At 41.8% G+C, this 212,407-nt stretch carries 193 protein-coding genes, 2 tRNA genes and 1 other RNA gene (2 of these 196 running past the window's edge); 101 read left to right on the top strand and 95 right to left on the bottom strand.

Annotation, left to right across the window (positions count from 1 at the left end; genetic code table 11):
• The 3 genes from tyrS to U0R10_RS05755 form a co-directional block, all read right to left on the bottom strand.
• Positions 1-1,242 carry the 5' portion of a tyrosine--tRNA ligase gene (gene tyrS / locus U0R10_RS05765; RefSeq protein WP_377982998.1) on the bottom strand. Its footprint begins 48 nt before the window's first position, so the window shows 1,242 of its 1,290 coding nt (coding positions 1-1,242); the start codon lies at positions 1,240-1,242; its stop codon lies off the left edge, out of view.
• A 113-nt stretch (positions 1,243-1,355) separates the two neighbouring features.
• Entirely contained in the window at positions 1,356-2,582 is a 1,227-nt protein-coding gene (locus U0R10_RS05760) for an S-adenosylmethionine:tRNA ribosyltransferase-isomerase (protein ID WP_377982997.1), read from the bottom strand.
• Positions 2,579-3,091 carry a DUF1648 domain-containing protein gene (locus U0R10_RS05755; protein ID WP_377982996.1) on the bottom strand — a complete coding sequence of 171 codons (513 nt, stop codon included), beginning with the start codon at positions 3,089-3,091 and terminating at the stop codon, positions 2,579-2,581. The genes U0R10_RS05760 and U0R10_RS05755 overlap by 4 nt, the downstream gene beginning before the upstream one ends.
• A gap of 121 nt (positions 3,092-3,212) precedes the next feature.
• On the opposite strand from U0R10_RS05755, the gene U0R10_RS05750 reads away from it, so the two are divergent.
• Both U0R10_RS05750 and U0R10_RS05745 read left to right on the top strand, forming a co-directional pair.
• On the top strand, positions 3,213-3,764 hold the full coding sequence (locus tag U0R10_RS05750) for a cob(I)yrinic acid a,c-diamide adenosyltransferase (RefSeq protein ID WP_377982995.1): 552 nt from the start codon (positions 3,213-3,215) through the stop codon (positions 3,762-3,764).
• Between the two features lie 12 nt (positions 3,765-3,776).
• The gene (locus U0R10_RS05745; protein ID WP_377982994.1) at positions 3,777-4,829 is read left to right on the top strand and encodes a branched-chain amino acid aminotransferase; all 1,053 of its coding nucleotides are present in this window, start codon (positions 3,777-3,779) and stop codon (positions 4,827-4,829) included.
• Here the strand turns inward: U0R10_RS05745 and U0R10_RS05740 are convergent.
• The 4 genes from U0R10_RS05740 to U0R10_RS05725 form a co-directional block, all read right to left on the bottom strand.
• Positions 4,826-5,446 carry a hypothetical protein gene (locus tag U0R10_RS05740; RefSeq protein ID WP_377982993.1) on the bottom strand — a complete coding sequence of 207 codons (621 nt, stop codon included), beginning with the start codon at positions 5,444-5,446 and terminating at the stop codon, positions 4,826-4,828. The two genes, U0R10_RS05745 and U0R10_RS05740, sit on opposite strands and share 4 nt — an antisense overlap.
• Before the next feature lie 137 nt (positions 5,447-5,583).
• Complete coding sequence (locus U0R10_RS05735; RefSeq protein WP_377982992.1) at positions 5,584-6,972, bottom strand: BamA/TamA family outer membrane protein; 1,389 nt, start codon at positions 6,970-6,972, stop codon at positions 5,584-5,586.
• Between the two features lie 40 nt (positions 6,973-7,012).
• Positions 7,013-8,647, bottom strand: a complete 1,635-nt coding sequence (locus U0R10_RS05730) for an AMP-binding protein (protein ID WP_377982991.1) — start codon at positions 8,645-8,647, stop codon at positions 7,013-7,015.
• 38 nt (positions 8,648-8,685) lie between these two features.
• Positions 8,686-9,474, bottom strand: a complete 789-nt coding sequence (locus tag U0R10_RS05725) for a biotin--[acetyl-CoA-carboxylase] ligase (protein ID WP_377982990.1) — start codon at positions 9,472-9,474, stop codon at positions 8,686-8,688.
• 97 nt (positions 9,475-9,571) lie between these two features.
• On the opposite strand from U0R10_RS05725, the gene rsfS reads away from it, so the two are divergent.
• The 8 genes from rsfS (at position 9,572) to U0R10_RS05685 (ending at position 17,341) form a co-directional block, all read left to right on the top strand.
• Positions 9,572-9,958 (top strand): ribosome silencing factor, encoded by a 387-nt coding sequence (rsfS, locus tag U0R10_RS05720; protein ID WP_377982989.1) that lies wholly within the window; start codon positions 9,572-9,574, stop codon positions 9,956-9,958.
• Positions 9,959-10,021: 63 nt separating this feature from the next.
• A complete protein-coding gene (gene ftsH, locus U0R10_RS05715) occupies positions 10,022-12,148 on the top strand; it encodes an ATP-dependent zinc metalloprotease FtsH (protein WP_377982988.1) in 2,127 nt (708 codons plus the stop codon).
• Between the two features lie 89 nt (positions 12,149-12,237).
• Positions 12,238-12,999 carry a UDP-2,3-diacylglucosamine diphosphatase gene (locus U0R10_RS05710; protein WP_417281933.1) on the top strand — a complete coding sequence of 254 codons (762 nt, stop codon included), beginning with the start codon at positions 12,238-12,240 and terminating at the stop codon, positions 12,997-12,999.
• 43 nt (positions 13,000-13,042) lie between these two features.
• Positions 13,043-14,020, top strand: a complete 978-nt coding sequence (locus tag U0R10_RS05705; RefSeq protein ID WP_377982986.1) for an acyl-ACP desaturase — start codon at positions 13,043-13,045, stop codon at positions 14,018-14,020.
• A 4-nt stretch (positions 14,021-14,024) separates the two neighbouring features.
• The gene (locus tag U0R10_RS05700) at positions 14,025-14,558 is read left to right on the top strand and encodes a TrmH family RNA methyltransferase (RefSeq protein ID WP_377982985.1); all 534 of its coding nucleotides are present in this window, start codon (positions 14,025-14,027) and stop codon (positions 14,556-14,558) included.
• 104 nt (positions 14,559-14,662) lie between these two features.
• Positions 14,663-15,043, top strand: a complete 381-nt coding sequence (locus U0R10_RS05695) for a hypothetical protein (protein WP_377982984.1) — start codon at positions 14,663-14,665, stop codon at positions 15,041-15,043.
• A 98-nt stretch (positions 15,044-15,141) separates the two neighbouring features.
• Positions 15,142-16,032, top strand: coding sequence for an ABC transporter ATP-binding protein (locus U0R10_RS05690; protein WP_377982983.1), 891 nt, complete (start codon positions 15,142-15,144; stop codon positions 16,030-16,032).
• Between the two features lies 1 nt (position 16,033).
• The gene (locus tag U0R10_RS05685; protein ID WP_377982982.1) at positions 16,034-17,341 is read left to right on the top strand and encodes an ABC transporter permease; all 1,308 of its coding nucleotides are present in this window, start codon (positions 16,034-16,036) and stop codon (positions 17,339-17,341) included.
• Here U0R10_RS05685 and U0R10_RS05680 read toward each other — a convergent pair whose 3' ends face one another.
• Entirely contained in the window at positions 17,342-17,692 is a 351-nt protein-coding gene (locus U0R10_RS05680) for a Spx/MgsR family RNA polymerase-binding regulatory protein (protein ID WP_377982981.1), read from the bottom strand. It abuts the gene before it with no gap.
• An 87-nt stretch (positions 17,693-17,779) separates the two neighbouring features.
• Between U0R10_RS05680 and fumC the strand changes: the two genes are divergently transcribed.
• Complete coding sequence (gene fumC / locus U0R10_RS05675; RefSeq protein WP_377982980.1) at positions 17,780-19,183, top strand: class II fumarate hydratase; 1,404 nt, start codon at positions 17,780-17,782, stop codon at positions 19,181-19,183.
• A 70-nt stretch (positions 19,184-19,253) separates the two neighbouring features.
• On the opposite strand, the gene U0R10_RS05670 is transcribed toward fumC, so the two are convergent.
• The 4 genes from U0R10_RS05670 to U0R10_RS05655 form a co-directional block, all read right to left on the bottom strand.
• Positions 19,254-19,589, bottom strand: a complete 336-nt coding sequence (locus U0R10_RS05670) for a hypothetical protein (protein WP_377982979.1) — start codon at positions 19,587-19,589, stop codon at positions 19,254-19,256.
• Between the two features lie 22 nt (positions 19,590-19,611).
• Complete coding sequence (locus U0R10_RS05665; RefSeq protein WP_377982978.1) at positions 19,612-19,965, bottom strand: ArsR/SmtB family transcription factor; 354 nt, start codon at positions 19,963-19,965, stop codon at positions 19,612-19,614.
• 310 nt (positions 19,966-20,275) lie between these two features.
• Entirely contained in the window at positions 20,276-22,732 is a 2,457-nt protein-coding gene (locus tag U0R10_RS05660) for a bifunctional UDP-N-acetylmuramoyl-tripeptide:D-alanyl-D-alanine ligase/alanine racemase (protein WP_377982977.1), read from the bottom strand.
• Positions 22,733-22,816: 84 nt separating this feature from the next.
• On the bottom strand, positions 22,817-24,007 hold the full coding sequence (locus U0R10_RS05655; protein ID WP_377982976.1) for a phosphoglycerate kinase: 1,191 nt from the start codon (positions 24,005-24,007) through the stop codon (positions 22,817-22,819).
• Positions 24,008-24,170: 163 nt separating this feature from the next.
• Between U0R10_RS05655 and U0R10_RS05650 the strand changes: the two genes are divergently transcribed.
• Both U0R10_RS05650 and U0R10_RS05645 read left to right on the top strand, forming a co-directional pair.
• Entirely contained in the window at positions 24,171-25,823 is a 1,653-nt protein-coding gene (locus U0R10_RS05650) for a VRR-NUC domain-containing protein (RefSeq protein ID WP_377982975.1), read from the top strand.
• A 127-nt stretch (positions 25,824-25,950) separates the two neighbouring features.
• On the top strand, positions 25,951-26,283 hold the full coding sequence (locus U0R10_RS05645) for an HPF/RaiA family ribosome-associated protein (protein WP_377982974.1): 333 nt from the start codon (positions 25,951-25,953) through the stop codon (positions 26,281-26,283).
• A 38-nt stretch (positions 26,284-26,321) separates the two neighbouring features.
• Here U0R10_RS05645 and U0R10_RS05640 read toward each other — a convergent pair whose 3' ends face one another.
• The 7 genes from U0R10_RS05640 to ytxJ form a co-directional block, all read right to left on the bottom strand.
• Positions 26,322-27,761 carry an AAA family ATPase gene (locus U0R10_RS05640; protein ID WP_377982973.1) on the bottom strand — a complete coding sequence of 480 codons (1,440 nt, stop codon included), beginning with the start codon at positions 27,759-27,761 and terminating at the stop codon, positions 26,322-26,324.
• 1 nt (position 27,762) lies between these two features.
• The gene (locus U0R10_RS05635; RefSeq protein WP_377982972.1) at positions 27,763-28,881 is read right to left on the bottom strand and encodes a vWA domain-containing protein; all 1,119 of its coding nucleotides are present in this window, start codon (positions 28,879-28,881) and stop codon (positions 27,763-27,765) included.
• Positions 28,882-28,989: 108 nt separating this feature from the next.
• A complete protein-coding gene (metK, locus tag U0R10_RS05630; protein ID WP_377982971.1) occupies positions 28,990-30,246 on the bottom strand; it encodes a methionine adenosyltransferase in 1,257 nt (418 codons plus the stop codon).
• A 61-nt stretch (positions 30,247-30,307) separates the two neighbouring features.
• Complete coding sequence (locus tag U0R10_RS05625) at positions 30,308-31,498, bottom strand: lycopene cyclase family protein (RefSeq protein WP_377982970.1); 1,191 nt, start codon at positions 31,496-31,498, stop codon at positions 30,308-30,310.
• Between the two features lie 9 nt (positions 31,499-31,507).
• Positions 31,508-32,377: a lipoyl synthase gene (gene lipA, locus U0R10_RS05620; RefSeq protein WP_377982969.1), complete on the bottom strand. Its 870-nt coding sequence runs from the start codon at positions 32,375-32,377 to the stop codon at positions 31,508-31,510.
• A 10-nt stretch (positions 32,378-32,387) separates the two neighbouring features.
• Positions 32,388-33,146: a hypothetical protein gene (locus U0R10_RS05615; protein ID WP_377982968.1), complete on the bottom strand. Its 759-nt coding sequence runs from the start codon at positions 33,144-33,146 to the stop codon at positions 32,388-32,390.
• A gap of 3 nt (positions 33,147-33,149) precedes the next feature.
• Positions 33,150-33,479 (bottom strand): bacillithiol system redox-active protein YtxJ, encoded by a 330-nt coding sequence (ytxJ, locus tag U0R10_RS05610; protein ID WP_377982967.1) that lies wholly within the window; start codon positions 33,477-33,479, stop codon positions 33,150-33,152.
• Between the two features lie 65 nt (positions 33,480-33,544).
• On the opposite strand from ytxJ, the gene U0R10_RS05605 reads away from it, so the two are divergent.
• From U0R10_RS05605 to U0R10_RS05595, 3 genes are read left to right on the top strand one after another with little or no spacing between them, the layout of a single operon-like run.
• Entirely contained in the window at positions 33,545-34,798 is a 1,254-nt protein-coding gene (locus tag U0R10_RS05605) for a 3-deoxy-D-manno-octulosonic acid transferase (protein WP_377982966.1), read from the top strand.
• Positions 34,785-35,717 (top strand): ribosome small subunit-dependent GTPase A, encoded by a 933-nt coding sequence (gene rsgA, locus U0R10_RS05600; protein WP_377982965.1) that lies wholly within the window; start codon positions 34,785-34,787, stop codon positions 35,715-35,717. The genes U0R10_RS05605 and rsgA overlap by 14 nt, the downstream gene beginning before the upstream one ends.
• The gene (locus U0R10_RS05595; RefSeq protein WP_377982964.1) at positions 35,698-36,621 is read left to right on the top strand and encodes an ROK family protein; all 924 of its coding nucleotides are present in this window, start codon (positions 35,698-35,700) and stop codon (positions 36,619-36,621) included. The genes rsgA and U0R10_RS05595 overlap by 20 nt, the downstream gene beginning before the upstream one ends.
• On the opposite strand, the gene U0R10_RS05590 is transcribed toward U0R10_RS05595, so the two are convergent.
• Positions 36,618-37,724, bottom strand: coding sequence for an acyltransferase family protein (locus tag U0R10_RS05590; protein WP_377982963.1), 1,107 nt, complete (start codon positions 37,722-37,724; stop codon positions 36,618-36,620). The genes U0R10_RS05595 and U0R10_RS05590 overlap by 4 nt on opposite strands.
• Positions 37,725-37,726: 2 nt before the next feature.
• Complete coding sequence (locus U0R10_RS05585; protein ID WP_377982962.1) at positions 37,727-39,355, bottom strand: S8 family peptidase; 1,629 nt, start codon at positions 39,353-39,355, stop codon at positions 37,727-37,729.
• An 88-nt stretch (positions 39,356-39,443) separates the two neighbouring features.
• Between U0R10_RS05585 and U0R10_RS05580 the strand changes: the two genes are divergently transcribed.
• Genes U0R10_RS05580 through U0R10_RS05565 form a run of 4 tightly spaced genes read left to right on the top strand, consistent with a single transcriptional unit; the run spans position 39,444 to position 42,667 of the window.
• Positions 39,444-39,845 (top strand): hypothetical protein, encoded by a 402-nt coding sequence (locus tag U0R10_RS05580; protein ID WP_377982961.1) that lies wholly within the window; start codon positions 39,444-39,446, stop codon positions 39,843-39,845.
• 33 nt (positions 39,846-39,878) lie between these two features.
• Entirely contained in the window at positions 39,879-42,104 is a 2,226-nt protein-coding gene (locus U0R10_RS05575; protein ID WP_377982960.1) for a TonB-dependent receptor, read from the top strand.
• Between the two features lie 11 nt (positions 42,105-42,115).
• The gene (locus tag U0R10_RS05570) at positions 42,116-42,316 is read left to right on the top strand and encodes a heavy metal-binding domain-containing protein (protein ID WP_377982959.1); all 201 of its coding nucleotides are present in this window, start codon (positions 42,116-42,118) and stop codon (positions 42,314-42,316) included.
• A 42-nt stretch (positions 42,317-42,358) separates the two neighbouring features.
• Positions 42,359-42,667 (top strand): heavy-metal-associated domain-containing protein, encoded by a 309-nt coding sequence (locus U0R10_RS05565; RefSeq protein ID WP_377982958.1) that lies wholly within the window; start codon positions 42,359-42,361, stop codon positions 42,665-42,667.
• A gap of 29 nt (positions 42,668-42,696) precedes the next feature.
• On the opposite strand, the gene U0R10_RS05560 is transcribed toward U0R10_RS05565, so the two are convergent.
• Both U0R10_RS05560 and U0R10_RS05555 read right to left on the bottom strand, forming a co-directional pair.
• A complete protein-coding gene (locus tag U0R10_RS05560; protein WP_377982957.1) occupies positions 42,697-44,793 on the bottom strand; it encodes a Tex family protein in 2,097 nt (698 codons plus the stop codon).
• 197 nt (positions 44,794-44,990) lie between these two features.
• Entirely contained in the window at positions 44,991-45,722 is a 732-nt protein-coding gene (locus tag U0R10_RS05555; RefSeq protein WP_377982956.1) for an XRE family transcriptional regulator, read from the bottom strand.
• A 108-nt stretch (positions 45,723-45,830) separates the two neighbouring features.
• Here U0R10_RS05555 and dinB point away from each other — a divergent pair, with 108 nt between their 5' ends.
• Both dinB and U0R10_RS05545 read left to right on the top strand, forming a co-directional pair.
• Positions 45,831-47,018, top strand: a complete 1,188-nt coding sequence (gene dinB, locus U0R10_RS05550; RefSeq protein ID WP_377982955.1) for a DNA polymerase IV — start codon at positions 45,831-45,833, stop codon at positions 47,016-47,018.
• A 3-nt stretch (positions 47,019-47,021) separates the two neighbouring features.
• Complete coding sequence (locus U0R10_RS05545) at positions 47,022-49,940, top strand: DNA polymerase III subunit alpha (RefSeq protein WP_377982954.1); 2,919 nt, start codon at positions 47,022-47,024, stop codon at positions 49,938-49,940.
• A gap of 126 nt (positions 49,941-50,066) precedes the next feature.
• Here U0R10_RS05545 and U0R10_RS05540 read toward each other — a convergent pair whose 3' ends face one another.
• The 4 genes from U0R10_RS05540 to pdxH form a co-directional block, all read right to left on the bottom strand.
• On the bottom strand, positions 50,067-50,315 hold the full coding sequence (locus U0R10_RS05540; RefSeq protein ID WP_377982953.1) for a type II toxin-antitoxin system RelE/ParE family toxin: 249 nt from the start codon (positions 50,313-50,315) through the stop codon (positions 50,067-50,069).
• Between the two features lie 477 nt (positions 50,316-50,792).
• A complete protein-coding gene (locus U0R10_RS05535) occupies positions 50,793-51,719 on the bottom strand; it encodes a carboxypeptidase-like regulatory domain-containing protein (protein ID WP_377982952.1) in 927 nt (308 codons plus the stop codon).
• 12 nt (positions 51,720-51,731) lie between these two features.
• A complete protein-coding gene (locus tag U0R10_RS05530; protein WP_377982951.1) occupies positions 51,732-52,025 on the bottom strand; it encodes a hypothetical protein in 294 nt (97 codons plus the stop codon).
• A 278-nt stretch (positions 52,026-52,303) separates the two neighbouring features.
• Positions 52,304-52,936, bottom strand: coding sequence for a pyridoxamine 5'-phosphate oxidase (gene pdxH, locus U0R10_RS05525; protein WP_377982950.1), 633 nt, complete (start codon positions 52,934-52,936; stop codon positions 52,304-52,306).
• A gap of 65 nt (positions 52,937-53,001) precedes the next feature.
• On the opposite strand from pdxH, the gene polA reads away from it, so the two are divergent.
• The 5 genes from polA (at position 53,002) to U0R10_RS05500 (ending at position 59,258) form a co-directional block, all read left to right on the top strand.
• Positions 53,002-55,827: a DNA polymerase I gene (polA, locus tag U0R10_RS05520; RefSeq protein WP_377982949.1), complete on the top strand. Its 2,826-nt coding sequence runs from the start codon at positions 53,002-53,004 to the stop codon at positions 55,825-55,827.
• Between the two features lie 11 nt (positions 55,828-55,838).
• Positions 55,839-56,831 (top strand): glycosyltransferase family 2 protein, encoded by a 993-nt coding sequence (locus U0R10_RS05515; protein ID WP_377982948.1) that lies wholly within the window; start codon positions 55,839-55,841, stop codon positions 56,829-56,831.
• 42 nt (positions 56,832-56,873) lie between these two features.
• Positions 56,874-57,350, top strand: coding sequence for a peptide-methionine (R)-S-oxide reductase MsrB (gene msrB, locus U0R10_RS05510; protein ID WP_377982947.1), 477 nt, complete (start codon positions 56,874-56,876; stop codon positions 57,348-57,350).
• A gap of 78 nt (positions 57,351-57,428) precedes the next feature.
• A complete protein-coding gene (locus U0R10_RS05505) occupies positions 57,429-57,998 on the top strand; it encodes a Crp/Fnr family transcriptional regulator (protein WP_377982946.1) in 570 nt (189 codons plus the stop codon).
• A 63-nt stretch (positions 57,999-58,061) separates the two neighbouring features.
• Positions 58,062-59,258 carry an MFS transporter gene (locus U0R10_RS05500; RefSeq protein ID WP_377982945.1) on the top strand — a complete coding sequence of 399 codons (1,197 nt, stop codon included), beginning with the start codon at positions 58,062-58,064 and terminating at the stop codon, positions 59,256-59,258.
• Positions 59,259-59,400: 142 nt separating this feature from the next.
• Here U0R10_RS05500 and U0R10_RS05495 read toward each other — a convergent pair whose 3' ends face one another.
• From U0R10_RS05495 to U0R10_RS05480, 4 genes are all read right to left on the bottom strand, one after another.
• Positions 59,401-60,126, bottom strand: a complete 726-nt coding sequence (locus U0R10_RS05495) for a thioredoxin domain-containing protein (protein ID WP_377982944.1) — start codon at positions 60,124-60,126, stop codon at positions 59,401-59,403.
• Between the two features lie 116 nt (positions 60,127-60,242).
• Positions 60,243-60,539, bottom strand: a complete 297-nt coding sequence (gene trxA, locus U0R10_RS05490) for a thioredoxin (RefSeq protein WP_377982943.1) — start codon at positions 60,537-60,539, stop codon at positions 60,243-60,245.
• 155 nt (positions 60,540-60,694) lie between these two features.
• Positions 60,695-61,000, bottom strand: a complete 306-nt coding sequence (locus tag U0R10_RS05485; RefSeq protein ID WP_377982942.1) for a rhodanese-like domain-containing protein — start codon at positions 60,998-61,000, stop codon at positions 60,695-60,697.
• Positions 61,001-61,063: 63 nt separating this feature from the next.
• A complete protein-coding gene (locus U0R10_RS05480) occupies positions 61,064-61,663 on the bottom strand; it encodes a class I SAM-dependent methyltransferase (protein WP_377982941.1) in 600 nt (199 codons plus the stop codon).
• Between the two features lie 36 nt (positions 61,664-61,699).
• Between U0R10_RS05480 and U0R10_RS05475 the strand changes: the two genes are divergently transcribed.
• Complete coding sequence (locus U0R10_RS05475) at positions 61,700-62,110, top strand: DsrE family protein (RefSeq protein ID WP_377982940.1); 411 nt, start codon at positions 61,700-61,702, stop codon at positions 62,108-62,110.
• 41 nt (positions 62,111-62,151) lie between these two features.
• Here U0R10_RS05475 and U0R10_RS05470 read toward each other — a convergent pair whose 3' ends face one another.
• Both U0R10_RS05470 and U0R10_RS05465 read right to left on the bottom strand, forming a co-directional pair.
• A complete protein-coding gene (locus U0R10_RS05470; RefSeq protein ID WP_377982939.1) occupies positions 62,152-63,147 on the bottom strand; it encodes a glycosyltransferase in 996 nt (331 codons plus the stop codon).
• A gap of 38 nt (positions 63,148-63,185) precedes the next feature.
• Positions 63,186-64,376, bottom strand: coding sequence for an NAD(P)/FAD-dependent oxidoreductase (locus tag U0R10_RS05465; protein ID WP_377982938.1), 1,191 nt, complete (start codon positions 64,374-64,376; stop codon positions 63,186-63,188).
• Positions 64,377-64,520: 144 nt separating this feature from the next.
• Here U0R10_RS05465 and U0R10_RS05460 point away from each other — a divergent pair, with 144 nt between their 5' ends.
• The 3 genes from U0R10_RS05460 to U0R10_RS05450 all read left to right on the top strand — a co-directional run bounded on the left by U0R10_RS05460 (position 64,521) and on the right by U0R10_RS05450 (position 68,003).
• Positions 64,521-65,177 carry a DUF2202 domain-containing protein gene (locus tag U0R10_RS05460; protein ID WP_377982937.1) on the top strand — a complete coding sequence of 219 codons (657 nt, stop codon included), beginning with the start codon at positions 64,521-64,523 and terminating at the stop codon, positions 65,175-65,177.
• A gap of 100 nt (positions 65,178-65,277) precedes the next feature.
• Positions 65,278-66,324: a c-type cytochrome gene (locus U0R10_RS05455; RefSeq protein ID WP_377982936.1), complete on the top strand. Its 1,047-nt coding sequence runs from the start codon at positions 65,278-65,280 to the stop codon at positions 66,322-66,324.
• A gap of 5 nt (positions 66,325-66,329) precedes the next feature.
• Entirely contained in the window at positions 66,330-68,003 is a 1,674-nt protein-coding gene (locus tag U0R10_RS05450; RefSeq protein ID WP_377982935.1) for a bifunctional metallophosphatase/5'-nucleotidase, read from the top strand.
• Between the two features lie 157 nt (positions 68,004-68,160).
• Here the strand turns inward: U0R10_RS05450 and U0R10_RS05445 are convergent, their stop codons facing one another.
• From U0R10_RS05445 to U0R10_RS05400, 10 genes are all read right to left on the bottom strand, one after another.
• Complete coding sequence (locus tag U0R10_RS05445) at positions 68,161-68,607, bottom strand: DUF6691 family protein (protein WP_377983015.1); 447 nt, start codon at positions 68,605-68,607, stop codon at positions 68,161-68,163.
• A gap of 68 nt (positions 68,608-68,675) precedes the next feature.
• Complete coding sequence (locus U0R10_RS05440; RefSeq protein ID WP_377982934.1) at positions 68,676-69,239, bottom strand: YeeE/YedE family protein; 564 nt, start codon at positions 69,237-69,239, stop codon at positions 68,676-68,678.
• A gap of 77 nt (positions 69,240-69,316) precedes the next feature.
• Complete coding sequence (locus U0R10_RS05435) at positions 69,317-69,541, bottom strand: hypothetical protein (RefSeq protein WP_377982933.1); 225 nt, start codon at positions 69,539-69,541, stop codon at positions 69,317-69,319.
• Positions 69,519-69,761: a hypothetical protein gene (locus U0R10_RS05430; protein WP_377982932.1), complete on the bottom strand. Its 243-nt coding sequence runs from the start codon at positions 69,759-69,761 to the stop codon at positions 69,519-69,521. Before U0R10_RS05430 ends, U0R10_RS05435 begins: the two co-directional genes overlap by 23 nt.
• A gap of 52 nt (positions 69,762-69,813) precedes the next feature.
• On the bottom strand, positions 69,814-70,086 hold the full coding sequence (locus U0R10_RS05425) for a rhodanese-like domain-containing protein (RefSeq protein WP_377982931.1): 273 nt from the start codon (positions 70,084-70,086) through the stop codon (positions 69,814-69,816).
• 2 nt (positions 70,087-70,088) lie between these two features.
• A complete protein-coding gene (locus U0R10_RS05420) occupies positions 70,089-71,507 on the bottom strand; it encodes an MBL fold metallo-hydrolase (RefSeq protein WP_377982930.1) in 1,419 nt (472 codons plus the stop codon).
• 33 nt (positions 71,508-71,540) lie between these two features.
• Positions 71,541-72,362 (bottom strand): sulfite exporter TauE/SafE family protein, encoded by an 822-nt coding sequence (locus U0R10_RS05415; protein ID WP_377982929.1) that lies wholly within the window; start codon positions 72,360-72,362, stop codon positions 71,541-71,543.
• A 90-nt stretch (positions 72,363-72,452) separates the two neighbouring features.
• A complete protein-coding gene (locus tag U0R10_RS05410; protein WP_377982928.1) occupies positions 72,453-73,865 on the bottom strand; it encodes an OprD family outer membrane porin in 1,413 nt (470 codons plus the stop codon).
• 59 nt (positions 73,866-73,924) lie between these two features.
• Entirely contained in the window at positions 73,925-74,554 is a 630-nt protein-coding gene (locus U0R10_RS05405; protein ID WP_377982927.1) for a Crp/Fnr family transcriptional regulator, read from the bottom strand.
• An 83-nt stretch (positions 74,555-74,637) separates the two neighbouring features.
• Complete coding sequence (locus U0R10_RS05400) at positions 74,638-75,672, bottom strand: Gfo/Idh/MocA family oxidoreductase (RefSeq protein WP_377982926.1); 1,035 nt, start codon at positions 75,670-75,672, stop codon at positions 74,638-74,640.
• 47 nt (positions 75,673-75,719) lie between these two features.
• On the opposite strand from U0R10_RS05400, the gene U0R10_RS05395 reads away from it, so the two are divergent.
• Positions 75,720-76,724 (top strand): glycoside hydrolase family 43 protein, encoded by a 1,005-nt coding sequence (locus tag U0R10_RS05395; protein ID WP_377982925.1) that lies wholly within the window; start codon positions 75,720-75,722, stop codon positions 76,722-76,724.
• A 22-nt stretch (positions 76,725-76,746) separates the two neighbouring features.
• The gene (locus U0R10_RS05390; RefSeq protein WP_377982924.1) at positions 76,747-77,025 is read left to right on the top strand and encodes a hypothetical protein; all 279 of its coding nucleotides are present in this window, start codon (positions 76,747-76,749) and stop codon (positions 77,023-77,025) included.
• On the opposite strand, the gene U0R10_RS05385 is transcribed toward U0R10_RS05390, so the two are convergent.
• Together U0R10_RS05385 and U0R10_RS05380 are read right to left on the bottom strand one after the other, a co-directional pair.
• Complete coding sequence (locus U0R10_RS05385; protein ID WP_377982923.1) at positions 77,017-78,018, bottom strand: sugar phosphate isomerase/epimerase family protein; 1,002 nt, start codon at positions 78,016-78,018, stop codon at positions 77,017-77,019. The two genes, U0R10_RS05390 and U0R10_RS05385, sit on opposite strands and share 9 nt — an antisense overlap.
• Positions 78,019-78,219: 201 nt before the next feature.
• Positions 78,220-79,734, bottom strand: a complete 1,515-nt coding sequence (locus tag U0R10_RS05380; RefSeq protein WP_377982922.1) for a serine hydrolase domain-containing protein — start codon at positions 79,732-79,734, stop codon at positions 78,220-78,222.
• 68 nt (positions 79,735-79,802) lie between these two features.
• On the opposite strand from U0R10_RS05380, the gene U0R10_RS05375 reads away from it, so the two are divergent.
• Entirely contained in the window at positions 79,803-81,185 is a 1,383-nt protein-coding gene (locus tag U0R10_RS05375) for an ATP-binding cassette domain-containing protein (RefSeq protein ID WP_377982921.1), read from the top strand.
• 88 nt (positions 81,186-81,273) lie between these two features.
• On the opposite strand, the gene U0R10_RS05370 is transcribed toward U0R10_RS05375, so the two are convergent.
• Positions 81,274-82,542 (bottom strand): M24 family metallopeptidase, encoded by a 1,269-nt coding sequence (locus U0R10_RS05370; protein ID WP_377982920.1) that lies wholly within the window; start codon positions 82,540-82,542, stop codon positions 81,274-81,276.
• Between the two features lie 56 nt (positions 82,543-82,598).
• Here U0R10_RS05370 and U0R10_RS05365 point away from each other — a divergent pair, with 56 nt between their 5' ends.
• Positions 82,599-83,579, top strand: a complete 981-nt coding sequence (locus U0R10_RS05365) for a glycosyltransferase family 9 protein (RefSeq protein WP_377982919.1) — start codon at positions 82,599-82,601, stop codon at positions 83,577-83,579.
• A 63-nt stretch (positions 83,580-83,642) separates the two neighbouring features.
• On the opposite strand, the gene U0R10_RS05360 is transcribed toward U0R10_RS05365, so the two are convergent.
• The 3 genes from U0R10_RS05360 to U0R10_RS05350 all read right to left on the bottom strand — a co-directional run bounded on the left by U0R10_RS05360 (position 83,643) and on the right by U0R10_RS05350 (position 87,269).
• Positions 83,643-83,715, bottom strand: a tRNA-Thr gene (locus tag U0R10_RS05360).
• Positions 83,716-83,776: 61 nt separating this feature from the next.
• Complete coding sequence (locus U0R10_RS05355) at positions 83,777-85,771, bottom strand: DUF349 domain-containing protein (protein ID WP_377982918.1); 1,995 nt, start codon at positions 85,769-85,771, stop codon at positions 83,777-83,779.
• A 19-nt stretch (positions 85,772-85,790) separates the two neighbouring features.
• Positions 85,791-87,269, bottom strand: coding sequence for a glycine--tRNA ligase (locus U0R10_RS05350; RefSeq protein ID WP_377982917.1), 1,479 nt, complete (start codon positions 87,267-87,269; stop codon positions 85,791-85,793).
• Between the two features lie 97 nt (positions 87,270-87,366).
• On the opposite strand from U0R10_RS05350, the gene U0R10_RS05345 reads away from it, so the two are divergent.
• The 3 genes from U0R10_RS05345 to U0R10_RS05335 are packed head-to-tail and all read left to right on the top strand — an operon-like array spanning position 87,367 to position 90,883.
• A complete protein-coding gene (locus tag U0R10_RS05345; RefSeq protein ID WP_377982916.1) occupies positions 87,367-88,182 on the top strand; it encodes a glycosyltransferase family 9 protein in 816 nt (271 codons plus the stop codon).
• Positions 88,179-89,045 carry a carbon-nitrogen hydrolase gene (locus tag U0R10_RS05340; RefSeq protein WP_377982915.1) on the top strand — a complete coding sequence of 289 codons (867 nt, stop codon included), beginning with the start codon at positions 88,179-88,181 and terminating at the stop codon, positions 89,043-89,045. Before U0R10_RS05345 ends, U0R10_RS05340 begins: the two co-directional genes overlap by 4 nt.
• On the top strand, positions 89,042-90,883 hold the full coding sequence (locus U0R10_RS05335; protein ID WP_377982914.1) for an LTA synthase family protein: 1,842 nt from the start codon (positions 89,042-89,044) through the stop codon (positions 90,881-90,883). The genes U0R10_RS05340 and U0R10_RS05335 overlap by 4 nt, the downstream gene beginning before the upstream one ends.
• Here U0R10_RS05335 and bshB1 read toward each other — a convergent pair.
• Genes bshB1 through trxB form a run of 3 tightly spaced genes read right to left on the bottom strand, consistent with a single transcriptional unit; the run spans position 90,880 to position 93,671 of the window.
• Positions 90,880-91,596 (bottom strand): bacillithiol biosynthesis deacetylase BshB1, encoded by a 717-nt coding sequence (gene bshB1, locus U0R10_RS05330; RefSeq protein ID WP_377982913.1) that lies wholly within the window; start codon positions 91,594-91,596, stop codon positions 90,880-90,882. The genes U0R10_RS05335 and bshB1 overlap by 4 nt on opposite strands.
• Positions 91,597-91,610: 14 nt before the next feature.
• Positions 91,611-92,723, bottom strand: a complete 1,113-nt coding sequence (locus tag U0R10_RS05325; RefSeq protein ID WP_377982912.1) for a peptidoglycan DD-metalloendopeptidase family protein — start codon at positions 92,721-92,723, stop codon at positions 91,611-91,613.
• 9 nt (positions 92,724-92,732) lie between these two features.
• The gene (trxB, locus tag U0R10_RS05320) at positions 92,733-93,671 is read right to left on the bottom strand and encodes a thioredoxin-disulfide reductase (protein ID WP_377982911.1); all 939 of its coding nucleotides are present in this window, start codon (positions 93,669-93,671) and stop codon (positions 92,733-92,735) included.
• 116 nt (positions 93,672-93,787) lie between these two features.
• Here trxB and U0R10_RS05315 point away from each other — a divergent pair, with 116 nt between their 5' ends.
• Positions 93,788-95,047 (top strand): cation:dicarboxylate symporter family transporter, encoded by a 1,260-nt coding sequence (locus tag U0R10_RS05315; RefSeq protein ID WP_377982910.1) that lies wholly within the window; start codon positions 93,788-93,790, stop codon positions 95,045-95,047.
• On the opposite strand, the gene U0R10_RS05310 is transcribed toward U0R10_RS05315, so the two are convergent.
• Both U0R10_RS05310 and U0R10_RS05305 read right to left on the bottom strand, forming a co-directional pair.
• Positions 95,037-96,884 (bottom strand): M61 family metallopeptidase, encoded by a 1,848-nt coding sequence (locus U0R10_RS05310; protein ID WP_377982909.1) that lies wholly within the window; start codon positions 96,882-96,884, stop codon positions 95,037-95,039. The genes U0R10_RS05315 and U0R10_RS05310 overlap by 11 nt on opposite strands.
• A gap of 1 nt (position 96,885) precedes the next feature.
• Positions 96,886-98,094, bottom strand: coding sequence for an ABC transporter permease (locus tag U0R10_RS05305; protein ID WP_377982908.1), 1,209 nt, complete (start codon positions 98,092-98,094; stop codon positions 96,886-96,888).
• A 67-nt stretch (positions 98,095-98,161) separates the two neighbouring features.
• Here U0R10_RS05305 and U0R10_RS05300 point away from each other — a divergent pair, with 67 nt between their 5' ends.
• Positions 98,162-99,319 (top strand): exo-beta-N-acetylmuramidase NamZ family protein, encoded by a 1,158-nt coding sequence (locus U0R10_RS05300; protein WP_377982907.1) that lies wholly within the window; start codon positions 98,162-98,164, stop codon positions 99,317-99,319.
• A 59-nt stretch (positions 99,320-99,378) separates the two neighbouring features.
• Positions 99,379-100,902: a glutamine-hydrolyzing GMP synthase gene (gene guaA / locus U0R10_RS05295; RefSeq protein ID WP_377982906.1), complete on the top strand. Its 1,524-nt coding sequence runs from the start codon at positions 99,379-99,381 to the stop codon at positions 100,900-100,902.
• Positions 100,903-101,050: 148 nt separating this feature from the next.
• Here guaA and pepT read toward each other — a convergent pair whose 3' ends face one another.
• Positions 101,051-102,310: a peptidase T gene (gene pepT / locus U0R10_RS05290; RefSeq protein ID WP_377982905.1), complete on the bottom strand. Its 1,260-nt coding sequence runs from the start codon at positions 102,308-102,310 to the stop codon at positions 101,051-101,053.
• A gap of 180 nt (positions 102,311-102,490) precedes the next feature.
• On the opposite strand from pepT, the gene U0R10_RS05285 reads away from it, so the two are divergent.
• On the top strand, positions 102,491-103,753 hold the full coding sequence (locus U0R10_RS05285; protein ID WP_377982904.1) for a citrate synthase: 1,263 nt from the start codon (positions 102,491-102,493) through the stop codon (positions 103,751-103,753).
• 84 nt (positions 103,754-103,837) lie between these two features.
• Positions 103,838-104,341: a septal ring lytic transglycosylase RlpA family protein gene (locus tag U0R10_RS05280; protein ID WP_377982903.1), complete on the top strand. Its 504-nt coding sequence runs from the start codon at positions 103,838-103,840 to the stop codon at positions 104,339-104,341.
• On the opposite strand, the gene U0R10_RS05275 is transcribed toward U0R10_RS05280, so the two are convergent.
• Together U0R10_RS05275 and U0R10_RS05270 are read right to left on the bottom strand one after the other, a co-directional pair.
• Positions 104,338-105,534, bottom strand: a complete 1,197-nt coding sequence (locus U0R10_RS05275) for an OmpA family protein (RefSeq protein WP_377982902.1) — start codon at positions 105,532-105,534, stop codon at positions 104,338-104,340. The genes U0R10_RS05280 and U0R10_RS05275 overlap by 4 nt on opposite strands.
• 3 nt (positions 105,535-105,537) lie before the next feature.
• The gene (locus U0R10_RS05270) at positions 105,538-106,185 is read right to left on the bottom strand and encodes a 7-carboxy-7-deazaguanine synthase QueE (RefSeq protein WP_377982901.1); all 648 of its coding nucleotides are present in this window, start codon (positions 106,183-106,185) and stop codon (positions 105,538-105,540) included.
• Positions 106,186-106,283: 98 nt separating this feature from the next.
• On the opposite strand from U0R10_RS05270, the gene U0R10_RS05265 reads away from it, so the two are divergent.
• The 7 genes from U0R10_RS05265 (at position 106,284) to U0R10_RS05235 (ending at position 114,694) form a co-directional block, all read left to right on the top strand.
• Positions 106,284-106,580, top strand: coding sequence for a hypothetical protein (locus U0R10_RS05265; protein WP_377982900.1), 297 nt, complete (start codon positions 106,284-106,286; stop codon positions 106,578-106,580).
• A 1-nt stretch (position 106,581) separates the two neighbouring features.
• The gene (locus U0R10_RS05260; protein ID WP_377982899.1) at positions 106,582-108,504 is read left to right on the top strand and encodes a nitrilase-related carbon-nitrogen hydrolase; all 1,923 of its coding nucleotides are present in this window, start codon (positions 106,582-106,584) and stop codon (positions 108,502-108,504) included.
• Positions 108,495-109,253: a type III pantothenate kinase gene (locus U0R10_RS05255; RefSeq protein WP_377982898.1), complete on the top strand. Its 759-nt coding sequence runs from the start codon at positions 108,495-108,497 to the stop codon at positions 109,251-109,253. The genes U0R10_RS05260 and U0R10_RS05255 overlap by 10 nt, the downstream gene beginning before the upstream one ends.
• A gap of 1 nt (position 109,254) precedes the next feature.
• A complete protein-coding gene (locus U0R10_RS05250; RefSeq protein ID WP_377982897.1) occupies positions 109,255-110,307 on the top strand; it encodes an agmatine deiminase family protein in 1,053 nt (350 codons plus the stop codon).
• Positions 110,298-111,002, top strand: coding sequence for a hypothetical protein (locus tag U0R10_RS05245; RefSeq protein ID WP_377982896.1), 705 nt, complete (start codon positions 110,298-110,300; stop codon positions 111,000-111,002). The genes U0R10_RS05250 and U0R10_RS05245 overlap by 10 nt, the downstream gene beginning before the upstream one ends.
• Before the next feature lie 72 nt (positions 111,003-111,074).
• On the top strand, positions 111,075-113,318 hold the full coding sequence (locus tag U0R10_RS05240; protein WP_377982895.1) for a peptidylprolyl isomerase: 2,244 nt from the start codon (positions 111,075-111,077) through the stop codon (positions 113,316-113,318).
• Positions 113,319-113,332: 14 nt separating this feature from the next.
• On the top strand, positions 113,333-114,694 hold the full coding sequence (locus tag U0R10_RS05235; RefSeq protein ID WP_377982894.1) for a peptidylprolyl isomerase: 1,362 nt from the start codon (positions 113,333-113,335) through the stop codon (positions 114,692-114,694).
• A gap of 118 nt (positions 114,695-114,812) precedes the next feature.
• Here U0R10_RS05235 and U0R10_RS05230 read toward each other — a convergent pair whose 3' ends face one another.
• The 3 genes from U0R10_RS05230 to U0R10_RS05220 are packed head-to-tail and all read right to left on the bottom strand — an operon-like array spanning position 114,813 to position 117,352.
• Positions 114,813-115,607: a thymidylate synthase gene (locus U0R10_RS05230; protein ID WP_377982893.1), complete on the bottom strand. Its 795-nt coding sequence runs from the start codon at positions 115,605-115,607 to the stop codon at positions 114,813-114,815.
• 1 nt (position 115,608) lies between these two features.
• A complete protein-coding gene (locus U0R10_RS05225) occupies positions 115,609-116,046 on the bottom strand; it encodes an OsmC family protein (RefSeq protein WP_377982892.1) in 438 nt (145 codons plus the stop codon).
• Between the two features lies 1 nt (position 116,047).
• Entirely contained in the window at positions 116,048-117,352 is a 1,305-nt protein-coding gene (locus tag U0R10_RS05220) for an alkaline phosphatase D family protein (RefSeq protein WP_377982891.1), read from the bottom strand.
• Positions 117,353-117,391: 39 nt separating this feature from the next.
• Here U0R10_RS05220 and lysA point away from each other — a divergent pair, with 39 nt between their 5' ends.
• A complete protein-coding gene (gene lysA / locus U0R10_RS05215) occupies positions 117,392-118,627 on the top strand; it encodes a diaminopimelate decarboxylase (RefSeq protein WP_377982890.1) in 1,236 nt (411 codons plus the stop codon).
• Positions 118,628-118,808: 181 nt separating this feature from the next.
• Here lysA and U0R10_RS05210 read toward each other — a convergent pair whose 3' ends face one another.
• The gene (locus U0R10_RS05210) at positions 118,809-120,239 is read right to left on the bottom strand and encodes a circularly permuted type 2 ATP-grasp protein (RefSeq protein WP_377982889.1); all 1,431 of its coding nucleotides are present in this window, start codon (positions 120,237-120,239) and stop codon (positions 118,809-118,811) included.
• Between the two features lie 159 nt (positions 120,240-120,398).
• On the opposite strand from U0R10_RS05210, the gene U0R10_RS05205 reads away from it, so the two are divergent.
• The gene (locus U0R10_RS05205) at positions 120,399-120,905 is read left to right on the top strand and encodes a methylated-DNA--[protein]-cysteine S-methyltransferase (protein ID WP_377982888.1); all 507 of its coding nucleotides are present in this window, start codon (positions 120,399-120,401) and stop codon (positions 120,903-120,905) included.
• Positions 120,895-122,553 (top strand): DNA polymerase/3'-5' exonuclease PolX, encoded by a 1,659-nt coding sequence (locus U0R10_RS05200; RefSeq protein ID WP_377982887.1) that lies wholly within the window; start codon positions 120,895-120,897, stop codon positions 122,551-122,553. The genes U0R10_RS05205 and U0R10_RS05200 overlap by 11 nt, the downstream gene beginning before the upstream one ends.
• Here the strand turns inward: U0R10_RS05200 and U0R10_RS05195 are convergent.
• Positions 122,550-123,290, bottom strand: a complete 741-nt coding sequence (locus U0R10_RS05195; RefSeq protein ID WP_377982886.1) for an LOG family protein — start codon at positions 123,288-123,290, stop codon at positions 122,550-122,552. The two genes, U0R10_RS05200 and U0R10_RS05195, sit on opposite strands and share 4 nt — an antisense overlap.
• Before the next feature lie 52 nt (positions 123,291-123,342).
• On the opposite strand from U0R10_RS05195, the gene rpiB reads away from it, so the two are divergent.
• A complete protein-coding gene (gene rpiB / locus U0R10_RS05190; protein ID WP_377982885.1) occupies positions 123,343-123,786 on the top strand; it encodes a ribose 5-phosphate isomerase B in 444 nt (147 codons plus the stop codon).
• Here rpiB and U0R10_RS05185 read toward each other — a convergent pair.
• The gene (locus tag U0R10_RS05185; RefSeq protein ID WP_377982884.1) at positions 123,783-125,153 is read right to left on the bottom strand and encodes a DUF6427 family protein; all 1,371 of its coding nucleotides are present in this window, start codon (positions 125,151-125,153) and stop codon (positions 123,783-123,785) included. The genes rpiB and U0R10_RS05185 overlap by 4 nt on opposite strands.
• A gap of 90 nt (positions 125,154-125,243) precedes the next feature.
• On the opposite strand from U0R10_RS05185, the gene rbfA reads away from it, so the two are divergent.
• Entirely contained in the window at positions 125,244-125,624 is a 381-nt protein-coding gene (rbfA, locus tag U0R10_RS05180) for a 30S ribosome-binding factor RbfA (RefSeq protein WP_377982883.1), read from the top strand.
• 96 nt (positions 125,625-125,720) lie between these two features.
• Positions 125,721-126,863: an ABC transporter permease gene (locus U0R10_RS05175; protein WP_377982882.1), complete on the top strand. Its 1,143-nt coding sequence runs from the start codon at positions 125,721-125,723 to the stop codon at positions 126,861-126,863.
• On the opposite strand, the gene U0R10_RS05170 is transcribed toward U0R10_RS05175, so the two are convergent.
• From U0R10_RS05170 to U0R10_RS05150, 5 genes are read right to left on the bottom strand one after another with little or no spacing between them, the layout of a single operon-like run.
• Positions 126,856-128,088: a dicarboxylate/amino acid:cation symporter gene (locus U0R10_RS05170; RefSeq protein ID WP_377982881.1), complete on the bottom strand. Its 1,233-nt coding sequence runs from the start codon at positions 128,086-128,088 to the stop codon at positions 126,856-126,858. The genes U0R10_RS05175 and U0R10_RS05170 overlap by 8 nt on opposite strands.
• An 8-nt stretch (positions 128,089-128,096) precedes the next feature.
• Entirely contained in the window at positions 128,097-128,501 is a 405-nt protein-coding gene (locus U0R10_RS05165; protein WP_377982880.1) for a hypothetical protein, read from the bottom strand.
• Positions 128,502-128,539: 38 nt separating this feature from the next.
• A complete protein-coding gene (locus U0R10_RS05160) occupies positions 128,540-128,821 on the bottom strand; it encodes a hypothetical protein (protein ID WP_377982879.1) in 282 nt (93 codons plus the stop codon).
• Entirely contained in the window at positions 128,818-129,495 is a 678-nt protein-coding gene (locus U0R10_RS05155) for a hypothetical protein (RefSeq protein WP_377982878.1), read from the bottom strand. Before U0R10_RS05155 ends, U0R10_RS05160 begins: the two co-directional genes overlap by 4 nt.
• A gap of 19 nt (positions 129,496-129,514) precedes the next feature.
• A complete protein-coding gene (locus U0R10_RS05150) occupies positions 129,515-130,666 on the bottom strand; it encodes a THUMP-like domain-containing protein (RefSeq protein WP_377982877.1) in 1,152 nt (383 codons plus the stop codon).
• A 71-nt stretch (positions 130,667-130,737) separates the two neighbouring features.
• Here U0R10_RS05150 and U0R10_RS05145 point away from each other — a divergent pair, with 71 nt between their 5' ends.
• From U0R10_RS05145 to truA, 5 genes are all read left to right on the top strand, one after another.
• Complete coding sequence (locus tag U0R10_RS05145; protein ID WP_377983014.1) at positions 130,738-131,211, top strand: (2Fe-2S)-binding protein; 474 nt, start codon at positions 130,738-130,740, stop codon at positions 131,209-131,211.
• A 4-nt stretch (positions 131,212-131,215) separates the two neighbouring features.
• Positions 131,216-133,405: a xanthine dehydrogenase family protein molybdopterin-binding subunit gene (locus tag U0R10_RS05140; RefSeq protein ID WP_377982876.1), complete on the top strand. Its 2,190-nt coding sequence runs from the start codon at positions 131,216-131,218 to the stop codon at positions 133,403-133,405.
• A complete protein-coding gene (locus U0R10_RS05135) occupies positions 133,406-133,978 on the top strand; it encodes a nucleotidyltransferase family protein (RefSeq protein ID WP_377982875.1) in 573 nt (190 codons plus the stop codon).
• A 346-nt stretch (positions 133,979-134,324) separates the two neighbouring features.
• The gene (gene purL, locus U0R10_RS05130) at positions 134,325-136,556 is read left to right on the top strand and encodes a phosphoribosylformylglycinamidine synthase subunit PurL (protein ID WP_377982874.1); all 2,232 of its coding nucleotides are present in this window, start codon (positions 134,325-134,327) and stop codon (positions 136,554-136,556) included.
• Between the two features lie 7 nt (positions 136,557-136,563).
• The gene (gene truA / locus U0R10_RS05125) at positions 136,564-137,319 is read left to right on the top strand and encodes a tRNA pseudouridine(38-40) synthase TruA (RefSeq protein WP_377982873.1); all 756 of its coding nucleotides are present in this window, start codon (positions 136,564-136,566) and stop codon (positions 137,317-137,319) included.
• On the opposite strand, the gene radA is transcribed toward truA, so the two are convergent.
• A complete protein-coding gene (gene radA, locus U0R10_RS05120) occupies positions 137,294-138,673 on the bottom strand; it encodes a DNA repair protein RadA (RefSeq protein ID WP_377982872.1) in 1,380 nt (459 codons plus the stop codon). The genes truA and radA overlap by 26 nt on opposite strands.
• A gap of 107 nt (positions 138,674-138,780) precedes the next feature.
• On the opposite strand from radA, the gene U0R10_RS05115 reads away from it, so the two are divergent.
• From U0R10_RS05115 to U0R10_RS05100, 4 genes are read left to right on the top strand one after another with little or no spacing between them, the layout of a single operon-like run.
• Positions 138,781-139,458, top strand: a complete 678-nt coding sequence (locus tag U0R10_RS05115; protein WP_377982871.1) for a porin family protein — start codon at positions 138,781-138,783, stop codon at positions 139,456-139,458.
• Position 139,459: 1 nt separating this feature from the next.
• On the top strand, positions 139,460-140,104 hold the full coding sequence (locus U0R10_RS05110) for a porin family protein (RefSeq protein ID WP_377982870.1): 645 nt from the start codon (positions 139,460-139,462) through the stop codon (positions 140,102-140,104).
• A gap of 3 nt (positions 140,105-140,107) precedes the next feature.
• Positions 140,108-141,133 (top strand): phenylalanine--tRNA ligase subunit alpha, encoded by a 1,026-nt coding sequence (gene pheS / locus U0R10_RS05105; RefSeq protein ID WP_377982869.1) that lies wholly within the window; start codon positions 140,108-140,110, stop codon positions 141,131-141,133.
• A gap of 60 nt (positions 141,134-141,193) precedes the next feature.
• Positions 141,194-144,166 (top strand): glycosyltransferase family 117 protein, encoded by a 2,973-nt coding sequence (locus U0R10_RS05100; protein ID WP_377982868.1) that lies wholly within the window; start codon positions 141,194-141,196, stop codon positions 144,164-144,166.
• Between the two features lie 165 nt (positions 144,167-144,331).
• On the opposite strand, the gene dnaJ is transcribed toward U0R10_RS05100, so the two are convergent.
• Positions 144,332-145,495 carry a molecular chaperone DnaJ gene (gene dnaJ / locus U0R10_RS05095; protein ID WP_377982867.1) on the bottom strand — a complete coding sequence of 388 codons (1,164 nt, stop codon included), beginning with the start codon at positions 145,493-145,495 and terminating at the stop codon, positions 144,332-144,334.
• 6 nt (positions 145,496-145,501) lie between these two features.
• Entirely contained in the window at positions 145,502-146,008 is a 507-nt protein-coding gene (locus tag U0R10_RS05090) for a nucleotide exchange factor GrpE (RefSeq protein WP_377982866.1), read from the bottom strand.
• 77 nt (positions 146,009-146,085) lie between these two features.
• Between U0R10_RS05090 and queG the strand changes: the two genes are divergently transcribed.
• On the top strand, positions 146,086-147,057 hold the full coding sequence (gene queG, locus U0R10_RS05085) for a tRNA epoxyqueuosine(34) reductase QueG (protein WP_377982865.1): 972 nt from the start codon (positions 146,086-146,088) through the stop codon (positions 147,055-147,057).
• Positions 147,058-147,078: 21 nt separating this feature from the next.
• Here queG and U0R10_RS05080 read toward each other — a convergent pair whose 3' ends face one another.
• Positions 147,079-148,209, bottom strand: coding sequence for a GntR family transcriptional regulator (locus tag U0R10_RS05080; protein WP_377982864.1), 1,131 nt, complete (start codon positions 148,207-148,209; stop codon positions 147,079-147,081).
• A 121-nt stretch (positions 148,210-148,330) separates the two neighbouring features.
• Here U0R10_RS05080 and U0R10_RS05075 point away from each other — a divergent pair, with 121 nt between their 5' ends.
• The 3 genes from U0R10_RS05075 to U0R10_RS05065 are packed head-to-tail and all read left to right on the top strand — an operon-like array spanning position 148,331 to position 153,885.
• Positions 148,331-152,398: a hybrid sensor histidine kinase/response regulator transcription factor gene (locus tag U0R10_RS05075; RefSeq protein ID WP_377982863.1), complete on the top strand. Its 4,068-nt coding sequence runs from the start codon at positions 148,331-148,333 to the stop codon at positions 152,396-152,398.
• Positions 152,385-153,344: a zinc dependent phospholipase C family protein gene (locus U0R10_RS05070; protein ID WP_377982862.1), complete on the top strand. Its 960-nt coding sequence runs from the start codon at positions 152,385-152,387 to the stop codon at positions 153,342-153,344. Before U0R10_RS05075 ends, U0R10_RS05070 begins: the two co-directional genes overlap by 14 nt.
• Position 153,345: 1 nt before the next feature.
• Positions 153,346-153,885, top strand: coding sequence for a metallophosphoesterase family protein (locus U0R10_RS05065; RefSeq protein WP_377982861.1), 540 nt, complete (start codon positions 153,346-153,348; stop codon positions 153,883-153,885).
• Here the strand turns inward: U0R10_RS05065 and mnmA are convergent.
• Positions 153,882-155,027 carry a tRNA 2-thiouridine(34) synthase MnmA gene (mnmA, locus tag U0R10_RS05060; protein WP_377982860.1) on the bottom strand — a complete coding sequence of 382 codons (1,146 nt, stop codon included), beginning with the start codon at positions 155,025-155,027 and terminating at the stop codon, positions 153,882-153,884. The two genes, U0R10_RS05065 and mnmA, sit on opposite strands and share 4 nt — an antisense overlap.
• Positions 155,028-155,156: 129 nt before the next feature.
• Here mnmA and U0R10_RS05055 point away from each other — a divergent pair, with 129 nt between their 5' ends.
• From U0R10_RS05055 to hemF, 3 genes are read left to right on the top strand one after another with little or no spacing between them, the layout of a single operon-like run.
• Complete coding sequence (locus U0R10_RS05055; RefSeq protein ID WP_377982859.1) at positions 155,157-155,747, top strand: N-(5'-phosphoribosyl)anthranilate isomerase; 591 nt, start codon at positions 155,157-155,159, stop codon at positions 155,745-155,747.
• Positions 155,748-155,750: 3 nt separating this feature from the next.
• Positions 155,751-158,369: a transglycosylase domain-containing protein gene (locus U0R10_RS05050; RefSeq protein WP_377982858.1), complete on the top strand. Its 2,619-nt coding sequence runs from the start codon at positions 155,751-155,753 to the stop codon at positions 158,367-158,369.
• A 1-nt stretch (position 158,370) separates the two neighbouring features.
• Complete coding sequence (hemF, locus tag U0R10_RS05045) at positions 158,371-159,252, top strand: oxygen-dependent coproporphyrinogen oxidase (protein WP_377982857.1); 882 nt, start codon at positions 158,371-158,373, stop codon at positions 159,250-159,252.
• A 35-nt stretch (positions 159,253-159,287) separates the two neighbouring features.
• On the opposite strand, the gene U0R10_RS05040 is transcribed toward hemF, so the two are convergent.
• On the bottom strand, positions 159,288-159,689 hold the full coding sequence (locus U0R10_RS05040) for a hypothetical protein (RefSeq protein WP_377982856.1): 402 nt from the start codon (positions 159,687-159,689) through the stop codon (positions 159,288-159,290).
• Between the two features lie 31 nt (positions 159,690-159,720).
• A complete protein-coding gene (locus U0R10_RS05035) occupies positions 159,721-160,767 on the bottom strand; it encodes an o-succinylbenzoate synthase (protein WP_377982855.1) in 1,047 nt (348 codons plus the stop codon).
• Between the two features lie 67 nt (positions 160,768-160,834).
• On the opposite strand from U0R10_RS05035, the gene lpxK reads away from it, so the two are divergent.
• From lpxK to mnmE, 7 genes are all read left to right on the top strand, one after another.
• Entirely contained in the window at positions 160,835-161,839 is a 1,005-nt protein-coding gene (gene lpxK, locus U0R10_RS05030) for a tetraacyldisaccharide 4'-kinase (protein ID WP_377982854.1), read from the top strand.
• A gap of 94 nt (positions 161,840-161,933) precedes the next feature.
• A complete protein-coding gene (locus U0R10_RS05025; RefSeq protein ID WP_377982853.1) occupies positions 161,934-163,826 on the top strand; it encodes a putative porin in 1,893 nt (630 codons plus the stop codon).
• Positions 163,827-163,866: 40 nt separating this feature from the next.
• Positions 163,867-164,385, top strand: coding sequence for a gluconate 2-dehydrogenase subunit 3 family protein (locus U0R10_RS05020; protein ID WP_377982852.1), 519 nt, complete (start codon positions 163,867-163,869; stop codon positions 164,383-164,385).
• A gap of 3 nt (positions 164,386-164,388) precedes the next feature.
• Complete coding sequence (locus tag U0R10_RS05015) at positions 164,389-166,098, top strand: GMC oxidoreductase (protein ID WP_377982851.1); 1,710 nt, start codon at positions 164,389-164,391, stop codon at positions 166,096-166,098.
• 4 nt (positions 166,099-166,102) lie between these two features.
• The gene (locus U0R10_RS05010; RefSeq protein ID WP_377982850.1) at positions 166,103-169,000 is read left to right on the top strand and encodes a PD-(D/E)XK nuclease family protein; all 2,898 of its coding nucleotides are present in this window, start codon (positions 166,103-166,105) and stop codon (positions 168,998-169,000) included.
• Positions 169,001-169,032: 32 nt separating this feature from the next.
• Positions 169,033-169,317, top strand: a complete 285-nt coding sequence (locus tag U0R10_RS05005; RefSeq protein WP_377982849.1) for an SCP2 sterol-binding domain-containing protein — start codon at positions 169,033-169,035, stop codon at positions 169,315-169,317.
• The gene (gene mnmE, locus U0R10_RS05000; RefSeq protein WP_377982848.1) at positions 169,317-170,684 is read left to right on the top strand and encodes a tRNA uridine-5-carboxymethylaminomethyl(34) synthesis GTPase MnmE; all 1,368 of its coding nucleotides are present in this window, start codon (positions 169,317-169,319) and stop codon (positions 170,682-170,684) included. Before U0R10_RS05005 ends, mnmE begins: the two co-directional genes overlap by 1 nt.
• Before the next feature lie 80 nt (positions 170,685-170,764).
• Here mnmE and U0R10_RS04995 read toward each other — a convergent pair whose 3' ends face one another.
• The gene (locus U0R10_RS04995; RefSeq protein ID WP_377982847.1) at positions 170,765-172,156 is read right to left on the bottom strand and encodes a M56 family metallopeptidase; all 1,392 of its coding nucleotides are present in this window, start codon (positions 172,154-172,156) and stop codon (positions 170,765-170,767) included.
• Positions 172,149-172,517, bottom strand: a complete 369-nt coding sequence (locus U0R10_RS04990) for a BlaI/MecI/CopY family transcriptional regulator (RefSeq protein ID WP_377982846.1) — start codon at positions 172,515-172,517, stop codon at positions 172,149-172,151. The genes U0R10_RS04995 and U0R10_RS04990 overlap by 8 nt, the downstream gene beginning before the upstream one ends.
• A 148-nt stretch (positions 172,518-172,665) precedes the next feature.
• On the opposite strand from U0R10_RS04990, the gene U0R10_RS04985 reads away from it, so the two are divergent.
• Positions 172,666-173,349 (top strand): spheroidene monooxygenase, encoded by a 684-nt coding sequence (locus U0R10_RS04985; protein WP_377982845.1) that lies wholly within the window; start codon positions 172,666-172,668, stop codon positions 173,347-173,349.
• A gap of 184 nt (positions 173,350-173,533) precedes the next feature.
• Here the strand turns inward: U0R10_RS04985 and U0R10_RS04980 are convergent, their stop codons facing one another.
• Together U0R10_RS04980 and U0R10_RS04975 are read right to left on the bottom strand one after the other, a co-directional pair.
• Positions 173,534-173,875, bottom strand: a complete 342-nt coding sequence (locus U0R10_RS04980) for a P-II family nitrogen regulator (protein ID WP_377982844.1) — start codon at positions 173,873-173,875, stop codon at positions 173,534-173,536.
• A gap of 5 nt (positions 173,876-173,880) precedes the next feature.
• The gene (locus U0R10_RS04975) at positions 173,881-175,134 is read right to left on the bottom strand and encodes an ammonium transporter (RefSeq protein ID WP_377982843.1); all 1,254 of its coding nucleotides are present in this window, start codon (positions 175,132-175,134) and stop codon (positions 173,881-173,883) included.
• A 103-nt stretch (positions 175,135-175,237) separates the two neighbouring features.
• Between U0R10_RS04975 and U0R10_RS04970 the strand changes: the two genes are divergently transcribed.
• The 3 genes from U0R10_RS04970 to U0R10_RS04960 are packed head-to-tail and all read left to right on the top strand — an operon-like array spanning position 175,238 to position 178,550.
• Positions 175,238-177,148, top strand: a complete 1,911-nt coding sequence (locus U0R10_RS04970; RefSeq protein ID WP_377982842.1) for a beta-N-acetylhexosaminidase — start codon at positions 175,238-175,240, stop codon at positions 177,146-177,148.
• The gene (locus U0R10_RS04965) at positions 177,148-177,900 is read left to right on the top strand and encodes a carboxylesterase family protein (protein WP_377982841.1); all 753 of its coding nucleotides are present in this window, start codon (positions 177,148-177,150) and stop codon (positions 177,898-177,900) included. The genes U0R10_RS04970 and U0R10_RS04965 overlap by 1 nt, the downstream gene beginning before the upstream one ends.
• Positions 177,897-178,550, top strand: coding sequence for a DNA/RNA non-specific endonuclease (locus U0R10_RS04960; RefSeq protein WP_377982840.1), 654 nt, complete (start codon positions 177,897-177,899; stop codon positions 178,548-178,550). The genes U0R10_RS04965 and U0R10_RS04960 overlap by 4 nt, the downstream gene beginning before the upstream one ends.
• Before the next feature lie 116 nt (positions 178,551-178,666).
• Here U0R10_RS04960 and U0R10_RS04955 read toward each other — a convergent pair whose 3' ends face one another.
• Complete coding sequence (locus U0R10_RS04955) at positions 178,667-180,538, bottom strand: glycoside hydrolase family 88 protein (RefSeq protein ID WP_377982839.1); 1,872 nt, start codon at positions 180,536-180,538, stop codon at positions 178,667-178,669.
• A gap of 1 nt (position 180,539) precedes the next feature.
• Positions 180,540-181,370 (bottom strand): 5-dehydro-4-deoxy-D-glucuronate isomerase, encoded by an 831-nt coding sequence (kduI, locus tag U0R10_RS04950; RefSeq protein WP_377982838.1) that lies wholly within the window; start codon positions 181,368-181,370, stop codon positions 180,540-180,542.
• Positions 181,371-181,444: 74 nt separating this feature from the next.
• Between kduI and U0R10_RS04945 the strand changes: the two genes are divergently transcribed.
• From U0R10_RS04945 to U0R10_RS04885, 13 genes are all read left to right on the top strand, one after another.
• Complete coding sequence (locus U0R10_RS04945; RefSeq protein WP_377982837.1) at positions 181,445-182,209, top strand: hypothetical protein; 765 nt, start codon at positions 181,445-181,447, stop codon at positions 182,207-182,209.
• The gene (locus U0R10_RS04940) at positions 182,199-182,942 is read left to right on the top strand and encodes a tRNA (adenosine(37)-N6)-dimethylallyltransferase (RefSeq protein WP_377982836.1); all 744 of its coding nucleotides are present in this window, start codon (positions 182,199-182,201) and stop codon (positions 182,940-182,942) included. Before U0R10_RS04945 ends, U0R10_RS04940 begins: the two co-directional genes overlap by 11 nt.
• A 65-nt stretch (positions 182,943-183,007) precedes the next feature.
• Positions 183,008-183,095: transfer RNA gene (locus tag U0R10_RS04935), tRNA-Ser, on the top strand.
• A gap of 58 nt (positions 183,096-183,153) precedes the next feature.
• Positions 183,154-183,825, top strand: coding sequence for a 16S rRNA (cytidine(1402)-2'-O)-methyltransferase (gene rsmI / locus U0R10_RS04930; protein ID WP_377982835.1), 672 nt, complete (start codon positions 183,154-183,156; stop codon positions 183,823-183,825).
• Positions 183,826-184,929 (top strand): Lnb N-terminal periplasmic domain-containing protein, encoded by a 1,104-nt coding sequence (locus U0R10_RS04925; protein ID WP_377982834.1) that lies wholly within the window; start codon positions 183,826-183,828, stop codon positions 184,927-184,929. It abuts the gene before it with no gap.
• Positions 184,930-187,119, top strand: coding sequence for a carbohydrate binding family 9 domain-containing protein (locus U0R10_RS04920; RefSeq protein WP_377982833.1), 2,190 nt, complete (start codon positions 184,930-184,932; stop codon positions 187,117-187,119).
• A 1-nt stretch (position 187,120) separates the two neighbouring features.
• Positions 187,121-188,134, top strand: a complete 1,014-nt coding sequence (locus U0R10_RS04915) for a threonine aldolase family protein (RefSeq protein ID WP_377982832.1) — start codon at positions 187,121-187,123, stop codon at positions 188,132-188,134.
• A gap of 39 nt (positions 188,135-188,173) precedes the next feature.
• The gene (gene rhaM / locus U0R10_RS04910) at positions 188,174-188,488 is read left to right on the top strand and encodes an L-rhamnose mutarotase (protein WP_377982831.1); all 315 of its coding nucleotides are present in this window, start codon (positions 188,174-188,176) and stop codon (positions 188,486-188,488) included.
• 3 nt (positions 188,489-188,491) lie between these two features.
• Positions 188,492-189,601 (top strand): glycoside hydrolase family 88/105 protein, encoded by a 1,110-nt coding sequence (locus tag U0R10_RS04905; RefSeq protein WP_377982830.1) that lies wholly within the window; start codon positions 188,492-188,494, stop codon positions 189,599-189,601.
• Between the two features lie 74 nt (positions 189,602-189,675).
• Positions 189,676-190,230, top strand: coding sequence for a hypothetical protein (locus tag U0R10_RS04900; RefSeq protein WP_377982829.1), 555 nt, complete (start codon positions 189,676-189,678; stop codon positions 190,228-190,230).
• Positions 190,231-190,235: 5 nt separating this feature from the next.
• Positions 190,236-191,726 carry a hypothetical protein gene (locus tag U0R10_RS04895; RefSeq protein WP_377982828.1) on the top strand — a complete coding sequence of 497 codons (1,491 nt, stop codon included), beginning with the start codon at positions 190,236-190,238 and terminating at the stop codon, positions 191,724-191,726.
• A gap of 8 nt (positions 191,727-191,734) precedes the next feature.
• Positions 191,735-193,129, top strand: a complete 1,395-nt coding sequence (locus U0R10_RS04890; RefSeq protein WP_377982827.1) for an aminopeptidase P N-terminal domain-containing protein — start codon at positions 191,735-191,737, stop codon at positions 193,127-193,129.
• 72 nt (positions 193,130-193,201) lie between these two features.
• Entirely contained in the window at positions 193,202-193,681 is a 480-nt protein-coding gene (locus U0R10_RS04885) for a DUF2147 domain-containing protein (protein ID WP_377982826.1), read from the top strand.
• A 57-nt stretch (positions 193,682-193,738) separates the two neighbouring features.
• On the opposite strand, the gene U0R10_RS04880 is transcribed toward U0R10_RS04885, so the two are convergent.
• The 3 genes from U0R10_RS04880 to U0R10_RS04870 form a co-directional block, all read right to left on the bottom strand.
• Positions 193,739-194,764 carry a DUF6268 family outer membrane beta-barrel protein gene (locus U0R10_RS04880; protein ID WP_377982825.1) on the bottom strand — a complete coding sequence of 342 codons (1,026 nt, stop codon included), beginning with the start codon at positions 194,762-194,764 and terminating at the stop codon, positions 193,739-193,741.
• 157 nt (positions 194,765-194,921) lie between these two features.
• Positions 194,922-195,291, bottom strand: a transfer-messenger RNA (tmRNA) gene (gene ssrA / locus U0R10_RS04875).
• 23 nt (positions 195,292-195,314) lie between these two features.
• Positions 195,315-195,788 (bottom strand): Lrp/AsnC family transcriptional regulator, encoded by a 474-nt coding sequence (locus tag U0R10_RS04870; RefSeq protein WP_377982824.1) that lies wholly within the window; start codon positions 195,786-195,788, stop codon positions 195,315-195,317.
• 205 nt (positions 195,789-195,993) lie between these two features.
• Between U0R10_RS04870 and ald the strand changes: the two genes are divergently transcribed.
• Complete coding sequence (gene ald, locus U0R10_RS04865; protein WP_377982823.1) at positions 195,994-197,079, top strand: alanine dehydrogenase; 1,086 nt, start codon at positions 195,994-195,996, stop codon at positions 197,077-197,079.
• On the opposite strand, the gene U0R10_RS04860 is transcribed toward ald, so the two are convergent.
• From U0R10_RS04860 to alaS, 4 genes are read right to left on the bottom strand one after another with little or no spacing between them, the layout of a single operon-like run.
• Positions 197,080-198,513: an ATP-dependent DNA helicase gene (locus tag U0R10_RS04860; protein ID WP_377982822.1), complete on the bottom strand. Its 1,434-nt coding sequence runs from the start codon at positions 198,511-198,513 to the stop codon at positions 197,080-197,082.
• A gap of 9 nt (positions 198,514-198,522) precedes the next feature.
• The gene (locus U0R10_RS04855) at positions 198,523-199,122 is read right to left on the bottom strand and encodes an aminotransferase class IV (RefSeq protein WP_377982821.1); all 600 of its coding nucleotides are present in this window, start codon (positions 199,120-199,122) and stop codon (positions 198,523-198,525) included.
• Position 199,123: 1 nt separating this feature from the next.
• Positions 199,124-200,098 carry an aminodeoxychorismate synthase component I gene (locus tag U0R10_RS04850; RefSeq protein WP_377982820.1) on the bottom strand — a complete coding sequence of 325 codons (975 nt, stop codon included), beginning with the start codon at positions 200,096-200,098 and terminating at the stop codon, positions 199,124-199,126.
• Position 200,099: 1 nt separating this feature from the next.
• Positions 200,100-202,727, bottom strand: coding sequence for an alanine--tRNA ligase (gene alaS, locus U0R10_RS04845; RefSeq protein ID WP_377982819.1), 2,628 nt, complete (start codon positions 202,725-202,727; stop codon positions 200,100-200,102).
• A 107-nt stretch (positions 202,728-202,834) separates the two neighbouring features.
• Between alaS and U0R10_RS04840 the strand changes: the two genes are divergently transcribed.
• Both U0R10_RS04840 and dprA read left to right on the top strand, forming a co-directional pair.
• A complete protein-coding gene (locus U0R10_RS04840) occupies positions 202,835-203,158 on the top strand; it encodes a MerR family transcriptional regulator (RefSeq protein WP_377982818.1) in 324 nt (107 codons plus the stop codon).
• A 31-nt stretch (positions 203,159-203,189) separates the two neighbouring features.
• A complete protein-coding gene (gene dprA, locus U0R10_RS04835; RefSeq protein ID WP_377982817.1) occupies positions 203,190-204,293 on the top strand; it encodes a DNA-processing protein DprA in 1,104 nt (367 codons plus the stop codon).
• 1 nt (position 204,294) lies between these two features.
• Here dprA and pyrE read toward each other — a convergent pair whose 3' ends face one another.
• Positions 204,295-204,933, bottom strand: a complete 639-nt coding sequence (pyrE, locus tag U0R10_RS04830; protein ID WP_377982816.1) for an orotate phosphoribosyltransferase — start codon at positions 204,931-204,933, stop codon at positions 204,295-204,297.
• A 95-nt stretch (positions 204,934-205,028) separates the two neighbouring features.
• Between pyrE and U0R10_RS04825 the strand changes: the two genes are divergently transcribed.
• Complete coding sequence (locus U0R10_RS04825; protein WP_377982815.1) at positions 205,029-205,730, top strand: NUDIX hydrolase; 702 nt, start codon at positions 205,029-205,031, stop codon at positions 205,728-205,730.
• Here the strand turns inward: U0R10_RS04825 and coaD are convergent.
• Together coaD and U0R10_RS04815 are read right to left on the bottom strand one after the other, a co-directional pair.
• On the bottom strand, positions 205,709-206,167 hold the full coding sequence (coaD, locus tag U0R10_RS04820) for a pantetheine-phosphate adenylyltransferase (RefSeq protein ID WP_377982814.1): 459 nt from the start codon (positions 206,165-206,167) through the stop codon (positions 205,709-205,711). The genes U0R10_RS04825 and coaD overlap by 22 nt on opposite strands.
• A complete protein-coding gene (locus tag U0R10_RS04815) occupies positions 206,160-206,894 on the bottom strand; it encodes a DUF3822 family protein (protein ID WP_377982813.1) in 735 nt (244 codons plus the stop codon). Before U0R10_RS04815 ends, coaD begins: the two co-directional genes overlap by 8 nt.
• A gap of 101 nt (positions 206,895-206,995) precedes the next feature.
• Between U0R10_RS04815 and U0R10_RS04810 the strand changes: the two genes are divergently transcribed.
• Complete coding sequence (locus tag U0R10_RS04810; protein WP_377982812.1) at positions 206,996-208,609, top strand: ABC-F family ATP-binding cassette domain-containing protein; 1,614 nt, start codon at positions 206,996-206,998, stop codon at positions 208,607-208,609.
• A gap of 49 nt (positions 208,610-208,658) precedes the next feature.
• Here U0R10_RS04810 and U0R10_RS04805 read toward each other — a convergent pair whose 3' ends face one another.
• The 4 genes from U0R10_RS04805 to U0R10_RS04790 form a co-directional block, all read right to left on the bottom strand.
• The gene (locus U0R10_RS04805) at positions 208,659-210,281 is read right to left on the bottom strand and encodes an NADP-dependent glyceraldehyde-3-phosphate dehydrogenase (RefSeq protein WP_377982811.1); all 1,623 of its coding nucleotides are present in this window, start codon (positions 210,279-210,281) and stop codon (positions 208,659-208,661) included.
• A gap of 116 nt (positions 210,282-210,397) precedes the next feature.
• The gene (locus U0R10_RS04800) at positions 210,398-210,583 is read right to left on the bottom strand and encodes a hypothetical protein (RefSeq protein ID WP_377982810.1); all 186 of its coding nucleotides are present in this window, start codon (positions 210,581-210,583) and stop codon (positions 210,398-210,400) included.
• Entirely contained in the window at positions 210,573-211,754 is a 1,182-nt protein-coding gene (locus U0R10_RS04795; protein ID WP_377982809.1) for an MFS transporter, read from the bottom strand. Before U0R10_RS04795 ends, U0R10_RS04800 begins: the two co-directional genes overlap by 11 nt.
• Positions 211,754-212,407: the final stretch of an efflux RND transporter permease subunit gene (locus U0R10_RS04790; RefSeq protein ID WP_377982808.1), read on the bottom strand. The gene runs 1,716 nt beyond the window's last position; 654 of the gene's 2,370 nt are visible here — the last part of the coding sequence; its start codon lies off the right edge, out of view; it ends in the stop codon at positions 211,754-211,756. The genes U0R10_RS04795 and U0R10_RS04790 overlap by 1 nt, the downstream gene beginning before the upstream one ends.

Raw genomic sequence — 212,407 nt, 5'->3', positions numbered from 1 at the left:
TATGTATTTACCACGAATTTTTTCAAAATCTAACGCCGCATTGGGATCTGTTACTTTAACCTTATTTACACTAACCGCATTATTTTGAATGGCTTTTCGTGCTTCTCCCTTCGATGGGAAAATTAAATTGTCTGTACCCACACTGATTAAATCCGTTAGGTTCTTGCAATCTGCTAATAACTCAGCAGATACTTCATGTATTGGCAATTGGCCCAATAATTCTTCTGAAGCTGTTGCAATTAATTCCACGGCATCTTTGGAAAACAATAGGGTAGAAGCTTCCATAACCAATGCACATACCTTTGCGCCATGAACACGTGTCGTAACTTCTTCTGCAACCGCCTTTTGTAGGATGCGCAAATGAGGCGCCTCCGCATGTTGCTTTTCTAATTCGGCTATTTGGTCTTTCGTATATAAAGTAAATACGCGGATCAAACGTGGAACGTCCGCATCCGCTGCATTTAACCAAAATTGAAAAAATGCATAAGGACTTGTTTTTTCAGCATCCAGCCACACATTACCTGATTCAGATTTACCAAATTTCGTTCCATCCGCTTTTGTTACTAATGGAGTTGTCAAAGCAAATGCCGCGCGCTCAGTCGCATCTTCATCATGGCCTTCTTTCCGGCGAATTATTTCAGTACCTGTTGTAATGTTTCCCCACTGATCTGAACCACCCATTTGAAGGCGCACATTCTTATGCTTATATAAATGATAAAAATCGTAGCCCTGTAATAATTGATAAGAGAATTCTGTGAATGAAATACCAGTTTCTAAACGCTTTTTGACCGAGTCTTTTGACATCATATAATTTACGGTCAAAAATTTCCCTGCCTCACGCAAAAATCCTAAAAAACTAAATTCTTTGAACCAATCATAATTATTAACCACTTCAGCCGAGTTTGCTCCTGCATGAAATTCTAAAAACTTTTCAAGTTGCTTCTGAATGCCTACCTGATTTGCCCGTAACGTATCTTCAGACAGAAATTCGCGTTCCGCCGCTTTTCCAGATGGATCCCCAATCATTCCAGTAGCACCACCCACTAAGGCAATAGGTTTATGACCGCATAATTGAAAGTGCTTTAGCAACATGATCGCCGCTAAATTACCTATATGTAAGCTAGGAGCTGTTGGATCAAAACCAATATAGGCCACTGTCATTTCTTTGGCTAATTGATCCTCTAATCCAGGAATCATATCCTGTAACATGCCTCTCCAGCGCAATTCTTCAATGAAATTCATATCTATTGTATTTAGCCCCTAGTTACTAGTCGCTAGTGCGTATTTATCAACTTCTTTTCAGCGTCTAACGTCTAATTTTTTCTTGGGCCACAAATTTAGTAATTCACTTGGAATTATTTTTGTTCATTGAAAAACAAACATGCGTCGCCATAACTTAGAAAGCGATACTTTTTTTCAACTGCCTCTTCATAGATTTTCTTCCAATCATCCCCAATAAGTGCAGATACAAGTACCAGAAGTGTTGATTTTGGCTGATGGAAATTAGTAACTAAGGCATCACAAAAACGGAATTTATAGGTTGGCATAATCAATAGTTCCGTTTGCGCAATCCATGAATCCCGATTACTGTCTACTAAATACGCAATCAAGGCTTCTAAGGCTGCTTGGTTTGAGTATGTTTCCCGCGTGTGGTAGGCAAACTCCTTTGGAATGACTAATCCCTCTTCAGGTATAGGGCGATTCTCTAATAACCAAACTCCAGACCAATACAAACTTTCCATGGCGCGCATGGCAGTTGTCCCAATGGGAATGAAGGGTCCTTTGTGTTGGTTGATTTCTTGAATAAATTCTTTGGTAAAAATTAACTGCTCCCGATGCATGGGATGATTTCTAATTTCACCCTCTTTGACTGGTAGAAACGTCCCAGCGCCTACATGTAGTGTCAAATAGCTCTCTTTGATGCCTTTTTTGTGTAAGGCATCAAAAATCTCTGGCGTAAAATGAAGACTTGCCGTAGGGGCGGCAACCGCACCTAAGACATTAGAGAAGATTGTTTGATATCTATCTTGGTCTGAAGCCTCTGATTCCCTTTCCATGTAGGGAGGGAGTGGCATTTGGCCAATAATATCCAGCAATTCTGCAAATGAATAATCTCCATTCCAACGTATGCTTACTTGATTTGATTCACGATCAATCCATTCGAATGATAACTCAATTGAGTCTTCTGAGGAAGTAACAACTTTTCGAAGTATTTCCCCTGATTTCCATCGTTTCTTATTTCCAATCAAACATTCCCAGCGAGATTCACCTTGTTGTTCCATGACAACTTGGGTAGCGACATTGTTTTCAATTGGCTTAAGAAGAAATAGTTCTATGGTTGTTCCTGTAGGCTTTTGGATATGAATCCGAGCGGGAATTACTTTGGTATTATTGCAAATCAACAAGCTGTTTGTTGGCAATAAATTAGGAAACTCCTTAAAAATCGTATGGTTGATGTGTGGTCGCTTGTATACCAGTAAACGTGATCCATCCCGCTGATCCGTGGGAAAAAAGGCAATTTGGGAATCTGGTAAGTGATAATCAAACGCCTGAATGGAAACATCGGGCATATTTTTAATCATAGCTCTTCGTCAGTTGAATTAGGGTAGCTCCATAAGCGAGCTGGTAAATAAATCATCCAAATTAGAAAAAGGGCAATACCTACTTTAGGCAAATAACTATAATCGGCCTGATTTGTACGCTCATCATTTAGTAATAAGAGCACGCGAAATACCAGGATTAAATACGTATTAATTAAAGCCAATAAAAAATGAATCCAGTGTACACAAGTTTGTTGAATGATTAAGTCGCCTTTTTGGGCAAATGCGTTTAAAAAATTACCAAAATAAGAACGCGGTATTTTTTCAACACTTTTGATCAACAACAAACCTAAAACATTTAAAATAGTGACAATGGCTGCTGTTAAATAGAAGATTTCTTCTTTGGGTAAAAAGCCATCCCCACGTCCCGTTTCGCCAAAATGCACGGCTGTTGGATCAGGTAAACCGCGGTAAACAAAAAGTAAACTGATGCCAAATGCGATCATGGATAACACGCGCCAAACTCGGGAAATAAATTTATCTATTGACATATCGTTGAAAAAGTTCACAAAATTAGTTTTGAAAAGCTTAAGACCCTAATGTTTCTTTGTATTTGATAAATACACGCTTTCTTTTGGATTAAACGCTGAAAAAACTATTTTTGTTATTCATATGAAAATCTACACAAAACAAGGCGATAAAGGCTTTACCCGTTTGGCCGATGGCAAAGGAATCGCGAAGTCCGATTACCGATTAGAAGCGATCGGTGATATTGATGAGCTAAATTGCCACATGGGTTTGTTGATTTGCCGCGTTGAGCCAAAGCTTGCGCAAAAACTGCAGCTAATTCAATCAAGCTTGTTTGTTCTGGGGGCATATGTCGCTAGTGATTCTCCTAAAGATCTTGGTAACATGGAATTGATTTCCTTGAAGGACATTGTAGCCTTAGAGGAGAATATCGATGAAATGGATGCTCAATTAAGTCCTATGCGGTTTTTTATTTTACCAGGTGGACATGAAAGTATTGCCACCGCACAGATCACTCGGACCGTTTGTAGGCGCGCGGAGCGGAGTTTAATTCGCTGGGTGCAAGCCACGGAACAACCTAATTATGAAATTGCCATCGCTTATATCAATCGATTGTCTGATTACTTATTCATGACATGTCGTTTTTTACACCACAGCCTAGGCATACCTGAGATTCCATGGAATTCAGGAAAATAAACTTTTATTCTAATGCAAATACAGATACAACCCACTTCGAGTTCACGTATTGACCAAGTAGATTTCGACAACCTTACGTTCGGCCGAAGTTTCGCTGACCACATGTTGGTGGCCGAGTATGCAGACGGCGCATGGCAAAGTGTTACGATTCAGCCTTATGGTCCGTTGGCGTACCAACCAGCCATGATGTCGCTACATTATGGCCAATCGATATTTGAAGGGATGAAAGGGTATCGGTCTGTTTCTGGTGATATTCAAGTTTTTCGTCCGGAAGAGAATTTGAAACGATTTAATAAGTCAGCTCTTCGCATGTGCATGCCTGAGGTTCCTAAAGAGATTTTTTTGGATGGCTTGCGTACATTACTCAAACTTGATCAAGCTTGGGTCCCAGCAAAAGAAGGTTGCTCGTTGTACATACGTCCATTTATGTTTGCTACAGATGAATATGTGGGTGTTACTCCATCAAATACCTATAAGTTTATCATTTTCAATTGTCCTGTGGGTTCATATTATACCAAACCGCTTCGTGTACGCGTTGAAACAGAATTTATTCGCGCGGCCAAAGGAGGTGTAGGTTTTGCTAAAAATGCAGGCAATTATGGAGGTTCTTTGTTTCCTACACAAAATGCGATAAAAGACGGTTATGATCAAATTATTTGGACCGATGCGGCGACACATCAGTTTGTTGAGGAAGCAGGTACTATGAATTTGATGTTTGTTGTTAATGGAAGTTTAGTGACGGCACCTACAGGAGATACGATTTTAGATGGCGTTACACGTAAATCTGTATTGCAAATTGCCAAAGATTGGGGTATGGATGTTCAAGAACGTCCTTTGTCTATCAAAGAGTTGATTCAAGGAATTCAAAGCGGAGTTGTTACTGAAGCATTTGGTGCTGGTACTGCTGCCGTTATTGCGCCAATCGCCACGATTGGATTTGAGGGCATAGATTATCACCTCCCAGCTCGTAAGGACGATGATTTTTCAGTAAAGGTCTACAATGAAATAAACCAAATTCGTCTTGGTCAAATTCCAGATGCACGTGGTTGGATTTGGAAGGTTTAATTGATTAAGCTGTAGGTCAACTTTATTCCTGGATCTTTAGGTGTGCTCACATTCTCGATGTGGATGTTCGTTTTGTCTTTAGAAATCCATGTACTGCCTTTCTCGACAGTTCTTTTTTGTCCGAATTTGACGGTAAAGTATTGTTCGAATTCGTCTAATAGCTTATTTGCCTCCGTCTTATCTTCTACATATATATCAAATACCACTTGAATAATTTGATTTTGATTATTTGTAAGGTATACGATATCTACAAAGTTTAAATCACTATCATCCAGGTAAAGGGAGTATGATTTGCCATTCGTTGGTTGACTCTCAGAAAGTTCAATTTTTTCATTTAGTGAGCTAAGTGATTGAAGCCATCGGATATTTCGAACAACTGCCGTATCACTCAGGGTTATTTTTTGAAATGTTTTAGATGCGCTAGACCAATATTTCTGTGATTCAGTTTGTGAGATCATAGAGTCATTTGCCTCTTCTCCTTGCCCCTTGTCTTGATTACATCCTGTCATAAGGCTACCAATCACGACATAGGTGATAATTGAAAACTTAAATAGTCTGAAGTAGGTGGAGAATTGCATGAGTTTTACTTGCTTACGTTCAAAAATAAAGAATTTCAATCAGCTAAAAATTATTCTTTCAGAAAATATTCTTATTTTTGCACTGCTCAAATAAGAATTTAGAATCTAACAATATTTAAGACTATTAGTGGTTAGGTATTTTATAAAGAAACCGGTCAATGACTGGTTTTTTTTTGTTAAAATTCGCGACCAAGCGCGACAACCATACCTGTTTTTCCACCATTAGTCACAGGGAAACCCACCCGAGCAACGAAATTATAATACGTAACAAAGTCAACTCCAAGCCCAGTTCCGAATAGCCATTTATTCGCATTCTTTGATGATTCAATGAACGGATTATACACGTAACCTATATCAGCGAATACGGTAGGATAAATGGCAATTGGTATTTGATTAATTTGTTTGAATGGTAAAAATGGAATGTGAAAAGTTCTTGAAAACAACTGAAATTTCGCGGTATTTCGCCACAGGAAAAAACCTGTACCATCAATAACGTTTAGTTCATATCCACGAACGAGGTCGTTGGCATATCCAAATCCCCGTTGATTTGCATAGGGGATATAGGTATCACGGCTAATTTTTGCTTTCACCTGTGTAGCTATAAAAAAATTATTTCCAAGGTCGAAAAAATAAGCTGCAGACGCACTAGATTCCCAAAAATCAACGTGTTCTCGAGGAGAAAGTCCATATTTTGTAAAGATTACATCTAGTTTTCTTCCTCTTAGTGGGTAGTTAATGAAGTCTCGGAAGTCATAGGAGAATGCGTATTCGAGCTGGCTAAAATTTTGGCTTAGTTGGCCTTGGCCAAAATACGCTGGATTAAGTTGAGCGACACTTTTGTCAATGTTTGCATGGGTATATTTAAATTCTATTCGTTGGAAATCATAAAATCGAAATCTTTTTCGAAATTCGATACTCCCAGTCCATTTTTCCGCTATAAATTGATTTGAATTTTTATAGGCAAGCGTATCTGAAATAGTTTTATAGGGGACGTTTTTAAGTGAAGCATATTGCCAGTTCAATAGTAGTCCAATGGTCTTTTTGCGATCTAGGTACGGATTTTGGTATACGAATTCATATTTGTTATTGAATCCAGTTTCAGCATTTAAGAACACTTTTTCATTCCGACCCATGAAATTGTTATGCCTAAAATTGAGCCCATATATAGCTCGATCAAAATCCTTTCCCCGTGACCACCAATCATTGAAATTTCGATCAGCCAATTGGAACAAGGGATACGCTAAAACATACCATTGTTCGAGAAATTCAAAAATGACACTTATCCTTCCGTTGGGTAGTTGATGGTAATCAGATTTCACCCAAATGAACAGATTGGTGTTCATCAACTTTCTTCGATTGAATTCAATACGGTTGGGTAATTCTGAAACTTGGAGTGAATCTCGCTCGAAAAAATCGAGTTCTCTACGCAAAATGCTCAATTTTGTGCGCTCATTCCCTTTGAAGATAATGGTATCTACTGCAATATTTTGACATAAAGCTGGAAGTGTTTTCCCAATGACTAAAAGAATAATACAATAAATGGCTAATTGGTACTTTGGGCGCATTGTTTCAATTTACACAAAACTTGCTGCTTCAGAAATTAAATTATTCGAAAATAATCGATTCATTTAGGGCATACCACGGTTCGATGAAACTATTGACATTTTGTTCAATTTCCATTCGTCGAATTTTTAATGTGGGTGTTAAGCACTTATTTTCTACTGTCCATTCATCCCTTAAAATGATAAGCTTCTGTACATGCTCGTATTTTTTGAATTGTGGATTGATTTGAATGCGCAATGCTTCAAAGGCTTCTGTTGCCTGATTTAGGGACAAAGATTTTGCGTATTGGCTTGGTACAATTAATGCGATGGGCTGAGGTAAATTTATTCCAACCACACAAACTTGCTCAACAAGATTGCTAAGCGATAATTGGTTTTCGATTGGCGCAGGTGAGACATATTGGCCTTTAGCTGTTTTGAAATTGTCTTTTACTCGGCCAATAATCTTTAAAAAATTGTCGGCATCAATTTCCCCCATATCACCTGTTTTTAACCATTCTCCATCAAATAATTCAGCCGTAATATGGTCTGCTTTGTAATATCCAGCTGTATTATAGGCAGATTTCATCTGTATTTCACCTGTGTGGGAATCAATTCGTGTTTCACAAATTGGATGTACTTTGCCTACATAGCCAAGGCGGATATCATGGCGGGGCATAAACGTATTGAGTCCCATGTTTTCGGTCATTCCGTAAGCTTCTTGTATGTATAGCCCTATTTTTTGAAACCATGCACTTAATTCGGGTGGCATGGGTGCGGCGCCGGTCAACAAGAAATAGGCTTGGTCGAGGCCAAGTCCTTTTTGTATTTTTTTCTTGATTAGGTTATTTAGTACTGGAATTTTCAACAATAAATTTAATTTCTTTTCGCCTCCTATCTTTTGAAGAATTCCTTCTTGAAATTTGGCCCAAATACGTGGTACAGCTAAGAAGTGCGTTGGTCGAGTGAATGCTAAATTTTGCTGAAAACTAGTTAGATTCTCGACAAAATATATGGTTCCTCCAGCGGCTATTCCTGCAAATTCAACGATATTTCGCTCGGCGATGTGACAAAGTGGTAAGTAGGAAATAAACCGTGTGTTTCGTTTTTCTAAGTAAGCTAAATCGCGGGCTAAATTTAATGCGATGGTAATTGCTTTGAAGGTAAGCATGACGCCTTTGGGCGTACCGGTGGTTCCTGATGTGTAGACAATGGTTGCAATCGAGTCAGGTTGGTTTACAGCTGCCGCTTCTAGTGTTTCTCCTGAATCAATAATTTTTTGCCAAGAGGTTCCCGATTTGCAGGGACTATCAGGGGTATAAATTACATGGATGTGCGCGGGAATCCCTAATTTTATTTCTTCCCAGTTATCAAGTTTGCCAACGACCAAAATTTGGCAATCAGAATGAATAAGTACCTGATTGAATTGTTCACTGGTCAAGGTTGGATAAAATGGAACTGATATGGCTCCAGCATATTCGATTGCAAGATCTGAAAGAATCCAATGGGCTGAATTTTTCGACAAAATTCCGATATGTCGAGGTTTATCAGCTTCAAGCGTATTCATGAAATAGCCTGCTATTTTTTTGACTTGAATAGCTGAATCTTCGTACGAGTAATCAGTATATTGGTCGCCGTATGGTTGCTTGAGGAAAACATTTGACGGAGTAAACTCGGCCCAATGAAGAAAATTGGACAAATTGCTTTGATAGGTTTTGAGCACGCGGTTTAGAGATTTTATTCGCTAAAAATAAAATTTAATTCTTTGATATCATAACCTTTTACTTGCCCATCTACTTCGATTTGTATGAGTCCTTTGGCATCCACTTCGAGTATCTTTCCTTTAAATTCACCAGCTGTGTCACGAAATGTGTGCCATTCCTGATTTCTAAATAGATTTTGATGGTATTTTTCGTCGATCAGTTGAAATTCCCGTTTGGTAAATTGATGATAGTAATTTTCAATCCCCAGGGAAATAAAATCAAACACATTTGATACGTTGATTAAATTTTGGGTGGGAGTCCATTGGCGTAGCGATGTTGCGCGTAGACCATCAAAAGCAGTTTGGTTAATGTTTAGACCAATACCAATAATCGCAAATGCCCATTTACCAGATTGGAAATTACTTTCAATGAGAATTCCGCCAAGTTTAAACTCGTCAATATAGATATCGTTAGGCCATTTTATCGATACGGGAATTGGATGGCCAACTTCCTGCTGGGCCCAATTTTGGACTCCTTCGATTACCCCTAGAGCGACACATTTACTCAAGTAGAATTGATCGGAGAGTAATTCGTGTGGCGGCTTTAGTACGTAGGATACAAGTAGATTTTGGTTTGGTTCTGCATGCCATTTGTTTCCTCTTTGTCCTTTACCCGCTGTTTGATGTCCAGCTATCCAGGCAAATCCTTCCGGTAAATTGAGCGTTAATGTCTCTTCAAAAGCAAGCACATTCGTGGACGCGCAGGACTCGATATATTTTGTGAATTTGCCTATGAACCGTGAGGGGGCTTGGTAATTGTTCAACTTTTCTTTGTAATTTTAGCTTTACAAGAACAAATTTAATTGTTTATTCGTTATACGGTCTTGAATGATTCCGTTTATTATAATTTAATACATATTTATGGCCAAAAGTACCCTAAAAACCCCCACCATGGAAGCATCTGAAGAACTAGCAAATTGGGTGGTGAAAGGAATGCAAGAAAAGAAGGCACAAGAGATCGTCGTGATGGACTTGCGTGAAGTACACAATGCATTTACAGATTTTTTTGTTGTTTGTTCAGGTACATCAGATACTCAGATTGAAGCGATTGCGGATTCTGTAGATAAAGAAGTTTGGGAATCAGGAAAGTTTCATGTGCACACAGTGGAGGGGAAAGCGAATCGCGAGTGGATTTTGATGGATTATTATGACGTAATTGTTCACGTTTTTTTAAAGGACAAGCGTGAATTTTTCAAATTAGAGGAACTGTGGGGGGACGCAAAGTTCACGTACATACCTGAAGCTTAAATTTTTCAGTCATCGAACTATTTTTGCTTCGATGTGTGTTAATAGCCCAAATTAAACAAACTAATGGCAAAACAAGGAAACAGTTTTAAAAACAAAAAACTATCGGGGATGCCCCCACGTTTACCCAAAAAACCAGTTGGAGGAATGCAGAGTTGGATGATTATCGGTCTCATGATTGCGATGGTCAGTATGTTTTTCTTCACAAAGCAACGCACATTACAAGAGATTAATCAGCGTCAATTTGAATCTATGGTGATTCAAAAAGAGGTAGAATCGGTTGTCATTGTGAATGATAAGTTAGTTGAGGTAAGTTTAAAGCCAAGTTTTGTTTCGAAGTATTTCAAAAATTCGCCGCAAGGATTAATTCCTGTCAAACAAGGCCCTCATTTTGAATTTTCTATTATTTCGAAGGAAGGTTTCGAGCATTTTCTAGAAGATAGACAAAAAGATTTTCCTCGAAATGAGCGCATATTTGCTACTCCGGAGACTCGTACTGGTCCATTGGATTGGTTGGGAACTTGGGGTTTCTTCATCTTAATGGGTCTTAGTTTTTACTTTTTGTTTTTCCGAATGGGAGGCAGCGGTGGTGGTGGCGGCCAGATTTTCAATATTGGACGCAGTCGAGCAACATTAATTGAAGGTGAATCAAAAGTGAAAGTTACATTTGATGATGTTGCCGGACTTGATGAAGCCAAAGAGGAAATTCAAGAGATTGTTGAGTTTTTAAAATTTCCGAAGAAATTCACGGATCTAGGTGGTAAAATCCCCAAGGGTGCCCTTTTAGTAGGCCCTCCAGGTACAGGTAAAACCTTGTTAGCAAAAGCAGTTGCCGGCGAAGCGGGTGTGCCGTTTTTCTCTTTATCTGGTTCTGATTTTGTAGAGATGTTTGTGGGCGTAGGTGCTGCGCGTGTACGTGATTTATTCAAGCAAGCCAAAGAGAAAGCTCCTTGTATTATTTTTATTGATGAGATCGATGCAGTAGGTCGTTCTCGTGGACGTGGGCAGATGCCGGGTTCAAATGATGAGCGTGAGAATACACTTAACTCATTGTTGGTGGAAATGGATGGATTTGCAACAGATTCAGGTATTATCATCATGGCGGCAACTAACCGTCCTGACGTTTTGGATGCTGCATTGTTACGCCCAGGTCGTTTTGATCGCCAAATTTCGATTGACAAACCTGATATTATTGGACGTGAAGCAATTTTCAAGGTGCATTTAAAGCCGTTGAAATTAGCTGCTGATATTGATCCTAAAGAGTTGTCGGCACAAACACCTGGTTTTGCTGGGGCAGAGATTGCCAACGTATGTAATGAGGCGGCACTAATTGCAGCTCGTCGTAGTAAGACAGCGGTGGATATGGATGATTTCCAAGAGGCTATGGATCGTGTGATTGGGGGGTTAGAAAAGAAGAATAAAATCATTAATCCATTAGAAAAGAAAATTGTAGCTTTTCATGAGGCTGGCCATGCGATTGCTGGTTGGTTTTTAGAGCATGCCAATCCTTTGGTCAAAGTTTCGATTGTGCCACGTGGGGTAGCGGCATTGGGTTATGCGCAATACTTACCTAAAGAGCAATTTTTATATCGTACGGAACAATTAATGGATGAGATGTGCGTGACATTGGGTGGCCGTGCTGCAGAAGAAATTGTGTTTGGAAAGATTTCTACTGGTGCGCAGAATGATTTAGAGCGAATAACTAAATTGGCTTATTCGATGGTTACGGTTTACGGTATGAATGAAAAATTGGGTAATATTTCATATTACGATTCCAAAGGTTCAGATTATCAATTCAATAAGCCGTATTCTGAGACGACAGCGCGCGAAATTGACGAAGAGGTTCGTAAAATAATTGCAGAGGCATATACGCGAACTAAGAAGTTATTGCAATCTAAAAAAGATAAGTTGACTATTCTGGCTGAGCAACTTTTGGAAAAAGAAGTTCTGTTCCAAAGTGATTTAGAAGCCTTAGTTGGCCCACGTCCTTTTGAACAATTAACATCTTACCAAGAGTTTATTAAAGGAGAAACAGAGAAGAAACGTCAAGATGCAAAGGATGAGCGTCAGTTAGCTGAGGAGAAGAAGCAAACAGCCAAGAAAACGGTTGCTAAATCGAAAGAAGCGGATACTTCACCTACTCCAGTTAAGAAGGCAGCGCCGAGAAAGCGGAGTCCTAAAAAAGAAGATTAGCCAATGGGGTGGGAATTCCCGCCCCATTTTTTTTGTATATGATTACCTTACCAATCCCTGAAGGGAAAAAAATTTATTGTATTTCAGATATGCATTTAGGCTTTCCTAATGCTGCTGAATCGCGCATTCGAGAAAATCAGTTAATCGCTTGGATGGATCAGATTTCAGCTGATGTATCCGACTTATTTTTGGTAGGGGATATTTTTGATTTCTGGTTCGAATACAAGCTCGTTGTTCCGAAAGGCTTTATTCGATTTTTTGGAAAGCTAGCATCTTTAGCTGACTCTGGTGTACGCATTCATGTGTTTGTAGGCAATCATGATCTTTGGATGAATGACTATCTAAGTGAGGAGTGCAACGCTCAAATTTATCGGACATTGACTGATTTTGAATTTCGGTTTACAAATCATGTTACGCGCGTTTGCATAGGACATGGTGATGGAATTGGTCCGGGTGATTATGGATACAAATTACTCAAAAAGGTATTTCTGAATCCGATTGCTCAATTTTTGTTTCGTTATCTGCATCCTGATTTTGGGGTAAGATTGGCTCATTTATGGTCAGGTACTCGAAAAACTACTGCCATTAAAAATGGTGAGGTGTTATTTGATTCAGCAACAGACTATATCGTATTGGCCATCAAAGAACGTTTGTTGGCAGATCAATCAACGCAAAAAGGAATACAAGCTTATATTTGTGGTCATCGGCATCATGCGATTAATTTACCTTTAACTACTGGCGTTTCATATTATAACTTGGGAGATTGGTTTAGTCCAGAATTTAAGCAAGCCTACGTATTGCAAATAAGTGAAGCGGGTTTTGATTTTGTAAAATTTCAGCCTTTTTGCTAATATTTCTCGTATATTGAAACTTTATTGTTAACCAAGCATCTTTATGTCTCAATTTCACACACGTCTTGAAGTAATGTCTGAGCTAGCCAAAAATATGGATAGTTACATGAAGGATTTTTTAAATCCTATTGATTCTAATTGGCAGCCTTCAGATATGCTTCCGGATTCTACCAAGGATAATTTTTTCCAAGAAGTGAAATTGTTGCAGGAAGCTGCAAATGAATTGCCTTATGATTATTGGGCGGTTTTGATTGGAGATACCATTACGGAAGAGGCTTTGCCAACGTACGAATCATGGTTACTTGGCATGGAGACTGTTGATCAATTGGATCAAGAGAATGGTTGGGTTAAATGGATTCGCAATTGGACCGCAGAGGAGAATCGTCACGGTAAGTTATTAGGTACCTATCTTTATTTGTCAGGTAAAGTTGACATGCGCGCTGTAGCTATTTCCACACAGCACTTAATTGCAGATGGTTTTGATATTGGAACTTCTGCAGATCCGTATCGCAATTTTGTATACACTTCTTTTCAAGAATGGGCGACTAACATTTCTCACCGTAGAACTGCATCTTTGGCGAAGCAACATGGGAATTCGAATTTATCGCGCATGTGTGCTCAAATTGCGGCAGATGAATTACGTCATGCGAAAGCTTATAAAGCTTTTGTAGCTGAGATATTTAAATTGGATCCATCTGAAATGATGTTGGCATTTGCTGACATGATGAAAAAGAAAATTGTGATGCCTGCTCACTTTCTACGGGAGATGAATGGGGCGAAGAGTTCTTTGTTTGATCATTTTTCAGATGCTGCTCAACGTATCGGCGTATATACTACATTAGATTATACGACCATTATGCAAGGTTTGATTCAAGACTGGGATTTAGAAAGTGTTCGTGGCTTAAGTGATCAGGCTGAAAAGGCTCGTGATTATGTCATTGCTTTGCCAGCTCGTTTAGAGCGATTAGCGGAGCGCGTAAAAGTTCCTGAATTAGCCTATCCGTTTAGCTGGATCGTTTAGTTGTATGCCTCAAAAGTTGTCATTGGATGAGTTGAATCGGCTCGATGTTACGTCCTTTAAGCAGGTAGAAAAGTTTCCTTTTGTTTTCGTATTGGATGATATTCGAAGTATGAATAACATTGGATCAGCTTTTAGGACAGCTGATTCATTTCGTTGTACACATGTTTATTTATGTGGAATTACTGCCAAACCCCCACATCGGGAGATTTCAAAGACCGCATTAGGGGCAGATGAATCAGTAAATTGGTCATATTTTGAATCACCCGAGAAGTGTTTTGACCATCTGGTTGAAAGTGGTTATGAAGTATATTGTATCGAACAGGTAGACCAATCTATACCCTTGCAAGAATTCGTTCCATTGGATGGAAAGAAATATGCATTTGTGTTTGGCAATGAGGTTTTTGGGGTAAATGATGTTTGGATTAATCAATCAAAAGGATCTATCGAGATACCCCAGTTTGGCACAAAACATTCATTAAATGTGTCTGTAACCATGGGTATTGTGGCTTGGGATTTTGTATCTAAATCAGTTCTTTAAAAATTCTAATATTAAATTTTTCCATTGTTCTAAAAACTTAACATCGATAAGTTTTTAGTTGTCATTTCTTTACTTAGATTTAGCAAAATTATAATGTTAAGATTATGGATAAGAATAAAAAGGTATTAGAAGGGCAATTGAGTTCACTAATTTTACCCAAATTAACAGGATTAACGGAGAAAAATGCAAAGAAGGTTCTCCATGAAGTTGAGAAGGCCATTGGCGAAATCGTCAAAAAATACGCTAAATTAACTTTAGAGCAAGATAAAGAAGCAGCTAAGGTCAAAGCTAAAGCGGATAAGCTTAAGCAGAAATTGGCAGAGAAGGAAGCCAAGAAAAGGAAAAAGCTAGCCAAAAAAGCAGAGGAATTAAAGCAAGTCACTCTGTTGATGCGAAAAGAAACAGGATCTGCTCCTGCAAAAGTTGCCACAAAAGCTCCGGTTAAGTCTGTTGCAAAGTCTACATCTAAGTCTGTTAAAAAGTAAATAGATAAATTTATCACTGATTTAAAGCGTTCATCCCTAATCTAAATTGGGGTGAACGCTTTTTTTTATCTTTGAATATTCATTCATGACAAACATTTATGTTACTATCTATACGGAATTTAGGGAAGCGTTATGCGGACCATGTGGCATTGTCGGATGTGAACTTGGAAATTCCCAAAGGGAAGATTTTTGGTTTATTAGGTCCTAATGGGGCTGGGAAAACATCCTTAATTCGAATAATTACCCAAATCACGGGACCAGATTCCGGTGAGATACTTTTTGATGGAGAGCCTCTACGGTTAGCGCATGCGGATCAGATAGGTTATTTGCCTGAGGAGCGCGGTTTGTATAAGAAGATGAAGGTAGGTGAGCAACTCTTGTATTTGGCTCAATTGAAGGGAATGCCTAAGGATGAGGCAATTGCTAAATTGAAAGAATGGTTTATTCGCTTGGATATTAAAGAGTGGTGGAATAAGCCGGTTGATGATTTATCTAAAGGAATGCAGCAAAAGACTCAATTTATTGCTACGGTGGTACATGAGCCGAAATTGCTGATTTTGGATGAACCATTTTCGGGTTTTGATCCCATCAATGCCAATATGTTGAAGGATGAGATTTTGGCCATCAAAGCGCGCGGTACAACCGTTTTGTTTTCTACGCATCGTATGGAGTCTGTAGAAGAGTTATGTGATGAGATAGCCTTAATTAATCACGCACAAGTGGTGCTATCGGGTAATAAAGATGAAGTCCAAAATCGATATAAGAAGAATCAATTCTCGATTCGTTTTGAAGGTGAGTTATTGTCGATTCCTGGGATTGAGATTGTTTCCCATGAATCTGTTGGTCATGCGATATTGCGTTTTTCGGAAGGGATGGGAACTAACGAGGCGATTGCCTTATTGATTCAGCATATTCGTTTGTTGGAATTCAAGGAAGTGATTCCATCTTTTAATGATATTTTTATTCAAGTAGTTAGCGAAACCAATTGATATGAATAAGATTTTACTGGTTATTCAGCGTGAATACGTAACGCGTGTGTTGAAAAAATCCTTTTGGATTTCATCTTTGTTGGCTCCCGTTTTAATCACAGCCATCTATGCGATTCCTATTTGGTTAGCCATGAAAGATAAGGAGCAGAAGCAAATCGCAATTTTCGATCAAAGCCATTTACTTAAATCGGCCGATTTACAAGATAAGGAGTTGGTGTTCACCTTTACAAATGTGCCTGAACAGGTCTACAAGACCCAGTTTGCCAAGTCAGGTTACGATGCCTTTGTGAGTATTCCTGTGGATGTTTTATCAAATCCGAAAGGTGTACATATTTATTCATCAAAGAATATTGGACTTAACTTAAAAGAATCTGTCGAGCGCTTGATTCAGAATAAAGTACGACAGGAATTGATGTATAAGGCCGGGATTTCAGCGAAGGTATATGAGGATACGCAGGTTAATATTGCTAGTGAGACTATTACGGTGTCTGAAAATGGGGGAGAAACAAGTTCCAGTTCTGCTGGGGCGATGATTTTGGCGGGTATTATGGGCTTAATTTTATATGTCACGCTCTTACTTTACGGCTCGCAAGTGATGAATGGTGTCATTGAAGAAAAGAGTAATCGGATCATTGAGGTGATTATTTCTTCTGTGAAGCCCTATCAATTAATGCTAGGGAAAATTATCGGGGTAGGGCTTGTGGGCCTAACGCAATTCCTTTTATGGATTGTATTAACAATAGGATTAACTCAAGTGACCGGGAAAATATATGCTTCTAAGGCGAAAGCGATTGTGTCAGTTGACCAAGGAAAGGGCTCCGCTGACATGCGTAATGCCATGCAAGATTCTCCGATGGGTGAGGTGACGAAGGTGCTGGAGAGTACGAATATTCCACTGATTCTGATGGCCTTTTTATTTTATTTTTTCGTTGGGTATTTGCTATATAGCTCTTTGTTTGCAGCCATCGGGTCTGCTGTTGAGAGTGCCACAGAAGCGCAACAATTCACGTTTATTGTCATGATTCCCATCATCCTGTCATTTTTGTTGGCACAATACACCATGCAAGACCCGGACAGTACAGTTGCTTTTTGGGCATCGATGATTCCGTTTACTTCACCGATTAACATGATGGTACGCTTGCCTTATGGGGTTCCTGTATGGGAATTGGTTCTTTCGATGAGTCTTTTGGTGGTTGGATTTTTAGCTTGTAGCTGGATTTCAGCGCGTATTTACCGCGTCGGAATTTTAATGTATGGCAAAAAAGCCACGTGGAAAGAATTGTCTAAATGGCTTTTTTATAAGGGATAATTAGTTATTTAGCCACTTATCTAATTCTTCGGAATTAAATCCAGCGATGATTCGTTTTCCATCTGTGATAATGGGACGTTTGATCGCTGAATTTTTTTCTAACAAAAAGGAAAATGCAGCGGAGTTTTTGGCTAAAGATGCTTTAGTTTCATCAGGTAATTGTCGGTACGTGGATCCTTGCTTATTCAACACTTTTTCGAGCCCAAGTGTATCGATGAATCCTTGTAAAATGGGTTCTGTGATACCTTCTTTTTTGTAATTATGAAAGGTGAATTCAACGCCTTTTGCTTGTAAGAATTCAAAGGTTTTTTTCATTGTATTACAAGCGGGAATACCATAGACTGTTAGCATGTTATTTTTTATTTAAAATCATTCCCACCTTGTTGGTTTTGGTGGTATTTTTGTGAATTGCTTACAAAAATAATACAAATAGCCATTATGGAATATAGAATTGAAAAAGATACGATGGGTAAGGTGAAGGTACCTGCACATGTATACTGGGGCGCACAAACGCAGCGTTCTATCGAGAATTTTCCCATTGCTCAAGATATCAATAAGATGCCGAAGGAAATTATTCGGGCATTTGCTTACTTGAAAAAGGCTGCGGCTATCACGAATTTCGAGGCGGGTGTATTAGAGGAAGCAAAGAAAAATTTAATTTCAGACGTATGTGATGAGATTTTAGCGGGCCAATGGTCGGATCAATTTCCTTTGGTCGTGTGGCAAACAGGCTCCGGTACGCAATCGAATATGAATTGTAATGAAGTAATTGCCTATCGCGCGCATGTGATCCAGGGTGGTGATTTGATGGATGAGCAAAAGTTTGTACATCCAAATGATGACGTGAATAAGTCGCAATCTTCAAATGACACATTCCCAACGGCCATGCACATTGCTGCTTATCAAGCCTTGATGGAAGTAACCATACCTGGTATCACCAAGCTGCGAGATACCTTGGATGCTAAAGCCAAATCCTTTAAAAATGTTGTTAAAATTGGCCGTACCCATTTCATGGATGCAACGCCTTTAACATTAGGTCAAGAGTTCTCGGGATATGTATCCCAATTAAATCATGGGTTGAAAGCGATTAATAATTGTCTGGATCATTTAGCGGAATTAGCGCTAGGAGGAACGGCAGTTGGAACTGGAATTAATACTCCCAAAGGTTATTCAGAGAATGTTGCGAAGCATATTGCAACCTTGACAGGATTGCCATTTAGAACAGCTGAAAATAAGTTTGAAGCACTTGCTGCGCACGATGCGATTGTTGAAGCTCACGGGGCTTTAAAAACTGTTGCTGTTAGCTTAATGAAGATTGGAAATGATGTGCGTATGCTATCATCAGGTCCTCGTTCGGGTATTGGGGAGATATACATTCCTGATAATGAACCGGGGTCATCTATTATGCCTGGTAAGGTAAATCCAACGCAGTGCGAGGCCATGACGATGGTTGCTGCGCAGGTTTTAGGCAATGATGTAACTATAAATATTGGTGGAGCTTCAGGACACTTTGAATTAAATGTCTTTAAGCCAGTAATGATTTACAATTTCTTGCATTCAGCACGCTTAATTGGTGACGTATGTGTGGCATTTAATGATAAGTGTGCCGTAGGTATCGAACCATTACATGAGAACATTGCCAAGCACGTGAATAATTCTTTGATGCTGGTAACGGCTCTAAATACGAAGATAGGTTACTACAAAGCTGCTGAAATTGCCCAAACTGCCCATAAAAATGGCTCTACATTGAAAGAAACAGCTATTGCATTAGGTTACTTGACTGCTGACGAGTTTGATGCGTGGGTTCGGCCTGAGAATATGGTAGGAGAGATCAATGTATAAGTAGATAAAAAATACGCGATTCTCGCGGCTTTATTATTAAAGTGCCTCATATGATCCATATGGGGCTTTTTTATGCCATTTCGCGCAATTCTACTGAATAATAGGTGTTGGGGAACGGAAAACTTTCTGCTACAGCAGTAGCCTCTTCCCAGGTAGACATAATTAAAGTAATGACTTGGGAGATCTCTCCTCCATCAATAAGCTGAACTATCTTTTGTTCAATTTTTCCACTGGCTGAAAGATATAGACTTTGACCCGAAAATTTCTGGTATAACATGTCTTGATATTTTTCTTTCACCGACTTTAACCATGTCCGAATTTGATCTAATTCCTCTGCCGATGCTAGACTATTTTCACCAGAAATTCCAGCTACAGGTCCTCGAATAATGATAACAAATCGTTTCATTTAAATTGTACTTTTTTTAGTTTTAAAATTCACTTTGAAATTTATCAAAAGGATTTTCTGGTTTCTGTTTGGCTACTCTAACCACACGCTCTTTGTTTAATTTTGCAGGAATACTACCTGGCAGTAGGGGAGACAACCAATCCGCTAAATTAGCCAGTGTCTTTACTTCTAATGCATAATATATAAATACGCCATTGCGTCGTGTGCTTACAATGCCAGCTTCCTTTAACACCGATAAATGCCTTGATATCGTAGGTGCTGCATAGTCAAATTGATCGAATATGGCACTCGCTGGAAGTTCACCATCTTTTAGTAGTTCGATGATTTTCCTTCTAGATTCATCACCTATCGCCTTACTTATAACTTCAATAGACATTATTTAATTACTTATTTAGCTAATTTAATATATTCTAAATTACTTTCAAAATAAGCTTTTTGAAACTATTGGATTTTTAATTAGCCTATCCACTAATTATTTAGTCTAATTGCTAATTAAAATTACCTAATCAGCTAATTAATTGTCAAAGTAGCTTATAATTATTAGTTTAATAGCTAATTATATGTTTCAACTTATTTTAATTGACTTTGTTATCAAAATTTAAGGTTGTCTAGCTCATTTAGACATAAAAAAGCCACTCTATTTCTAAAGTGGCTTTCAACTAAATATTATTGTTTTCTAGCTGTCTTTATTCGCGAACGTATACTCTTTTTACCCTTTCTGAAATATTAGTCATAATTTCATAGGGGATGGTTTGTGCCAACTTAGCTAGATCTGATAATTGAATTTTTCCACCAAATGCGATGGCTTCATCTCCTTCTTTAACTTGCGGTATATTACTTACATCTACCATGCACATATCCATGCAAATATTGCCAACCGTTGGGCAGAGAACTCCTTGTATTTCAAATGAACCTACTCCATTACCTAAGGCTCGATTATAGCCATCTGCATAGCCAATGGCTAGTGTAGCAATTTTGCCGTTTTCTTTGAATTGTCCTAATCTTCCATAGCCAACAGACTCTCCTTTTTTTACATTTTTGATTTGAGATATGTATGTTTTAAGTATTAATGCGTTTTCTAGAGACTTTTTTTCGATCAAATTCCCTGTAATTCCATATAAATTGATGCCTAATCTGACCATATCTAGTCTGGATTCTGGATAATTTTGGATGGCAGCAGAATTGGCAATATGCCATAAGGGTCTATGACCTAATTCTGTACTTATTGATTTTGCTGCATGTTTGAATTGATTGATTTGATTTTCAGTGAATTCTTTGTGTTTAGGGTTTTCTGATGCTGCTAAATGGCTAAGTACACTAACAACCCATAAATGTGGCATTTGACCCAGTTTCTCAGTTAATTGATCTATATCTTCCGGTTCAAAACCTAGGCGTTTCATGCCTGTATCTAATTTGATATGAATCTTAATGTTCTTTCCATGGTGGAAGCAATATTCATCTATGGCATCTAGCATACTGAAACTATAGATTTCAGGCTCTAGTGCATACTCTATGATTTTTTCAAATTCTTCTATTTGTGGATTCATCACCATAATAGGTGTATAAATGCCATTTTTGCGAAGATTGACTCCTTCATCTGTAAACGCTACCGTCAGATAATCAATACCTTGAGATTGTAATACTTTAGCTATTTCAATAGCTCCTGCTCCATAAGCATGTGCTTTAACCATACCCATGATTTTGGTATCATTTCCAATTGTCGATTTATAATAGGTTAGGTTATTTTCTATGGCCTCTAGATTTATTTCAAGTTGGGTGCAGTGTGTTTTTGTCTCGAGCGCATTGACTATTTTTTCGAATGAAAATTTTCTTGCTCCTTTCAATAAAATGACTGAATCATGTACCGTATTTAAATCTCCAGAGTCAATTAAATCTTCTGTTGATGAATACGTTGAAATTTGATTGAATAGATGTTTATTTCGTTCTAATTGACTACCTATACCTATGACGTGATCGATTCGATGATGCTTGATCAGTTGGACGATAGTTGGATATAAATCACCCTCTTTTTGCCCCGTTTCCATGAAATCACTGATGATAAGGACTTTTGATTTTTCCTCATATCGTTTGAATAAGGGAAGGGCCAATCTTAGACCATCCATGTCATTATTGTATGAATCATCAATAAGTTGATTATTTCGTACGCCCTCTTTGATTTCTAGACGCATGGAGATGGGCCTGATTGCCTTGCAAGCAAGTTCAATTTGGGCTTTATCTAAGCCTAGTACATGTGCCTGAATGATGCAATGTGTTATATTCTCAAGTGATGCTTCATCACACAATTCAACGTGTAGATCTAAAAATACTTCAGATTGATTTTTTTTCTGAAACTTTAGCTGGCTTCTCGTACCGTTTATTTTCCAATAAACAAAGATGGATTGGTTCGGGTCTGTGGTACTCCAGGTTACCAACTCGCATGTTGGATTATTTTTTTGCATCTCCAAACGAATCCATTCATTCGTTTCTTCACTTGCGCGATAGATTAGTTTTTTGCTATGCCAAAAGAGCTTTAATTTTTCGGTCAACTTTATTTTATCTGTTTCAAAATGTTGACTGTGTGCTTCGCCAAAATGCGTAAAAATACCATATTCAGGATGTATGATGGGTTCTAATTGCCCCATCTCATTCATTTTTGAAATTCCAGCTTCAAAAATCCCTAGCGTATGATGCGATTGAATGGCCCATATAGATAGTGGAACGCCAATTTGTGAGTTGAAACTCTTAGGACTACGCACGACATTGAACTCATTTTTGGTCAAGGTATATAGCCACTCTTTGCATGTTGTTTTACCATTTGATCCCGTAATACCTACTACAGGTAGATTAAATGCAATACGATGCAAATGAGCTAAATTCTGTAATGTTTTGATGCTATTGTCTACGACCCATATCGATGTATTGGTCCATTGGCTTGCTTTTTCGGGGAGTTGGCCTACCCAACTACCTTTTTCAACGATAAATTCACGAACCCCTTTTTGATATAATGTCTCCATATACTGGTGGCCATCATGGTTGATTCCACGTACAGCAACGAACGCCGTGTTTTCTGGATCGTAAATTTGCCTACTATCAAGGCTAATGTAGGTTGATTTTAACTGTATAGGTTCGTTTGGATAGATCATTTCTAAAGTATGAGAACAATAGGCTAAAAATACAAAAAGGCGAGGAAATGTTTCCTCGCCTTCAAAAATAATACGTACGTTTTTTTACGCTTCTAAAGCAGCTACCCCAGGTAATGTTTTACCTTCCATATATTCCAATAATGCACCACCGCCTGTAGACACATACGAAACGCGATCTCCATAGCCTGCATTGTTTACTGCTGAGGCTGAGTCACCACCACCAATTAACGAGAATGCACCATTTTCTTCGGTAGCTTTTACGACCGCATCGGCAATGGCATTCGTACCAATAGCAAAATTTGGAAACTCAAACACGCCCATTGGACCATTCCAAAGAATCGTTTTAGACTTAGCAATCACATCTTGAAACAATTTAACTGATTCTGGGCCAATATCTAATCCTTCCCATCCATCAGGAATCTCACCACGACTAACCGTTTGGCGATTTGCATTGTTGTTGAAATCGTCTGCACAGACATTGTCAACAGGCATAATTAAATTAACACCCTTTGCTTTCGCTTTCTCGATCAGAGATTTGGCTAATTCAACTTTATCGGGCTCAGAAATTGATTTTCCGATTTTTCCTCCTTCAGCTAGGGAGAAGGTATAGGTCATTCCTCCGCCAATAATCAGATTGTCCACCTTATCTAGTAAACGCTCGATGATTAAAATTTTATCTGAAATTTTTGATCCACCCATAATCGCCGTAAACGGACGCTCCGAGTATTCTAAAATTTTCTTCGCATTATCTAATTCCGCTTGCATGACATATCCAGCTACTTTATCCGTAAAGAACTTGCCCATTACAGCCGTAGAAGCATGTGCGCGGTGTGCTGTTCCAAATGCATCATTTACCCAAACATTACCTAGTTTGGCTAATTTTTGAGCAAATGCCTCATCACCTTTTTCTTCTTCTTTGTAAAACCGAAGATTCTCTAATAAAAGGATCTCACCAGGTTGTAAATCTGCTGCTAATGCGGTAGCATCTTCTCCGATACAATCCGTAGCAAACTTAACTTTAACCCCAAATACCAACGAAAGTGGTGTCACTAAATGCTTTAAGGAATACTTTTCAGTTGGCCCATCCTTTGGACGACCTAAATGTGACATCAAGATAGCAGAACCCCCATCCGATAAAATCTTTTGGATTGTTGGAATCGTTGCTTTGATACGTGTATCATCTGTAATTTCAAATCGCTCATTAAGAGGTACGTTGAAGTCAACACGAACTAATGCTTTTTTGCCAGCAAAATTGAAATTTGAAACCGTTTGCATAAATTTTGTTTCGTTAAAATTATATGTTTTACCTGAGATATATCAAGCCTGCAAATATAACATCATTTCTGAAATTGTTGAAAAAATCTAATTTTCTGTTTAAAATCTTGAAAATTAACTAAAAATAGTCCTATTTTAGTGTAAATATTAGCTCAATTCCGCCATGCAGACCCCTGCGCAAACAAATCTTTCATCCGACTATTATTGGGATAACTATCAATTTGTTCTGCGTTACATCAAAAAGCATTATAAAAATTTGCTAATTGAGCCTGAAATCGAATTTCTCAATCAATTTGATTTGCTATCAAAATCAGCTCAGTGCTTGTATTTGCGGCTCTGCTCACGTTCGACTACCTGGTTTCAAACACATAAAATCAGTTATCCTGAAATTGATTCATTACTTGACGCCTTGCAAGAATTAATTGATATTCAATTTTTACAGAGGTATTCAGCTGATACAATACTGCCTGAACTATTGCATGTCTTGAAAAAAGAAATATGTTTGGAAATCGCGCATCAACTTTTCCCTGATCAGAAGATTTCAAAATCATTAGCTAAGCCAAATTTAGTTGACTTATTAAGTAATCAGCCGCATCTGGGGTTGATTTCAGGTGATGATTTTATTCAGCCAACCAATAAGAGTTATTATTTATTCACTACGTTCTTGTTTTTTGGTAGCCGGCATCGCGACCTGACTGAATTCGTTGTGCGCGATTTAGGTCATCGCCAATTTGTAGATGTATCCGAGGAGGATCTAATCCCTTATTTTGCTTCGCGTAAAGAAATTGAGCAAAAATGGCAGCTTAGTTTGTGGCGTGAATGGTTTTGGGAGATTAAAGAACAACCAGATTCAGTCACATCCATTATGGCATCTTTTGAAGCTAATGTGCTTCCTATGATCTCCGATTTGACTGATTTAGTCATTCCCGCATTTGAGAAGATGCTATTTCAAGTTGGCCGACACCTCGAACGAAACCTTCAGTTGGAACACGCATTAAACATATATGCATACGCTTCATCCATAAATTCACTGGAGCGCCGAGTGCGCCTCTTGGCTAAATTAAAACGGACCGATGAAGCTATTTATTGGGCTGAGTTTGGACTTGAATACATTGAAAATCCTGCTGAAATTCATTTCTTTCAAGATTTTTTGGCAAAACAAGCCTCAAAAAAACATATCAAAAAGGTAACTAGTTCGCTCAAAGACGCAGAACTTATTGAAATCGACATATCCTGGCAAGGTAATGTGGAGCAAGGTGTTGTTGACTATTTTCAAAAACAAGGCTACTATGCCACATTTTCTGAAAATCGAATTTGGAAAAACATCCTAGGTTTATTAACGTGGGATTTACTGTTTAAAGAAAAGAAATCGGGGTATCACCACCCGTTTCAGTATGCGCCAAGTCATTATGGCCAACTAGAGTTTGCGGCCTTAAGTCAACAGGATTTTGCGTCACGTTTGGAAATTCTCGATGATGCTGATCAGGCATTAGTGTTTATGCAGGGGGTGGGGGAACGCCAACAAGGTATTTTGAATCCTTTGGTGGACTGGTACAGTTTGGATTGGGAGTTTATGGAGAATGCAATTAGGGTCATAGACCCAAAAGCATTAAGGTCTGTATTGACTTACATGTGGAATCATTTGGCTACGCATGCCAAAGGATATCCCGATTTGTTTATTGAAAAAAATGGGATTTATTGCTTTATTGAGGTTAAATCGCCCAATGATCATTTATCTGCCATACAGTATTTTTGGCATGATTATTTTAGGCAAATCGATATTCCCTTTCGATTGATTCGCGTGCAGTGGAAATAAATTGTCATGAATTACTTGACATCATTTCGAAAAAAATATACCTTTTCAACGAATCTAAAACGTTCTGTTTTTCGTTGGCTTTGCTAAGATTCCCAAAGCAACTATTCACCCTTAAAATTTAATGATTATGAAAGTGCAAGTACACGCCATTCACTTCAGTGCTGATCGTAAATTGTTGGATAGCATTCAAGCTAAGTTGAATAAGTTAGATACTTTTTACGATCGAATAACCGGAGGAGAAGTATTTTTAAAGTTGCTTACCGGAGAAGGGAAAATGCGCGAAAAGTTATTAGAAATTAAAATTGCAGTTCCTGGTGCGGTCCTGTTTGTCAAAGAAACAGCTAGATCATTTGAAGAAGCCTTAGATCTAGCACTCAATGCATTAGCCGAACAAATCAAGCGATTTAAAGCAAAAGTTAGTCAAGTAAAATCAGCCAAGCTCAATTTGGCCATGGAATAAAAAAGGAAACACCCAATAAAATTTATTGGGTGTTTTTTTTAAAGTATGCCAATCAAGTCTTTGAATTCAAATCCATTCGTCAGTCGATCTTTCCCTAATTTGTGATGTTCCGCTAAAGCCCACAATAGAAATTCTTTGATAAAATACTGATCTTCAACTGCCGCGTCACCTTGATATTTTTTCACTAATTCATTCAGTGGTTTCAAGGAATTTAACGTTTCTTGGTAGTCGGCATCCGAACTTTCATCATACAACACCAAACCTCCACCTGCGTAAATGGCCTCCATGAGTGCTGTGTAAGGGGTATCTTCGATTTTTTTCGATAGCTTCTCTATTTTAGGGAATAAACCAGGAAGGAATGTTTTAATGGCTGAGCCAATTAATTGTTCTGCCACAAATGCGGCACCCTCTTGCTCTCCTTCATATACCAGCTCTACCTTACCGGTAATTGCAGGAATGATACCCATAAAATCAGCCAGACGAACCGTCGTATGCTTCTCTTTGTTTAGCAACGATCTTCTTTCAGCGGTGCTCACGAGACTTTCTAGCATCGATATACTCATACGGGCGCTGACTCCACTTTTGATGTCAATGTATTCACTTTGACGTGCTTCAAAAATGATTTGCTCCAGTAGATCATACGCAAGATTTGGTATGTACACCCGATCTGTTTGTGATGCATTCAGGCGCGCTTCCTGTGAGGATATTTTACGCGCAACAGCAATGCTCTCTGGGTAATGTGTTAGAATTTGAGATCCAATTCTATCTTTCAATGGCGTTACGATACTTCCACGGTTCGTATAGTCCTCCGGATTTGCCGTAAATATGAATTGAACGTCCAAAGGTAGGCGTAATTTAAACCCTCTGATTTGTATATCACCCTCCTGTAAAATATTGAATAAAGCTACCTGAATCCGCGCCTGAAGATCAGGAATCTCATTAATGACAAAAATGCAGCGATTTGCACGTGGAATCATCCCAAAATGTATCACACGGTCATCTGCATACGAAAGTTTTAAATTGGCTGCCTTGATGGGATCTATATCACCAATTAAATCAGCAACAGTTACATCCGGTGTGGCTAATTTTTCAGCAAATCGATCTGAACGATGTAGCCAGGCAATCGGTGTTTGATCTCCTTTTTCTGCAATCAAATTAATCGCAAAGCGAGAAATTGGATTCAATGGATCATCATTGATTTCAGATCCCTCGATATATGGAATATACTCATCTAAAAGATTGACCATGAGGCGTGCAAGTCGCGTTTTCGCTTGTCCCCGAAGTCCGAGTAAATTGATATTGTGGCGTGATAAAATAGCTCTTTCTAATTCCGGAATGACTGAATTTTCGAATCCATGAACACCCTCGAAAACAGTTGTTCCAGCTTCCATGTGCTGGATTAGATTGTCTCGTAGTTCGTCTTTAATGGATTTGCTTTGGTACCCTGAAGCCTTTAATTCACCTAATAATTTAATCATCTTATTTGAGTCTTTTCTTTCTATTCGTTTCGTAATCTTGAAATATCATTTCCCCTAAACCGCGTAATCCAGTATAGAAGGCTTTCCCTTGGTTTGCCTCAGTAAACTTATCCACAAACTGTTGGAGATAAGAGTCGCGCGCAATCATAAATGTCGTGATGGGTATATGTAATTTACGTGCTTGAGCCGCTTGTGTGTAACATTTTTCAGTCACATAGGGGTCAAGTCCATTACTGTTCATGTAATAGCTCCCGTCTTTTTCCTTGACACAACTCGGTTTTCCGTCTGTAATCATGAAAATCTGCTTGTTGGTATTTCGTTTCCGACGTAGAATATCCATGGCCAACTGCAACCCGGCGACCGTATTGGTATGGTATGGTCCTACTTTTAAATAGGGGATATCTTTTATCGAAATGCTCCATGCATCATTGCCGAAAACTAATATATCAATCGTGTCTTTGGGGTAGCGTGTCGTAATTAATTCAGCCAAAGCCATCGCTACTTTTTTGGCAGGTGTGATGCGATCTTCCCCATACAGAATCATGGAGTGACTGATGTCAATCATCAATACCGTACTCATTTGAGATTTGTATTGGGTGTCTTCAACGACTAAATCGTCTTCCGTTAATTCAAATTCGCCTATTCCATGATTGATTTGGGCATTTTTTAAACTTTCCGTTAACGAAATCTTTTCTAAACCATCGCCAAAATGATAGGATCTAAATTCACCCGTCAATTCATCTCCTTGCCCTGACGCCTTCGTCTTGTGATTTCCAGCGCCACTTTTATTGAGATTGCCAAAAATGTTTTCTAACGCTGTTTGTCGAATGGCACGTTCGGTTTTGGCTGTAATCCCCATACCTGTACCTCCATTTTCATCTACTTCTTCCCGAATATAGCCTTTGGCTTTTAGGTCTTCAATGAAATCTTCGATGGTATAGTTTTCGTCGGTTAACTCATATTCCTTATCCAATTCCCGTAACCAATCAATGGCTTCATCGAAGTCACCGGAGGTATGGGTAATGAGTTCCTTAAATATGCCAAAAAGCTTGTCAAAAGGCGAAATGCTTTTTTCTTCAAATTCCTTGAAATAAAACCCTTTTTTACTTGATGTACGCATGTATTCTCTAACTCGTTTTCACTAATATTTGTTCAAATTAAGCGGAAAATACCCCATAAAAAAAGGTGCTCCGGGTAAGAGCACCTTTTGTATGATCATTGGGGTTGATTAAATTCCGAATGCCGACTTAACTGCATCTACGTAATCTAATTTTTCCCATGTAAATAATTCCACTTCTTTCGTTACTTTTTGACCACCTGGACCATGGAATGTTTTCGTAACAACTTCATTTTTACGACCCATGTGACCATAAGCAGCAGTTTCTGAATAGATCGGGTTACGTAATTTCAAACGTTGCTCAATAAAGTATGGACGCATATCGAAGATAGCTTCCACTTTACGTGCAATTTCGCCATCAGTTAAGTTAACCTTTGCTGTGCCATACGTATCAATAAACAAACCACATGGTTTAGCTACACCAATTGCATACGAAACTTGAACTAATACTTGGTCACACAAGCCTGCAGCAACTAAATTTTTCGCAATGTGACGCGTCGCGTAAGCTGCTGAGCGGTCTACTTTTGAAGGATCTTTTCCTGAGAATGCGCCACCACCGTGAGCACCTTTTCCACCGTAGGTATCTACGATGATTTTACGACCTGTTAATCCAGTATCTCCGTGCGGTCCACCGATCACAAATTTACCCGTTGGGTTAATGTGATACGTAATTGCATCGTTAAATAAAGCTTGTAATTCAGGCTTTAACTTTGCTTTAACGCGAGGTATAACGATTTCAATGATGTCTTTTTTGATTTTGGCCAACATCTCCGCTTCCGTTGCAAAGTCATCATGTTGAGTCGAAACAACGATCGTATCAATACGTTGTGGCGTATGATCATCACTGTATTCGATGGTTACTTGAGATTTCGCATCCGGACGTAAATAACCAATTAAGCTAGGCTCGTTGTTACGGATATACGATAATTCTTGAAGGATTTTATGTGCTAAATCCAATGCCAAAGGCATGTAGTTGTCTGTCTCTTTTGTTGCAAAACCAAACATCATGCCCTGATCACCAGCTCCTTGCTCTTCCGGATTCGCACGGTCAACACCTTGATTAATGTCGGCCGACTGCTCATGAATGGCAGATAAAATACCACATGAGTTGGCTTCAAACATATATTCAGCTTTCGTGTAACCGATTTTACGGATCACATCACGTGTGATGGCTTGCACATCCAAATAGGTAGTTGTATTTACTTCGCCAGCTAAAACTACTTGTCCCGTAGTGACTAGGGTTTCACAAGCTACTTTAGAAGTTGGGTCAAACGCCATGAAATGGTCGATTAACGCATCTGAAATTTGGTCAGCTACTTTATCGGGATGTCCCTCGGATACTGACTCTGAAGTAAATAAATAAGCCATTGGGTATTGGTTGTTAGATTTAAAAACGTGCAAATTTAAGATTTATATTCGGGCAAGGCAATCATTTTTTAGGAAAAGGTAGATCAGCTAAGGCAATTTTAAATGCAGCCTGCATAAAGGGCAGGGTAGGTACGGAAGTCATTAATTTTAAATCTTCCCACATAGTCGTCTGCTCCTCTAGAAATCTCAAAATTAGTTGAGGTCTATTTTTTTGAAATAACGATTCAAATACCTTATTTCCTTTAATTTTTTGATCAACGAGCACTTGTAAAAATACGCGGTCCATCCATTTTTTGAATGGTTTTGTATCATTCACAGGGGCATCCCAGTGTTGATTTTGCAAATTGGCAACCAACTCTTTTAATTTCCGCTGCGTACGCAAAAAGCTATATCCCGTGGTTGATTTAACAAATCCCCCGGAGGTGCCAATTTGTATTACTTTCGTGTGTAAATTTTGAGGTTCGGCTTCCGATAAAGTCATTGGAATAATGCCTGATTCCTCTTCCAAAACCAAATAATCATCTTCACTCAACCCATAGGCGCCGAATAAATAAGCCTTGATTTGGTCCAAATAATGCTGTTTTTCTTTTAATTGGCCTGAAAAATAGGTGTGTTCAAACAACGCGATTCGATCCGACGTAGGTAGTACATACATAAACTCGCAGGCAGGTGTATGCGCAATTCTAAAGTCAAACAAATGGGCAGCAGCTGGGTCAAAAATAGGAAAATTGGCTTCTATCGTCAGACCCACAAAATGTTGTTTAAGATGCTGTGGATTCGCAAGCTCACAAGGAAAGGCACTGATACTATCAAAGATCTTTTCGGTCGCGGTAAAATCACCCGCCTCTGTTCGAACTTGGGTATAACGCCCTTCGTATGAAAAGCCGAGAACTTTGGTTTGAATAAACTGAATTTTGGGATTTTGCTTTAGCTCCTTTTGGATATATGCATACCAAGAATCACTTTGAATTTTACGATAGCTAAAGGGTAAAATCGAAAATTTGTCACTACGATTATCGAACGAATGAAACCATAGTTGGTTCCAACTATGCTCCACCACCGCGTCAAATGTCTCGGGTTGATCTGACCAATAACACCACGTTTTATCCCGGGTATTTTTCTCAGCTTGATCAATGATTAATATAGAATCAAATGGTACGCTGCTTTGATTGAGGTAAAATGCCAACGATAATCCGGCCATACCGCCACCCGCTAGGATATAGGTGTATGTAGGCTGATGATGTGATGGCATGTCGCTCATTTAGATGTGTCGTTCTGCGTGATAACTTGAACGGACTAGGGCACCAGATTCAACATAGGCAAGTCCACGCTTCAGTCCTTCTTCTTTGTACATCGCGAACGTATCTGGATGAATCCATTCAATGACTTCGTGGTGCATTTTCGTCGGCTGTAAATATTGTCCTAAGGTCAATACATCAAGTCCATGGGCCACTAAATCATCCATTGCTTGAAACACTTCGTCTTTTGTTTCGCCTAGGCCCAGCATGATGCCGGATTTATTGCGTTTCCCAAATTCTTTGGTTCGTTTGATTTGCTCCAAACTCCGCTCATATTTAGCTTGTGGACGTACATAGCGATACAAACGTGCTACCGTCTCCATGTTATGTGAAACAACTTCTTGTCCTCCTTCAATCATACGAATTAAGGCATCCCAGTTGGCCTTTACATCTGGAATCAATGTCTCAATGGTCGTTGCGGGAGTTGTTTCTTTTACCGCACGAACTGTTTGGTACCAAATTTCAGCTCCTTTATCTTTTAATTCATCGCGGTTGACCGACGTAATGACCGCGTGCTTTACCTGCATTAATTGAATAGCCTCGGCGACACGTCTTGGTTCATCTTCATCATATTCTTGCGGTCTACCGGTTGCCACAGCACAAAACGTGCAAGATCGGGTGCAGACGTTGCCTAAAATCATAAATGTTGCTGTCCCTTCTCCCCAGCATTCGCCCATATTTGGGCAATTGCCCGACTGGCAGATGGTATGTAATTTATACTCGTCAACCAATTTGCGCACTTTTGCGTAATTCTCTCCAATGGGTAATTTGACACGTAACCAATCTGGTTTACGATTAGAAGATGCAGGGCTTATTTGTGGTAATTCAATCATGATTTAGGCGTTATTTCGTGTTTTTTCCCATGGAAAAACTGATGTAACCGGTTGTGTAAACTTGCCGACCGGCCGTAAGGTTTAATATGTCAATTGGTTTTGTGAAGTAATCCACCACAAAACCGATTTCTATACCAATATTATTTTGTTTTAAAGTCTCAATTTCCATGTTGACAGCCGTTTTAACGTGCCAACCCGGAACAATTACGGATTCGTTAAGTCCCTTCAATACACTGCTTTCTCCCATGATAATCACTTTTTTGTACGTATTGTCCAGCGTTTTGGCATACGGCACTTCAGCGGTGGCTTGACCGCCATTATCATACGAGATTTCCACATAATATGGCTTTTGAAGCCCGATGCTAGGCCCAGTGGAAAATAAGCCCATTAGTTTTTGCCCTCCTTCAGAGGACTTTTGCAACAAGGTCCATTGCCGTCCAAAGGCAGGTCGAATAGCAATCAACTGATTTAGTTTTCCGTCTTTGTGCGATCGTCCATTGTAGGTATAAGGGGAAGTGAACTCACGGTAGTCATTTAAAATGGCAGCTTCTAGCCCTACAAAATTTTTATTTTCTTTTGTACCCCATGGTTTGCGGAATTGTACACCTCCAAAAATGCCGGAGTTCGTTGACGTAGATACACCTAATGACCATTCGCTTGTTGACGTAGCTACGGTTTTTTTAGGGGCTTGAATTACGGTATTTTTCCGTTGGCCTAGTAAAACCAGCGGACAACAAACTACCAAGAAAACTCCCCAAAATTTACGCATGGTTTAGGCTAAAAATGGCTTTAATTCATCCATGGATATATCCCAATGGGTGGCAGAATAGGTGCATTTCCCTTGATCAATCACAAGAACCTGAGGTGATTGATGCTCCACATCAAATTTCTCTGCGATTAATCCTGAAATAGGACGATAGGCAATTAAATCTAGATAAAATGCGGGTGTTTGATCGGCATCCCATGCACGCTCTAGTCGGCTTAATGCCGTAGATGAAATCGAACAACGGGTACTGTGCTTGAAAATGACTACGGGTTTTTCCGCCGATGTCTCTATTATTTCGTCGAGTTGTTGTTCTGTTGTTAGTTGATTCCAATTCATGGGATGGTGGCAAGTGCCGCTAATTTTTGTAATTTTATCAATTCAACATCAAATTTAGTAAAAACTTGAGAGTTTGGCTTTATTCTTTTGCCTTGTTTTTATATCGCCAAACCATGCGTTTGGCTGCTTTGTTTCATCCCAAAGCTAAATTGTGGCATGAAGGCCAACAAACCCTTTGGGAGGGATTGGAGTCTGCCATGCATTTGAATGAAAAGCCAGTGGCTTGGATTCATACCGCTTCAATGGGGGAATTCGAGCAAGGCCGACCGATCATTGAGGCATTTAAAAATCAATACCCAGATCATTTTATTTTAGTCACTTTTTATTCGCCATCTGGATATGAAGTTCGGAAAAACACACCAGGCATCGATTATATAAGCTATTTGCCCTTCGATGGTCGCCACGCCAGTGCCCGATTTTTAGATTTAGTTAAGCCAAAAATTGCCCTATTTGTCAAGTATGAGTTTTGGTATTTCTACTTGCAAGGACTTCGTGATCGAGGTATTCATACCCTATTAGTCTCTGGAATTTTCCGACCCAATCATGTATTTTTTCAATGGTATGGTGGATTTTTTAGATCGATGTTGGCCTCCTTCAATCACCTTTTTGTTCAAAATACAGAGTCAAAAGAATTACTCGAATCAATTGGTATTCATGCAGTGACTGTTGCTGGTGATACACGTTTTGATCGCGTTTTAGCTAATGCACGCAATTCATCCCCTTGGGATTTATTGACCCAGTTTGTTGACAATCAGGCTTTTATCGTGGTCGGATCTGCCTGGCAGGCTGATTTGGATTGCATTATTCCACTCATAAATGCACATGCTTTTCCCTTAAAATGGGTTATTGTGCCCCATGAAATCCACGCTGCGGAACTTCAATCATGGAAAAACCAAATGTCTGTACCCGTCATGTTTTCTACGGGTGAGTTAGTTGATAATGCGGAAGTATTGATTGTAGATGAAATAGGCCGACTGGCCACCATGTATCGTGGAGCTACATTTGCGTATATTGGCGGGGCATTTGGTGCTGGTCTGCATAATACGTTGGAGGCTGCTGTGTATGGGCCAACGGTCTTTTTTGGAAATAAAAATTATCAAAAATTTCATGAGGCGGTAGATTTAGTTTCTTTGGGACTAGCATTTCCCATTGCAGATGCTGCGACATTGGAACAAGCGATGCGCGTTATTTTTGAGGATGATGATCTATTAGTAAATAAACAAGTGATGTCAAGAAATTTTGTTGCGTTACAAGCGGGGGCAACTGCACGAATTATGTCGTATATCGAACAAACAAATCAGGCCTATGTCGCTCAATAAAGGCTTAATTATGCGGTCTACTGGATCTTGGTATGAAGTGCGTGCTGAGTCCGGAAAGGTTTTTGATGGCCGTTTGAAAGGTAAATTTAAGCTAAAAGGGCCTACCACTTCGAATCCAATTGCCGTAGGCGATTGGGTAATGTTTTCGATGGAAGACGAGGTGCATCAAACCGTCTTGATTGAAGAAATTCTACCACGCACGAATTATTTAATCCGTAAATCAGTTCATAAAACCGCCCATGGGCAGATGTTGGCCGCCAACGTTGACCAAGCGATTTTTGTCATGACCTTAAAATCGCCCAAAACTTCCCTTGGATTTTTGGATCGTTTTTTAGTGACAGCGGAAGCATTTCGCATTCCCGTTCATATTGTATTCAACAAAATGGATTTACTGGATGAGGAAGAGCAAGATCAAGTTTTTGAATATGCTGCGTTGTATCAAGAATTAGGCTATGGAATTTTATTTACCTCGATCCCTAAAAATCAGGGTGTAGATGAATTTAAGGCTATGTTTCAAGGGAAAGTATCCTTGATCGCAGGTCACTCAGGTGTAGGCAAATCTAGTTTGTTGAATATTGTAGCCCCACATCTTCAGATTAAAACCAAAGAAATTTCTGATTTTGCTCAGAAAGGTGTGCATACGACGACCTATTCGACCATGTGGGAATTAAGTGCCGGAACCTATTTAATTGATAGTCCGGGCATTAATGAAATGGGAATTCACGAGATTGAAAAAGAAGAGCTAGCCCATTATTTTCCAGAGATGCGCGCCTTATTGGGCGCGTGTAAATTTAACAATTGCGTTCATATTTCAGAGCCAGCTTGTGCCGTAATCAAGGCAGTTGAGTCTGGAGAAATTGCATCAAGTCGCTATTTAAGCTATTTAAGTATATTCGAAAATGAAGACAACAGGCGGTAATTTATGGGGTGTTGATTTAGGGGGAACCAAGATTGAATGTGCCGTATTAGATCGGCAGGATCCTACGCGTGTGATCATGCGCAAACGCATTGACACAGAAGCTTCGAAAGGTTATACACATATTCTGCAGCAAGTCAAACGCTTAGTGGACGAGGTGGCGACTGAACTGAATGAATCACCTGTCCAAGTGGGCTTTGCCACCCCAGGTGTGTTGGATCCGCGTACCCAAACCATGAAAAATTGCAATACGGTCTGTATGAATGGGCAGGCCATGGCTTCGGATTTGGCGGTTATTTTAGGATGTGAGGTGTCGCTTGCCAATGATGCGAATTGTTTTGCATTGGCAGAAACTCATTTAGGTGCTGTTTTGGACGTCCACCCCGGTGCTGAAATTGTTTTTGGTGTGATTATGGGTACTGGCGTTGGAGGAGGATTGGTTGCACATGGAAAAGTGGTAAAAGGTGTACATGGAATTGGAGGGGAATGGGGGCATAATATTTTAGAAGAGGGTGGAGATCCGTGTTACTGTGGAAAATCAGGATGTGTTGAACACGTGATTTCTGGACCGGCATTGGAGTTATTTTATAAACGCCAGTCAGGTCAAAAGATGCGTATGCCGCAGATTATGCAAGCTTATTTTGCAGGAAATGATCCTGTTGCTTTGGCAACCGTAGACCGCATGTTGGAGAATTTTGGTCGGGCAATATCCACGTTAATCAACGTGCTTGACCCAGATGTTATTGTCATCGGTGGCGGTGTAGGCAATATTGACTTGCTTTATACCGAAGGTTATAATCGGATAAAGAAATACATTTTCAATTCTGGTGAAGTAAATACCCCTATTGTTAAGCCCAAATTAGGCGATAGTGCGGGTGTATTCGGTGCGGCGATGTTGTTCGCTTAAACTTTCAAAAACCATTTTCGCTTGTAGCAAACATAGCAAAGGGACCAACAAACCAGCACGAAGCAGATTGCGTACGCGAGTGATCCGTTGAATTTTCCGAATACCGGTTCGAAAATATGCCAATAAAGCCAATCGTTTAGTGACGTTGTTCCAGATCCCTCTTGTATTTGGACATGTGACATTTGGATCGTTAACACTTCAGAGATTGCGTAAGCTAAAATAGAATTGGTACCAAAAACCAAGAAGAAGGTATTCGCAAAATTCCTTTCCTTGACTTCAATCCACCAATTCAATAAGCCAATCAATACAAAATCTATCCCTGCACACATTAGAACAAACGAACTTGTCCATAATTTTTTGTTGATGGGAAAGCTTTTATCCCAAATCAGGGCCAGTACGATTAGGCCAATTCCGTAGACAAGCAAACCGGTTAATGCAGGTTTTTGCGCGTCCCTTTGTTTCTCTAAATACAAACTGACTTGATATCCAAATAAACAGGTACTCAAGGCTGGTAATGTGCTCAAAAAGCCTTCTGGGTCGAATGGAATACCATTTCCATCATATAAGTGGGTAGGTCCAAAGAGAAACAAATCCAATTTGAGAACGGCATTTGATCCCAATTCATAAGCTACACCTGTGTCGCCCAAAAGGGCCATAATAGCCCAGTAGGCAAGAAGAAAGCTGATATTTATCGTGGTAAGCCAACGCGCTGGGACACTTAAGGTGATAAATGAAATGGCACAATACGATAACGCAATGCGGGGCAATACATTTAAAAAGCGCAAATTTTCCCATGTAAAATCAAGGAAAGGAAAATAGAAAATGATGTAATTGATGATGAATAATAAGACCGTTCTTTTTAGAATTTTGGTTCGAACGGCAGGAGTTAAGGTGTAGTTGAATGCTTTAAATGAGAATCGCATCGCAACGCCCACCATAAATAAGAAGGTAGGAAATACGAGGTCCGTGGGTGTGAAGCCGTGCCAATCAGCGTGTTGTAAAGGACCGTAGGTATATGTGCCATTGCCGGACGTATTAACTAAAATCATAGCGGCCAACGTAATGCCACGGAGGATGTCCAACGATAAAAAGCGAGATTTCATTTTTACAGGTTTAGTAGTACAGGAATCACTGTGACAAGATTTCCGTGCGTAAATCTAAAATAATATTTTCCAGAAACGAAAGGCGCTACAAAAAAATCAAATTCCGTATTTTGGAAGCTAAGTGATTGGACAATAGCTCCTTGAGCATTCAAAATATCTAAGGTTCCTTGGTTTATTCCACCCGTTGAAACCTGAATTTTTTGACCTGCAGCAACCGGGTTGGGATATACATGAAACGGGTTTTCGACAGGTAATTCATTTCCCAAGACGGGGTTAACAATTTGATTGGCTCGGTCGAAATTTGGAATGCCATAACCGAGTAATTGGTCAGGTTTTGACGACTGAGTACCTGATTTTCGAATTCCTTGAATGATTTCTTGTGCGGTCTTTTGCGGGTTCGCTTGTATAATTCCAGCGACTAATCCGGCTATTAAAGGCGCAGAAAAGGATGTTCCACTAATTGAACCAAATGAGCCGGAAGGTAGGCCAGCAATTGTGGCTAAACCCATAGCCGCGACGTCAGGCTTAATTCGTAAGTCAGCCGAGGGACCTATCGAGCTAAAGGAGGCGCGTAGCCCATTTCGATCCACTGCACCCACGCTTAAAATTGAGTCGGCATCTGCCGGAGCAGTAATGTATTTCCAAGCATCATTCCCTTGATTTCCCGCCGAAATGATACACACAATTCCTTTGCTCGCGGCAAACGCTGCAGCTTGGGTGACTAAGGTCGTTTTGCCATTCATATCTGCATAGCTGTGATTGTATTGACTATTGTCAAATTCTGAATATCCCAGCGATGAAGTAATGATATCCGTTCCCAAACTGTCCGCCCATTCCGCTCCACGCATCCAATTGGCCTCTTCAACCAATAGCTCATGATTCCCTTCCTCTGTTTGTGCCAAGGCAAATTGGGCTTGAAAAGCTGTGCCAATTAACTTCCCGGGTGATTGCGCGGCTATCGTACTCCAAACATTGGTTCCATGTGCCCCACCTAAATACACCGAACGTAGGCCAGGATCAGTCACCAGTGTGCCTAATAGCCGTTTTTCGGTATAGACATTTTGTAAATAGCCCACTTGGTCAGCTTGTGAAAAGCCATCATCCAATAAGGTGATTTTGACATCCTTTCCTGTAAAGCCTTTCGCATGCATTTTGTCCACGCCCAATTGGCTTATCTGCGTTAATGAGTTTCCATAATCAAGTACCGCGGATTCCTTCGATAGGTTTTTAGCTTGCGTTTCAAGACGAAGATCTGAACTTGAATCCAAGGGCATATTTTTGTAAAGCCCTAACACCGATTTTAGTGCTTTAATTTTGGCGATGTTTTTCGGTTTTTCCTTAATCAATACCCCATTGACCCATTTAAGGGGATAGATAATCTGAGCTCCCGCTGCCTTTAATTCCTCGATGTAGGTTGGGTTTACAGGTAAATCTTGTTCCCGAATCTCAATTTTGTTTTTTAACCTACGATTAATGGCAGATGCCGACAAAAATTTGTCTGGCGCCGTGATTGAAAATGGGGAGTTTTTTTTGTCCTTAAAGAGTACGAGATAGCGGTAACGAGTTTCTTGGGCCATACCTTGAAATACACCTACTACCAAAACAATAAAGAGGAACGCCCGTTTAAACATAGCAACTGCAAAGAAAGAATATTTCTATGGCATTGACTTATATATTAACGTTTCCTTTCGTAATTTTCCGCGCTTGTTTCATGTACCCATGACGAAAATATTGAAAAATTCTTTCGTACTATTCTTTGTTTTTTGGCTTCTTTTAGGCCAAACAGGTTTCGCATGGAAATCAGCCACATGTATTTTTACTGGAAGTGTTTCTTACGGATGGGGTAATCAGGTAAGTTGTTGTGCAAAAAGTAAACCTGTCACACGCGATGTTGTATCTCGTGCCTCATGTTGTACCTATGACCAATTTCAGGTCAAATTAAGCGCAGAGCAGCAGTTGAAATTTGTTGATTTCGATTTTGTGGCGACCGTTCCTTCAGGTAATATGTCAACGATGTTCGGGGCTTTTACTCATTCCGAACCTAGTTTATTTCTTGAAGAATCTGATTTTTCACCACCCGCTTCTGTCAAGCGCGCGTTCATCCAAGTTTATTTGATTTAGGCGATTTAGCATTCAATTAAAACATCTTGTTTTATGTTAAATCCATTTCTGATGAATCGATTATTGCTTATTGTTTTTTGTTTATGGGGTTTCCCCCTGGTAGCGCAGGAGCTCAATGGCCGCGTGATGAGCTTGGATGCTCAGGGCAACATGGAGGATATTCCTGGCGCTACAGTCTATTATTCGGCCGACAAATTAGGTGCCACCTGCGGCGTGGATGGGATATTTAAATTGCGAGTGCGTACGTTTCCCGGTTGGCTGACTATCCGTGCAGTCGGATTTAAGCCTGATTCTGTTTGGGTAGATAAACCTCGATTTGTACATGTACATTTGACAGCTAATTCGAGCGAATTAGCTGAGGTGAGTGTACTGGCATCGCCTGGCGGACATGATGTTCAATCCATTCAAAGTAGGGAAATCTTAACGATGAAAACCCTTGCCAAAGCAGCTTGTTGTAACCTCTCCGAAAGTTTCGAGACGAATGCAAGTGTATCTGTCAATTTTACAGATGCCATCACAGGCGCGAAACAAATTTCACTTTTGGGCCTATCAGGTACCTATGTGCAAACCCAAGTAGAAAATGTTCCTTCCATTCGAGGCTTAAAATCTACCTATGGATTGAACTACATTCCAGGTACGTGGATTCGTTCGATCGATTTAGCCAAAGGCCAAAGTTCCGTAGTGAACGGATATGAATCTATGACGGGAGCCATCAACATGGAATTGGTTAAACCTGACACGTCTGAGGTATATTTTTTAAATACGTATGGAAATTCGCAAGGGAGATTTGAGGTAAACCAACAAGCCGCGCATAAATTTAATGGAAAGCTTTCCACGGCATTGTTGACACATTATTCCCAACAAGTTTCCCGCCTCGATGGAAACAAGGACGGGTTTATGGATTTGCCTTTGTTTAATTTGGTCAATGTCATGAACCGATGGAAGTATGCCACGGACAAGTGGATGGTGCAATGGGGAGGCGGTTATTTGCGTGAACAACGCGTGGCGGGCCAAATGAATTTCGAGGAAAAAACATCAAATCGCTACCGCGTGTATGGCTTTGGAAGTGCAACCACGCGTTTTGAGAGTTTTGCCAAAATAGCTCGTTTGTTTCAAACCAAACCTTGGAAAGGTTTAGGGCTGATTCTATCCGCTGCCGACCACCGAAACGATTCCTATTTTGCGTTCAAGTCGTATGTCGGGCGAGAGCAAAGTGTGTTCGGTAATTTAATTTATCAATCCATCATCGACAACACAAATCATACCTGGAAGGCTGGATCGAGCTTTTTGTATGATTCTTACCAAGAACGTTATATTGATTCTACCTATGCGCGAACGGAAATAGTTCCAGGATTTTTCGGCGAATATATTTGGACAATTCCAAATCGATTCACGTTGGTCGTTGGTAATCGCATTGATTTTCATAATCAATTGGGAACCAAATGGGTGCCACGGCTACATGCCAAATGGGATGTTTCACCTACTTGGATGGCCAGGGCATCTGCCGGAAAAGGATGGCGCCGTGTGAATCCGTTAGCGGAAAACATGGGTTTCTTGGCGAATACCCGGTATATTCAGTTGGTTGGTAATCTCAATCCGTTAGAAGAGGCATGGAATTATGGATTCTCGTTGGCGCACGAATTCCAGTTGGCCAACCGCAAAGCCAACTTCGTATTAGATTATTTCCAAACCGACTTTACGCATCAATGGATCGTTGACATGGAAATCGCTCACGCCATTCGCATGTACTCAAATCCAGGTGCATCCTATTCAAAAAGTGCCCAAATTGAATTTAATTATAGCCCATTGCCGCGATTGGAATGGAAAGCGGCCTATCGTTTTCAAGATGTGGCATCTGATTATTTGTCAGAAAGTGGAGGTCTAAGACGTTTGTCGAAGCCATTTTTGAATCGGGATCGTGTGCTTGTCAACTTAGCTTATGCGACGAAATATGATATTTGGAAATTTGATTTGACATGGCAGTGGAGCGGATCACGTCGGATTCCGAATGCTTATGTCCATGTAGGTGATGCGCCGGAAGTGAACGCACCAGCATTTTCGATGGTTTATGGACAAGTGACGCGTCAATTTAAACATTGGGAAATGTATGTTGGCGTAGAAAATCTATTTAATTTTACCCAACCAAATCCTATCATAGGGGTTTCTGATCCATTTGGAAGAGATTTTGATGCCACCATGATTTGGGCACCCATAGCTGGGCGGATGGTTTACACAGGAATACGTTATAAAATCAACTAAATAAAAATTATATGAAAAAGGTCATCTTAGTGTCTGGAATGGTTTTTGCGATGTTTGGAACATTTGCGCAAACGCAAGCGTCCAAAAAGACGAAAACGGAAGAGAAAAAAGAAGTGTATCAGTGTCCCATGAAGTGTGAAGGGGCAAAGACTTACGCGAAAAAAGGGAAATGTCCTGCGTGCACGATGGATTTGAAAGTTGCAAAAAAATAGGTTAGGCTTCCCAGGCTGAAGCCTGGGGTTAAATAAAATAGCATGAAAACATTATTATTAGTGCTGCTCTTCGGGTTTTTGTCAGGACCTACACAAACAGTGAAGATTAAAACTTCCGCTATTTGCGAAATGTGCAAGGAGCGCATCGAAAAGAATTTAGCGTTGACTAAAGGGGTTGAAAAATCAGATTTGAATTTGGAGGATCAATCAAACATTACCGTGGTGTATAATCCAGATAAAATCGATGTCGCGAAGATTAAGCAAGTAATCGCGGAAACGGGTTATGATGCTGACGATGTAAAGGCAATTAAAAAGAGTTTCGATAAACTCCCTAGTTGCTGCAAAAAGTAAATTGAAAGGCCATCCGCGGATGGCCTTTTTTATTTCTTCATACTCAAAGCGATGCGCTTTCGTGCTTCATCCACCTCTGTCACGGTAACCATGACTTTTTGAGCTACTTTGACAATTTCGTTGGGGTCTTTGACAAATTTGTCGGCCAACTGGCTTACGTGGACTAATCCGTCCTGATGTACGCCAATGTCCACAAAAGCGCCAAAATTGGTAATGTTTGTCACAATGCCTGGTAGTTTCATGCCGATGCGTAGATCCTTAATTTCATTCACACCTTCGGTAAATTCAAAAGCTTCGAATTGTTCGCGTGGGTCACGGCCGGGTTTAGCCAATTCAGCCAAGATGTCTGTGAGTGTAGGCATCCCCACTTCGCTAGTCACGTATTTTTGTAATTGAATTTGCTTGCGCAGGGATTCGTTGGCCAATAAATCACCCACCTTACAATTCAAATCTTTCGCCATTTTTTCCACGATATCATAGCGTTCTGGATGAACGGCGCTGGCATCTAATGGGTTTTTCGCGTGCCGAATGCGTAAGAAAGCAGCGGCTTGTTCGTAGGCTTTTTCACCTAAACGCGTGACTTTTTTCAAATCAGATCGCTTTATGAAGGGGCCGTTTTTCGTACGGTAGTCGATGATGTTTTGGGCCAATTGCGGTCCAAGTCCAGAAACGTAAGAAAGAATTTGTTTGGAGGCGGTATTTAGTTCAACGCCCACGGAGTTTACGCACGAAATGACTGTGTCATCTAATGATGCTTGTAATTTCTTTTGGTCAACATCATGTTGGTATTGTCCCACGCCAATCGACTTGGGATCAATTTTAACCAATTCAGCTAATGGGTCCATTAATCTTCGACCTATGGAAACTGCTCCACGTACTGTAATATCTTTATCTGGAAATTCTTCGCGTGCTGCATCGGAAGCTGAATAAATGGAGGCACCACTTTCGTTGACCATGATGATATTTATCCCTTCCAATTTCAAGTTGCGTACAAAGGCTTCGGTTTCCCGACCAGCCGTTCCATTGCCAATCGCGATGGCTTGCACCTTGTATTTTTTTACCCATGCGCTGATGGTATGAGCGGCCTCTTGTGCTTGTCCAGGACCAGTATGTGGGTAAACGGCTGTGTTGTCTAGTAAGGTTCCTTGTTCATCTAGGCAGACCAATTTACATCCGGTACGGAATCCAGGGTCAAGTGCAAGTACCCGTTTTTGTCCGAGTGGTGCTGCCAAAAGTAATTGGCGCATGTTTTCAGCAAAGACACGAATCGCTTCCTCGTCGGCACGTTTCTTTGCCTCTGCCCGCATTTCATTTTCCATCGCCGGCATGAGCAAGCGTTTGTAACCGTCCTGGATGGCTAGCGTTACTTGTCGGGCACAGGCATTATTGCCTTTAATAAACCGCCGGTCTAATTTGTCGAGTACATCTTGGTCTGGCCCTGCCAGGTTTAAGTTTAAAATACCTTCATTTTCTCCTCTAAAAAGGGCTAAAACGCGGTGGGAAGGTGCTTGAGCGAGGGATTCGGACCAATCGAAATAGTCTTTATATTTAATCCCCACTTCTTGTTTTCCTTTGGCGACGGTGGATTTAACCGTTGTTTTGCGGGAGAATAACTGGCGAGCTTCTTCGCGTGCTTCGGCTGTTTCCATCATTTCCTCTGCCAAAATATCGCGTGCGCCGGCTAAAGCTTCTTCCGTATCATCGAGGAACTCTGCGGCTAAGACTTCCGGGTCAAGCATGCGTTGTTCGAATAGTTTATCTGCCAAAGCCTGTAGTCCTTTTTCCCTTGCGGCCATCGCGCGTGTTTTACGTTTGGGTTTGTAGGGAAGGTAGATGTCCTCGAGTTTGGCGAGGGTTTCCGCTCCGCGCACGGCTCTTTCGAGTTCGGGGCTTAGTTTATCTAATTCCTTGAGTGATTTCAGGATGGCTTCACGGCGTTTTTCTAATTCCACCAATTGGTCACGCAAGTCGCGTATTTGGACTACTTGTACTTCGTCAAGGCTTCCAGTCGCTTCTTTTCGGTAACGGGAAATAAAGGGAATTGTAGCGCCTTCGTCGAGCAGTTCAATGGTTTTACGGACTTGGTTTTCTGGAATGCCTAAACTGGAGGATATTTTTGCAAGCATGATTATTAGACGTTGGACGTTAGACGTTAGACGCTGGAATTAAGAAGTGAGATGTAAGAGGTGAGAGGTAAGAGGTGAGAAGTAAGAGGTAAGAGGTAAGAGGTAGTCCGGAGTCCGGAGGGGTAATTGTTTAAGTCTTCCCTTCGGACTAACTGCCTACATGCTATTTCGCTTCGGACTTATTTGCCTTCGGCCCTTTATTGCCTTCGGACTTCGGACTCATTTCCTTCGGACTTGCTCGGAAAATCACTATGAAAATACCCGGCGAACTTCCAGATTTCTTGGATTTCAGAGCCGAGGATCGGATAAGGATCGTAGGTTTTGTTGGTCGAATTAAGGATCAATACTTTGCGGTCGGCCAAGTGATTAATGACTTGTTTTAATACGACACCGTCTTCACGCGTCACCACAATACAAATCGTTCCGTCTTTGATGGCGGTCCAGTCTTCTACGTATTCTGCGAAGACAAGTGAGCCGGGTTGTAAGGGTAACATGGATTCGCCTTTGATGGGGAATACACGGTATTTTTTGTCGCGAGGTAAGAAGGGTACTTGAAAGGTTGGGAGTTCTTGAATGAATTCTACGTCGTCATAGGAAGCTGTATATCCTGCCAAAGCTTTGACGGGCACCATCTCGATATTCTCTTCATTATTGGAATCAACCGTGGTGGCTAAAATACGTAGCTTAGGCTTGTTGGCCATCCCGGGAAGTCTTTTCGAAAGATCTTCTTTAAGTAATTCATCCACCTCTACCTTAAAAAACTCAGCTATTTCGATGAGATCGGCATATTTAGGTTCTGCTCTGCCGGATTCGTACGAGCCCAAGGTGGGCTTCTTGATGTTGATTAATTCAGCCAGTTTTTCTTGCGATGTTTTCTCGGACATCTTGCTGCGTAAAAAACGTAAATTCTGACTAAAAAAAGTGCTCATGCGATTTGCTTATTTAAGTAAAATGAATAAAATTCGTATCCAATATTTAATCGTATACTCATCGAAGTTACGAAAGGTATTCGAATTACCCAAATAGCTACCAATTTTATGCAAGATCGCGCCATTGTGCACATGGACTTAGATTCGTTCTTTGTCTCCGTCGAGCGACTCCGAGATCCACGTCTCGTGGGGAAACCCGTGATCGTGGGAGGCTTGTCGGACCGAGGCGTTGTCGCGGCTTGCAGTTATGAGACACGTGCGTTTGGGGTACGTTCGGCGATGCCCATGCGGATGGCTTTGAAGTTATGTCCAGATGCGCTGGTGTTGCGCGGTGATTTTGAGGCGTATGCACAGCATTCAGATTGGGTGACGCGGATGATTATGGACCGGGCGCCCGTGGTGGAGAAGGCGTCAATCGATGAGTTTTATTTGGATATGACGGGCATGGAGCGGTTTTTTGGTTCGTACCAATTTGCGACGGATTTACGTCAAAAGATTCACAAGGAAACCGGTTTGCAGATTTCCTTTGGCCTATCCGTTAATAAAACGGTTTCCAAAGTCGCGACGAATCACGTCAAACCTGCGGGCCAATTTCAGGTATTACCGGGAGAGGAGAAGGCTTTCTTAGCGCCCATGACGGTTGGCAAGATTCCCATGATCGGAGCCGTAACGGCCCAAACCCTCCGAAACATGGGTATTGTGCATGTGGGTACCCTCAGCCAAATGCCATTGAAGATCTTGGAACGTACTTTTGGTAAATCCGGTGTCATGTTGTGGGAGCGCGCCAATGGCATCGATTTACGTCCTGTCGTTCCTTATTCCGAACAAAAGTCGCTCTCGAAGGAGATTACGTTTGAGCAAGACACGACGGATGTGAAGTTATTACACCGAATCTTAGGTTCTTTGACTGAGCAGTTGGCCTACGACCTCCGAAAACTCGGCCAATGCACTTCCTGCATCACGGTCAAATTACGCTATTCGAATTTTGATACGCATACCCGACAAATCAGTATTCCGGCGTCTGCGAGTGATCATCGCCTGATTCCGGCGGTACATGAGTTGTTTGAGAAATTGTATGATCGCCGACTGTTGATTCGGCTGATAGGGGTACGTTTTTCCAAATTGTTGCAAAGTCAGGAACAACTGAGTTTGTTTGATGACGGGGCGCGTCTGGTGCCTTTGTATGGGGCGATGGATAATCTGCGAAATCGCTACGGGGACTTCTCGGTTTTACGGGCGAGTGGACTGATGGAGCGCGGAGAGCGTCGAAATGCCTTAGGACCTAAGTCGGAATAGCCCATGTACTTGAATTGTCACTCCTTTTATAGCCTCCGTTATGGAACGCTTTCGCCTGAGCAGCTGGTGGAAGCGGCAGTGGCGCGTGGCATTCAGGTATTGGCCTTAACGGATATTCACCGTGCTTCTGGGGTTTTCGATTTTGTGCAGGCGTGTACAGAAGCGGGGATTAAGCCGGTGGTAGGCATGGAATTTACCAAAGGCTATGTCTGCCTGGCGCGGAATCCCGCAGGTTTAGCACAGATTAATGCCTTTGCTTCTCAGATTTTATTGGCTGGTGGGGATTGGCCGGAGCGACCTCCGGAATGGGAGGATGTCTGGACGATTTTTCCGTTTAGTCGGCGAAGGAGCTTGCAAACCCTCGGTAAAAACGAGCGCTGGGGTATTCGTGGAACGGATTTGAAGGCCTTGTGGAATGTGAAGGATTTGGGTGGGATGGTGTGGTGCCAACCGGTCACGTTCTTGAACAAGCAGGGTTTTTCGATGCACCGATTGTTGCGGGCGATTGACCAAAATGTCTTGTTGAGTAAGCTTTCACCCAAGGCGCAGGCGCAGGAGGATGAGCGCATGTACACGCCGGAAGAGTTGCGGGAGATTTGTCGGGATTATCCGGGATTGCTCGATGCCTCGGAGCAGTTGTTGGCCAACTGCACCTTTCACTTTGATTTTAAATTACCTAAGAACCGACGTTTATATGGCTCGAGTCGGGAGGATGATTTGGCTTTATTGACCAAACTGGCCTATGAGGGTTTGCGTTATCGCTATCCACGTTCAGACCGGGAGGCGAAGGCGCGGGTCGAGAAGGAATTGAAGGTGATTCATGAGTTGCATTTTGATGCGTATTTTCTGATTACGTGGGATATTATACGTTATGCGCGTTCTCGAGGTTATTTTCATGTGGGGCGTGGTTCGGGGGCGAACTCGATTGTGGCGTATTGTTTGGGGATTACGGATGTGGATCCGGTGGCGTTGGATTTATATTTTGAGCGCTTCATTAATCCGCATCGGACGAGTCCGCCGGATTTTGATATTGACTTTTCGTGGGATGAGCGCAATGACATCATCGATTATATCTTTAAGCGTTACGGCGCGAAGCATGTATGCTTGCTAGCCACGTATGTGACTTTTCGGGATAAGTCGATTTATCGGGAATTAGCGAAGGTTTTTGGCTTACCCAAAGCCGAAATCGATGCGTGGTTGGACCCCGCCACGGCGATACGGGAGGTGAGTTCGGAGATTCACATGTTGATTGTGAAGTACGGGAATTTGTTATTGGACTTCCCGAATTACCTGAGCATTCATGCGGGGGGTATTTTGATTTCGGAGGAGCCTTTGTTTGCGTATACGGCGTTAGAACCTATGCCAAAGGGTTTCCCAATCTGCCAGTTTGATATGTATGTGGCGGAGGAGATTGGTTTTGCGAAGTTTGATATTTTGTCGCAACGCGGGTTAGGGCATATCAAGGAGTCGGTGGATATCATTCGCGCGAATCGTGGGGTGGATGTGGATGTGCACCGGGTGCAGGATTTTATGCAGGATGAGGGGATTCGTGGGCAGTTGATGCGGCACGAGACCATGGGTTGTTTTTACATTGAATCACCCGCCATGCGGCAGTTATTGAAGAAATTGGACTGCCAGGATTACATAACCTTGGTCGCAGCCTCGTCGATTATACGACCGGGTGTCGCGTCTTCAGGAATGATGAAGGCTTATATTGAGCGGTATCATGCGCCGGATTCGTATGAGCCGGTTCATCCCTTGATGGGGGAGTTGATGAAGGAGACTTATGGAGTGATGGTGTATCAGGAGGATGTGATCAAGGTGGCGCATTATTTTGCGGGTTTGAGTTTGGCGGAGGCGGATGTGTTGCGGCGGGGGATGTCGGGCAAGCACCGATCGCGTGCGGAATTTGAGCGGATTCGGGAGGCGTTTTTTACGAATTGTGCGGCGAAGGGCTATGCGGAGGCAGTGTCGCGGGAGGTCTGGCGTCAAATGGAGAGTTTTTCGGGCTATTCGTTTTCGAAGGCGCACTCGGCGTCGTTTGCGGTGGAGAGTTACCAAAGTTTGTATTTGAAGACCTATTATCCGCTGGAGTTTATGGTGGCGGTGATTAATAATTTTGGCGGATTTTATCGGACGGAGTTTTATGTGCATGAGGCTAGGCGATGTGGGGCGCAGGTGGAGGCACCGGAAATTAATGCGAGTGATTATTTGACGTCGATTCGTGGGTTGGTGGTTTGGATGGGCTGGGTACATGTGAAGGGTTTGGAGAAGCGGGTGATTCAGGATTTATTGGAGGCGCGGAGGCAGGGAGGGCCGTTTCGGTCTTGGGAGGATTTTGTGCATCGGGTTTCTTTGGGCTTGGAGCAGGCGATTTTATTGATTCGGGTGGGGGCCTTCCGACATTTAGGTGTGGAGAAGAAGCCGTTGCTTTGGGAGGCGCATGCACGTTTTCAGGGGAAGGCTGCGCCAGTGGTGGCGATGGAGATGTTTGGGGATGAGGTGTCGGATTTGGGTGTATTGCCGGACTTATTGCATGATCCAGCGGAGGATGCGTTTGACCAGTGGGAGATATTGGGTTTTCCGTTGTGTTCGCCCTATGATTTGGTATCGGATTTACCGCATACCTTGTTGAATGCGGATTTAGCGTATGATCGGGGGGATATTTTGGGTTATTTGGTGACTTTAAAGCCGACGCGCACGAAATCGGGCGACCGGATGTATTTCGGGTATTTTGTGGATGTGCGGGGTGAGTTTTTTGATACGGTTCATTTTCCGGCGGATTTGAAGAAATATTCTTTTCGGGGGAATGGGGTGTATTGGATGCAGGGCGTGGTGATGGAGGAATTCGGGCATCGCACGTTGCGGGTGCAGCAATTAAGGAAGTTGGGCTGGCGGGTGGATCCGAGGAGGGAGGACTAGGGAGAGGTAAGAGGTAAGAGGTGAGAGGTAAGAGGTGAAAGGTGAGAGTGGGCAGTAGTCAGTCGCTAGTCATCAGTACGAAGGGAATTAGTCCGGAGGGAATATATAACTATTCACGCTTACTACTTAATTCTTGCTTCTCCGCCGCATGTGGAGAATTGCAATGATATAAATGAATTGGTTGTCTTCATCTACTTGGTAATGAATCATGTAGGGAAATTGTGAAATAATACAGCATCTAATATTGGGGGAATAGCGGATGTAAGTCAAATGAGGATATTGACTAATGAGTCTGGAAGTTTGAGAAATCTGATTTAAAAACTGTATGCCGAGCAGTGCTAATTGATTATTATACCAGACTATATTTTGGTTCATTTCTACATAAACTTGATGGGGCGAAACGATTTTATATAATTTCATGCTGGTTTGTCAATCTTTGCATAATTTCTTCCCAGCTCATATCGTAGTTATCAGCTTTATTCCTATTGCGGAGGCGTTCAGAAACAATTAATTTATGCCAGTGTGGAATTACGTTTGATGGAGACTCTTCCAAAATTGAAAGTTCGGAATCTTGGTCAGGTAAGGAGTAGGATTTTGGCTTTTGCATCACATGTTTATTTTAAAACAAACTTAAGGGCAAAAACACGCAAGTCTAATTCAAGAATTGACTAAAAAACTGATAAAAATAGTCAGGGAAAAGTGGTCAGTTGTCAGTCGCTAGTCATCAGTCCGAAGGAAAATAGTCCGAAGGGAAATAGTCCAAAGTCCGAAGGCAAGTTTAAAGACCTCTTACCTCTTACCTCTTACCTCTTACCTCTTACCTCTTAGTTCTAACCTCTAACGTCCAACGTCTTACCTCAATCTTAAGGCAATCATCGGCCTTAATATCCTATTGTGAAATACAGGATTTTTAAAATTATTAAATAGTAGATCGGACGAATACCAAATCCCTTTTGATTTAACGTTTCGAGAAAAACCGAGGCTAGATGTAGGCGTTTTTGTGTAGCCCATCCCAAGGTATTGTCCTTTATACTTACTAAAATCTAAATTGAAATCTCTTTTGGTGTAATCAATTTTCGAAAAATCAATATTTTGAAAATTGAGCCATTCGACTGCAATCAGACAGCCAGATTCGGGGATGTACACAGCTTTGCTAGGAATATCAAAGGTGTTCCAACCGGTTTTTGTGGCATGCACCACCCAATTCGTATGATAAAATTCTTCTGACGTGGGTTTCCCATTCTTTAAGTGGAATAGTCGAATACGAAATGGGACTTGATAATCTCCTCCTTTGGAAATATACACCATGACAGATTCAATCATTTTATGCGCATGTTGGGTCGAATCAAAGCTTAGTCCAAGCATATCATCCGACCCAGCTAAACCGCCTACAGAGCCTTTCATATGCGCTTTTTTAGTTGTAAACACCTTGAATTTGTTCGAATGTACTTGAATTTCAGGGAGTTCAATTTGTCCGGCTTGGAGTTGAATTTCAAGCATTTTAGGGTTATTTCCGAAAAAAATTGTTTGAGGTATATAACCTACGCAGCTGATGCGCAACGAATCCTTTAGTTCCAGGAGTTTAGCCGAAACAAAAAAGAAGCCATTTTCATTGGTTGAATAAGCAACATTTTGTTTGATGAAATGAATTGTTGCGAAAGGAACTGGTTCTTGGGATTTTGAATCAGTCACTTTGATTAATTGTCCTTGAGCATAACCAATAGGCTGGTTAGCCAAGTATGTGAATAAAATGAATATTAAATAATAGGTAGATTTCATAGTTTCTAGGATTTAACGATTTGGGTTTTCAGGGCATGAAATAGGGTCACAAGTTGTTCTTTCGTTAAACTTTATTCCAAAATAATAATTAACATGAGTTCTAAGTGCGCAACACGTTTTTCCATCAGGTAATTCATTGGAAATATGTCCACCGGAAAGCCATGCACAACCAATACTCTCTCCCCAGAATCGCCAATCCGGAGTTATGCAATCACCAACGGATGGGTCGTTGGCTAAAGTTTTAACAACAGAAATGGTAGTGAATAGCAATAAAAATATTGCGACAATACGTGTTTGCTTTTTCATAGTAGGTTAGGTTTGTACCTAAACATACTAGGGGAAATGAAAAAGTCTAATTCAAAAAATGACTAAAAAACTGATAAAATTGTCGCAGTCCGGAGGGACTTAGTCCAAAGTCCGAAGGCAAGTTTAAAGACCTCTCACCTCTTAACTCTTAGTTCTAACCTCTTACGTCTAACGTCTAAGGATAATCGCCGCATTGCATGCGTCTCAAACTTTGGCAATCCTGAAAGGTTTGCCAAAGAGGCTAACCTCTCACCACTTAACTCTTAGTTCTAACCTCTTTATGGTGCTATTCGATACCGCTCCCAAGCTTGCCCATTTTTCTCATACACAATCCGGTCATGTAGTCTAGAAGGTCTGCCTTGCCAGAATTCGAAATAGGAGGGGATTAGTTCGTAGCCTCCCCAATGTGCTGGTTTCGGGATTTCTTTTCCCTCATACTCCTTGGCTAATTCGGTATAGCGTTGCTCCAAATATTCTCTGGAATCAACGCGTGCGCTTTGGTCTGATACCCAAGCGCCCAATTGAGATTCACGCGGTCTTTGATGGAAATATTCGGTCGAAAGGACTTCCGACATCTTATGTACATTTCCTTCAATGCGCACTTGCCGCTCCAATTCCCCCCAAAAGAAGGTCAAGGAAGCATGCGCGTGCTGTGCTAATTCAGCCCCTTTGCGCGAGTGATAATTTGTAAAAAAAGAGAAAGCCTCATCTACATGTTTTAATAAGACAATCCGACCGGCTGGTTTATTGTCATGCCCCACTGTACTCAAAAACATTGCATTGGGCTCAATAACTTTGGCATTTGACGCTTCTTGAAACCAAATTTTAAATTGCTCAATCGGATCAATATGTACTGTGGTTTCTAAAAGTTCACCTTTTTGATAATTCTCACGAAGGGCAGCTAAATTCATAATTCAGAATTTTTATTTCTTATCTTTGAGCGGGCTTTCTGCTCGGCCAAAATTAGTCAATTTCTATGAAAAAATTATTCCTTTTTGATGCGATGGCGCTGATTTATCGCGCCCATTTTGCGTTTGCCAAAACACCCCGAATTTCATCAAAAGGGATCAATACTAGTGCCGTTTTTGGTTTTGCAAACACCATTTTGGAAGTAATTCAAAAGGAAAAACCTGATTATTTGGGCGTCGCCTTTGATACGTCGGCACCCACGTTCCGGCACGTCGAATACACGCCTTACAAAGCCCAACGGGAAAAGCAACCGGAGGACATTACCATCGCCATTCCCTACGTCAAGAAATTAGTTGAAGCATTGGACATTCCCATCTTAATCTTGGATGGGTATGAAGCCGATGACATCATCGGAACAATCGCTAAAAAAGCCGTTCGCGCTAATCCAGATATCGAGGTGTATATGATGACGCCGGATAAGGATTATGGCCAACTGGTCGAAGAGCGAATCAAAATGTACAAGCCTGCCTTCATGGGCAAGGGTGTTGAGGTCCTAGGTCCCAAGGAAGTTTGTGCCAAATGGAACATTCAACACGTGGACCAAGTCATTGATATGCTTGGTTTAATGGGAGATGCGGTTGATAATATTCCAGGTGTTCCCGGGGTCGGAGAGAAGACTGCACAGAAGTTAATTGAAGAATATGGTTCGATGGAGAACCTATTTAAAAATACCGATAAGCTAAAAGGGAAACTGCGTGAAAACTTGGAAAACTTTCAAGAGCAAGGCATGCTTTCACGTCATTTGGCAACCATCTTGTGTGAGGTTCCTATTGAATACGAAGAAGAAAAATTAATCAAAACCGAGCCTAATCGTGAATTGTTAGAGCCATTATTAGATGAACTAGAATTCAGAACGTTACGCAGACGCATCCTAGGCGAAGACCCAGAACCCGTAGCACCCAAACCCAAAGCAAGCCCAAAAGTGGCTTCCAATCAAATGGATATTTTTGGGTCACCGGTAGCTGCTCCAGCTGGATTTATGTTGGAAGAGGAGGCGGAAGAAAAGGTTTCTCATTTTAATAATCTGTCGAATACGGCACATCAATATCATTTGGTTCAAGGCGAAGCCGCTGTGAGGTCGCTGGTGGGTTTTTTAGGCCGACAAACCACGTTCTGTTTCGATACGGAAACAACAAGTTTAACAGCTGTGGAGGCGGAGTTAGTGGGTATGTCATTTGCTTACCGAAAAGGGGAGGCATTTTACGTACCATTCCCTGAGGATCAAACAGAAGCACAATCACTTGTTGACTTATTCAAAGATCTTTTTGCGAATGAAGCCATTCAAAAAGTAGCTCAGAACATTAAATATGACATGAGTGTACTGGCGAATTATGGCATTGAAATCAAGGGTATTACCTACGACACCATGCTTGCGCACTACCTAATCGAACCTGAAAAACGGCACAATATGGACGCATTGGCCATGTCTTATTTGCAGTATGAGCCATTGTCGATTGAGACCTTGATCGGTAAAAAAGGTGTTAAGCAAGGCAATATGCGGGATGTTTCCCTGGAGGACATTAAAGAATATGCAGCTGAAGATGCTGATGTAACGCTTCAAATCAAGCCATTTTTAGATGAGCAGTTGGCCAAAAATCCCAAAGCCATCGAATTATTGATGGACGTAGAAATGCCCTTAGCTCGGGTACTATCCAAGATCGAATGTGAAGGGGTAAATTTAGACGTCGCTTTCTTGCAAGAAATGTCCAAGACGCTTGAGGTTGATTCGAGAGAAGTACAACAAAAAATCTTTGAGGCTGCGGGTCAAGAATTCAATGTGGCATCTCCCAAGCAATTGGGTGAGATCTTATTTGAGAAATTAAAATTGGATCCGAAAGCTAAGAAAACCAAAACGGGCCAATACATGACGGGCGAAGAGGTTTTGTCTAAGTTGGAATCTGAACATGAAATTGCCCGTTTAATTCTTGATTTCAGGGAATTACAGAAGTTAAAGTCGACCTACGTGGACGCCCTTCCGCAATTGATTTCACCTAAAACAGGACGTATTCATACATCTTTTATGCAGGCGGTTACGGCTACGGGGCGTTTGTCTTCGAAGGATCCCAACTTACAAAATATACCAATTCGGACGCCTAGAGGCCGAGAAATACGGAAAGCATTTATTCCGCGTGATTCGAATTATCAGATTCTATCGGCTGATTACTCGCAGATTGAGTTGCGCATTATGGCTGCTTTTGCCAAAGATGAGGCAATGTTAAATGCTTTTAATCAAGGAATCGATGTGCATAAGGCAACTGCTGCGAAGGTTTTCAAGGTTAGTTTGGACGAGGTGACTTCTGAATTGCGCCGACGGGCTAAAGCGGTCAATTTTGGTATTATTTATGGTCAATCGGCTTTTGGTTTAGCAGGCTCTTTAGGCATTTCGCGGACGGAAGCGAAGGAAATTATCGATCAATATTTTGTCGAGTTTCCGAATGTCAAGTCATACATGGATGCGACCATTACCCAAGCGCGTGAACTCGGGTATGTTGAAACGGTCCTCGGCCGACGTCGTTATTTGCGCGATATCTTATCTCCTAATATGAATGAGCGGAGTTTTGCGGAACGAAATGCAATTAATGCGCCTATTCAGGGTTCTGCGGCAGATATGATCAAAGTGGCTATGATTCAGATTCAATCGTTTATTGAACGGGAAAACCTTAAATCACGTATGATTTTGACGGTTCATGATGAATTAGTTTTTGATGCGCATGTAGATGAAATTAATTACCTTCGCGAGAGGATTAATGAAATTATGTGTCAAGCCATGGATTTGGGTGTGGCCATGGAAACGGGTATTGGTGTTGGTATGAATTGGTTGGAAGCCCATTAATTTGCTTTGTTTTGAAGATATCGATTGCACTTTGTACCTTAAACGGAGAGAAATTTCTCCGGACTCAGCTGAGTAGTTTTGTTGACCAAACTATGCGTGCAGACGAGATTATTGTGTGCGATGAAGGGTCTACAGACCGGACGCTGGAGATTTTGGAGCAATTTACAGATCGACTTCCCTTGGTGATTCACCGCAATCCAGCGCGCTTAGGTACCTATCAAAATTTTCAAAAGGCATTATCGCTTTGTTCAGGAGATTATATTTTCCCAGCGGATCAGGATGATTATTGGGATCATCAAAAAATTGAACGAATCTCTACCTATTTTAATCACCACGATCAAGCCGAAGTAGTATTTACAGATGCACTTTTAGTGGATGAATTTGGCCAAATTTCTGGCAAAAAATTATGGTCCACCTTTCGTTTTCGCGAGGAACAGCAGCGGGAGTGGCGTGCTGGAAAATCATTAGATATCTTATTAGATGGTAATCGGGTTACCGGATGTACCATGGGTATTCGGAAGCGGTTTTTAGATAAAATTTCTCCTTTCCCAACGAATTTACCTTCTTTCTTTTTGCATGATGCTTGGATGGGTATCTCGGCGGCATTGGAAAATCGGATTGATTTTATTCCGGCGACCTATGTGCAATATCGTTTGCATTCAGAGCAACAGGTAGGGGTTAAAGGAAATCCGGGTACACCGCCTACGATGTGGGAACGTATTCAGCGGCCACATGAGGACAAGGTTGGTCCGTATCGAAAGAAATTGGAATATTTAGTAGAACTACGCAATGCGGTTTCAGAAAAATTCCCGAATCAGCGGTTTGAGCCTTTGGACACCCGTATTGATTATTGGGATCGTCGGGCAAATTTGCCTGAGGCGCGTTGGAAGCGTTTGAAGAAAACCCTTCAAAACTTGATTTTGGGAAATTACCATCGCTACAAGGATATTGATTCGCCCGCGGAGACTCCGTATTTAATGTTCTTAGGTGATTTGATTGAGTAAAACATTTGGCTTGTTTTTTCGTTTCATTCTAAACGAAATCGTATGAAATCATTTCCTTATTTCTTATTTGCGCTGGCATTAGCCTTTCAGGCATGTAGCCAAACTCCTAAATCAACAAGTTCAATGGATAAATTACCAGTTACTGAGGCTGAATGGAAAGCTCGTTTGAGTGAAGATGAGTACTATATTTTGCGTCAAAAAGGCACGGAGCGTCCATATACAGGTAAATTCTTGATGCACAATGAAGAAGGGTATTATACTTGCCGAGGTTGTGGGACGCGTTTATTTAAATCGGATTCCAAGTTTGATTCGCACTGCGGTTGGCCTTCTTTCGATAAGGAAGTCAAAGCAGGTGTAATTAAAGAAACAGCTGATTTAACATTAGGAATGCGTCGTATCGAGATAACATGCGCCAAATGTGGTGGTCATTTAGGACACGTTTTCGATGATGGTCCTACGGAAACAGGCTTACGCTATTGCGTGAATTCGGTTTCGTTAGGGTTTGAGAAGCAGAAATAAATAGTTTACGCGTAGAGACGCAAGATATTGCGTCTTTTTATTTGGAGAACGGGTCTCTATCATTGTAGTCATTTGTTCATGTCTAATCAGTTATTAGCACATTTCAAGCAAATATCCAGTCTAACGGCTTCTTCTGAGGCTGCGCTCGCCTCACTCATTCAAACCCATTCCATTCCTAAAAATCAAGATTTACAACAAATCGGCCAAACCTGTAAGACCTTGTATTTTTTAAAAAAGGGTCTTGCTCGGATCTATTATTTTCAGGATGGAAATGATGTGACTGAAGGTTTTTACTTACCATTTTGTTTGATTGCGCGTGCTGAAAGTTTGTTTGCTGGTATGCCGAGTAAAAAGGCAATTCAGGTTTTGGAAGATTCAGAAGTTTGGTCGATAGCTACGAGTGATCTTTTTTCATTGTATGAGACGCATCGTGATATTGAGCGATTATTCACCCGCATGTTTGAGCAGGCTTATGTGCAAACTATTCAGCGGATTGAAAATTTGCAGTTTCACACAGCTGAGGAGCGTTATCGTTTGCTCACTCATGATCAAGCGGATGTTTTGCGTAAAGCTCCCCTCAAATATATTGCCTCCTACTTGGGAATCACCCAAGTTAGCTTAAGTCGCATTCGCGCAAAGAAAAGTTAATTTAACATTTGATAAATGCTTCTGAGCTGCAATTTGTCAATTTGCAGGAAATAGGAAGTAAAAATGAAAACGCAATTAGGGTTACGTCAAAATTGGCAACAATTCAGCTTATTGGTTTTAGTTAATGCCTTTGTGGGCGGTATGGTTGGGCTAGAGCGTTCGATCTTACCCCAACTCGCATTACAGGAATTTGGTATTGCTTCCAGTCTAGCTGTGTTTTCTTTTATAGTTGTTTTTGGATTAGTCAAAGCTGTTTCAAATTATTATGCGGGTCATTTTGCGAATCAGGTAGGTCGGCGGAAATTGTTGATTTTGGGATGGGTCTTTGCCATTCCGATTCCCTTTATATTGATGTGGGCGCCTAGTTGGAATTGGATTATAGCTGCGAATGTTCTGTTGGGCTTAAACCAAGGTTTTGCATGGTCTAGTACCGTCACCATGAAAATTGATTTAGTTGGGGATAAGAATCGTGGTTTGGCGATGGGAATTAATGAATTTGCTGGTTATATATCGGTTGGCTTAGTTGCCTTCTTAACCGGTTGGATTGCGCAAAACTATGGCATTCGACCATACCCTTTTTATATCGGTATTGCGTTTGTAGGTATGGGTTTGGGACTAAGTATCTTTTTTGTGCATGATACGCAAGGGCATGTGGCTGCGGCAATGGGGGAGAATCATGTGCCGCGATTGAAATCTATTTTCTGGGAAACGACCTGGGCTGATCGAAATTTAGGATCGATTACGCAAGCAGGATTAGTGAATAATCTGAATGATGGAATGGTATGGGGTTTATTTCCTATGTTATTGCTATCGAAGGGGTTTAACTTGGCCGAAATTGGGGTCATTACGGCTATTTATCCGGCAGTTTGGGGATTAGGCCAACTGGGAACCGGTAAATTGTCTGATTTGATATGTCAAAAAGATTTGTTGACCTACGGCCTTCTCCTCCAGGCTCTTGCCTTAGTAGGACTTATTTGGGCAGTTTCCTTTTCCCAATTTGCTGGGTTGTCTGTTTTATTGGGAATAGGTACGGCAATGGTCTATCCAACGTTTTTATCAGCAATTGCAACACATACGCATCCACTCGACCGGGCTAAAAGCTTGGGGATATTTAGACTTTGGCGTGATTCGGGCTATGCCGTGGGGGCACTACTCACGGGTGTTTTAAGTGCTTATTTTTCGTATTCATTCTCCATTGCAAGTATTGCGGGCTTAACGGTCTTATCGGCGGTGATTGTATGGAAGCGGATGCGGTGTTAGCGAGGGCGCTATATCCTCAAAATTCCCAGGTTAAAACCTGGGTCTATAAACAAAAAAATCCCTAGGTTTTAGCCCTAGGGAATCGGCGTGAAAACGCCTCAAACTTTGGCAAAGCGTTTAGCTTTGCCAAAGAAAAATCATTTTACAATAAAGTTTTTGACCATTGCTTGGTCATGCTAGCCGCATCACCCATGCCGATTTGCTTATCGATCATTTTGCCGTCTTTATAGAATTCCAAATAAGGAATCGACTCAATTTGCTTGGCTTTAGCTAGTTCTTGATTTTCGTCTACGTCAATTTTAATTAACTCCACTTGTCCATTTTGTGCTTTAATCCAAGCTTCTAAAACCGGGCTTAACTGCTTGCAGGGACCACACCAAGTGGCGTTATAGTCAACAATAACCAATTTTTTACCCTTGATTTGGTTGTTAAAATCAGCAACAGTCATTCCCTCTGTACGTTTTGCGACACCCTCTTGTGTGGAAACAGGTAGGTTAGCCGATTGCCAGGCCAACATCCCTCCAGTTAAATTCACAACAGATTTAAAGCCCATTTCTTGAAGTTGGCCTGCTGCAGCACTTGATCTGCCACCGGATAGGCAATACACATAAACTGTTTTTGATTTGTCTAGGTTGGCCACTGCATTTTGGAATGCATCACTCGTGACATCTGCTAAAATGGCGCCTTCAATATGTCCATTTGCATATTCATCGCTGGTACGCACATCGAGAATTTGGCCAGGTTCCGCTGATTTTAACTCGCTTTGAAATTCTGTGGCTGCTAAATTTTGCAATCCCTCTTTTTTCGTGCATCCGAATAATGATAAAGCTATAAGTAGTGAGGTGAAAATATTTTTTATGATTTGCATATAGAAGTATTTTTAAAAAATAATTGTTCTTTATTTAAACTAACGACTAGTGACTGACGACTAGCGAATGATGACTGACGACTAGCGACTGTCGACTAGTGACTAGCGACTGATCACTATTTATACTGTTTAATAATCCCTTCCAACGTACTCGCCGGAATGACCCCTGATTGCCTCCAAACAGATTTTCCATCCTTGAAAAGTATCAGTGTAGGAACAGATCGAATTTGGAATTTATCAGCCAAGGACCTGTTTTTGTCCACATCTATTTTAATGATTTTGGCGGATTCGCCCACTTTGGATTTTAGTTGTTCTAAAATCGGTTTTAACTGTTTACATGGCCCACACCATTCAGCTGAAAAGTCAACCAAAACGGGTTCCGGGGATTTTAATAGTTCTGCAAATTTGCTCATTTTTTTAGGGTTCAGTAGTTAGTAATCAGTAGTCAGTAATCAGTAGTCCGGAGTCGAAAGTCCGAAGTCTTAATTTGAATTTTTTTTGTTAGTATTAATAAGTTAATCATTAGCCAAATAAACGATTTCCTCCGGACTTTGTGCCTTCGGACTTATTACCTCTTAATTGAATTCCAAGGTCCACCATTATACACCTGCGTAAAACCGGCAGCTTGTAATTGCCGACGGGCCATACCGCTTCTGCTTCCAGACCGACAGCAAGTTACAATAACTTGATCTTTCTTTAATTTGTTCATTTGGCTTCCCAAGGTTTGCAAAGGAAGATTAATGGATCCTTTTACGTGTCCGTCTTTGTATTCGGCAGGAGTACGAACGTCTACTACCGTGGCACCCTGTGCGATTAACGCTGTAATGTCAACTTTGGGGCCTATTCCCAAGATATTTTGTATGAATTGTAGCATTGTTTTTCTGTTTAGTGTGTCAAAGATAATTTCGAATATTAGCCTAAAACGTGATATTTGTCTCTATCCCTTTTTTAATGCCCTCAGTTGAATGACCTCGGCTTCGCCCTGATGTAAGGGTCCTTCATCTAATGTGCGTATGATTTCTTGATTTAACTGAGTATCCAATGATTTAAAGTCTAATGCCAAAGTATCGGTATCAAAAAGCCAGTTGGCATCTTTAGGACCTCCCGAAGTATAGGCCAACTGCCTCTTATTAAATCCCTCCAACAATAAAGTTCCACCTGGCTTTAGCCACTTGATAAATTTGGCATGTACAAGCGGTCGGATTTCTGGTGGGGTATGAAAGTAGGTCGACATGATCACATCAAAAGATTCAAGTGGAAATTGGATTTTCAGTGCATCTGCACACACATAATGCAGTTGGACATGCTGCTCACGCGCCAATTTCAATGCTTTCGCTTCGCCTTGTTCACTCAAATCAAACGCGTAAACTTCCCAGCCTAGTTTAGCTGCATAAATGGCATCTCGTCCTTCTCCAGCGGCAGGAATTAATATACGGCCAACGGGTATATTGGCAATTTGCTCCGCAAAAAAGTCATTTGGATTGATTCCATATTGATATTCAGTTGACTGATATCTTGCATCCCACGTTGCTTTCATTCTGGTAATTGGTTAGTTTCGTAAAAAAATATTCATATGAAAAAGTCTATATTATCCATCATTATTGCCATTTTCGCTGTTTTCGCAGCACAGGCGCAAAATCCAGTACACAAAGTTGTTATCCAATTAAATACGTCTGATACGCTTGTTTGGCATGGAGCTTTGAAAAATATATCCAATCTTCAAACGGCATTGGGTAAAACAACTCAAATTGAATTAGTTGCGCATGGTTCAGGTATCGGTATCCTGATTGATGGCAAGACTACTCAAAAGGCTAAAGTAGCTGAATTAGCCGCTTTGGGTGTATTATTTAAAGCCTGTGAAAATACGATTCGTGAACGTAAAATCGACCGTTCGACCATCTTGACGCAAGCAGGAACAGTTCCATCTGGTGTTGCAGAAGTAGTGCTCAAGCAAGAGGCCGGCTGGGCGTACCTTAAATACTAACGCAAATTAGCATTGTCAATTGAAAAAGCCTGTGACTTATATCACAGGCTTTTGTTGTTCCAGGGTAAAAATTTGGGGGGATCTTTCTCTAATAATCGAGGGGTACTCGCACTCAGAAAATGCCCATTTAACACCTTTTCGTAGGCTATTAGGTATTTTTTAGCCATGGATAGCGAATCGAATACATCTCGCGCATACGCATGACAATGTTGTTTATTATATGCACCTGCCTGTTGGATAGCGATAGCCATTTCATCTTCCTGATTACCTAAGAAACCAAATTCGGATGTGACTAATTCAGGTAAAGAACCGTAAGGCGTTGCAAAAATAGGGCAACCGAAATACAAGCTTTCGGTGATGGCTAATCCGAATGGTTCGTGCCAGCAGACTGGAAATACTAAACCTTTGGAATGGGAGAGGAGATCTAATTTTTGTTGGCCCCCCACTGTACCATAAAACTGAATGCGCGTGCTCCAAGTCATGCGAAAACCCATCTTCAGATTTAAGCGTGTACCGCCAAGCACGGCAAGTTTTTCATTTGGAGTTCGTAAGACCGTATTGATAGCTCCTTGTACATTTTTAACACGCCATGCAGCCTTACCTAAAAAGTGCACATAATCACGTGATTGCGTTAGATTAGGCTTACCATAATCATCCCAATCTAGTCCATTGTGGACAAACGAATTCGATCCGTAGCGATTGGCATGGTTTTGGGAAACAAAAATAGAATTGATGTTTAGGGACGTTTCTTCATTTGGATTCCCATGTACGGTCACCACGTAAGGCTTTTCGATGTCCTCACTTGGCGTATGATTCAAGTGAACCACATCAACGGATTCTGGAATTTGTTCGTTCAAGGATTGACTGGGATTCCAAGGTAATACCGTCGCGAATGGACTGTGAGATCCTTGGGGCACTAAAAAGGTGACTTGATGGCCGAGTCCTTGTAAGGATTTCGCTAAGCCCCAAATCACGCGTTCAGTTCCTCCATAACCAGCTACGGGTATTTTATGATCATGAACGATTAAAATATGCATTTTACAGCGGAATTGAGGAGCAAAAATACATTAATTTCTTACATTTTCCCGGGGAGAATTTGATTCCAATAGAGGTAAGGTAAAAGGAATTTCTTCATTTGGTACATGGACCAGCGTTCCTTAGATTGGTCGAAAGGGAATGTTTCAGCGGGTTTATTGTCATAATCGAATTCAGCTAGCACTAATTTATCGTATCCGGTAATAATTGGACAGGAAGAATATCCATGGTAGGAAGCTTTCATTTCTGACCCTTTTATCAGAGCTAATAAATTGCTAACTACCACAGGTGCTTGTTTGCGAATAGCTGCTCCAGTTCGAGAAACAGGAAGACCTGCGGCATCACCACTTGCGAAAATATTTTTGTATTTCGTATGTTGGAGCGTATGTTTTTCAACGTCAATCCATCCGGCTAAATTAGCGATTGGGCTATTTCGGATAAAATCAGGTGCTGATTGTGGGGGAGTTATATGAATCATGTCAAATGCGACCGCATATACTTGGTCTTTATTGGATTCCCCGATTCCTACAAATTTGGCCATTTTATTGGGTCCATCGATTTCAGCTAATTTGACAAAGAATTGCGTGTTTATCCCAAAGCGTTTTATGACTTTCTTAAGTGTATTTTCATATTTTTCCACACCAAAAACACGCGTTCCTCCACTCCAGAGTTCTACTTGTGTCTTTATTTTGTTTTTGCGAAAGTAGTCAGCTGCCAAATACATGATTTTTTGAGGTGCTCCACCGCATTTAATAGGTGTGTGTGGATTTGTAAAAATGGCCTTTCCTCCCTTTGTTTGTTGGATACACTCCCAGGTATATGGTGCGGTTTCAAAACTGTAGTTGGAACACACCCCATTTTTCCCCAATGTTTCTTTTAATCCTTTAATATCTCCCCAATTTAATTGGATACCAGGAGCTACCACTAAATAATCATAGCTTATTTCCGTTGAATCGGCCAAAACGACTTTGTTCTCATCCGGTTTAAATCCCGAAACCATTTGTTGGACCCACGTCGCTCCCGCCGGAATAACAGAGGCTTCATCGCGTTGCGTGTCCTGAATATCAAATTCACCACCGCCAACAAGCGTCCAGGCGGGTTGGTAGTAATGTTTTTTAGCCCCATCTATAATTGCGATGTCCAAAGAAGCATTCTTTCGAAGTAGTTGGGATGCAATGGAGATACCCGCGTTTCCTCCGCCGACGATCAAAATTTGATACTGTGTTTTCATGGTGATGATCTTTTGAAGTTCCAATATTAAGTCATTTTTCTATTGAAAAAAGTGATTAAAATCACATTTGATTATTCGTTAGCATTGTCACGAAATCTCGAAATTTCGAATTATACCTTTATAGAAATTTAAATATCAAAAATCATGAAAAATGCCTTTTTAATTGTAGCGACTTTGATCGCTTTGAGTAGTTGTGAAAGTGGTAATCCCGTAGGTAATGAGCAGGCTAATTTGTCGCAGAGTTTAGCCAATATTAAAACGGCTGTCAATAATTTACCAGCTGAAACACTTGACTCCGTAGAAAAAGAGCGGATATTATTTATTCGCGAGGAAGAAAAATTGGCATACGATGTTTACCAAACGATGTATGATAAATATGGCTCAAAGATCTTTCAAAACATTCCTAATAGTGAATTAAGTCACATGGAAGCGATGTTAATCATTATAAAGAAATACCAACTAGTGGATCCTATGGATACAAACCCACGCGGAAAATTTGAAGACCAGAACCTTCAATTACTCTATACATCATTAGTTAGTCAAGGGAATGTGAGTCTATTATCAGCTTATCAAGTAGGTGCTAAAATTGAGGAATTAGACATTTTTGATTTGAATAAGTCCATTGCGATCACCAATAATCAAGATGTTCGTTTAGTCTATGATTTTTTAAACAAGGGGAGCCGAAATCACTTGCGTTCTTTTTACAAGAATTTGAAGAATGTAGGTGGTTCATATTCTCCAATCTTTATCACCCAAGCTGAGTTTGATGCGATCGTGAATTCACCTACAGAAAAAATGTAACTAAAAATTTAAATAGTGACAAATGTCACACGATTTATTCTAATTTATCGAGTCTTTTGTCAGATATTAAGAATAATTACCGTCAATTCTACTTACCTCTATGGTCAATTCCAATCATCCATCGAATCAACCAAGCTTGTTGCAAACGCTTCTATATACCTTATTAATCGCTTTATTTGGCGCATTAGGGTATGTAAGTTTTATACAATTAGGACCTAATGAGGTTGCTATAGATTCTACTCAGGTTTATGTTGAGCCCGATTCTAATTTCACACACTTGTGGACAGCTCCATCTGACTGGCGGATGATGTATTTAACAGATTCTCAAAAGGAATTGGTTGAATATGGTCGCGAATTAATTGCCCATACCTCCGAATATTTAGGACCTAAGGGTACTGTGAAGGCCATTTCCAATGGGATGAATTGTCAAAACTGCCACTTAAATGCAGGTACCCAACCATGGGGTAATAACTATTTCGCGGTGCAATCCACGTATCCAAAATTCAGAGCACGTTCCGGGACAATCGAAGATCAAGTTAAGCGGGTAAACGATTGTTTTGAGCGTAGTTTGAATGGTCAATCATTAGCCGTGGAGAGTAAAGAAATGCAGGCAATTTTGGCCTATATCAAATGGTTAGGCACGGATGTTGAAAAAGGAGTCGTTCCCAAAGGTTCAGGCATATTTAAATTAAAAGGTTTAAAGCGCGCGATTGATCCAGCTAAAGGCGCAGAAGTATATGCAGCCAAATGCCAGTCTTGCCATCAAGCAGATGGTGGTGGTCTACTGGCGGAAAATGGGAAGTCCTACACGTATCCTCCACTTTGGGGCCCGCATAGTTATAATCATGGCGCAGGACTTTACCGAATGTCAAATTTTGCCGGTTATGTCAAATACAATATGCCATTAGGGGCCAACTACGATAAGCCTCAATTATCAGATGAGGAAGCGTGGGATTTGGCAGCTTATGTAAATTCGATGCCGCGGCCAGCTAAAGATTTGAGTAAGGATTGGCCAGATATCGCAGGTAAACCTTTTGATCATCCTTTTGGTCCATTTGCGGATCCATTTACGGAAGAACAACATAAATACGGGCCGTATAAGCCGATAAAAGAGTGGATTGCAAAACACAAGAAGTCTAAAAAATAAACCGAATGAACTCGAGAAGAAAATTTTTACAAGGGGGAATCCTGACTAGTGTTGCGGCTTTTACGCCAGCTGGCATACAGGCTAAAGCTTCAGCGGGAAATATGCCAGCGGCTAAATTAATTGCTGGATCTGGTCAAATCACGATTCTCCAAACAACAGATGTGCACTGCCAACTGCATGCACATGATGAATTGTTTTGGGAAAATAATGAATTGACCTTTCGTAAAGCAGGCGGGTATCCACACATGGCCACCGCTTTGAAGAAGTTAAAAGAGAAGAATCCAGAAAACACCATCACGTTAGATACAGGTGATATGTTCCAAGGTAGTATGCTTTCGGTGAAAACAACTGGTCAAGCATTCGTACCCTTGTTAAATGCGATGGATTATGACCTTTATTTACCAGGAAACTGGGAGGTGGTCTATTACAAAAAGAATATGCAGAAATTATTGGGAGGGCTCTTAGCTCCTAAAATTTGTGCGAATATGTACCATGATTTGGGGGATGGAAAGAAAGGCGAACTGATCTTTCAGCCTTACCAAATTATGCACCGCATGGGGGTTAAAATTGGTTTTCTAGGGTATACAGATCCATTAGTTCCATTGCGTCAATCACCGATGTATTCGAAAGGAATTGTATATACCAAACCTGAGGATAACCTCAAGGAATATGTAACCTTATTGCGTGAGCAAGAACAATGTGACTTTGTGATTATTCTATCTCATTTGGGACTATCTCAACAAATTGCCTTAGGAAATAATCCGGATTGTCAAGGGGTGGATTATATTTTCGGGGCAGATACGCATGAGCGTATTCGTAAACCGATTCAAGCAGAATATACCAAGATTGTTGAGCCAGGGGCTTTTGGTTCGTTTGTGGGTAAACTCGATATCCAAGTTAAAGATGGTAAAGTCTTAGGTTCCACCTATGAATTAATTGAAGTGGATCCCATCAAATACCCTGCTGATCCGGCGATAAAGACCTTAGTGCAAGACTTAGAGAAACCGTACAAGGAAGAAATAAATAAAGTATTAGGGTATAGTACCGTTCCACTTTACCGCAACTTTGTTGTGGAGAATACCATTGATACGATGATCGTAGATGCATTAAAATGGAAGGTGAATGCGGATGTCGTTTTATCTAATGGATTCCGTTTTTGCCCTCCAAGAGTTCCAGGAAAGGATGGTAAAGTAGCTATTACAGAGGGTTATTTATATGATATGTTACCTGTGGATAGTACGATTCGTACGGCGAAGGCTTCAGGCCAACAAATTTTAGATTGGTTGGAAAAAGAAATGCAGAACGTATTTGCGCAAGATGCTTCCAAGCGCTTTGGCGGTTGGCTTATTCGTTTCAAAGGCATGCAAGTAGAATTTAAGGCATTTGATCGGGTAGGTGAACGCGTGAAAAAGGTGACTATTGCTGGCGCAGCCTTAGATAAAAACCGGATGTACACGTTGTGTGCTTGCGAGCGCGATGGTGATCCCGAGGATATGTTATGCCGCATGAAGGGTGTTAAGGAGCCAACAAATACAGCTTATACTTTGCACTCCATGATGAAAGAATATTTAACTAAATTCTCTCCAGTTACACCTGTCTTGCGCCACGATGCGAAGATTCTAGATGGCCCTCAGGATTTGCTGAGCCAAGTGACGGGGGTGGATTATACGTTTAGATAGACGTCGGACGTTAGACGCTGGACGTCAGATTAAGTTTAGAATTAAAAAAAGCTAGTCATTGGTAAATTCCATGACTAGCTTTTTTAATTCTAACTTTTTAAAGTCAACATCTTAGACAAACGTCCGACGTCTAAAGTCTAACGTCTAGCGTCTAATTTTAATGAGGCAACTGATCTCTAAACTTGCCATATACCCAAGTTCCTGCTGTAGCGCTTACAATAACCACTAAGATAACGATAGCACCTGAACCTACTTGTGCGAAGAGAGGACCTGGGCAAGCTCCAGTCAATGCCCATCCTAGTCCAAAAATCAAGCCACCAATGATTTGGCCCTTATTGAATTTCTTGTCGGTGAACGTAATTTCCTCCCCGTGAATCGTTTTAACCTTCAATTTCTTGATTAAAAATACTGAGATAGCACCTACGACAACCGCTGTACCGATCACTCCGTACATGTGAAAGCTTTGTAAGCGGAACATTTCTTGAATTCGGAACCAGGAGATGATTTCAGCTTTAATAAATACGATGCCAAAAATCACTCCTACTAAACTATATTTTAAGTTATAGTACCACGGGTGATTTAATTCTGATTCATTTACACACATGGTGTCTAATGAGCGTACCTCGAAATCAGCTGGATTTGCGTGTTGATTTGTCTTGTTTTCCATGTGTATTATAAGTGTAAGATGAAGGGTAAAATGAAATTAGCCATGATAAAACCACCAATCATGAAACAGATGGTTGCTACTAAGGATGGCCATTGTAAGTCGGAAAGTCCCATGATTGCGTGTCCAGAGGTACAGCCACCTGCATAACGTGCGCCAAATCCTACTAAAAATCCGCCTCCAATCATCATGACTAAGCCACGTAATGTAAATAAGGATTCAAAAGAAAATAATTGTTCTGGCACCATGCCTGAGAAATTAGTGATACCATAACTAGCTAATTCCTTTGCTAAATCTGGATGTACGATAACAGCATCACCTGATCCTAAATAAAGTGTTGAGATGATGCCGCCCACTAGAATTCCTCCCACAAAGAAGAAATTCCATGTTTCTTTTTTCCAATCATACTTGAAAAAAGGGATGTTACTCGGTAAACATGCGGCACATGCATGGCGTAGGTTTGCCGAGATTCCAAAGTGCTTGTTACCTAAAATTAATAAGGCCGGAACGATAAGTCCGATGATAATTCCTGCCGTATACCAAGGCCAGGGTTGGGTGATTGTTTCCATCATAGTAAGTTAAAATTTAGTTTTTAGTTTTCAGTAGTCAGTAATCAGTGGAAATATTTTGGCAAATTAATTCATTTGTGTCAAACCTCTCGCTTCTTAGTTCTTAGCTCTAAACTTGCTTTTGCAATCGTGCCAATCATAAAATAACCCAACACGGCAAAGTAAACGATGCTATTTAAAGGTTTGCTCGTGATCGGACAAGTTCCTGTCGCGCAACCAATATCTCTCCAGTAGAAATATCCGCCGATTGCGCCGAATATTCCACCTAAGATTTGCCAACCGTTATTTTGAATGAACTTCTTCATATTCCACATCATCGTGATCTTTAGCAGTTGATTTTTGAATAGGTACTCCGCAACCTTGCGCACCGCATCCTGCGTTTAAAAGCGCCATTCCTACCAGCACGAGACCGAGCATACCCATGAGCATGTCATTACCTCGATAGGCTTCTATCAAGGCATATCCTCCAAATACGAGGCGAATGATACGCATAACATTCCAATTCTGTGTCAAAGCTGTGAACATATTCTGATTTGTTAAAAGCCCAGGCATTACCTGGGCTTATTGAGCACATTGATTAATCTTGATACACAAGCATATCGTGTAAACCTCCTCCGTTAAATACCTCGGACAATCCAGCTTGTTTTAATAAGTTCATGGCCATTCCTGAGCGGTTACCACTACGGCAATAAACCACAATTGGACCATTCATTTCCTTGAATTCATCAATGCGTAAAGGAATAATTCCCAACGGAATATTGATCGCTCCTGCATAATGTCCACTGGCAAATTCGCCTGTTTCACGTACGTCAACAACCGTAGTTGCTGGATTTGCTAATAACTCTTCCATGCTTACAAAAGGGTAGAAGGACAAACAAAATCAGACACTTGGAACTTTTCTGACTCTTTGATCGCTTTAAAGCCACCATTGATATCAATTAAGTTGTCATATCCACGAGCTCTTAAGGTAGAGTTGAAAATCATCGAACGGTAACCACCCGCACAGTGTACGAAGTAGGTCTTGTTTTTATCGATTTTCAACATGCTATCATTAATGAAATCCAAAGGAGCATTTTCTGCATCAATCACGTGCTCAGATAAATATTCTGAATTCTTACGTACGTCGATGATTTCACCTTCTCCTGCTTGAATACGTTTGAATGCTTCAGCTGGTTCGATGGATTCGATTTGGTCAAATTCTTTTCCTGATGCTTTCCAAGATGCAAAACCACCTTTTAGATATCCGATTGTGAAGTCATAACCAACACGCGCTAAACGTGTGATTACTTCTTCTTCGCGGCCTTCATCAGTAACCAACAAGATTTCTTGCTTAATGTCTGGAATCATTGCACCCACCCATGGAGCAAATGATCCATCGATTCCGATATTGATCGAGTTAGGGACAAATCCCGCTGCGAAAGTCTGTGGATCGCGTGTATCTAAGATCAACGCGCTCGTTTCGTTCGCAGCTGCTTCAAATCCTTCTGGACTTAAGGCATGTTGGCCACGCTCTAACACTTTATCAATCGAGTCATATCCTTGAATATTCATCAATACGTTCAATGGAAAGTAAGCGGGAGGAGCAACTAATCCTGTCAAAACCTCTTTAGTGAATGATTCTTTTGTCAAAGCAGGATTCAACGCATAGTTCGTTTTCTTTTGGTTACCCAATGTATCTGTTGTCTCTTTACTCATGTTTTTACCACATGCAGAACCAGCACCGTGTGCAGGATATACGATGATATCATCTGCTAACGGCATGATTTTGTTACGCAAAGAGTCGAATAAATGACCTGCTAAAATTTCTTGAGTCAAATCAGCCTTTACTTTTTGAGCTAAATCTGGACGACCTACATCACCGATGAATAAGGTATCACCTGAGAATAAACTCGTTTCTTTACCGTTTTCGTCGATCAAAAGGAAACAAGTTGATTCCATCGTATGTCCTGGCGTATGAATGACACGGATTTTTGCGTTTCCTAATGGGAACTCTTGACCATCTGTTGCCGTGATACACTCAAATTGGCAAGCTGCATTTGGTCCGTAAACGATAGGAGCACCTGTTTTTGCAGATAAGTCGATGTGACCTGAAACGAAATCAGCATGAAAATGTGTTTCAAATACATACTTTATTTTCGCGCCGTTACGCTCTGCTTTCTCAATATAAGGTTGTACCTCGCGAAGTGGATCGATGATCGCTGCTTCTCCATTGTTCTCGATGTAGTAAGCACCTTGTGCTAAACATCCCGTGTAAATTTGTTCTACTTTCATTTTCGTAATTATTATGCTGTGAATGTGTTTAATCTATTTCAATGGGAAGGCCAACTGTTGGATCAGGATGTAAATACCCATCACCAAAACAAACCATCCAAAACCTACTTTTAATTTATTTCCGTCTACTTTTTTACTAATTATATCGCCGAAGAATATACCTACAATCGCTAGCCCTGTAACAGTTAGTAACAAGTTCCAGTCTATGGCATGATGTCCCAAGTCACCCGTAAAGCCAATTAATGATTTTGCCGCAATGATTAAAAGGGAAGTGCCCACCGCTTGTTTCATGGATAATTTGGAAAGCATTACTAAAGCTGGGATGATTAAGAATCCACCACCGGCGCCAACTAATCCCGTCAAAGTACCAACAACCGCTCCTTCAATCAAGATCATTGGGTAATTGAATACTTGTTCCTCTTCTACATAAGTACCTAGTTTCTCCTTTTCACATTGCTCGCATTTACCGCGAATCATAGAGATAGAAGCCGCTACCATTAAGATGGCGAATAAGACCATCATTAATATAGATTTGGTAACCACGAAATCTCCTAAAGTAAATACTTCTGCAGGAATTAAGGGTACGATGAATTTACGCGTGGCATATACCGCTGCAATGGATGGTATGCCAAAGATGACCGCAGTCTTTACATTGATTAAACCCTGCTTGTATTTTGGAAAGGCGCCTACTAATGAACTTGCACCTACCACAAATAATGAATATGCTGTAGCAAGAATAGGATCTACCCCAAATAAATATACCAAAACAGGTACTGTTAAAATGGATCCACCACCACCGATTAAACCGAGTGAGATGCCGATAAGTAGGGATGCGAAATAACCTATAATTTCCATGCGTGTCTTATTTGTTTTTGTTGATACAAATTTGAAGGTATTTTTAATGCTTATTCGTGATTTTTATCACAAGGCAAAAAAAAGTTTAAATCAAAAATGGAAGTTCATAATAAGGTTATAATTACTCATATTGACCTTGTTAATGATGTATTTTTCGTTCTGATATGTTTCGCCTTGATTTGATTTATGCACATATAAGGCTTGAATTTCAAGCCCCTCCAGGAAGTTGATGAATTCATAAGTCAAATCTACATTCAATTGGGTGTAACTTGGTAAGCCATATTTATTCAACGCATAATTCTTCACATCAGGTAATTGGAAGTATCCATAACTCACATTCGCCTTTAGAGGAAAATCTGGGAAGGTGTAAAGTACTTTGCCAACCATCGCATGCAAATCACCAAATCCTTCATTCCGTTCACGTGGCATAAAGGTGTAAAATGGATCACGGCCCCATTCGCGAGGCATTAAATAGCGACCTTCTGCTGTGATGCGTGTATAGTTCAGTGAAGTTTTCCAATGGGAATGCTCATAACCCAATTTGGCACTAATCACCCGCGATTTTTGATCTGGAGAAAAATAGGTTTTTGATGGATCCTCATTGCCTCCTTGATTGACCGCTTGTTGATGCGTGTATTGCAATCCTGCTACCCATTCATTTTTTTTCCAATCCCATTGAATCATGCTGGTATTGAATACATTTTCAACAAATACATTCCAAAATTTGATGGAATGGTTTTGAGGTAATTGGTGTGTATAACCCAATAAGTAAATTCCTTTTGACTCAATATTTCCTTTATAATTTCCTTTTACTCCATTGGTATTGACTCCATTAGGGTAAATTCCGATGGATTCACCGATTCCATACCAATCAACGGTACCACGTGGGGAGATTTCGTACAGGTAGCCACCTTCTAATTTATTTTTTTTGCCGGGGAAGATTTCTCCATACAATCCACCTACTTCGGTCGGGCGCATCCGGCCGTCTTGCAGGTTGATAAATGGCGTATTGATTAATTGTTTTCCAGCTGTAATGTGCGATTTTTTGAAATTGTATTTCAGGTATAGTTCCTCGAGACGATCTAAATCATTTTTATTTGTCAGGTCCTCCAAATCAAACAATGAGGTCTCGTATCGACTCGCAGTTTGGGTATATGGATCAATTTTGGCCATGTTGGAAGAGCCAATATTATAGATAAAATAACCACCCACACCCATTTGAAAGCCTTTAAATGAAGCAGTTTCGTAGAATAATCCTCCACCTGCGGCATGTGCATAGGCATCGGTGAGATGCCCTTGGTTTTCAGTGGCCATGAAAAAATACCTCAGGTTACCGTGTACTTTCCCATGTTTGAAGGCAAATAGGAGTGAGCTTGAATCTTCCGCCACACTTTTTTTGCCTTTCCAAAGATGCGGTGTCGTATGAATTTCTTGATGTTGGGCTACTACATGTGCCGTATTGATCAAAAGGAATATGAAAATTAAGGTGAAATATTTAGGCATGCTTATTGTGTTTAGGCATGCAAATTGTCACTTAATTTAATTTTCAGTCGTGATGTATATCACAGTCCCTTCAAATTGATGATTTCAATTTGGTTTTTATTGATTTTAATAAATCCTTTCTCGGCAAGTTTTTTCATCAACCGCGAAATAACCTCACGCGAGGAGTTTAATTCCGTAGCAATATCTGTAAATGAAACCTTGATGACATTACTTTTTAAACTCTTTTGATGTTGTTTTAAATACCACAATAATCGCTCGTCCAAATTACGAAAGGCAATGTGGTCAAGTGTATCCAACAATTCCTCAAATCGTGAACGATAAGTTTCTAAAACGAACTGATACCACGTTTTATATTTAGCAGCCCATTCATCCATTAATTCAACTGGAATGGTCATTACTTCCGTGTCTATCAAAGCCTTCGCCATAATCTGACTATTGAGATTACGGGATGCACACGTCATGGAAATCGCACAAGCTTCACCTGGGTGTAGGTTGTACATGAAGACTTCATTTCCCTCATCATCCTCACGAAAAACCTTAACGATTCCCTTGGTAACTAACACAGCCGAGCGAATGCTTTGGCCTGTTTTCATTAGAAAATCATCTGCTTGAAATTTTCGAATGACTCCTACTTGTTGGATCTTCTTTTTTAATTCAGGCTCAAAATTGGCAAGGATATTTGATTCCATGAGTTTGTTTTTAAATTCCCCAGACTAAAGTCTGGGGTTATTATCTCTATGTTATTAACCCCAGACTTTAGTCTGGGGAATTCCTAATAAGCAATTACTTTTTTCTCTTGACTACTTTCCATCGCCGCATCGATCACCCGCATGCTATTGATTCCATCTTGAACGGAAACCGATGGTGTCGCATCGCCGCGTAAAGATTGATAAACATTTTCATAAAAGGCCATAAAATCACCTTTTTCAGAAACTACCCGGTCAGGATTCGAACCATCTACATGTATCAAACCGTAATCTGAAGGACTATCCAGTCCCCATTCTTTTCCTTGTGGCTTTAGACCTGCATCGAGGTCAATTTCTTGTCGGTCCGAACGAGTCTTGATAAAGCTGCCCAACTTCCCATGCAACTGAAACGCAGGAATCGGCGCTTTGAAATAATAGCCTGCCTTCAATCGAACACGCATTTCTGGGTAATACAGTAATATCTCAAACAAATCTTCTACCTCCGTACCCGGACGTGTTTTACGCAAGTCGGCAAATACATGCGTCGGTTTTCCAAACAAATGCAAGGCCTGATCAATGATATGCGGCCCCAAATCAAATATGATTCCAGCCCCCGGCCCAGGAACTTCCTTGTGCATTTTGGGCGATTTGATTCCATTAAATCGATCAAAGTGGAATTCCGCTTCAACCAATTCGCCCAGTTGGCCCGAGGTATAAACCTTTTTAACCGTTAAAAAATCTGAATCCCAACGGCGATTTTGGTAGACAAAAATATGTTTGCCAACCTCTGAAGCTATTTGTTGCAATTCCAATGCTTCGGCTGTCGAGTTCGTAAATGCTTTTTCAACCACGACATGTTTACCAGCTTTCAATGCTTTGGAGGCATATTCGAAATGAGTGGGGATGGGGGTATTGACGATAACTAATTCAATATCAGCATCTTGGATGACTTCGTCTAGCGAATCATACGAGTGAGTTCCAGGGTAGGCTTTTTGAATGTTTTTTTGGCTGCGTTCGTAGGAGCCAACGAGCTCGAAGCCGGGATGAATTTCGAGGAAAGGGGCGTGAAAAATGCGTCCCGACATCCCATAGGATAATAATGCGGTTTGAATTGCTTTCATGAAGTAAAAATAAGAAATTTAGGGCTTTGATATACAAACCTATTCAGATGAAAAAAATACTCGTTTTTACATTCGTGAGTTTTGGGGCATTTGCTCAGCAACCACTTGTTTCGCATATCTACACGGCAGATCCTTCTGCCCACTTATTTCAAGGAAAAATCTACATTTATCCATCGCACGACATTGATGCAGGTGTCAAAGAAGATGACATGGGTAGCCATTTTGCGATGAATGATTATCATGTGCTATCACAATCAACGCCCGCTGGCCCTGTGACAGATCATGGAGTTGCTTTAAAATTAGCAGATATTCCTTGGGCGGGTAAGATGCTTTGGGCACCAGATGCGGCAGAATCAAAAGGACAATACTATTTATATTTCCCTGCCAAAGATAAAGAAGGCATTTTCCGCATCGGAGTAGCTAGTTCGGCTAAACCAGAAGGTCCATTTAAAGCGGAGCCTAATTACATCGAAGGTACTTACAGCATTGATCCTTGTGTATTTAAAGATGCTGATGGATCTCATTACATGTATTTTGGGGGTATTTGGGGAGGCCAATTGCAACGCTGGAAAATGGGGCACTATATGGCGAATGATGATAGCCAACCGGCAAACGATCAGCCAGCATTGATGGCCAAAGTGGCTAAGCTCGATAAAAATATGAAGGTGTTAGCTGAAAAGCCACGTGATGTGCAGATTTTGGATGCGGCGGGAAAAGTACTTTTATCCTCCGATCATGACCGTCGGTTTTTTGAGGCTGCTTTTGTACATCAATATAACGGGAAGTACTTTTTCAGCTATTCTACAGGCGACACCCATAACATTGCCTATGCAACGGGATCAAGTCCTTATGGACCGTTTACGTACCAAGGCGTGATTTTAAAACCGGTTAAAGGTTGGACCAATCACCATTCCATAGTCGAACAAAATGGCAAATGGTATCTCTATTTCCATGATGTGCAATTATCAGGCAGAACGCATTTACGCAATATTAAAGTAACTGAATTGAAGTATCGTGCGGATGGATCCATCGAAACGATCACGGCCTATTAATTAAATTCCTATATTTAGGTCTATGAATCGAATAGATCTTCCCTGGATAAATCAGATTAAACAACACCGACAGCCCGATGGACATAAAAAATCCTTCGGGCATGTGTTGATTATCGCCGGAAGTCCGGGTAAAGTTGGCGCCGCTTTATGTGCGCAAGAATATGCACCTGATGTGGCTGTTCGCCTGGGCGCTTACATTCATGGCTTGTCGGGGGATTTGGCGATACAAAAAAAATCGAAGGCCAGTTTAGTGGCCTCCGACTTGATTGATCATTTGAGTGAAATTAGGCTGTTAGACTAAGATTGCTTTCGCGTATTCCACACATTTTTTCACTTCTGCTACGGCATCTGAACCAGCTGGAATGTCATATTCCAATTCGATTGTTGCCGGGAAGTTGTATTTGTTCTTCTTCATGGCCGTTAAAATCTCCTTTAATGGAGTATCTCCTGTGCCCCACACCAAGTTTTTCGCACCGTTTTCTTTCGACGTACGGTCTTTGATGTGCAATGACGTGATGCGATCTTTTTTCGCTTCTAGTAAGGCTAATAAACTTGCCGTTGTATGTGGCGCACCTACCGCGATGTAGTGACCAGCATCTAAGTTCATGGAGTTATAAGGTGATTGTGCCAAAGCTTCATCAAAAGCCGTGTCCTTTACTTGTAAATGGGCGTGATATCCGAAATAGATACCGTGTTTCGCACCTAGATCTCCTAGACGTTGGGTTTGTTTCGGGTCAGTTGGCAATTCAACCGTCACCGATTTAGCCCCTAAAACCTTAGCAGACTTTAATGCATATTCTACTTCGCCATCTGAATTGTTCGGGCCAAAGGCATTTGGCTTGTACGCATAAACGCTGATTCCAGCTTTATCCAATTTCGCGCGAACTTCTTTGAATTTGTCCATAGAAACTGACTCACGCCATGCCTTAACATCTTCCTGGTATTTTTTCATGGCGGCACGTTGCTCGTCGGTGAGCGTAGGACGCGGCTGGCCTGGAACCCAACGCATCTGTACCGGATTGACTGGCTTGCCAGCATATTCCTCAACTGCATCGCCCATTAATTCAGTCGCTGAAATGCCGCATTGTGTTAAGTATCCGATGATATCATCAATGGATCCTGGCATGCTACGGTATGAATACGTGATGCAACCGATTTGAACGCCACCAAATTTCGAATCTGGTTTCGCGGAGCCAAAAGCAAAGGCTGCTGGTTTGGCAAATAAAAGGCCTAAAGAGGCAAGGGAGCCGGCTGCTAAAAATTGCCGACGGGAGTTATTGTAATTCTTTTTCATAGGAGTACAGGTTTGTTAACTCAAGTATAGGAATCCTTTTTGATAATTGTATCCTTTGGTCAAAATTTTGCGACGAAATCTTTAGGAGGTGAGAAGTAAGAGGTAAGAACTAAGAGTTTAACTAAATCAAAACACCTCTTACCTCTCACTTCTTACCTCTCACCTCTCACCTCTTACTTCTTACCTCTCACCTCTCACCTCTTACTTCTTACCTCTCATCTCAATCTTCGTTCCCGGCTCAAATGAATTCACCACCTCAACCACCTCCGGTTTCCAGGTAAAGGTCCAGCGATGTGGGCTTTCGAAGTAGCGAAGCGTGATTTCGAGCGATTGATCGTCTAATTGTCGGTAGCTACCTGCATAATCAAAAGGTGCTTTTTTGGCTAAATCTACCCGTGCTGCGCGTAGCATGTAGGGGCCAACCAGTTGTGATTTTCCAATACCCCAAGTTCTGAATCCTAGTTTAAAGGCATGCTGGGTAGAATCTTTAGTCGTGATGATTAATTCGGCCGCTTCTCCTTTGGTTTTGATTTGCATGCGCGCAAAATCAAACTGATTCTTTTCTAAGGTAATCGCTGCTTGTAAGCTTTTGAAAGGAAGCTCATTTGTAGGAGCATCCAGTTGTCTCGACGCATTAAATTGCTTTAATGAAGCTAAAGCCTTTGGATTGGGAGCTAATGCTTTGGCTTGAAATGCCGGCAATAAATGTTGCCACACTTGGTTCAAGTCATCCGGTAAGTCATGTGACTCGGAGGTAATAATCAAAACCGCATCTTGTTCAGGCATCATTAAGATATACTGGCCAAAGGCCCCATCTCCACGAAATGAATTATTCCGGCTCCGCCAAAACTGATAGCCATATCCTTGAATCCAATCTGCATATTGTCCAGTTGCCCGTTTTTCTGCCGATGCATCCGGCTCTTGGTCGATGTGCTTGCTGGTTGCCTCTTCCACCCAAGCGGCAGGAAGTATTTGTTTGCCTTCGAACTTACCGTTGTTTAGGTAAAGTAAACCTAGTTTAGCCATGTCTTCCGTTTTGACGCGGATCCCCCAGCCACCTACGTTGATGCCTTTTTGATCCGATTCCCAATCGATTCCGGTGATATGCAAGGGATCTAATAAGCGTGGTTTTAAATAAGCCAAAGTCGTTTCGCCAGTCACTTTCTGAATAATGGCGGAAAGCATATAGGTTGCCAGTGTGTTATAAAGGAATTTCGTGCCTGGTTTGGCTACAATCGGTTGATTCAAGAAACCACGAATCCAGTCGGGCTGCATCACGATGACACTGCGCAGTGGTTCTTTTTCATGGCCAACTGACATCGTCAATAGATCTTGTACGCGTAAATCTTGAAGAAAGGGTTTGTCCTTTAGGTCTGCATATTCCGGGAAAAATGAAAGGACTTTATCTTGAACGCTGAGTCGTTTTTCAGCGACTGCAAAACCTATAGCAGTTGAGGTCCAACTTTTCGAAACGCTGTACATGGAATGCACTTTATCTGCGGCATAGGGTTTCCACCACGCCTCGGAAATCACCTTCCCATGCCTAATGAGCATATAGGAATGCAATTCATGGCGTTTTGGATCAATTTTTTCGATGTATTGTTGGATCGCTGCAGATGAAATTCCTTCCGCTTCGGGTGTACTGCGAGGTAATGATTGGGTGAAGGCGGGTAGGGCCAACAAGCTTATTAGGCCTATTAGGAATAGTTTTTTCATGGTTTATCGGTTTAAAGCAGGCTAAATGTATGAAAAATGCGGTAAATTGTTGGCTGTTTATTTCCCCTATGTCCACAGAAATCGTTGCGCGTGTCATTCATTTATCGGCCTCTTACGGGCCCCATGAAGTGCTGAAAGACATTTCGTTTGAGATAGGTGCAGAAGATTGTTTAGCGGTTGTGGGGCCGATGGGTTCAGGAAAAACAACGTTAGCCAAAGCGCTCTCGGGTCGTTTGTTTCGAAAAGGGGAGGTGTGGTTTCAGGGATCATTTGTGTTGTATGTGGAGCAGCAACATCACTTTAAGAATCGCAGTAATATTTCTGAATTTTATCTCCAACAGCGTTTTAATTCAGCTGATTCGGAAGATTCGTATACCGTTCGAGAGGAATTGGCTGAACTTGATGTGGCTGAATATGTGACCATGTTTAAGCTAGAAGGCTTGTTGGACAAGCCATTATTACAGCTTTCCAACGGCGAGAATAAACGCTTGCAGATTGTGAAAGCATTAGGCCAAAGGCCCGATTGGTTGTTATTAGATAATCCGTATTTAGGTTTGGATGTTGCTGGCCGGGCGGTATTGTCGGCAGGATTAAGTCAATTACAAGCTCAAGGCATCCGATTCATTCTGTTTTTATCGGGAGGGGATATTCCTGAATTTGTGAATCGAGTGTATAGGCTTCGCAGGGATGTTCCTGTGATCCCCAAGCTAAAGCATCAGGATGAACATTTTAACCCCATGCTTCAGCATGGGGAGAGAAATAATAACCCCGGGCTTCAGCCTGGGGATTTAGGAGATTCTCCTATCGTTTCTTTACGAAATGTCACGATTCGTTATGGGTCCAAAACCATTTTGGATCAATTTTCGTGGACGATCAATCGTGGCGAACGCTGGGTGTTGAAAGGGCCAAACGGCGCAGGAAAGTCTACTTTATTGAGTTTGATCACGGCGGATAATCCGCAATCCTATGCGCAGGATATCACGTTGTTTGGTCGAAAGCGGGGTACGGGGGAAAGTATTTGGGATATCAAACGGAATATAGGGTATGTCAGTCCGGAAATGCATTTGTATTTCAAGGAAACAGGTACTTCGTTTGCCGTGGTGGCTTCGGGTTTGTTTGATTTATTAGGTGTTACTCGCAAGGTGAACGAGCAACAAACCGAGCAGGTGGATGGTTGTTTGGCGATGTTTGGTTTGGGATATATACGTGATCGTCCTTTTCATACGCTTTCCACGGGAGAGCAAAAGATGATTTTGATTGCGCGGGCATTTGTGAAAAATCCACCGTTATTGATTCTGGATGAACCTTGTCAGGGTTTAGACCAAGAACAAGTCCAACGGGTCAAAGATGTCATTGATCACCTTACGGCGACATCGGATATGACGCTAATCTTTGTTTCACATTACGCAGAAGATGTTCCGAGCTGTGTTAGTCGGGAATTGACTCTGTAAAGACGCGATACTTCGCGTCTATTCCCCAGGCTAAAGCCAGGGGTTAATAACGATTGGATTTAGCCTAGGGAATCGATGCTTCGCGTCTCTAAACAAATGGCTGATTGATCGAAGGACTCGGCTGACTAAACCATTTCGGGCCTTGCGCTGTCATATACACACAATCTTCAAGTCGTACTCCGAATTCCCCAGGGATCGCAATCGTAGGTTCAATCGAGAAACACATCCCCACTTGCAGCGGTAATTTATTCCCCTTAACCATATTTCCCCATTCATGCCCATCCATTCCGATACCATGTCCGGTGCGGTGTGGAAGTCCTGGTAGTTTATACTCTGGGCCATAACCCGCTTTGACTAAAGTTCCTCTGGCCGCCAAATCCACATTTTCACATGGCGCACCTAATACCGCCGCCTCAAATCCGGCTTGCTGGGCCCTTTTTTCTAAATTCCAAATGTCAATTTGCTTCTGCGATGGCTCACCAAAAACCACGGTCCGCGTAATATCGGATTCGTATCCATCCACTTGGCAACCGCAATCAAGCATGACCACATCACCTTTTTTGAGAATTTGTGGTCGAGAACTACCATGTGGAAAGGAAGTCGCCACCCCAAAAGTTACGGATGCAAAACCGTGCTGGGCGCCCAATTCAGTGTGTTTTTGAGCTATTTTTTGACTTATCTGACGCGGATTGCAACCTTCTGTTAACGCCGCAATTCCCGCTTGAATGGCTACGGTGGTGATGTCATTGGCCCGCTGCATGAGGGCGATTTCGGTGGGGGATTTAATTAGCCGACAAGCCACCGAGATGGGATCGCCGCTAACGAGTTCAAAGGAAGGACCTGCCTTGCGGAGTCCGTCCACAATGAAAAAGCGAGCTTGTTCTTCGATGCCAATTTTCCCTTGGCGGAATCCTAGATCTTGTATGGTTTTGATGCACAGTTGGAACGGGTTTTCATCCTCGTGCCAGGTGCGAATTTGCTTGCCAACTTTAATCATTTCGAGTAATCGGTCTTCCTCGAAGTATGGGCAAATGTAAGTTAGTTCGCCTTTGGCAGGTAAAATCACCAACATGCTTCGCTCGGATGGGTACCAACTCAGCCCTGTAAAATACTGCATGCTGGTTCCTGCATCCATGATGAGGGCAGCCATTTTGTTTTCCTGGAGTAATGATTGTGCTTTTTGGATACGACCCAAACGTTCTTCGATGCTAATCGGTGATGCAGGATGCAGGTCATTCGATGTAAAAATGGGGAGGTGAGTAGCTAGGGCGCTCATCCCGATGCTATTTTGAAGGAATTGTCTACGTGCAATCATTTGCGTCTGAGGTATATCGGCTAAATTTAGAATTAATTCCACGAAACTGATAATCTGTGGTCTTTTTTTGGCAAATTTGTTGCTGTTTATCACACCGCATGCGCTTACTTTTCATTCGTTTTTCGGCTATTGGAGATATTGTTTTGGCATCTGCGGCTTTCCGTTGTGCCAAACAGCAATTGCCCGGCGTCGAAATTCATTTGTTGACCAAGCGTTCCATGAAGGCCGTGACGGAGGCGAATCCGTACATCGACCAATTCCATTATTTTGATTCGGATTTAGCAGCAACCATTGAAGAGTTGAAAGGCTATTCCTTCGATTATATCGTTGACCTACACAAGAATCTGCGCAGTTTTCGCATCCGATTAGCCTTGGGTGTACCGGTTTTGGCCTATAACAAACTGAGCGTTGAGAAGTTTTTATTGACCAAATTCCAAGTTAACCGCATGCCCGATCGGCATATTTCCCTTCGCAGTGTGGACGCATTAGCTCCGCTGGGGGTAGTGTACGATGGAAAAGGGCTCGATCACTTCATTCCAGCGGGTACTCAAGTGTCAGGATTATTCCCCGAAGGATATGTGGCCTTGGTTATAGGTGCCTCGTATGCCACGAAGAAATTGCCCTTGGAATCACTCAAGCAATTAGTCAAGCTTATTCCTCATCCCATCGTATTGATCGGTGGTCCAGAGGAAAAGGTAGAAGGTGCTGAAATTGCGGCACTAGATCCTGATCGGATACTAAATACATGTGGAATGTATTCCTTACATGAATCCGCCGCTTTGGTTCGCGATGCGCGTCTGGTCATTTCACATGATACGGGCATGTTATATATCGCCTGCGCTTTTGAGAAAAATGTGATAGCGATTTGGGGTGCGACTTCGCCAGCCCTCCAAGTGGAGCCATTTATGCCCGAAAACTCTAAAACACGCGTTTTTCAAGCGATAGTACCTAATCTAACTTGCCAGCCCTGTTCTAATTTCGGCACCAAAACCTGCCCTAAAGGTCATTTCAATTGTATGAAACAGCAGGATTTGCCAGCGATTGCGCGGCAAGTAGGGGAGATGTGGCAGCCAGCCTAACGTCCAATGTCTAACGTCTAGCGTCCAACAAAAAACCCCCGACATTTCTGTCGAGGGTAGAAGAGCCTCCTGTCGGGATCGAACCAACGACCTACTGATTACAAATCAGTTGCTCTACCAGCTGAGCTAAGGAGGCGCATTTCGGTTTACAAAAGTAGTGTTATTCTCCTAAATCGCAAAACCGAAGTTTAAAAAAATTAACTTTTTTTCAGTTTCTCCAATTCTTTTTCCGCCGCCTCAATTTTCTTTTCTACCTCCGCACGCAGCTTATCACTGTTTTTCGACTTCGTAAAGAACTCTAAGTTATTGGTTAACACGGCAATATCATTTTCCAAGGTTTGGATCTTCTTACGCTGATCCGCCGATGGGGCAGAACCTTCGGAAGATGAACCTGCCGACTCCGTTTTCAATGATTTCAATTCAAATCCCCAGGCCGCTAATTGCTCCTTCGGCTGGGTACGCGCCAAATCAATTAACGCATTCCACGAATTCCGGAAACTCTCTTGAATCGTTTTCACATCCTTACGTGGCACAAATCCAATGGCATCCCAGTTGGCCTTGATCGTGCCCAACTTCGCTAATGAACTTGGATCGGTTAGCATCGCAGCCATCTCCGTCAATATCGCCTGCTTCGCAACTAAGTTCGCTTCAAACTCCTCATCCTTCGCACCTTTAGACGCCGAACGCTTTAAGTTGAAATACGCATCACATGCCGCTTTGAATTTGGCATAAATGCTATCCTTTTGCTTCTCTGGTACATGACCGATATCCTTCCACTTTTTCTGCAATTCAATCACCTGATTCGTGATTTCCGCAGTATCTGTTCCCACCGCTACGATGCCTTCCACCTGCTCAATCAACAATAGCTTCGCGGCCAAATTAGCCTTGCGCTCCGCATCAATCTTCGCAAAAAACTCACTCTTATGCTTAAAGAATAACTTCAAATCAGCCCAAAATTGGTGACTCACTTCTTTGCCTCCATCACGTGGTAAACCACCTTTCAGTTTTCCCCATTGCTCCTGCAAAGCTAAAACAGCCTTTGACGCTTGGTTCCATTCGGTGATCGTTGCCGACTGGAATGATGCGTAGGTATGCATCAAATCACCCAACTCCTTTTTGATCTTCAAATTCTCCTCAAATACAGCTTTATTGGCATCATTAATCTGACGCTTTTGCTCGAACAACACATCCAACGATTTCTTCACTCGCTGCCACATCGCCTCATTTTCCTCCCGTTGGGCAGGACCAATATGCTTGTATTCGTTAAATAATTCTTCCGCTTCCTTCAATAGGGCAGGAACTTTTGTCGAAGTAGCTACGGATGCGGCTAATTTTTCCAATTTGGCCGCAATGATTTCCTTCGCTTGTAGATTCTTTTTGCGATCTAATTCCAACAGCTCATAAAAAATTGAACGGTTAGAATAAAAACGATCGACTAATGCATGATATGACTGCCAAAGTGTTTGGTTCATCGGCCCTTGAACAGACCCCAATCCTTTCCACTCTTCTTGTATCTTTTTAAATGCCTTGAAACTCGCATTTACATGCGCCGGATCCGAATAATCATCCGCATCTACCAAGGTTCTTAATTCATTGATTAAGCGCGTTTTGCCTTCCAAAGCTTTCTCGCGTGCCTTTTCCAATGTTTGGAAAAAAGCTTGTTTCTCCGTCCGAAGACTAGCTAAAATTTGTTCTACCGCATGAATCGCCTCATCTTTGAAATCAAATCCTTCATCAGAGCCTTCATTCGCTGATTTAAACGCCTCAATCGCTGCTTGCTTTTCCGCTTGCTTCAACTGATTCCATGCTTCTTTGACTTCCTTCGTGATCTCATCTACCTTTTTATAGGTCGCCGCATGCGCATGTGCCGACGCGATTTCTTTGATCTTGCCAAAGTAGGTTAAGAAATTATCCTTCGTAGCCACCGCCAAATCAAATAGAGGATATTCCACCTCTTTAACGGGTGAAGGCGCCTCGACAACTTTCGATAGCATTTCTACTGTCTCCGCTGGTGCCGCTTCTTCTACTTCACTGGGAAGTGTTTCTGCTTGAGGAGCCTCGACTTTTTGGGAAAGTATTGCTACTGCCTCCGTAGTAAGTTCAGGTGCCTCTTCTTGTATCGAAGGCGTTTCTGTCGTCTCAGATGGTACGGGTACGTTTTCTTCTTCAGCTGGATTCTGATCAGTCGTCATGTTGTCGTTGTTTGCGTTTTTAAACTAATTTTTCAAAAATACGCTCCATCGATACCGCATAGCCTAATTTTTCTTTTAGGTCAGCGATAGAAATGCGCTCTTGGGTCATCGTGTTGCGATCGCGAACCGTTACCGTCTGATCTTCCATCGTTTGGTAATCGACCACCACGCAATACGGCGTCCCAATTAAATCTTGACGGGTATAGCGCTTGCCAATTGCTCCACCATCGTCGTACGTTGTATTAAAGGCAAATTTAAGTTGATTCGTAATCTCTTGTGCTTTTTCAGCCAAGCCATCTTTCTTCACCAAAGGCAATACCGCCACTTTCGTAGGCGCCAAAGCTGGATGAATATTCAAATAAACACGCTGCTTCAAAGTTTCACCTTCGCCAGTTGTTTCTTCTGTATACGCATTGCACAAAATCGCTAAGAACAATCGATCTGCACCCACCGACGTCTCCACAACATAAGGAATGTAGTTCTGATTAATCTCTGGATCAAAATACTGTTGTTTCTTTTTCGATAATTCTTGATGCGCCTTCAGGTCAAAGTCGGTGCGGGAATGTATCCCCTCCATCTCCTTAAACCCAAATGGAAACTTATATTCAATGTCCACTGCCGCATTGGCATAGTGTGCTAATTTATCGTGATCATGGAATTTCAAGGAATCAGCTGGTAAACCAATCGCCTGGTGAAACTTCATACGCGTCTCTTTCCATGTATTATACCACTCCATCTCCGTGCCAGGACGTACAAAGAATTGCATTTCCATTTGTTCAAATTCACGCATACGGAAGATGAAATTACGGGCTACAATCTCATTACGGAAGGCTTTTCCGATTTGGGCAATACCAAACGGCACTTTCATGCGGCCCGTTTTTTGCACATTTAAGAAATTGACAAAAATACCTTGAGCCGTTTCTGGACGTAAGTAAATCAACGACGCATCTTCAGATACGGCACCTACTTGCGTAGAGAACATCAAGTTAAACTGGCGTACTTCGGTCCAATTAGCCGTTCCTGAAACAGGGCATTTAATGTTTTGATCAATGATTAACTGGCGAACAGCCTCTAAATCTCCCGCATCTAATCCCTTCGCCATCGCTTGCATTAAGGCTTTTGCCTCAGTTGCTTTTCCTTCGTCTTCTAATGCGGCTGCACGTTCTTCCAATAAAGTATCCGCACGGTAACGCTTCTTCGAATCTTTATTATCGATCATCGGATCATTGAACGAGTCCACGTGACCAGAAGCTTTCCATGTTAATGGATGCATAAAAATAGCCGCATCAAGGCCCACCACGTTGTCATTCAACATCGTCATAGCCTTATACCAAACATTCTTTAAATTATTCTTTAATTCTACACCATTTTGACCGTAATCGTAAACAGCTTGTAAGCCATCGTAAATTTCCGAAGACGGGAATACGAATCCGTATTCTTTGGCATGTGATATGATATCTTTTAATGCTGAGGCGGTATCTTGTTTTTTCGGCTCCATGTAATCCATTCAAATTTAGTCCGCAATTTACCGAAAAGAATGAAAGTATGCGGGTTAGCAAAGATTTTTCTTAATTTTGCGAGGCTATTTTTTTTACATGCAGCGAATTCTTTGTCTTCATTTTTCAGGTTCCCCAAACGCCATCGAAGGCGTTCGGAAAATTCGCGCAATACAAGCCGCACACCCGAATGCGGAAATCCATGTGTATTCTTCGATTGAATTTCCAGATGTTTTTAGTCTGGTTGTCGATCGTGCCTTGATTTATTTCGAGAAACCCAAAGGAATTTCATTTGATGTAGTCTATGATTTAAGCCCTGATTCAACGACCTTTTGGACCAAATTAACGATTGGTTCCTGGCCAAAACCTTGGACCGAAATGTCCTCCATCGATTTCATCAAAGAGGTACCCGCATTTGACCTTGCTGCTAAAGGTATTACGGGGAAATACATCGTTTACGCCCTGGAAGGTGATTTAGTGACGCAAGTGTTGGATTATCCCAACATGGTTCGCCTCATGGATAAATTGGATATTCCTATTGTGTTAATCGGCAATTCCTGGGATGAGAATTTCGGGTACCGACTCAATAAAATATTTCCTGAAAAGGTACATAACCTGTGCAAGTTTTACACGCACACTGAGATGGCGGCCATCATGCGTGATGCTGAATTTATCATATCGCATGATTCACCCATGCTCGAAATCGCGCAAATATTAGGGAAGAAGACGTTTGCTATTTTTGGCGCGTCAACGACACAATTGCCTGCCAGTGATACCCTAACGATCCTGGAAAATAAGGAGCTGGGCTGTCGGCCTTGTGCTTCAAAATTGCTAAACTATTGTCCAGTAGATCACTTTCAATGTATGAAAGACATCGATCTTAGTCCTATCATTCACGCTTCAAAAACGCTATGAAAAACGTTTCTTTTGCCTTAGTTCAGTTGACATGTTCAACGGATGTAGCGGCCAACAAGGCTAAAACGGTGCAAGCGATTCGCGATGCAGCTGCGCGCGGTGCGCAGGTAATCTGCCTACAAGAATTGTTCAGCTCTGTGTATTTCTGCTACGAAGAAAATACGGCGTTTTTTGATTTGGCAGAAGCGATTCCAGGTCCAAGCACGGATATGTTTGGCGGATTAGCGAAGGAATTGAACGTCGTAATTATTGCTTCGTTGTTTGAAAAACGGGCCGCGGGTTTGTTTCATAATACAACGGCGGTGATTGATGCCGATGGGGCTTACCTAGGTAAGTACCGTAAAATGCACATTCCAGACGATCCTGGCTATTACGAAAAATATTATTTTACGCCAGGTGATTTAGGCTACCAAGTATTTAATACGAAATATGCCAAAGTTGGCGTGTTGATTTGTTGGGACCAATGGTATCCAGAAGCAGCCCGACTAACCGCCTTGCAAGGGGCGGAGGTGTTGGTGTATCCAACGGCGATTGGCTGGGACATGGAAGAGCAAAATGCAGAAATCAACCGCGAGCAATATCAAGCCTGGCAAACCATTCAGCGTTCGCATGCCATCGCGAATGGGGTTCCTGTTATTTCGGTCAACCGCGTAGGCGTTGAAAATGGGCAGCAGTTTTGGGGTGGTAGTTTTGTCGCCAATGCTGGCGGACGCATCATTTTCCAAGCGCCACATGATGTGGAGGAAGTGGCCATTGTGGACGTGGACGTAGAGTCAAACGAATATTACCGCAAGACCTGGCCTTTCCTGCGTGATCGTCGCATCGATTCCTACCAAGACATCACTAAACGCTTCATCGATTGAATTATATAATTAGCCTCATTCGTTTGTACGCTTTTTGGCTAATCTTCTTTTTGGTCGAACGCATCATCTTTGTTATTCGATTTTGGGATGCTATCACCGAGGCCGGTGGCTCCGAGGTATTCGCCATCTTTCAATCAGCTTTGCGCCTCGATGCTTCCATGACGGGTTATGTGCTCGTTATTCCCGCTTTGTTATGGGCAATCGAAATCGTTTCTGGAAAATCGTTTGTTTCCCCGCGATTTTTGATTGGGTACCAACGGTTTTTTATTGGCCTTTTTGCGCTCATCGGGGCCGTAAATTTGAATATATATCAAGAGTGGGGAGCGAAGGTCAATTATAAAGTCTTCAAAATATTTTTTAATTATCCGTACGAATCGACGATCTCGAGCTTGGAAACGGGTATCGGTTTGACGGTCGGGATATTTCTTTTTCAGGTCCTATTTTTTGGTTGGCTTATCAGATTCTTTATTCGTCCTGCCTACCAGCTTCACCCTTGGTTAGTACGTCCGGTTCTCAGTTTGTTGGTTTTAGGACTAACCTTTTTGAGCGTACGGGGCGGCTGGCAATTAGCTCCCATCAGCCAAAGCATGGCGTATTTTTCTTCCAAGCCTATCTTAAACCATGCGGCAGTGAATACTACCTGGAATTTGGCGCAGGATGTAACCAATAATTTAGCTGGAAATACGGCCGACTTTCATTACTTGCCCGAGTCTCAGGTAGATTCAATTTTACATGAATATGAGTCAGGAGATTCGTTGGCCCGAACGGAGATACTCACCAACAAGCGTCCTAATGTTGTCTTCATAATCTTGGAAAGTTTCACGGCTGATGTTGTAGAATCATTAGGGGGTGAGACGGGAATAAGTGCCGAATTAGGTCAATTGATGCAGCAGGGCGTATCTTTCACGAATTTGTATGCTTCGGGAGATCGTACAGATAAAGGCTTAATTGCCGTGATGAGTGCATTCCCAGCGCAGGCTACCAAAAGCATTATTTCCGAGACGGATAAGCAGGAAAAATTACCCTCAGTCGCTCAAGTATTTAAAGAGCAAGGCTATCAAACAACCTTCATGTATGGGGGCGAAAGTGAGTTTTTTGGGTTTAAGCCTTATGTGTTGAGTCATGGGTTTGATCGCTCCACCGACAAGCATGCGTTTGCGGAGAAGGATCAAAATTCCAAATGGGGAGCGCATGATGGTGTGGTATTTAAGCGTTTTCAGTCTGAATTGGGTCAATTAAAACAGCCGTTTTTCGCGACCATGCTCACGCTTTCGAATCATGAGCCCTTTGAAATTCCGGAGACTCCACGCTTTCCTGGGTCCGATTTACCGAATCGCTTTCGGAGTACGGCCTTTTATACCGATAAATCCTTGGGTGCTTTTATTCGATCTGCACGTAAAGAGGCTTGGTTTAAAAATACGTTGTTTGTTATTGTGGCTGATCATGGTCATCGCTTGCCGAAAGAAAAATATGCGATTTCGGAATCACAACGCTTCCACATTCCTTTGGTGCTTTTTGGCGATGTGATTAAACCTGAATTTCGCGGAAAACAACTGCCGGTATTTGGTAGCCAAACAGATATCGCGAAAACCGTGTTAGGCCAAATGGGCTTGGATGGCAGTCGGTTTGCGTTTAGTCAAGATTTATTTGCCACCCATCCAGATCGTGGATATGCATTCTTTGACTGGGATAATGGTTTCGGAGTAATCAGTAAACAAGGGTTTACCAGTTATGATAATGCGGGAAAGCGCCTGATCAAGCAGGAGGGAAGTACGCGTTTATTGCCCTTTGGTCAAGCGTACATGCAAAAAGTATTTGCTACATACTTGAGTTATTAAGCGAGTATGCTTAAATCTTGAATCGCGATTGTCTTCTGAGTTTGAAACCCTTCGCCGTACGTCACCCCAATCTTGTGTCCCATTTCCCGGGCACGTGCTTCGATAAAGTGTAAGAATTCCGGACTCGAAATATACGATGCGGGTTCGCTCGAATTAGGATCAAAAAACTGGCTACGAAACGCACGGATGGCGGCTTCTTTTGTTGGCCATTGTTCGGTAATGTCAACCACAAAATCAGGCTCCAAGTATCTGTCCTGGATGTAATGAAAGACTTGTTTGGGACGCCATTCCGTTTGTTTTTCGCCATTGCGTGACGTTTCAATCTTACGCAAGCCACTCAAAAAACAAGCATCTATGGCCAATTGTGCACCTTTTCCGTGGTCGGGATGCCGATCTTCCAACGCATTCGCTAATACAATATCTGGCTGATATGCCCGTATCACTTCAATTAACTTCAATTGGCTCGCTTGATCATTCACAAAAAAACCATCTGCTAAACCTATATTCTCGCGTACTTGAATGCCTAAGATTTCCGTTGCCGCTGCAGATTCTGCTAAGCGAATTTCCGGTGTTCCCCGTGTGCCTAATTCTCCTCGTGTAAAATCAACGATGCCAACTTTCTTACCCAGTGCTAATTGCTTACGGATCGTTCCTGAACAAGCTAATTCAGCATCATCTGGATGCGCGGCCATCACTAATATGTCAAGTTTCATCGGATTGTACAGATTTAGTGTATGCGAAGTCGTCTGCCAGCACGAATGGTTGAGGAAAGGCGTAGGCCGTTTAATTTGGCTAATTTATTCACCGACATCCCTGCGCGTTGCGCGATGGTGTACAATGAATCGCCTGAACGAACTTTCACCCAAGCCTTGCGACGGGTTTTGATTTTGTCACCCACGCTTCCATATTCATTACGTAGGGAAAGTGCACGGGCATTAAATGTTTGGGCTGTGATTAATAAATGGTCCGACAAGGGTTCGCCCGTTCCAAAATTATAAACCTGATTCGGGTTGAAGGGGTTTCCCTCATACCGTGTTTCAAAGTGCAAGTGTGAACCTGTACTCCGACCCGTATTTCCACCTAGGCCAATTTCATCTCCCGCTTTCACGAACGCGCCCGGCTCTAGATTTTGTTTGGACAGGTGTCCGTAAAGTGTCTCTAGTCCATTGTAATGACGAACTACCATAAATTTACCGTATCCACCCCAGTCCACACTGGCCACACGAACAATTCCATCAAACGCTGAATAAACCGGATATCCCGTCTCTAGATCCAAATCCACTCCGGCATGTAAACGTCCCCAACGCGGTCCAAATGGACTAGTTTGTTTTACAGTGGCCAAAGGCGGAGACCAATTGCGACCTGCTGGCAAATTATACAACTCTAAATCTACTGGCTCATCAAAATCCTTTGCGTTGATATCGTATGGATCAATGCTTTTGGTATCCCAAATCGAATAATAGGACGCTACCGAGACGAAATCTTCTGATCCCACCGGTGCATTTTCTTCCTCAATTTCCACGACCAATGCCTCACCCTCATCAATCGATGTGGTATCGAAATTACTGATCGTAGGATTAAGGATTTTCAATGGTTCGTACTTACGTTCCTGCAGCTCAGATCCCTGAATGGCCGTCGCCGTACTCTCACTTTCCGTACGGAAAGTCAGTGGAGGTAGTTCGTCTAAATCGTTCTTTTTAGCGGAATTGTTTTGATACAAGTTGGCATTCGACTTGAAATCAATCTTCGTATTCTTCTTAAATAACTTTTTTTCTTGGGCATACGCGCTCAATGTCACAAAGACAAGCGCTAATCCCCAAACTAGTTTTCTACTAATCATGAAATCGTATTAATGTAAATTGCTCGCGGCCAACCATCTTTCCGCGTCCAAAGCAGCCATACAGCCACTTCCTGCCGCCGTAACGGCTTGTCGGTACATCGAATCCTGCACATCCCCACACGCGAAAACGCCTGGGATATTTGTCTTACTTGTACCTTTTTCTGTGATTAGGTATTCTTGCGCATCCATGTCCAATTGGCCTTTAAAGATGCTCGTATTCGGTTGGTGACCAATCGCCACAAAGAAACCCGTTAACGCAATTTCCTCAGTCGCTTGGGTAACATTATTTTTAATGCGAATGCCCGTTACACCATTGGCATCACCTAAAATTTCTTCTGTTTCTGAATTCCAATGAATCGTGATTTTCGGATTCTTTTTTACACGCTCCTGCATGATTAAGGATGCACGCATTTCGTCCCGACGAACAATCAGGTGCACTTGGGTACATAAATTAGCTAGGTAACTTGCCTCTTCAGCTGCGGTGTCACCGGCGCCAACAACCGCTACGGTTTGATTGCGGTAGAAAAATCCATCACAAACAGCACAAGCCGAAACGCCTAAACCATTGTAGGTTGTTTCCCCCTCAAGTCCAAGCCATTTAGCCGATGCTCCCGTTGCAATAATGACTGAATCAGCTAAAATTTCGGTGCTTTCATCGATCCACACTTTCTTTGGTTGGCTTGAAAAATCAACTTTCGTTGCCATACCAAAACGCACATCCGTCCCAAAACGCTTCGCTTGATTCTCTAAATCAACCATCATGGTAGGCCCATCTACACCCTGCGGATAGCCTGGAAAATTGTCAACCTCCGTTGTCGTCGTTAACTGACCACCTGGTTGTCCACCCATGTACATAACGGGATTTAATCCAGCACGTGAAGCGTAAATTGCGGCCGTATATCCCGCAGGTCCAGAACCAATAATTAAGCATTTAATAGAAGAAGCCATAGCTGATAAAAATTCGTTGAAATGAGCCGACAAAATTCGGCAAATAAGTGCAGAATGCCAAACGATGAAAATTTCAGTTTAGTTCCTTACATTTGTTTCAACCTCTTTTCAAACGAATGAAATCAAAGAATATTACACACAACCTAACATTTTGGGTGCTTTTATCCATCTTAATTGGCGTACTTGTTGGCCATTTTGCACCTTCCCTCGCTTTATACCCTGTTTTTGAAAGTAAAATAAGCTATAGCTTGTTGGGCGCCGATTTAGCTTTTGGCCCCACGCTGAGCGAAGTTTTTAGTGGCATTTTTATCAGTCTTGTCAAATTATTTATTCATCCCATCATCTTTTTGACGATCAGTTTGGGAATCGTGAATATGGGGAATTTAAAGAAGGTCGGCCGGGTAGGAGGAAAGGCTTTGTTGTATTTTGAGGTAGTCACCACAGTTGCTTTGTTGATCGGTTTACTCGTTTCCAATGTATTAACTCCAGGTGAGGGCGTTATTCGAAGCGATGTCGCTGGTGGAGATATTTCGAAATACACTTCAAAGGCCGCTTCGTTCAGTTGGATCTTATTTCTAAAAGAAAATTTCACCATTCAAGTTTTAGGCTTCTCCTTGTTCTTTGGCACGTTCCTGAATTTTGTTCGCGGTAAAGCCAAAATGGTGTCCGGTATGCATCAAGCATCGGACTGGGTATTTAAAGCCTTGCATGCGATCATGTATTTAGCCCCTTTGGGAGCTTTAGGCGGTATGGCATATACGATCGGTAAATTTGGTATTCACTCGTTATTGCCTCTTGCCAAACTGATGGTTTCAGTCTATGCGACGATGGCCATTTTCATTTTTGTGGTTCTTGGTTTAATCATGCGTAACTGCGGCGAGCGCATCGGTAAATTCTTAAGCTACATCAAAGAAGAGTTATTGATCGTTTTAGGAACTTCTTCCTCGGAAGCAGCCTTGCCTTCACTCATGTTGAAGTTGGAGAAAATGGGCTGTTCCAAATCCGTTGTAGGTCTCGTAGTTCCCGCAGGTTATTCATTTAACCTAGACGGTACCAGTATTTACTTGTCCATGGCCACGTTATTTCTGGCCCAAGTGTATGGTATCCAATTGAACTGGGAGCAATTGCTAACAATCATTGGGGTATTGATGGTAACCTCCAAAGGTGCCGCTGGTGTGACTGGGAGTGGATTTGTCGTATTAGCATCTACGCTAACGGCATTGCAGGTTATCCCATTGGAAGGTTTGGCATTGCTCTTAGGCGTTGATCGCTTTATGTCAGAGGCACGTGCGATTACCAATTTTATTGGCAATGGCGTAGCGACTGTTTGGTTAGCGAAACATGAAGGTGAATTTAACCCTCCAGTTACGGATTAGCCCGCATCCAATCAGCACGAAGTTTTAACTGTTCAGGCGTCGGATAAAGTAAAGGGCGAATTGCCGACTTGCTTACCTGTGAAATAGGTGTAAAAGGTGCCTTTAACGTGACAGAGGTGTATCCCCCCGATTCATTTGGGCGCGCCACCTCCAGTGTAAACATGTCGCCTGGCTGAATGATTTGTAAAATCTTCTTCATGTTTTTGCCAAAGTTTTCCATATCGATTGGTAAGCCATTCAAACTGATAAATTCATCTTTGACTTGCAGGCCGAGCGCTTCTCCCTGCGCATTGATCGCGGAATTACTTTCCACATACGCGCGTTTTGTTTCCATCTTAATGGCTAAGCCCTGCGGATCAAAACCAGGTGATTTGATTTCTTCTTTTTGCGTGGTATCCCACGTATAGCCGATAAGTTGCAACCATGCGTCAATAGGCAATGGCTCATTTCCAGCTACATAGCGTTTAAAGAAATCACGTAAAGCAGGCATTTTCGTCATGCGCACCAAAGCCTCAAATAATTCATCATCCTGAAATGATTTATTCGGTCCATAGGTCTTAGCCAGCTCAGTCATCATTTGTTGCGTGCCATAAGCTCCGTTTGACTGTTGGCGCAAAAACAAATCCAATCCCCAACCAATCAACGCGCCTTTTTGGTACACATTTCCATATTGTTCTTTGTGCTTCCCTAAGACTTGTTGGCTCATCACCGTAAACGGAACCTTCGCATCGAAGTGCATGTCCATGTTTTCTTTTTTCTCCTGAATGGTCTTGAAGAAATCATTCCATGTAGTCAGCTCGTATTTTGCTTGCATGTGGTGTGCCGCATATTCCGTCAAGCCTTCATATAGCCATAGGTGCTGGGACATCTTCGGTTCATTAAAGTCAAATGAGCCGATTTCCTCTGAGTGAATCGACAAGGGTGTTACGATGTGAAAAAACTCGTGAGCGCAGACATCACGAATGGTTTGGCTGAGTTGGTCTGCATTTCCTTCGGGTAGGTAGTAAAATGAGGATTGCGCATGTTCGAGTGCTCCGTAGCTTCCACCTTTTAGGTTGTCTGAAAGCACAACTAAAAAAGCATAGCGCTTAACGGGCAACTTTCCGCCCAGATATTTCCGTTGGGCATCGAGCAGTGGTTCAACTTTCGCTGCGACTTGTTTAGCGCTCAAGGTATTGTTTGGGGAATACAAGGAGATGATAATCTCCGTTTCGCCCATCATGATTTTGGCGGTGTCCGCTGGTGAAAACATGATCGGGGAATCCACTAATTCTTGGTAGGATGCTGCCAAATAGGTATCTACATCGCCTTGCGTGGTATTCTTCAGGGAGCTGACGCCCACTAAATGGCTCGGTTTTTCAATCTGTAATTTGATACGTTGTTTTTCCTGACCGCTTACATAGCCTAAAATGGTGTGTGTATTCAACGCAAACAAGGTGTCTTTTTGGAAATTACTACCTGCGGGTTCGAAGATATATTCGCCTTTCACTTCGGGACTATCCCAGGTATCATTCGCCTCATAACGTACATAGGCTAATTTAGTCGCATCTGAAATCTGATATTGATTGACATTTTTCTTGGTAACAGCTAGCGCTTTTCCTTGTTGGTCGAAAGCCTGAAAATTCACTATATAACGCCCATAGTCATAATTTGCATAGGTACCCGGCACAATTTTTGGAAAATTTACCAGAATACTTTTTTGTTTTTGAGGTGGGAAATTCATTTGAATTTTCAACCGGTCTTCGGTCACATCTTTTAGATTGATTTGAACGTTGAACCCTTGACCAAAAACGGTGGTTCCCATGCAAAGGAGACAAGCGAGTATGAATTTCTGCATATTAGTTTTTGTAGTTGATCGCTGTTTGTGGATCAATCTTGTTGATAAAATGTGTTGGAATATAAATGATGATACTAACTAAAGCACAGGTGCCTAGGTTTACCCAAACCCATGTCAACCAGTCCCAGTGGATGGGTACTGCGTTCATGTAGTAATTCACGGGGTCTAGCGGGATTAGGTGGTAGGTGGCTTGGAGCCAACAAAACCCCATGGCGAGGATATTACCTATCAGCAATCCTCTCAACAGGATAAAGAAACCGTTCCACCAGAAAATACTGCGAATCTGTGAGGCTGAACTGCCGAGTGCCTTCAGTAAACCCACCATAGGTATACGTTCCATGATTAATACCCACAAGGTGGCAATGAGGTTAAAGCAAGCGACAATGAGCAAAAGCGAGATGAAAATGACGATGTTGCGATCCAGCATTTGCATCCAATCAAATAAGGCTGGAAAAAGTTCAACTTTGGTTTCTAGTTTCCAGGTAGGATCGAGCGTTTTTGTTAATCGGTTCGCGGCAATGTTTAGGTCTACCGGTTGCTTCAAATAGATTTCATAAGTTCCGATCGAATCAGCGGTATACCCATTCATTTTTTGTACCCAATCACGATCAGCCAAGACGAATAGTTTATCTAATTCTTCTAAACCTGTTTCATAGATTCCTTGTACCTGTACTTTACGGGGTCTATTGGGTTGGCTAAGGAAATATAGAATCAGCGATCCATTGACCCGCACTTTTAATTGTTGGGCTAATTCCTGACTCAAAATGATGCTTTGGCCCTTATTCATTTGCCCACTTCCGGCAATGATATTTTGTTTTACTTGTGCCAAAGGCATATCTGCACCGATTCCCTTAATCACGACACCCGCGAGTCCTTGGTCGCCCACGAGGATTCCTGGTTTTTGAACATGCGCTTGCAGATGATCTACGTAGGGATGCTTTCTGATGGTTTTTTCCCAGGCTTCGTTGCGTTGCATGGGCGATTCAGACAGGGAATGATTTCCGGAAATTTGGCTAATGCGCAGGTCGCCGGAAAAGTTCGTAATCTTTTGAATGATGGCATTTTTAAAGCCAAAAAGGATGGAAAACGCAACGAGAATGATGCAAATTCCCAGCGAAATGGTGCCAATGCCCACATAGGTAACCGTTTTAGAGAACGATGTCTCGTGCGTATTTCGAATTCGGCGGGCGACGAACAGGGGGAAATTCACGGTTATTATATTTATAAAATTTATCGGATATTTGATCATTCTAATCCGAAGCGCAAAGAAAATGGGAATGGCTCGAAACTACAAGTTAATAGCAGTATTGTTTTTGATGGCAATGCAAGGGATTTTCGCGCAAGCGATTCCCGGGGCATATCAAACAAATCGTTATTTTTCATTACTTAAAGGGAAGTCGGTGGGCCTCGTGGTCAACCATACGTCGGTGATTGGGTCGACGCATTTGGCCGACAGCCTATTGCGGGCGGGTATTTCAGTCAAGCGTGTCTTCGCACCTGAGCACGGATTTAGGGGAACAGCGGATGCCGGTGCGCATATTGATAATGAGGTCGATCGCCAAACAGGCTTACCCTTGATTTCCTTATACGGTAAGCATAAAAAGCCAACTCCAGAAGATTTGCAGGGTTTAGATGTCGTGGTTTTTGATATCCAAGATGTGGGTGCGCGGTTCTATACATATAGCTCAACCTTGTTTTATGTCATGGAGGCTTGCGCAGAGAATAAGGTGAAATTATTGATTTTGGATCGTGCAAATCCCAATGGACATTATGTAGATGGCCCGGTGTTAGATCGCAAATTTGCTTCTTTTGTGGGATTGAATCCCATTCCCGTGGTACACGGTTTAACAATGGGAGAATTTGCGGGCATGATCAACGGAGAGGGGTGGCTGGCCAATGGCCTCACTTGCGATGTTCAAGTGATTGCTTGTCGGTCTTACAAACATCGGAATGCAGTTCCGCTTACCATTGCACCATCCCCAAATTTGCCAAATGATCAGTCGATCGGTTTATATCCTTCACTTTGTTTGTTGGAACCTACTATTGTTAGTGTGGGTCGTGGCACCCTGACACAGTTTCAGGTATTAGGGACACCCAATCCGTCGGCAGGCTCGTATACCTTTACACCGGTTCCTACACCCGGGGCGATGGACCCTCCTTTGAAAGATCAATTGTGTTATGGTCTTGATTTGCGCGGGGTGAATACGCGGGAACTTGGATTTTCATTGAAATACTTAATTCATTTCTTTCAGGCGACGGGGAGTAAGGAATCCTTTTTTACCTCTGCATCTTTCTTTGATAAATTAGCAGGAACAGATTCGATCCGTTTACAGCTATTGGCTGGTAAATCGGAGGCAGAAATTCGTGACTCGTGGCAACCGGCATTGGAGGCCTACAAAAAAATGCGTAAACGCTATTTAATTTATCGCGATTGATAGCCTGTTTTTCCTCATAAATTGCGACCTTTGCCGTTTATTTTTAAGCAAAAAGCTTTATGGCGGAAAAAATTATCATTCTTGACTTTGGTTCTCAGGTGACGCAATTGATTGCGCGCCGCATACGTGAGACTCAAGTATATTGCGAAATACATCCATTTAATCACATTCCTGAGTTGGACGATTCTGTTAAAGGAATCATCTTATCGGGTAGTCCATGTTCGGTCCGTGAGGCGGATTCTCCGCGGGTTAATTTAGAGCAATTGGGTAATCGGCCTATTTTAGGAATTTGCTATGGTGCACAGTTACTTGCCTATTTGGGTGGAGGCTCTGTGGAGGCATCTGATCACCGGGAGTATGGTCGGGCGCACATGACAACGGTTAAATCGAGTCCTTTGTTGGCCGGTTTATCTTCAAATTCGCAAGTTTGGATGTCGCATGGTGACACGATTATGGAATTACCAGCGCAATATGAGGTGATTGGTTCGACGGAGTCGGTACGCGTCGCGGCGTTCGCACATGTGGATAAACCGATTTATGCGATTCAATTCCATCCGGAAGTAACACATTCCTTGGAGGGTGGTGCGTTGATCAAAAACTTTGTGGTCAACATTTGTGGATGTGCACAAACATGGACGTCGGATTCCTTTGTGGATCGTACGGTGGCGGAATTGAAAGCGAAATTAGGAAACGATAAAGTGGTGTTGGGTCTATCCGGTGGGGTAGATAGTTCGGTGGCTGCGGTGTTATTGCATCGGGCGATTGGCAAGAATTTATATTGCATATTCGTGGATAATGGTTTGTTGCGCAAGGATGAATTTGAGCAAGTATTAGAATCATATACAGAGCTAGGTTTGAATGTCAAAGGCGTCAATAGCAAGCAATTGTTTTACGATGCATTGAAGGGATTGAAAGATCCGGAAGATAAGCGGAAGGCGATTGGTAAAACATTTATTAAGGTTTTTGATCACGAGGCGCATTTAATTGAGGGTGTGGCTTGGTTAGGTCAGGGGACGATTTACCCAGATAAAATTGAGTCGGTGTCATTAAAAGGACCAAGTGCAACCATCAAATCTCACCATAACGTAGGTGGTTTGCCAGACTTCATGAAATTGAAGGTGGTGGAGCCATTAGAAGCCTTGTTTAAAGATGAGGTGCGTTTAGTGGGTAAGACCTTGGGTGTCCCTAAAGATATCTTAGGACGTCATCCATTCCCGGGTCCAGGTTTGGGTATTCGTATTTTGGGTGATATTACGCCAGAGAAAGTGGACATCTTGCAAAAGGTAGATGCCATCTTTATCAATGGTTTAAAGGAAGATGGTTTATATGATCAGGTTTGGCAGGCAGGAGCGATTCTTTTGCCAATTCAATCAGTAGGTGTGATGGGTGATGAGCGTACGTATGAGCAGGTTGTTGCCCTTCGTGCCGTGAGTAGTGTGGATGGGATGACTGCCGACTGGTGTCATCTGCCTTATGAGTTCCTAGGTCGTATTTCCAATGAAATTATCAATAAGGTCAAAGGCGTAAATCGCGTGGTTTATGATATTTCATCGAAACCACCAGCAACGATTGAGTGGGAGTAAGTAAATAGACGTCAGACGTTGGACGTTAGACGTTGGATTAGACGTTGGACGTTAGTCGTCAGACGTTAGCATATTTAGTAGAGACGCGAGAAATCGCGTCTTTTTTTATAAAACCGACGTCCAGCGTCCAAAGTCTAACGTCTAGCGTCTAGCGAGCAAATATGCAAGACAAATGTATAATGGTCTCCGTCGCTTTTTGCATATCCTGCACGGAAACCCATTCCTGTTTGCTGTGGAAGGCATGTTCGCCGGCAAAGATATTCGGGCAGGGGAGTCCCATAAATGTCAAACGCGAGCCATCAGTACCTCCGCGAATCGAACAAGTTTCAGGTTTCAATCCAGCAAGTTTCATCGCTTCCATCGCATAGTCCATGCACTGCGGATGATCTTTCAAGATCTCATACATGTTTCGGTATTGTTCATTTTGCTCGAATGTAGCGGAAGCATTTGGGTAGTTAGCTAAGACTTTTTGGCTGATGGATTGTATCAATTCCCCATATTCGGCCAACTTAGCAGTATCAAAATCCCGTAATATAAAATCTATGCGCGCTTCCTCCACGGAACCTTGAATATCCGTCGGGTGTATAAATCCTTGTTTGCCTTCGGTTGTTTCTGGGCTCAATGTGTCTTTCGGTAAAGCTGCGATAATTTCTGCGGCAATTTTCAAGGCACTTTCCATGCGGCCTTTGGCAAAACCAGGGTGCTGCGATATACCTTGAATATACACCGTAAATCCATCTGCTGAGAATGTCTCATTTTCTAAATGACCTCGCTTTTCGCCGTCCAAGGTATATCCGTAGGTGGCGTTGATTTTGGATAGGTCGATGTGGTCTGTACCGCGGCCAACCTCCTCATCGGGGGTAAAAACGATAGAAATGGGGCCATGGGGAACTTCTGGATGGGCTACCCAAAAGGCAAGAGCATCCATAATTTCTGCCACCCCTGCTTTATTATCTGCACCTAAAAGTGTTTTACCACTGGCTGTAATGATATCATTTCCAAACTGTTCCAATAAATCCGGATGCTCAGCCGCTCGAATGATTACACTCGGGTCATCGGGTAAAACGAGATCCTGTCCTTGATAGTTTTCATGCACGATCGGTTTCACATCTGCCCCCGAACAATCTGGTGAGGTATCCATGTGCGCACAAAAACAAATCGTAGGTGTTTCATGCGCGACATTGCCAGGTAAAAATGTGTAGACATATCCGTATTGGTCAAGTTCAGCGTTTGCTAGTCCTAATTCATGAAGTTCATCCACTATTACCTTTCCTAAATTCTTCTGTTTTTCGGTCGAGGGGCTCTGCAGCGAGCGTGGATCTGATTGAGTATCAATTTGCACATAGCGAAGAAATCGTTCAGTCGACGTGAAATGATACTTTTTGAGCAAATCAGATATCAGAGCCATAAAATTCAATTTATTTGAAATATTAGAAGAAAAAATTGTGTTAAATGAATTTATTTTAATAGGATTTATAAAGGTAATTAACCTTTCAAAATATCGTCTTATATTCGGGCTTTGATTTTGCGAAACAGTTCTAAACTGTTTCGTCAATTATAAATCTTTTGTCTTTTTATTTTTAAGATTATGTCTCAAAATGCAGTGATCCAAGTGGATGGTAAAAGTTTTGAATTTCCGACATTGGAGGGAACCGAACACGAAAAAGCCATCGACATTGCCAAATTACGTGATTTGACAGGATACGTTACTTACGATCCAGGGTACAAAAACACGGGTGCAACCAAGAGTGCTATTACATTTTTAGATGGCGAAGAAGGAATTCTAAGACATTGTGGCTACAGTATTGAGGAATTAGCTGATCAAGCTAGTTTTCTAGAAGTTGCCTATTTATTACTCCATGGTGAATTACCTACCAAAGCTCAGCTTGACGCGTTTGAGGAATCCATCAAAAAATATTCAGTTGCAAATGCAGCCTTATTGAAAATTGCGGAGGCTATCCCTTCATCTACACACCCAATGAGCGAGTTATCTGCTTTAGTAGGTTTGATGGAAGGGCAATACGCAAGCAATGAACCAGCGGAAAATATCCTACGTTTGTTAGCTGCATTGCCAATTTTCGCAGCTTGGAATTACAAAAAATCAATTGGAGAACCGATTGTCGCGCCAGATCAATCGTTGGACTACTGCTCAAACTTCTTGAAAATGATGTTCGCCAAACCAGGCGAAGCCTATCAGGTGGACCCAATCGTTTCCAAAGCATTAAATAAGTTATTGATTCTGCATGCGGATCACGAGCAAAACTGCTCAACGTCAACGGTACGTTTGATTGGTTCATCACATGCAAGTATTTTCTCTTCAATTTCGGGAGGTATTCAAGCGTTGTTTGGTCCGCTACATGGTGGTGCTAACCAAGCCGTAATTGAGATGTTAGAAGAAATCAAGCAAGCAGGTGGAGATACACAGAAATTCGTTGAAATGGCTAAGGATAAAAACTCTGGCTTCCGTTTGATGGGTTTTGGTCACCGTGTTTACAAGAATTTTGATCCACGTGCACGTATCATTAAAGTAGCTGCAGATGATGTATTGACTGCTTTAGGTGTAAAAGATCCAGTTTTAACAATTGCACAAGAACTAGAAGCGGCTGCTTTGAGCGATGATTATTTCGTAGCTCGTAAGTTGTATCCGAATGTGGATTTCTATTCAGGAATTATTTACCGTGCGTTACATATCCCAACGAACATGTTCACGATCTTATTTGCGATCGGTCGTTTGCCAGGTTGGATTGCACAACACAAAGAAATGATGACTAATAAAGAGCCGATTGGCCGACCAAGACAAATATATGTGGGAGCAACTCCGCGTGCATTTGTCCCAATGTCACAGCGCTAATTAGTTCTTAAATAACGTTAAAAAGGCCCTTGCTTGCAGGGGCCTTTTTGTTTTATCACCCAATTCCCAGTAGTTTTGCATCCTATGACTCAAAAAAATAGGTTCATTTTCAGTGCATTATGCTTGTTGGCCTCCTTTATAGGCAACGCGCAAATTCAAAAAGGCTTAGGTACGTTTTACCACAGTAGACATTGGGGTGGACGCACGTACTCTGGAGAAAAATACCATCCATACGTTTATACAGCTGCACATAAATCCTATCCGATGGGATCTTGGGTAGAAGTAACTTTAGTTAAAACAGGTAAAAAAGTATTTGTGCGTGTGAATGACCGCGGTCCATTTTTTCGGGGAGGCGTGATCGATGTGTCCAAAAGTGCCGCACAAGATTTAGGTTTAGTCCCATTCGGTATTTCCAAAGTGGAAGTCCGACTACTTTCCCCAGAAGAAATTACGGATTCATTGAAGTTTTCTTGGGCTCAACGCGATTCTGTGGGCCGAGCGGAACACCCAATCGCTCCCAAAAAGAAGAAGAAAAAGTCTACGCGCAAAAAGAGCAAAAAGCGCAAAAAGAAAAAAGTGCGTCGTTAATTCGAACGTAGCCGTATTTCGATGCGGCGGTTCATTTGTCGGTTAAGTTTTTCCTTCGGAACCGTATTTCCCATTCCTTGCGTGAAGATCCGATCAGCCGCAATTCCCAATTTGATCAAATACATTTTTACGGCTAACGCGCGTTTTTCCGATAAGATTTGATTACTGGATGCATTTCCGATATCATCGGTATGTCCTTGTATATCAATAGATTGTGATGGATTTTCTTGTAGGTAGTTAGCTAATTTGGCTAAACAATCAGGTATGGGTTCCGTTAAATTCCACGCATTATTCGCAAACTGAATGGCTTCGAAGCTAAGTGAATCAAATTGAATTCGTTTAACCGGTGCTTTCAGCCAAATTTCAGGAGAGATATAAACACGCGCTATATCTAATTCACGTTCAGGTTCGGTCGATTTACGTGAAATAAAATACGAATCGATCTCTGGTCCCAAGGAAATGCCAGCATCATGGCTAGACGTGTTTAATGTTTGTAAAGCCTCTGGGCTTTCTCCGGCAATGATGGGATATCGGGTTTGGTAATAATCAAGCCCCCCTTTTCCGCCTGATTTACTACTCGAAAATAGGAAGACAGATTTGTTGGCTAATATATAGGGTCCTTGTTCATCTTCATTCGAATTAATCAGGTTACCGACATTTTTAGGGGTATTCCAGCGTCCTTGATCATCTTTTTCGCTAACCCAAATATCTCTTTTCCCATATCCGCCGAGTCGGTCCGATGAAAAGTACAGTTGTTTTCCATCCGAACTAATATGCGGCTGGCCTTCCCACTCATGTGAATTAATTAAGAAGCCTAAATTTTTCGGCTTTGTCCAAGAATCCCCCATCCGCTGGCTTTCATATAAATCACATCCCCCAAAGCTGTTTGGGTATTCGCAGGCAGAAAAGTATAGCGTTTTTCCATCCTTCGTCAGGCTAGGAGTTCCTTCATTATTCTCTCGATTAATTGCATCGATGGGTGCAGGCGCATCAAAATGCCGTCCATTCCAATGCGCGACAAAAAGCTCTTCATCCGATTTAGCTGCTTTGCGGATCGTCAGGTAGAGATTTTGGCTGGCTGCATTAAAATGTGGAAAGTATTGTGTACGCTGTAAATTTAGTTCCGTAATAGGCGAGGGGAGGCTATCCAGCGGCATGCAAAAAGCGACAAATGGGATGAGCCAGGCCAACATACCTTAGGGGATTTGTAGGAACTTATGGGTTTGAACTGAAATGCGCCAACGAGGATTTGATTTGACAAAATCGACAATCAAAGGATTGATTGTTTCTTGTTTAGACCACTCAGGTTGTAAATATAAGGCCGCTTCAGCTGGAATCTTATCTGCCCAAGCTGTTGCCCAAGCCATATCTGAGGGATGAAAAATCACCACTTTTAATTCATTCACTTGGTGAAGAATGGCAGGATTAGGTTCCTTAAATTTTTTAGGTGAGAAACAAATCCAATCCCAGGTTCCGGTAACCTCCTCACAAACTCCTGAAGTTTCGATGTTGGTCTGAAAACCTGCCTGCTTAAGTGCCTCAGTTAATGGGCCTAAATCATGCATTAATGGTTCCCCACCTGTGATAACGACGAGTCGGCATGGAAATGCTAAGGCTTCATTGACTAATTCAATGACTGATTTGCGGGGATGGGTGTCAACTGGCCAAGATTCTTTGACATCGCACCAGTGGCAACCGACGTCACAGCCTCCCAAACGTATAAAATAGGCGGCATGTCCTTGATATTTTCCTTCACCCTGAATCGTGTAAAAAGATTCCATGACGGGATATTCAAAAACATCTGATTTTGCGCCTGTTTTTATATCTTTGAGTTTGGATTGCATATTGACCTAAAATTCGCAGTAAAAATACGGGTTGATTTGTAATTTAACTAATCAGAATTCGTTCTAGCGCTAGCTTAGAATTCTTTTTATTCTTTTTCATGTCAAAAGCATCACGTACACGTCCACTTTGTAATGTTCTATTCGTAGTCATTACGGCTATGCTATTGACTGCTTGTTGGTCCGCCCGTTGCCCCCGTGAAACATGTCGGGTGCGTGTAGAACACCGACATGGAGAAAGTTATTACCGCCCACGTGAGGCCATGTCATGGATGTGGACACCTCGATATAAACACGTTAGGGTAGGTGCCAATGGTCAGAAAGAGGTTGTGACGAGCAAACCTTGGTATAAATTAATAGTACGAAAAAAGCCAGCTCCAGCTGCGAAGCCACGTTAATATGTCGCAAGTCATCGTAGGAGCTGCTGTTTTAAATCAGACTCCGTTAGATTGGGAAGGAAACTACCTTCGAATTAAGTCGGCCATCACCGAGGCAGAAGCCGCGGGCGTTCAGGTACTTTGTTTACCTGAAATGTGCTTAACAGGTTATGGCTGTGAAGATCAGTTTTTAGCCCCTTTTACTGAAACCAAAGCGATTGAATACCTCCATAAATTAGCCTCTGAAACTACCTCCATGTTCATTTGGGTTGGTTTACCGATGCGTCACGAAGGTCATTTATTCAATGTGGCCGCGGGGATTACCGCTGGAAAAGTAGTCGCTTTGATTCCTAAACAGCATTTGGCCGACGATGGTGTGCATTATGAGCCGCGTTGGTTTACCCCTTGGCCCGCAGGAAAACGCTCCCAGTGGCAAGGCATACCTTTTGGCGATTACCGCGTCCGTGTTGGTTCGTGGACGATGGGTGTTGAAATTTGTCAGGATGCTTGGGAAGGCGATAAACGACCTGCACATGTGTTAGCTAAACGTGGTGTTTCATTGGTAGTTAATCCTACGGCCTCGCATTTTTCATTTGGAAAATCGCAGGTTCGTCAAGCGTTAACCCGCGAAGGATCTCGGATAATTGATGGGGTTTATGTCTTTGCTAATTTATTGGGAAATGAATCTGGTCGTGTGATTTTTGACGGTGATGCGTATGTGGCTGACCGTGGTAACCTCATCAGCCAATCCAATCGTTTTTCCATGAACGATCATGAACTGATTTATGCCTCCGTCGAGTTAAAATCGGTTAATGACGCTGGGGATGATATAATTTCATTGCCTGCGATGAAAGAGGTGCCGGGTGGTACGCAGACTTTTGTGGCGGCCAACTGGGAATCTTCGGAATATATAAAGGAAGAAGAATTTGCGCGTTCGGTTGCTTTAGGATTGTGGGATTATGTGCGCAAATCGCATTCGTATGGCTTTGTTATTTCACTTTCGGGTGGGGCAGATTCATCCGCGATTGCTTCATTATGTTATTTAGCGTCCCAATTAGCCGAAAATCAGCTTGGTTGGGAAGGGATGAAGAAGCGTTTGGCATACATTCCTTGGATGGATTCGACGCCTAACGTAAAGGAATTTGTCAAACGATTCATTCGTACCTTATATCAAGGAACAGTCAATTCTTCTGCCGAAACGCGCGCCTCAGCTCGGACCTTGGCAGATTGCATTGGTTCCGATCATTCCGAAATTCAGATTGATGGTTTGGTGGCGGAGTATCGCCAACTGATCGAAGGGGCGATTGGTCGAGAATTGAGCTGGAAAACAGATGACATTACCTTGCAAAATGTACAAGCACGTGTTCGTGCCCCGAGCGCGTGGATGTTGGCCAATATCAACAATGCCCTCCTTTTAGCTACTTCGAATCGTTCGGAAGCGAGTGTGGGCTATGCCACCATGGACGGCGATACGTCGGGTTCTATCTCACCGATTGCCGGTATTGATAAATCGTTTATTCGTGTTTGGTTGAAATGGATGCAAGAAACGGGCTTAGCGGGAACGTGGAAGGTTTCAGGTTTATCGGGCGTGAATGCTTTGGAACCGAGTGCGGAACTACGTCCATTGGATTCAAAGCAGGTAGACGAGGAAGATTTGATGCCATATCCGATCTTGAACGCCTTGGAACGCTGGTCGTTTTATGAGCGATTGTCACCTGAAGAATGTGTTTCAAAATTAAATCAAGTATATGGTGCGCAGTTTGATGCGACCAAATTAGATGAATTTGCCCATCGATTCTTTCGTTTATGGGCGCGAAATCAGTGGAAAAGGGAGCGCTATGCCCCAGGTTTCCACGTAGATGATTACAGCCTTGATCCCAAATCGTGGTTGCGTTTCCCGATTTTATCGGCTGGACTTGAAAAAGACTTACCTGCATGCATTTAGTAGTTGACATTGGAAATACAGACATCGTCTGTGGATTCTACACCGAAACGGAGTGGAAAGTGATTTTACGTACCCCTACACATCAGCCTTGGAGCGCGATTCGGATGGAGCATTGGATTCAGAAGGAGCTTACGGATAAAGGTTTTCCGGAGGTTAAGGTAGAATCGATTTTGATTAGTTCTGTGGTGCCGTCGGTGTTAACCCAAATCCAAAAAGGATTAGAGCATTGGGTAAACTATCCCGTAAAGGTGATGGGACCTAAATTATATGCCACATTACCTATTGAGGTGATTAGCCCGGATGAAATTGGGGCCGATTTAGTAGCAAATTCAGTTTATGCGCATACAAATTATAGATCAGATGTGTTAATTGTGGACTTTGGAACTGCTTTGACGTTTACCTTGGTGGATGCACAAGGAAAAATGAAAGGGGTTTCGATTGCTCCGGGATTGAAAACAGCTGTTAAATCCTTGTTTTCGGAGACGGCGCAATTGCCTGAAGTACCTTTGGAAATGCCCAATTCTGCCTTAGGTCATGATACCGTTTCTGCGATTCAATCTGGTATTTTATGGGGATATGTGGGTATGGTTAAGGAAATGATTTCGCGCGTTAAAGAAGAGCGAGGGCCGGGAGTTAAGGTGATCGCTACGGGTGGATTATCATCGATTTTAACTCCTTTAGAAGCTTATTTCGACGAAGTAAATAAATTGATCACGTTAGAAGGTTTGCGCATCGTCGCACAGCAATAATATGTCTACACCGCGCGAAGAAGGTTTTTATTTTCCAGCTGAATGGCATCCGCATGTAGCTACTTGGATTACATTTCCGCATAATGATCATTCCTGGCAAGGGGATAAATTAGCTGCGATGTATCCGGAGTATTTTGCCCTTATTCGGACAATTTCACAAGGAGAATTAGTGAATATCCAAGTGAATGATGCGGCTTTGGCCACATTTATTCAAAGTCAATTGCCAATTTATGGGATTGATCCTCAACAGATTCGATTACATATTCGTCCTACAAATGATGCCTGGTGCCGCGATCATGGACCCGCATTTTTGGTCCATCAGTCCAGCGATTCACGCTTGATTGTCGATTGGGAATACAATGCCTGGGGTGGGAAATATCCTCCTTTTGGCGATGACAATGCTTCGCCGAAAGCCATTGCCCAAACTGTAGGATTACGTTCTGTAAGCCCTGGTATTATCATGGAAGGTGGCTCAGTTGATTTTAATGGGGCAGGAACGGTATTGACCTCACGGTCATGTTTACTGAATCCAAACCGCAATCCGCATCTGAGTCAAGCGGAAATTGAACAATATCTTTGTGATTATTATGGGGTCCAACAAGTCTTATGGGTTTCGGATGGAATTGTAGGAGATGATACGGATGGACACATTGACGATACGGTTCGTTTTGTTAATTCGAATACCGTGATTGCCATGGTGGAACCCCAGGTGGACGATGAAAACCATGCTGTTTTGGCTCAAAACCTAGCTGAATTGAAGGAAATGCGGTTGTTGAACGGGGAGCCGCTGAATATAATTGAACTACCGATGCCAGATCCTGTGGTCATCGATGATTTTAGGGCGCCGGGTTCGTATGCCAATTTCTACATTTGCAATGCAGGGGTGATTGTGCCTACGTTTGATTGTCCCCAAGATGCTTTTGCCTTGGCGACATTGACACAATTATTTCCAGATCGTCCCGTTATAGGTCTTTCAGCTAAGCAAATTATTTGGGGGCAAGGAAGTTTTCATTGCCTAACCCAGCAAGAACCTCAAGCGAACGCATGCGTGTAATTCTCGTACTTTTATCGGTGGCCATCGTTTGGTCTTGTGCCAAAACTTCGTCAACGGTACCGCGAGTAGCGGAGCAAAATGTTGTGGTAATGCCGGCCAACAAAGATGTGCAGCTTCAAATGAAGACCATCACGGCGTATGATTTGCAAGAAAATGTCACATTACGGGATGAAATACTGGTTCAAGTTGCGGTAGTTCGGATTGTTGGCGATGCGGTTTATCCTGAAAGTTCTCGTTTTGTATATGTAGGTTCTGTGGCGCAGGGCCAACAAATCTCCTTGGATTCCATTCGGTTGAAGCCCGTTACGATTGCTCCGGGGGAGCGCGTAGGAGTGCAAGTTTATTTGTGGGAATTAGATGATTATGCGAAAGATCAAGCATTTATTCATCAGTTAAATCAGGTGAGTGGTTTGGTTCAAATCCCGATGACATTGATGGAGTGGAGCAGTTTCTCGAATCCATTGAGCTGGTTTATTTGGGGAGCGCGCCTGGGATCTGTCGGCTTAGATTGGTGGGCCAAACGGGATGGGAAGGATTTATTAGGGGTTTCAGAAGTCCAATGGGATTATGCGGATATGTCTAAAGGAAAATCGGTTCGCTTTAAGCGAGGCACTTGGAAAGGTGGTAAGAAGGGACTTGGGGCATATCAATATGGATTTTCATACGAGGTTCGTGTGAATGATTCACCCCGTTAGCTCTGTTTATTGGTTTAATATGCGTAATTTTGTAGCCTTGAAAAATAATTTTCAAGTGGAGTGGAATTAATTATGATTAGAGGTATCATCTTTTGTTTATTGGTTTCTATGTCTGCGGTTGCGCAGGTCGAATTCCCCATTACGTTGGGTTCGAAGAAGATCGCTTCAAAGGATTTCGTGAATGATTACCGGAAGTTGTTAGAAAGCGATAGTATCAAAGCTGATAACAAACAGAAATTCTTAGCGGACTACATTGATTATCAACTTAAGTTGATGGCTGCTGAAGAGGCAAAAATTGCTACTTCTCCCGGGTTTCAGGATGAATATCAAAGTTTTCGTAAGGAATTAGCCAGTCCGTATTTGATTGATACGGAGAAGACGGAAACGTTAGTTCGTGAGGCCTATGCACGTTTGAAATTCGAAAAGCAGATTGCCCAGATCATGGTCAAAGTCCCTGCGAATCCTTCTGCTGCAGACACGTTATTGGCCTTTCAGAAAATAAATAACATACGTACTAGGTTGTTGGCTGGTGAAGCTTTCGATGTCTTGGCAAAGAAATATTCTGAGGATGATTTATCAGCCCCTAAAGGTGGCTCGTTAGGTTATGTGACAAGTTTACAATTACAATATGCTATTGAGAACGCAGTATATGCGTTGGATGTCAATGGTGTTTCACCGATAGTACGGACGGAAACGGGGTATCATTTGGTTAAAGTATTGGCTATTCGGCCTAATCAAGGGAAGATCAGATTAGCCCATATTTTGGTTTCTGTGCCTGTGAATGCAGCCACAAATTTGCAAGTGGATGCAAAGAATCGAATTGATCAGGTACAGAAATATTTAGAGAAGGGCGATGACTCATTTGAATTGATTTGTAAAAATTACTCGGAAGATCCGTATTCCAAGGGTCGTGGAGGTGAATTACGCCGCTGGTATTATTCATCGGACTTGAGTGAAGAATTGCAAAGTCAATTATTTTCGATCCAACGATTAGGTGATTTCACGGCACCAATTCGAACAAATTTAGGTTGGCAAATTTTCAAGTTATTAGACAAGAAACCGTTGTTGAGTTATGAGGAGATGGCGGAATACATTCGTCAAAAAGTCATGACTGACCCAGAGCGTGTTTCGATGATTCGTCGGTCCTTCATGACGCGTGTACGTGCTGAAAACCAGGTTGTGATTGTTGAGGCAGCGAAAAAGATAGCCTTGGAGCGTTTTGCACAGGACCGGGTAGGGGATGAATATTATTTAAAAATGCCTTTGGTGCAGATTGGGCAAAAGAGCTGGACGGTTCAAGATTTTTATACGTTTATTATAGCCCAACAAAAACGTAAGTTGAAGGCCTTAGGTTATTTACCATCCGTGCCGGAGCTCGTCTATTTAGAGGAGTTTGTGGACAATCATACGATGACGGTGGAGGAACAGCATTTGGAGACCAAATATCCCGCTTTTCAGGAACAGATGAAGGAGTTTTATGAAGGTTCGTTGTTCAGTAAAATTGTGGAGCGAGCGATTTATGATCCTTCTTTGGATTCGTTAAATCAACAAAAATATTTCATGGCGCATGCGTCGGAATATACCTTGCCTACACGTGTACAGGCGAAGATCGTTAGCGCTGATTCACCCAAAACATTGGCTGAGGCTTTGGAATTAGTTAGTCAGGCACCTTATGTGATGAATAAGCGATTGCCTGATGTGACGTTTGGATTGGGTAAAGTGGAGATTTCGGAGGGGATGAATAAGATCCAACAAGAATTATTTTTGTTGATGGCGAAGAACCGCGATTATGTGGTGGAGATTTCTGGGCATCAAGATGCGTCTGAGGCGGATACGCTAGCAGATGCGCGTGTAAATGTCTTGGTTAAGTATTTGATGAAAAAAGGGATTGGGTCTACGCGTATTATTGAAAAGATGGAGGGAAGTCTGAAGCCTTTATCTAAAACAGATAAGAGCAAAAATGCGCGGGTTTCTTTTCGGTTTTTCTCGCAATCCATGGAAGATGTTGTTAAGCGCTTCAATGCGGTGAAACCGATGACATTGGTGGCTGAGGAAGGTATGTATATAAAAGGTCAACAACCTTTATTGGATACGATGCCGTGGGAGGTGGGAAAAAAGACCATGGAATTAGACGGGCGTCAGGTATATATTGAAATTCGTGCGATAGAACCTGAGCGTTTAAAGCGTTTTGATGAATCGCGTAGTTCGGTCATTCGTGGTTTACAGGCGCAACTGGAACGTGATTGGTTGGCTAGTTTGAAACAAAAGTATCCTGTTCAATTAGATCAGGAAGAGTTAAATCGTTTGATGCAATAGGAAAAATGAAAGATATGAAATTGAGAAGTTTAGTGTTGGGTTTTGGGATGTTGCTTTTGGCGCAGGTTTCTTTTGCGCAAGAGGCTACGGAGAAGGGCCCGGTTTTGGATAAGATTATTGCCAAAGTAGACAACTATTACATTTTGCGTTCTGAAGTGGAGCAGCAATATCAACAGTATCAATCCAGCGGTCAGCCGAATACACCGAATCGCTGCCAAATTTTGGAAGGATTGGTTGTTAATAAATTGATGTTGGCTAAAGCTGAGATTGACTCTGTGATTGTGGATGATAAGCGAATTGATGCGGAGATGAATTCACGGATGGAGCAAATGGAACAACAATATGGAACCGCAAAGAATATTGTGGAAGCGTTTGGTAAGCCCATTGTGACCTTGAAAGAAGATTTACGGACCTCATTGAAAGAGCAATTGACAGCGCGTAAGATGCAGGAGAAAATCACGGATGATGCGCGTATAACGCCGAAAGAGGTGGAGAAATTCTTTAAGCGTATCCCAACGGACTCGTTGCCTTATTTACCTTCGGAAGTTGAGATTGGCCATATCGTTCGATTAGCACAACCCAATAAATTTCAAAAGGATGAATTGGTGAGTAAGTTATTGGATTATAAGAGGCGAGTTGAGAAGGGTGAGTCCTTTGAAGAGTTGGCTAAATTGTACTCGGAAGATTTAGGAAGTGGTAAGCGTGGTGGGGATTTAGGATTTTCTAAGCGTGGTCAAATGGTGGCTCCTTTTGAGGCCGCTGCCTTGAAGCTCAAGCCAAATCAATTGTCGGATGTGGTAGAAAGTGAGTTTGGCTTTCACTTAATTCAGTTATTAGCGGTTCGTGGGCAAGAATACCAAGCGCGTCATATATTATTGCGTCCAGATTATCAGAAATTGGACGTCACAGAACCTACGCGTTATTTAGATAGTATGCGTGTTTTGATTCAACGTGATTCAATTTCATTTGATAAAGCTGCCCGTAATGTATCCGAGGATAAGTTGACACAAGACGCAGGTGGTCTCCTCATCGACATGGCGTCACGTTCAACGCGTATGCCGTTTGATGGTACGATGGAGCCTGGTTTATATTTCTCGATTGATTCCATGACGGTGGGTACTGTTTCCAAGCCAATTCCTTACCGTACAGAAGATGGCCGCAGTGCGATGCGAATCCTATATTTTAAGGCGAAATATCCTCCCCATTTTGCGAATTTAAACGATGATTATCAGAAAATTTCAGGCATTGCTTTGACGCAAAAGAAGAATGATATGATCGAAAAATGGTTCGTGAAAGCCAAGGACGATGTCTTTATCTTCATTGATGATGAGTATAAAGACTGTAAGGTGCTGGAAGGGAGTGTAATAGAGAGGTAAGAAGTGAGAGGTAAGAGATGAATAATAAAAAATGCCCAGGGAGATATCCTTGGGCATTTTTATTTATAAACGTAAATCAATTTACCTCTCACCTCTTACCTCTTACTTCTCACCTATATTAGACTGCTACCGGAGCTTTAATCGCCGGATGTGGATCATAGCCTTCTAGGGTGAAGTCTTCAAATACGAAATCAAGAATATCTTTTTTCGCTGGGTTAAGGTGCATCGTTGGTAATGGGCGCGGGCTGCGGCTCAATTGAATTTCAACTTGCTCCATGTGATTGCTGTATAAATGCGTGTCGCCGCCGGTCCATACAAAATCGCCTAATCCTAAGTCGCATACTTGCGCCACCATCATCGTTAAGAGTGCATACGAGGCGATATTGAATGGAACTCCTAGAAATACATCCGCTGATCTTTGGTATAGCTGACACGATAATTTGCCATCCGCCACATAGAATTGAAAAAATGCATGGCAAGGCATTAAAGCCATTTTGGGTAATTCAGCCACATTCCATGCGCTGACGATGATGCGTCGAGAATCTGGATTTGTTTTGAGCGTATGAATCACTTCTTTGATTTGGTCAATTACCTGACCATCAGCACCTTCCCACGAGCGCCATTGCTTACCATATACGGGACCTAAATCACCGTTTTCATCTGCCCACTCATCCCAAATACGCACACTGTGTTCTTTCAAGTAAGCAATATTTGTTTCCCCTCTTAAGAACCAAAGTAATTCGTGAATGATGGATTTTAAATGGGTCTTTTTGGTCGTTACGAGCGGAAACCCCTCAGCCAAATTAAATCGCATCTGGTAGCCGAAAACACTGGTTGTCCCAGTTCCTGTTCGATCCGATTTAAAGGTTCCGTTTTGTTTGATATGGGTTAATAAATCTAAATATGCTTGCATTTTAGGCTTCGAATTTAACTTCGTTTAAAAGTAAAGTATGGGTGATTGTTGCGCTTGGGGCCAACTGCGCCGTTGCGGAGCAGTATTTATCCATGGACATTTGAATAGCTCTTAGCGCTTTATTTCCATCAATGTCACCCTTTAATTCAAATTGAATATTGATTTTTCGGAATGGCATCATCTCTGTTCCTTCGATTTTCTCCCGGTCACCTTGTACTCGAATTTGGAAATCTTCGATTACTTGACGTTGCTTTTTTAAGATCAGAATGACATCGATGGCGGTGCAACCACCTAGACCCATCAATAGTAGTTCCATGGGACGAGCACCTGCATTATGTCCACCTATTCCCTCAGCTGCATCGATGTGAACCGAAACGGGTGAGGAGCCTGTGGCCTCAAAGTGAAAATCCTGGTCTAGTCGGCTTAATAGTACTTCCATATTATTTTAGTTCACTGGATTTTAGTGCTTTTGTCCATATAACATCCCCTTTGATATTATGTATGGTGATTTTCAAAACACGATCTTTTACTGGACCTGAAACTTCAATTTTAGAAAATGCCCGTTCGGTTACGAGCGTACCTTCCACCAATGTTTCATTATAATCTTGTTTTACTGCATCTGCCTTTCCCGCTGTCATAGGTGAAACAGTTAAATCATACAGGGGATACGTGCCTTCACGGGTTAACTTATTCAAGTCAGAAATGTGGCGATCGCCTGTTAAAAATAGTACACCAGGGATATTTCGATTCTTCAATTCTTTTAATAAATGATTACGCTCTCCCTCATAATTAGCCATGTTTTCGAACAATTTAGCAGGGCTTACCACCTGACCACCATTGACAATCACTTTAAAACTTGCTTTTGAGCCACTTAACGCGTCCAACAACCAAGTCATTTGCTTTTCGCCCCAGTAAGCTTTTTGTGGATCTGCAATTTCATTTGGTGCACGGAACCAGCGATCATCCATCATAAAGAATTCAACGTCTGCCCACTGAAATTTCCCTGTGATACCTTCGTTGGGGAAGATGAAATTAGGGTTACCCCAGTACATCTTAAACATTTCCAAAGACGTATGTTTTAATGGAAATGAGCGATCAGAATCATTTGGACCATAGTCGTGGTCATCCCAAATCGCATAATGATGTACATTCGCTAATAAGGGTTGAAGTGATTTGGCACCGCGTGTATGGTCGTTGCGGTGAATCATACCGGTACGGGTATAATCGGGTTCACGGTAGTAGAAATTATCTCCGCCCCACAACATGAAATCGGGTTTCTGCGCGTGCATCGCGGCATAAACTTCATCAGCCCCACCGTACGGTCGGCCTGGACGATCAGTCCCTTCTTCATTCACATAATTACAGGTTCCGAAAATAAAGGAGAATGCCGGAGGATCTTTGCGGTATTGCCAAAGTTCCTGCGTTTGGAATTCGAGCGGATAATCAAAGGACATTTTTTTGTTATTTACCCACACTTCGTAGGCATATTTTTTACCCATCGTAACTTCATCGGCGATGATGCGCGCAATGTAGGCTGTCGCTTTTTCAGTTCGTACTGGATCTGTTTTGTAGATTTTTTTATCGCCTATTTCATGGTATTGAATATGTACGGAAGCGGCTTGTTGGGTCTGAACCCAAATAAGCACCTCTTTCATGTCAGCGTACCCTAGCATGGGACCACTTTTGATTTGCGCAGCAAGCAAGACTGGCGCAAGAAGGAATAAGGCGATAAATATGCTTTTCATGTGTGTTAGATTAGTATCTTTGTGGCTTAAATTTTCCCTATGGCTTATTATTCAATTCAGAACATTGCGTTAACCGATTTGGCCAAAGAATTTGGTACTCCACTTTACGTCTACGATGCCGACAAAATTAGGGAAAAAATCTCGGTTTTAAGAGCTGCTTTTGAGGGAATTGATTTGACCATAAAATACGCGGTTAAGGCGAATACGAATTTGTCTATTTTGCGTTTAATGCGAGCGAATGGTGTGGATATGGATGTGGTTTCCCCGCAAGAATTGGAGATGGGATTGATCACTGGGTATGCTGGGAAAGATATCACATTTACGCCTTCTGGAGTACATTTTTCTGAGATTGAATATGCGGTTTCCCAAGGTGCATTAGTGAATTTGGATAATTTGGCGGTTTTAGAAAAGTTTGGTGCGAGGTATGGTTCGACTCAACCTTGTTTGATTCGCATTAAGCCACATGTTTTTGGTGGGGGAAATGAGAAGATTATGACGGCTCATCCTGAGTCTAAATTTGGTATTTCAATTCATCAAAAAGCGGAGATTTTAGCGATTGTTGACAAGTATCAGATGCAGGTGATTGGGTTGCACCAACATACCGGATCGGATATTAAGGATGGCAAGACGTTTGAGCAGGCCGCTTCGGCGCTATTTGATTTTGCGTATGATTTCAAGGATTTACAAATAATCGATTTAGGTGGCGGATTCAAAGTTCCATATTCACCAGAAGATCCAGGTGTGAACATGCAGGAAGTTGGCCTCATCATGAGCAACGCTTTTCGCGCATTCTGCCAAAAATACGGTCGGCAATTACGCCTTTGGGTAGAACCAGGCAAGTTTTTGGTCAGTGAGTCAGGCACGTTTTTAGCGGAGACCAATGTGATCAAACGTGATCCTGTGAAAACATTTGTTGGCATAAACACCGGACTAAATCACTTGATTCGTCCGATGATGTACGGATCATACCACTATATTTTCAATGCGTCAAACCAAGATACTTCGAATCAAGAATCGTATCGAGTAACGGGTTATATCTGTGAAACGGATACCTTCTCATTTGATTTTAAAGGCAAGCAAGACGAACGTCTGTTAAATGAAGTGAAAGAAGGGGATATCATTGCCATGGCTAACGCGGGCGCATATGGTTTTACGATGGCTTCGCACTATAATTCACGCTTTTTGCCTGCTGAAGTTATGGTGGATGGTGGTGTTGCTCGCGTCATTCGGAAGCGAGAAACAATGGAAGATTTGTTGAGAAATCAAGAGATTTAAAATTGACATTAGACGTTAGACGTTTGACGTTGGACTTTGTAGTCTAATGTCAAGCGTTTATTTTTTAACCTCAGAATATCGTTTGAGGAATCGACGCATTTCATGCGTCTCAAGCCTTGGCAATCCTTGAAGGTTTGCCAAGGCGACTAACGTCTATCGTCCAACGTCCAACGTCCAGCGTCTAATACAACACCCACGTATCTTTCGACCCACCACCCTGAGAGGAGTTAACCACTAACGAATCCTTTCGCAACGCCACGCGCGTTAATCCGCCCGGCATTACCTTGACTCCGTCGCCATACAAGATGTAAGGCCGTAAATCTACGTGCCGCCCTTCGGCATGATCATCAATTAAACAGGGAACCCTTGATAGAGAGATGGTGGGCTGCGCGATGTAATTACGCGGATTCTTCACGATAAACTCCTTGAATTTTTCTTGTTCTTCTTTGGTCGATTTGGGTCCTATCAACATCCCATAGCCTCCCGCTTCATTGGCTTCTTTGACAACTAATTTTTCAATGTTGGCCAATACATATTCCAAATCCTCCGGCTCACTGCAAATGTAGGTTTTGACATTTTTAATGATGGGCTCCTCATTTAAATAGTATTTGATGATCCGAGGAACATACGCGTAAATCACCTTGTCATCCGCAACACCTGTTCCGGGGGCATTGGCAATCGCTACTTTTCCATTTTTATACACGTCAAAAATTCCTGGAATACCGATCATCGAATCGGGATTAAATGCCAAAGGATCTAAAAACGTATCATCGATCCGACGGTAAATCACATCCACAATTTTAAATCCTTTCGTTGTGCGCATTTTAACATAGCCCTCATGAACCACTAAATCACGCGCATCCACTAACTCAACACCCATTTGTTGGGCCAAATAGGAATGCTCAAAATAAGCTGAATTATAAATTCCAGGCGTCAAAACCACCACCGTTGGCTCCGGACGATCACTGATAAATCGCAGCATTTCAAGTAATTTATGCGGATAATCCGATATCGGTCGAATCTGTGTTTTGGCTACAACCTCCGGAAATGTTTGTTTCAATAACTCCCGATTTTCCATCATGTAAGACACGCCAGAAGGACAACGTAAATTGTCCTCCAAAATCATGTATTCGCCATCCGCACCTCGGATTAAATCAGTACCCGTAATATGTATGTAAATGTTTTTGGCAGGTTTAATGCCTATGCAAGGCCTCAGGAAGTCTTTAGATGACTCAATAACCTCCCGGGGAATGATCCCGTCTTGGATGATTTTTTGATCCGAATATATATCATTCAAAAATAAATTCAGTGCCGTGATGCGCTGAATTAATCCTTTCTCAATTTTCTCCCATTCATGCGCTTCCACAATACGTGGAATAATATCCACAGGCATAATGCGCTCGGTTCCCTCGTTTTCAGAATACACATTAAAGGTAATTCCCATCGCCATCAATGCCCGCTCAGCAGATTGCTGGCGTCTCGTAAATTCCTCTTTGGTTAATTTCTCAACGCGATCCTTAAAGTGGGAATAACCTGCGCGGACTTGACCCTCTGGAGTGAACATTTCATCGAAAAATCCCTCCGCATCGTAGTTGTTAAATGAAAAATTCATAGGCCGATAAACGTGTAAATGCTTGATAATGAAATAATTTAAAACTTAATTTTTGGTTATCAGAATCTAATTTCAGAATAATTTAATTTTTGCTAAAAATATACTTTTTAATAGTAGAAATTTACCATTTTCGACGGATTTTGATTGTATTTTTGCCCCATGATTTTATTGAATTTCCTCTACTTTGAAAGTCCCATCGGCACGATACGTGTCGAATATGCTGCATCTGGTCTGCATAGCCTTCGCTTTGTAACTACCAAAGGCGATAATCATACCGATGATCATGGGATGGAGAAAATGATTCAGGCCGACTTACAATCCTATTTTCAAAATCCAGAGCACCGCTGGGAAAGCCCAATCGCCTTGCACTTGGGGACTGAATTTCAAGAAAAAGTATGGTTAGCCTTGCGCATGATTCCTGCAGGAGAAGCACGAAGCTATCAGGAAATTGCTCAGTTAATAGGCCAGCCAAACGCCGCGCAGGCCGTAGGAAGAGCAAATGGCCAAAATCCACTTTTACTTCGCATTCCTTGTCACCGAGTTATCGGATCCGACGGTTCCATGGTAGGCTATGCCGGCGAGTTGTGGCGAAAAGAATGGTTATTAACCCATGAGGGTTTTGAGGGGGTAAACCAACAAATGACTTTGTTTGCAGATGGAGAATGAACAGATTGTTGACGCACTAGAATTGCTTGTCAAATTATGGGATGTGCACGGTATCAATGAATTCAAGAGTAAAAACTTGAGTTTTGCTGCGCGTGGATTAGATAAATTTCCAGGTCGAATTGCCAATCTCACGGAAGAAGAATTATATGCCATTCCAGGCGTAGGGAAGGTGGTCATTCAAATTGTGCGCGATATCGCGCAAACAGGAACTTGCCCTGATTTAGAGGCGATGATCGAACAAAGCCCTCCCGGAATTTTAGATCTCCTTAAAGTCAAAGGAATGGGCCCGAAGAAAGTGGGCCTCGTTTGGAAAGAACTGGGCATTACCGAATTAGACGATTTATTAGCCGCTTGTGAATCTGGCCAGCTCGAACTTGTAAAAGGCTTTGGGAAGTCGGTGACCGAAAATATCCGCACCTACATTCTCTTTTTACAAGAGAATCGTAAGAAAATGCGAATCAATAAGGCTGAAAAACTCAGCGAAGAATTAGTGCATTTATTAGCGCCTAATTTTAGCAAAATAGCCGTTTCAGGTGAATTAGCTCGAGATTGTGAGGTTATCAGTTCCTTGGTTTTTGTTGCACAAACGGATGATATTTTTGGTAGCCAATTTTTGATTGAGGCGATTGAAGGATTTCAGACGGATCACCAACAATCCTCTCCGTTCACGTGGAGGGGTCATATTACGGGTCATTTAATTCCTATCGAAATTCATTTTACGGATGTATTGCAATTTGACATGATGGTCTATCAGTGGTCGGCACACCCAGAACACCTTGGTCAAGTCAATTTTTTCAAATTGAAAAATATCAAATCTGCTGAGGAAGTATACAGTAGCCAAAGTTTACCCTACATCGTTCCGGCCATGCGCGAGGGTCTGCAAGAATTTGCTTGGAGTGAAAAACATGCACCAAATGATCTCATTGAATTAGCAGATTTGAAAGGATGTGTACATAATCACTCCACGTACTCGGACGGGAAAAACAGCCTTTTAGAGATGGCAGAGGCTTGTCGGGCCATGGGATTAGCCTACTTTGGCATTGCAGATCATTCGCAATATGCGGCCTATGCTGGAGGTTTGAAGGAAGAGGATGTTCAGCGCCAGCATATCGAAATAGATGCGTTGAATGCGCAATGGACCGATTTTAAAATTTTAAAGGGGATTGAGGCAGATATTTTGCCAGATGGTAGTTTGGATTATAATCCACGAATTTTGGCGAGTTTCGATTATGTGGTGGCATCCGTGCATGCCCAATTGGTTATGGATCAAGAACGCGCGATGGATCGCTTAATGAAGGCGATTGAAAATCCGTATACGTCCATTTTGGGTCACCCAACCGGTAGATTATTATTGACGCGTGCTGGTTATCCCCTAGATACCATGAAGATTTTGGATGCCTGTAAGGCCAATGGCGTTAGTATTGAGCTGAATGCCAGTCCGTATCGATTGGATTTAGACTGGCGTTATTTGTATGCCGCGATGGATAAAGGAGTGTATGTTTCCATTAATCCAGATGCGCATAAAATTGAGGGCCTGAAAGATATGGAATATGGTGTGCGTGTAGGGCGCAAGGGAGGCTTATTGAAAAGCCTAACCCTAAATGCGCTTCCACTTGCTGATATATTGAAGTTCTTCTCGAAATCCTAGAAGTTTGGTTTCAATAGGTATTTCGCATAGAAATCATCAATGATTTTTACGGCTTCCGTTGGCGTATCTACCACCGCAAAAAGTTCGAGGTCCTCGGCGTGTATGTTGCCATGGCCTACCATCGTTTTTTTCATCCAATCTAATAAACCTGACCAATAGTCGGATCCTACAAGTACTACCGGGAAACGTCCTATTTTATGTGTTTGAATCAAGGTTAGCGATTCGAACATTTCATCTAGCGTGCCAAATCCCCCAGGCATGATGATGAATCCTTGCGAATACTTGACAAACATCACTTTGCGCACAAAGAAAAAGTCAAAATTCATATTCTTGTCGGCATCAATAAACGGATTAGGCGTCTGCTCAAACGGCAATTCGATGTTTAAACCTACCGAACGGCCATTTTCGCTTTTAGCACCTTTGTTTCCAGCTTCCATGATTCCGGGGCCACCCCCTGTAATGACACCGTAACCGTGACGGACTAGTTTGGCGGCTATTTGTTCGGCCAACTGGTAATATTTGTCTTCGGGGGAGGTTCTTGCTGAACCGAAAATGGATACACAAGGCCCAATTTTAGATAAATGATCAATGCCTTGTACAAATTCACTCATGATTTTGAAGATCCGCCAGGATTCTTCCGATTTAATTTCAGACCAGGTTTTATCTCCAAATACTTTTTTAATGCGGTCTTCGTCTTCTTGCCAATTATCTGACATAATTTTATTTGTTTGTTGCATGCAAATGTAATTGATAACACCGACCTTTGTCAAAATTTATTCCTTTCCTTTTATGACTTTATCTAAATCCTTTGCCGTAGGTGGTGATCATGCTGGTTTTGACTACAAAGATCAATTAATTGATTATTTGAAAGAACAAGGTTTCACTGTCAAAGATTGCGGTACCTATTCAGCAGATTCAGTTGATTATCCTGATTTTGCTCATCCTGTGGCAAATGCTGTGGAGTCTGGTGAAGTTTCTTGGGGATTGTTATTGTGCGGTAGTGCGAATGGGGTGGCGATTACGGCCAACAAGCATCAAGGTATTCGGGCTGGATTAGCATGGAATACAGAGGTGGCCCAATTAGTTCGTCAGCATAATGATGCCAATGTCATCTGTTTGCCTGTTCGATTTATTAGTTTAGATGAGGCGAAAGCTTGTCTTCAAATGTTTATCGATACCGAATTCGAAGGTGGACGGCATGCTGGACGCGTCAATAAAATCGGCTGCGTTTAATTCTTCCGTTTATACAAATGCTTTTGAACTTCCACGTATGTATCCTGTAAATAGGGTAGGTAGTAGCGCATGCGTGGAAAGTTGCCGGCAGGATCATAAATGTAGGTGGGTGTATCCATCTCCAAATACCGTTGCAACTTGACGACCGTTCGGTAGGTATTCAACTCAGAAAACACATCATTTGATAATTCCCAGTTGACAAATGGTCCAGCCATTTGATTATTCTGATATTCGTCAATTTGTGGTCCCAACACCATTAAGCGCTCATTTCTAATTGGTAATTTTCCCGCCTGAACGCGGTTGTAACTGCTATTATTCCATTCAGATTGCCAGCTGAACCATACGCTACCTAAAATCGCAAACAAGATCAATTCTTGGATCCAATAACGCTTTAACAAGAAGAATAAGTTGAGCGTAAAATAGGCCATGGCTGGCAGGATAAACAGGTAATTGTGGCTATTATTGGCTGGCAATGTAAAAGCAGCAAAAAAGCTAATGAAGACCCAAATGAAATTTGTTTGCTGCGCCTTTTGTCCGTTTGACTTGATCTTCGGACGCTGAATGACTGTCCACAGCCCGTAAAAACCCAAAAGAATCGCCATCACGTACGTCGATGCAATGCGCTGAATATCTACCCAAGCGGGGGTATGAAAAACGAATGCCGACTTTTGGAATACTTCAATTAAGTAGGAAAAATTACCATTGTAGGTGTACAATAATGCCGTGATGCCATTGACGATTAAAAAGCCAACAATCACCAAAAGCATTTGACGAATATTAATACCTGAATAGAATAACAAGCTAAGGAATCCCCAGAAGATGAATAAGTAATAGGTGGGGTAGCATAAACCTGCCGCGCCGATAAATAAGCCGATAAGAAATACGCGGTCGTCAACTTGCAAGGTGCTTTGTTGTTTGATGATTTCACGCCAAGCGAGAATCAAAAATGTAAGGCCGATTAAGGCAGCGCTGGGTACCCAAAAATCTAAGGAAATGTGCAGGAACAAGGTGTAGATAAAAAAGGGCATGTTGCCTAACGGACCCATTAATTCATAGCGATTAATGGTGCGTTGAAAAACAATCGCTTGAAAGAGTATGATGCCGGTAGCCCAGTAAGCATTCCAGGAGATCGGGAAGTTTAAGAACTCAATTAACTGGAAAAATCCGGCTGATAATGGTCCCGAGTTATCGCGAATATCTTGATACATGCGAAAACCCTCATTTAATTTCTGCCCAAGTAAATAGTTTTTCAATTCCCAGCCAAGCGGTGAAATATCTGCTTGTACAAACGCAAAGGTCGCAATCGTCCACATACCCACGAGTAGGAAGAAGGTAATCGATGCGTTTGATCGTAGAAATTGAAACATAATTACATTTTGAATTTGCTAAATTACGGTGATTCCAATTATTATTCTGAAATTTGTTGGATTTTTGAGTAGAAATGAATCGGAGCAATTATGGAAAGTAAGCGTCAGCAGAAGTTTGGGAGACAAATCCAAAAGGATTTAAGTGATATTTTTCAAAAGGAGTTTAAGGAGATTTTTGGCAAAGCGATGGTTACCATCACCGATGTGAAAATGAGTCCTGATCTCTCCGCTGCTCGTTGCTATTTAAGCTTTTTATTAGCAGACGATATCGACCAAATCATGGAAGAATTGGATGTGCGCAATAAAGCAATTCGCAATGCATTAGCCATTCGAATCCGTAAACAAGCACGAATCATTCCTCATTTAGCTTTTTATTTAGATGATACAGCTGCTTACGCGGCTAAAATCGAAGCCTTATTTGAAGGGCTTGTAATTCCTCCATCGGACGGAATTCCCTCTGAAGAACTTTAATGTGTTGACCCTGTGAATTTTTCCTTATTTATTGCAAAAAGGTATTTTTTTTCAAAAAGTAAGGCGAGCTTTATCTCCTTAATTTCACGCATTGCCATGATTAGTGTAGGCGTCGAAGTGATGGCGCTCGTGCTGATTCTATCCGTCTTTAATGGCCTAGAGGAGTTTCAAAAAGGGCTTTTTAACACATTCGACCCTGATCTTAAAATTGTTCAAGCGAAAGGCGACCGTTTTCAGTTGACCGCCACCCAAGTCAAATCCATTAGTCAGTTATCAGGAGTAAAATTTGTTAATCCCATTCTAGAGGATCAGGGCCTTATTCGATTCCAACAAAAGCAATTAGTCGTACGGATGAAAGGAGTGGATCCATCGTATTTGTCGGCAGGCCGACTGAAAAATCAGGTGGTTGAGGGTGACTATTTTATCGAATCGGGGGAACATCCATTTGCCTTAGTGGGCATCGGTGTGTTTTTAGCGATGGGTATGAGTTTTGATAATGTATTTGAGCCCATCGAAGCTTGGTACCCCAATCATTCGCAGTTGAAACGCGCTGCACTGAACGAAAATGCCATCCGTCGAAATTTCTTTTTCCCTTCCGGTGTGCTCGAAGTGGAGCAAAATTTTGATAACCAAACGGTCATCGTTCCCCTCGATTGGATGGAAGAATTAGTGGGTGTGCCCGGTTACCGTTCTGCTTACGAAATCATGTTGGCCCCCAACACCGACGACCAAGCGATCAAAAATCAAATTCAAACGATTCTTGGCTCAACTTACCGTGTGCAAACACGTAATGAACAACATGCCATTTTGCTCAAAGCCATTAAAATTGAAAAGCTATTTGTGTTTTTAATCATGGCCTTCGTGATGGGAATCGCTTCATTTACACTCTTTTATGCGTTATCACTATTGGTCTTAGAAAAAAGAAAGGATCTGTATACGCTGATGGCGATGGGGGTTTCGCGCCAACAAGTTTTTCGGGCTTTTATTTGGGTAGGCGCGTTGATTAGCTTCTCGGGAGCGGCGATCGGGATGTTACTGGGATTTGTGTTGGCAACGATCCAACAACAATTTGGGGTCATTTCTTTGGGTATTCCCAATGCCTTAATTGAAGCCTATCCCATTCAAATGGATCCTTGGGATTTTATCTGGACAGCTTTGGTGGTCATTCTCATCACGGGATTAGCCGCTTTGTTTCCTGCACGCAAAGCTGTCCAAATGACTTTTAATTCGTTTAAGTAGTTGGGTTAAATTCCCCTTCCCACTTCGATACCACGCAAGTTGCCACGCCATTTCCAGCCACCGAAGTAACCGTGCGGCCCATATCCAAGAATGGATCTACACCTAACAACAAGGCAATTCCTTCCACAGGTAAATTAAACATGGTCAGCGTTCCAGCAATGATGACCAATGAAGCTCTTGGTACGCCGGCAATTCCTTTGGACGTAATCATCAGCGTTAATAACATCGTGATTTGTTGCTCCAGGCTCAATTGAACACCATAAGCTTGGGCAATGAAGCCGGTCGCGAACGTCATATACAACATAGAACCATCTAAATTAAAGCTATAGCCTAATGGCAATACAAAGCCCACAATTCTACGGCTACATCCAAATTTCTCCAAGGCCGCAATTGTTTGAGGAAACGATGCCTCTGAACTGGCTGTTGAAAAAGAAATCAATAAGGCTTCTTTTAATGCTTTCAGCAGCTTCCAATAATTAATGCCATTTACAGCAGCAATGATCCATAAAATGACCACGGTGAAAAAGAGTAGGCCTCCCATAAAGCAAATCATGAGGTAACCATAACTAATTAGAATACTTAATCCTTTATTAGCAACTACCGTTGTCATAGCCGCAAAAACAGCGTAAGGTGCCACTTCCATGACATAATTCACCATTTTAAATACGACCTCAGCTAAGTTTTCAATGACATGAATAAGCTTTTTTCCTGTTTCACCGATCGAACCCAAGGCCACCCCGAAAAACAAGGAGAAAATAACAATTTGAAGAATCTCATTTTCCGCTAAAGCTTTGAAAAAGCTATCTGGAAAGATGTGTAAGATGAAATCTTCCAATGACTTCGTTTTGCTGGCGTCAATTCCTGTTTCCGTTCCTGCTGCGGGTTTAGGCCAACTTTGCAAGCTGCCTGGTTTGGTTACATTAACTACGACTAATCCAGTTACTAGGGATAATATGGTTGCAAAATAAAAGTAGCCTATGGTTTTAACACCGATACGGCCTACGGCCTTGAAATCACCTAATTTGGCAATACCGACCACTAAGGTGCAGAATACCAGTGGGCCAACAATCATTTTGATTAGACGCAAGAATACTTTTGAAACAACTTGAACGTAACCTGCCCATTGATGAGCTACTTCTGGACTCAGACTTAAATAAAAAAATTCTCCTAAGGCGAGGCCCAAGACAAATCCAACGATGATTTTTTGAGTTAATGTTAATTTCATACGCGTGCTTATTTATTTAAGTACAATTTGTAGAATGGAATTCGGTATACGATCATTCCCCAAAACAAAGGAAGTAAAAGATAGTCTAAAAGCCAATTCTTCGATTTGAAGGAAATATGGTCAACGATGTAGGTGGATTCCGCATCTCTTTTTTCCATGCGATGCGCATGGCGCCAGGCTGTGAGTCCTAAAGGCATTTCAACTCCTTCGTCTACAAAGTAACATGCTTGTTCCCCCTGAACTGAATCCGTAATCTTAGACGTCCACAAGGGTTTTGCTACCAGTAGATTTAATTCAAGTGTGACGATGTCTCCCGTCTGGCAGCCATCGAACTGTACAATTCGAACTTGAGGAAATGGGGGAGATAGCTTTTTCAATAATGCCGAATCGAACTGAGTCCAAACGTCTTTCATTGGGGCATTAACCCGTGTTCGAACTCGAAATGATGGCATTATAGAATGGAAGTAATGATTTTGAGCAACATCGCTGTCATGAATTTAATTCCCGACCAGATTACCTCAGAAATAGAAAACCTGCTTTCTTCTTGCTGTTGGTCTGCTTCACGAACCACTGCCATCTCTTTGCTAGGGGCATAAATCGCTTTCTTTCGGGTACTATCAGCCTGTGTTGTTTTTTCAATTTGTGGATGCAAAGAGGCATATTCTACCATCCCAAAATTGCAATTGAGTAGGCAAAAGGCTCCAGCCAACAGCCAAATTTTTACTAATCTCATTTGATTTTTTGTTTCGCTGTTTCCAGCTTTTGAGCCTGCTGCAAGATCGCATCTTCATTGGTTTTCAAATCCAATCTGTTTTGTTCTTGGTTAGCTAAAATCTTTTCCTTCTCTACTTTCGCTTCTTCTAATTTCTTTGTCAATAGTTCAGCTTGGCGTTTATTTGAATCCAATTCACGTACAAAACGATCTGCTAGCTTCTGTTGTTTCGCCTTATTGCTGATTAATTCATTCAGCTTTTTCTCTTCCACACGCACATCTTCCTCTAAGTTGATCAATCGAACAAACTCTTCCACCCAATTACTCGCCTCTCTAAATGATTCATGCCCGGTTTGAATGTACATATCTGGGCCTGTGCTGATGGAAACAAACAATTTGGTCTTATTTTTCTCCTCGCTTACCTTAGATAATAAGCTTACAGGCTTATCCGATATTTCCTTGATTTTAGCTGAATATACGTTTAACGTACCGCCATTGCGGCCATTTTCTACAGAACCTACTTGCTTTAAATATTTCTTCCAAGCTTCAATCACGTATTTCTCTTCTGAATTGATATACGTGTAAAAACCTTCTTTTTTCGCTTTGTCAATTTCCTCTAAACCCGAAAAAACTTGTGCGTACATGGAACTCGTCGCCAAGGTGCATAATAGACCGAATAATATGCCTTTTATCATGAGATAATGAGTTGATGTGTTAATTTGAATGAGCAAAGGTAATTTTTTTGGTGAGAATCAGCTCATTTTTTTTACTCGAATTTTGAATTCCAAAGAGCGTATAGGCGCCTCCGTCTTTCAACTTTAACTTTTTCCGCAAAGCCTCCGGGCTCATCGGGAAATTACGTGTACTAATATTCGCCTGATTGACCGAAAGCCAATTCGCCTGAACCGGTCCCGATTCAATAACCTCATATATTTTGCCCGGGAAATCCTCCATGATACTTTCCGAACTGTAGAGATGCGTATGTTGGCCTAATTGAATGAGGTCGTTTCGAAGCACCGACTTGAAAAATCCAGCCTTCATCACGCCGGGGTGTGCCTCATAAACATAGCGTTTTAGGCTTCCAATAACATTATTTGATTCGCGTTCCTGAATAGCTGTGCCCTCGAAAATGGTTTGACCTTCTTCAACAATAGTAATTTTCGGGTCCAGCGATTCATTTCCAGCCTTCACAAATAACAACTCCTTGACTTCTTGCTTGGTGCTCACCACATAAACTTGGCTGACGCCGCCTAATTCGTGTACGGCCCGACTGATATCTAACACCGGACTCGTCTTAATGAGTATCTTTTTAGTTGGATGCTGCGCAATGACATCCAACACGTTCGGTTGGCAATCCTTAAATAAAATCACCTTTTCCCCCTGTGCATTTCGTCGTGCCGGATCCACATAAATCCAGTCAATTTCCACTTGATTTAACACATCAAGGCCATTTTTAGCGAAATATATGATGTTTTTAACGCCGAGTACCTTGTGGTTATATTCCGTAAATGAGGCTAAATCCTCCTGCATTTCTACATAAGTCACGTGCGCACATGTTTGGGCAAATGCCCAAGTGTCAACGCCCATTCCTCCGGTGATATCAATCAGCCGACCAGAAACTAAGGATGCTTTGTAGTTGGCAGTGCTTTCAGACGAGGATTGTTCAAGTGAAATAGAGGCAGGGAAGAAGACCTTTTTTTCAGCCACCCAGCTCGGTAATTTATCTACCAGTTTCTGACGCGCCTGAATCTGATGCGCCATTTTTTTGATATCAAGCTCCGGGTATTTACGCGCATCTAAGGCGATGTCCGCCGGGGACCGCTGGCCATTAGTTGCAATAAATTCAATTTCGTTCGGTAGGAGCATTTGGCAAAAATAGAACCCTAAGTGGATAAATTAAATTTTATTGTAAATTTATGGGTATTAAAAAATGGATTATGCCTACTTACCAACTAACGATTAATGCCAAGAAGCATCGCGTCGATGTGGATTCAGATACCCCACTTTTATGGGTCATTCGTGACGAAATAGGATATACAGGAACGAAGTTCGGTTGCGGCATGGGTTTGTGTGGCGCGTGTACGGTCCTGTTAAATGGCCAACCAATTCGTTCGTGTTCAACGCCCGTATCGACAGTTAAATTAACAGACAAAGTAACAACCATCGAAGGTTTAGCTGCAGGTAATGCGGTCCAGGAAGCTTGGATCGAAGCTCAGGTCCCACAATGCGGCTATTGTCAATCAGGTCAAATACTTGCCGCTTCCGCTTTATTAGCTTCAAATGCTAATCCAAGCGATGAAGATATTGATAACGCGATGGCCGGAAATATTTGTCGGTGTGGCACCTATCCGCGCATGCGCCAAGCCATTCATTCAGCTGCTGCTAAAATTCAAAAATCTAAAAAAGCCTAAGGACATGAACACATCAAGACGTGATTTTATTCGCATCGGAGGGCAGTCGGCCTTCATCCTAGCCCTAGGTTTTTCCGTTTCAGGTAAATCAAAAACTTTACATAAAGTAACCGCACTAGGCATAGAGATCAATCCATACATTATTATTAACGAAGCGGGCAAGGTGACTATTTTTAATCCGCGGCCTGATATGGGACAAGGTACCTATCAGTCGCTGCCGATGTTGATTGCTGAGGAATTAGAGATTCCATTAGATAAGGTAGCTATTCAAATGACAGACGGATCTGCTCGTTTTGGGTCCCAATTGTCGGGAGGCTCCTCTTCCGTGCGCACCCGATGGATTCCCATGCGAACAGCTGGGGCGGCTGTGAAAGAGATGCTTTTGCAAGCCGGTGCGAATCGTTGGAAAGTTTCCATCACAGATTGTTTCGCCAAAGACGGATATATCATTAACCGTGTTTCAAATGCCAAGCTTTCCTATGGCGAGTTAGTAGAAGAAGCATCTAAATTGCCGGTCCCACAAAAGCCGCGCTTAAAAACATGGAGTGAGTTTACCCAATTAGGTAAGAAATCATTCCGTCCGGATGTCACCTCCAAGGTTGACGGAACTGCCATTTTTGGTATGGATGTCAAATTACCTGGGATGTTGTATGCGAGCATTGTGCATTCCCCTACGATTTATGGTAAGGTGAAAAGCTTTAGTGCCGACAAAGCCATGGGGGTTAAAGGGGTTCGCTTCGTGTTAAAGACTGAACGTAATTTTTACCATGGTCCATTTTCGCCCGATGTTGAATTAAATCAAAAGGCTCGTGCGAAGTCGGAAGCTATTGCCGTAGTAGCTGAATCTTATTGGTCAGCTTTGAAGGGAAAGAAATTGGTACAAGCTGCTTGGTCTTCTGAGGGAGCCGCAGAAAGTGCCACATCGCAATATTTTAATGCTGCCAAAGCCAAGGCGCAATCTGAAGGTGCTACGTATAAAGACGCAGCCGTTGGAGATTTTGCCAAAGCCCTTCAGTTATCAGATTATAAAATTCAGGCAACCTATCAAACGCCCTTTATGGCGCATGCTCCCATGGAACCTTGCAATGCAACGGTTTATGTGCAGGATGGTAAAGTAGAAGTTTGGGCTCCTGTTCAAGGGCCTGATAGTTTAGTAACTGAATTAGCAGGTTATTTAGGAATGAAGCCTGAACATGTAAAAATCAATGTGACCTTTTTAGGAGGGGCGTTTGGTCGGAAAGCTTATTACGATTATGTATTGGAAGCAGCGCATATTTCACGTCAGGTGAATGCGCCAGTTAAGGTAATTTGGACGCGGGAGGAAGATATCCAACAAGGACCATTCCGTCCGGGAATGATTTCAGCTATGCAAGGCGGAATCGATAATCAAGGAAATGTTTTGGCATTTGAACATCGGTTAAATGGTGCGTCCATTATGGCTAATGTATTCAAGGCCGATATGCGTGGAAAAATTGATCCGTGGGCGGGAGAGGGTATAAGCATCGAGGATAGTCCGTATGCTTTTCCTGCGCGTCGTAATTCATTTAATTGGGTTGATCCGCAGATGCCTATTTTATGGTGGCGTTCTGTATATGCGTCGACCAATGTATTTGCTCAGGAATGTTTCATGGATGAATTAGCCCATGAAGGTGAAAAGGATCCGCTGGACCTACGATTACATTTGTTGAAAGACTCCCCTCGTTTTGTAGCCGTACTAAATAAGTTGGCAGAAATTTCCGATTATCGGGCCAAACGCAAATCAGGTAAATCCATTGGTATCGCGATTGCCCGTTCTTTTGCCAGTATCGCTGCCCATGCATTTGAGGTAGAAAAGCAGGGGACAGGTGTCAAGATTAAGCAAATCTACGCGGTGATCGATTGTGGTTTTGCTGTTAACCCTGATAATATCGTTGCCCAAATGCAAAGTAATTTGGTGTATGGACTTTCAGCTACCATCAAAAATGAAATTACCCGGAATCATGGGGTGATTGAGCAAAGTAATTTTCATGACTATGCGGTGCTCAGACAAGGCGAAATTCCGGATGCAGTGATTCATGTCATGCAAAATGAGGAAGAGCCTGGTGGTGTAGGGGAACCTGGATTACCTCCCGTGGCGCCTGCTTTGTGCAATGCCATTTACTTAGCCACAGGTAAACGTGTCCGCACGTTGCCATTAGATTTAAGTTCGATTTAAATGGTAGGATTAATTCTGGCCGCAGGGGCCTCTTCTCGTTTAGGGGAAGCGAAACAATTATTAGTTTATCAAGGCCAAAGCTTGCTTGAGCGCTCCATACGCCTTGCGTTTTCGGTATGCCAAGAAGTTTTGGTTTGCCTTGGGGCTGAAGTGGAGCAGTCTAGTGCTATTATTGAAAATTTACAAAAGGAGTTTCCCAACTTGACTTTTGTTCAGGTAGCGGAATGGGAAAAGGGAATGGGAGAGTCTTTGGCCGTAGGACTGAAAGCGGTGGATATCTCGCGTGATGTATTGGTTTTGTTATGCGATTTGCCTTTTCTGACCTCTTCTCATTTGAAGAACATAACGTCGTTGGCCAATCCAGATCGAGCCATTGTCGCCTCATTTCAAGGAGTTAATTCTCCCCCTGTATTAATTCCGCAAGCTTTGCGACCTTTATTTGATCATTGGAGTGGCGATCAAGGCTTAGGTAAATTTTGGCGCCAGAATCCCATGCTCTGCGAGATCGTTCACTTTTCAGATAAATTCAGGGATGTGGATGTTCCGGAGGATCGGAAGTATTGGGGGATATAAAAGCTAGACTTTAGACGCTGGACTTTTTTCTTTGGCAAACCTTTCAGGATTGCCAAAGTTTGAGGCGTTTTCACGCCGATTCCTTTTTTTTAGACATTAGACGCTGGACGTCAGACGTTGGACTTTTTTCTTTGGCAAACCTTTCAGGATTGCCAAAGTTTGAGGCGTTTTTACGCCGATTTCTTCTTTGACGCTGGACGTTAGACATTGATCGTTATACGCTATAAATAACCTCTCTTCATCTTACTATTTTTACCTAATATTTTTTCGGGTCTCTCCTCTAAATTTATTACCTTTGTGCCTTCTTGCGTCAATGCAAGTGCATTTCTTACTATAACAATTTATTGTGGAATCGATCGAAAGCTTACCTACCGTAGAAACAGCCAAAAAATTAGGTTTATTGCCAGAAGAATACGACCGTATTCAGGAAATTTTAGGCCGCAAGCCAAACTTTACTGAGTTGTCCATTTTCTCTGTTATGTGGTCTGAACACTGTAGCTATAAAAACTCTATTGTTTGGTTAAAGACACTTCCGAAAGATTCTCCACGCATGTTGGCTAAAGCCGGTGAAGAAAATGCCGGTCTTGTTGACCTAGGCGACGGTTTAGGCTGTGCCTTCAAAATAGAATCCCACAATCACCCTTCGGCATTAGAACCTTATCAAGGTGCTGCGACAGGTGTAGGCGGTATCAACCGGGATATTTTCACCATGGGTGCACGTCCAATTGCTCAATTAAATTCTTTGCGTTTTGGTAACATCGATTTGGCGAAGACTAAATGGTTAGTGAAAGGGGTTGTGAAGGGAATTGGTGATTACGGGAATGCGTTTGGTATCCCAACGGTCGGTGGAGAAGTTCAATTTGACGATTGTTATAATGTAAATCCACTCGTAAATGCCTTTTCTGCAGGTATTTTGAAGGTGGGTACCCAAGCATCTGCTATTTCATACGGAGTAGGTAATGGTGTATTTATTGTCGGATCTGCTACAGGAAAAGACGGAATTGGTGGAGCAAGTTTTGCATCCGAAGATATTACTTCCAAATCATCAGAAAAATTACCTGCAGTTCAAGTAGGTGATCCTTTTCAAGAGAAATTATTATTAGAGGCTTCGTTGGAAATCATCGAAGCGGGTTGTGTGATTGGTATTCAAGACATGGGTGCGGCAGGAATTATCTGTTCTACGTCTGAAATGTCTGCCAAAGGAGAGCACGGAATGATCATTGATCTTTCCAAAGTTCCTACGCGCCAGGCGAATATGAAGCCATTTGAAATTTTATTATCCGAGTCACAAGAGCGTATGTTGATCGTCGTGGAAAAAGGACGTGAAGCGGAGGCGAAGAAGATTTTTGATAAGTGGGATTTGAATTGTGAGCAAATTGGCACTGTGACAGACACGAAGCGTTTGGAATTCTACCAAGATGGCGTGTTAGTAGCGGACGTTCCTGCGGATGATTTGGTATTGGGTGGAGGCGCACCGGTATATCACCGTGAATATAAGGAGCCTGCTTACTTCCAAGAGTTCAAAAAATTTGACATCAATTCCGTACAAGATATTCCAGCGGCAGAATTGCCAAAAGCATTTGATTTCCTTATGAATCATCCCAACATCGCTTCCAAGAAGTGGGTGGCGGAACAATATGATTCATCGATCGGCCGTGCGAATCGTAACACAAATGCGCCTTCGGATGCAGGTGTGGTAAAGGTTCACGGTTCAGATAAGTCGATTGTGATCACGGTGGATTGTAATTCACGTTATGTCAACGCAGATCCAGAAGAGGGTTGTGCGATGGCTGTTGCGGAGGCAGCACGTAACATTGTTTGTTCGGGAGGTTTGCCGGTGGCAATCACCAACTGCCTGAATTTTGGTAATCCATACGTTCCAGAAGTATACTGGCAATTTGTAGGTGCGATCAAAGGAATGAAGAAAGCTTGTGAGGCGTTCGAAACACCGGTAACAGGTGGTAACGTAAGTTTCTATAACCAATCTTCGGATGAAGGTCCGGTGTTCCCGACGCCAACCATTGGTATGTTGGGTATTCTAGAAAAAGCCGAAAACAAAATGACCTTGGATTTCAAGGCTGAAGGAGATTTAGTATACTTAGTAGGGGAGTCCGTGAATGACATCGCTTCTTCTGAGTTTTTATATTCATACCGCAAGGTGAAGGCATCGCCGGCACCGCATTTTGATTTACCTACTGAGCAATTGGTTCAAAAAGGCATCTCAGAATTAATTGAAGCCAAATTAATCCAATCAGCACATGACGTGTCTGACGGAGGTGTTTTAGTAACAATGGCGGAATCAGCTTTCCCACGTGGCCTAGGATTTGATGTGAAATCAGATGCAGGTATTCGTCAAGATGCGATGTGGTTTGGTGAGGCACAATCGCGTGTGATTGTATCGGTTGCTCCAGCGAAGAAAGCTGCTTTTGAAGCTCATTTAGCAGGATTGGGTGTTAAATCTTCGCAATTGGGTACCGTAAAAGGTACTGATATGGTGGTCGATGGCCAAGTGGTAAGTTCATTAGCGAAGGCTTCCGGTTCTTACTTTACGGCATTGGAAACTGCCTTAACAAAATAATTTCAAGATGAGCCGCTATGCACTGCAATTCGCTTATGATGGCGGCTCGTTTCATGGATATCAGATCCAGCCGAATGCACCTAGTGTGCAAGCGGAATTAGAGGAAAAATTAAGTCTTTTATTGGGAGAAACAGTTGCGATCACGGGAAGCGGTCGGACGGACACCGGTGTGCATGCGGCGCATCAAATTGCGCATTTTGATACTTCAGTTTCAATCGATGAAAATTTAATTTACCGTCTAAATCGGATGCTATCGCCTGCATTAACAGCGCAAGCCATTTATACAGTTGCAGATGATTTTCATGCACGTTTTGATGCGACTTCGCGTACATATGAATACCGCATCACGCGCCAAAAGGATCCATTTTTGCGTGATTTCGCCTACTGGTACGAAGCAGATTTGGATCTGTCAGCGATGAATGAGGCTGCCAAATTACTCTTGTCTCACACCGATTTTCAATGTTTCTCGAAAGTGAAAACGGAGGTAAATACCTTTGAATGTACGATTATGCGTGCTTTTTGGGAGGTAGATGGCGATAACTTGGTATTTACAATCGAAGGAAATCGCTTTTTACGCGGGATGGTTCGCGCCATCGTGGGTACACTGATGGAAATCGGTATGGGTAAATGGACGGTAGCTGATTTAAAACGGATATTGGAATCAAAAAGCCGACAAGAAGCCGGTCGGGCAGTTCCTGCACACGGGTTGCACTTGGTGAAAGTAACTTATCCCGAAGCTAGTTTTGGCGCCAGATGTTCATAATGACATCCATCAAGCTGGCCGCAGATTTAATCTGAATGCTTTTCGGTTTGTAATTCAAGCCTTTCAAATTGTATTTCGAAATCCAGATTTCTTTGAATCCCAATTTTTCTGCCTCAGCGATTCGTTGGTCTATACGTGTGACCGAACGCAATTCACCACCTAATCCTACCTCTGCCGCAAAACATTTAGATGAATCAATAATCTTATCTTCGTAAGAAGAAACCACGGATAGGCAAGTGGCCAAATCCAATGCCGGATCATCCACGCGAATTCCTCCCGTCACATTCAAGAATACGTCCTGCGTGCCTAATTTATATCCACCGCGCTTTTCGATAACTGCCAAAAGCATATTCAAACGTTTTCCATCATATCCATTGGCGGTTCGTTGCGCAGTTCCATAGGATGTGGTGGAAACTAAGGATTGTATTTCAACTAATAGGGGTCGATTTCCTTCCATTAATGTCCCAATGGCTACACCAGAAGCCGGTTCATCCCGCTGGGATAATAAAATTTCCGAGGGATTTGTGACGGCGCGCAAGCCAGATCCCAGCATTTCGTAGATACCTAATTCAGATGTACTACCAAATCGGTTCTTTGTAGTACGAAGAATGCGGTAGATCATGTGACGGTCGCCCTCAAATTGAAGGACGGTATCTACTAGGTGTTCGAGCACTTTAGGTCCTGCGATAGATCCTTCTTTGGTGATATGGCCAACTAAAAATATCGGGGTATTGGACTCTTTAGCGAAGCGCATCAGTTCCAATGCACATTCGCGAATTTGAGAAACGGAACCTGGGCCTGATTCGATTTGGTCTGAAAATAAGGTTTGAATGGAATCAACGATGATTAATTCCGGTTCAAGGTCCACCAAATGCTTAAAAATGGCTTGTGTATTTGTTTCCGTTAGAATATATAAGCTATCTGATTTTTTCTCTAGACGGTCTGCACGAAGTTTAATTTGTTGCTCGGATTCTTCTCCCGTCACGTATAAAACTTTTGTGCCATTTAACGAAAGGGCCACTTGCAATAGGAGCGTCGACTTTCCGATTCCTGGTTCACCGCCAATTAACACTAAGCTGCCAGGTACAATTCCGCCGCCTAATACCCGACTGAATTCCGTATCTGAACAGGGTATTTTAGGTGTATTTTCGAAGTCGACTTCTTGAAGTAATTTCGGTTGTGGCTTAGATCGGGAGGAGGTTTTTGTTTTCCAAACTTCAGCTGGGTGAGAGCTAACTTCCACTAATTCCTCCACGAACGTATTCCATTCTCCGCAAGAGGGACATTTGCCTAGCCATTTGGGTGCATTATGTCCGCAGGATTGACAGAAAAAGGAAGTTTTAGCTTTAGCCACGTGTGATTTTATTTGGTTTCAAAATTACGCTTTTCGTTGGGTTTTCCTTTTTTTTTGGATGAAAAAGGATAATTTTACAGCTTAATTGACTAAAACCGTTTTTGTTCATGAGGATATCGGGTAGGGTTGTTGGCCTTCTTTTACTTTCTTTCATTTTTGTGACTCCTGTGCGAGCACAATTGTTGATGCCCGTACGTAAGGCAACGGGTAATTTTTTCCGATTTGGAATTAAGGGAGGGGTTAATTTAACCAACCTAACGTTGGACGGTTTGACGGTGGATGGTGTTTCAGATTATGTTGCCAAGAGTATGACAGCCAAAAATGGCTATGTGGCTGGGGTTTATGCTCGGCTCGGTCGGCGCGTATTTTTTCAACCTGAATTATTAGCTGGAATTAAATATGCCAAAGTTAACGTGCTGAATGCGGCGCTTGGATTAGATAAAAAGGTGGAGATTGGTTACACCAGCGTTGATATTCCGTTGATGTTGGGATATCGCTTAGGACCATTGCACGTTATGGCTGGACCTGTAGCTTCGTACAGTGTGACACCCAATACTACTTTTTCTCAACTGAAAGCATTAAATGGCACATTAAGTGATGCCGCATCTAATGCTTATTTCTCTTACACGGCGGGCGCGGGCATTGATCTATTAGGGTTTACCTTAGATGTTCGTTACGAGAGTAATTTGACAGATTTGTCGAAAACGATTCCTTTGCCTTCCGGTGTTAATTTTTCCCAAAAAGCGAGTTCATTTCAAGCTACCTTGGGAATGAAAATATTATAAGATGAGAGCATGCCTATTGTTTCTGGTAAGTCTATTGAGTTTTTCGGTATCTGCCCAAAAAATCCCTTCTTGGTTATCTATAGGTCTGAAAGGGGGTGCAAATATTCAAAATTATTCTACCGATTTTAGATTTAAAGGGGAATCAGTTTTGATTCGAAATAGCGCAGCATTCAAGCAAGGCTACACCTTTGGAGGCTATGCACGCGTAGGTAAAAAGTTTTTTTTTCAACCTGAAATGACCTTGTCTACTCGCGGAGGAAAGATGACTGCATTGAACTCCACATCAGGTGTCTATTCGGAAGTTGACTCGGATTACATGACCGTAGATGTGCCTTTATTACTAGGATATTCATTTAAGCATATCTATGTCGTAGGTGGCCCAGTAGGATCTCTCGGACATGCCCGCTATGACAATTTGGAGGAGCTGACGCATTATTACTTTAATGGATATGGTAAATTGGGAATTCCACGATTTATGTATTCATACCAAGCGGGTGTTGGTGTTACTTATTCGCGCTTAAGTTTAGATTTACGCTATGAGCTAGGTCAAACGGATTTAGCGGCCGATTTATTAAAGCCGGAAGGTGTTTATTTCTCGCAAAAACCGCAATCACTCCATGTGACAGTTGGGTTTAAGTTATTTTAAATTATGAACGATAAAATACAGGCGATTCAGTCTGAAATTGAGGCATTTGTTATTTCAGATGCGGCAGCATTAGAGCAATTTCGTATTCAGTTTGTAGGTCGGAAAGGACGTTTAGCTGAATTATTTGATGGTTTGAAGGACGTCGCAGCGGAGAGTCGGCGTGATGTAGGCCAAGCATTAAATGGGTTAAAGAATTTAGCCGAAGCTAAGTTTGCTGCTGCTCAAGAAGAATTTGCGGGTGCGGATCAGTCGATTGAAATACCTGCTGATTTAACTTTATCAGATCCTTTGATTCAAGGTTCATTACATCCGTTGACCTTAGTACGCTCACGTATCCTTGAGATTTTCAACCGGATGGGCTTTTCGGTGTCAGATGGACCGGAGATTGAAACAGATTTCTATAATTTTACCGCGTTAAATTTCCCTGAAAATCATCCAGCACGTGAAATGCAGGATACATTCTTCATCGAAAAAGGGCAAGGCGAAATTCAAGATGATGTCTTATTACGTACGCATACCTCGAATGTTCAAATTCGCTTAATGCAACATGCTAAGCCACCTTTTCGGTCGATTATGCCGGGTCGTGTTTTTCGTAACGAGGCCATTTCAGCTCGAGCTCACTGCTTGTTTCATCAGGTTGAAGGCTTGTATGTCGACAAGGAAGTGAGCTTTAAAGATTTGAAAGATACCTTATATCACTTCGCGAAGGAGATGTTTGGCAAGGATACGAAAGTTCGTTTCCGTCCTTCTTATTTTCCGTTTACTGAGCCAAGTGCGGAGATGGATATTACCTGCCTTTTATGTAAGGGAGATGGTTGCAATGTATGTAAGCAAGCAGGTTGGGTAGAAATTGCAGGTGCAGGTATGGTTGATCCGAACGTCCTAGAGAATGTAGGTATTGATTCCAAAGAATATTCCGGCTTTGCATTCGGTATGGGTATTGAACGCATCACCATGCTTAAATACCAAATCAAAGATTTACGTCTATTTACGGAAAATGATGTCCGTTTTCTACGTCAGTTCAATTAACAAATTTTAAAGTCCGTGAGTGCGGATTTTGACTTACTTTTGACATTATTTTAATTTCTTATGCAGCAATTTAAACGCAATAATAACCTCGTAGGTTGGATTGTCTTTGCCATTTCTCTTATCACGTATACGCTAACGGTGGAGCCAACAGCCTCTTTCTGGGACTGTGGTGAATTCATTGCTTGTGCCTACAAATTACAGGTACCGCATCCTCCAGGAGCACCTTTATTCTTGTTGCTCGGACGTATGTTCTCTTTCCTAGCTTTAGGCGATGTGACGCGTGTGGCGTTCTGGATTAATATGATGTCTGTGGTAGCGAGTGCATTAACCATCTTGTTCATGCATTGGACCATCGTGATGATTGGTCGTAAGGTATTACGCAAGTCATTTGCGGAATTGACACAGTCGGAAGGAATTATTTTATTGCTTTCAGGTGCTGTAGGGTCATTAATTTATGCATTCTCTGACACGTTTTGGTTCTCTGCTGTAGAAGCTGAGGTATATGCCATGTCTTCATTTTTTACGGCTATTGTTGTTTGGGCAGCCTTTCGTTGGGAGTTGGTTGAAAACGAAGCAGAAGCTAATCGTTGGATTTTATTCATCGCTTATTTGGTTGGTCTTTCCATTGGAGTCCATTTATTGAACTTGGTTACCTTGCCTGCATTGGCTTTGTTATGGTACTTTAAGAAAGAGGCTAAGCCAACGTACAAAGGCGGATTTATCGCGATACTGGGTGGTTTGTTCATTCTAGGTATCATTAATTCAGGAATCATTCCAGGATTGCCTTCGATGGCCTTTTGGTTTGAATTACAGTTTGTAAATAACCTGGGCATGAGCTATGGCATGGGAGCAATTTTCTTCTTGTTGGTGCTCCTAGCCGCTATCGTTTTGGGTATTCGTTATTCCTACAAAGCGGGAAAAGAGGTATTAAATGTGGCATTGTTCTCCTTTGTGTTTTTACTGATTGGTTATTCTACCTACACGGTGGCATTGGTTCGTTCGGGATATAATCCACCGATTAACGAGAATGATCCAAGTAATATCTTGAACTTCTTGAAGTATTTGAAGCGTGAACAATATGGATCACGTTCCTTGCTATACGGTCCTGTGTATACGGCTGAGATTGAGGAGTTTAAAGAAGGGGATGAGGTTTACAAAATGAAAGATGGTAAGTATGTGGTTTACACACACAAGCCAGAATATGTGTATCAGAAGGACCAACAAATGTTATTGCCACGTGTGTGGAGTAATTCGGGCCAACATGTTGCCTTGTATCAAGATATGCTAGGCATTCCGGCAGGTCAAAAACCGGGTTTTGGCGATAACTTACGATTTATGTTTAGCCATCAAATGGGGCATATGTACATGCGCTATTTGCTTTGGAATTTCGTAGGTCGGGAAAGTGACCAACAGGACGCTTGGGCAATTAATGTCTTTGAAGATACATCTGCATTGCCAGATGTGATGAAGAATAACAAAGCGCGGAATAACTATTATTATTTGCCATTGCTTCTGGTCCTTTTCGGATTTTATCTATTGTATCGCAAGAATGAGAAGGACTTCTTAGTGACCATCCTCATGTTTGTATTGACGGGAGTGGGCTTAGTTGTTTATTTGAATTCACCACCGGTAGAACCACGTGAGCGTGATTACATCTATGTGGGATCGTTTTATTTCTTAGCGATTTGGGCAGGATTGGGCGTAATGCAATTATTCGAATGGTTGAGTCTCATCGTGAAGAAACCACAGGTTCGTTGGGCCCTAGTGACCATTTTAAGTTTCTCTGCGCCAGCCATTTTGGCGCAGCAAAACTGGGATGATCATGATCGTAGTGGCCGTTACCATCAAATTGATTTTGCCAAAAACCTATTGAATTCTTGTGCTCCGAATGCCATCTTATTTACAGGTGGTGATAATGACACTTTCCCATTGTGGTACGTTCAAGAGGTAGAAGGGTTCCGTACAGATGTGCGTGTGTGTAATTTGTCCCTATTGGGTACGGATTGGTACATTGATCAAATGAAGCGTCAAACCTACCAATCAAGTCCTTTGCCAATTGTCTTGAAAAAGGATCAATTTTTAGAGGGTGTTAATGATCAAATCATGTATTCGGAAAATCCGAATATCAAGGAGATGTCCTTACCTGATTATTTAGATTTAGTGCATAAAGATGATCCGCGCATTCAAGCGCAGACGCAAAGTGGTGAATTGATTAATACATTCCCATCTGATTCATTAGTGATTCCTGTGAATGCAATGAAAGTGGCGCAGTCCAACTGGTTTCCTAAGGAGTTCGTGCCGTTCTTGTCGGACCGTCTTAGCTGGAAATTGCCCTCAAAAAATATCTTTAAAGGGGAGTTAATTCAATTGGAGATCATCTCAAACAACGCGTTAGCTGGTTGGACACGTCCGATCTATTTTGCGGCGACCTTGCCGAATGACCAGTATTTAGGTTTGAAGGAGAGTATGCAATTAGAAGGTTATGCGTATCGTTTGATGCCATTTAAAATTCAGGGTGCACAGGATGGTTTCGTGAATTCGAAAATCATGGCGGATAACATGTTGAATAGGATGTATTGGCGTGGTTTGAATGATGAAAAGGTTTACTACCATGGAGACTTTTATATGGGTATTCCAAGTGTGACCTTGCGTTTGGGTACGTATAGACTTGCTGACCAGTTGGTTCGTGAAGGCAATGCCCCTTTAGCTAAAAAGGTCTTAGATCATTTGGAGCAAATCATGCCAAACAAAGTGATTCCTTACGATCAATTTTCGGCTAGTATGGTTGGTTTATATCTATTGCTAGGCGAAGAATCTAAAGCCTTGAAAATGGCCAAAACGATGGTGGACCGTAACGATCAAGCATTAGATTACTACTTATCAGGCGGTATGCGTGCGCATGAGCGTGATATTCAAATTGCCTTATATGAAATGAATGTGATTGTTTCTTCGTTCAAGGAATCCAAGGTATCCCCAGCGAAATACAAGGATCTTGAATCTAAGTTCATGAAGCAAATGGCGAGGGTTCAATAAAGAGGTGAGAAGTGAGAGGTAAGAACTGAGAGTTGACATATTAATAAAAATGCCCAAGGAAATCCCCTGGGCTTTTTTATTTGTTACTATTACCTCTCACTTCTTACCTCTCACCTCTTACCTCTCACCTCTCACCTCTTACCTCTTACCTCTCACCTCTCACCTCTAGGAAAACATATCTCTCACCTTATGAAAGAAACCTTTTTCCGATTTCCCTGGTTGAGGGGCGAAGTTGGCCGAGTCACGCAATTTTTCTAATAACTCGCGCTCTTCTTTATTCACTTCTTTCGGGGTCCAAATATTCACATGGACTAATTGATCCCCTACGGAATAGCCGTTCAGTTCTTTGATTCCTTTGCCCTTTAAGCGTAAGATTTTTCCACTCTGCGTTCCGGCTTCTAGGGTAATTTTAGCTTTTCCACCGATGGTAGGTACTTCGACAGAGGTTCCTAAGGCTGCGTCAACGAAGCTTACATAGAGGTCAAAAATTACGTTATTGCCATCGCGGTGCAATACTTCATGTGCTTCTTCTTCAATGACGATTAACAAATCACCGGCTACGCCACCACGCGGGGGAACGTTTCCTTTGCCCGACATCGATAATTGCATATCGTTGGATACACCTGCAGGGATTTTGATTGGGATGATTTCTTCTTCTAACACGCGGCCTTCTCCGAAACATGCATCACATTTAGCACCTACGCTTTTGCCTTCGCCGCTACAGGTAGGGCAGGTAGATGAAGTGACCATTTGGCCCAACATCGTATTTTGAACGCGTTTTACTTGGCCTGAACCTTGGCACGTACCGCAAGTTTTTAAATCAGTACCGTTCTTGGAACCATTGCCTGAGCAAGATTTACAAGCTACGTGGCGTTTTACCTTGATTTTCTTTTCGACACCATTGGCGATTTCTTCCAAGTTTAACTTCAACTTGATTCGTAGATCAGTGCCTTTGCGCTGACGTCTGCCACCTCCGCGGCCTCCGTTGAAAAAGCTTCCGAATGGACTATCGTCGCCGCCACCACCAAAGATATCCCCAAACTGAGAGAATATATCTTCCATGTTCATGCCTTGTCCACCAAATCCGCCGCCAGCAGCTCCACCCATTCCCGCATGACCAAAGCGGTCATATTGCGATTTCTTTTGGGCGTTACTTAATACTTCATAGGCTTCAGCAGCTTCCTTGAATTTTTCTTCAGAAGCTTTGTCGTCTGGGTTTTTATCTGGGTGATACTTGACCGCTAATTTGCGGTAAGCCTTTTTGATTTCCTCCTCAGAAGCTGACTTGGATACGCCTAATACCTCGTAATAATCTCTTTTCTGCGCCATTGTAAATTAGTTACCAACCACCACTTTTGCGAAGCGAATGACTTTTTCGTTTAATGTATATCCTTTTTCAACTACCTCCATCACCTTTCCTTTGTCGTCTTCCGTTGGCGCTGGAAATTGCGTAATGCAATCATGTAATTCCGCGTCAAATACTTCACCTTTCGCAGGTAATTCTCTCAGTCCTTTTGTTTGAAGTGTCGCAGTGATTTTAGCAAATATCAATTGGATTCCTTCTGATATTTCGCCTTCTGGTGCGTTCGCTAGTGCGCGCTCATAATCGTCGATGACAGGTAATAAGTCTACGATTAATCCAGCAGAGGCTGTTTGAATGAGGTCAATTTTCTCCTTCGCCGTTCTTTTTCTAAAGTTTTCAAAGTCTGAATATAAACGAAGGTATTTTTCTTTCATTTCGGCCAGTTCATCTGGCGCTTGTGTTTCTTCGGTCGGTGCTTGTTCAGCAGTCTCTTGTACGATCTCTTCTTCGATTGGCTTTTCAGTCTCTTTCTTTTTCATAAGGCAAAATTAATAGGGTTTTCGTCTACTCAAATGATGAACCAAAAACTATTTTCTGACAGTTTGGCATAAATTCAGTGAGCTTCGTAATTTTATGGCACATGAATGCGTCACCATCTCACGTTTCCCAAACCATTAAACGCCTAGCACACCAGCATGGTTTTCAATTTTGTGGGATTTCTAAAGCTGAATTTTTATCCGAAGAAGCACCGCATTTGGAGCGCTGGTTAAACCAACACATGCACGGCGAGATGAGTTACATGGCGAATCATTTCGATAAACGCCTAGACCCGCGTAAACTAGTGGACGATTGCCAAACCGTGATTTCCCTCGCATACAATTACTTTCCCGATCCGTCCATTCAAGTCTTATCAGATTCCTTTCAGGTCTCCAAATATGCATTTGGAAAAGATTACCATGTGGTCATTAAAGACAAAATGAAGCTTTTGTGGGAAGATTTGCAACGCGAACTAGGCGATTTTTCGGGCCGTATGTTTGTAGACTCAGCCCCAGTATTAGAAAAAGCTTGGGCCAAAAAGTCTGGTTTGGGGTGGATAGGGAAGAATGCCAACTTGATCATTCCGAAGCAAGGGAGTTTCTTTTTCTTAGCGGAGCTTTTGGTGGATTTGAAGGCAGAACCCGACGGACCTATCAAGGATTTTTGTGGGACCTGTACACGTTGTATTGAAGCATGCCCAACGGATGCCATAACGCCTTATGTGGTGGATGGATCTAAATGCATTAGTTATTTCACGATTGAATTGAGGGATCAAATGCCGGCGGAGTTGCAGGTTAATTTTCAAGATTGGATCTTTGGATGTGATATTTGTCAAGATGTTTGCCCATGGAATCGTCATTCTAAACCACATCAAGAAATTGCATTTCAACCTAACGAGAGATTCTTAGATTTGTCAAAGCAAGATTGGGAGGATTTATCAGAGGATCTGTTTAAAGAATTATTTCAGTTCTCTTCGATCAGTAGAACTAAGTTGAAAGGTCTTCGCCGCAATATTGCTTATGCAAAAAAAAATGGGTCACGAAAATCATGACCCATTTCAGCAAATTAAACCCTAAAGTGATTTTCTTATAATAAACTGTAATGCTAATTCATGGCTGCTTTTGTCATTGTCTTGAATCAATTGAGCGGCCATTTCACCTAATAAGCTAGGTTGATTTGATAAAACTGTAATTCCCCCGGCAACGATTTCTTTAAAATGACAATCGTTAAATGCAATGAGACCAAGATTTTCACCTATCGTCAATCCATTTGTTTCCCCGTATTTGATAGCCTTCACCAAGTCTTTGTCGTCTAATGTGAAATAAATTTCACCAGCACGTACATCCACCGGATCTAGGCCATCCAATACTTGGAACTCCAGGCCATTCGCCTCGCAGAATTCACTGCAACCGTTAATCAATCCAGCATCGAAATAATCCTCCTCTGAAACGACTAAATTGAACGAATGGTATTTATTAAACAGGTTTATTTGGTTTGAAAAGTGAAAGTTTAAAGCCGTTTTAGGCTGAGAAATAATGCTCGCATGCGCATTGGAAATACTATTGAAGTTTTGATCCAATAAAATCAAGCGGTCCCCTGAAATCTTCTTTAAGCACTTAATGTTTTCTTCTTCCTCTTCAATTAGGTGAGGCATGATGACGTAATAATGGTAATTCCCCAACTGCTGCGCCATGATTTCTTGAAACTGGCGTGTCTTGTATTGGTAGGTGTAAATATCCACCATGACATTTTTGCCTAATGACTCGCAAAATGAATCGAAGATCTCTTTATTGGTAGTCGTAATTTTACCCACCAAAAAAAGTACTTTGGTTTTGGTCTTTATAGACGAGTTAGAAATGAAGTAACCTTTACGAAAGATCGACGTGATAACGCCCATTTTGTGTAACTCCGTGTAGGCACGTTCCACCGTATCGCGGGATAAATAACATTCTTCGGAAGCTTCGTTAATGGAAGGTAATCTTTCCCCCGGTTTCAATTCTCCCATTTCGATATCTTGCAAGAGCGAATTGATTAATTGCTGGTACTTAGGAAGTTTATTATCCGAGTTTTTGGCAGAAAAAGAAACAAATGTCTTGACCATGTCTATTAATGCGATTTCGTTATGAATAACATAAGCAAATGTAATCCAAGTCGCTTTCTTTCGATTGGACAAATCTTTCAAATTTGTGGACGATTCTTGCACTAAAGTGCTTTTGAAAGAATTATACGGGAATTAATGGCTCAGTCGAGTGGAATTTATACCGGTAAGTCGGCGTAACTTTTACCTTTATTTTTCTAATTTAGACGTTCTATAATTTAAGACTTTGCGGACTTTTTTGTGTTTCATTTGGCTTTTGGTTTCAGCTTCCCTTCATGGGCAAGTTGGAAATCGATTTGAGCGTTTGACTACAGCCTCTGGGTTATCTCAAAGTTCGGTTTACAAAATTATTCAAGACAAGAAAGGTTTTCTTTGGTTTGCTACGGCAGATGGATTGAACCGGTATGATGGGCACAATTTTAAGATTTATCGTAATGATCCCAGTGACCCTACTACCTTAAGTGGAAGTGATATATTTTCCATCGTGGAAGATGATGAAGGAAATATTTGGGTAGGTACCCGATCTTCTGGTTTGAATCATTTGGATCTTCAAACGGGAAAAATAACGCGGTTTACACGCGGGCCCAATGGGCAAGATATTAGCAATTTAAATATTCCTTCATTTATCAAATTAGGGAATCATCGGATAGGAGTGGCAGCTCTTGGACTAGGTTTTTTAGTTTTTAATACGCAAACAAAGAAATTGCTTGCTGCAGAATCTGAAATCAATAATCCTTTGGTCAAAGATGTGGTTCGATTATTTAAACATAGCAATGGATCGTTATGGTTTGGAACCCGTACAGGACAATTAATCTCCGTGCTCGGAAAGCATAGTTTTATGCCATTTTCTATCGGACAAAATCAAGTAAAGTCTAGGATTCGGGCCATTTATGAAGCTAAGAATGGGGATATTTTAGTTGGGACAGATGGTGCCGGTTTGTTTCAGTTTAATCCGACTAACCAACAATTTCGTTCCGTATTTTACCAAGCTTCTAATCCGTTGGCACGTCAAAATATCGTGACGAGTATTACCCGGGATGCGTTACAAAATATTTGGATAGGAACGGATAATGGCGTTTATGTCATGGAGGGGGATGATTTTAAACGTTACAAACACATTCCATCCAATCCTGATCCCGAGGTGGGCATCAGCTCGTATGCGGTGATGAGCTTATATACAGATTCAGATTTGAACACATGGATAGGTACTTGGGAAGCTGGTTTAAATATTAGTTTTTTTCAAAAGCCCCGGTTTTCGGTATTACGCTATAAACCGAATACTATTCAGGGTTTATTAAGCAATAAAGTAACTGCATTATCGGCTTCAGATGCTTCTGGTATTTGGATAGGAAGCAATTTAGGCTTGTCTTATTTCGACCACAAAAATCGAAAGCTGAATCATGTGATCTATAAGGAATCGGCCAATAAACTTAATGCGTCAGGTGATTTTGATATTAACTTATTAAAAGCGATGCCCAATGGCGAAGTTTGGATTGGTTTCTGGGGTAAAGGTCTCAATCACCTTTCTGCGACTAAGAAACTAAGCGATTACCCATTTTTGCCTGGAAGGCGCGAAGCTAATTTCATTTGCATCCTTCCCTATGATAATCAAGTACTCATTGGTACCGTAGGTCTGGGAATAGTCTCCTTCAATCCACAAACCAAAACGTACCAAGTTCCTTTTCCTATTTTAGGGGTAAAGACATTTCAAAATCGGGCTATTTCAGATTTGAAGGTGATGGCTGATGGCCAATTGTGGATTTCGACAATCGGTTCAGGTCTCTATATCTACAATTTTAAAAGTCAAAAACTGAAGCATTTGGTCAAGTCGGCAGACCCGCAAAGTTTGAGTTATAATCACGTAACGCAGGTATACCAAGATAAAAAACAGCGTATTTGGGCTTTGACGAATGGGGGTGGGGTCAATTTGTATCAAGCAGAAAAGCAAGATTTTCGTGTCTTTACGGTCAAGGAAGGCTTAGCGAGTAATACGGTTCGTGCGGTTGCTGAGGATGGTCAAGGAGATTTATGGTTTACTACCACCAACGGTATTTCAAAAATGGATGGGAAGACCTTGCGGTTTATCAATTTTGAAGAAGCTGATGGGTTACAGGGAAAGGAATTTATGGCGAAAGCTATTGTTTCCAATCAACAAAACTGGTTGTTTTTTGGTGGTGTTAATGGCCTGAATTATTTAAAATCGGATAGTTTACGTATGCGTTTGGATGTGCCAGATGTGTATGTGACTAGCTTCAAATTATTCAATCAGGTCGTAGAGCCGGGCCAAGAAGATAGCCCGCTAAAATTTGATATTAGTAGGACCACCCACATAACGCTTCAGCCAGGGCAGTCGGTATTTAGTCTCGATTTCGTAGCCTTAGAATATCAGCGCCCGAAAAATAATCGGTATGCGTATTATTTAGAAGGTTTTGAAAAGGATTGGAATTACGTGGGGACAACGAGGTCGGCGACGTATACCAACTTATCTCCGGGGGATTACATATTCAAAGTAAAGGCTTCGAATTCGGATGGGGTCTGGTCTGAAAAACCCACTGAATTGTTTATAACCGTGTTGCCGCCTTGGTATCGCACGTGGTGGGCCTATGCTGGCTATGTGCTCATGTTGATCGCAGCGATTTATTTGTTTATTCGGGAGGTGAAAATTCGTGAGGCTTTCAAGACCGATATTCGGATGAAGGAAATCGAAAAAGAGCGTATTCGTGAGCTGGAGCAAGTAAAAACCCATTTCTTTACAAATATCTCACATGAGTTGCGGACGCCATTGACGCTTATTATTAGTCCAATAGAGAAGTATTTTTTACAAAACTCAGCACTAACCGGGATGCAAGAAAAGCGGATGTCCTCCGTGTATCAAAATGCGCAGAAATTATTGCGCTTGATTAATCAATTGCTGGATTTGTCAAAAATTGAAGCAGGAAAACAACATCCCATTATTGCTAAGCATGATGTGGTTCTGCAGATGAATGGCATTATTCAAAGTTTCGAAAATTATGCCCAGCAGAAACAGATCAAATTAACTTGGAAAGCCCCCGTTGATTCGCACTACGTGTATTATGATGCGGATATTTTAGAAAAATGTGTCAGCAATTTGCTGTCTAATGCTTTTAAACATACCCCAGAAGATGGTAAAATCGGTGTTTCCTTGAATTTGGATACGCTGTATGTGGATGGTAGTGAGGAAGTAAGGCACCTAAATATTCGTGTGTTAGATACTGGAAAGGGCATTTCTGTGGAACATTTACCACATATTTTTGATCGCTTTTATCAAATCCCAGAGTCTATCTCGATGGTCGGTACCGGCGTAGGATTATCTCTTTGCAAGGAATTAGTGACGCTTCATCTAGGGGAAATCGACGTAAAGAGTACGTTGGGCGTGGGTAGTGAATTTGGTTTCAGAATTCCGGCGCGTAAGTCCGATTTTGACCCCTCGTGGGTTCAAGAAAAATTGATGACAATTAAGTCGCAAGAGCCATTGATTACACCTGAAAATTCGATTGAAAAGGAAAAGCAGATTTTATTAATTGTGGATGATCATACCGAACTTCGGAAATTTGTGGCCGAAATTTTTGAATCTAAATTTCAGGTCATGGAAGCTTCGAAAGGCGAGGATGCCCTTGAAATGGCTTTAACCTATTTGCCAGATGTGGTGATTACGGATTGGATGATGCCGGGAATGAGTGGCGTGAATTTATGTCGGGCACTGCGTCAAAACCCGAAAACAAATCATATCCCATTAGTTTTATTGACCTCCAAAAGTTCACAAGAAAGTCAGATTGAAGGCATGCAGTCTGGTGCAGATGACTTCGTGAGTAAGCCATTTAATGCGGATATTTTAGAAATTCGTGTGAATAAGTTGTTGGAGTCCAAAGAACGCAATCGGAAGAATTGGCAAAAGCAGATGATCCAACAGGAATTGAGTGAAGGGAAATTGCCTACCTTTGAGGATGCTTTTCTGGTGAAGGCAACGCAGTTGATTATTGCGAATTTGAGTAATGCCGACTTTGACGTAGAGGACCTTGAAAAAGGCCTAGATATGAGTAAAATGCAGTTGTACAGGAAGTTGAAGATGTTGACATCCTTAGCGGCCAACGAATTTATTCGGTCGATACGCTTGCAGCAGGCTAAAGTTTTATTAGAAAATTCAACTTTTAACATTTCTGAAATCGCGTATCAAGTGGGCTTTAATGACCCTGCTTACTTCGCAAGAGCCTTTAAAAAACAATATGGCAAATCGCCAAAATCATTCATCAAACCAACTCATGAAGAAAATTAGTCTTTTCATTCTTGTCCTATGTTCCTCTTGGGGATTTTTGGCGCACAAGACGTTGCAACAAGTGTCTATTTACCAATTGCCGGATGGGTTAGCGTCGTATTTTTATGCGAATCAGGAATACATCGTCCAACAATCCATTCGTCCGGATGTGCGTCGGAAAGATGATAAATTGGAAGATGCCAAGCATTATTTGGATATGGATGCGCCGTTGTTTGGTGCCAATTATAAAACCGATATTCCACATGATTTTAACGCCGCGGTAAAAAAGTATACGCTAGATAGTTTGCGCAAAGAAGGCTTGGTGCCTTGGGAAGTTACCCGTGTGTATGGCCGCTTAGTGCATGCGTTCAAGCATGAAATGCGGGATTCAGTCCTTTTTTATGCAGCTGATTTAGGGCATTATGTGGCGGATGCACACGTGCCTTTACATACCACAAAAAATCACGATGGGCAGTTGACCGGCCAAAAAGGAATGCACGTCTTATGGGAAAGTTTAGTACCTGAAGATCAATTGCAGACGTATAATTTGAGCCAAGTAGCTGGTGTTCAATACATTGCCAAACCTCAAGATTTCATTTTCCAGATTTTATTGGAGTCACATGCCATGTTGCCTACGATGTTTAGCGCTGAAAAAGAAGTTCGCGCGGCATTAGGAGAGGATGGTTCCTTTGAAATGGTGGAGAAATATGGTCGGAAGCAACGCTATTATACCAAAGCCTTTATTCAAGCGTATGGAGCCAAGGTAGGGGTGTCGGTTCAAAAACGCATGTTATTGGCTTCCTCGCGGGTGGCATCCTTTTGGTTTTCGGCTTGGAAAGATGCTGGATCCCCTGCTTGGGTAAACCAAGATGCGGCGGTGAATGCTCGCTTAGCTGAGGAACGTGTAATTTGGAAAAAGAATGCGCTCATTTCCAGTGGTGCGCTAATTTCGGTAAAAGCGAAGTAAGATGGTTAAGGTTTTATTACTCTCCGATACGCATAGTTATTTGGATCCACGCCTGGATGAACATCTCAAGGCATGTGATCAAATTTGGCATGCGGGAGATTGGGGATCTGTGGAGCTGGCGGATAAATTAGCCGCTTACGGAAAGCCGATTGCTGGCGTATACGGGAATATTGATGACCGAACCATTCGAAATATGTATCCCAAAATTCGGCGTTTTCGTTGTGAAGATGTGACGGTTGCCATGACGCATATCGCAGGAGCCCCCTCGAATTACAAACCTGATGCCTTAGAGGCATTCTCAAAAGGTTTACCTATGATTTTTGTCTGCGGGCATTCGCATATCTTGCAAATTAAGCGGGATGCCAAACGTAATAATATGCTGTTTTTGAATCCGGGTGCGGCGGGCCAACATGGTTTTCATCCGGAGCAAACGGCTTTACGTTTTAAGATAGACGGAGCTAGGATATATGACATGGAGGTCATCCAAATGCCACGCATTAAAGTGAAGTTAACTCCCGAAGAAGCAAAGTTGATTCCCTAGTTGGCCACCTCAAACGATTGCACATGCTCAAATACACTCCCTTTTTGGAATGATTTTAAGATCCAACCGCCACCAATCACATCATTTCCTTCGTAGAAAACGGCTGCTTGGCCTGGGGCAATTCCACTGACTTGCGCATGAAAGTCAACTTTAATTTTGGCGCCGTGCTGGTAAATGACTGCATCCGTTCCGGCATCTTTATATCGAACCTTTGTTAGTGTTTCTATGCCTTCTGCAGGGATTTCGGCATACTTTTGAAGGTTGAGCTGGCCTACCCACATGCCGGTCCGATTTAAATCAGCTATCTCGCCAATCACAACTTCATTGGTTTCTTTGCGAATTTCAATCACATAAGTTGGGAATCCAAAAGCTTTTCCCAAACCTTTCCGTTGGCCTACCGTATAAAACGGATAGCCCTCATGCGTACCAATCACCTTTCCAGACGTGTCCACAAAATTTCCACCGGCAACTTCGGCTTCTAATTCAGGTAATCTACGCTTTAAAAAACCACGATAATCATTATCAGGCACAAAGCAGATTTCGTAGCTTTCAGATTTATTCACTAAATCTACAAAACCACGTTCGGTAGCCATCTCACGAATGCGCGCTTTGGTTAATCCACCTAATGGTAAAATGGTGCGTGCCAGGCTGGATTGTGAAACTCCCCAAAGCACGTAACTCTGATCTTTTAAGGTATCTACCCCTTTCGAAATGATGTGTCGGCCATTTTCCTCACGTGTCTGAGCATAGTGTCCGGTCGCAATATACTCACAACCTAATTGATCCGCACGCCGAAGTAATGCGTCCCATTTTATGTGCGTATTGCACATGACACATGGGTTTGGGGTACGTCCGTCCACGTATTCTTGCGTAAAGTAATCGATGACCGAATCACCAAATTCTTCACGGATATCTAATATATAATGGGGAAAACCGAGCGACACAGCGATGTGTCTCGCATCATTTATGGAATCGAGGGAACAGCAACCGGTTTCTTTCTTATCTCCACCAGAACTAGCATAGTCCCAGGTCTTCATGGTCATTCCAATGACCTCATAACCTTGTTCGTGTAATAAAACAGCTGCGACTGAGCTGTCGATGCCGCCGCTCATGGCGACTAAAACGCGTCCTTTTGATTCCATATTTCCTTACAGGTTCAAAGCCTGCTGTAAATTTTCCGCAAGTTAGGATTTATTTCGCCAAACGGCCAATTATCTTGGTATTTACCCATTGAAAACGTACTTTTGTCCTCGTTTATTTTCGAGACTACTATGTTGAAAACCCAGGTTAAAGTTTCATCCATTGCTAATTTGTCAGACGCGCGGTATTGTGCAGGAATGGGCGTCGAGTGGTTAGGTTTTCCATTATTGGATTTAACGCTTGAGCGCTTCACGGAAATTCGCAATTGGTTAGCAGGCGTTCAAATCGTAGGTGAATTTACCAAGGCGACTGCTGAGCAGATTCGTGAAGCTGTGTCAACATACAAACCGGATGTGATTGAGATTGATTCGAGTGTCTCGTTAGTTGCTATCCAGTCGATTGACATACCCAAGATTCTCCGTGTTAATATCGATACAGATAATTTACCAGCTATTTTTGCTGCCTCTGCACCTTATGTGAGCCATTTTTTGGTCGTTGGTGATTCAGTTGATTCATTAATGGGCATGGAAGCATCCATTGAAATATGGTCGGCGCAATATCCCATCATTCTCGGATTAGACATTCCTGAAAGTGATTTAGATGAATGGGTGGAACAAAGTTCGATCCAAGGAATAGGCTTAGTAGCCGGCGAGGAGGATCGTCCTGGCTTTCGTGATTTCACGGATTTAATGACTATCTTAGAAAAATTAGAAACGGAATAAACTATGCTTGAGCAGATACAGCACTCTTTTTCGCGTGGGAAAGCATGGATTGTCCAAGCATGCATGAAGCTTGTACATGTGTTGCTGGCGGGAATTAAAAAGGTTATCGGTGCCAAATTGTATGGGAAGGCTGAGGGATTGGGCCAACAAGCCATTGATTTCTACCAAGAAAAGCGCAATGCCATTCAGGCTTATTATGATGCACGCGTAGATAAAAATTCACCCTATTATAAGCCCATCGTTCGCATGTGGCGCATTACTGGTAAAACATTTTTATATGGGATGGTTTATTTGTTTGTCATTGAGACCAATATCTTTTGGTTAACAGGGCAAATGCCAAGTGTAGATGACCTTCAAAACCCCAAACTATCGCAAGCTTCCGAGATTTATTCAGCAGATGGCGTGCTACTAGGTAAGTTTTTTGCGGAAAACAGAACACCAATACGAGATTATAATTTGATTTCTCCCTATTTGGTACAAGCCTTAGTAGCGACAGAGGATGCTCGTTTCTATGAGCATACAGGTATTGATTTTCAGGCCTGGGCGGGTGTCGCGGTTGGACTTGTAAAAGGCGGTGACCGTGGGGGTGGAAGTACGATTTCGCAGCAATTAGCCAAGAATTTATTCAAAACGCGAACAAAAAAGAGTTTTACCAAAACTGGTTTGTTGGGCTATATCCCTGGTTTAAATAAGTTAATCTATAAGTCTAAAGAGTGGGTCACAGCGATTAAACTCGAGCGTTTTTATACGAAGGATGAAATCGTTCTTTGGTATTTGAATACGGTAGATTACGGCAATAATGCCTATGGAATTAAGGTGGCCGCCAAAACTTATTTTAATACCTCAGCGGATAGTTTGAATATTCAAGAAGCTGCTATTTTAGTTGGCCTTCAAAAGGCAACAACGACCTATAATCCAAAGCGGTACGACGGCAAGCCTTTGGCAGAAAATAAGGCTTGGAAGCGTAGAAATGTGGTTTTGGCACAGATGGTTAAGGCAGGTTATTTGAAAAAAGCCGCGTATGATTCATTAGCAACGCTACCGATTGTCTTGCATGAGAATGAGGAATCTCCGTATGATGGAACGGGTAATTATTTCAAGGTTGCCGTTGCGAAATACATTCAGGAATGGGCGAAGGCCAATGAAATGGAGATTGATTTGTATCGGGATGGTTTGAAAATTACAACGACGATTGATTCCCGTTTGCAAATTCATGCGGAAGAGGCGGTCGAAGAGGGCATGCGTTCGACACAAAAATCGTTTGATAATCATTGGTCTGGACAAAATCCATGGGTGGATGAATCTGGAAAAGAGATTCCTGGGTTTATTGATTCGGTAGCGAAACGGACGGAATATTACAAAGCTTTAGTTAAGCGATATCCGAAAAATCCGGATTCAGTTTTATACCAAATGAAAAATGTGAAACGGAAAATGTGGGTTTATTCGCGTAATACATTAGGCGAGGAGCAACAAACCATGAGTGCCTACGATTCCATTCAATACTATAAACGCTTTTTGCAAGCGGGTATGATGACCCTCGATCCCTATACGGGTCACATCAAAGCGTGGGTCGGCGGACTAGATTTTAAATACTTTAAGTACGATCACGTGAAGCAAAGTAAGCGTCAAGCGGGGTCAACCTTCAAACCTTTCGTATATACCGCTGCGATTGATGGTCCACGCGACTTATCACCATGTTTTGCTGTAGAAGATGCGCCGTATTCCTTGGAAATTGAAGAGAATGGGGAGAAGAAAATTTGGAGTCCACACAATGCTGATGGCACGTTCTCCTATAGCTTGATGCCATTGAAACGGGCTTTGGCGAAGTCGGTGAATACGGTCACTGCCCGCCTCACCAACGATATCGTAGGTCCGGATACGGTCATGTATTATGCCCAAAAAATGGGAATAAAGAGTCCTTTGAAGCCAGTAGCATCGATTGGTTTGGGATCTTTTGATGTGTCTTTATTTGAGATGATTGGGGCATATTCGGCCTTTGTAAATGAAGGAATTCATGTAGAGCCAATGCTCGTCACGGAGATTAAAGATCAAAATGGTAAAGTGATTCAAACATTTGAATCAACAGCAACTCGGGTGATCAAGAAAGAATCGGCTCAATTAGTTCGGTCCATGCTGGAAGGAGTAATCCATGAAGGAGGAACCGCCAGTTCGTTGCTTTGGGGCGATGGAGCAGCTTTATTGCCCGAAGGGAATAATCGCTATGCACACAATTTTGCGGGTAAAACGGGTACCACCTCGAATCATTCGGATGGTTGGTTTATCGGGATGACTCAAAATTTAATTTCGGGTGTCTGGGTCGGCGGAGATGATCGATCTATTCACTTCCGTTCCGGTGCACTGGGCGAGGGATCAAAAACTGCCATGCCTATTTATAAACGGTTTATGTTGAAAGTAGTCAAAGATCCCGCGTTAGCGATATATAAACCTGCACCGTTCGATCGATTGGATAAGCGCGTGGTCAAGAAAGATTTTGATTGTGGTAATGGGATTAGTACGTTACCTGATTCGCTTCAGGTGTCCGATGCGGAGTTAGATTCCTTAAATGCCTTGATGGAAAATCCGACAGAACCAACCGATTCAAGTAGTCAGAGTCCTAATTAGTATGCATAAAGAAGAGATAGAAGCGTATTTTCGCGATTTACAAGATCGTATTTGCCAAGGAATCGCTGAGGCAGATGGAACAGGAACATTCAAAGAAGATCTTTGGTCGCGCCCGGAAGGTGGCGGCGGTCGTACACGTTTGATTCAAAACGGTAGTATCTTAGAAAAGGCAGGTGTTAATTTCTCCGCTGTTTCTGGCCCGTTGCATCCCAAAATGGTAACCAGCTTAAACGTAACGGAAGAAGTTGAATTCTTCGCTACCGGTGTATCCATCGTGATGCATCCATACAATGCCTGGGTTCCCATTATTCACATGAATGTGCGTTATTTTGAACTGAGCAATGGTCAAAGTTGGTTCGGTGGTGGAATCGATTTAACACCTCATATTATTATTCCGGAGCAGGCGAAGTGGTTTCACCAACAAGTCAAAGCGGCGTGTGATGGGTTTGGAGACGATGTTTATGCGCGTTATAAAACCTGGGCGGATGATTATTTCTTCAATACGCACCGAAATGAAACGCGTGGAATTGGGGGTATATTCTTTGATTACTTAAAAGAAGACAAAGCAAAAACATTTGACTTTGTGAAGTCGGTGGGTGAAACATTCGTTCCCATATACAGTCATTTGATGAAAGCAAACGCCAGCAAACCAGTTAGCGATCAAGAACGTGATTTTCAATTGTTGCGCCGGGGACGTTATGTGGAGTTTAACTTAGTGCATGACCGGGGTACCAAATTTGGTTTGGAGACGAATGGTCGGACGGAATCGATATTAATGAGTTTGCCGCCATTGGCATCTTGGGAGTATATGCATGATGCGAGTGGGTATCCGGAGGGCCAACAAACCTTAGATTTGCTGAAAAAGGGAATTGATTGGGTATAAAAAAAGGTGAGCATTTCGTGCTCACCTTTTTTGTTTTATTGGGCTGCTTCCCAAACAACCTCGAGACTTTTTGGAGTCATCAAAAGGATTCGGGTAGGAGCGGGTAATAATACTAATCGGGTTGCAGCGGCAGGATCTTCGATCCATTCAACTTCAACGCCTTCTTTTTTTCCTATTTCAATTTCACCATCAGCCGTTTCCACAAATTTCTTAGCTAGATAGGCTGTAGGCAATAAAACATCTGATTCTGGGCAATGTTTGATGTGTACTTTCTCTAGAATTTCTTCCAACTCATCACCATATTTTTCGTTGAATTCATCTTCCAAATCGTGTAGTAATTCTTCGACGTCATCATAGGTATCATCAGAATAACTCAATTTGCTTAATTTCAAGCGTTGTTCTAGAATGGCAATCATCGCCTCGTCAATCGTATTCATTCAATTCAATGTTTAAAATGATGCCGTAAATTTAGGCAAAAGGATTTGTTCTTTTGGTATGTGGATTGGAATAAATATGCCCCTTTTGAATCGAAAGACCACAATCGAAATTGTTTGTATACAGTTTTCCGGTACCTAAACCTTGTGGGAGTGGATTTCGGTATTCACCTGTAAATTGCGCAACTGCTTGTAGCCCAATGTTAGATTCTAATGCGGAGGTAATCCACCAATCAGTTCCTACGGTTTCGGCCGCTTGAATCCATTCGTTACTAGCTCTAAAACCACCTAAAAGACTTGGTTTCAAAATGATATAGGGTGCTTGTATGGATTCTAATAGTGCCTGCGGGTCTTTAGCCTGAATTAATTCCTCATCAAGGGCAATCGGTAAAATGTTCAACGCACATAACGCGTGCATCGCTTTCCATTGTCCTGCTTGTATCGGTTGTTCGATGGAATGAATGTCAAGCTTCGCGAGTCTTTCCAGTTTTGACGGGGCGTCCTGTGGCGAAAAGGCACCGTTGGCATCTACCCGAATCGTTAATTCAGCTGCTGAGAAGTGTTTCCGGATCTCTGAAATAATCTCGATCTCTTGTTCGAAATCAATAGCGCCAATTTTTAATTTAAGACAAGTATAACCCTCTGCTAGTTTCTCAGCGATTTGTTGGCGCATAAACTCAGGACTACCCATCCAAATCAAGCCATTAATCGGTAAACTTGATACTCCTCGTGCGAATGAATTGTCAAAGTAAACCCCATCTTTTGCGTGAAAATAATCTAGCAAAGCCATTTCGAGCGCCGCCCGAAAGGAGGGCTGTTCAAATGGTATGGTTTGCACCAATGCGTCTATATCTTCTGGATTTTCTGGGAGCTGTTTGATTGTGGCGATGGCTTTTTGAAATGCAGGTAGGCAATCCTCTTCAAATTCTGGACTTAAGCCACGCAATGGTCCGGCTTCTCCTAGGCCAATTTTTCCATCTTGTTCAATTTGTATGAAATAGCTCGTTTTTTGTGTCAGTACCCCACGCGATGTACCTGCTTCGAAATGGAATTGTAGGGGATGGCTGAGCAATTGAATCATGTTGCAATTTATTATTTTTGTGGCATTTTTGCCCCTCCTTAGATTATTTATTAGCTTTAGGTCGATTATGAAAAAGTGGGTATTTCGATTATTGGCAGGAATTTTTGGCGCAATCACGCGCTTGCGGAATACATGGTATGATCGAGGTATACTTTCATCCACGCATGTTACGAAGCCATTTACATTGGTCGTAGGCAATCTAGCCGTGGGCGGTACCGGCAAAAGCCCATTGGTTACGTACTTGATTTCGCATTGGAAGTTTTCGGGTACTTTTGGGATTCTGAGTAGGGGTTATGGCCGTAAATCATCTGGTTTTCGATGGGTTGATGTTGATTCAAATGCCTCTACTGTGGGCGATGAACCATTAGCCTATAAGCGTCAATTTGCTGATTTACCAGTTGCAGTCTGTGAGAATCGACTGAAAGGTATTGAAGAAATGAAGGATTTGGATGCCATTATATTAGATGATGCATTTCAGCATCGTGCTTTGAAGGCTGATTTGAATTTAGTTTGCACCACCTTTTCTAAGCCATTTTTTTCGGATAAATTATTGCCCTTGGGGCGCTTGCGGGAGTCTACGGATGGGATCAAAAGAGCGCATGCGTTGATTGTAAATCGTTGTCCAGATGTTTTGAGCGAAGCCCAAAAGGAGCCATTCTTACAATTTGATTTACCTGTTTTCTTTACTAAAGTTGGCTATGGGGTACCGGTTGGAAACAGTGCAAAAAACATCTCTACCTGGCATCTTTTCGCCGGGATAGCGGATCCTTTGCCTTTTTTCAAAGCGGCGAAAAAGTTTGGTGATATCCTGAATCAGGAAACCTATGCAGATCATTACGCTTTTCAGCAAGCTGATTACCAATATTGGGAGCATGTGGCGGCCAACTTACACCCTTCAGTGGGGATATTAACAACCCACAAAGATTATGTGCGGATGGAAGAGCATGTAGGGAGCTACCCGGCACTGCAGTCACGTTTGTTTTATTTGCCCATGCAGATGGAATTTTTAGATCAAGAAACGGAGTTTTGGGCTTGGTTAACTTCTCTGGTTCCGCTTAATCTTAAAAAATAGCTACCTTTACGGCGTGAAAATTCGATTCCTCGTATTTCTTTTTGGTCTCATTACCTTTCAAAGTATAGGTCAATTTCCTAACCCCAATAATCCCATGGGAAACGGGGGAATGAATACGAATGGGGGATTTCCTGCGGCGAATACGAGGCCAACTACCCAAACGCAAGGACCTCAAAAATCAGGCAGAGCTGCGCTGGATGATTCCACAAAGCAAATTTATGGTCCAGAATCTATGCACTATTTTATAGAGCAAGATGTGATGGATAGTCAGATTCAAAAACGGCGCATCGATACGACCTTACATCTTTTTCATCGCTATTTATTCCAAGAACGCAGTGGGTTTTTACAGGCTAATTTGGGTTCGGATGGTACGGCCATGCGATCCATTTTTACACCAGTAACAGCGACCTTAGGTACGCAATTAGGCTATAATGCCTATACTCCCTATACTTTTGCGCCTGAAAAAGTTCGTTATATCAATACCAAATCCCCTTTTTCTGATGTTGAATTTAATGATGGCGCCGGTGGTCAAACCCGGTTAAACTTTTCGTTTGCCAGAAACATCGATTCCCTTTGGAACGTTGGCATTGAATTACAGCGTCTCGTTTCCGACAAAGCTTTTACGGATGATGCATTTAAAGCACGCAATATAAATTTGACAGGGCAGTGGGGATTTTTAGTGCATACCAATTATCGTTCCCGTTCTGATCGCTATCGGATTTTAGCTCATATAAATTACTATGATCACGCCGTAAATGATCAGGGTGGAATCATGTTAATTAATGACCTAACGCCCATTCAGGCGCTGAAGTATGTGGATAATACCGCTTATTTGACGGCTGCGAAGACCCAGACAAAAGATAAGTTTTTGAAGTTTCATGTCTACCAGGAATTTATTGGATTCAAGGGATTGCAGTTGTTTCAGCGATTGGATGTGGAAAGCCGACAAGTCAAATTCAGAGATTTAGATTTTGAGAATAATTTAGGGAAACGTTTTTACCCTAAAACGTACATTAATTACATTCAAGCACCCGAGTCAGATTCGTTGTATAACGAGAATAATTGGCAGTCATTCATTCATCAAACCGGATTGAAGGGGGTATTTAGAAAGTTTACGTACCGGGCGCATGTGCGTCAGCGCTATTGGTCAGTCCAAAATCCACTGACTGATGTGACAAAAAACAGACTTGAAAATTATGTGGGCCTATGGTTGCATCAAAAATTCACTGAAACCGTTGATTTTACCGCAGAGGGGGAATATTTGATCGGGTCCGATTATCAATTAAAGGCTAAGTTTGAGTCGCCATGGTTTTATGTACAAGCTCAGCGGACTTCGTCGAGTCCAAGTATTGCGCAAACGTGGATGTATAATTCCTCTTATCGTTGGGATAAAGGCTTGAATCAAATTTCATTTGATCAGTTGGAAGGTGGAATTTCAATCGGAAATGCGAAAATGTATTTTAAACCTTCAGTTACGATTCAGCGAATTGGGAATTGGGTGTATTTTGATAGCTTGGCCAATGTGCGTCAAGAGTCTAAGGGACTCGGCGTATTTCGTACAGGATTAGCTTGGGGTGGGGAACGTGGGCGCTTCGTTTGGAATTCCAATGTTTTCGCTAATACGTTGACGGGACCTGATGTGATGCGCATGCCCAATTTGGCAGCAAATGCGAATCTAGCTGTAAACGTGCAATACAAGAAACTCCTGTATGTTCAAATCGGTCTAGACGCACATTATTTGTCGGCCTACTACGGTGATGCCTACATGCCGGCGACCCAACAATTTCACTTACAAAATCAAGTGAAACTACCCGCATTCGTACAGGTGGATCCTTATCTGAGTTTACGTATCAATCGGGTCCGCTTATTTTTCAAATATGCGAATGCTGCGCAGGGTTTAATTTCAGATAATCATTATGTGGCTTATTTATATCCTGCCATGCGAAGAAGTTTTGCCTATGGGGTTAAGTGGCTTTTATTTGATTAATTTTTGATATGTTTGTAGGTATAATTTTATCCTATTAAACATGAATTTTACTACTCGTCGGGATTGGATCAAAGGTATGGCCTTAGCCACCTTAGGTTCCGTAGTTTCCTACCCATTATCAGCACAAAATTCTGGAAATACCTTAGCATTATCCGCTATCGATGAAGCATCCTTAAACCTATGGATGGGAGCGATTATTCCAGAATCAAAAATTCCAGGAGCTGTCAGTCTAGGTGTTCCAGCGTTTGTCAAAACGATGCTCAAAGATTGTTACGAACCAGCTGCTCAATCAACCTTTCAAAAAGTTTTAGGTCAAATTCCTGCTTGGTTTCAAACTGAAAATGGTCATGCCATTGCAGATGCAACTGCGGCTGAAAAGGAGCAATTCTTATTTCTGTTGGAAAAAGGGCATTTTGGTGCAGAGGCACAAAAGGCCATGGCTACCTTGAAAGGTTTGACGATTCAAGGCTATACGACCACGGAATATGTATTAGTTAATCATTTAAATTATCAAATGGCACCCGGTTTTTGGAATCCGTGCGTACCAGTCAAAAAATAGACGATGGAGATTTTAAAGCATGCTGAAAAGCGAACGTATGGCGCAATCGTCATCGGTTCAGGAATTGCGGGTGGCTGGGCTGCCAAAGAGTTTTGTGATAAAGGAATCAAAACATTGGTGTTGGAACGAGGTCGGAAAGTGACACATAATGAAGATTACCCAACTACCCTGATGAGTCCGTGGGAATTTGAGCATCGGGGACGTTTAACAAATGAAGAAATTGCGGCTAATCCGATTGTAAGTAAATGTTATGCGTTTAAGGAAGATGCGAAACATTTTATGGTGAAGGATGCCGAACATCCATATGTTCAAGACAAGCCATTTGACTGGATTCGTGGTTACCAAGTAGGAGGTAAATCTTTGCTTTGGGCTCGCCAAACGCAACGTTGGTCTCAATTTGATTTTGATGGTCCAGCACGGGATGGATTTGCAACACCTTGGCCCATCAACTACAAGGATATTGATCCATGGTATGCATACGTGGAAAACTTTGCCGGTATTTCAGGCAATAAAGATGGGTTAGATTCCTTGCCAGATGGGGATTTCTTGCCGCCATACGAGTTAACATGTGTGGAAAAACACTTTCAAAAAGAAGTTAAACGGATGTATCAAGACCGTCACGTGATCGTGGCGCGTTGCGCACATTTGTCGGAGCCGAGAGAGATACATTACCAACAAGGCCGTGGTCGTTGCATGAGTCGGAATTTATGCCAACGCGGCTGTCCGTATGGTGGCTACTTTAGCTCGAATGCATCTACTTTGCCATGGGCTGCGAAGACGGGAAATATGACTTTACGTCCGGATTCAATCGTTGAGTCGGTTATTTACGACGAGAAAAAAGGAAAGGCGATTGGTGTTCGCGTGATCGATGCGCATACGAATGAGATGGTTGAATACTACGCGAAAGTAATTTTTGTTACAGCGGCTGCCTTAAATACCAATGCGATCTTATTGAATTCTAAGTCGGATCGTTTTCCAGAAGGTCTAGGTAATGACAGTGGGGTGTTGGGTAAATATGTGGCATTTCATAATTACCGCGCATCTTTATCTGCTGAGTTCGAAGGTTATTTGGATACGAAGTCGGAAGGTTCGCGGCCGACCTCAGGTTACATTCCTCGTTTCCGTAATTTATATAAACAAGAGACAAACTTCTTGCGTGGTTATGCGGCAGGTATGAGTGCGGGCAGAGGAACGCATTCCGATCGTGAAGCTGTGGGTGAAAGTTTAAAGAACTCCTTGTTGAATCCGAAGTTGAATAATAACTGGTATGCGGGTTCTCACATGATGGGAGAAACGATTCCGAAAGAGACTAATAAAATCACACTGGATCCAACGAAGAAAGATGCACATGGCTTGCCATTAATGCACATGGATGTTTCCTATGATGATAATGATGATAAAATGGTTAAGGATTTTATCGAACAGTTTACGGAGATGTACACCAAAGCTGGATTTACGAACATTCGTACCCGTGATTCAAAGCAAGCGCCTGGATTAGATATTCATGAAATGGGAGGGGTGCGTATGGGCGCAGATCCGAAAACATCGATGTTGAATAAGTGGAATCAAATGCATGCGGTTAAAAATGTATTTGTAACAGATGGCGCATGTATGACGTCAACTTCCACACAGAATCCTTCTTTGACTTACATGGCGCTGACAGCACGTGCTGTTGATTATGCCGTAAAAGAGATGAAAAAAGGGAATTTGTAGGTTGATGAAGACATTTTTAAGGAAGACGGCTGAGCATTTGTGGGCGGAACATGGAATAGATGAACTGCAAGATATTGCGGTGGTCATGCCCTCCCAGCGTGGCGTTTTATACCTTAAAAAAGAGTTAGCTTATTTAGGAGACCGGCCATTTTTGGCTCCACATTTTCATACCATTGAGGAGTTTGCGTTGCAAATGACGCAGTCCGAATTAGTGGATCCGGTTCAATTACTTTTAGAAGCATTTGCCTGTTTCAAGGAAGTAGATGGGCAAGTTGATTTTGATCGATTTATTACGTGGGGCCAACTGATGTTGAAGGATTTTGATTCCATCGACATGTATTTAGTTGACCCACGCCAAATGTTCGCTTTCTTATCCGAGGTGAAAACCTTGGAACGCTGGGGGGAAACCTACGGGGAGCAGGATACACAGAAGTACATTACCACGCACACCAAGGCCTATTTTAAATTGTATGATCATTTGTTGGAGGTGTACGGCCGACTGCAAACGCGATTAACAGATTTAGGTCTAGCGTATCGTGGGATGGCCTATCGGGACTTAGTGAATCGCTTAGTGTCAGGTAAAGCATTAGCCAAATCGTATAAAAAAATCTATTTTGTTGGCTTTAATGCACTTTCCAAATCGGAAGAGGAAATTATTCGCTTGTTGATTCGTCAAAATTTGGCAGAAACCATTTGGGATGCGGATGCCTATTACATTGAAAATAGATATCATCGGGCTGGTCATTGGCTTCGTGATTACGCCAAACCAGAATCTCCATCGTATTTATCACGTGGTCCATTCAAATGGATGGAGCGTGATTTATTGGAGAAGCCTAAGCGGGTTGAACTTATTGGTACCGCTAATCCGAGTGCGCAGGTATTCATTGCTTTGGATACGATTCGGAAATGGCAAGCAGCACACGGCACGGAGGAACAAGTGGCGTTGGTATTAGCGGATGAAGGTTTGTTAGATCAGGTTTTGTTGTTTATTGGTGAATTTAAGGATCGCTTAAATATCACGATGGGTTATTCGCTGAAGAAAACGGCTATTTTTTCGTGGATGTCGGCTTGGTTTAAGATCAAGAAAATGTTTGCTGATGGTCGAATCCCGATGGCACAATTCCGTGCATTTATGGCCCATCCATTGAGTCAATACCTGCAAACAACTGAGCTAAAAAAAGGACTAGCTGATTTTAGTGAGCAACATAAGTTATATGCGGTGAGCACGGATTTAGCTACGTTTTTTGCCTCAGAACCTGTTTGGAAACGGGTTTTTCAAGTGGGTGATTTCAATGACTTATTAGCTGATTTTCAATTCATAGCAGACAAGATGTTGCGGTCGATTCCTGCCAAAGAGTGGGATGAGGATACCCAAGCCATTAGTCAGGTTATTTCCGTGTTAGAAACGATTCAAAAATCACTGGCAGGACAAGAGCCAATTTCAGTTAAGAGTGGCTCGTTATTGTTGACGCAAATGGTCCAACAGCAGAAATTGACCTTTGAGGGTGCTGAGAATCGCAGTTTACATGTGATGGGATTGTTGGAAACGCGCACCTTGGATTTTGATCGGGTGATCATTTTGTCGTTGAATGAGGGAAGTTTACCTGGAACTAGAAAGCGGGAAAGTTTAATTCCATTGGATATTGCCTCCATGTCGACATTTGATTTACCTACGTTTACGCAGGCGGATGCGGTGGCGTCGTATCACTTTCACCGGTTCCTTCAGCGGCCGCGCGAAGTTCATTTGCTTTATGTGATGCCATCTGAAAAGTCGAGTGTCAAAGAAATGAGTCGGTTCATTAAGCAGTTACAATTTGATTGGAAAACGAAGAATCCGGCATTGGATTGGCATGAGCCCATGATTCAATTTAGTAAATCAACGGCCGAAGAGGTTGTTAACGACACCCGGATTGAAAAAACAGCAGATATTCTCAATCAAATTAAAGCGAATTTGGCTGGGCGCGGATTGTCGCCTTCGAGTATTGCGATGTTTTCAACGTGTAGCTTGAAGTATTATTACAGTCAGGTATTGAATTTGCGTAAAGATAAGGAGGCAGAGGATGAGATGGGGGCGGATGTCTTTGGCACGTGGGTACATAAGGTATTGGAAATCGTAGATGTTGAAATTTTAAGTCAACAAGCGGGTTGGTATGATCAGTCGAATATTCCAGAACGTTTGGCTAAGTTGGATGTGTACCTGGATGATGCCATGCAACTTATTCAAGCGCGTGAAGGGGTATATGAGCTGGAGAAGGGCTTTAATTTCATTTTAAAGGAAGTTGCTAAGACTATTTTGGAACAGTATTATTTGGCGGAGTCAGCTTGGTCGGAGGAACGCGTTCAGTTAATTGCGACGGAGAAGAAGTTTGAAACGCGCGTGACGGTTGACTGCGGTCAGGAGCACGTAGAAGTCAAGTTAACAGGACGTGTGGACCGTTTGGATCGGGTTGGAAATACCTATCGAATCATTGATTACAAGACGGGAAAAGTCGAGAAGAAAGATTTAAAGGTCAGTGATTTGGGTTTGATGGATACGTTGACATCGGAGAATTTCAAAGCGAAGTTATTCCAATTGTGGTTTTATAAGTTTTTGTTTGTTGCTGAGTTGGGTAATCCATCGGAGCAGAATGTGGAGATGTTTGCACGTATTTCCCAGGAGGGTTTAGATATCCAACCGGGGATTATTTCATTTCGAAATCTGGATGCTAAGGTATTGCATGAGGAAAAGGGATTGTGGTTCTCTGAGGGGCAGTCATTAGCATCTTTTCAAACCGACTCGCATGCCTTAATTCGCAGTTGGGTACATCGAATTTTAGACCCGTTAATTCCGTTTGAAAAAACGAAAGATATTGCGAGTTGTCAATTTTGCGACTTCAAGGTAATTTGTCATCGGGAGATTTAAGTATTAGTTTTGTGTTTTAAACTATACATAACATGACATTTCAAGAAATCAACGAACGTATTAATGCTTTGGCTGCTCAAAAAGGTGGACAGGGCGTATCATTTAAATTTGCATTTCCTTCAGGTATCATCGTCGTAAATTCGGACGGAACAGTGACGAATGAAAATGTGGATGCTGATTGCACCATTGCGGCTACGGAAGAGAATTTTACTGCTTTATTGAAGGGTGAATTAAACCCGATGATGGCCGTGATGACGGGTAAAGTGAAGATTTCAGGCGATATGTCGGTGGCTATGAAGCTTCAAAACCTACTTTAATGTTATTTCACGACACGATTGTGGCATTAGCGACACCCGCAGGGGTGGGGGCGATTGGGGTTATCCGTTTATCCGGGCCTGATTCGATTCCCCTCGTGAATGCTGTATTCAAGCCCAAAGACTTAACGAAAAAGGCGTCTCATACGATTCATTATGGTCGGATTGAGGATGCCGGTCGGGTATATGACGAGGTGGTGGTGAGTTTATATATTGCCCCCAAGAGTTATACCAAAGAGGATGTGGTGGAGATATCGTGTCATGGATCTCCGTTTATTCAGGAGAGTATCATTCAATTATTTGTGGAGAAAGGTGCGCGATTAGCGCGGGCTGGGGAGTTTACCCAACGAGCTTTTATGCATGGAGCTTTTGATTTGGCTCAGGCGGAAGCGGTTGCCGATGTGATTGCGGCGGATTCAGCGGCAGCGCAAGCAGCGGCATTACACCAATTACGTGGTGGATTTTCGAATGAACTAGCAGCTTTGCGTGAGCAGTTGATCCATTTTGCCTCTTTGATTGAATTGGAATTGGATTTCGGTGAGGAGGATGTTGAATTTGCGGATCGCAAGGATTTAGAGGATTTGGTGAATCAGTTATTAGTAGCCATCCGACCGCTTGTGGACAGTTTTCGAGCTGGAAATGCGATTAAAAATGGTGTCGCCACAGTGATTGTGGGTAAACCAAACGCTGGGAAATCCACCTTATTAAATGCCTTATTAAACGAGGAGCGTGCAATTGTTTCGGACATTGCAGGAACGACGCGCGATAGCTTAGAAGATTCGTGGGTGTTGGGTGGAATTAAGTTTCGATTGATTGATACAGCGGGATTACGAGAAACGGAAGATGTGATCGAGGCGATGGGCGTGGAGCGGACGCAGGCATGGGTGAAGAAAGCGCAAGTGGTCATTTACATGGCGGATGCGACAACGGAAACGCCTGCATCAATTCAGGCTGGGGTAGATGCCTTGGGCGATTTAGCCATTCCTGTGATACAGATATTAAATAAGAAGGATCAGGTTTCATCAGAATCATTAGATGCGTTTAAACAAGAAATACCTTCATTGATTTGCCTTTCGGCAAAAAATAAAGATGGCCTGGCCGACTTAGAAAAGGCTTTACTCGATGTAGTAGGCTTGGATCAAGTAAGCGCTGGCGGCACGCTGGTGACTAATCTGCGTCATTACCAACATCTTTTACAAACACAAGAAACCTTGGAATCTGTATTACGCGGATTGCGAACTGGATTAACAGGTGATTTAATCGCACAGGATCTCCGTTATGCATTACATGATTTAGGCGAGATTACTGGTCAGATATCGAATGACGACTTGTTGAAGAATATCTTTGGCAAGTTTTGTATTGGGAAATAAGATTAGTTTGAACGATAAAACCCACCTAAATTTTAGGTGAGTTTTATGCATTCTTCATTCATTAAACTAAAGTCTGATGCTTATTTTTTGGTGGTAATTTCAACGACACCATTAGCTCCTTTTTCAGCATATTTTGCCACAGCTTTTTCTCCTTTTAGGACATTCATGGACTCAATGGTATTTGGATTGATTTTGTTTAATTCCAAATCCTTCATTATTACTCCGTCAACAACGATCAAAGGCTTGATTTTGTCCGTTGGCGCAGCTACAAATGTTACACCATCCATGTCCATGCGAGTAGGTGCAGCACCTACAGATTTTCCGTCGGATACTTTTTTCGCAATGAAGGAAATAGGTTTACCATTTTTAGAACCCTTGAATTCAAATGTAGTTGAATCTAATGAACTGATTTTTACTAAATCTACGTCCACTGCTGGAGGAGCTGGTGGTCCTGCAGGTGCTGGCGGTGGCGGAGGTGGCATGTCTCTGGTGGCCACGGAAAACACTTTTTTACCTGTTTTCGGATCGGAAAAAGTCGTTGAATCAGATTTCATGGTCACCATATAGGTGGTACCTTTTTGTTTCTTTGGCTTTTTTTCTTGGGCATTCACTTGTATGGAAAATAACGCCATGGCAGCAGCCACAATCGGCAACACGGATACTTTTCTGAAGTAAACGTACTTGGGGTTTTTTGAGGTTGTTAGTAACATAATTCTACGTTTTAGAGATGAATAATAAAAAGAATGACTCGGGTTTAAAAATTCGTTTCCATAATGAGACTGCAGCATCATTTTGGCAAAAGTTTCTACATCGCCATGTTGAATGGCTTCGCGATCGGCGATGAATTCGTGAATGTTTTGAAGCTCTTTTTGGATGAGCCAGTGGAAAGGGTTAAACCAAGCAATGGAGGCGGTTAGTTGGCAAAACAAGCGATCATAACTATGCTTTTGACGAATATGCGCTAATTCATGTTGGAAGATTTTTTGCCCATGCTCACTCGATAAATCGATGGATTTTTTCCAAAAAAGCAGGTTGAGGAATGAGAACGGCGCATTTTCCAAATCAGTTTCGATGATTTCAATACCATCCGACGATTTAACTTGATGCGATCGTTTTATTTGGTAGATTTTAATGATGCCAAAAGCCAGATAGGCTAGGAGTATCATCGAAATTCCTGCCGAAAAACATAAGGCAATGAAGTTCCAATCAGTTTCTTGGACTTCAGGTGTCCGTTGGATTTCATTCAAATAGATCATCGTTTGACCTATACCAGACACTTGATCTTCATTTACTTGAAGAAAATCCAGTTGGACGAATGGGCCAACGAGCGAGATGAGTAAGGTGGCCAATAAATAAAATCGATTGTATTGATGTAGCAATGTGTTTTTTAAAAACAACGTATAGTAGCCAAAGCAAATACCGGATAGGGCAATCGATTTCAAGGCATAGATGAAAATGGCAGAGCTAGTCATTTTGCTTCGATTTTAGTTGTTGGATCAAGGTTTCTAGGTCGTCAATTGACATTTGGTTTTTGTCAACTAAAAATGAAACGACGTTGGCATAAGATCCTTCAAAAAAGGATTCCGTTAGGCCAGCCATGCGTAAGCCTGAATATTCAGATTTACTGATTTTGGCGGAGTACAAATTGTTCCGATTTGGATTGGAGATTTGGACAAATTCCTTCTCCACTAGAATTTTTAATAGGGTGGCGATGGTGTTCGAATGTGCTTTGGGTTCAGGTAGTAACTCGATGATGTCTTTGAGAAATCCACCTTCGGGTAGGTTCCAAATAACCTGCATGATTTGTTCTTCGGCTTGCGTGAGTTTTTTCATGTGTTTTTCTTTTGCTTGGGACAAATGTATAACTAAAAATTTAGTTACAAAATTATTTCGACTAAATTTTTAGTTATAATTTTTTAATTAGGTTTGAAATCGAATTTTAATCCACATTCCTTGTAAATTCGTTTGCTTAAATCTTTTTATGTCGGGTCAATTCATTACCATTCGTTTTATAGAGTTTAGCGGCTTTTCTGCCAAGCGTCATGCGTTTGCGGAAATGGGTCGCTCGCTCGTTTCGGGATGGTCAGCGCCTGGACTTGTCTTTTCGAAGCATTTGGGTACGGGTGCGGGAAATGGGTTTTCGATTTGGCCTAATTTTGGTTTATATGCATGGTTGGGCGTTTGGGAATCTCCTGAACATGCCAGTGAATTCTTTCAGCATGATGCGCGTTGGTTATCCTATATGTCCCCTTCGAATCATATATCGGGTTGGGATGCCATTCCATTCAAGGGAAAGGGGACTTGGAATTCCTTGCAGCCGTTTGATTTTTCAAATCAAGATGACTCTTGGGAAGGTCCGGTGGCAGTCATTACGCGCGCAAGTATTCGTTGGCATAAAGCCCTATTATTCTGGTGGAACGTCCCTTCTGCTAGTAAACATTTAGAAGGAAAACAAGGCTTAAAGTATGCCAAAGGCGTAGGGGAGTTGCCTTTATTCGAGCAAGCAACGTTTTCACTTTGGGAATCTGCGTCAAACTTAGATCAGTTTGCCTATCAGAGCAAAGAACATGCTCCGATGATCAAGAAGACTCGGAAGTATGATTGGTATAGCGAAGAGATGTTTATTAGGATGAGAGTAGTGAAAGAGGTAGGAGGTAAGAAGTAAAAGGTGAGAGGTATAGTAAAATGATATTCATTATAAATTAAATCTGGCTAGCATCTACATCTTGAAAATATAAATGCTAGCCAGCATAAAATGGTACCTCGCACCTCTCACCTCTCACCTCTCACCTCTTACTTCTCACCTCTCACCTCTCACCTCTCACTTCTTACCTCTTACTTCTTACCTCTTATCTTATCGCCTCAACCCCTCTCGTCTTCGTTCTTATCCGAATCGCGTCTTGCACATCATAGATGAAGATTTTACCATCACCTACATTGCCTTCAGAGGCATTATCCAAGATGACATCGATGCATTTTTCTAAGTTTTCATCGCTCACCACACAGATAATCATCACCTTGGGTAATAAAATCATCGACTTTTCAGTACCCCGGTAAATCTCCGAATAGCCTTGCTGGAGCCCAGCACCTCGCACGGGAACCACGGTCATACACGGAATATTTGCGTCAATTAAGCCCTTTTGAATAGCTTTTAATTTAGACGGCTTGACAATTGCTTCTATCTTTTTCATGGTTCTTATTCAAATGTTGTATACGATTCCACACCAAACTCCACCGCATCAATTCCCGCTGATTCTTCCTTATGACTTAAACGAATACCCATCGTCTTCTTCAAGAGCATGAATATCACATACGTAGAGGTAAATGAGAAAATCGAGATAACAGAAACTCCGATCAATTGCGTGATGAATTGTGCAGATTCTCCCGTGATAAATAATCCATTCTTTTGAGAGAATAAACCCACCGCAATGGTACCAAAGAAACCATTCACACCGTGTACGGCAACAGCACCTACCGGATCGTCAACTTTCATTTTGTCCACAACTACCACCGCGATGTCCACAATCGTACCCGCAATAAAACCAATAATCAAAGCAGAATCCGCACTAACCACATTGCAACCAGCTGTAATGGCAACTAAACCTGCCAAAACCCCATTGATCACCATCGTAATATCCACTTTCTTATAACGCATAAACGTGTATAACATGGTCGCAACTCCTCCAGATGCAGATGCTAAGAAGGTGTTTGTGGCCACAGAACCAATTAAATCCCATTTGCCCACAGCTCCTAAGGTGGAGCCGGGATTAAATCCAAACCAACCAAACCACAGGATAAATGCGCCCACGGCAGATAAGGTTAAATTATGACCCGGAATGGCATTGGGTGTTCCATCTTCATTGTATTTTCCTAAACGTGGTCCCAATACAATGGCTCCTGCCAATGCTGCAAAACCACCCATCGAGTGAATAGCTGCCGATCCCGCAAAATCATTGAAGCCGCGTAAGGCTAACCATCCGTTCGGATTCCAAACCCAGTTGGCTGCCAACGGATATAAAAAAGCACTAAATATGACCACATAAACTGCGTAGGACCACATTTTCATCCGTTCCGCCACACCACCTGATACAATGGAAATAGCCGCGACAGCGAATCCCATTTGGATAAACCAGAATAATGAGTTGGAGATCGTAAGACCTAATCCTAAATCGCCCGACATGATTCCGGTGTCAAAGGCCCAATAGCCATTTGATTTTCCGTAGGCGATTCCGAAGCCTACTAAATAGAAGGCGATACCTCCAAACATGATGTCAATCATGACTTTGGCGATAATGCTGACGGCGTTTTTCGACCGGACAAATCCTGCCTCTAATAAGGCAAAACCTCCTTCCATTTGAAAAATTAGTGCTGCACACAGTGCAACCCAAACCGTATCAATAGCGTGTGATAATTCCACTTGCTGAGCAGCAAGGGTAGCAGATTCATTCATGGTTTTGTTCGTATATAATGCTTGTTACCTGCAAAAATAAAAAACGATTTGGAATTTATGGCAATTAGCTTGAACTTTAATTCATTAATTAAACCTATTCAACATGCTTAAAAAATTAACCTTATGGGGGGTGACTTGTTGCTTGTCAACTAGTCTTTTGGCCCAAAATCCAGCCATTATTCCTGCTCCTTCCCAAGCAACTTTTAGCAAAGGAGCCTTTGCACTTGGAAATTCCCTCGTGCTTGCTGGGCCTAAATCCCCTGAACTAGCGACCAGTTACGCGCTGCTAACTTCGAAGTTGACGCAAGTCGCCGGTAAAAAAGTTCAATGGTTAACCGATCCAAGTTCCTCGGCCTCCATGGCCGCGATCCGATTTACCCTAAATTCAAAGCCAGATGCGGCGTTAGGAAATGAAGGATATTCCTTGATTTCTGACGCGAAGGGCGTTCATATTCGGGCAAATAAGCCTGTCGGTATTTTCTATGGCATTCAAACATTGATTCAATTATTACCTAAAGAGATTGAATCAAAACAAGCTGTTGCAGGGGTTTCTTGGAAAGTCCCATATGTGAATATCGTAGATGCACCCCGTTTTGCTTGGCGTGGCATGATGCTAGACGTTTCCCGTCATTTCTTCACAAAAGAGGAAGTGAAGCAATTTATTGATGAAATGGTTGCATACAAATACAATGTGTTGCATTGGCATTTAACAGATGATGAGGGCTGGCGTGTGGAGATTAAATCGTTTCCAAATTTGACGAAAAAAGGTGCGTTTAATGTCAAAAAAGTTGGACACTTTACCGACTTTTCTAAGCCGCTTCCCAACGAACCACGTACATACGGTGGGTTTTATACGCAAGAAGAAATTAAAGAAATTGTTAAATATGGGCAAGATCGTTTCGTAAACATCATGCCAGAAATTGACGTTCCAGGTCACTCAATGGCTGCTGTAGCTTCGTATCCCGAACTTTCTTGTACGCCTGATGCGGTTAATTATCAAGTTATTTCAGGTGAGCCTTTTATTGATTGGTCTCATGGTCACCCGGAAGCTTTACAGGATAACACACTTTGTCCGGCCAACGAAAAGGTTTATACGTTTTTAGATCAGGTGATGGGTGAGGTTTCATCCTTATTTCCATTTGAATACATCCATATGGGGGGCGATGAGTGCCCGAAAAACTATTGGGATAAAAATCCGCAGATTTTAGCCATGCGTAAAGAATTGGGTTTGAAAAATTCACAAGAAGTTCAAGCACACTTCGTTCGTCGATTAGAAAAAATCATTACGTCCAAAGGCAAGCGCATGATGGGTTGGGATGAAATTCTTGAAGGTGGTGGTTTGCCGAAAAGCACTGCTGTGATGTCTTGGCGTGGTATGGATGGTGGAATTCAAGCGGCCAAAAATGGACATGAAGTCATAATGACGCCGAGTAACCATGTCTACATTGACTTGATGCAAGGGGATAAGGCGATCGAGCCACCTGTATATAAAACAGTACGTTTGCGTGATTCTTATGCATTTGAACCTGTTCCTGCAGGAGTGGACGCCAAATTAGTAAAAGGAGGCCAAGCAAATCTTTGGTCGGAGCAATTGTTTAATTACCGTCATCTACAATACATGACCTACCCGCGTTCTTTTGCCATCGCAGAAGTACTTTGGTCTGAAACTAAAAACCGTAACTGGGATAATTTTATTGGACGTGTAGAATCTCACATGGCACGTTTTGATGTTGCTCAAAAGAAATACGCACCAAGTATGTACGAGCCTATTATTCAGGTAAGTCGGAATGCGCTGGGTGAGTTGACAGTATTGCCAACCACCGAAATTAGCGGACTAACCATTCATTACAGCTTCGATCATTCTTATCCAGATCAATTTTATCCGATGGCAAATGGTCCAGTCGTTGTTCCTAAAGACGCTACCGTGATGAAAATTGTTACCTATCGAGGAAATAAAGCGATGGGTAGAACGATGGATTTAACCGTTGATGATATAATTAAACGCGCAAAATAATGATCAAATATCTATTCCTATTTATTGCTTTTACGTTTGTAGCAAACGGGCAATTTGAAAAAAAGAGTTTTATGGCTGCAGATGGTAAGGCCTTGCCTTATCAAATTATGTATCCCAAAGACTATAAACCAGGTAAAAAATATCCTTTATTAGTTGTTTTGCATGGTGCAGGAGAACGTGGAGATGATAATGAAGCACAAATGAAATACGGTAAAAATGTATTCTTGGATTCATTGAATCGCATTAATTTCCCTGCCATTGTTATTTTCCCACAATGCCCGAAAGATTCATATTGGTCTTCTGTTCAAATTAATCGGTCAACTACCCCAACTACATTCGTTTTTGATTATTCAGCGCCAATTAATTGGCCTTTACAAGCGGTCATTGATTTGGTTAAATCAATTAAGCACGATAAAAGTAGAACGTACATCATGGGACTTTCCATGGGAGGTATGGGTACGATGGAGGCGGTTTCGCGTAATCCCAAGATGTTTGCTGCTGCTTCACCCATTTGCGGTGGAGCGGATTTAAGTTATGTTGCCAAATATGCCAAACGCGTTCCGCTTTGGGTACATCATGGGGATGTTGATATTGTGGTTCCTGTGCGTCATTCCCGCGAATTAGTAAAAGCGGTTCAAGACCAAGGCGTAGAAATTAAATATTCAGAGTATCCCAAAGTGAATCATAATTCATGGGATAATGCGTTCAAGCAACCTGATTTATTAAGTTGGATTTTTAGCCATCGTAAATGATTTTAAACTTATTATTTTTACTCTTATCGTATGTACCAGTCGGGGTCCCCAATATTTCGGGGGCCTCAACTGTTTCTACGACTAATTACCTCGCCGTAAAAAAAGGTTATGTCATGTCCTACAATGGGGTGGAAGGGCGAGCTAATTGGGTTGGTTGGACTTTGAAGTCTTCAGATTTAGGGCCTGTTGATCGGTCAAACCGATTTAGAGAGGATCTTGATTTACCTCGTGGATTTAAGCGGGTAGATGATGATGACTACCGAGAGTCAGGGTATGACCGGGGGCATTTGTGTAATTCAGAAGATCGTACTTCTTCTGATGCATTAAATGAGGAAACATTTTTGATGTCCAATATGCTTCCTCAGACACCGGAGTTGAATCGTGGACCGTTCAAATTTCTGGAAGCTTATTGCCGTAAATTAGTCTTGAAAAAAGGCCAATCCTTATTGATTTATTCGGGCGGTATCGGAGCAAAGGGTCGGCTCGCATCCGGTGTTCCTATTCCCATGTATGTTTGGAAAGCTGTTTATAGCCCCACAGAGGTGTTTTATGTGCTGTTTCCGAACGAGCGTACCCTCTCAAAAAACTGGAATAAATATCGAGTCAGTAAAGACCGATTAGAAAAAATGACTGGATTTCAATTTCCGTAACGCATACTTCTTGCTTGAGCTTTGGCAAAGCTTGAAGCTTTGCCAAAGCTAAGGTATTGTGGTAAGAACAACGGAATCAAAACTGATAAAAAAAGCCCGGTCTCCCGGGCTTTCAATTACTTCAACATATATTCGGCTAGCTTCTTTGCTGCCAAGAAATTCTCATATTCCAGCGGCGTTCTTCGGTTGTTTGTATACTCATTGTACAACCAAGGATCGCCTAACGCAAATACTTTTCCTTTGCCAACTTTAGCCACAGCCATCACTGGATAACCTTGAAGTGTTGTTATTGACTTGGCAGTTCCCGATAATTTAAGGGTGGTAATCTCTTTGATATATACCTTTTTAATGGGATCGAAAACCGGATTTCCTGCGTCGATTAACACCGTACCTTGTTCCCAATTACGCCCTTGTACAAAGTTTAAATTTGGTGCAACAAATTCAATACCAAAACGACGTGCCAAGATGTTGAATTGAGGAATTTCGCAATTCGTGGTATCATTGGCCAATAAGATCAAATTGCCACCTGCTTTGACCCAAGCCTCGATTTCATCTGCTGCTTTGGCATTCATATAATTCGGTTTAGCCGTTTCTTTAGGTGAATCTGGATCTACGATAATATAAACAGATGCGTTTTTCAAATTCTCTCGGGTAGGAGATACCCCCAATGTGTCAAGCGTAGCACCCAATTGCTCAAATTGAATTCCCCATAAATGGAATCCTGAATCTTTGCGATCCTCCCAGGTATAGTGGAACCGTTGGCCATTCTTCGTCTCATGATTAAAGAAATAATCTAATACCACTTTCTTGCCTTTACCTACGCTAAGTTCTTTGGCAATTTCAATTTCTAATGATGCGAGGATAAACGGCCCAACTCCCTTTAAGTCATCCTGCTTCAGTGGCTCACTTAAGTAGTAAGCATACGATCCATCTCGGTACGGTACGCCACCTAAACCGCCAACGCTTACCGTTTTCTCCAAATGGATATATCCATTCGCATCCGTTGATATAAAGCTTTTCAATGCGCCTGCGTAGGCTTTTTGGGCTGCTTTAAGATAGGATGCTGGTAAATAACCTTTGCGTGCTCCTTTGGCAAAAGCATAAATAAACATATTTGCGGCAGATGCTTCCAAATAATTTCCTTCTCTGCCCGGGAAATTAGGTACCTGATACCAAAGGCCAGAAGCAGGATCTTGAATTTTAAGCAAAGCGGCAGATAATTCTTGCAATTGCTTGATTAAAATCTTGCGCCCCGGGTGATTAATCGGCATGTAATCCAACACATCTACTAAGGCCATCTCATACCATCCCATCGATCTTCCCCAGAAATTTGGCGAATGTCCTGTTTTTTTATCGGCCCAAGGTTGGACGCGCGCTTGGTCATAGGCATGTATTAAAAGTCCTGTTTTAGCATCCAGTGCACCTTTATACATCAATTCAAATTGCTTGATGATATCCGCCCAGTTATCTTCTCCCGTTATGGTGCCATATTCTGCATAGAATGGCTCTAGCATATATAGCCCGTCAAGCCACATCTGATTTGGATAACGTTGCTTATGCCAAAACCCGCCATCTGAATCGCGTGGCTGCGCTGTTATTTGGGTACGTAGCTTGTCGGCCGCTTTCTTATAACGGACATCCCCTAATTCTTGATATAAATACAGCAGCATGCGCCCTGTCGTAATATTGTCCGAATTAAATTCATTGAAATGGTAGGTGCGAATGTTCCCTTGATCATCAACAAAGCTGTCGATGTTCTTTTTGATGTAGTTGAAATATTTGGCATCTCCCGTGCGCTGGTACATTTTTTCCAAGGCTTTCAACAAAAGTCCTTGCTCGTAATCCCATCCGGCAGGTTTGCCCAATTTGACCGTAATCGAATCGCGATGGGTGTGCATGATGCTGGCCGACATGCGTTCGGAATAGTTTTGGCCATGTAAAACAAATCCCCCTATCAGCAGGAGGATTGAGAAAATTGATTTTTTCATATTAACGTAAGTCAGAAATTTCAGCAAAATCCATGTCGGTGTAATCCTTATTTTCACCTGCCATGCCCCAGATAAAGGAATAATTTTTTGTTCCAGCACCACTATGGATTGACCAAGGTGGTGAAATGATGGCTTGATGATTATGTACCCACATGTGTTTCGTTTCTGTGGTTTCTCCCATCAAATGCAAAACTGCATGCCCAGGTGTAACATCAAAGTATAAATAGGCTTCCATCCGTCGGTCATGTACGTGTGCCGGCATCGTATTCCAAATAGAACCTGGTTCAAGGATTGTCAAGCCCATCACGAGCTGGCAAGATTGAATCCCCTCATTGTGAATGTATTTGTAGATTGTTCGGTGATTAGAGGTTTCTAAGGTTCCCAAGACAACCGTTTGTACTTGTTCTTTGTCGAGTTTGGCACACGGATAATTTGCGTGAGCAGGCGAAGAAAGTAGGTAAAATAAGGCTGGATTTTCACTGGAATCAGAGCTAAAACTTACTTCTTTGGTTCCTCTACCCACATATACTGCTCCTAATTTATCAATGCTAAACGCCACGCCGTCTGCTGTAATGGTACCTTTGCCGCCCACATTGATGATACCCAATTCGCGTCGCTCCAAGAAATAGGTAGCGCGGAGTTTCTCCGGATTAGGTAAATGCAAGGTTTTGGCGACTGGCATGGCTCCGCCGATAATCATGCGGTCATATATCGAATACGTCAGATTTATTTGATCAGCGGAAAATATACGCTCAATCAAAAAGTTATCCCGTAATTCTTGATTTGTAAAAGTTGACACTTCTTTTCTACTCGCCTCAAATCTGTAATCCATGATGATGTTAGTTTTTTATTTCAAAGCTAAATTACGTTCTTTTCTACTGTATCTTTAGGGCTTATTCTGTTAAAATGTTTCTAGAGGATTTAAATCAAAATGTCTCTTTGCTGGGGTTTCGACGTGTCATAGATACGTCGGATCGATGGCGGCATGATGATTTAGCGATCGAAATTCAAGGAATTTGTATGGGTGAAGATTATTTGCAGGACCAAAAAGGTATTCAGATTTGGGAGGATGTATGGCAAACACGAAAAGCGCAGGTCATACATTTTTTAACTGCCTTAACTAAACCATTAAAATCAGTTTTTGCCCGAGATACGCGCATTGTACCCATTTCTGCAGAAGCTGCACGTCATTTTTTGGATGCCAATCACCTGATGGGATTTTCAAAAGGAGCACTATATGTAGGTTGTGTGGTGCCACCGCACCGACAATTCCGCGGGATTGGTAGTGAATTTTCTTGGGAGGGAAATCCATTAGTTGCCGTGGCTGTTTTTGGGAAACCCTTGGTCATGAAGGAGGCAGGGTTGGAAGGGGAGTTATCTGGTGAGTTAATTAAATTGGCCACCTTGCCATCCATTCGTTTAGTTGGTGGTATCACCAAATTTTTGGACGCCTATCATGCGATTCATCCCGTTCAAAATGTGATGACGTATATAGATTTAGATTGGAATTCGGGAAAGGGATTTTTGAGTATCGGATTTAAGGTGATTGAACAGACGCCACCTTTGTTTTTTAAATTGGTTGATGGTAAACGGATTGCTGTTACGCAGAATCAAGATGCGGAAGTTTGGACGAAAGGGAATTTAAAATTGAGATATTATTATGCCAACTAGCCTTTTGGTTTTATTGGGGCCAACCGCGAGTGGCAAGACGGCATTGGCCGTTGACCTAGCTAAACGCTTAGATGGTGAAATAATCTCAGCTGATTCGCGGCAGATCTATAAAGGCTTGGATATTGGTACGGGAAAAGATTTGTTGGAGTACGGCGACGTTCCGTATCACTTGATTGACCATCATACATTAGGAGACCATTATTCGGTGGCTCATTTTCAAAAAGAGGCCTATGATGCGATTCAAGATGTTTTAGGTAGGGGAAAACAACCCATTTTATGTGGAGGAACGGGATTATATATCGAAGCTTTATTGGCCAATTATTCCTTTTCACATGTCCCTCATTTTTTAGATAAGCCCATTACGCTTGATTTGACTTACCGTGTTTTTGGTTTGAATCCGGAATTAGGTATTCGACGTGCGCGAATTTCTGACCGATTCCAAGCTCGGCTTGCTGCAGGACTAATCGAAGAAGTGGAAGGATTATTAGCTCAAGGCGCAGCGGAAGCGGATTTTATACGTTTGGGATTGGAGTATAAATGGATTGTTCAGTATTTGCGTGGGGAAATATCGCGTGAACGTTTTGAGGAGGGATTAGAGGTGGCTATTCATCAGTTTGCGAAGCGGCAGATGACGTATTTTCGTAAGATGGAAAAGGCGGGTATTTCAATTTCATGGATCCCTGATACGCTTGATTTTCAGGGTAAAAGCGATTTTGTCTTAAAAAATATCTAAAATTATACGTTCACATATTGCAAAATGTACAAAAAGACCTTACTTTTGCATTCTCATTACGAGACAGAGAGTTGGCAGAGTGGTCGATTGCGGCAGTCTTGAAAACTGTTGACTGTTACAGGTCCGGGGGTTCGAATCCCTCACTCTCTACCAAAAGCGAAGCGCAAGTTTCGCTTTTTTTGTTTCTACCAATTTTGGCTAAATTTCGAGTATGAAATTATATTTGGTACCTACGCCTATCGGCAATTTGGAAGATATTACCTTACGGGCGGTTCGTGTGCTAAGTGAAGTGGACGCGATTTTGGCGGAAGATACTCGGACATCGGGGACTTTATTAAAGCATTTAAATATCTCCAAACCCCTTTATGCGCATCATGCGCACAACGAGCATGCCGGTGTCGCAGGTATTGTCAAACTAATTAAAGAGGGTAAATCATTAGCGTTGATTTCAGATGCAGGGACTCCCGGCATATCAGATCCAGGATTTTTATTGGTGAAAGCCTGCGTAGAACAAGGCATCGAAGTGGAAACATTACCGGGTCCTACGGCTGTAATTCCAGCCTTAGTCAATTCTGGATTTCCGATAGATCGATTTGTTTTTGAAGGGTTTTTGCCGCATAAAAAAGGCCGACAAACCCGTTGGAAAGCCATCGCGGAAGAGGAGCGGACAACGGTTTTGTATGAATCTCCGCATCGTTTAGTGAAGGCATTGGAACAAATGGTTGAATTTGTGGGTGCTGAACGTCCAGTTATGGTGGCTCGTGAGTTGAGTAAAATGCATGAGCAAATGGTACGTGGTACAGCCGCTGAGGTTTTGGCTTACTTTACTACACATCCAGATAAAGTACGTGGTGAAATTGTGATCGTCATTGCAGGAAAATAAATGAAAAATCTCCTATTTTTTTTACTGATTTCTATCGCTGCCAAAGCTCAGTTGAGTTCGAAGGCGGAAGTGGTTTTAGTTACTGTGGCACCTGGGAAGGAATTGCATTCGGCTTTTGGTCATTCGATTTTATGGATTAATGACCCCGTTAATGGAATTGATCGTGCGTATAGTTATGGAACTTTTGATTTCAAAACAGAGAATTTCTATTTGAAATTTTTGATGGGGACATTACCTTACACCATTTCGGTGCATTCCATGCAGGACGAGTTTAATTACAATATGCAGTATGAAAAGAGGGGGATGATTGCCCAAAAGCTTGAGCTTGATTCGCTTCAGAAAAATGCAATCCTTCAGGATTTGGAAACGAATTTATTGCCTGAAAATAGGGAGTATGCCTACAAATTCTTTTATGACAATTGTTCTACGCGCATACGTGACATGATTGAGAAAAATGCGCCAGGAAAGTACCTATGGTCGCAAAATCCTACACTCGAAGGTAAATCATATCGTGATTGGATGAATACCTATTTGGCGCCAAATTCTTGGGTAACCTTGGGTATGAATTTGGCATTAGGTATTCCTGCCAACGTAACAGCCACAGCATCTCAGTCCTGTTATTTACCAGATAATTTATCCTCGGCTACGAATTTGTCTAAAGGATTATCGGCTAATCCGGTGAGTTTGTTTGATTCGGAAGCTGAAATAACGAAAGGTTTTGACTTTACAGGGCCTTTTTTGGTGTTAGGTATAGTGTCCTTGATCATTGGCTTTTTGACCTACAGAAATGCATTTCCTTATGTTGCAGATGTTACCTTGTTTGCACTTATTGGATTGATAGCTTGGTTCGTTTTCTTTTTAGGTACAGCAACAAATCATGAGGTGATGGCTTGGAACCCTGCATCTTTGATGCTTTTTCCGCTCAATTTTCCATTAGTTATTTGGTTCGCCAGAAATCCAGTCAAGTGGGAGAAGTATTTAAAAATTGTAACGGTTTTGTGTTTCATTGGCATGATCTGGTGTGGTTTGCAGTTTTGGCCTATGTTGTTAGCAGGTTTGCCTATTTTTATCCGTTTGTGTAGCTTATCCTTCATCAAGAAATAAATGCGTTACCTTTTACTTTTCATCTCTTTTTGTGGTTTTTCGCAGGAGGTTTTTAAGCCGCTAAATCCACAGAAAGAATTCCAGCCGTTGAAAATCGAAAGCAGTCTGAAAGCGGATGGGCTTTTGGATGAAACTGAGTGGAAAAACGCGCCATCTGTGCATCTCGATTTTCAAGTTGAACCGTTTCAAGGTCTTCAGGCTTCGTTTAATTCAACGGTGAAAATGCTTTATAATCACCAATTCCTTTATGTAGCTGCCATCTTAAAAGATACTATAGGTAAGAATGCATTTCGCGCGCCTAATTTAAAACGTGATTATACCTTTGTTGAGAATGACTTATTCGGTATTGCAATCGATGGGTTTAATGATAAACGGAATGCGCTTGTTTTACAATCTAATGCCTATGGAGCACAGCGAGATCTATTGGCTTTTGATGATCGAGCTTTTGATATTGATTGGGATGGATTGTACCGCGTCCGGACCCAACGAAGTGATTCATCTTGGGTGGCGGAATTTGCCATTCCTTGGCAGACGCTGCGTTATCCCAAAACTGATGGAAATAAGTCACAAGATTGGGGGATTAATTTCTTTCGGATTAGAAGATCGAGCAATGAATTGAGTGTTTGGTCGCCGCATCCGCGTTCGATGAGTCCATTGCGCATGGATTATGCAGGAAAATTAACGGGGATTATTCCTCCGCCACCTACGTCAACGAATATCCGATTTAATCCTTATTTATTACAAGTGTCAAATAAGTCGGAAGGAACTGAAATAGGGAATGCGCGCAATACCGACTTAAAATTAGGTGGAGAAATTAAATGGGCCATAAGTCCTACATCTGTCATGGATATTACCTTTAATACAGATTTTGCGCAAGCGGATGTGGATTTACAGGTCAACAATATTTCTCGTTTCTCGGTCTTTTTTCCGGAGCGCCGACAGTTCTTCCTAGAAAATGCATCTTTATTTTCTGCTGGTTTAGCACCTGTCGACCAGGTGATAGGGGGTTCGATGTATATTCAACCGTTCTTTAGTCGGACGATTGGTTTAGACCAAAATGTTAACCCCATTGCCATTACTGCCGGAACCCGATTCGTTTATCGGTCTGAAAAAAGAAATCTAGGCGGTATTTTTATGCGGCAAGGTGCGGGAGATGGTGATCCATTTTCGAATTTTTATGTGGGACGTTATTCCGAGAATTTTGGCAAACAAAATCGAATAGGAGCTATTGTTACCACTAAATCGTCCCCTTCAGCCGTGCAATCCACAGGGGCTATTGATGCCTTTGTTCGATTTAATGATAAGTTTTCATTTAGTGGCATGGGTACGCTGACGCAGGATAGTCGAACAGGTGATCAAGGCGTAGCCGAGTATAGTCAGTTTCTTTATACCGGTAATTTTATTCGGGCTTATTGGACTCAGACCTTAGTGTCAGAAAAGTATAATCCAAGCATGGGCTTTGTTTCTCGACGTGGTGTTTTCTCCAATTCGCAAGGATTTGACTTTAATGTTCGCGGGAAATGGTTGCCTTCATTTGTGCGTAGTTGGGGCCCAGGAATTTACACCGAGGTGTATCACAGTTTAAAAACGGGCAATATTATTGAGCAGCGTGCACTTTCAGGCCCACTTTGGTTTGATCTTCAAAATGGTGGAATTATTGGTGGTTATGTGGAAGCGACTGCACAAAATTTGGAAGAAACCTTTAGTCCAGTCGGCATTGATATTAACCCTGGAAGTTATTCGTATTTCCGTAAGGGCTTTTTATTATCTAGTGATCCAAGTGCCAAATATTCAGGTTCCACTGAATACGGTTGGGGCGGTTTCTTTAATGGAACCTTACAGACACTAGATTCAAAGTTTCGTTTAGCCCCCATCCCGCATGTAAACCTGGGTTTATCATGGAATTGGAGCAAATTTGAGAATATGGGAGCTGCTCGAGAGACGAAAGAAGTCAATTTATTGATTTTGGAAACCCGCATGGCTATCAATCCGCGGGTGCAGCTGATTGGATTTTACCAAAAGAATACGACGGATGATTTGAAATCACTGAACATACGTTTGTCGTGGGAATACCAGCCGCTTTCCTTTGTGTATTTAGTGTTTAATTCATTGAATTACCAAGGAACTGATGAGACCCAACAAAAGCAACAAAGTTTTTTAGCTAAATTGTCCTATCTAAAGCAGTTTTAATATGCATGTGGAATTAAGAAGTGACACGTTTACCCTGCCAACTCAAGCGATGCGTGAGGCTATGTTTGCCGCGCCGTTGGGGGATGATGTTTTTGGTGAGGATCCTTCCGTTAATGCTTTGGAGCAAAAGGTGGCTGAAATGTTTGGTATGGAGGCCGCGCTATTTTGTGTTTCTGGTACGCAGACGAATCAAATCGCGATGTCAGTTCATTTGAGTAAGGGACAAGAGGTCATTTGTGATGAGTTGTCACACATTTATTTATACGAGGGTGGCGGCATTATGGCGAATGCAGGTGCTTCCGTAAAGTTGTTGAAAGGTGATTTAGGTCGCTTAACACGTGCTCAAATTGAAGCAGCAATCTCTCCTGATGACATTCATGCCTGTGAAAGTAAGTTAGTAAGCCTTGAAAACACGGTCAATAAAGGTGGTGGTAGCGTGTATAGTTCAGAAAGCTTACAGGAAATCTCAGATTTTTGTCGGCATATAAACATCCCGCTTCACCTCGATGGGGCACGAATTTTCAATGCAATGGCTGTAACGGGTCAAACACCCAAGCAATTTGGTGCCTGGTTTGATTCAATTTCTGTTTGTTTATCGAAAGGCTTGGGAGCACCGGTGGGCTCTGTTTTGTTAGGTTCGCATGCATTTATCAAACAAGCGAGACGAGTGCGTAAACGTTTAGGTGGGGGATGGCGCCAAGCAGGATTATTAGCTGCGGCAGGAATTTATGCGCTTGACCAACATGTAACGCGTTTGAAAGAAGATCATGCCCGAGCGAAAGAAATAGCCCTTATTTGTGCCGGACTACCTTGGGTAGACTCCATTCTTCCCGTTACGACGAATATCGTCATTGTTCAATTGAAGGAGGGTATTCGCTCGGTAGACCAAGTGGCTGAATTAAAATCTAAGGGTATTTTTTGTGCACCTTTTGGGCCGCAGTACATTCGCTTTGTCACACATTTGAATTTCGATGATGCAGCTTTATCTGCATTTAAGGCTCAAATTATTCAGTAGTTTTTGACTATTTCTTGCTTTCAAAAGAAACCTAATGTGATGCAACGAAAAGCGTTCAAAATGTTTCTTTTGCCCGGTTTTGAGGCTGAATATGCCCGTAGGCATGACTTGATTTGGCCTGAACTCGTAGACCTATTGCATGCAGTAGGTATTCAGAATTATTCCATTTTCTTGGATTCGGAAACCCTTACTTTATTTGCCTATTTGGAAGCACCAGATTTAGGTGCACTTGAGCAGCTTCCTGCACAGGAAGTTATGCAGCGCTGGTGGAAGTATATGGGTGATATTATGCAAGCTAATCCGGATAATTCACCTGTTGCCATCGATATTCCTTCTGTATTTTACCTTCCTTAACCGATGAAAAAGATTATTCTCCTAAGTTTATTAGCTACTTTTTCACTTGTAGCTGCGCCAAATAAAAAGCAAGTGCTGGCGAAAATGCATTTGGCTAATCGTTATTTCCAACAAAAATGGCCGGATGTGGGCCAAGTAATTGTCAGCCCCGATCGGACAAGACCATCTAACATTTGGACTCGATCGGTCTATTATGAAGGTTTGATTGAATTATATAAACTAGACCCGAAGGCGTCTGATTTAAAATACATGATTGATTGGGGAGAATTTCATCAGTGGGGATTACGAAATGGGGTAAAAACGCGCAATGCTGATGATCAAGCATGTGGGCAGGTGTATATGGATTTGTTCCTCATGTCAGGCGATTCTGCACGAATAAAGCCTATTAAAGCCAATATCGACAATATGGTCATAACGGAAAAAGCGGATGATTGGTCCTGGATTGATTGTTTGCAAATGAGTATGCCTGTTTATACGCGTTTAGGCGTGATTTATAATGATCGGCGTTATTTTCAGAAGATGTATGATTTGTATGCGTTTACCAAATACAAACATGGCGGAAAGGGTCTTTACAATCCGGTAGATAAATTGTGGTGGCGGGATAAAGATTTTGTTCCTCCTTATAAAGAGCCGAATGGTGCCAATTGCTATTGGTCACGTGGAAGCGCTTGGGTGTATGCCGCTTTAGTGCGAACGCTCGATTTATTACCGGAAAATGATCCACACCGTGCGGAGTACCTTGCCGATTTTATAGCACTTTCTGAGGCCTTGCCTCCGTTGCAGCGGGCGGATGGGTTTTGGAATGTTTCCTTGATGGACCCAACTAATTTTGGAGGACCGGAATTGACTGGTACCTCTTTGTTTGTCTATGGCATGGCCTGGGGAGTTCGGAAAGGAATATTGCCTGCCAAAAAATATAGACCAATCATTGATCATGCTTGGAAAGGCATGTCATCATGTGTACATCCCAATGGTTTTTTGGGTTTTGTCCAAGGCACCGGGAAAGAGCCTAAAGATTCGCAGCCAGTGACATTTGATCATGTGCCTGACTTCGAAGATTTTGGTCTTGGTTGTTTTTTGCTTGCTGGTTCAGAATTGTTAAAAGCAAAGTGATTTTTTGAAGTTTAATCCATTGGTTTTCAGTCTTTTTGATTTTTTATATCTTTGTCGTCTCTAACCTATTTCAGATGAAGATAAATCGGTCAATTATCGGAGCGCTTGTTGGTGGTCTTATATTATTTATTTGGCAATCATTGTCACAGGTGGCGTTCAATTTACATGAGTCAGACCAACAATACACAGCGGCTCAATATTCAGTTTTAAGCGAATTAGCCAAACATTTGGAAAAACCAGGTGGGTATATGTTGCCGCGCATGGCGCCGGGCCAACCGATGGAAGCGATGGAATCGTTTACAAAAAGTGCCACAGGGAAGCCATGGGCACAAATTCGCTATTATGGTGCGTATGATATGACCTGGGGGATGAGTCTGGCCCGTAGTTTAACGGTGGATATATTAATCGTTTTCCTGCTTTGTTGGATTATTAATCAACTCAGATTGCCCACGCCTAGAACTATTTTCGTTCTTTCTATACTGGTCGGATTGATAGGATTCTCAAATGAGGTATATTTGGAGCATGTTTGGTATCCGATGTTTGATATTCGAATTCGCTTGTTGGATGCCTTAGTTTCCTGGAGTCTTTGTGGTGTTTGGTTGGGGTATTGGCTAAAACGCCGAATTTAATTCATATGAAGTATAGCTATTGGTTGGTTTTCGGTATTGTTTCAGCGATTCTTTATGCCTATTTACCATTCCACCAAGATGAGTTTTTACATTTCCATTCATTAGCGTATCAATTACCAAATTTCCAACTTAATGCGTTTAAGGAGGGATTCGGTGCCTACGAAAAGTTCTTTCCTTTAGGCCTTTCGGTCTATTTTCCGTTTTTATATACGGGTAATTTGCAAGGGATTCTACTTTGGCCCTTTTATGTTTCATTGCCTATCATTGAAGCTAAAATGGCTTATTCCTTGCTTTCCTTAGCCTTATTGTATGTCTTGATCCTACGGACATTTTCGCTTTCAAGCGCTGGAAAATGGTTTTTGTTTTTGTTGTTGCCAATTTACCTCGCTGTATTGCGGGATGCTGGTCCTGTCAATGTAGCATTAGTGGTTTTTGTACTTAGTTATCATTTGACCCATAAACTAGCGCACCCAAAGTTCGGTTGGCTCGCAGCCTTTTGTCTTTCCTTCTTGTGGTCCTTAGCTTTTTATGACAAATTGTTTTTTGTCTATTTAATGCCAAGTGTATTGGTTTTCTCATTGAATCGTCTGTCGTTTGAGGCAATATTGAAACGCGACTTTCTGATTAAAATGGGCTTGGCATTAGCTGGGTTTAGTATGTTCGTTTTGGTTTATTTGTTGGCCGATATTCGTGTTCGTCAATTTCAGTCGGTGGAATTGGGAAATTTCCAACTCCCATTTATTAAGGTGTTAGCATCGTCAGGTGATTATACTTTTTGGGAGGAGCGGAGAATCGTATTAAATACGATTGTAAACCAGTTTGACTTTAGCTTTTATGTGTTGCGCCATTTGAATTATTATGATTTCATTCAGGCCAACATATGGAATGGTTTGAGTTGGTTTGGAATTGTATTTGTTGGCTTAATTGTAATGGAATTCAAACATGCAGATGCAAAAGCTAGGTGGTATCTGGCTGCATTTGTTGTCATGGCTTTGACATTTTTAGTATTGGGTAAAATTCGATTTGGACATCATACGGTATTTTTATTCATTCCTTTATTGGGCTTTTGGTTTGATGGTAGGCGTCCGGTTTACCTGAAAAGTTTGATGGTATGGCTATCATTGAATATGCTTGTTTTTGGAATTAATCTGGTTCATTCGCAAGCACATGAATCGCTTCGAACTGATTACCGTGAATTAGTTAAAAAGACGAAGGTAGATAAACCGGCGATTGTCAATTTTGACAGTTGGAATTACTACTACCTACGCAACTTAGATGCGGATCATTCGCTTGTTACTTGGGTCGATTTGCAAGATTCGGTTCAAACAAATCGTTTATTTGCGTTATCTAAACGGTTAAATTTGCCTATTATCAATGTTTCTGGTTCCGCGACGGTATGGAAGCAGAATTGGTCATTAATTCAACACAGAGTAGATTCGGTTACTGTTGACCGTACCTTTCCATCTAATCCAATCATTTCTTTTCGTATTAAATAGCTATTCCTATGTCGCATAAATTCGTGCTATTTTTAGCACTCTGTTTAAGTTCTTTCTTGATCTCAGCGCAAAATTCGGCTGATTATCCGCAAGATTATTTGAGTCCTGCATTTCATGCGGGAAGGAGGGATGCCTTTAAGGCGGCTATGTCAGATAAGGGTGTGGCTATATTTTTTGCTTCTCAGGTGCGTGTTCGTAATGATGATGTGGATTATCAATATGCGCAGAATAAGAATTTCTATTATTTTACTGGATTACACGAGCCAAATGCCGTTTTGGTGATGTTTAAGCGTCCGGTTACCCTCTTAAATCAAACGGGTACTGAGTTTATTTTTGTTCAAAAGCGTGATCCATATAAAGAATTATGGACGGGTAAAATTTTAGGTGAGGCTGGTGTGAAGCTTAAATATCAGATTCAACATGTTTTTGCGAATGATGAGTTTACACCCAATACACTTGATTTGTCCACGGTTGATTCCGTTTATTCCCTATACCGGGATGAGGCTATTTTTACGAAGTATAAGCGAAGATTAGATCCCTTAGCTCGCATGGCGAATGTGGTGGATAGTAGTATAGTTTCCTTAAAAAAGCCGCTGGCATCGCGATTTACAATTCAAATTTTAAGCTCCTTGCGTGGAATTAAGCAGCCTGAGGAAATTGCTTTGATGCGTAAGGCAAGCCAAATAAGTTCGTTGGGCCATCGTGAAGTCATGAAGGCCATTCACCCTGGAATGAAGGAATATCAAGCCCAAGCCATTATGGAGTATCATTTTAAGGCGAGTGGCTCTGAATATCCTGGTTATCCAAGTATTGTGGGTGCATCTGAAAATGCCTGTGTTTTACATTATACGACTAATTTGAAACAGGTGAATGCGGGTGATCTTTTGTTAAGTGATTGTGCGGCTGAATATCATGGCTATACGGCTGATGTGACCCGAACCATTCCTGCCAATGGTCGTTTTTCGCCTGAACAAAAACTTATTTATGATTTGGTCTTAAAAGCACAAGATGCGGGGATTGCCATGTGTAAAACAGGCATTCCGCATGACCGAGTAGATGCTGCAGCACGCGAAGTGATCTACACGGGTTTAGTTGGCCTAGGTATTGTCTCATCTAAACAAGATGCCCGACAATACTTTCCGCACGGCACTTCACACCATGTGGGGTTGGACGTGCATGATTTGGGGCCGCGGACCTTAGCCCCTGGAGTTATTGTCACGGTTGAACCAGGGATTTACATTCCTGCTGGAAGTAATTGTGATAAAAAGTGGTGGAATATTGGTGTGCGAATTGAGGATGATATTTTGATTACAGCAACCGGGAATGAGAATTTGTCGGCGGGTTCACCGCGGTCAACGGCCGAAATCGAAAAATTAATCAAGGAGCGGAGTCGCTTTGAGTAGTATTAAATATTTTTATGTATTTGTGTTATTAGTTTAGTTTCTTAATTTTATTTCATCATAAAAAATTGACAAATGAAAAATAAATTATCGATTAATTTCCGAGCTATGATGTTTGGATTGTTTAGTTTAATTGTTTTGACGACTACTTCGTCATTTATCACGTTGCCAGATAATCCAGATGCCATTGTAGGGGTATGGAAAACAGGTGAGGGTAATGCGATGGTTCGTATTTACAAGAATGGTGAGAAGTACCAAGGAAAGGTAGTTTGGTTGAAGGAGCCGATAGATCCTGAAACAGGAAAACCCAAATTAGACAAAAATCAGTCGGATGAAACCGCCAAAAAAAGACCTGTTTTAGGCTTGATTAATATTTGGGGATTTGTGCCCAAAGAAAATAATGTGTGGGATGAGGGAAATATTTATGATCCCAAGAACGGGAATACCTATTCATCTACAATGAAACTGATTAACGCAAATACGTTAGAGGTTCGTGGATATATCGGCGTTTCGTTAATTGGTAGAACGGATACTTGGACGCGCCAAGTTAAGTAACCTGATTTTCTTTAGGACATAAAAAAAAGGCTTCAAATTTTTGAAGCCTTTTTTTTGTTAGGGAGAAACGAAGTTTAAACTAAAGTTTATGTACATCGGGTTGCCCATCGGGCTCGTGAAAAACCTGTCGGCATCTTCCTTGCCATCATACTTATTCATGACATCAAATCGATAGTTGTAGCGTAATCCCGCTTGCACATTAAACCAAAGGAAGCCTGTGATTTTTTTATCCCACATAATGCGTGGTTTAAATTCTCCTCGCTGAATGAATCCTTCACCATTTTTACTTTGAGGTAACTTGGTGTAAAATTGATTTCCTTCTAATTCAAAGCCAAGCTGTAACATACTAGAAGTAGAGAAATTATAGCGTAAAAATCCTTTTGCAGGCAACAAAAGCTCCATTCCCCAGCGATCATTGAAGGTCTTATTCCAAAGTACTACGGGAACATAAATCAATCTTCCGGCACGGTAAGTACGGGCGATACCGGTACCAATCATGTTTGATTCGGAGGTTTTCCAACCGTAAATTCCGGTTGCGCTTAAGGTTAAGGCTTTTGAATCAATATCGCCAAGCTTTGGGAATACACCATTGATATCGGCACTCGCTTGAAGAATTAGGAAATTCCGCTCATTAAGTGGTTTGAAAATGGTTGTGTTTATACCTGTGCTCACTAACGCATTAGATTGAAGGCTGGATACAAATGGGTTATTTGTTTTGTTGTTCTCAAATTCAAATTGGGAGGACCAGTAATTGGCGCCCAACTGCCATATAAATTTGTTTGTGGCAATGACAGGAACATTCACCTGCGCGCGAAGCATATTGACACGGTTTACATGAAACTCTTGTGGGATCGTATTTGATTCGCTGAAACGTATGCCTGGCATGTGAAATCCGGCATTATAATCATACCCAATGCTAATGATTCGCTGGGGTGTTTGATTTAAAACTTTTTGCGTACAAAATCTAGTAACTCCCTCTGGGTCAGCATATTGACTGTAATCTTCGAAAACTTCAGTGGTGTCAGTCTGTGCGTAAACTCCTGTAGAAACAGCGAGTAATAATAAGGTAATTATTTTCTTCATAGCGATAGGGTTGCTTTTTATGGCTGTAAATATATTGGTAAATCACTCAAAATTATGCTGTTACCCTATACTATTTTCTTAGGGCTTGCTATTTTCAGTTGACTATTCTATATACCAAAGGCCCAGCGAAACACTGGGCCTTTAGAAAAATACTTACTTGTGGAACTGGAGGGATTCGAACCCTCGTCCAAACCTAGAAACCGGAAGCTTTCTACACGTTTAGATTTGATCGATTTTCGATGGCCAACAGGTTCAGATCAGACCTTATTGACCACTTATTCACTGGATACTAATGATCGCTTAGTGAAATCGCAATCATCGACTCTGCATGGTCGACGCTCCAGGATCCCTAGCGGCAGAGTTTGGCCGGGGTGGAACGATGGCAATTGGTTAGTCTATCAGACTAAGCAGCCATGGCATACGAAGTATTGCCAGCTATAATTCGAAGGTTTTATTTACAGGAAATGCCTACAACTCCTGACGTGCTTACAACCGATCTGCTTAAGCTGTCAAAACCGGTCAGTCCCAATAAGATTGCAAAGATACGTAATTAATTCAGCGGTAGCGCGGTCGTCGATTTAATTTCGTCCATCACAAATAAACTTGAAATGTGGGCAACAGAAGGTAAAACAGCCAAATGTTCTTGGTAGAATCGATTGTAACTTTCTACATCTTCTGTCACTACCTTCAAGTAGTAGTCGAAATTTCCTGAAACCAAATGGCAAGAAATTACTTCAGGAAAAGCCTTAATTGAAGCCTCGAATGAAGAAAAATTATCTCGATTTTGTTTTTCTAATGTCACCTGACAATGCACTAATAAGCCAAGATTTAATTTTTTGCGATTCAAAATGCCAACATAACCTTGAATGTAGCCTTCCGATTCTAAGCGTTTCAACCGGTCGTGCGTAGGACTAAGAGATAGATTCACCTGTTCAGCAATTTCCTTGATTGTTTTTTGGCTATTCACCTGGATAATTTTTAAAATCTGTAGATCTAGGCTATCTAAATTTGATTTAATCGCCATAAAGTTTTCGGTTTACAAGTAATTAATGACCTATTTTCGGAAATATTTTCTTCAAAATTATGATTATTTCTATTATTTTCCTTATTTATTGGCTGTATGCCATAAATTTTATGGCTGTGTATATATTTGCAATGTATTATACTTCATCAAAGGTAACGGCCAGCGAATTTTTCGTTGGCTGTTCTTTTTTAAACCTAACCAAATCATGATTATAGCCGTTCCCAAAGAAATTAAAAAACAAGAATCGCGCGTTGGTCTTACACCTGCCGGTGTTCAAAGTTTGATTGCCGCTGGCCACCAAGTGTACCTAGAGACCCAAGCAGGTTTGGGTTCTGGATTTAGTGATTCAGCTTATGAGCTTGTTGGTGCACACATTTTAGGTACTCCACAAGAGGTGTATGCCATCGCGGATATGATTGTTAAAGTAAAGGAGCCCTTGGCTTCCGAATATCCCCTCATCAAACCGAAGCAAATTCTATTTACCTACTTTCATTTTGCCGCCTCGAAAGAACTGACACATGCCATGATTGAAAGTAAGGCAACGTGCATCGCTTACGAAACCGTCGAATTAGCCGACAGATCTTTGCCTTTACTAACTCCGATGTCGGAGGTAGCTGGTCGGATGGCTATCCAAGTAGGAGCCTATTTTTTAGGTAAGCCACAAGGTGGAAAAGGAAAAATGCTCGGCGGTGTGCCTGGAGTAAAGCCTGCCAATGTGTTAATTCTGGGAGGTGGGGTCGTAGGAACACAAGCCGCACGTATGGCTGCCGGTTTAGGTGCAAACGTCACCATCATGGATACTAATCTAGCTCGTTTACGCTATTTGAGTGATGTCATGCCTGCCAATGTACATACCCAATATTCTACGTCGCATGCCATTCAAGAACATTTGCCTAACGTAGATCTACTTGTGGGTGCCGTGCTCCTGCATGGAATTAAGGCGCCACACCTCATTAAAAAGGAAGATTTAAAGCGCATGCAACCAGGTACGGTGCTAGTCGATGTAGCTGTGGATCAAGGTGGTTGTATTGAAACATGTCATCCAACTACCCACGAAGATCCTGTCTATGAAGTAGACGGAATTCTGCACTATTGTGTTGCGAATATGCCTGGTGCAGTGCCGCAAACGTCTACGATGGCGCTGACTCAAGCTACGTTGCCTTACGTACTTTTATTAGCGAATCAAGGGTACCAAGATGCTTGTTCGTCTAATGATGCACTAAATAAAGGTTTGACAATCTACGATGGGAAGTTATACCATCCTGGTTTAGCGGCAGCCTTCTCGTTGTAGTTAGAGGAAAAAATTGGCGTGGAAGTTGACAAGAAACACCTCATGCGTCGCACGGGTGATGGCGGTATAAAGCCAACGAATATATTCGGCATCCACTTGTTCCTCTTTTAAATAGCCTTGATCGATAAAAACAGCTTTCCATTGGCCACCCTGAGATTTATGGGTGGTCAATGCATAAGCAAATTTAACTTGTAACGCATTCAAATACGGGTCCTTTCGGATTGCCTCCGTGCGCTCTTTTTTCTTTTGAATGTGCGCATAATCTTCACAAACTGAATCATAGAGCTTTTTATTCGCCTCCTTACTTAAGGCAGACTCAGATGAGTGCAGGGTGTCGAGCATGATTTTGGCTTCCACTTCCGGATGCTCTTCGTAATCACAAAGTCGTAAGCTTACCGTTAAAAACCGCATTCCATGCATTTCTTCCTCCCGCTTGATTTTCATGATTTCCACAAAGTCGCCATTGGCCAAAAAACCAGCCGGTGAATCTTCATCTAACCAATGGTAATTATTGCGTACAATCATTAATAAATCTCCCGATGAAATCTCATCTTCTTGATACAAAATGGTCCTCCGAACAAACTCATTGAATTGAACCGCACTTTTGTTAGACCGCGTCAATACAATCGTTTCCTCTTTCCCAAATTTCCGATAGGCGTACTGCATGCCATCCTCCATTTTTTCCCCCGTCATGCGGAAAAAGTCTTTAAAAGAAGCCGTGTTAAACTTGATTGCCGTGGAGTTTTGAGCTAATAAGCCACGTAAGTTTGTCGCATTGTACAATATCCCGGAGTGAATATCCTGACGCATGACATCCGTTAGTTCATGCTCCTTAACTTCCATGTGAAATTCTTTCGCAATATAATCCGCGGAAAGGGCAGGCGAAAGGATTTTACCAATGGGTGGTAATTGAGCCGTATCACCTACAAAGATTAGCTTATTGCCAGTATGTCCATTTTCAGGATTAGTAAAGACATATTCGATTAAATCGGTCAATAAACTATTTTGGCCAAAATCAGAATCATCCGTAATCATGGATGCCTCATCAACAATGAACACGGTATTCGTGGCGTAGTTAGGCATGCGTTGAAAGGATAATGTTCCCGAATGCGGGTTGCTTACCTGTCTGTAAATTTTTTTGTGGATGGTGAATGCCTTCTTTTTGGAGTAATTAGCCATCACTTTGGCAGCACGGCCCGTAGGCGCTAAAAGCTGCGTTTTATAACTGAAGGTACCTAAAATCTTAATTAAGGTAGAAATGACAGTGGTTTTACCCGTTCCAGCGTATCCTTTGATGATGAATGTTAATGCCGACCACTCATCTTCGTTGACAATAAATTTATCCAATTGCGAAAATAATGCCGACTGCGATGGCGTAGGTTCGAAGGGAAATTTTTGATTTAGTAAGAAAGCTGGGCTTTTGGCAATACTCATAAGGTAAATTTACACAATAGCCCCGGGTAGCGCAATGGAGTTTTCGATTGAAAGTGGACGAAAAACATTAATCAAGCAAATTCGCTCGTATTGATCTAATTCAGAAACTAAAATATCAGTTTCTTCTACTTGATCCTCAACCAATAAGCGGGCACGTGTCGTTCCCCAATGCATCGGAGCTTCAGGTGTATACCAAACACCATCTTTCAAGAAAGCTAAATTAGCGATGGTGCAGTCCTGAATAATTCCATCTTTATGAAAGATTACTTCATCTGCTGAGGGGTGTGCCTCCAAAATATGCCGAAAAAATCCTCTTTCTGCCCATTTGAAGCCATAATCGATCTCGCCGCTATCCACCAACGTGAATTTTTGGATCACTGTAGCTTCATATGGGAAAAGCTCCACAGTTTGTGGATCCTCCGTATATGTAATCCGTAAGCGATGTATGCCATCTTTCGGTAAGTCAATTTTTGATATTTCATCCCGTACATCAAAGGGTTCCCACTCCGGAAAGAAGGCATCAAATGTTTCGTTGACACGCATTTGATGGAAGTCAAGATGTTGGGCCTGACCGTTTTGCACACAAATAGTTTCTAAAAATGAAAACATATTAAAAGGGGAGATATACTTTTTGAATGAGTTCGTTGTATTCTTTTTCAAGTTCTGAAAAAACGGTAATTCCACCGCCACTTTTGAAAATCAGTTGGCCCGATTTATGTTCAATAAATCGAATCATGACGCCAGAGTCTATATTTTGGCCATCAAATTCACCCATAATTCCTGTGTAAAATCCACGATCATATTGCTCAGCCTCAGCAATGATTTGCATAGTAGAGGCTTTTGGAGCTCCTGTGATAGAGCCTGCAGGTAGTAATTCACGCAAAATAGATCCAATTTTCCCCTGTAATTCGGGAAGAAGAAATCCTGAAATTTGCGATGACATTTGCCACAAATCACCCTCGTTCGTTTTTACCTGTTCCGTGTATTTATAGGAATCTACTTGAATAGGAAAGGCCACCCGACTTAAATCATTGCGGATTAGGTCCACAATAGTAGCGTGTTCCGCTTGTTCTTTTTGATCTGCCATTAAGGTGTCCTTGGACGGGTTTAATCGTACAGAAGACGTTCCCTTCATTGGATAACTATATATTTTGTGATCCTTAATTTGAATAAAGCATTCAGGGGAAAAAACGATGAATTGCTCTGCACATTTCATTTTGTAAGCTGCATGTGCTTTATCAAAAATGATTTGCAATGGCACATTTACTTGAATAGGTGTTTCAGCCGTTAAATTAACCAAAAACGAATTTCCCTTTTTTAGTTCCTGTTGGACATATTCAAATTTGTGCCGATAGGTTTCAAGGGAAATGGGGGATTTTACGAAATGCACATGCTGACCACTACCACTTGGTTTTTGTCGGATTTGAATTTGAATCCCTAGTTTTTCGGCATCTTGCTTGGATCCTGCCCAGGCCTGCGTACCATCATAACTGATGAAAAATTGGAAGGGTATACCTAGCATTCCCCACGTATCCATTTGTTCAGATACTTCTGCAAAAGGTACGAGGGGAATGGATGGAAACATCCTATAAATAGTTATGCGCTAATTCAAGAACTTTAGCTAATCCAGCAGGGTTTTGTCCTCCAGCTGTAGCTAAGAAGGCTTGTCCACCACCGCCACCTTGTACTTCTTTCGCTAATTCGCGAACAATGGTGCCGGCATTTAGTGATTTGGAATCTACTAAATCTTTCGAAATGGCTAAGGCTAAACTAGCTTTGCCGTCTATTTCACTTACGAGTAAACAGAATAAACTTCCAGCTTCTGTTTGCAAATCAAATGCTACGTTTTTCAAAGCGTCAGCATTGGGTACGTTGACCTGAGCGATTAAAGCTGGTATTCCTGATGCTGAACTAATTTGCTTAGCTAGTTCAGTTTTTAAACCTCCGATTTCTTTCGCTTGGTAGTTGGCAACCGTTTTTTGCAAGCTATTCGCTTGTTCAATCAAGTTTGCTACCGCCTTCACCAAATCTTTTGGAGCCTTTAATAAAGCATTTAATTCACCAATTACAGCCTCTTGCTCGCTTAAAAGTGCATAGGCTTGTTGGGACGTAATCGCCTCAATCCGACGAACACCCGTCGCAACAGATGTTTCTGTAATGATTTTACATAAACCGATTTCACCAGTTGATGGCACGTGTGTCCCTCCACAAAGTTCAACCGAATAGTTCTTGTCAAAGGTAATGACACGGACAAAATCGCCATATTTTTCACCGAACAACGCCATGGCTCCTTTTTCTTTCGCTTGTGCGATTGGTACATTGCGTTCTTCTAACAAGGGAATGTTCTCGGCAATTTTGGCATTAACGATTTGTTCAATTTGTAGAATTTCTTCGTCGGTGACTTTTTGAAAATGAGAAAAGTCAAAACGCAACAAGGCCTCATTGACGAGTGATCCTTTTTGTGCCACGTGCTTACCTAATACTTCTTGTAAAGCAGCTTGCAGTAAATGCGTTGCTGTGTGGTTTTGTGTAATTGTTCTTCTCCGATGCGTATTAATCTGAGCGATCACCTCTGCATCTCCAGCTACTTGTTCAATGCGCGCATCACTTAAAAAGTGGACGATCAAGTCGTTTTCTTTCTTCGTGTCAAGTACCTGTAAAGTAATACCAGACGGCTTGAATGTTAAGGTTCCTGTATCACCTACCTGTCCGCCTGATTCTGCATAGAATGGAGTTGTTTCTAGGACAACTTTATATTGTACGCCACCTTTATTTTGAATCTTTTGATATTTTAAAACCTGTGTGTTTGTTTGAGTTTCATCGTAGCCTACAAATGAAACTTCTTCTCCTTCACGAACAATCATCCAATCTTCCGCACTTGCCCCTGCGTCTTTACGTGAGCGTGCTTTTTGTTCTTGTAAAGCCTTGTTGAATCCAGCTTCGTCGATATCCATGCCTTTTTCACGTGCAATTAATGCCGTTAAATCTATCGGGAAGCCGTAGGTATCATTTAGTTCGAATACGTCATCGCCTGAAAGAATTTTGCCGGAGCAGTCTTCCATTAATTTATCAAGGCGAATTAGACCTGTGGATAAGGTACGCAAGAAAGATACCTCTTCTTCGTAAATCACTTTGGCAACGAATGCTTCTTGGGCAATTAATTCATCAAATACACCGGTGAATTGTTTGGCCAATAAAGGGACTAATTTGTGCATAAATGGCTCTTTGAAGCCTAGATAGGTATAGCCGTAACGAACAGCCCGACGTAATATGCGGCGGATAACATAGCCAGCTTTGGCATTCGATGGCAACTGGCCATCAGCAATACAGAAAGCGATGGCACGAATGTGGTCAGCAATTACGCGTAGTGCAATATCTGCCCATTTTTCATCCCCGTATTGCTTGCCTGCTTTTTGAGCAAGATATTGAATCGTTCCTTGAAAAACGTCGGTATCGTAATTGGATTGCTTGCCTTGAATCGCCATGCACAGACGTTCAAAACCCATTCCCGTGTCTACATGTTTATTGGGTAGTGGAACTAATGAACCGTCCGACATACGCTCAAATTGCATGAATACATTGTTCCAAATCTCAACGACCTGCGGATGATCTGCGTTAACTAAGGATTTACCGGATACTTTGGCAACCTCGTCTGCATCACGTAAATCAATATGGATTTCTGAGCATGGTCCGCATGGGCCTGTTTCGCCCATTTCCCAGAAATTGTCTTTTTTATTTCCGTAGATGATACGGTCTTCACCCACAATCGCTTTCCAGATATCGAAAGCCTCTTGATCGAAAGGTACACCATCTTTTTTATCACCTTCAAAAACGGAGACATAGATACGGTCTTTGGGTAATTTGAATACCTCTGTCAGTAATTCCCATGACCACGTAAGTGCCTCTTGTTTAAAATAATCACCAAATGACCAATTACCTAGCATTTCAAACATGGTATGATGGTAGGTATCGAATCCTACATCTTCCAGGTCGTTATGCTTTCCTGAAACGCGAAGACATTTTTGCGTGTCTGCGATACGTTTCGAAGGAGGTGTTCCGTTACCCAAGAAAAAATCCTTGAATTGGGCCATACCTGAATTATTGAATAATAGGGTAGGGTCATTCTTAGCTACCAATGGGGCTGAAGGAACAATTAAGTGGCCTTTAGATTGAAAAAAATCTAAGAACTGTTGGCGGATCTCCGAAGAAGTCATTTGGGCTAATTTTGGTAATGGATTGGTTTAATGCGTCCTCTTGTTTATTTTTGTTTAGACAAGAATCGCAAAATTAGGTTTTTTTGTTGATTTTATTGATTCCTCGCATGGATTTAGATAAGCAATATTATTCGATTTCTGAAGTAGCTAAGCTATTTAAAGTCAATACATCCAAATTGCGGTATTGGGAAGCACAATTTCCACACCTCTTACCAAAGCGTACAGGGACCGGAATTCGTAAGTATACGCCGGTTGACATCGAAAAAATCAAGGTATTAGTGGACATGATTGATGTCAAAGGCTTAACGATTGAAGGAGCTAAACAAGCACTCAACAATAAAGGGGCTGTCAAAAACCCAAATCAGGCTGTCATAAATCAGTTGACTGATATTCGTGATTTTTTACAAGTTTTATCTCAGGAATTAGAATAGTAGGTGCGTAGTTTCGTGGAAATCCTAGTCCATGCAATCCTCCGAAAAATTCTATCAAGTTGCCCTATCACGTATTCCACAAATCGGTGTTGTCAATGCACGAAGGCTCGTATCTTATGCGGGATCTGCTGCTGCTATTTTTCAAGCTTCACGCACTGAGCTGAAAAAAATTCCCCATATAGGTCCCATTTTAGCGGAGTCTGTATTTCAAAAGACCTACTTACAGGAAGCTGAATCGATTGTTCGGGCATGCGAATCAAGTCAAATTACCATCCTTTTTTATTTAGATGATGTATATCCGGATCGATTAAAACATATCTATGATGCGCCATTGGTCTTATATTATCAAGGAAGTTCCGATTTGAATCAAGAGAGAAGTTTAGCAGTTGTGGGCACACGGAAAGCCACTGATTACGGTAAGCGAATGACTCAATCGCTCATTGAACAATCTATCGGTTGTCCGGTCGTATTTGTGAGCGGTCTTGCTTATGGAATTGATATTGAAGTGCATAAACATTGCATTGACTTAGGATTAGAGAATATAGCTGTGCTGGCCGGTGGATTCAATTATGTTTATCCGGCTAAGCATAAACGTTTTTTGGATAAAATGGTGCAATGTGGTGGTGTCTTATCTGAATATCCCTTACATCAAAAGCCCGATCCGCGTTTTTTCCCATTGCGTAATCGAATCATTGCTGGGATGACAGATGCAACTGTCGTCATCGAGGCAGCTGAAAAAGGAGGAGCCCTAATCACGGCTGATTATGCCAATAATTACCATCGAGAGGTATTTGCGGTTCCTGGAAATTTGGAAAAAATATTTTCAGAAGGTTGTAATGCCTTAATTCAAAAACATAAAGCGACTATTTATACGAGTTGGGAAGCATTAGCCTTACAGATGAATTGGGGAGAAGCAGGTGATCGCGTGCAACCAAAAAAAGCTTTAACATGGAACCGATTAACAGAAGATGAATCTCAACTCATGGCTATACTCATTAAGCAGGGGGAATGCTCGTTGGATCAACTTGCCTGGCGGGCACAAAAAAAGGTAACCGATTTGGCGATTACCTTATTAAATCTGGAGTTCCAAGGTTTGGTGAAAGCCCTACCTGGTTACATGTATCGGGTAAAATAGTTTATTTACGCCATTCGCTTGGGTTCACACGCCAATCTTGCAGGGTGACCAATTGAGTTTCTGAGATATAGTCTAATTTAACCGCTTCTTCCACGAGCACATCGTAGTTGCTGAGCGTATAAAATGGGACACCCGCATTTTTGAAATTTTCAGAAGCAATTTCAAAACCGTAGGTGAATATGGCCACCATGCCTAAAACTTCGACACCTTCAGCGCGCAAAGCATCAGCAGCTTTTAGGGAACTTCCGCCGGTAGAAATTAAATCTTCGATTAATACGGCCTTTTGACCTGGCTGGATGCTTCCTTCAATTTGATTTCCCATCCCGTGCTTTTTAGGCTCAGGACGAACATAGCAAAATGGTAAATCCAATAAATTTGCCACTAAAGCACCTTGTGCAATGCCAGCTGTAGCAACTCCTGCAATGACATCAACGTCCTTGAAATAGCCTTTAATGGCTGCGGAAAGGCTGTTTTTGATGTATGTTCTCGCCTCAGGATCTGAAAGTGAGATTCTATTGTCACAATAAATAGGTGATTTCCAGCCTGATGCCCAGGTAAATGGATTGTCTGGTCGTAACTGAATCGCTTGAATACGTAATAAATGATGCGCGACTTCTTGTGAAATAGTTAAATTATGCATGCTTAAGTTTGATCTGAAATTGATTTTACAAAAATAAGTATTCAGATTATCTTATCAGTATTTAATTCTATTTTTGCCAAAATTAATATCCATTCATGGTCATTTTTATAAACGATCGCCCCATTCGATTAATCAAAAAGTCAAAAAATAGTTCGTATCCTCCGATGGAAGATTACGACGTGATTTTAGATGCACGTTTGAAGCCGATTAAAATTGCAGACTTCAAAGGGCATACTTGCTTGTTGAACGTGGGGCCAGACCAAATAGAGAAAATTATTACGGAGTTGCATGCCGACAAGCCTTTCGATTTTCATTCGTTATATATTTTAACGGATCAAAAAAAAGAACTTAAGAAGCGTATCTGCTCGCTCTATCAAGTTATTGAAGCAGCCGGTGGTGTCGTGCTTAATCCACAAAATGATGTTCTTTGGATCCACCGCTTAGGTAAATGGGATTTGCCTAAAGGAAAACTTGAGAAAAATGAGTCATTCAAATACGCTGCTGTACGTGAAGTCTTAGAGGAATGCAATGTGGTCGCGGAGCTAAAATCAAAAGTCTGTACAACCTACCATACCTATTCTTTCAAGAATGAACGCATCTTGAAAAAAACTAAATGGTATGTGATGGAATCCAAGCAGTCTGGAAAGTTAAAGCCCCAGTTGGAAGAGAATATTGAACGCGTGGAATGGATTTCCCAAGCTAAAATGAATAAAGCTGTTTCAGATACGTATAGCTCTATTCGCTATGTAATCCAACAATTCATTGTGAATCAATCTCAGATTCCGTCCAAAGTATAAGGTAAATATTCCCCAATTTCGCTTCCATAACGATGCAAATCACGAATAATCGTTGAGCTAATCGGCGCTAAGTGAGGTGACGTAATCAAGAATACCGTTTCCAATTCCTGGTTGATATGTCTGTTCACTTGTGAAATGGAGTTTTCATATTCGAAATCAGTCGTGTTTCGAAGTCCTCTGATGATGAATTTCGCGCCCACTTCCTTCGCTACATTCGCAGTCAAGTTTTGATAGGTAACTACCCGAACAGGTTTGTCTTTAAACGTTGTCTCGATATAATGTTTCATTTTATCTAATGAAAAATAGCGGGACTTATTTGAATTTTGACCAATACCGATCACAACCTCATCAAATAAGGTGAGTGCTCGCAAGACAATATCTTCATGTCCTTTTGTAAAAGGATCAAATGAGCCAGGAAAAAATGCTGTTTTACGCATGTTGTGAAATGGGTTCTAGTGGTATTTGTAGGTCAATCAAACCTTGAATCAGCTTAGTATTCGTACGCTCAGGCCCTTTTATTTGAAATGTTTCCGTATTCCACTGAAGTGAATAAGCTTCCCGAATTGAATGCAAATAAAAGGCCAATTCTGTAGGTGATTCATACGGGAACACATTCGCTAAATGTAATTTGCCTTGTTGGATTAAAATGGCTAATGCCGATTTTTCAAACATGTGTAGCTGAATCCGGGGGTATATATAAGCTTTTGTTTTGGCTAATTCATTCCCCAATAAGTGTGTATACTGAATATTTGCTGTGGGGAAAGTTAAGGCTAAAAAGTCTTTCCAAACGCTCGGAATTAAATATACGAGGTTTGCTTGGGCAAAATCTGCCGGTTGTTCATGTACCTCATGTCCATCCAGCACACTTTCTCCTAAAGCCTTTTCTAGGAATCCCAATCGATAGAGTGGGGAATCAAATTCCTGTGGAATCAATAAGAATAATTCAGTTGTTAGCTCAACAGAAACTTGTTGGATTAATCTTATTTGAATGGATTGGTCTAAAAGCCATTTCTTTAGCTTAGTCACCGGAGTGTTCCATGGAAATATTTGTTCAAGTGTCTCCATTTTAAATCGAAGACCCGCTTTTTCGAGTTGGATCGAAATCGAAAGTGGAGTTTTTGCTTGAACGGGAATGGTATTTCCTTTCACTGGTTGATTTTTCAAATTGCCCGAAATTGCAAAAAAAATAGCAATTTTGATATGATTTAGCCTTTTTTTCTAGGCACAAATTGAGTAATTTTGCGCCCTATTTAATCCATTCTTTCATGCTATCAGTATCAAATGTATCCCTGCGCTTTGGGAAAAGAGTTTTATTTGAAGAAGTAAATATCAAGTTTACAGAAGGAAACTGTTACGGTTTAATTGGGGCAAATGGAGCCGGAAAGTCTACTTTCTTGAAAATTCTTTCAGGTGAGATTGAATCACAAACGGGAAGCATCAGTATGAATCCTGGTGAGCGGATGTCCATTTTAAAGCAAAATCATTTCGAATTCGAAGAGTCTCCAGTGTTGCAAACGGTGATCATGGGGAACAAAAGATTGTATGACCTCATGCTTGAAAAGGATGCGATTTACATGAAAGAGGACTTCTCTGAGGAGGATGGTAATAAGGCGGCAGATTTAGAAGCTGAATTTGCAGAGTTGAATGGATGGGAGGCAGAATCTGAAGCGGCGACTTTATTAAGTGGTTTAGGGATTAAGGAGGATTTACATTATACGCTGTTGCGTGATTTAAATGGATCTGAAAAAGTCAAAGTACTTTTAGCACAAGCACTTTTCGGTAACCCAGATATATTATTGTTGGATGAGCCTACGAACAACTTGGATATTGATTCCATTTTATGGTTAGAAGGGTTCTTACAAAATTTCAAAAATACAGTCATTGTCGTATCTCACGACCGTCATTTTCTAGATAATGTTTGTACACATATTGCCGATTTAGATTTTGGTAAGATTCAACTGTATGGAGGTACCTATACGTTTTGGTATGAATCTTCGCAGTTAGCTGCACGCCAGCGTTCTGATCAGAATAAAAAGACGGATGAGAAGCGTAAGGAATTAGAGGAGTTTATTCGTCGATTCTCTGCCAATGTCGCTAAATCAAAACAAGCGACTTCACGTCAAAAAATGTTGGATAAATTACAAGTTGAGGATATCAAACCTTCGTCTCGTAAGTATCCATTTATCAATTTTAAGCCGGAGCGTGAAGCGGGTGATCAATTACTAAGCGTAGAGAATTTGTCCGCTACGACGGAAGAAGGAGTTCCTTTATTCACAAACCTTTCATTTACGATCAATAAGGGTGATAAAGTGGCATTTTTAGCGAAAGACTCGCTAGCCATTACAGCACTTTTTGATATTTTGATGGGTGAAGGAAAAGCAACATCTGGTGAGTTTAAATGGGGTGTTACGACGACGCAGACGTATTTGCCGAATGATAATGCCAACTACTTCAAGGATGATTCCATGAATTTAGTGGATTGGTTACGTCAATATTCCGTAGAAAAGGATGAAAGTTTCATTCGTGGGTTTTTAGGACGTATGTTATTTTCGGGTGAAGAAGCATTGAAAAAATGTACAGTTATTTCAGGAGGTGAGAAGCAGCGTTGTATGTTTTCGCGTATGATGTTGTCAGGCGCCAATGTGCTCTTATTCGATGAGCCTACCAATCACTTGGACTTAGAGTCAATCACCGCATTGAATAATGGGATGGTGGAGTTTCCTGGTACGATGTTGTTTACGTGTCATGATCACCAACTAACCAATACGGTCGCTAATCGCGTGATTGAATTAGGCGCGAAATCATACTTAGATAAGTTGATGACTTACGATGAATTCATCACCGAACCTGCGGTTAAAGCGCAGCGAGCTGCTCTATAACAAAAAAGCCCTTGAAATTTCAAGGGCTTTTTTTGTTTACTAGGAATACTTACAAAATAAAGCGTGTCGACAAGAAGTTCGATTGTTGGTTCTCAACAATTTGATTCACAATATCTTTATTCAGTTGGTTCGCTTTCGTAGCCACTACGGTACGAATAGAGAACGAGCGCAAGGCAGCTGTAACAGATAAGGTTCCTTCTGCAGAATCTTTACGACCTGTGAATGGGAATGAATCTGGTCCACGCTGACATTGTGCATTGAGGTTCACACGTGATACTTGATTAACTGTTTCGTCAATCAATGCAGAAATTTCATTTACATTTGTACCGAAGATAGCGACTTGTTGGCCATGCGACGACTCATGAATGTAATCGATTGGCGTAGAAATATCTTCGAATGGAACAACAGGTACCACTGGGCCAAATTGCTCTTCATGCCATACCTTCATTTTATTGCTCACTGGATATAATAGGGCAGGGAAGAAGATTGACTTAAAGTTTTCTCCACCATGCTTATTGATCACTGTGGCGCCGTGTAATTTGGCATCTTCGATTAATTCCTTCAAATAAGCAGGTTTATTCGGTTCAGGTAGGGGTGTAATTTGAACACCAGGTTCCCACATCATACCTAATTTTAAGGATTCAATTTTTTCAGCAAGTCCTTTATTAAATGCTTCTGCCAAAGATTTATGAACAAATATGATTTTGATCGCAGTGCATCGTTGGCCATTAAATGATAATGATCCCAAGAGACATTCATTAATTGCATTGTCCAACTGCGCGCTCTCGGTTACAATCGCTGCATTTTTGGCATCCAAACCTAATATGGCACGTAGGCGGTTAACCTTCGGGTGCATTTTCTTCAGCTTATCGGCAACTTTCGAAGATCCAATTAACGTTAACACGTCTATTTTTCCAGATTCCATTAATTGTGGAATGATGGAATTTCCACGACCGTAAAGTGTATTAATTACACCTGCAGGAAAGGAATCCTTGAATGCTTCCAATAATGGGTAGTGTAGTAAAGTACCGTGTTTCGGTGGTTTGAAAAGTACCGTATTACCCATGATTAATGCGGGAATGAGCGTTGTAAATGTCTCATTCAATGGGTAGTTAAATGGTCCCATACATAAAACGACACCTAAAGGGGAACGTCTTACTTGGCCAATAATTCCTTCTTCAATTAAAAAAGTAGATGATGTACGATCGATATCTTTTAATGCACCGATGGTGTCATAAATGTATTGAACGGTACGGTCAAATTCTTTTTGAGAGTCGGCTAATGATTTGCCAATTTCCCACATGAGTAAATTGACAACTTCATCGCGTTTTTGAATCATCTTTTGCGTGAATTTCTCCACACACTCGATGCGCTGACTTACCGACATCGACGGCCATTCTCCACGGCCATTCGAATAGGCTTTAACACCAGCGTATAAAACTTCCATGGCATCAGTCGCATCTGTAATTGGATACGATCCTATACGTTTTTGTTCGAAACCTTTATCGGTTTTGATGTAAATAGGAGACCAAACATCTTGGGTTTTCCCTGACCATTGACGCATTTCACCATTAACTAAGTATTCGCGTTGCTCAATGGGACTTGTTAGGTCAAATTCTTTTGGGATACTTGCTGCATCAGGAAACAGCTTTTCTAATTCAATTGCTTGCATTTGCTTCATCTTATTTTCGAATACAAAGTTCTATTCTTTGTAAACTGATCATGAAGTAAACACTTAAATATTCAAATAGTTATAAGTTTTTAAAAAAAATTAACATTTTTAAACGTTTATTTTTCTGTTTTCAATAAAAACTTCCGTCTAATTTGATTGAGTTTGAATTTCTTTTGCTCCGTAAAACTAGCTGCATGTACTTGTTCGAACATACTTTTCCAGGTAGAATATGTGTGAGCTTCTTGTGCAGCGAAGCTTACCTCATTAATATTTTTTGAAACCAAATATTCGCTAAACGTCATTTTTTTGCCAATTATGGTGGTAACGCAATAAGAAAAGAAAGGCGATAATAGCTAAAATTCCGCTCATTAGAAACGGTAAAGGTATATTATTCGTCATGCCTTGATAAACTTGTCCAGCAAAAATGGCTCCTAGGCCAATGCCCAATTCCAAGGCAATATACATCGTGGCCATGGCACGACCCATGTGGTTTTTGTTGGCTAAATCCGTCGTCCATGCGGCTAGGGTAGGCGTATTGAATCCCCAAGCAAAGCCGAATAAGATCGCTGAACAAATTACAGTAAGTGGGCTTGGCAATATAATCATTAAGAACATGGAAGCCGCTAATACGAGTGTGGAATAAATTAAAACGGGTATACGGCCATATTTATCTGATGTTTTTGAAAAGAATATTCGGACAACAATCGATGCAATGGTATAAATTGTGAAATAGAGGCCTTTATTGTGCCAACCAATCAGTTTGGTGACGTCTGGCATAATGGTGACAACAACCCCAGATGAGAATGAAACAAAGAGCATGATCCAAAATACGGGAACAATACTTGGTTCAAAAACGTCATTCCAACCGATTTTAAATAGTTTAAATGTAAATTTAGATTTCATTGATTTCGGTAACGTTTCCTTCATCCGCATCAAAATCAATATGGATAGGAGTGCGAACAGTGAAGAAATCCAAAACATTTCCCGAAGGCCTATTTCACTCGCTAGGTAACTCCCAATGGCCGGGCCCATCGACATACCCGTGGCTGTAAATATGCCTAATCCCCCTTGTGCTTCTCCACGACGATTTTCTGGAATGATATCAGCCACATAAGCGGCCGTCGCCGTTGGTTTTGTGCCTGTGGACATTCCATGTAAAAAGCGCAAAAATAGAAATCCTTGAACGGTATGAATGATTGGATAAAGTCCCCCGCAAAGAAAGCAAACCAGCGACCCAAAGGCCATGACAGGTACTCGGCCGATATGATCCGTAAGCTTCCCAGAGAACGGTCGGCTTATTCCAGCTGTCAACGTAAACAATGCGATGGTATATCCGATATATTCTTTTCCACCGAGACTAGCTAAATAATCTGGCAATTCGGGAATAATCATCGAAAAGCTTGCCGAAAACAAGAAATTACTAAGGCAAAGTAGGGCAAAATTTAGGGTATAAATCGAACTGGGTTTTTCCATTAAATTTCATCGATTATAGCCTTCGTCTCTTTTTTATTCATGCCCATCAAGAAGGCAGGAAGTAAAATTAAATTACAAATCATGGCCATCAGCAAGGTAATCGATACAAGAATCCCTAATGCTTGTGTCCCCTTGAATGTGGATGCCGTAAAAATAAAAAATCCAAAAAAGAGAATCATCGCTGTGTAAAACATGGATACACCCGTTTTTTGTATCGTTATCTGAACTGCCTTAGCGACGTTATTTGAATTTTTTAGCCATTCTTCTTTATAGCGCGTTAAAAAGTAAATGGTGCCATCACTCGAAATCCCGAATGCAATCGAGAATATCAAAATGGTACTTGGCTTCAATGCGATATGAAAGAAGCCCATTAATCCAGCGGTAATAATCAATGGAATTAAGGAAGGTACCGTTGAGATAACCACCATTTTCCAACTCCGAAACAAAAGTGCCATCAGAATACAAATAAGTATGATGGCTGTAATCGTACTTTCAATTAGGTTTGTCTGTAAATAGGCTGTTTGAAACGCATAAATCACTGAATTTCCCGTGATTTTGGCGTCGTAAACACGCGAATCAGAAGCGGGTAATATTTCCCCTGACTCACTATCGGTGCGAAAGATTGAGTCAATTTTAGGCTGTAATGCATCGTA

The sequence above is a fragment of the Aquirufa avitistagni genome, assembly GCF_042715545.1.
Taxonomy (GTDB): Bacteria; Bacteroidota; Bacteroidia; order Cytophagales; family Spirosomataceae; genus Aquirufa; species Aquirufa avitistagni.
Note: the sequence above shows the minus strand (reverse complement) of the source record. Positions and strands in the feature narration are given on the sequence as shown.

Bases quoted from the DNA above. Each gene is read 5' to 3' on its own strand.
- U0R10_RS05745 (WP_377982994.1), top strand. From the start codon at position 3,777: ATGCAAATACAGATACAACCCACTTCGAGTTCACGTATTGACCAAGTA.
- U0R10_RS05700 (WP_377982985.1), top strand. From the start codon at position 14,025: ATGCCTCAAAAGTTGTCATTGGATGAGTTGAATCGGCTCGATGTTACG.
- U0R10_RS05375 (WP_377982921.1), top strand. From the start codon at position 79,803: ATGTCCACAGAAATCGTTGCGCGTGTCATTCATTTATCGGCCTCTTAC.
- U0R10_RS04890 (WP_377982827.1), top strand. From the start codon at position 191,735: ATGTCGCATAAATTCGTGCTATTTTTAGCACTCTGTTTAAGTTCTTTC.
- U0R10_RS05670 (WP_377982979.1), bottom strand. From the start codon at position 19,589: ATGAAACGATTTGTTATCATTATTCGAGGACCTGTAGCTGGAATTTCT.
- ald (WP_377982823.1), top strand. From the start codon at position 195,994: ATGATTATAGCCGTTCCCAAAGAAATTAAAAAACAAGAATCGCGCGTT.
- U0R10_RS05395 (WP_377982925.1), top strand. From the start codon at position 75,720: ATGAAAAAAATACTCGTTTTTACATTCGTGAGTTTTGGGGCATTTGCT.
- U0R10_RS05450 (WP_377982935.1), top strand. From the start codon at position 66,330: ATGAACTCGAGAAGAAAATTTTTACAAGGGGGAATCCTGACTAGTGTT.
- U0R10_RS05425 (WP_377982931.1), bottom strand. From the start codon at position 70,086: ATGGAAGAGTTATTAGCAAATCCAGCAACTACGGTTGTTGACGTACGT.
- U0R10_RS05175 (WP_377982882.1), top strand. From the start codon at position 125,721: ATGATTAGTGTAGGCGTCGAAGTGATGGCGCTCGTGCTGATTCTATCC.
- U0R10_RS05760 (WP_377982997.1), bottom strand. From the start codon at position 2,582: ATGATTAAAAATATGCCCGATGTTTCCATTCAGGCGTTTGATTATCAC.
- U0R10_RS05255 (WP_377982898.1), top strand. From the start codon at position 108,495: ATGCATTTAGTAGTTGACATTGGAAATACAGACATCGTCTGTGGATTC.
- U0R10_RS05495 (WP_377982944.1), bottom strand. From the start codon at position 60,126: ATGCAAATCATAAAAAATATTTTCACCTCACTACTTATAGCTTTATCA.
- lysA (WP_377982890.1), top strand. From the start codon at position 117,392: ATGGCTTATTATTCAATTCAGAACATTGCGTTAACCGATTTGGCCAAA.
- U0R10_RS05050 (WP_377982858.1), top strand. From the start codon at position 155,751: ATGCTTGAGCAGATACAGCACTCTTTTTCGCGTGGGAAAGCATGGATT.
- U0R10_RS04980 (WP_377982844.1), bottom strand. From the start codon at position 173,875: ATGAAAAAGATAGAAGCAATTGTCAAGCCGTCTAAATTAAAAGCTATT.
- U0R10_RS05695 (WP_377982984.1), top strand. From the start codon at position 14,663: ATGGATAAGAATAAAAAGGTATTAGAAGGGCAATTGAGTTCACTAATT.
- U0R10_RS05350 (WP_377982917.1), bottom strand. From the start codon at position 87,269: ATGGAGCCGAAAAAACAAGATACCGCCTCAGCATTAAAAGATATCATA.
- lpxK (WP_377982854.1), top strand. From the start codon at position 160,835: ATGAAAAAGTGGGTATTTCGATTATTGGCAGGAATTTTTGGCGCAATC.
- U0R10_RS05535 (WP_377982952.1), bottom strand. From the start codon at position 51,719: ATGAAATCTACCTATTATTTAATATTCATTTTATTCACATACTTGGCT.
- U0R10_RS05110 (WP_377982870.1), top strand. From the start codon at position 139,460: ATGAGAGCATGCCTATTGTTTCTGGTAAGTCTATTGAGTTTTTCGGTA.
- pdxH (WP_377982950.1), bottom strand. From the start codon at position 52,936: ATGAATTTAGCTGCCCTTCGTGAGAATTATCAAAAAGGTGAACTTTTA.
- U0R10_RS05035 (WP_377982855.1), bottom strand. From the start codon at position 160,767: ATGATTCAATTGCTCAGCCATCCCCTACAATTCCATTTCGAAGCAGGT.
- U0R10_RS05015 (WP_377982851.1), top strand. From the start codon at position 164,389: ATGGAGATTTTAAAGCATGCTGAAAAGCGAACGTATGGCGCAATCGTC.
- U0R10_RS05635 (WP_377982972.1), bottom strand. From the start codon at position 28,881: ATGCGTACATCAAGTAAAAAAGGGTTTTATTTCAAGGAATTTGAAGAA.
- U0R10_RS05070 (WP_377982862.1), top strand. From the start codon at position 152,385: ATGAAGAAAATTAGTCTTTTCATTCTTGTCCTATGTTCCTCTTGGGGA.
- U0R10_RS05445 (WP_377983015.1), bottom strand. From the start codon at position 68,607: ATGTGTGTAAATGAATCAGAATTAAATCACCCGTGGTACTATAACTTA.
- rpiB (WP_377982885.1), top strand. From the start codon at position 123,343: ATGACTTTATCTAAATCCTTTGCCGTAGGTGGTGATCATGCTGGTTTT.
- bshB1 (WP_377982913.1), bottom strand. From the start codon at position 91,596: ATGAAACTTGACATATTAGTGATGGCCGCGCATCCAGATGATGCTGAA.
- U0R10_RS05555 (WP_377982956.1), bottom strand. From the start codon at position 45,722: ATGAGCACTTTTTTTAGTCAGAATTTACGTTTTTTACGCAGCAAGATG.
- U0R10_RS04840 (WP_377982818.1), top strand. From the start codon at position 202,835: ATGGATTTAGATAAGCAATATTATTCGATTTCTGAAGTAGCTAAGCTA.
- U0R10_RS05140 (WP_377982876.1), top strand. From the start codon at position 131,216: ATGAACACATCAAGACGTGATTTTATTCGCATCGGAGGGCAGTCGGCC.
- U0R10_RS05590 (WP_377982963.1), bottom strand. From the start codon at position 37,724: ATGAAATCTCGCTTTTTATCGTTGGACATCCTCCGTGGCATTACGTTG.
- U0R10_RS05040 (WP_377982856.1), bottom strand. From the start codon at position 159,689: ATGAATACGATTGACGAGGCGATGATTGCCATTCTAGAACAACGCTTG.
- pepT (WP_377982905.1), bottom strand. From the start codon at position 102,310: ATGGCTCTGATATCTGATTTGCTCAAAAAGTATCATTTCACGTCGACT.
- U0R10_RS04880 (WP_377982825.1), bottom strand. From the start codon at position 194,764: ATGAAGAAAATAATTACCTTATTATTACTCGCTGTTTCTACAGGAGTT.
- guaA (WP_377982906.1), top strand. From the start codon at position 99,379: ATGGCGGAAAAAATTATCATTCTTGACTTTGGTTCTCAGGTGACGCAA.
- U0R10_RS05595 (WP_377982964.1), top strand. From the start codon at position 35,698: ATGAAGACAACAGGCGGTAATTTATGGGGTGTTGATTTAGGGGGAACC.
- U0R10_RS04985 (WP_377982845.1), top strand. From the start codon at position 172,666: ATGTCGGGTCAATTCATTACCATTCGTTTTATAGAGTTTAGCGGCTTT.
- U0R10_RS05155 (WP_377982878.1), bottom strand. From the start codon at position 129,495: ATGATAAAAGGCATATTATTCGGTCTATTATGCACCTTGGCGACGAGT.
- U0R10_RS04965 (WP_377982841.1), top strand. From the start codon at position 177,148: ATGATCAAATATCTATTCCTATTTATTGCTTTTACGTTTGTAGCAAAC.
- U0R10_RS05135 (WP_377982875.1), top strand. From the start codon at position 133,406: ATGGTAGGATTAATTCTGGCCGCAGGGGCCTCTTCTCGTTTAGGGGAA.
- U0R10_RS05185 (WP_377982884.1), bottom strand. From the start codon at position 125,153: ATGTTTCAATTTCTACGATCAAACGCATCGATTACCTTCTTCCTACTC.
- U0R10_RS05265 (WP_377982900.1), top strand. From the start codon at position 106,284: ATGTCAAAAGCATCACGTACACGTCCACTTTGTAATGTTCTATTCGTA.
- mnmA (WP_377982860.1), bottom strand. From the start codon at position 155,027: ATGGAATCAAAAGGACGCGTTTTAGTCGCCATGAGCGGCGGCATCGAC.
- U0R10_RS05420 (WP_377982930.1), bottom strand. From the start codon at position 71,507: ATGAAAGTAGAACAAATTTACACGGGATGTTTAGCACAAGGTGCTTAC.
- U0R10_RS05710 (WP_417281933.1), top strand. From the start codon at position 12,238: ATGCATTTAGGCTTTCCTAATGCTGCTGAATCGCGCATTCGAGAAAAT.
- U0R10_RS05455 (WP_377982936.1), top strand. From the start codon at position 65,278: ATGGTCAATTCCAATCATCCATCGAATCAACCAAGCTTGTTGCAAACG.
- U0R10_RS05625 (WP_377982970.1), bottom strand. From the start codon at position 31,498: ATGCCATCACATCATCAGCCTACATACACCTATATCCTAGCGGGTGGC.
- U0R10_RS05650 (WP_377982975.1), top strand. From the start codon at position 24,171: ATGCAGACCCCTGCGCAAACAAATCTTTCATCCGACTATTATTGGGAT.
- ftsH (WP_377982988.1), top strand. From the start codon at position 10,022: ATGGCAAAACAAGGAAACAGTTTTAAAAACAAAAAACTATCGGGGATG.
- U0R10_RS05475 (WP_377982940.1), top strand. From the start codon at position 61,700: ATGAAAAAGTCTATATTATCCATCATTATTGCCATTTTCGCTGTTTTC.
- U0R10_RS05505 (WP_377982946.1), top strand. From the start codon at position 57,429: ATGTCTAATCAGTTATTAGCACATTTCAAGCAAATATCCAGTCTAACG.
- U0R10_RS05580 (WP_377982961.1), top strand. From the start codon at position 39,444: ATGACGAAAATATTGAAAAATTCTTTCGTACTATTCTTTGTTTTTTGG.
- U0R10_RS05285 (WP_377982904.1), top strand. From the start codon at position 102,491: ATGTCTCAAAATGCAGTGATCCAAGTGGATGGTAAAAGTTTTGAATTT.
- U0R10_RS05545 (WP_377982954.1), top strand. From the start codon at position 47,022: ATGTACTTGAATTGTCACTCCTTTTATAGCCTCCGTTATGGAACGCTT.
- U0R10_RS05390 (WP_377982924.1), top strand. From the start codon at position 76,747: ATGAATCGAATAGATCTTCCCTGGATAAATCAGATTAAACAACACCGA.
- U0R10_RS05065 (WP_377982861.1), top strand. From the start codon at position 153,346: ATGGTTAAGGTTTTATTACTCTCCGATACGCATAGTTATTTGGATCCA.
- polA (WP_377982949.1), top strand. From the start codon at position 53,002: ATGAAAAAATTATTCCTTTTTGATGCGATGGCGCTGATTTATCGCGCC.
- U0R10_RS05020 (WP_377982852.1), top strand. From the start codon at position 163,867: ATGAATTTTACTACTCGTCGGGATTGGATCAAAGGTATGGCCTTAGCC.
- U0R10_RS05170 (WP_377982881.1), bottom strand. From the start codon at position 128,088: ATGAAATTAACATTAACTCAAAAAATCATCGTTGGATTTGTCTTGGGC.
- U0R10_RS05470 (WP_377982939.1), bottom strand. From the start codon at position 63,147: ATGCATATTTTAATCGTTCATGATCATAAAATACCCGTAGCTGGTTAT.
- fumC (WP_377982980.1), top strand. From the start codon at position 17,780: ATGGAATATAGAATTGAAAAAGATACGATGGGTAAGGTGAAGGTACCT.
- U0R10_RS05465 (WP_377982938.1), bottom strand. From the start codon at position 64,376: ATGAAAACACAGTATCAAATTTTGATCGTCGGCGGAGGAAACGCGGGT.
- U0R10_RS04940 (WP_377982836.1), top strand. From the start codon at position 182,199: ATGCCAACTAGCCTTTTGGTTTTATTGGGGCCAACCGCGAGTGGCAAG.
- U0R10_RS04955 (WP_377982839.1), bottom strand. From the start codon at position 180,538: ATGAAAAAATCAATTTTCTCAATCCTCCTGCTGATAGGGGGATTTGTT.
- U0R10_RS05205 (WP_377982888.1), top strand. From the start codon at position 120,399: ATGATTTTATTGAATTTCCTCTACTTTGAAAGTCCCATCGGCACGATA.
- U0R10_RS05400 (WP_377982926.1), bottom strand. From the start codon at position 75,672: ATGAAAGCAATTCAAACCGCATTATTATCCTATGGGATGTCGGGACGC.
- U0R10_RS04990 (WP_377982846.1), bottom strand. From the start codon at position 172,517: ATGAAAAAACTCACGCAAGCCGAAGAACAAATCATGCAGGTTATTTGG.
- U0R10_RS05365 (WP_377982919.1), top strand. From the start codon at position 82,599: ATGCGCTTACTTTTCATTCGTTTTTCGGCTATTGGAGATATTGTTTTG.
- U0R10_RS04855 (WP_377982821.1), bottom strand. From the start codon at position 199,122: ATGTTTTCATTTTTAGAAACTATTTGTGTGCAAAACGGTCAGGCCCAA.
- pheS (WP_377982869.1), top strand. From the start codon at position 140,108: ATGAACGATAAAATACAGGCGATTCAGTCTGAAATTGAGGCATTTGTT.
- U0R10_RS05705 (WP_377982986.1), top strand. From the start codon at position 13,043: ATGTCTCAATTTCACACACGTCTTGAAGTAATGTCTGAGCTAGCCAAA.
- pyrE (WP_377982816.1), bottom strand. From the start codon at position 204,933: ATGCATAATTTAACTATTTCACAAGAAGTCGCGCATCATTTATTACGT.
- U0R10_RS04945 (WP_377982837.1), top strand. From the start codon at position 181,445: ATGTTTCTAGAGGATTTAAATCAAAATGTCTCTTTGCTGGGGTTTCGA.
- U0R10_RS05090 (WP_377982866.1), bottom strand. From the start codon at position 146,008: ATGAAAAAGAAAGAGACTGAAAAGCCAATCGAAGAAGAGATCGTACAA.
- dinB (WP_377982955.1), top strand. From the start codon at position 45,831: ATGCAAGATCGCGCCATTGTGCACATGGACTTAGATTCGTTCTTTGTC.
- U0R10_RS05755 (WP_377982996.1), bottom strand. From the start codon at position 3,091: ATGTCAATAGATAAATTTATTTCCCGAGTTTGGCGCGTGTTATCCATG.
- rsmI (WP_377982835.1), top strand. From the start codon at position 183,154: ATGAAATTATATTTGGTACCTACGCCTATCGGCAATTTGGAAGATATT.
- U0R10_RS05440 (WP_377982934.1), bottom strand. From the start codon at position 69,239: ATGATGGAAACAATCACCCAACCCTGGCCTTGGTATACGGCAGGAATT.
- U0R10_RS05640 (WP_377982973.1), bottom strand. From the start codon at position 27,761: ATGATTAAATTATTAGGTGAATTAAAGGCTTCAGGGTACCAAAGCAAA.
- rhaM (WP_377982831.1), top strand. From the start codon at position 188,174: ATGCAACGAAAAGCGTTCAAAATGTTTCTTTTGCCCGGTTTTGAGGCT.
- U0R10_RS05540 (WP_377982953.1), bottom strand. From the start codon at position 50,315: ATGAACCAAAATATAGTCTGGTATAATAATCAATTAGCACTGCTCGGC.
- U0R10_RS05410 (WP_377982928.1), bottom strand. From the start codon at position 73,865: ATGCCTAAATATTTCACCTTAATTTTCATATTCCTTTTGATCAATACG.
- U0R10_RS04900 (WP_377982829.1), top strand. From the start codon at position 189,676: ATGAAGATAAATCGGTCAATTATCGGAGCGCTTGTTGGTGGTCTTATA.
- metK (WP_377982971.1), bottom strand. From the start codon at position 30,246: ATGGCTTATTTATTTACTTCAGAGTCAGTATCCGAGGGACATCCCGAT.
- U0R10_RS04810 (WP_377982812.1), top strand. From the start codon at position 206,996: ATGCTATCAGTATCAAATGTATCCCTGCGCTTTGGGAAAAGAGTTTTA.
- U0R10_RS05195 (WP_377982886.1), bottom strand. From the start codon at position 123,290: ATGCAACAAACAAATAAAATTATGTCAGATAATTGGCAAGAAGACGAA.
- U0R10_RS04995 (WP_377982847.1), bottom strand. From the start codon at position 172,156: ATGACTAGCTCTGCCATTTTCATCTATGCCTTGAAATCGATTGCCCTA.
- U0R10_RS04975 (WP_377982843.1), bottom strand. From the start codon at position 175,134: ATGAATGAATCTGCTACCCTTGCTGCTCAGCAAGTGGAATTATCACAC.
- ytxJ (WP_377982967.1), bottom strand. From the start codon at position 33,479: ATGAATTGGAATCAACTAACAACAGAACAACAACTCGACGAAATAATA.
- U0R10_RS04825 (WP_377982815.1), top strand. From the start codon at position 205,029: ATGGTCATTTTTATAAACGATCGCCCCATTCGATTAATCAAAAAGTCA.
- U0R10_RS05165 (WP_377982880.1), bottom strand. From the start codon at position 128,501: ATGAAAGACGTTTGGACTCAGTTCGATTCGGCATTATTGAAAAAGCTA.
- U0R10_RS05415 (WP_377982929.1), bottom strand. From the start codon at position 72,362: ATGGAAATTATAGGTTATTTCGCATCCCTACTTATCGGCATCTCACTC.
- dprA (WP_377982817.1), top strand. From the start codon at position 203,190: ATGCAATCCTCCGAAAAATTCTATCAAGTTGCCCTATCACGTATTCCA.
- U0R10_RS05735 (WP_377982992.1), bottom strand. From the start codon at position 6,972: ATGCGCCCAAAGTACCAATTAGCCATTTATTGTATTATTCTTTTAGTC.
- U0R10_RS05345 (WP_377982916.1), top strand. From the start codon at position 87,367: ATGCAGCGAATTCTTTGTCTTCATTTTTCAGGTTCCCCAAACGCCATC.
- U0R10_RS05310 (WP_377982909.1), bottom strand. From the start codon at position 96,884: ATGCAGAAATTCATACTCGCTTGTCTCCTTTGCATGGGAACCACCGTT.
- U0R10_RS05530 (WP_377982951.1), bottom strand. From the start codon at position 52,025: ATGAAAAAGCAAACACGTATTGTCGCAATATTTTTATTGCTATTCACT.
- U0R10_RS04960 (WP_377982840.1), top strand. From the start codon at position 177,897: ATGATTTTAAACTTATTATTTTTACTCTTATCGTATGTACCAGTCGGG.
- U0R10_RS04860 (WP_377982822.1), bottom strand. From the start codon at position 198,513: ATGAGTATTGCCAAAAGCCCAGCTTTCTTACTAAATCAAAAATTTCCC.
- U0R10_RS04870 (WP_377982824.1), bottom strand. From the start codon at position 195,788: ATGGCGATTAAATCAAATTTAGATAGCCTAGATCTACAGATTTTAAAA.
- U0R10_RS05010 (WP_377982850.1), top strand. From the start codon at position 166,103: ATGAAGACATTTTTAAGGAAGACGGCTGAGCATTTGTGGGCGGAACAT.
- kduI (WP_377982838.1), bottom strand. From the start codon at position 181,370: ATGGATTACAGATTTGAGGCGAGTAGAAAAGAAGTGTCAACTTTTACA.
- U0R10_RS04970 (WP_377982842.1), top strand. From the start codon at position 175,238: ATGCTTAAAAAATTAACCTTATGGGGGGTGACTTGTTGCTTGTCAACT.
- U0R10_RS05240 (WP_377982895.1), top strand. From the start codon at position 111,075: ATGATTAGAGGTATCATCTTTTGTTTATTGGTTTCTATGTCTGCGGTT.
- U0R10_RS05275 (WP_377982902.1), bottom strand. From the start codon at position 105,534: ATGTTGGCCTGGCTCATCCCATTTGTCGCTTTTTGCATGCCGCTGGAT.
- U0R10_RS05685 (WP_377982982.1), top strand. From the start codon at position 16,034: ATGAATAAGATTTTACTGGTTATTCAGCGTGAATACGTAACGCGTGTG.
- U0R10_RS05210 (WP_377982889.1), bottom strand. From the start codon at position 120,239: ATGAATTTTTCATTTAACAACTACGATGCGGAGGGATTTTTCGATGAA.
- U0R10_RS05145 (WP_377983014.1), top strand. From the start codon at position 130,738: ATGCCTACTTACCAACTAACGATTAATGCCAAGAAGCATCGCGTCGAT.
- U0R10_RS05660 (WP_377982977.1), bottom strand. From the start codon at position 22,732: ATGATCTATCCAAACGAACCTATACAGTTAAAATCAACCTACATTAGC.
- U0R10_RS05325 (WP_377982912.1), bottom strand. From the start codon at position 92,723: ATGATTAGTAGAAAACTAGTTTGGGGATTAGCGCTTGTCTTTGTGACA.
- U0R10_RS05230 (WP_377982893.1), bottom strand. From the start codon at position 115,607: ATGCAAGCATATTTAGATTTATTAACCCATATCAAACAAAACGGAACC.
- truA (WP_377982873.1), top strand. From the start codon at position 136,564: ATGAGCCGCTATGCACTGCAATTCGCTTATGATGGCGGCTCGTTTCAT.
- U0R10_RS05245 (WP_377982896.1), top strand. From the start codon at position 110,298: ATGCGTGTAATTCTCGTACTTTTATCGGTGGCCATCGTTTGGTCTTGT.
- U0R10_RS05430 (WP_377982932.1), bottom strand. From the start codon at position 69,761: ATGTTCACAGCTTTGACACAGAATTGGAATGTTATGCGTATCATTCGC.
- U0R10_RS05680 (WP_377982981.1), bottom strand. From the start codon at position 17,692: ATGCTAACAGTCTATGGTATTCCCGCTTGTAATACAATGAAAAAAACC.
- U0R10_RS05160 (WP_377982879.1), bottom strand. From the start codon at position 128,821: ATGAGATTAGTAAAAATTTGGCTGTTGGCTGGAGCCTTTTGCCTACTC.
- U0R10_RS05565 (WP_377982958.1), top strand. From the start codon at position 42,359: ATGAAAACATTATTATTAGTGCTGCTCTTCGGGTTTTTGTCAGGACCT.
- U0R10_RS05100 (WP_377982868.1), top strand. From the start codon at position 141,194: ATGCAGCAATTTAAACGCAATAATAACCTCGTAGGTTGGATTGTCTTT.
- rsfS (WP_377982989.1), top strand. From the start codon at position 9,572: ATGGCCAAAAGTACCCTAAAAACCCCCACCATGGAAGCATCTGAAGAA.
- alaS (WP_377982819.1), bottom strand. From the start codon at position 202,727: ATGACTTCTTCGGAGATCCGCCAACAGTTCTTAGATTTTTTTCAATCT.
- U0R10_RS04850 (WP_377982820.1), bottom strand. From the start codon at position 200,098: ATGTTTCCATCCATTCCCCTCGTACCTTTTGCAGAAGTATCTGAACAA.
- U0R10_RS05115 (WP_377982871.1), top strand. From the start codon at position 138,781: ATGAGGATATCGGGTAGGGTTGTTGGCCTTCTTTTACTTTCTTTCATT.
- U0R10_RS05055 (WP_377982859.1), top strand. From the start codon at position 155,157: ATGTTGAAAACCCAGGTTAAAGTTTCATCCATTGCTAATTTGTCAGAC.
- U0R10_RS04800 (WP_377982810.1), bottom strand. From the start codon at position 210,583: ATGACGTTTAGCGAATATTTGGTTTCAAAAAATATTAATGAGGTAAGC.
- U0R10_RS05025 (WP_377982853.1), top strand. From the start codon at position 161,934: ATGGGAAACGGGGGAATGAATACGAATGGGGGATTTCCTGCGGCGAAT.
- U0R10_RS05340 (WP_377982915.1), top strand. From the start codon at position 88,179: ATGAAAAACGTTTCTTTTGCCTTAGTTCAGTTGACATGTTCAACGGAT.
- U0R10_RS05300 (WP_377982907.1), top strand. From the start codon at position 98,162: ATGGCTCGAAACTACAAGTTAATAGCAGTATTGTTTTTGATGGCAATG.
- U0R10_RS04925 (WP_377982834.1), top strand. From the start codon at position 183,826: ATGAAAAATCTCCTATTTTTTTTACTGATTTCTATCGCTGCCAAAGCT.
- U0R10_RS05270 (WP_377982901.1), bottom strand. From the start codon at position 106,185: ATGCAATCCAAACTCAAAGATATAAAAACAGGCGCAAAATCAGATGTT.
- U0R10_RS05385 (WP_377982923.1), bottom strand. From the start codon at position 78,018: ATGAAAAAGAATTACAATAACTCCCGTCGGCAATTTTTAGCAGCCGGC.
- U0R10_RS05615 (WP_377982968.1), bottom strand. From the start codon at position 33,146: ATGCGTAAATTTTGGGGAGTTTTCTTGGTAGTTTGTTGTCCGCTGGTT.
- U0R10_RS05560 (WP_377982957.1), bottom strand. From the start codon at position 44,793: ATGCTTGCAAAAATATCCTCCAGTTTAGGCATTCCAGAAAACCAAGTC.
- U0R10_RS05235 (WP_377982894.1), top strand. From the start codon at position 113,333: ATGAAATTGAGAAGTTTAGTGTTGGGTTTTGGGATGTTGCTTTTGGCG.
- U0R10_RS05250 (WP_377982897.1), top strand. From the start codon at position 109,255: ATGTCTACACCGCGCGAAGAAGGTTTTTATTTTCCAGCTGAATGGCAT.
- U0R10_RS05480 (WP_377982941.1), bottom strand. From the start codon at position 61,663: ATGAAAGCAACGTGGGATGCAAGATATCAGTCAACTGAATATCAATAT.
- U0R10_RS05005 (WP_377982849.1), top strand. From the start codon at position 169,033: ATGACATTTCAAGAAATCAACGAACGTATTAATGCTTTGGCTGCTCAA.
- rbfA (WP_377982883.1), top strand. From the start codon at position 125,244: ATGGAAAGTAAGCGTCAGCAGAAGTTTGGGAGACAAATCCAAAAGGAT.
- U0R10_RS05280 (WP_377982903.1), top strand. From the start codon at position 103,838: ATGACTCAAAAAAATAGGTTCATTTTCAGTGCATTATGCTTGTTGGCC.
- U0R10_RS04795 (WP_377982809.1), bottom strand. From the start codon at position 211,754: ATGGAAAAACCCAGTTCGATTTATACCCTAAATTTTGCCCTACTTTGC.
- dnaJ (WP_377982867.1), bottom strand. From the start codon at position 145,495: ATGGCGCAGAAAAGAGATTATTACGAGGTATTAGGCGTATCCAAGTCA.
- U0R10_RS05570 (WP_377982959.1), top strand. From the start codon at position 42,116: ATGAAAAAGGTCATCTTAGTGTCTGGAATGGTTTTTGCGATGTTTGGA.
- U0R10_RS05315 (WP_377982910.1), top strand. From the start codon at position 93,788: ATGAAATCAAAGAATATTACACACAACCTAACATTTTGGGTGCTTTTA.
- U0R10_RS05405 (WP_377982927.1), bottom strand. From the start codon at position 74,554: ATGGAATCAAATATCCTTGCCAATTTTGAGCCTGAATTAAAAAAGAAG.
- U0R10_RS04905 (WP_377982830.1), top strand. From the start codon at position 188,492: ATGAAAAAGATTATTCTCCTAAGTTTATTAGCTACTTTTTCACTTGTA.
- U0R10_RS04915 (WP_377982832.1), top strand. From the start codon at position 187,121: ATGCATGTGGAATTAAGAAGTGACACGTTTACCCTGCCAACTCAAGCG.
- msrB (WP_377982947.1), top strand. From the start codon at position 56,874: ATGAAATCATTTCCTTATTTCTTATTTGCGCTGGCATTAGCCTTTCAG.
- trxB (WP_377982911.1), bottom strand. From the start codon at position 93,671: ATGGCTTCTTCTATTAAATGCTTAATTATTGGTTCTGGACCTGCGGGA.
- U0R10_RS05485 (WP_377982942.1), bottom strand. From the start codon at position 61,000: ATGCTACAATTCATACAAAATATCTTGGGAATAGGCCCCAAAGTTGAC.
- mnmE (WP_377982848.1), top strand. From the start codon at position 169,317: ATGTTATTTCACGACACGATTGTGGCATTAGCGACACCCGCAGGGGTG.
- U0R10_RS05655 (WP_377982976.1), bottom strand. From the start codon at position 24,007: ATGCAAACGGTTTCAAATTTCAATTTTGCTGGCAAAAAAGCATTAGTT.
- U0R10_RS05260 (WP_377982899.1), top strand. From the start codon at position 106,582: ATGTCGCAAGTCATCGTAGGAGCTGCTGTTTTAAATCAGACTCCGTTA.
- U0R10_RS04895 (WP_377982828.1), top strand. From the start codon at position 190,236: ATGAAGTATAGCTATTGGTTGGTTTTCGGTATTGTTTCAGCGATTCTT.
- U0R10_RS05225 (WP_377982892.1), bottom strand. From the start codon at position 116,046: ATGGAAGTACTATTAAGCCGACTAGACCAGGATTTTCACTTTGAGGCC.
- U0R10_RS05380 (WP_377982922.1), bottom strand. From the start codon at position 79,734: ATGAAAAAACTATTCCTAATAGGCCTAATAAGCTTGTTGGCCCTACCC.
- U0R10_RS05690 (WP_377982983.1), top strand. From the start codon at position 15,142: ATGTTACTATCTATACGGAATTTAGGGAAGCGTTATGCGGACCATGTG.
- U0R10_RS05750 (WP_377982995.1), top strand. From the start codon at position 3,213: ATGAAAATCTACACAAAACAAGGCGATAAAGGCTTTACCCGTTTGGCC.
- U0R10_RS05355 (WP_377982918.1), bottom strand. From the start codon at position 85,771: ATGACGACTGATCAGAATCCAGCTGAAGAAGAAAACGTACCCGTACCA.
- U0R10_RS05150 (WP_377982877.1), bottom strand. From the start codon at position 130,666: ATGCTCCTACCGAACGAAATTGAATTTATTGCAACTAATGGCCAGCGG.
- U0R10_RS05200 (WP_377982887.1), top strand. From the start codon at position 120,895: ATGGAGAATGAACAGATTGTTGACGCACTAGAATTGCTTGTCAAATTA.
- U0R10_RS05460 (WP_377982937.1), top strand. From the start codon at position 64,521: ATGAAAAATGCCTTTTTAATTGTAGCGACTTTGATCGCTTTGAGTAGT.
- U0R10_RS05500 (WP_377982945.1), top strand. From the start codon at position 58,062: ATGAAAACGCAATTAGGGTTACGTCAAAATTGGCAACAATTCAGCTTA.
- U0R10_RS05645 (WP_377982974.1), top strand. From the start codon at position 25,951: ATGAAAGTGCAAGTACACGCCATTCACTTCAGTGCTGATCGTAAATTG.
- U0R10_RS04805 (WP_377982811.1), bottom strand. From the start codon at position 210,281: ATGCAAGCAATTGAATTAGAAAAGCTGTTTCCTGATGCAGCAAGTATC.
- U0R10_RS05220 (WP_377982891.1), bottom strand. From the start codon at position 117,352: ATGAAAAGCATATTTATCGCCTTATTCCTTCTTGCGCCAGTCTTGCTT.
- hemF (WP_377982857.1), top strand. From the start codon at position 158,371: ATGCATAAAGAAGAGATAGAAGCGTATTTTCGCGATTTACAAGATCGT.
- U0R10_RS05435 (WP_377982933.1), bottom strand. From the start codon at position 69,541: ATGAAGAAGTTCATTCAAAATAACGGTTGGCAAATCTTAGGTGGAATA.
- U0R10_RS04920 (WP_377982833.1), top strand. From the start codon at position 184,930: ATGCGTTACCTTTTACTTTTCATCTCTTTTTGTGGTTTTTCGCAGGAG.
- U0R10_RS05575 (WP_377982960.1), top strand. From the start codon at position 39,879: ATGTTAAATCCATTTCTGATGAATCGATTATTGCTTATTGTTTTTTGT.
- lipA (WP_377982969.1), bottom strand. From the start codon at position 32,377: ATGATTGAATTACCACAAATAAGCCCTGCATCTTCTAATCGTAAACCA.
- U0R10_RS04885 (WP_377982826.1), top strand. From the start codon at position 193,202: ATGAAAAATAAATTATCGATTAATTTCCGAGCTATGATGTTTGGATTG.
- rsgA (WP_377982965.1), top strand. From the start codon at position 34,785: ATGTCGCTCAATAAAGGCTTAATTATGCGGTCTACTGGATCTTGGTAT.
- U0R10_RS05585 (WP_377982962.1), bottom strand. From the start codon at position 39,355: ATGTTTAAACGGGCGTTCCTCTTTATTGTTTTGGTAGTAGGTGTATTT.
- coaD (WP_377982814.1), bottom strand. From the start codon at position 206,167: ATGCGTAAAACAGCATTTTTTCCTGGCTCATTTGATCCTTTTACAAAA.
- trxA (WP_377982943.1), bottom strand. From the start codon at position 60,539: ATGAGCAAATTTGCAGAACTATTAAAATCCCCGGAACCCGTTTTGGTT.
- U0R10_RS05665 (WP_377982978.1), bottom strand. From the start codon at position 19,965: ATGTCTATTGAAGTTATAAGTAAGGCGATAGGTGATGAATCTAGAAGG.